Genomic DNA, 230,686 nt, shown 5'->3' on the forward strand with positions numbered 1-230,686 from the left:
GCGAGACGCTCGCGACTGCGAGGGAAATTTTTAAGATAAAGAAATTGTCTTACAAAAAACAGACTATATTTGAAAATTCATATTCACCTAAAAATTATAATATAAAAAAATGGAGTTAAGGCAATTTAGCAATCTAATTTTTAAACTTTCAGGTCTATTTATAATCTATGGCTTGATCTTCAAATATACAATAGGAGCTGTGTTTGACATCAATAAAAGCAGTATAAGTGATAGTCCTTTTGGCGGATATTCTCTAAATTGGAATATTGTAATTCTTATTACATTATGCTTTGCAATCCTTATTAAAAATTCAAATTTTCTGACTTCCCTTTTTTATCGAAAAAATTACGTTATTGAATTAAATGAGATAAATCAGTCTCGAATTTTAAAAATTATTTTTACAACATTTACTTTTTTTCAATTTCTTAGTTATTTCTTAACTCCTAGAGACATCAGTTTTTGGAGCAGGATGTTATGTAATAGGCCAATCATATTATTCTTCTTAATTCTATTTCACAGAATTATTATAAAATTTATGATTAAGCAAATCAATTCTTATTCTGAAATACAATCAAATTATATTTTTATTTTTTCGATGATTTCAATTCTTTTGTATTTCTATTTTTTCTGGGACTATGGATATGAATCATTTAATGCCTATGAATTTATTTTTCGTATTATCATTTTACTGATAACTTTAAGCTCTCCATTAATTTTTAGATTGTTGTTAGAAAAAGACATATCAATTAAGAGCAATCATTTTATTTTCATCTTGTTTTTCTGGACATTATTTCTATATAATTTACAAGAGTTTTTATTTAAATTTCCTAATTATGAAAGAGATAATATGTATCTCATTAAAGATTTATCACTTCATGTGATACTTACTTTGTTCTTTTTAACTCTCCATTCATTCTTTGCAAAAATTAAAAGTGTTTCGACATTACAATTTACATGCATTATAATTGGAATTTTATCTATTTTCTGTTTCATTTTAAAATATTTACATGGGTACCAATATGCAACTAACTTGTATTTAATAAGTGGTATCATAGCAATTGCCTTGTCTACAAAAACTGGTATAATAGATAAAAAACTTGAAAAATTAAAGTTTACAAATATGGTGAGATCTGTAGAACCATCTTTACAAAATAGTTCTTCATTTTTATTTATAACAATAATATTTCTTACTGTTTCAAAGCACATTATTATGCTTTTTGATTACAACTCAAGTTTTACTGTCGATGAATTAGCATCTTATAGTATTGAAATAATCCAATTAGTCATTACTCTAATAATCATATCAAAAAAGAATTTAAAATTAGATAGTGCCGATAGTTTTATAAATACATCACTGACGTTCTTTTTAATTTTAATATTCTGCAATAATTACTTGTTCTTTCTTAGCCGCTTACTTTTTTATAGAAATCATACCTTTTTTAATATTAGCACTATTGACATTGTATATTTTATAGTTTTACTGATGGCAATACTATTTTCATCTTATTTGGCAAAATTGATAAAAATTGCTTTGCCAAAAAGTTACTTTAGAAACTTTTCTAATTAGCCTTTCGTTTCTCCAGCGAAACAAATACAAAATAAAAGTAACGAAGCAGACATAAAAAAACCTCCCAAAAATCTTGAGAGGTTTTTTTCATATCCTTAAAAAATCCAAAATTTACATATTCCTTCTATACTGCCCACCAACCTCAAACAACGCCGAAGTAATCTGACCTAAAGAACAAACCTTTGTCGCTTCCATTAAATGGTCGAATAAATTTTCGTTTTTAATAGCGGCTTGTTGTAAAGTATTTAAATGCTCGTTTACTTTTGCTTCGTGGAAATTGTGCAGGTTATCTAGCATCGTAATCTGATATTGTTTTTCTTCTTCTGTAGCGCGAATAACTTCTGCCGGAATTACCGTTGGCGAACCTTTTGAACTCAAGAAAGTATTTACACCCACAATTGGGAAATCGCCGTTGTGTTTTAAGGTTTCGTAATACAAACTTTCTTCTTGAATTTTAGAACGTTGGTACATCGTTTCCATTGCGCCTAGAACTCCGCCTCTTTCTGTAATTCTGTCGAATTCTTGAAGAACCGCAGCTTCAACTAAATCAGTTAATTCTTCGATGATGAACGAACCTTGAATTGGGTTTTCGTTTTTCGCTAAACCTAATTCTTTATTAATAATCAGCTGAATTGCCATCGCACGACGCACAGATTCTTCTGTTGGCGTTGTAATCGCTTCGTCGTAAGCGTTTGTGTGAAGCGAATTACAGTTGTCATAAATCGCGTATAAAGCCTGTAAAGTCGTTCTAATATCATTGAAATCAATTTCCTGTGCGTGTAACGAACGTCCAGAAGTCTGAATATGATATTTCAGCATTTGTGCTCTTTCGTTGGCGCCGTATTTGTTTTTCATGGCTTTTGCCCAAATTTTACGCGCCACACGTCCAATAACTGAATATTCTGGATCTACTCCGTTGGAGAAGAAGAAAGATAAGTTTGGTCCAAAATCGTTGATGTTCATTCCGCGACTCAAATAATATTCCACGTAAGTGAAACCATTTGAAAGCGTAAAAGCCAATTGCGTAATTGGGTTTGCTCCCGCCTCGGCAATATGATATCCTGAAATCGAAACCGAATAGAAATTACGAACGTTTTTGGTAATAAAATATTCTTGAACGTCGCCCATTAATCGCAAAGCAAATTCGGTTGAGAAAATACAAGTGTTTTGCGCCTGATCTTCTTTTAAAATATCAGCCTGAACTGTTCCACGAACTTGAGCTAACGTTTTTACTTTTATTTCATTATAAACTTCCAAAGGCAAAACCTGATCTCCAGTAACTCCCAAAAGCATTAATCCTAAACCGTTGTTTCCAGCAGGAAGTTCGCCTTGGTATCTTGGTCTTTCGATTCCTTTGTCTTTATATAATTTGTTGATTTTGGCTTCAACTTCTTTTTCTAAATCATTTGCTTTGATGTAAATCTCACATTGCTGATCGATTGCCGCATTCATAAAGAAACCTAACAACATTGGCGCAGGCCCATTAATAGTCATACTTACCGAAGTCAATGCATGAACCAAATCGAAACCTGAATATAGTTTTTTAGCATCGTCTAAACAACAGATTGAAACTCCCGCATTTCCAATTTTTCCATAAATATCTGGGCGCAAATCTGGATCGTTTCCGTATAAAGTCACACTATCAAAAGCCGTAGAAAGACGTTTTGCAGGCATTCCCGCACTTACATAATGAAAACGTTTGTTGGTTCTTTCTGGTCCGCCCTCACCCGCAAACATTCTTGACGGATCTTCGCCTTCACGTTTAAACGGATATAATCCCGAAGCAAAAGGAAATTCTCCAGGAACATTTTCCTGTAAATTCCAACGCAAGATATCGCCCCAGCCTTCATATTTAGGTAAAGCAATTTTCGGAATCTGTAAATGTGATAAACTTTCAGAATGCGTTGCAATCTTGATTTCTTTATCGCGAACTTTAAACGAGTAAACCGGATTTTTATATTTCGCTACTTTTTCATCCCAATTCAGGATAATCTCCCAATTGTACGGATCTAAGTCCATTTTTACTTTATCAAACTGATTCAGTAAAAGATTTAAAAAGATTCTGTTTTCGTCAAGTCCTTCGACTCCGCTCAGGATGACACTATTGTCGTCTATTCCTGCTTTTGTGATTTGAGGAACTTTTCCAGAAACCGATTCTATGGTTTTGAAAATTCCGTATAATTTCTGAGCTACTTTTTGCTGTGCAATTGCCGTTTCATCATAATTTCTATTATTCTCAGCAATTTCAGACAAATAACGTGTTCTTCCTGGCGGAATTACGAATATTTTCTCACTCATTTCTTTAGTGATTTCAAAAGTCGATTTCAAATCAGAAGCCGTTTTTTCAACCACTTTATCCATAATCGCTTTGTAAAGTGTGTTCATTCCCGGATCGTTAAACTGCGAAGCAATTGTTCCGAAAACTGGCATTTCGTCTGGACTTTTATCCCAAAGATTATGGTTTCTTTGATATTGTTTTTTTACATCTCGTAAAGCGTCTAAAGCACCACGTTTATCAAATTTGTTTAAAGCCACTAAATCGGCAAAATCAAGCATGTCGATTTTTTCCAATTGTGTCGCCGCTCCAAATTCTGGCGTCATTACATATAAAGAAACGTCTGAATGATCCATAATTTCGGTATCAGATTGACCAATTCCTGAAGTTTCCAAAATAATCAAATCGTATTTCGCCGCTTTTAAAACCTGAATCGCTTCGGCTACATATTTAGACAAAGCCAAATTTGACTGACGTGTCGCCAACGAACGCATATAAACACGAGGATTATTAATCGCATTCATTCGGATTCTGTCTCCTAAAAGTGCTCCTCCTGTTTTTCTTTTAGAAGGATCGACAGAAATTAATCCGATTGTTTTTTCTGGGAAATCAATTAAAAAGCGACGAACCAATTCGTCAACCAAAGAAGATTTTCCTGCTCCACCTGTTCCTGTAATTCCTAAAACTGGAATTTTAGAATCAGAATTACTTTCGTGAATTTTATCAAAAACTGGTTTTGCAATTTCAGGAAAGTTTTCTGCAGAAGAAATTAAACGTGCAATTGCCGTTGGAACTTTATTTTCGATATGATCAATTTCTCCGTTTAATTTATCTCCAATAGGAAAATCAGCACGTTGAACCAAATCATTAATCATTCCTTGAAGTCCTAATGAACGTCCATCATCTGGAGAATAAATTCTTGTAATACCATATTCATGCAATTCTTCGATTTCGCTTGGCAGAATTACACCGCCTCCGCCTCCAAAGATTTTAATGTGTCCTGCTCCTTTTTCGCGAAGCAAATCATACATATATTTAAAGTATTCGTTGTGTCCGCCTTGATACGAAGTCATGGCAATAGCATTGGCATCTTCTTGAATGGCGGTATTTACCACTTCTTCAACACTTCTATCGTGACCCAAATGAATTACCTCAACACCCGTAGACTGGATAATGCGTCGCATAATATTTATGGCTGCATCATGTCCGTCAAAAAGCGAAGCCGCAGTAACAATTCTTACTTTATTTTTAGGAATATATGGTATTTGTTGTTCCATTTTATGAATATGATAATTTTATGCGACCAATGTACAAAATATTTTAATATTTGATTAAGACAATAGCTTTATGTTAACAAAAATAAATCGATTTCGTGAACTAAAAGGGTAACAAATTACGTAACTAATTGATATAGTTAAAGAAAGCTTAAAGACATGGCAATTTCGCAACATTTAAATAAAATCTGGAAACATGTTTTGAGTACTCCAATAGTAATTTAGCAGTGTAGAAAAGCCCCAAATTTTTACCTACGACTTACATAGAAAAGTAATAACGTAAAAATTAAAAAAATGAGAACATTTTATTCATTCACCGTAATTTTAGGTTTGAGTTTTTTTGTATTTTCTTTTAGTAAATTTGAAAGCACTAATACTACATATACAAAAACTTCAAGTAACACAATTGTTTACCACAATGATTCAGATGACGTAAACGAAATTTCAAACGACTTCTTTAAAAGGTATTCTGATTTGAAAAAATATAAGTCTGATGTCATGTCTTTGTACAAAAACAGAACTCTTGGAACTATTTGGTTTGATGAGAATGAAATCAGTGAGTTTGGATCTGTTTTGTATGAAAAAGCAAAAAAAACAAATGATTTGGTAATTCCTTATCAAAAAGAAATAGACCAATTATTTAGCACTTCATCAGATAAAAGCACTCTTTCTCAAACTGATGCCGATATGCTTTTAAGTTCATTGTATGTTGTATACACTAAGAAAAGTAATGCCGACAAGAAAAAGCTATCTTATAATGATATGCTGAAAGACTTTTTAAACTACAGCACATTAGAAGAACAAGAAACAACAGTAGCAACAACAAATGAAAAAGTAGAATTTGACCAATATTACAAATTGCAAGATGCTCTAAAAAAATACAAAAGATTAGAAAAATCTAGCAAATATAAGCCTATCGTTCCAGCAGAATCTCCTTATAAAGAGTTGCGCCCAGATGCCGTTTCTAGCACTATTTCGCAAGTTAGAACTCGTTTGTATTTGTTAGGCGATTTAAAAACAGATTCTAAAAGTGATGTTTACGATCGTGAATTGATGGATGCTGTAATGAAATACAAAGTTCGTAATGGCTTTAAACCAAATTACATTTTGGCAGAAGAACACATTAATGAAATGAATATTCCGCTTGAGGATAAAGTTCAAACTTTAAAGCTTAATATGGAAAGATGCCGAGCAATTGCAGCTCAGATTGCTGCCAGCGATGAGTATGTTTTGGTAAATGTTCCTTCTTATGAAATGATTTATGTTAAAAATGGAAAAGTTCAATTGACTTCGCCTGTCTTTGTTGGAGCACCATTAACGAAAACAACCATTTTTAATGGCGAAATAGATCGAATCGTTTTCAGCCCTTATTGGACAGTACCGCAAAGTATCGTGCAAAATGAATTGAAATCTAAAATCGCAGCAGATCCAAATTATCTAGCAGAGAAAAACATGGAAATGGTTAACGGACAAGTAAGACAAAAACCAGGTCCAGACAATTCTTTAGGATTGGTGAAATTTATGTTTCCAAATCCAGATGATATCTATATGCACGATACGCCATCTAAAACTTTGTTCGATTTTGAAAAAAGAACTTTCAGCCACGGTTGTATTAATGTAAAAATGGCTAAAGAATTGGCTGTTGCCATGCTAAAAGATTATCCAGAATGGACTAAAGAAAAAATCGATAAAGCGATGGAAGGTAAAGTAGAAAGCAGTTTTAAATTATCTAAAAAAGTACCAATTTATATTACTTATTTTACTTCATTAGTAAATGAAAATGGAGAAATTGGTTTCTTCCAAGATGTTTATGAAAACGATAAACAAATAACCGAAAATGCAGTTGTAACTCAATAATATAATTCTACTAAATTTTAGAGAGGATTTGTCAATTTTTGGCAGATTCTCTCTTTTTTAGCTATATCTATAAGTAAAAAAAGTCTTAACTTATTATTATCAAACCTTTTAAAGGTAATATCTACTCATAAATCTCTCGAAATTTGCTCACTAATTATACCACTAAATTTTATAATACTTAAAGCTAACTATTATGAAAACGAACAACATAGAAGGTTTAACAATGTTTGAAATAAATGTATTGGTACAACAAGGCGGAAGATTTGTTGCGTTCCCAAATGCGATTTCAAAAATTATGAAAAAAATTAAAGGTTCTAATGTTTATTTTGTTCGACCAGAAGAACATACCTTCAAATATGCCTTAAGACATTTCTTCTTTAACTTGTCTGCAAGCTGGCGTATCTTTCCTTATGGACCAATTTATGTTATTAAATCTATTTATTTCTTAGTTAAAGGAGGAAAAGATTATACACAGGATATATTAAATGAATTAAAAAATAATAATCCAATATACCATCCTGATTTACAATATCTACATTAAATTTATTTTGTCTTAAACTGATATTTTAAAAGCCTCTTATGGCCGATATATTGATGAGTTAAAAAGAGATTTGCAAAATCTTTTTTTAACAAAAACACAATGAAAAAACAGATTATATATTTAAGCATCATTATATCGATTCTTCTTATTTCATGTAATAATTTTAAATCAGAAAATTCAATTTCAACAACTGGAATAAATAAACCAAAACCGCCAAAAGCTGTAGGACCTCCACGCATATTATTTATAGGAAATAGCCATACAGAATATTACGTAAGCATCCCAACGTTATTTCAAGAGTTATGCAATGCAAATAATAAAAATGTAAATGTCCAGCAATTAATAACAATGGGAGTTTCTCTCGACAAGGTTTATTACACAAACAAAACAGAAGCAAACCAAAATTTTTCTAACATAGATAAAGACAGAAATTATTATGATTATGTGATTCTTCAGGAAGCGACATCAATTGCACTAACAAATCTCACGGCGTATAGGGATAATTTGAAATTATTTGCAGAAAAAATTCATAAAAATAGTCCAGATGCTGCAATATATGTTTATCAAAATACCCCTCCCTTATCTTATAAAAATTCAGAATACGATAGCTATTATCAAGAACTACGAAAAAATGCTCTTTTAGCAGCCGCCTTTATAAAAAATGCAGGATTACTGAGAGTTGGTGATGCTGTTAAGGATGCATACAAAGGGAAAAACGGCTATAATTACTTAAAAAACGACATAGATAATCTTTGTTATGGTAAAAACACACCGTACTTTTTAAATGATGGCGGTTTTTTACAAGCTGTTTTATTATATGCTACCATCTTTGATGAAAAACCCATTATCCCTAAAAAACTTATTTTAAGCACTGGAACTGGAGATAATGATAATATGAGAAAACAAGAGGTCGCCAAAGCAATCAGTAATCCAAAAGCTTTAGAAGAAATTGCTTTTAGTAATAGATAAATTATCCAAAATCTTTTTACTGGATTTCGCGCAGAATTCTTCATCTGCTAATCGTTAATCATGAACAATCAAATTAAAAAATCTTTACACTTTATTTTTCATCCCAAACTGAATTAAAATTTCAACATTGTTTTTTGTCTTAAAGTATTAGTTTTAAAACTTTTTGAAGCTACTACTTTTTTTTGTTAAGAAGAGATTTGCAGTTCTTTTTAATTAAATCATGATGAAAAAATACATTTTATTATTTGGTATTGCCGGAATTCTTTTTACTTCTTGTAAAGATAAATCCGCTACGGCAGAAAGTCAAACTACAACACAAGAAACAGGTGAAAGACCAAAAGCACCAAAAGCTGAAGGTAGCCCAAGAATTTTATTTATAGGAAATAGCCATACAGAGTTTTTCGTAAGTGCTCCAATTTTATTTGGAGAAATCTGCAAAGCAAATAATCAGCCTATGAATATTGATCAATTGATTACAATGGGGGTTTCGATTGATGAAATTTATAAGGATCATAAGAAAGAAGCAGAACAAAATTTTGCTAAAGTTGACAAAGATGGAAATTATTACGATTATGTAGTCATTCAAGAATCTACACCAGTTGCGGGTGGAGAACCAGATAAATATAAATCTAATGTAGATATGATTGTGGAAAAAATACATAAGAACAGTCCAGATGCAGCAATTTATATTTACGAAGGAATGTCTCCAACTCCTTTTACTGATCCTGATTACAAAGAGTATTACGACATCATGCGTGAAAATGCAGCTGAAGTTGTCAAAACAACAAAAAATGCCAGTTTATTAAGAGTTGGAGATGCTATTAATGATGCTTATAACGGCAAAAATGGTTATAAATATTTAGTCGCTAATAAAGACAATCTTCGTTATGGTGAAAATACATTACACCTCTTAAACGATGGTGGTTATATGCAAGGAGCACTTTTATTTGCAACAATCTTCAACAAAAAACCAATAATGCCGAAAGAACTTACTTTAAGCACTGGAACAGAAGATAATGACGATATCAAAAAACAAGACGTTAGCAAAGCTATTAGTAATCCTAAAGCTTTAGAAGAAATTGCTTTTAGCAATCGTTAAGACTTAATAAAAATTCTAGAAATCATCTTATAGAAAATTCTGTAAGATGATTTTTTTATTTACCATAAAACACTGATAAACAATAAAATTTATTCTTATTTTAGGCCTATCTTTTAACCTAAAACCAATTTATGGAAGATTCAGAGTTAATACAAAGAAAAAGCTGGTGGAATAGAAACTGGAAATGGTTTGTTCCCACAGGATGTTTAAGTCTTTTAGTTTTATTTGCCTTATTTATAGTTGGAATTTTCTTTGAAGTCACTTCCATAATAAAAGATTCTGATGCTTATAAAGAATCTATAACTGCCGTGCAAAACAATAAAATCGTGGTCGAAAAACTAGGATCTCCTATAGAAACTGATGGAATGGTTTCTGGAAATATTACTTCAAATAACAATGTGAGAACCTGCGATGTACAAGTTCCGATAAAAGGGCCAAAAGGAAAAGCAACACTCTTTGTTGTAGGTGAAAAGAGAGGAAAATGGAAATACAGCGAAATGTCTGTTTATATTGAAAAAACAAATGAAAAAATTGACCTTCTTAAAAAATAGAATTTGCAATTTTATCCTGCCATTTTTCATTCTTTTCTAATATTTTATGGCTATAATAGCGAATAATAAATTGTTGTTAATTATCAAACAAAATCTTTCTTCACACTTAATAAATTTGTGGCTTTGTTTTTGAATAAGTAGTATTTTTGAAACTTAAATAAAAACCCCAAAATGAAAAAGATTTTATTATTAGCCGTTACATTTTCTCTAACGTCTTGTGCACAGGTACAACAGACTTTAAATCAGTTGCCTCAAATAGCGTCTCAGATTCCAGGTACAGGAACTGTTGATATTGCTTCTGGATTAAAAGAAGCTTTGAATAAAGGAATTACAGAACAAGTGAGTAAATTAACTGCAGTAGATGGTTTTTATAAAAACGAAGCCGTAAAAATTTTAATGCCTGAAGAATTACAAAAAGTTGATGCAACTTTAAGAAAAGTAGGTTTAAGCTCGCTTGCAGACGAAGGAATTAAAATGCTGAACCGCGCCGCTGAAGATGCCGTAAAAGAAGCAACTCCGATTTTCGTTTCGGCTGTAAAAAACATGTCGTTCACAGATGCTAAAAATATTCTTTTAGGAAATGATAGCGCTGCAACAACTTATTTACAAGGAAGCACAACAACTGCTTTGTACGGAAAATTTAATCCTGTGATTAAAAGTTCATTCGAAAAAGTTGGAGCTGATGTTGTATGGACAAAAATTATAACAAAATACAACACTATTCCATTAGTGAAAAAAGTAAATCCAGATTTAACTGATTATACAACAAACCAAGCTTTATCTGGCGTTTTTAAAATGATTGCCGTAGAAGAAAAAGAAATCCGAAATAATATTTCTGCAAGAACCACGCCTTTGTTGAAAAGCGTTTTTGCTATGCAGGATGGGAAATAATTTTTCCTAAAGGTTCTAAAGAACAGAGCTGCAAAGGATCAAAGTTTTTTTTAAACTGAAGAGTTTGCAATTAAACAAATCTAACGATTAACCGATTAAACTAAAAAGATCGAAATGCAAAAAATTACCATACTCATTCACTGTAAAGATCAAAAGAATATTATTGCTTCAGTGACTACTTTTATTGCTAAAGTAGGCGGAAATATTACTTATATCGACCAGCATGTTGATGTAGAGCAAAATGTATTTTTTATGCGACTAGAATGCGAATTTGAAGGTAGTGATATTACAATTGAAAGCTTTAAAGAAGATTTTGATAAAACGCTAGCATCTAAATTTGGAATGTCTTGGGATTTGTACAATCAGGAACAAAAACCAAAATTAGCATTGTTCGTTTCTAAGTACGATCACTGTTTATTTGACATTTTAGGAAGATATAGTGCAGGTGAATTGAATGTGGAAATTCCGGTAATTATTAGCAATCACAATGATTTGAGATCGATTGCAGAACGTTTTGATATTCCGTTTCATTTTGTTCCTTTCACAAAAGAAAACAAAGAAGAAGGAGAAGCAAGACAAATTGAATTATTAAAAAGGTATAAAATCAATTTTATCGTTTTGGCGCGTTATATGCAAATTGTTACTCCAAAACTAATTTCGCTTTACGAAAATAAAATCATCAATATTCACCACTCGTTTTTACCTGCTTTTCCGGGTGCAAAACCGTATCATTCGGCTTTTAAACGCGGTGTAAAAATTATTGGTGCAACAAGTCATTACGTAACAGAAGAATTAGACGAAGGTCCAATTATCGAACAAGATATTGCGCGAGTTTCTCATATTCACTCCGTAGAAGATTTCATTATGAAAGGACGTGATTTGGAGCGTATTGTTTTAGCAAGAGCTATTAAACTGCACGCAGAAAGAAAAACTATGGTTTACAGTAATAAGACAGTGGTCTTTTCTTAAAACTCTAAGGTTCTGAGATACTAAGGTTATAAGTTCTATTCTTAGAAAAGAAATAACAAACCCGACAAGTTTTAAAAACCTGTCGGGTTTGCTTTTTATACGGAACAAAAAAACACTTATAAATCAACAACTTAGAAGCTAGAAAAATAGCAATTGTTAATTTTTTGACTAATTCCATGATATTGTTTTTTAAGACTTTGGCAAACTCATAAAACAATCATTATCATATTCATAATCAAAATTGATTGATATTAAATTTTAATAACAAAAAATTATTTAGCGTTATTAAAAGCTCAAAACAGCGATTTAAAAAATCTTAACTTATGGTCAACAAAGTAATAACAAAACCTTAACAGCATAACATCGATATATGTCTGACCTTTGTAATGTAATAAACTGGTTATTTATTATTTTGGTTTTGGTTAGTTAAATGATGCCGGCGTCTTCGAGATGCCGGCATTCTTTTTTTTTGAAAGTTTGGTTTATTTTGTTTCACGTTTCAGGTTTCAAGTTGCCTTTCTTTACGATTAATTTAAACGCAAAGGCCGCAAAGTTTTTATCCAAGAGTTTTTGTATAAAACGTAAAGTTCGCAAAGCTTGTATAAAGCTTTACGGTTAAAAAAACACAATCTTTTTGAACATTAACTTATATCCAACAAAGTAATAACAAGACCTTAACAGCATAAGTTTGATATATGTCGGACATTTGTAATGTAATAAACTGGTTATTTATTATTTTGGTTTTGGTTAGTTAAATAATGCCGACGTCTTCTAGATGCCGGCATTCTTTTTTGTGCAAAGTTGGTTTAAGGTGGCTTTGCTTTGAGCATAATTTTTAACGCAAAGAGCGCTAAGTTTTTTGTGAGTGTTTTATACAAACGCAAAGTTCGCAAAGCTTTAGGTAAAAAACTTTGCGAACTTTGCGTAAATCTTAGCGCTCTTTGCGGTTAATATTTATTTAGAATTTTAAAATATTGGAATTTTCTTTTTTAATTCTTCAACCTTTCATGAAGCAGTTTGAAATAATCGAAAGCTTTGAGTAATCTGCTTCCGTGCCAAGAGAACATTTCTCCATCAACAAAAATAGTTTTGGCATGATGTGTAAATCTTCCAATTTCGAAAGCATCTTCTTCTTTAAACGGATATGGTTCCGAAGAAAGAAAAACAAGATCTGGATCGCCTTCTAAACGCATTTTCTTTAATTCAATTTCAGGATAGCGGCCTTTGTTTTCGTAGATATTTTTAAAATGATTCAGTTTTAGCAATTCATTTATATAAGTATCATTTCCTGCAACCATGTAAGGATTTTTCCAAATGAAATAAGCGGCTTTCTTTTCATTTATATCTTTTATATAATTTTTGAAATCGCTCAAGGCGAAAGCCAATTTGTTGTTCCACTTTTGCGCTTCAGTCCTACAATTAAATAATTGTCCGAAATCTGAAATCATTTGAAAATTGTCTTCAATAGAAACAATATTTGTAACCCAAACTGGGCAAATTGTGCTTAATTGTTCGACAATTTCTTGCGTATTTTCTTCTTTATTGCAAATAATAATATCTGGTTCAAGAAGTTTTATTTTTTCAAAGTGAATTTTCTTTGTTCCGCCAACAATCTTTTTAGTCGATTTAAAATGAAACGGATGTACACAGAATTTCGTTATTCCAATGATTTTTTCTTCCAAACCTAAATCATATAATAATTCAGTTTGCGATGGAACTAGCGAAATGATACGTTTTGGAGCGGTTTCAAAAGAATGAACAGTGCCCAGCTGATCTGTTAATTGTTTCATTTATTTAGATTGTATTTCCTAACCGCAAAGTTCGCAAAGACTTACGCTAAGAGCACAAAGTTATTTTCTTTGCGAGCCTTGCGAAAAACCTTAGCGAACTTTGCGGTTAAATCTGTTTTGTATTGTAATTAAAATCTGCTGTCAATTATTGCTTCCATTTCTTTCTGTACTTTCAAAGCCTCTTCTCTCGCCTTTTCAGCGAAATCAGTTCCTTTTGAAGCGTAAATAATAGCTCTCGCTGAATTGACCAAAAGACCAATTTTATCGTTCATTCCATATTTGCACACTTCAGATAAACTTCCACCTTGAGCGCCAATTCCAGGAACCAACAAGAAACTATCTGGAACAATTTTTCTGATTTCAGTAAAATATTCTGCCTTTGTAGCGCCAACAACGTACATTAAATTTTCACTATTTTTCCAAGTTTTAGAAGTTTCTAGTACTTGTTTGTACAATTCTTTTCCATTGGTATTTAAAGTCTGAAAATCGAAAGCACCTTCATTTGAAGTCAAAGCCAACATGATCGTATGCTTATTTTCGAATGCAAGGAAAGGCTCTACAGAATCTTTTCCCATATATGGAGCAACAGTTACACTATCAAAATTTAAATCTTCAAAAAAAGCTTTTGCATACATGCTAGAAGTGTTTCCAATATCGCCACGTTTTGCATCAGCAATTGTGAAAATTTCAGGATAATTTTCGTTAATGTAATTGATTGTTTTCTGCAAAGACATCCATCCTTTTATTCCATAAGCTTCAAAAAAGGCAGTGTTTGGTTTGTATCCTATAGTCAAATCATGAGTAGCGTCGATTATTGCTTTATTGAATTCGAAAATTGGATCTTCGGTTTCTAATAGATGCTGTGGCATTTTAGCTAGATCTGGATCCAAACCAACGCATAAAAATGATTTTTTTTGAAGAATTTGATCGTGTAGTTGTTGTGTTGTCATATTGTTTTTTTAGTTCTTCTATTTCAAAGAATTAATTCTTTTTAAAAAGTATGCAAAAATAAAAAAAGCCACTCAATTAAGAATGGCTTTTTACTTTTATATTCAGCAGTGCTTACAAATTGCCTAAATAAACAATTTCAGTTCTTCTGTTTTCTGCTCTTCCTGCAGCTGTTTTATTTGATTTCACAGGTTTTGATGAACCGTAACCATTAGAAGTTAAATTTGCAGGATTTACACCTTTTTCAATCAAAAGATCCATTACTACTTTTGCTCTAGCTTCAGATAATTTTTGATTTGCTTTTGCATTTCCAACATTATCTGTATGTCCGTTAACGGCAAATTTAGCGTTTGGATAGTTCTTTAAAATTTCTTTGATTGCATCTAATCTTCCAGAAGTTTCTCCTTTTTTAGCATCGCTTAAAGTCGCTTTTCCAGTTGTAAAGAAAATAGATCTTGCTTCTACTTTTAACTGCGCTAAAGTTTCTTTAGTCACTTTTGGACAGCCTTTATTGTCTGTTGGACCAGCAACTGTTGGGCATGCATCATCTTTGTCTAAAACTCCGTCTTTATCTGCATCTAAATCTGGACAGCCTTTATTTTCTGCTGAACCCGCTTCTTTCGGACATGCATCATCTTTATCCAAAACTCCGTCTCCATCAGTATCTGGCCACGGACAACCTTTATTTTCAACAGGACCTGCAACTGCTGGACACGCATCTACATTATCTAATAAAGTATCTCCATCACTATCTTTCCAAGGACAACCTTTATTTTCTTTTGGTCCCGCAACATCTATACAAGCATCATCTTTATCAAAAACGCCGTCTTTATCTGTGTCTGGCCAAGGGCAACCGCCATTTTCAGCTGGACCAGCAACTTTTCTACAAGCATCTTCTTTATCGATTACACCGTCTCCGTCTGTATCTTTAAATTGTTTTTCATAAACTGGAATTTTCATTCCAAGGTGGAAATCAGCTCCTTTAGAATTACTTGAAACTAAATTACTCAAAACTGAGCCAGAACCAATGAAGAAAACTCCCGCACGTAAACCTGCTCCAGCCTGCATACCGCTATATTCCATATACGTCATTGGCAAATAAAAACTAAACCATCTGCTTTCGTAACGTGGTGTCAATGTCACTCGGTCAGCAATTCCATAACCATTCAGTTTACTATCCGAAACCAGATTAATATCTCCGTTCAGATTCAAATAGAATTTGTTGTACATATTCCAATCTGCATCTGCGCGAATAGCTGTTGGCAAATTTGTTTTTACTCCTTTTGAAGTTGAAATTTTAGTATAATGTTCATTTAAGAAATCATATAAATCTTCTGCATCATCAATCATTTGCTGCGTAACAACTCCGTTTACATTATATGTATCAACTTTTGAGTTTTTATAATTGATAGACCCGATATCGGTTACAGATAAACCGAAACGTAATTTATATTTATTTAAATCTCTAAAATTGTTATCAGCTGGTTTTGCTCTTTTAATATCATATTGATCATAATCTGGTCTCCATTCGTACACCAATCCAAAATCAAAACCAAATCCGCGTGAATTTGCATCAAATTCGTAATCGTCATTTTTTTCCCAATCTTGACTTCCTCCAAGGGTAACTTCACCATTTGAGATCAAAGCTCCTTGTTTTGGATTTACTGTGTTTTCAACGTAAGAAACGTTTACATTATTTCCATGTACATAAGCATTTACACCACCTTGAAGATATTTGGCAGTTAAACCTCCTTTTAAAAAGTGCTGGTCTTTTTGAAATAAAACAGCAGCATACGAAATTCCAAGTTCGCCCCAAGAATGAGATGCTCCGTTTGGATTTCCTAAATTGTAATTAAAATTTTCAGACTGATCTAGTCCATCTTTTACCTGATCTATAAGATAACCGTTAATTTTTTTGATATTAGAAACAGATCTCGCTCTTGTAAAAACGGCCAAAGAATGTTTTGGCGCAATATTAAACATAAAAGACGGCCCCATGATATCAAAATTTGCCAATCCGTTGTTAGCATTTTTTGGAGATACCTTTGATTGGCTTTCAAAATCGTATCCGTCTTTGTAAACATCAAATAATTTAACTCCATACAAGTCATTCTCTACAGCACCACTAATCGAAAACAAATTAATATCTGTTTTAAAACGTGAATCTGCAATAGAAGCTGGATTGAATAAAACACTTTGAACTCCCGCATAGTTATCATGAAAATAACCTAAATAAGATTGTGCGTTGGCGGTAAAAGAAATAATTAAAAAAAATAAAATTGGTAAATGTTTTCTCATTAAAAATTTAGTTTTAGTTGCGCGCAAAACTACAACAAATAAATACTAAATAGGTTAAGAAAACATTGAATTCATGTAACTTCTTTTATGAATTATGTAAGAAAAAAAAGAGCTTGCAAAGGTATCTTTGAGAACAACCTAATAAACAGATAATTATGAGCCCTCATATTGGAATTACACCAAAAAATTTAAAAAAAAGCGCTTCAATTTTAGCTACGATTTTATCGAACGAAATGACATTATATGTAAAAACCAGAAAATTTCACTGGAATATTTCTGGAAATAGTTTCATGGAACTGCATAAATTGTTTGAAGAACAATATCGTGTTTTAGAAGCGCAAATTGATGAAGTTGCAGAACGCATCAATCAATTGGGAGAAAAAACAATTGGAACAATGAAAGAGTTTATCGATAATTCGACATTGAAAGAATCTCCAAAAGAATATGCTTCTCAAAAAAACATGTTATCAGAACTTTTAGAAAACCACGAGCAATTGGTAACAGAATTTAGAGGCTATATTCCTGTTTTTGAAAACGAAACCAACGACATTGGATCTGCTGATTTTGTGACTGGCTTACTGCAAGAACACGAAAAAATGGCTTGGATCCTAAGAAGATATCAGGTTTAATTGTTAATTGTTAATTGTTAATTGTTAATTGTTAATTGTTATTCTTTAATCTTTAATCTTTAATCTTTAATCTTTATTCTTTAATCTTTATTCTTTATTCTTTATTCTTTATTCTTTATTCTTTATTCTTATTCTTTAATTGAAATGAAAATTATGCAACAGTCTTTAAAATTAATGTAACAAAAACGTGACTGATAATTTGCAATTTTACAATATAACAAATACAAAGAAAAACTATTATGAATACTACTGAAATAAAAGGAAACTGGAACGAGTTGAAAGGAAAATTGAAGCAAAAATATGCTGAATTAACAGATGACGATTTGATGTTTGCTGAAGGAAAAGAAGACGAAATGTATGGAAAACTTCAGCAAAAACTAGGAAAAACAAAAGAGGAATTTCATCAAATCCTGTCAGAATTGTAAATCCTTGCAACTCAATCAGGGAAATACCGTCTAGTAAAAATATTAGACGGTATTTTTTTGAAAAATTTATTTTAAAATCACATTTCTGTGTAATTCTATATCATTTAAAAGCAAAAACACCAAATAAAATAAGTATCTTTAACCAAATTTCTATAAAATGAAACTATTTATAAAGTTCGACATTAACACTATTTGCTCTCTTTATTTAAAACAAAACTTAGAAGAAAACAACGTAAATTTTACGACCCTAGGATTTGGAGAAATTGAGATTGAAGACAATCTTGATGCCGAAGCATTGGAAAATTTAAAAACTAAATTGGCTCCATGCGGTTTTGAAGTAGTTGAGAATCAAAAAAGTGTATTAGTTCAAAAAATAAAAGACGCGATTATCGAACTTGTATTTATGGACGACAACAATAATTACAAAAGTTCTGTGTTTTTGGCAGAAAAGCTAAATCACAGTTATGGCTATTTATCAAATGTTTTCTCAGAAGTAACTTATTCTTCTATTGAAAACTTTATTATTTTACAGAAAATTGAAAGAGCAAAACAATTGATTATTATCAATGAAATGAGTTTGACCGAAATTGCTTTTTTACTAAATTACTCAAGTGTTGCGCATTTGAGTACGCAGTTTAAAAACACGACTGGAATTACTCCTTCTGCTTTTCAGAGGATTATTAAGAAACGAAGAGAAAATTTAAAATAAAACCCAAATACCACATTCAAATGCAGAAAAACGCATTACACATTTTACTTGCCGATGATGACGAAGATGACCGTCTTTTCTTTAAAGACGCTTTTGAAGAGATCAAAATACAAACAAATGTAAATTTCGTTCACGATGGAATGCAGTTGATGGATCATTTAATGAACCCAGACAATAAACTTCCAGATATTTTGTTTCTAGATTTGAACATGCCTAAGAAAACAGGTAAAGAATGTTTGATTGAAATCAAAAAAACGGATCATTTAAAAGATATAATCATTGCCATCTATTCTACTTCTTCTTCTGAAGAAGACATTGAAGATACATTTATCCAGGGTGCAAATATTTACATTAAAAAACCGAGCGATTTCAATACGCTTAAAAAAATAATTAATGAAGTCGTGACCGTAAACTGGCACTATCATACCTCTGGGTTAAACCGTGATAATTTCTTGCTGCGACTAAAATAAGAGCATACCAATGAAATGGATACCAAATTTTAATTCTTCAAACTCATTGAGAGTTATTTTTGTAATCGCAGTTTTCATTCTGTTATTTCTTTCTTCAATTGCTTACAAACATAATCAGGACTTGAATGAATCGAGTAAACTGGTTATGCATACATACGAAATCAACATCCAGCTCGAACGATTAATGTCGGCTATAAAAGATGCAGAAACGGGCCAGCGAGGATACATCATCACTCGCAACGCCCGTTTTTTAACGCCTTATATTTATTCTCGAGACAAGGTAAACACATCCTTTATTACCTTAAAAAAATTAACTGCCGACAATGAACCGCAGCAGAAAAACCTTCAGAAACTTTTCAAACTCATTACACAACGTTTTGTTTCTTTTGAAAACTGTTTAAAATACAGCGATCCAAAAACATACGACAAAAGAAAACTAGACAACCATATGTTTGGCGGAAGAATCCTAATGGAAAACATCCGTTTTAAGGTAGACGAAATGAACGATATTGAAAAAGAATATCTCAAAAAAAGACTTAAAATTTACGATGACGAAATCTCGTTAAGTCCGCTTTTTTCAATTTCTCTATTCTTAGTTGCATTGAGTTTTATTTTATTGGCTTATCGCCAAATCAGCCGTGATTTTGAACGATTGAAGGTATTCAATAAAAGACTTTTAATCTCAAGCGGTTTAATTTCTGAATCTGAAAACATTGGTAAATTCAGCACTTGGCAATGGGATTTGGATTCTGACAAAATAGATTTCTCTGACAATCAATTTCGTTTATTGGGTCTTGAGCCAAAATCTTTTGCGCCAAATAAAGCAACACTTTTAAAATATGTTCACCCAGACGACAAAGAATCTGTTGCTAAAGCAATAGACGGAATTGTAGAAAAGAAAAATCTTCCGTTTGTTTATTATAAAATTGTACGTCCAGATTTTGAGGTTCGTTATTTTAAAACCATCGGTAAATTATTAACTGACCAACAAGGAAGTAAAATTTTGCTCGGAATTAATTTTGACATTACAGACGAGCATCTTCTTAATATTGAACTTCAGGAACGAAATAAAGAACTGGAAAAAAGCAATAAAGAATTGGCTTCTTTCAACCATGTGGCAAGTCACGATTTGCAGGAACCGCTTCGAAAAATCCAGACTTTTATTTCGAGAGTCTCAGATGCTGACAAAGCTGTTATGTCTGAAAGTGCTAAAAATTATATTAGTAAAATCGAAAGTTCGGCAAAAAGAATGCGTGTATTGATTGATGATCTTCTTTTATTTTCAAGAACCAATACCACAAAGAAAGAATTCATTAAAGTTAATCTGAACGAACTTCTGGATAATGCCGAATCAGAATTAGCTGAAATAATTGAAGAGAAGAAAGCTGTTATTAAGACAAATAAACTTCCGAAGCTTTCTGTAATTCCATATCAAATTGAACAGCTGTTTATCAATTTAATTGGAAATTCATTAAAATACAGTCAGCCCGATCTTGAACCAGAGATTTTAATTACAAGCGAGAAAGTAAGTTCTGCCGATTATCCAAAAATATTAGAACAGTCTATAAAGAAGTTTCATAAAATTACATTTACCGATAACGGAATGGGATTTGATCCTCAGTTTAAAGAAACTATATTTATTCTCTTTCAACGTCTTCATTCTAAAACAGATTATCCTGGAACTGGAATTGGATTAGCGATTTGTAAAAAGATTGTTGAGAATCATAAAGGGCATATTACCGCAGACAGCACTTTGGGCAAAGGCTCAGTGTTTACGGTCTTTCTTCCAGATTAAACTTCATTTAAAAACCACATAAAAAACGTTATATAAATCCATTATGGGAATTATATAACGTTTATTTTTTATGCTGTAAAGTAAATTCTTTCATTCATTAGCATCTTTGTAATGTAATACTTTAGGAAGTAATAATGAAAGCAATTCCCCCCGTTAAAGCTACATTTTTTAAAGTCCTTTTCTTATTCGTATTAGTATTATGCATGACGTCGTGCAGAAAAATTAATCCGATTGAAAACACTTTGAAGACACAAGCTTTTGCACAAAGTGACCGAGAAGAAACAGAAGTTTTCTTTTTTATTTCAACGGCGAATGTTAGCAAATCTATTATTTCTAAAAGTCAAATTGCACAACAAAGAAGTTCAGATGTTATCGTTCAGGAATTGGCAAAAAGAATAGAAATTCAGCAAAGCCAATTACTGGAAGAATTAACCAAAATGGCCACGTCTAAGCTCATTGTCATTACTGAAATCAACGCCACGCACAAAAGAGATTTATATAATATACTTGACGCAAACAAAAATGAATTTAACAATGTCTATCTTGAAGCAATGACAGATGCAATTTGTGACCAGATTGAGTTACTTGAGAAAATTTCCAGAGAAACAAACGACAAACAAACTTTGGAACTCGTTCTTAGATATTTACCTGAAGAATACAAGCTTTTAAGGGAAACCGAAAGAGTAAAAAAACAAAATGAATAAACGCCTATTATCTATCTATTAACTAAATTTTTTACTATGAAATTACAAGCCAATTTTTTATGCGCCTTAACACTTTTTTTATCAGCTTCGTTTGGAATGCTGCACGCTCAGGACAATAATGTGAATACCGAGTTTGGGGTAAAAGGGGGATTCAATATGTCGAATTTATATCAAAGTGAAGCCGACGATGAAAATGTTTTATACGGGTTTAATGCTGGGGTTTACGCTACTCTTCCTATTTCAGATTTTGTAGCCATTCAGCCAGAGATTTTATTTACCACAAAAGGTTCAGAGTTAGAATATAACAATGCTTTTGCATCGGGAAATACAAAATTCAGATTGAATTATATCGAAGTACCGCTTTTAGTGAGAGTAAATGTGACAAAAAACTTTAACATTCATGCCGGTGGTTATGCTTCTTACTTAGTAAGTTCTAAAGTTAGCGGGGACGGAACTTTTGATTTTGACGAAGAAATTGACGCAGACGATCTAGCTAGATTTGACGCAGGACTTTCTGCTGGTGTTGGAGTCGATTTTAACCCAATCAGCATCGGATTACGTTACAATTATGGTTTAACTACTGTGGGGAAAGAAAGAACTGTTGCAGGAACAACTTTTACGTTTCCAGACGCAAAAAACAGCAACCTGTCATTATATCTTTCTTATAAGTTAAACTAAACAAGAAATTGATTATTAACCACTAAAATAAAAGCCATGTCAAACTTATTATATACAGTTGCAGTTATTCTGGTAATTCTCTGGGCTTTAGGGTTCTTTGTTTACAGTTTTGGAAGCATTATCCATATTCTGTTAGTAATTGCCATTATCGCAGTACTGCTTCGACTTATTAAAGGTCGAGAAATTTAAAAATCACACTATTATTAAATCAACAAATTATTAAATATTAATCCATAAAATCATTTATTATGAAAACTAGTAGCACAATTTTAGGAATTTTAGGAGCCGCAGCGGCGGGAGCATTCATAGGTGTTTTATTTGCACCAGACAAAGGTTCTAACACAAGAAAAAAAATCAAAGATAAATCGAAAGATTACTCAGATAATCTAAAAACAAAATTTGATGGCATTGTAAACACGATTACTTCAAACGGTAAAGAAATTATCGAAGAAGGAAAATCTAAACTTAACCAAGTTAAAGAAGATTACAACACGCTAAAAGATGATGTTAAAACAGTAAAATCAAACTATTAATAGTCCTTTATTAATTAGTGAAATTTTCAAACCATAAAACCGTATATCATGGAACCAAATGCAACAACAAACGAAGATTTAAATCTTTACGAAAAAGCTGAAAACTACGCAAAAACAAGTTTAGAATTATTAAAACTGAAAACTGTATGTTCAGTGGCTGATGGTGTTTCATCATTAGCATCAAAGATTGCAATTGGTATTGTTGTTGCATTTTTTACTTTGTTTCTAAATATCGGGATCAGCTTATGGGTTGGAAAAGAACTTGGAGAGTATTACTATGGCTTTTTTATCATGGCACTTTTCTATTTAATTGTCGTAATCGTTGTGGTAAAATCACATCATAAACTGATAAAAACACCTATCGGTAATACTATCATTTCAAGTATTCTAAAAGAGAAATAAAAACTGATTTAATTATTAATACATATAAAAGACTAGTTATGGAGGCTATTTACACTATTGATCAATTAAATCAAAAAATTAAGGAAGTAGAAATTCGTCAAGATGCCGAATGGTGTGCTATAAAAGACCATATCGATGACATTAAGGAAAATCTAAAGCCTATTAACCTAATTCGAAATACAGTTGAAGAAATCAACGAAACAGTTGGTTTTAAAAGCCATTTGGCACAATCGGCAATCAGTATCGGAATTGGGTATCTGGCCAAAAGATTCATCGTCGGAAAAGGCGACTCAATGTTTAAAGGTGTTTTAGGTTCAATCGTTCAGCTTATTGTAACGAACTTGGTTTCGAAACCTCATCATGAATCTTCCGAAGATGAAGAATCATCACAATACGAATCATCTAGAGAGTAATTTGTCAAACTTAAATTTAATTATTATGGAAAAGTTTAGCGAAATAGTAATAAAAAATGGTGTATACGTTTACTCGAATCTATATAAATGTTTTGAATACACACGAGTATTTCTAGGTATCTAACTTTCATTATACGTTATTGGGGAAACGGTTAATGAAGATAAGACCTTCGATATATATTTTTTTAAGAGGCAAAGGTGCAGAGGCACAAAGTAACAAAGGTTTCTCTGTTTGTCTTTAAATAAAAAAGCTGAACTAAAAGTTCAGCTTTTTTATTTTATAACGTCAGAGAAAAACCTTTGAACCTCTGCACCTTTGCACCTTTACATAACAACAATACATTGCACTCCAGCGGTTGAAACTGCTGGCTATGTTTTTTGCATAAAAAAAGCCGAACATTTGTTCGGCTTTTAAATATCTTGAGTTCAAAGAGAAAAAACCTCTGAACCTTTGTAACTATGTCCCTTTGAACCTGTGTACTTTAGTACACCTCAGAAGCTTCCTTCAATTTCTCCATGTTGTTAACCAACTGAAGCTCAGAAACAATTTTCTGAATATCACCATTCATGATGTTTCCTAAATCGTAAAGCGTTAAACCAATACGATGATCAGTTACACGACCTTGCGCGTAATTGTACGTACGAATTTTGGCCGAACGGTCTCCAGAACTTACCTGAGAACTACGTTTTTTAGCATCTTCTTCCTGCTTTTTGGCCAATTCCATTTCGTACAAACGAGAACGTAATACCATCAAAGCTTTATCTTTATTTTTGTGTTGCGATTTCTCATCTTGACATTGCGCCACCAAACCTGTTGGAATGTGCGTTAAACGTACAGCCGATTTCGTAGTATTTACCGACTGACCTCCAGGTCCAGACGAACAGAAGAAATCTACACGAACATCGTTCATATCTACCTGAACATCAAACTCTTCAGCTTCTGGCAAAACCATAACCGTTGCAGCCGATGTATGCACACGTCCTTGAGTTTCTGTCTGCGGAACACGTTGTACACGGTGAACACCCGCTTCAAACTTCAAAGTTCCGTATACATCTTCTCCAGTAACTTCAAAAATAACCTCTTTGAAACCTCCAGAAGTACCCTCGTTCATATCTACAACAGATGATCTCCATCCCATAGATTCGCAATATTTTGTGTACATTCTAAACAAGTCACCTGCAAAAATACTCGCTTCGTCCCCACCCGTTCCGGCGCGGATCTCCACCATTACGTTTTTCGCGTCTTCAGGATCTTTTGGAATAAGCATAAATTTGATTTCCTCCTCCAATTCTGGCAGACGTTCTTTTGCTTCATCCAATTGCATTTTGGCCATTTCCACCATTTCAGCATCGCTTCCGTCAGCAATAATTTCGTTTGCTTCGTCGATGTTTGCTAAAATTATGATGTACTCTTCTCTCTTTTCAACAAGCGCTTTTATCCCTTTATATTCTTGGTTAAGCTGCTTATAACGTTTTTGATCAGAAATAACATCCGGCTGAATAATCAAATCCGAAATCTCATCGAAACGCTGCTTTACATATTGAAGTCTATCTAACATTTTCTAATTCCTTTTATTGGACGGCAAAATTACAAAATTTTTATCGAAAATTCTAGTGTTCATTTTTTCGGGAATTTAAGTTGAATATTTAGTGGAATTGTAATGATTTTTAGGAGCTGTTTCCTGCTATCCGCTATATCTTTTCCTTGCTAAAGAAGCAAGAAAAAGGATGCCGCTTCTATCAGGGCTAGGGCTTTGGTTTTCATAATTATCTTTACGGTTTTCCGTAATGTATTTAGATTTTATGTTCTTAGTTTTGATAAAACGTAAAATCAGGTGTTTTTACGTAATGATTAATTTAAATTTAATGCGATGTTTGTTTTTTCATAAGCATTTTAGTAGAATCATAATAAAAGATGGAAATATCAGAGCTAACATTAAAACTAATTTTACTTTTAATTCCTGGAAGTATAGCTTGCATTATTTACGAAAGATTAACTATTCATAAACAATGGACTTCATTCAAATTTATAACAAATTCTATATTGTTTGGAGCAATTAGCTATTTAATTGCAGGGGTAATATTCAGTAATTTTACATGTGACAAAAGTTTTGAATCATTTTGGGATAATTTGCCAACAAAAGACATTCCATACAATGTAATCTTAAAATCTTCGATAATTTCTATTGTAGTAGGTTTTGTTTCAACTGGTATTGATCAGTACAAATTGATTAATAAATTTGGGAAATATGTAAAATTGACCAATAAATATGGAGATGAAAATTTGTTTTCATATTTCTTAAATGCTGAAGATGTTGATGAAGTTTATGTCAGAGATATTGAAAATAATTTAACTTATCATGGTTTTGTAAATTCTTTCTCTGAAACTGATGAAATAAAAGAAATCGTCTTATTGGATGTTGTGGTATATGAATATGAAACCTCAACAGAGTTATATTTTTTAGATAAAATATATCTATCTAAAGCGAAAGAAAATTTAATTATTGAATTACCATATAAAGAAAAATAAAATGGCACAAAAACCTGAAAAACCAAGGCCGCTTAATGAAGGTCAATCAAAAGGAAATACTAGAACTACTCCAACAACTAGTCGTCAGGCTCCACCACCACCTCCACCCAAACCTAAACCTAAAGAATAATTCTTTAATAAATTATATAAATTAAAAATATGGAGGAAGAAAAAGATCCAAATTTCAAAATAGACCCCGAGAATTTCAGGATGTATTACCAATTACAGTATGATAGAATCGATAAACTAGAAACTAAACGTGAGAATTTTTGCAATTTTGTTTTAACTTTAAGTTCTGCGATAATTGTATTTTCCCTTAGTACTGATAACCGCTTAAGTCAGTATACTAATTACTTAATTGCTCTTATTATTATATTTAATGTAGCTGCAATATTATTCTTCAGTAAAACTCGTGCTTTCATTAAAATGCACCAAAAACGTGCTACAATTGCCAGTGAAAAATTTGCAAATGAACTTTTATTAATCAATAAAGAAGTTGACAAAATAAATAGTGATGGAGACTTACTTAATCGAAATAATATTTACTCAATAATTCATTTTGCAATTATTGTCATAATGCTAATGATTTTTGCTATGGAAAATAAATGTAATTGTTAATCTGTAAAGAACAGAAAAGTAATAAAATATTACCCCAATAGCGCGGATTTGCAATCCGTGCCCGCAACAGTAAGGCACAATACAAATAATTAAAAAGCCAATCTTTGTGGTCACGGATTGCAAATCCGCGCTATCGGGCGGGTTACTTAAATGAGTTCTTAAATTTCGATAATACAAATTATGAAGATCCTATGGATGTATGGAATAGAAAATGCAACTCGATAGAATTCCTTCCAGACGAACATCAGCATCTCAATAAATTAAAATAAAAAAATATGGAATTATTAGATTATATAAATAAAGATAATATCACTATTCTTATTTCATGTGTGGCATTAGGTATATCAATATGGGCTATAAGAATCAGCAAAAAAGAACTATTAATAAATAGGCTAGCATTGAGAACTGAATTTCATTTAGGATTAAGCAAATTAAAAGAGTTATTAGAACTCACAAACAAGTTAAAAAATATTAGTCCCACTAGCATTACAAAAACTAATTTTGAAAATGATAAATTGATTATAAACGAGATTTTACATGTTTATTCTATTAATGAAGAGAAAATTATCAAAACGTCTTATGCAATACCTAATCAAATTTTAGAATTAAAGAAAACAATCGAGAAACTAGAATTGAATTTTGATGGAATAGCAGAACGAGAAATTTATGGGCCTGAAATTGAAATTTTAATAAACTACTCTCGCTTATTTTTTATTCTTTCCTTGTTATGTTATCCATTTAGTATCTCAGATAAACATACAATAAATAGAGAAGAAGAAAAACTATATCATAAATTTAATAAAATGAATCTTGATTTTTTTGAGCACAAATCTAAATTAATGAATTTTAAATTCGAAAATACTTTGAATATTTTAAAAAACAATTAAACTCATTTATCGCTTTTTTAAGTTCTCCTCCTTGCTTGCAGAAAATTTTTCTAAAATGAAATCAAATTTGAATTCAAAACTTATGCAATGATTAAAACCATACCAACTACAACCTTTTTATTAACTTATTTATTCATTTGCGGTTCTTTATATTTAATTGGTTATTGGAGTACTTTTGATGTTGATATATTTAGTTTAATATCTGTATACGACATTCCTAAAAACTTTGTGTATCCATTAATGCTATCGCAAGCTGTGTATATTGTAAACATGATCACAGGTCAATATCTGATTCAAAATATTTTCTTAGAAAAAAAAGAGGATACAGATAATTTTATTGAAATAAAAAAGAGTTGGTCTGAAAAGAAACAGAGGATTATTAGTGCTTTTTCATCCATAAGTTTTTGGGTTGCACTTACCATAGTTGTTTTACCTTTTGTATTTGAAAATGCTCATAAAAATACATTTTACTGGTTTATTATTTCGACAATGCTTTCATATTTTCTTCTCTTCAAATTTGTAAATAACTCATATGTGAAAATTAAAATACAAAATAACCTCCTTCGTTTTTATATAGGACATTTTCTCACTTTTTTTCCTATTGCATGCTTTTCTAGTGGAAAAATATTAAGTCTAGATATTTACCACAACAAAAAAGTTAGCTTTTTTGATGTTATTGATAATAGAAATAATTCTCAAATTAATGATATTAAATGTCTTAAGTTTTTAGGTTTCGTTAGTGATAAATACATTTACAGCACTATAGATAATCAACAGGTCTTTATCCTAAGTAAGGAAGCTTGCAGCGGTATAGTAGTTAGCAAGAATTAAATTTCCCCTCCGCTCCACGAAGTGTTCAACTAAAAAGCTACGCAAATGTCTCCAACATTTGCGTTTTCTCTTTTTAAATCAGTATTCTAGAGAAACCTTACACAAATCATCCAACAACTCCATTTCATCTTCTGGCAATAACTGCAAGGCAATTTCAAGCAAAGTCATTACATTGACATTATTGTCTTTTGTAAAACTCGACAAACCGTTTGCATCTGGATTAAGCAAAATAATACTTGCTTTTAGCAAATCTGAAACCATTAGATTTAATTCGTTATAAGAAGATACTTTTAGCGGTATTGTATACGAGTTAATTTCTTTTGGCTCTGGTTTTAGTTTGGTAAAATATTTTCCTCTATTTATTAACTCCAACAATTCTTCAGCTCTTTCTTTATTCTCTATTTCTATTTTCATATAAGATTTGTTTTACAATTTTAAACAAATATATAAAATTTCGGTTGAAAACAATCGATTTTTAACAATCATATCAAAACAATCCATTACTTGTAATTTCATTTCTATGAAAAGAGAAAGAAAAAGTGAAATTCCAGAAGTTGTAAAAGAGCTAGGAATTAAGATAAAAGATGTGATTGACAGTAATAATTTAAAACCAAGAGAAGTTGCTCATGATGCTGAAATGGATGTAGAAAATTTAAGAAAATACATAAAAGGCTCGCAAGAAATGAAAGTAAGCACTTTGTTTAAAATTTCACAAGCTTTAAAAATTCATCCAAGTGAATTGATTAAGGATTTGTAATCACAAAAAAGAAGTTAATGAAAATCTCTAAAATTCTAATAAGAACTATTATTCCCATATCAATTACGACGTTAATTGTTATTGGATGTCTTTTCATTAATCAAATCTTCTTTACTGAACCAAATATAGCTTGCGAAACTTATCAGCTGAGTAATACAACTTACTTAACATATGCCTTAATAATAATTACTTTTACTAGTTTTTACCAAATTGTTATTGGCAATTTTATTCTTAAGCAAGATAAAAATAGTTTCGTTCTAGGTTTGTTAAACAGTCTTACTTATGCCCTATTTTATATTGGAATTTTAATCCTAATAAATTTATTTCAAAGAAAAATAGAATGGGATTTCTTTCTTATTTTCTTTTTATTGTTTTTTATTCTTGGATTATTGTTTACTGTATCAATTAAATTGTGGCGAAAAATTGTATTGTAAAAGAGCATGGAAATTAAGCTAAATCCTGATGAGTATATCGATTATTCGATACAGAAAAATAAAAACTTGCCTTTTAGAGTTGAAGATTTATTAAAATTAGTAATTCTAGTAATGCTTTCTTTTTTTATTACTCAAATCTTCCATGATATAAAAAGGTTTAATATGCAGTTTTCTATGGCTCACTTAATTCTTATATTAATCATATCAGCAGTTATTATTACTTTATTAGTTAATTTCTATAAAAGATTTTTAGTTGCTTATAAATGGGAATATATTGTTACAAATCAAAGGTTAATCATTAAAAATCATAAAAATTTAATCGAACACTCTTTTTATTTTAATTGTTTTCCTTCTTTGAACTTTGAAGAAAATGCGTATGGAAATGGTTACTTAATAATTGGAGAAAGAGAACCTCTATTTACAGAATCATTTCGCTTAAATCTTAGTGAAAATGATATTATGCTATATAACATTATAAAGATCAAAGAAGTATATTCTATTTTGAAATCAAAAATTGCAAATTCCCAAGAAATGTAAACCGATAGCGCGGATTATATTTGTTTTAATATCATAAACCGCACTTCTAAATTTTAATTAAATACTTTTCAATTGAAAAAAATAATTATTATTCTGTTTATCATAATATTTTCATCCTGCAAAGAAAATAATGAAAATGAAAAACTAATGTATAAACAACTTATACACTATCGTGATGAATTAAAAACAAATTCATTAGCTATCGATCAAGCAATAAACTTTCAATTAGAAAAGGAAAAATCACTGAAAAACATCTTAAAAGAAAGAAAAAGAATTTTACTCGAATATGAAAAATCTTTTGAGAAATTAAAATTTAAAGAAAGAGTTAAGATAGTTAAACTCCGTGATTCATTTAATAATAAACATAAATTGTACCTGCATTTCGATACTTCAAATTATGACAATAATGTATCGGACACAATTTTTAACAGATTAATGGAAATTGACTTTTATCGTATAAAAACTAGCTTTCAAAGTAGATATTTATTAACACGGGGATGTATTTAACCTGTTAGGAATTCCATCAAAAATATATGAATTTAGATAAGAAAATTGAGAGTATTAAAAAAATCATTAATGAAAATGCAGACATCGATGGTGATTTTTGGCACTACGCAGGTGATGAGTTAATCTATCAAATTCTTGATACTTTCAATGAAAACGAATGGCGAGACTTTATTCAAGAATTAAATAATTTTACGGACAATGAACGATCTCAGTTCTGTAATACGATATTAAATTATGATACTAATAGAATTGTAAAAATTGTTGACATTTACGAAATTTTCTTTACTCAATATTTATTATTGCCACTTGAAGATGCATATTGGATTCTGCAAGATATTATGTATGTAGAAAACATACGTGAACCTAATCTTGACTTGCTCAAAAAATTACGTCAAAAAATTCAAACGCTGAAAAATTGTGATATTTCACATTGGAAAGAAGATACTTTTTTGTGGGCGGAAAATATAATCGACAAAGTTATTGAGAAATATCATTATTAGTTTCTCCTACGTAGAAAGTCTATTCTCTCATTCTGTTTCTTCTTAGTTTTGTCATTTCGAGGAACGAGAAATCACACTCGTATATCTACAAAGATTGGCAAGTATACTTTGCGAAGTTTCTCGTGTGATTTCTCCTTACGTCGAAATGACAATACTTTGTGGTTACAATATGGAAAATTGTTGCGGAGCTACTTGTGGAGATTTCTCGTTCCTCGAAATGACAATATTGTGCAGAGAAACTGGCGAGAGACAAACTAAACAAAAAACCAACCCTCATTAAATCAGTATTTTAGTAATAAATTTATATATTTGGTCATACCAAAAACCAATTTACTATCTAAAACCACTATTAATGAAAGGACTTATTAATATCGGCCGTGTATTTTACGGTATTGGCATCATTGCTCTGGGAGTACATCAGCTTATTATCAAAGATTTTCGGTCTGAAATTTTATCGCCTTTTCCTGCTTGGGCGCATCAATATTCTGTTTTTTCTATCCTTACCGGAATTGTTTTAATATTGGCAGGAATTATTATTTCGGGAATCGTTACCATTACATTTATCGACACCCGAAAAGTCTGTCTTTATTTAGGTTTTGCTTTTCTTGCCGCTTTTATGGTTTCTCATCTTCCGTTTATTTTCATTTTTAATACTGATAAAACAAACGCTACACAAATTTGGATTAATGCTATTGAGGAACTAACATATAGTGGCGGAGCGCTTGTATTGGCGGGTTCCTATAGTACGAACAAAAGCGAAAGCAAATTCGACAAATTTCTAGAAAAACTTATTCCAGTTGGGCGAATTTTCTATTCGCTTTTAATGCTTTTGTTTGGTTTAAGCCATTTTCTTTTTGCTGAGTTTGTTTCTACAATGGTTCCAAAATGGCTGCCAGGAACGATGTTTTGGACTTATTTTGTAGGCGTTGCGCTTATTTGTTCGGGCATTTCGATTATTTTCAAACTTTGGATAAAACCTATTTCGCTTCTTTTGGCTTTAATGCTTTTACTTTTTGTACTTTTCTTCCATATTCAAGATGCTGTTGCAAACCCAACTGTTGGTGGCGGAAATGAAATTGTGCGTGCCATTATTGCGTTACTTTTCTGCGGAATTGCATTGGTAATTGCATTAACAAATGATTCTAAAAAACAGGTTTTAGCAAGCTGAAATATTTAGAAAATCGAAACTGTGCTTTAGCATGTCATTACAATTATGAAAAAAAATATCGAGGAAGAAATAAAAAAACTAACAGCACAATTACTTGAGTTGGTGAATCTGTATTGCTGGAATGATATTTCGAATAACTTTATGTTTATTCTTTCCGATATTTCAGAAGTAAAAGGAGAAAACTTTTTTATTCAAAACCAAAATAAAAGTAAACTAAACAAAAATAAAATACCCAAAACTTCTAAAGAGGCTGTTGCAGAACTTAACGAATTTTACGATTTAATTTATGATGTAAATTTATATGTTTATAAAGCTGAAAAGGATCAAACTATTATCGACATTAGATACTTTCTGAAAACTAATCTTGATTCAGATTTTCTTAAAACAGTTTGTAATAATCCACCAATGCTGCATTGTAAAATTACAAAACCTCCCTATTTAAAAAACGAAAATGATAAATTTGATGTTAATTGGGAATTGGGTGGTATGCGACATAAATGGAATATGCTTTGCTGGAAAACAAACCATAAATGGGATAAAATGAATCGCAACTTTACAAAATTCAAATAAGAAAACTAAACTATGGAAAACTTCGACTGGACTTCTTTCTCAAAAAAAATAGCCGTTAAAGCGCCACTCAGCGACATTTACAATGCTTGGACAATCGCGAATGAACTGGAAAAATGGTTTCTAGAAAAAGTATCTTTTTTTGATGCGAATCTAGAACCAATCAGTAAAAACCAAAATGTTTCGGGAGGAAATTCTTATGAATGGCTTTGGTATTTGTATGATGATGCCATGAAAGGAAAAATCATTTCTGCCAACGGAAAAGACTCTTTGCAGTTTACGTTTGAAGGCACGTGTCTAGTCGATATAAAGTTGAGTGAAGAAAATGGATACACGATTGTAGAACTTCGTCATCATAACATTCCGACAGATGATAATTCGAAACAATACATCAGATTGGGCTGTTCCAACGGATGGCATTTTTATTTGACCAATCTGAAATCGGTTTACGAAGGCGGATTGGATTTGCGAAATAAAGATGAGAATTTGAATCCTATGATTAATAATTAAAAATGGGATATAATTTTTACAATACAGAAGAAGAGATTTTATATCTCAATAATTCTTGCGAATACGATACTTTGTCAGTTTTTAAATTCTGTGCAAATAATCTTTACAGAATAAACGAAAGAATTAAAAAAGGAGAAACGATCAAAATCATTGAAAATCTTGGCAAAGAATATGCTAAAACATATAACATTGAAAACACCGCAGATTTTAAAAAATGGGTCGAAAAAATATACAATGGAGGTTTTGAAGATTATCTCGAAACTGGAATGAAATAATCATTCTTTCCAAAATCACGCCACAACACATTCCATATTTTTTTCTTCCATAATCTGCATATCGATTATTTTTTGAGCAACAGTTCCTCTTTCAAATAAACGAATGAATTTGAAAACGGCACTTACAAAATATCCAGGATTTGAAACCAAACGAGCGATTTCTGTTATTCGCTTGTCTCTTAATTGTGTGCAGACTTCTCTTACATCTTCTGGAACTGCTACAAATTCGTTGGCAAATTTCCATGCACCGTTTCTTGCAGTTTCCATGCTGAAATCTATAAAAAAGTTATCTATTTTGCCTGTAAGTTTTAGAATCCACGTAAGTGTTGGCCAAATCTTGATCAAGCATTTTTCGACACCGCCAACGAGATTGCTCAAAATGAAGTTTATTTTATCGAAATCCGCTTTTAAATCTTCGATATCTTCGATTGTACTGACTTCTGCCGAGGCAATTCCTAAATCAAGATTAATATGCGCATTGATTCCAAGAAGCAAATGCTGTAGAACTATCGGCCAGAACTTTTCGGCTTGTTCAAAAGCAAATGCCCAACATTCAGACGGTTTTTCTTTGGCTTGATATTGATAATAAGCTTTTAAATATCTATTGGCAAAAATAACATCCAGTTTTTCCATTCGTTCGCCATTTTGAAAAGAACCAGCATGAATACCTTCTTTTACTCTTACCGTAACTTCGCGATATAAAATGGCAAATAAACCTAAATTGCTCTGGTCTATTTTTGATTTTTCTATTATTTCATCCAATAACAAAATTACTTCGTCTATAGTTTCTGCTTGTTTCATACTCGTTTACAATGGGTTATAATTAAATTGAGAAGAACTAATTTAATTATTTTAAGCTTTCGATTAACGTCATTTTTGATGCGTATCTACTATTTTTTCGTAATGAAAAAATTCTATCTTTAACCGAAAAATTTATTCATTATTTCTTTCGATCGCGAAAGTCTTTGAATCTTAAATAGCAACCCCATTTAAAATCATTTGTAATTTTTATGATGTCATTACCTCTGCTTATTTTTGCTGGATTTATAGCATTAGTTCTTTACGTTGTACATCAAGCCACAAAAAAGTCTCCTAAATTTTTAAAACAAGAGAAAGTACAAATGGAAGAAAAAGTCAACACTTTAAAGAAAGATATCATAACTTGGAATGATGGTTCTTTAAGAGAGATTACCAATGACATCGAATATTCTTATGTAAAAAGCATGTCTAGTGTACTGACAGGAGTTATTAAAGCAAGTGATAATTTGCCAAGTGTAGCTTTTCAGAGAATAGACAGGGGAATTTTTGTTAATAGCAGAATATTGGCAAGTTCTACCGATTTTAAAATCTATTGCGAATTTAAAAATGAAGAAAAACTTTTCTTTTTTAATGATGTATATATTGGTAAAATAGTAAATCATTTTGATATTCTTGATGCAGCAAACAACCAAATTGGAAAATGCAATAGAATTTCTTCACAAAATCAAACTAGTTTTATAGTAACATTTCGTTTTGGAGAAGTCGCCGAAATTTGGAAAAATGAAGATCGAAAAGCTTTTATCAATAAATATAGATATCATTCAAAAGGCCACGATCATTTTCGTTCAACACTTGAATATCGTGAACCGCAACCTCCTATTAAATTAATAAAATCGATTCGCACAACTGACGAAGAAGAATTAAAATGGATCATTTCTCTAACCATATTTGAAGCCACTTATTATGGTTTTAGTTTCGTTTCATAAAAAAATCCCGCAAGAAAACTTCTTACGGGATTTTTTTAAAAACTGATTTAAATTAGCGTTGAAGCTAACAAAATACTATTTCGGCGCAAATCGATTATGATCGTATAGTTTTCTCTCTGTGATATAATGTAAAATAAGATTTTTGGTCTGATCGGCTGTTAAATCCTGATTATAGTTTTTTGCAACTACAACTCCCAGCCTGTTGATTTCATCATTTGATAGGTTCTCAAAATAAGAAAGTATTGTTTCTTTATTTTCCTGTTCGTTAATATCGAAATTTGGAATTGGCTCTGGCTGTACAGGAACTTCTTTCGTTTTACTTGAAACGCTTATTTTCTCTGCTTTTTCGGGTCTATTTTGCGGGAAATTTTTAGCAATCTTAGGTTCAGGCTCCGACGGCAAGTCAGCAGGATTCATTTTAGAAACTTCTTTTAAGATATATCCTAAAACCGCAACCAAAACAATTTTTGGCAAAAACCCAATGATATCACTATTGATAAATTTTACCATTTGAAGAGCCGAAACAACTGCATAAACTATAAACGAAAAACCTAAGATTTTAAAGTAATCATTCAAAACAACATCAATTTTTCTGATGCGGTTTCCTAAAACAATATTAATCACCACCATTGTGACATTTGCAAGAATTAACAGTATCGCACTAGAAAATGAACTTGAACCAAAAGAAGTTAATGCATTGACATCTCCAGCAGAAAAATAAACGGCAAGAGACTTAAAAAATATTACGCCAACTGAATAAACTGCAATTGCTAATAAAATTAATGAGATAGTTATTAAAGAGTCCGCTTTTTTGTATTGAAGTGTCTTATTCAAAAAGACTTTAAATACAAAAAGAATTCCTATCCAGATTAAATTGCTGAAAACAGAAAATCCGTTGGCAGTTAAGCCATGAAACCAAGTTTGGTCAACATATAAAAAGTCTTTGTAAACTGAAAAGATCAGCATTAAACCTGCATAAATGAATGCGGCTAATGCAGCGATATTATAATATTTAGGTAAAGTTGTTTTTGGGGTAGAGTTACTCATAAAATGGCTAGTTTATTAATTGGTGATTTGTGGTTATGGATTCAAAAATATAAAAATATAATTACAATTCTATTGAACATTTTACGTATTTAAAGTTGTTGCAAATAAAAAAATCCTGCAAGAAAATCACTTACAGGATGTTTTTTATAAACTGAAAATAAGAAGTATTAAGCTACTTCTACTACTTTTAAGATTTCTAGTTTTAGATTGCCTTTTTTTGCTGGCCATTCGACAAGATCGCCTTCTTTGTAACCTACCATTGCAATACCTTCGTCAGAAAGAATTGAAATTTTGTTTTTGCTGACTTTTGCTTTTTCTGGGCCAACTAGAAGAATTGTTTTTTCTTCATTTTTCATGTGGTCTTTATAAGTTACTTTTCTATTTACTGAAACGACATCTTCTGGAAGATTTTTTCTTAATACTTGAGTAGCATGTTTTAACTCATTCAATAAAAGCTCTTCTTCTTCTGGAGTAACTTTTTTTCTTCTTACGTGATATTTAATTAAATCGTATGTTCCTGTTGTTAAAATTATATTTTGTGACATGACTTTCTTGTTTGCTTCACCCTTTTCTAAAACATGACTCAACTCTACACTGAACAGCGCGCAAAACGGCATATTCAATGATATCATATCCTGAATAAAAATGAGATTAAATAAATAAAAATTGTATGTAAAAAAGATCCCCTGTCTAGAGTTGTGACAGGGCCAAAGTAATAAACTCCTTTGAGCTTTTTAAGAAAGTATCATCATGCAAATACAATAATGTGCAAATTAAGCACATTAAACAGCTGTTTACTAAATAAATATTTGCGGTGATCATTATAACATCAAATTATTTTAGCAATATACAACTTTTTCTTACAAAAAAAAATATTGTTTTTAAACACTCTGTGTCTTTTATTATATCTAATTGGATAAAAAAAACAAGAATTAAATGACAAAAAAATCTAAAAAGCAGTCTTCTTAATTCTTAACATTTGCTATCTTGCTCTCCTAAAAACTTTCTATTCCTTAAAAACATGAAATCAAAATTACCTGCTTTATTATTTGTTTTAAGTATTTTTTTATTCAGTTGCAGTTCAGATTCTGACACTAATTCAGAAGATCTAGATGTTAAATACATGAAAGCTTATAAGACTGACACTCCCGAATATCCTGGAGATTACGATTCTTTTTATGAATACAGCAATGGTTATCTAACAAAAGGAAAAGGTTATAATTTGTTTTCTGGAACATTTACGTATGATAGCTCTGGAAAACTAATAAGCAGGCAAGTGTATGATCAAGAATATACTTTTGAGTATGATAGTAAAAACAGATTAATAAAACAGTCACGAACGGGATCGCCAGACAATATTACTTTGAAATACGACAACAATAAAATAACTATTACAAACTCATACAATTACGAATCGGCTGAACACTACGATCAAATTTCTGAGCTTTATCTAGATAACAAACAGCGCATTATCAAATACAGAAATTTATCACCAACAACAGATTATACTTTTATGGTACAGGAATATTTGTATGATGACAACAATAATATTACTCAAATAACATTCAAAGAAAACAATTATAATTATGATGATTTTGTTGTGAAATATGTATACGATAATAAAAAAAATCCTTTCTATTATGCATTTAAAAAACTGTATAAAAGCATTTATTATCTAGAATGCAGAAACGGAATATCAAATTACAAACATACTGGAATAACGCCAAACAATATGACAATTTACGGTACGTCTACCTATGCGCACCAATATGATAATGACGGATATCCCGTAAGCTGGCACATGGTGTATGACAATAATGGCACTGTTCCAGCAACAGCAGATTATACGGTTGAGTATTATTAATAAATATTTTAAATTCTACTTAAAATTAAAAACTTCGCTTCTTTTCGAGAAACAAAAAACAAAAGCGAAAAAAACTTAGAATCTTAGAATCTTAGTAACTCTTTTAAAAATTTCCTATTTTCGCCAGTCCAACTAGAAAAGAAAAAATGAAGGTCTGTATTGCTGAGAAACCAAGTGTAGCGCGTGAAATTGCATCTGTTTTAGGTGCCAATACCAAGCACGATGGATATTATGAAGGCAATGGCTATGCTGTAACTTATACTTTCGGGCATTTATGTACCTTAAAAGAACCTAACGATTATAAACCGCACTGGAAAAGCTGGGATTTGAATAATCTTCCGATGCTTCCTGAAAAGTTTGAAACCAAAGTCGTTCAAAATTCGGGAATTCAGAAACAGTTTAAAATTATAAAAAGCCTTTTTGATAAAGCCGAAGTGGTTATAAACTGCGGGGATGCTGGACAAGAAGGAGAATTGATTCAGCGCTGGGTGATGAACGAAGCGCATTATAAAGGAGAAATTCAGCGTTTATGGATCTCGTCACTTACAACCGAAGCGATTAAAGAAGGTTTTGAAAACTTAAAACCCTCTTCTAATTATGATAATTTATTCTACGCTGGATTTTCCAGAGCTATTGGAGATTGGCTTTTAGGAATGAATGCAACACGTTTGTACACCGTAAAACATGGCGGTTACAAACAGGTTTTGTCTATCGGGCGTGTGCAGACGCCAACATTGGCGATGGTTGTGGATCGTTTTAGAGAAATCGAAAACTTTAAACCTCAGCCGTATTGGGAATTGCAGACTTTGTATAGAGAAACGCTTTTTAGTTATGAAGAAGGCCGTTTTTTAAACAAAGAAGATGGAGAAATTGTTGCAGCAAAAGTCAAAGAAAGTGATTTCGAAATTGTTTCTGTAGATAAAAAGAACGGGAACGAATATGCTCCAAAACTTTTTGATTTAACAGGTTTACAGGTTTATTGCAATCAGAAATTTGGATTTTCTGCCGAAGAAACATTGAAGATTGCACAGACTTTATACGAGCAGAAAGTAATTACATATCCCAGAGTTGATACGACTTTTTTACCAGGGGATATTTATCCGAAAGTGTCTGGAATTCTGCAAAAATTAACCAATTATGCCGAATTGACTCAGCCAATTTTAGGAAAAAAAATCAAGAAATCACCAAAGGTTTTTAACGATAAAAAAGTAACCGATCACCACGCAATTATCCCAACGGGAGTTCAAAACAATCTGCCGCACAATCAGCAGCAGGTTTATGATATTATTACAAGACGTTTTATTGCCGTTTTTTATGATGATTGTTTGGTTGCAAACACAACAGTTATTGGAAAAGCGGCCGATGTGACTTTTAAAGCAACTGGAAAAGAAATCTTGAAAAAAGGTTTCCGTGTTGTTTTTGAAGATCCGAATGCGAAAGAAAAAGAACCCGATTTACTGCCGAGTTTTACTGTGGGCGAAAAAGGTCCGCATGAACCTTCGTTTCTTCAAAAAGAAACCAAACCACCCAATCAGTTTACCGAAGCGACTTTATTGCGTGCAATGGAAACAGCTGGAAAACAGGTTGACGACGAAGATTTACGTGAATTGATGAAGGAAAACGGAATCGGTCGTCCGTCAACGCGTGCAAATATTATTGAAACGCTTTTCAAACGCCAATATATTGTTCGAAATAAAAAACAGGTTTTACCAACTTTAACGGGAATTCAATTGATTGATACGATTCAAAACGAATTGGTAAAATCAGCCGAACTTACTGGAACTTGGGAAAAACAGCTGAAAGATATTGAGAAAGGAACTTTCACCGCCGCCGCATTCATTAGAAACATGAAACGTATGGTTGAAGCTTTGGTTTATGAAGTACGAAGCGAAACTAAACACGCCAATATTTCGCATGCTGCAACGGTTCAGAAACCGGTTGTAAAAGCAGAAAAAGAAAAAAAGAAAGCTTCTGGAATTTCGGCAGAAAAATGTCCGAAATGTCAAAAAGGAAATATACTAAAAGGAAAATCGGCTTTTGGATGCAGCGAATACAAATCGGGTTGTGATTTTGTGCTACCGTTTGTCTTTCATGATAAAAAAATTACTGAAAGCCAATATTTACGATTGGTTCAGAAAGGTTCGACCGTAAACATTAAAGGTTTCAAAACCGATTCTGGAACTGTTGAAGGTTTAATTCGTTTTGAAGAAAACTACAAACTGAAATTAGAGCCAAAGAAAACGGATAAAAAAAACCAGCCAAAAGAAAGTTCAGATGCATTAGTTTGTCCGAAATGTAAAAAAGGAACAATTCTTAAAGGCAAAACTGCTTATGGCTGCGCTGAATACAAATCGGGCTGTGATTTCAAAGTGACTTTTGATGAAGTTCGAGCAAAATTAAAAGACCAAAAACCTACTAAGGAATTGGTTTATTCAATTTTGAGTGCTAGCGTTTGATTTTTTTGCCACAGATTAAAAGGATTAAAAAAAGATTTTATTTCACGCAGATTTAATTTGATTTATTATTAAATCTGCGTAATCTGCTTAAATCTTTTTAAATCTGCGTGAAATAAAATTCGTGGAAATTTGTGCAATTTGTGGCAAACATTTTTTTCATACATTAGTACTATCAAAAATCTCATAAATATGTTTCAGAAAATTACTCTTATCGCCCTTATCATAGCTTTTGTTTCTTGCCAGAAAAAAGAAACCGTTGAAAAAGACAAAATCAAAAAAGCCGACTGGTTAATTGGAAACTGGGAAAATACTTCTCCAGAAGGTGTTTTGTCTGAAAACTGGCAAAAGTTAAACGACAGTACTTTCAACGCTTCTTCTTATTTTATTAAAGGAAAAGACACTCTGCATTTTGAAACTATTGTTTTGGCTCAATTAGGCGAAACACTAACTTACAAAGCAACTGTAAAAGGGCAAAACGACGACAAACCTGTTTTCTTCCCTTCTACTTCTGAGACAGATCAAAAATTGGTTTTCGAAAATCCGAAACACGATTATCCTCAAAAAATCACTTATACAAAAGGTGCTAATAATACTTTAACCGCAGAGATTTCTGGGAATTTGAATGGAAAACCGAGTTCTGAGAAGTTTGTGATGACGAAGAAGTAAACTCAAATCTATCTAAAAAAATATGTTTGAATGGAAGATAATGTAGTTCCTTTAAATGGTTTTGAAAGTTTTGATGGAATTGTTGATAAAATATCAATTGAATATAATTGTAAAAGCATCCTAATAACGATCAAACAATGGAATGGTGATGAAACACACAATCTTTCTCAATTAAATTTTAAAAATGTAATTTTTCAAAGCTTACCCGATATATCTTCATTTAATCTTATTAATGAAATTATAAGAAGTAAAGATTCTATGTCTGTATTAAAGCAATTTGATGAATATTTAATTGATAATCCAACATTGTCAATACCAAATGCAAAAGACAACATTATTGATGATGTAAAAAAGGAATTAAATCTAGAATCTTATCTTTTGGTTTCTGGTTATTGCAAAGACTGGTTAATTATTTGTCAAGAAATGATTTTAAGCGAGTTTGAAAATTTACCCAAATAATCCTTAATTATATTTTCAAAATAAACAGGTCACAGTAAAAGAAAAACTTAGAACCTCAGCATCTAAGAACCTTAGCAACTTAAAAAAATCACTCATTCTCCCCGATTTTATTCACCATAAAAATCATCAGAATTCCGAGAAGCGCCATAATTAAGAACGCCCATTTCATACTTAGATATTCAGAAATAAAACCAACCATTGGCGGAACTAATAAAAATCCTAAATAACCAATTGTAGATATTGAAGTTAAGGCAGAACCACTGCTCAAGTTTGAAGATCTTCCGGCAATGCTAAACACTAACGGAACAACGCAAGAAACCCCAAATCCGATTAAAACATAACCGAAAATAGTTGGATACGCATAAGGCAAAATAAAACAAACTCCAAAACCAGCTGTGATTAATATACCGCTATAAAGGAGGATTTTTTTAGTTCCAAATTTCATTACGCCATAATCTCCAAATATACGTCCTAACGTTACCGCCGAAGCAAAAAATACAAACGCTGCACTGGTTAATTTTGGAGAAGCTTTTAATATATTTTCGAAATAAATTCCGCTCCAATCATACATTGTATTTTCGCACGCCATAGAAACGAAACAAATCAGAGAAAATTTTATCAGATTCTTTTCTGGCATTGAGAAGAACTTCTTTTTCACTGGAACAGGTTCATTATGAATACTCATCGGATAAAAGCAAGCCGTTAGCGCCAGCATAAAAATACTTACTCCCAACAAATGATGCGATGGTGCAATTTTCTGTGTTACCATTACATACCCTAATCCCGCTCCCGAAAAAACAGCTATACTCCAAACGGCATGAAAACGTGTTATAATCGATTTTGGATATAATTTCTGCACTTCCAGAGATTGTGCGTTTATAGATAAATTAAAAATATTTCGAGAAGCTCCAAAGAATAAAAGTATGATGACCAACTGCCAAACAAATGCTGCCAAACCTGGCAAAGACAGTGCAATATTGAACATAACTGCGCCAAGAAGCATTATATAACGGCTGCTGTATTTATTCAATAACTTTCCTGTAAAAGGCATTGTAAGCATTAAACCTATCGGAAAAGCAAATAAAACTGCCCCAAATTCGGCTTCAGATAAATGCAGTTGGGCTTGTATGTGTGGAATTCGCGAAACCCACGAAGAATATCCAAAACCAGAAAGGAAGAAAAAAACAGTATTGGCAATACGGTATCCTTTTGGCGTATTTTGAATCTTTTTAAAGAATGGTAAAATCATGAAGTCATTTTTCAGACTGCAAAATTAAGGCTTTAAAACTTTATCTCGCTAAAACATCAACTAAGAATTTCATTTAATTATTTCAATAATCAACATTTAACAATTTCAAAACTAAATGACAAAAAATAAAATTGTTAAAGTTATTTTAATTTTTACATTTGCACTGTTTTTATTTATTCTAAATAAATTTTATTATAAACCAAATTAAAAATAGTAATGAATTATTCCAGTTTGAAAACTTCGCGTTTTCTATTTTCAATCAGTTTTCTATTTTCGTTTTTATCTGCCTTTGCACAAAACCACGGAAAAATTAAAGGAACAATTACAACATCTGATGGCGACGCTGCTGCCGGTGTAAATATTATCCTTAAAAACACTAAATACGGAACCGTTTCTAATGATGACGGAAGCTTTGATTTTAATAAAGTAAGAGCCAATTCTTATACGCTTCAAGTATCTTTAACAGGTTATGAAACTTTAGAAACAGAAGTTCTTGTAACTGAAAATGAAACTTCAACAGTTAATTTGCAGCTTAAAGTTTCAAACAAAGAATTAAAAGAAGTTATCATTAGCAGTCCGAAAAGCATTGTGTCCAAAAAAACAGATTACGTAGCCAGAATGCCACTTAAAAATCTTGAAAATCCACAGGTTTATAGCGTAATCCATAAAGAACTTTTACAGGAACAGGTTTCTGTCGATATTAGAAGTGCTGTACAAAACTCGCCTGGCGTAGTTTCAATTAGTTATCCATCTGGAGGAGTTGGAGTAATCTTTAGAGGATTTTCTACAGGAATAAATGCAAGAAATGGAATGGAAACGGTTTCGGGGCGTTCTTCTGTAGATCTTGGAAATGTAGAACGCATTGAAATTTTAAAAGGTCCCTCTGGAACTTTGTTTGGTTCTACTGTTTCTTCATTTGGAGGAGTCGTGAATTTAGTGACTAAAAAGCCTCATGAAACAACTGCTACAGAAATCTCATATACAACAGGAAGTTACGGTTTAAATCGTTTAACGGCTGACGTAAACACTCCGCTAAACAAGGATAAAAGTGTCCTGTTCAGAATAAATATGGCAGTTAACAGAGAAAAAAGTTTCCTTGATTATGGTTTCAATAATGCTTTACTTTTTGCTCCTAGCCTTACTTACAAAGCATCTGAAAAACTTACTTTCAACATTGATGCTGAACTTTACAATGTAAACAACACAAGACGCACCTATAATACTTATGCTGCAACTTCTGGAATTACAAATCCGAATGATTTAAAGATAGATTACAGAAAATCTATGTTTCACGATGATAACGATGCTAAAACAAAAGCGACAAAAGTTTTTGCTCAGGCAGAATACGAAATAGCAGAAAACTGGAAATCTACCACTGTATTTTCGTTTGTTGGCGAAGATGTAGAACGCAGCTATCAGAGTTATGCCGTTTGGAGTTCGCCAACTCAAGTGGCGAGAAGAGTTGGTCTTTGGGGACCTATTTATAACAACTACACTAACATACAGGAAAATTTAAACGGAAAGTTTTCTACAGGAAGCATTAAACACAAATTTCTTGCAGGTATAAACTATAGACTTTACAGCGGTTCTTTTTCTGGAGGAAGTACTTTTACTCTTGACAATATTGATATTACTACTCCATTTACTCCTATTAGAAGAAAAGCTGTAGACGCTGGTCTTGTTCTTACAACATCTCCAATTGCAGATCAAAAAACGTTTAGTGTGTATGCGTGCGATGTAGTCAATTTTACAGATCGTTTTTCGGCTATGTTGAGTTTACGTCTGGATAATTTTGACCGTGAAAAAGTGGGAACTATTGAAGGTTATAACCAAACAGCTTTGGCTCCAAAACTTGGATTGGTTTACGAATTGGTAAAAGACCAAGTTTCTGTATTTGGAAATTACATGAATGGTTTTCAAAATATGCAACCTGTAACACAGCCAGATGCTTCGATATTTGTTTTGGATCCTATTTATGCAGTTCAATATGAAGGAGGTATTAAAGCCGAAGCTTTCAATAAAAAACTAACTGGTTCTGTAAGTTATTACAATATTACGATCGATAACGCGACAAGAGTAAATGCAACAGGTTTTACAGAACAAGATGGCAAACAAGTAAGTAAAGGTTTTGATTTTGAGTTAATGGCCACTCCTATGAACGGATTAAGCGTTGTGGCAGGATATGGCTATAATGACAACCGAATTGTAAAAGCTTCTGACACATCTATCGAAGGAAATAAAGCGACAGGTTCTCCTGAAAATATAGTGAACTTTTGGACTTCTTATACTTTCCAAAATAAACTAAAAGGTCTTGGTTTAGGTTTTGGTGCCAATTATGTTGACAAAAATTTCTTCACAGCCGATAATACTTTTTATATGCCTTCTTATACAACTCTTAATGGATCTGTATACTATGATCGTACATCATGGAGAGTTGGTCTTAAATTTAATAATATAACTAACGAAAAATATTGGGATTTCTGGGGCACATCACAAGCTCCAGCAAATATCCTTGCTAGTTTAACGATTAAATTCTAACACACTGTTTAAAATTTAAATTAAAAGCGTCTCAATCTAAAATCTTGAGGCGCTTTTTTGTATTTTATTTTTAATTATTCTAAATAAAACTTATGTTTGTAAAAAATATCATTCTAATAATTTAAACTTGATCTTATGAAATCAAATACTCTAAAAACACTAAGCTTTTTATTTCTAATGCTTTTTGCCGCACCTCAGCTTTTTGCTCATGCTTTATGGATTGAAACCAAAGCAACTGGAACAAAAGGAAAAGCTCAGGAAATTTCTGTTTACTTTGGAGAATTCTCTGATAATGATATTACAAAAGCTGATAAATGGTTTTCTGATTTAAAAGATTTTACTTTGGTTGTAATTTCTCCTTCAAAAAAAGAAACAAAACTGACTTCAAAAGCTTTAGAAAATAAATATCAAGCATTCTTTACTCCTGACGAAGATGGCGTTTATACAATCGTAATGCACCATACAGTTGGAGATGTTTACGGAACAATGAAATTAGATTATAATTCAAGCGCAACTGTAGTCGTTGGAAACAAATCGGCGGGAAATATTGCAGCGGCTAACAATAATAAAATTAGTGTATTTTCTGAAAATGCTGATATCGCGAAAAAAAATACTGTTGTAAATGTTTCTGCTTTATATGAAGGCGCTATTGCAAAATCACAAAAAATTAAAGTAATCGCTCCAAACGGTTGGGAAAAAGAATTATGGACAAATGATAAAGGAGAGATCTCTTTCACTCCTATTTGGTCAGGAAATTATATGGTTGAATTTGCTTATACGGAGAAATCTGCAGGTGAGCACAATGGTAAAAAATATGATGAAATCTGGAAAATGGCTACTTACCAAATTGCAGTAAAATAATTTCGTAAAACTTCATTCTTAGATTTAATTTCAATTTAAAAAACCTTGCTTAACGGCAAGGTTTTTTTGTTGCTATTTATACTAAATTAAAATAATACTAAAAACCTCTTAAGCAAATCTTAAGAAAACAATAAGTAAGAATTAAGTAAGAAAACGCCCCATAAATTTCATTAACATATTCCTGCAATTGTATATTTGCGGCGATCTATTTTTATTGAATCTAAATAAATACCATGAAATATAATTTACTATTTGCATTAGGATTATTAAGTTTTGCCTCTTATGGTCAAGATTTTTCAAGCACCGAATCTACTTCTTCAGTAACCGATACAGTTAAGAATAAAAAAGGAGAAATTTTAAATGAAGTAGTTGTTACTAAAAATAAAGAACCAAAACCAGTTACAGCAGTTCGCTCTGGATTGAAACCAATGGATAACCCGCAAAGTATACAAGTTATTGGTTCAGAAGTTATCGAACAGCAGCAAGCTATTAGATTAAGTGAAGTACTAAAAAATGCTAACGGTGTTTACGTTAGCTCTGCTCGTGGTGGCGCTCAGGAATCTTTTTTCTCTAGAGGTTATGACATGTCTGCAAATAATATGTTCAAAAATGGATTTCGTTACAATTCAGGATCAATTCCTGATGTTTCAGGATTAGATAAAGTAGAATTCTTAAAAGGGGGTTCGGCTTTGTTGTTTGGAAATGTGGCTCCAGGAGGAGTTCTTAACTTAGTAACTAAAACTCCTCAATTCAAAAGCGGAGGCGAAGTGTCAATGCAGTTTGGAAGTTATGCTTATTATAAACCATCATTTGATTTTTATGGAGGACTTAATAAATCAATCGCTTTTAGAATTAATGGTTCTTACGAGAACTCAGAAAGTTTTAGAGATGTTGTAAAAAACAAACGTGTATATGTAAATCCGTCTTTACTTTTTGTTATTAATCCAAAAACTCAAATTACATTACAAGGAGATTATTTAAGTGCAGATTGGACACCTGATTTCGGAACTGGAATCATAGGAACTCAAATTCTTGATTTGCCGCGTAATGCTTTCTACGGATCACTTTGGTCTAATGGCACTACTAAATCTTCAAGCGCATCTGTATTATTAAATCACGATTTTAATAAAAACTGGAAATTAAATTTTAATTCTTCTTTCCAAAATTATGATAGAGGAAGCTACTCTACTGCTCAATTATCAAATTTAGACACTTATGCAACTCCAGGTGATTGGAATAGAGGTTTAACAAAGAATAAAAATTTGGAGCAAATTTTTGGAGACCAAATAAGCTTGCAAGGAAACTTTAATACTGGATCTGTAAAACACCAAATCTTTACTGGTGCAGATTGGGAAAATTCATTTGCAACAGCTTACACTTTTACATTTGATGAAAAATATGTTCAAATCGGAATAAAAGATGGTAAACCCGTTTACGGACCAACTCTTTACGATACTATAAATTTATTCACATTTGATCCTGCAGATCAAAGAATGAACATCCCTACAACAGACAGAGCTACTCAGATTACAAAAACAGACACAAATCGATTTGGAGTATTTGTTCAAGATTTCATTTCGATTACAGATAAACTCAAAGTATTGGCAGGTTTAAGATGGTCTTGGCAAGAAGCTGAAGTTAGCACTTATAAAGAAACTAAAACAGGAGCAGGAAATCCTCAAGATGCAGTTCCAACAGTTACTCCAAAACGTTTAGATAATGCATTTTCTCCTAAAGCAGGATTAGTGTATCAGCCAACAAAAGACATTTCAGTATTTGGAAGTTATTCAACTTCTTTTACACCAAATACAGGAACAACTGTTGATATGCAGCCTCTTGAAGCTTCTATTATTGATCAATATGAAGTTGGTATTAAAACTGATTTCCTAAAAGGTTTATTAAGCACAAATGTCACTGTTTACCAAATTACTAATAGCAATTTTGCACAAATGGCACCTTATAAAGCTGATGGAACTGAGAATAATGATACGAGCATCAAACTTTTAAGTGGGGAGACAAAAAGCAAAGGAGTTGAAGTTGACGTTACTGCAAGACCTGTCGAAGGTTTAAATATTATTGCAGGATACAGCTATAATGATATGCGTTATACTAAAACTTCTGGATTAAATGGAAGTTTCATTGAAGGAGACCGTGTGGCAAGAACACCATTAAATACTGCAAATTTAAGCTTCTTTTACACGTTACAAGAAGGATTCTTTAAAGGGGTTTCTGTTGGTGCAATAGGAAATTATATTGGAGATAGAATTGGTGGATGGAACAACCAATACGATTCTACAAAACCAGACGGAATATGGTACAGAGAAATTCCATTAGAAGGTTATGTTACAATTGATGCATCAGTAGGATATACTTGGAGTAAATTCTCAATTCTTTGCAAATTATCAAACATTACAAACGAATTAAATTATACAGTTCACGAAAATTATAGTGTGAACCCAATCGCTCCTCGTCAGGTTATGACAAGTTTGCGATACAAGTTCTAAAATATTGAATTAGATGTTTTTTTGATTTATCCCAAGATTTTCTCTTTTCAGAAAATCTTGGGATTTTTATTTTAAGCTAATATTGATTCAAATTAACATACTTTTGCTAAAATCATAATCCTTTACACAAAATCTAAATGTCAGATTCTAAGCAAAACCAATTAAAGAAAACTTTAGGCCTTAGTTTTAATATTGCCGTATTAATTGGCGGAACAATTGGAGTCGGAATTTTACGAACACCAGGTTCTATTGCAGAATTACTAAATAATTACTGGCTTATTCTAGCTTCATGGCTTTTTGGAGGTTTATATGTTTTATTAGGCGCAAATTCTTATTCTGAACTCGCTACAATGCTACCAAAAGCTGGTGGATCTTACAATTACATCAAAAGAGCTTTAGGCGAATATGCAGGATTTCTTTCTGGCTGGTACGATTATATTGTCAATGCTATTCCGCCTGCTTTTTACTGTATTGTAATTAGTGAATATTCTATTATTTTATTTCCTGCACTTTCCAATTATTCAACCGTAATATCAATTTCTTTATTAATTGCTTTTGTTTTGCTTCATTTAAGCGGAGTAAAAAACGGAAGTGTCATTCAACAAATTACAAGTTTATTAAAAGTGATTTGCTTTGTGGCTTTGGTTTTGGCTTGTTTTATGTATTCGGGAGTTGAAGTTCTGACAATCAAAACCGATAGTTCAATCTTTCAAATCGGACTTCTTTTTGGATTTTTCAAATCATTACAACTTATTATAGGAACTTATAATGGTTGGAACGCTGTTTGTTTTTTTGCTGAAGAAAATGACGATCCAAGCAAAAATATTCCGAAATCATTATATAGTGGAGTTCTCCTTGTTGTTGCAATCTATATTTTAGTAAATGCCGCTTTTTTTCATGTATTGCCAATAGAAACTTTAGCCAAATCAAATCTTGCTGCAGCCGATGTTGCTAAAATTCTTTTCGGAGAAAATGGAGCCAAAATTGTAACCGTAATTTCTATTTTTTCTTTAATCAGTATTTTAAATGCTTTTATGATGATTCCGCCAAGAATTCTTTACGGATTAAGCCGTGACGGATTTTTTATCAAACAGGGAATACAAGTCAATAAAGGCGGAACACCAATTGTAGCACTTTTGGTTTCGTCATTTTTTAGTTTATTTTTAATCTGTATTGGTTCGTTTGAAGTGCTATTTTCTTTCGCCGCTTTTATCTCCATAATAGTTTGGGGATTGGCCTATTATTCGCTTTTAAAACTAAGAACTTCTGAACCAGATTTACCAAGACCTTATCGTTCTTTTTGGTACCCTTGGACCACTATTATAGCGATCATTTTTTCTATCGCATTACTTGCAGGATTTGTTTACAGCGATCCTAAAAGTTTTATTATAATTGTTGGAATTGCAATTGTTTCATATCCTTTGTTTTTGGTTTTGAAGATGAAAAAATAATACGCCTTTTGTCATTCCGAGGAACGAGGAATCACACATGAAACTCTATATCTAAATTCTACAATCTTTGTCGATTTCCGAGTGCGATTCCTCGTTCCTCGGAATGACAAACGGTACATTAAAACAAAAAACCAATAGATCTTTTGAAACCTGTCGGGTTTAATTATCTCCTCGCTTTAAAATATTCTTCTAAATTTTCGCAACCTGACAAATCCGAGCTATATTCTGGAAATTCTTTATCAACCCTTTTCGAAATCGTATATTGATTCTTTTCAGCATAATCCATCATTCTTAAGCAAAGTGCCTTAAATTGTTTTGTCTTTGCGTATTGGTAAGCTAATTTATAATTTTCAACGGCCTTAATTCTATTTCTGTATTCAATTTCGTCAATAAAAGATTCGTTTTTATAATCGGCATAATACGATACACTGCCATAGCGTCGCATCATCCATGAATTACCATAGTCGGTCATATTATAATAACAGTTTCCAAGAAGAAAACAATAATAATCCCGATCTTTTGTATTAGAATTATTTGCCAGATTCGTGTATTTAATCAAATGTTCTGTAACAGAAAGTTTTGTTACTAAATACTTTTCTGTATGTTTAATAAAACTTTTTGTATGTTTAAAATCATAAAAGGGATTTTGATCAAAAAGATGATATTCACTGTATTTTCCTCTTTCCCATGCATTATAATTATCTTCCCAATATTTTTCAGGAAGGCTTTTAAACGTTATTAAAGCTTTACCTAATTGATCTTCTCTTATATATTTTGTTCCCAACAAATCTTTAAGATAATCTTTGTCTTTAATTAGTTGAGCGTAAATCTGGATTTGAAAATTAGTTTTATTCCCTTCTTCTATTTTATCACCAATTTTTTGTAAATCTTTTGCTGAATAGACAAAATCCAAATAATCAAAATAAGTGTAAAAAACTTCTAAATTCCCAGATGTCTTAATTCTATTAGAGCGCCATTCAACATTATCATAATCAAAACCATAATCCAACTTATTGCTCATTAAAGAAATCAAAGCCAAACCGTCGGCAATATTACCTCTAAATTCTAACTCACGTCCTAAAGCAAAAATAAAACGTTCGTCATTTCTATATTTTAAAATAATAGTCTCAATCTCAGGTTTTATAACAGCTTTTCCCTTCTCCTGATTTGAAGTAATACAAAGCGCTTTTATTTTCTCAATTTCTTCAGTTATTTTTTCATTAGGATATTCTTTTTCAAAAGACTCAATTCTTTTTAAACAATTAGAGTAATCTCTGGTTATAAATTGCAAATTAATCTGAGCAGCTTTCCAAACAATAGGATTTTGCATTCTATTTATCTCAATCGAATTTATAAAATTTAAAACCTCTCTAGCATATAATCGATTATTTTCAGAACGTTTCTGTAGTGTCTGTGTAGTGATTTTATCCTTTCCAAACCAACTAGCTTGTATTGAAAACTCAACTGATGGAAGATAATTAGAATAATATGGAGTATATACCCAATCTTCAATTTTATTAATTTCTCTCAAAAGAAGAAAATCGAGAATTTCAGACTTTGGTTTGTTTTTATTAATTTCTTGCAAATAGTCTAGATTTTTATCTACTTTTTGCATAGAAGCATAGGCATAAACATTGGCGATTTCTTCTTTGCTTTTTGCATATTTTAAAGCTTCACCAATTTTAAATTCGTTATGAAAAAAATAATAGCTTGCGTATCTTTTCTCAGCCGAATTTGCCATCAAATTAACAACATTAATTATCTTTTCTGGATCGGAACTTCGCATTGTGTAAAAAAACAAACTCCAATAATAGAGATAGTCTTTTTGTTTGGCATTAAAATTAGATTCAAAAATAGATTCTAGTTTATCTATTTCAAATGAATAGTAAGCGAGTCGAATTGCTAAAAAAGCATATTTACGCTTGAAATATATATTTTTCTCCTTTTTAATTTTTTGAATTACCTCATCAAGTAGTACACTTTTTTGATTATCATTTGAAAATTGATTTCTTTCCCAAGGATCATCTTCGTTTGTATTTAATTCAATCTTTTTAGCAGTTTTTAAATATACAATAGCATCTTTTTTATTCTGCTTATATAAATACTGAATTAATTCATTATTACTTTCCGGATTTATATCTGTAAATGATAAATTAAAATTAAAGTCTTCTATCGCTTCAATCGAAACCTTTTTATTTGCATAATTATACCAATCTAATATATTTGCATCTGGAGTTTTATTACTGTCGTATTCATCATAATTAAATCCCCATAAATCGGCATTATAATAAAATGCACGATATGCAGAAAAACTGAAATATTCAGGTTTAAGAATAGAATAACGTATATCTTCACCATATGGACTATATCCACACGCGTTAATTGTGCAAAAACTACTTACTAAAAGAACTGTAAAAACTAGAAACTTCTTCATTGCTATATTTTTTAAAAGTACTTTCGTCTAAATGAAATAATGAAATTGTAGTGTTTTTATCTAACTCAACATTCTTTTTTATGATAGAAATTGCTTCAGTAAGTTTTTTCGAATCTACCTCTTCACACTTAATCTGATCTCCAATCTGAAAATAATTCTCATAATTATACGTAGTATCTTTTGTTACTTCGTACCACATCGGCTTAACTTCATGAGTAAATGTTTTAAAATCAGCTGAATTTATATTAAGCAAACCTCTAAAACGATCGTTCTGATACCATTGCGTCCAATAAAAAACAGGTAATGCTATGTCTAAATGCACAGGATAACTCCTTCTTTTATCTAAATATGATCTTAATTCATCCAAATCTAAAATCGAGTTTTTGTTTTTATTAGTTAACGGTTTAATTAAATTATAACACATCAGCATTGCTTTATCAACTGGCGGAACTCCCATAATATCGGGATATTTATACGGATAAAGCCGAAGTGTACAACTTACTTGTTTTTTAGAGAGTTCTTTAATTTTTTTCAACAAATAAAAATATTTGTCTTTAGTCGACTTTGTCCAATCGCAATCAATTTGAATCTCAGAATATTCAAAAATGATTTTATCCTCATTATAATTAGAATATTTATGGTATTTATCGATAAGAAATACAATATTATCTGCAAGTTTATCAAGTGATTTTTCACTATTGTATTGAAAGATTTCATTTCTTATAAAAACCGTTGGAACAACATTTACAGAATCCAAATCACGAAATGTGTATTCAGAAGGAGAATTTTTTTGATATGGAAAATTTCCCATTGCTTCATTATAATCTACCTCAAATAGTTTATAATATATTTTTTTTACTTTTAATTTATTCACAGAACGTTCCAATTCATTATCAAAATAGGAATTCCCTTTCCAGTAATAAAACGCTCTTTCGACATTTTCTACCTTGCTTTCTTTATTAGAACATGACCAAAATAGTATTGAAATAAAGATAAATATGATGCATTTTTTCATTATGGGAGATAATTTAAATTAAAGAGTAAGCCGTATTAAAATTATGATATTTTAGATAACAAAATAAAAAAACAAACACTATTTTCAAAACAAAAAGTAATCCATTTATTACAAATAAAACCCGACAAATTTTAAAAATCTGTCGGGTTTTTTTATGATAAACTAAGTTTGATTTCTTATTTCAAACCAGCCAAACTCTGCTCGATTGTAGCAATTTTTGCTAAAGCATCGGCTTGTTTTTGTTTTTCTAAATTAAGAACTTTCTCTGGAGCTCCGTTTACGAATTTCTCGTTTGAAAGTTTTGCTTCTACAGATTTCAAGAATCCTTTAGTATAATTTAATTCTTCTGTCAGTTTTGCAATTTCAGCTTCAACATCGATATTTCCTGTAATCGGAATGAAATATTCATTTGATTTTACACGGAAAGACAATGCACCGTCAACTTTTTCAGAAACATATTCGAAAGCAGAAACGTTTCCTAATTTCGTGATAATTGAATCAAAATAAGTAGAAACATTTTCGCTGTTGATTCCTTTTAATTCGATTGCATCTTTAAACGGAATATTTTTGTCTTTTCTGATCGTTCTGATTCCTGAAATTACTTCGATAGAATTTTCAAAATCAGCAATTAATTTAGCATCAAATGGTTTTACTTTTGGCCAAGTTGAAACAATTAAAGCTTCCTCAGGCGTTCTTTCAGCAATTAACTGCCAAATTTCTTCTGTCAAGAAAGGCATAAACGGGTGCAATAACTTCAAGTTGTTTTCTAACATTTCGATCGCTTTCGCGAAAGTTACGCTGTCAATTGGCTGTTGATACGCTGGCTTGATCATTTCTAAAAACCAAGAACAGAAATCATCCCAAACTAATTTATAAATTGCCATTAATGAATCTGAAATTCTGTATTTCTCAAAATTATCTTCAATATCAACTAAAGTCTGCTGTAATTTAGCTTCGTACCATTCGATAGCTACTCTTGATGATTCTGGCTGCGCGATAGTTTCAGAAACTTCCCAACCTTTAATCAATTTGAAAGCATTCCAAATTTTGTTTGAAAATGCTTTTCCTTGACTGCACAATTCTTCATCAAACATGATATCGTTTCCTGCAGAAGCACTTAAAAGTAATCCTACACGAACACCGTCTGCACCAAATTTATCTATTAAATCTAAAGGATCAGGAGAATTTCCTAATGATTTAGACATTTTACGACGTTGTTTATCTCGAACTAAACCTGTCAAATAAACATTTGTAAATGGTTTTTCGCCAGCATATTCGTAACCTGCAATGATCATTCTTGCAACCCAGAAAAATAAAATATCCGGACCTGTTACCAAATCATTTGTTGGATAATAATATTTAAAATCTGGACTTTCTGGATCCATGATGCCTCCAAAAACAGACATTGGCCATAACCAAGATGAGAACCAAGTATCCAAGGCATCAACATCTTGTTTTAAGTTGTCGGTTGTTAGTTGTTGGTTGCTGGTTTTTTCTTTTGCTAAAACTAATGCATCTTCTATGTTTTCTGCAACTACGAAATCTTCTTTTCCGTCTCCGTAATAGTATGCTGGAATTTGTTGTCCCCACCATAACTGACGAGAAATATTCCAATCGCGAATGTTGTTTAACCAATGCGCATACGTGTTTTCGAAACGTTTTGGATGCAATTTAATATCTCCCGTTTCTAAAACAGATTTAATTGCAGGTTTTACTAATTCTTCCATTTTCAAGAACCATTGATCTGATAATCTTGGTTCGATTACAGCTTTTGTTCTTTCTGATGTTCCAACTTTATTTAAATGGATTTCAGTTTTTGCTAAAGCACCAATTTCCTCCAATTCTTTTTCGATTTCTTTACGAACCACAAAACGATCTTTTCCTTGATACTGTAATCCGAAACTGTTTAATGTAGCATCTTCGTTAAAAATATCAACGATTTCTAGGTTGTGTTTTTCTCCTAACGTTTTATCGTTCATATCGTGCGCAGGCGTTACTTTCAAACATCCTGTTCCGAATTCAACATCAACATATTCGTCTTCGATAATAGGAATTACTCTTCCGCAAATAGGAACGATTGCTTTTTTACCTTTTAAATGTGTAAAACGCTCATCGTTTGGATTGATACAAATTGCTGTATCTCCAAAAATAGTTTCTGGACGAGTTGTGGCAATGGTCAAAAATTCCTCAGTTCCCTCGATTTTATATTTTAAGAAAAATAATTTTCCTTGTTGTTCTTCATAAATAACTTCTTCATCCGATAAAGTCGTTTTAGCTTCTGGATCCCAGTTCACCATACGGTATCCTCTGTAAATTAATCCTTTGTTGTATAAATCTACAAACGATTTAATTACAGATGCAGACATATCTGGATCCATAGTAAATTTGGTGCGTTCCCAATCGCAAGAAGCACCTAATTTCTTAAGTTGTTCCAAGATTGTTCCACCATATTTATCTGTCCATTCCCAAGCATGCTTTAGGAATTCTTCGCGAGTTAAATCATTTTTATTGATTCCCTCTGCTTTTAATTTCGCTACCACTTTTGCTTCAGTCGCAATAGAAGCGTGATCTGTTCCAGGAACCCAGCAAGCGTTGAATCCTTTAAGACGTGCTCTACGAATTAAAACATCCTGAATCGTATTATTCAACATATGTCCCATGTGAAGGACTCCAGTGACGTTTGGCGGCGGGATTACAATGGTGTACGGTGTTCTATGATCTGGTTCTGAATGAAAATAATTGTTTTTCATCCAGTAATCATACCATTTACTCTCAATCGTCTTAGCGTCAAATTGTGCTGGAATTGTCATTTACTAGGGTTGTTTAATCGTTAATTTGTTTAACCGGTTAATCGGTTTTGATCATCGAATTTCAAATTGATTTGTTTTCTTGTTTTCTGTTTAAAAAAATCTTTTATAAATCAATCTCAACGATTAAACAAATAAACGATTAAACAGTTAAACAAAAAAACTGGTTCAATTTTTGTATTTATAACTGACAGCAAAAGTAAATAATTAAGTAGACTATAAAAAGAGAAATAATAATTTGTGTGTTAATTAAAAGAATGTATATTTACTTACAATTAAAAAAAGATTCATATGAAAAATGCAGCCTCTTTTATTGCAGTTTTATTGTTTAGCGCAATAAGTTATGCACAAAACGGCCCAAAAATTGAATTTGCAGCTCCAGACAATACAATTGATTATGGAAAAATTTCTAAGAGTGACAATGGACTTCGTTCCTTTGAATTTACTAACACGGGAGATGCCCCTTTATTAATTACAGGCGCAGAATCTACAGTAAGTTCGATTATTGTAACAAAACCTTCGGCAGCAATTCAGCCTGGCAAAAAAGGAAAAATCGATGTAAAATATAATATGGTCGCAGGACCTATTCGTAAAACTATTACTGTTGAAACAAACGCAGTAAACTATCCTGACGGAAGAGTAGCTCTTAAGATTAAGGGTGAAGTTCAATAAGAATCAAATAATCTAAAATAACAAAAGCCGTTTCTAATCTAGAAACGGCTTTTTATTTTTATTGAGAATCTTGCTTCTCAAATCTTTCTTCTTTATTTAGCAACGCATTCAGCAGTATCAAATTTATACTTTACACTTTCAAAATCAATTGGTTTGTCTTTTACTAAATAAGTAACGCCCATCGTCGTCTGCATGGTTCCGTTTCCTAAAATAAGCTGATTGTTGCGTTTCAATAACGCCATAGGATTTTTGAAAATTTTATTTCCATTTACATTGTCTTTAAAAGTATAGTCTATAAACAAAGTATCTCCATGAAATTCTCCAGCAACTTCTCCTGTTCTAACTGTCGAAGGTGCTACTTTCATAATCATATCTCCTGCTAGCTTTCCGTTTTTTAAAGTATTCAATTTTAAATCTACTGTATCTTTTTCATAAATTGCTTTGTAACATGCAGTGCTTACTACTTTTTCACCTTCTGCTTTTGCAGCCTCAGCAGCTTTTTGTTTTTCTTCATTTTTACAGCTTTGCAATCCAATAAAGGATAAAAGCAAACACGATAAGGCCAGATTTCTCATAATTATTTTTATTTCGTTGATATCAATATAAAATTAAAGAAAAAAGGTTTTCTTCTTACTATAATTTTATAAATTTTTGATTACAAATTCAGATCTTCTGTTCAATTCATGGTCTTCTTCAGAGCAAGATTCGTCTGTTTTACATTTTACAATCGGCACCGATTCTCCATATCCTTTTGCTGTAACTCGTTTAGCATCTACGCCAGATTGTATTATAAATTCTCTAGTCGAATTGGCTCTTTTTTGAGACAGATCTTCATTAAATTTAGCATTTCCTCTAGAGTCCGTATGAGATCCAATTTCGATTTTCATTTCAGGATATTTCTTCATCAGTTCTACAACTCTTCCTAAAACTACTTTAGATTCTTTTCGAATGTACCACATATTGTAGTCAAAGTAAATTGGATCTGTTTTAATGATCAATCTGTCTTTGTCTTTTACAACATCTTTTTCATTTGCTAAGATTTCTTTTACCTTTTCATTCTTTTTAACTTCAGCTGCAACGATAGCTGCTTCTTTTGCTTTTTTCTCTTTTTCTTTTAATTGAATTGCCGCTAAAGCCTCTTTTTTCTTGTTTTCTTCTTCTATTAGAATTTCTTGCTTTCTTTTGTTTTCAGCAATTTGCTTTTCTTCCTGTTTGATAACTTCAAGCGATCTTAAACTCAAAGAACCATCGTTTACTTTATCTCTTGTTTTGTCTAAAGTTAGCGCTTTCGATGCATTTGTATAATTTTCTTTGAACGCAGAAACTTTATACGAAGTCTCACAACCAACCGTAAAATTGAATTTTCCGTCGGCAGAAGTTGTTATTGTATTTAAAGTTTTATTTTCAGAATCTTGTAACAGTACGGTTGCATTTTCTAAAGCCAATTGCGTATCAACATCTATAATAGTTCCAGCAATAAATTGTTTACAATCTTCAACAATTAAATCTTTTGTTTCTTTGAATTGATAAATATCGTCACCTCCCTTTCCTCCTTCTCTATTCGAAGCAAAAAAACCTTCTTTGGTATTTGAATCGATATAAAAAGCAAAATCATCTAAATTGGAATTTAATGGAAGTCCGACGTTTATAGGTTTTGAATATTCGTTTCCAGTAATTTCAGAAACAAAAACATCTAAAGATCCATAACCCAAATGCCCGTCTGACGAAAAATAAAGTTTATTATCTGCCGACGCAAAAGGAAATTGCTCCCTCTTGTTTGTATTAATTTGCGGACCTAAATTCTTTGGCGTATCAAAAGCGCCTTTATTGATGTTCACCGAATAAATATCAAAAGAACCAATTGATCCTGGCATATCAGAAGCAAAATACAATACTTTTTCATCTGCGCTTAAAGCAGGATGCTCCACAGAATAATTAGGACTATTGAATGGCAGCGCTATAATATTCGTCCATTTTCCTTCTACTAATTCGGCTTTAAAAATTTGAAGATTTGAGATCTTATTATCGTCTTTTTTCTTCTTTCCGTTTTTAGAATTGTTTCGGGTAAAATACATTGTTTTGCCATCTTTTGTAAAAATAGCATTCGATTCGTGCATTCCTGTTTTTAATTCTTTTGCAAAATAATGAACAATAGAATCAGTCGAATTTATATTTTTAAGAGGAATCGCAACTATATTCAAATAGGTTTCGTTATCCCATTTGAATTTTTTATCAAATAAACCTGGTTTCAATTTTACTCCAGCATAAACTAAATTATCTCCATATTTTACTGCTCCAAATTCTGAATTTGGTGTATTTATAGCGAGATTTTTAATTTCAAAACGTTTGCCTATCGCGGTTACATTTTCTAAAGTTTTAAGATCATTTTCAAAATTGGCGCTATCTTCTGAATTGGCTGATTTAGAATAATATTCTTTTAAATTGGCATTAGCATCATCATATTTATTTGTTGCTTTTAAAGTCTGCGCATATCTAAAATAATATTCTCTATCCAAATCATTATTATAATTTGAAATCAGGAGACGATAATAACGCTGTGCTTTAACCAAATCATTGGTGTAGAAATAAGAATCTGCTAAATTCTTGATTACTTCTTGCGAAGGTTTTTCGTCTGCTAATTTTTGATACAAAACAATAGCTTCGCTGTAATACGTTTTATCAAAAAAACGTTTCGCTCTTGCCAATTCCTGATCTTGAGCATTTATAAACTGTATTGAAAATACGAATATAATAACGAGTAATTTTTTCATATTTTTCATTTTAGAAGAATCTTGGAGATTTATCAAATCCTTTTCCTAACAAGTCCAAATCGAACAACAGCATAATTTCGTGTGTTCCAGAATTAAACTGACCGAAGTTTGTAAGCGTATAATCATAGGCATAACCTACTCTTAGTGTCGGAGTAACATTAATATTGAACAATGCACTTACTGAATCATCAATTCTATAAGCGGCTCCAAATTCAAACTTTTCGTTGTACAAAACATTAGCAGTAATATCTATAGCTATTGGTGCGCCTTTTACAATTTTTGACATAAATGCAGGTTTCAATTTCACCATATCATTCAGCTGAAAGACATAACCAGCAGTCAAAAAAGTATGTATTTCTTCAGAACCAAAAGCGTTAACTCCTGACTTTTCCTCAATATATTTTGATTTCAATAAATTCGGAACAGACAGTCCAACATAAAGATTATCTCTAAAATAGTAAGCCCCAACTCCAATATTTGGTTTTGTAGCATTTATATTTTCTGAAAAAGCATAATCAGTCTGAGGATCTGTAAATTTAAAACCGTTGAAATTACTTTGCATAGATGAAAATCCTGCTTTTAAACCTAGTGATAATTTATTTTTTCCGCCTAATTTTAAAATATATGCAAAGTCAGCATAAACATTATTTTCTTTTTTAGCGCCATCTCCAATATCATCTGAGATGAATGAGATACCAGCTTCTATTCTGTCTGTAATAGCCGAATGTCCAAAAAATGTAAATGTTTTTGGAGCGCCATAAGCGCCTACCCATTGGGTTCTGTACAATCCTCCAAAATTCATCATTGCAGGCACTCCAGTGGCATAAGCGGGGTTGACAACGCTCATATTATACATATAATGTGTATATTCTGGATCTTGCTGTGCCGCGACTGATAAACAGAAAAGGAAATTTATAAGGAGTATTAATTTTTTCATTTGAAAATTATATTAAAAATGTAAAAGAGATTTATCGATTTAAATAAAGACGGCCTTGTTTTGGCGGTTTATTGTCTTTATTGAAATGCAATACATAAAAATAGACTCCGTTGGGTGCAATACCTCCAGCTATACCGCTTCTTTCGTAGTTTTTTCCATCCCAAGCTGGCTTACTTATATCTCCTTTATACATACCATTTCCATATCTATTATAAATTTCAAGTGTATAATTCGGGTATAAAAATTCAATATCTTTTATCACAAACGAATCATTTACACCATCTCCGTTTGGAGAAAATCCGTCAGGAATAAAGAAATCATTTGGCACATTATCGCAATCTGTTAATGTAACCGTCACTTCAATATATTGTGAAGAAAGGCAATCTGTACTCGAAAAATTGAATCCGTAGTATTTTCCTTGTTCAATCAAAGGAGTTGTACTTGATAATAAATTTCCATTATTTGGCGAATCATACCAAACTACACTTGAAGGAACATTTGTATTATTTGATAAATCTGAAATAGTCGGATTATTTAGTCCGCAGAAGTTTTGCCCCTCTGAATTTAATACTGGAATTGGCGAATCGTCTATAGTAACCAAAACAGTCGTAGCTTCTGAAGTACACCCTTCAGCAGAAGTTTCTCTTACATAATAATTACCCGATTCCAAAGCCAAAGTACTAGCTAGAGGTGTGGTTGAAGTTGGAGAATTATACCATTTATATTGATTCCCGTTTGGAACTAAATTTGCAACTTCTGCTTCATCAACTTTACAAAACTTCTGATTTTGAGCAGCAGGCGCTGACGGAATTGGATTTATTATAAAATCATCCGTTACATTGCTTAAATTAACATCACAATTTGTTACTGTATTTGTCAAATTTAATAATGTAATTTTGGTTGTTCCAGCATTTGAAAGTAATCCAGCAGGAATAGTAAAATCTAATTTACCATTAACCACAGCCTGAGATATCGTTTGTACACCAGAAGAATTACTTTCCGACAATGTGTAAGAAATGCTTGCGTTTGTTAAATTTCCTAAACCAGAAATCGAAGCAGAAACAGGATCATTCAAACAGAAATCATTTACTGCAACACTAACTGTTGAAGCATTTGGCAACGGATTTATAACTAGATTTCCAGCCAAAAAAGCTGTATTACTACATTGCGGAAAAGGATTTGTAATATTTACGATATTTACAATCGTAATTACTGATAATCCTGCGTTTGCACTTAGATTACTTGAAATTGTAAAAGATGCTTTTCCTCCTGTTGCTTGCATTACTGTAATTTGTCCAGTCGCAACATTATCTCCATTGATATTATAAACAATTCGATAATCTCCATCAATCAATTGAGGCGCAGTAACTTCAATCAATGCGTCCTTGCCTATACAAATAGGAACAGCTGTTAATACGGCATTATCTAAATTAGGTAATGGCTGTATGATTACTGAAATCTTTGTTGGTGCTGAAGTACAGCCCGCTGCAGAAGTTTCTGTAACATAATAATCTTCTGTTTTTAAAACATAATTGGCCGCAAGAGGTGTTGTTAACGTTGCAGAATTGTACCATTTATACTCAGCCCCACTCGGAACTAAATCTGCAGCTGTTGCGTTATCAGATTTACAAAATTCCATATCTTGGGCAATGGGTGCATCTGGTATTGGATTTATTATAAAATCGTCAGTTACATTAATTAAATCAACATCACAATTTGTCGCTGTATTGGTCAAATTTAATAATGTGATTTTAGTTGTTCCACTATTTAAAAGTAATCCTGCAGGAATAATAAAATCTAGTCTCCCATCTGTTACTGCTCCAGCTATTGTTTGTACAGCTGAAGAATTACTCTCTGACAACGAATATGTAATGCTAACGTTCGTTAAACTTCCTAAACCAGAAATCAAAGCTGGGACAGGAGCATTCAAACAGAAATCATTTACTGCTACTTTTACTGTCGTCGCATTTGGCAATGGATTAATAATTAAATTTCCTGCGACATTTACCGCTTTACCACATTGTGGAGAAGGATTTGTAATGTTAACAATATTAAGAATAGAAATTACAGATAATCCGCTTTTTACATTTAAGCTTCCTGGAACTGTAAAAGTTGCTTTTCCTCCTACTGCTTGCATTAATGCTGTTTGGCCTGTAGCTAAATTGTCTCCGTTAATATTGTAAGTAATATTATAATTTCCATCAAGCAATTGAGGTACTGTAATTTCAATTAACGCATCTTTACTTTGACAAACAGAAGTCCCTGCAAAAACCGCATTATCTAAATTTGGCAAAGGATGTAAGAGAACTGAAATTTTTGTTGGCGGTGAAATACACCCTGCTGCAGAAGTTTCTGTAACATAATAGTCCTCTGTCTTTAAAACATAATTAGTTGCTAGAGGTGTTGTTAACGTTGCCGAATTATACCATTTGTATTGAGAACCATTAGGAATTAAATCTGCAACTGTTGCTCCACCATTTTGACAGAAATCCTGATTTGAAGAAATAGGCGCAACTGGAATTGGATTTATTACAAAATCATCTGTTACATTAACTAAATCAACATCACAATTTGTTACTCTATTTTTTAAATTTAATAATGTGATTCTAGTTGTTCCAGTATTTAAAAGTAGATTTGATGGAATACCAAAATATAATTTCCCATCAATTACCGCTCCAGATATAGTTTGCACAGGAGATGAATTGCTTTCTGACAACATATAAGAAATACTCACATTTGTTAAATTACCTAACCCAGAAACCAAGGCAGAAATAGGAGAATTTAAACAAAAATCATTTACTACTACACTTACTGTTGTTGCATTTGGCAATGGATTAATAATTAGATTTCCTGCAAGATTGACAGCAGTACCACATTGTGGCGAAGGATTTGTAATATTTACAATATTTGTAATTGTAACAACAGATAATCCGCTGTTTACATTTAAACTTCCTGGAACAGTAAAAGACGCTTTTCCTCCTACAGCTTGTATTACTGCCGTTTGTCCACTAGTCAAATTATCTCCATAAATACTATATGTGATTTGATAACTTCCATCAGCTAATTGAGGTGCGATAATTTCAATTAATGCATTCTCATTTTGACAAACAGAAGTAGCCGTTGACACTGCATTAGTTAAATCAGGTAAAGGAAAAATCGTTAAAGTATCTGAAAAAGGGCTAAATATATCAGTGCAAGAATTCTTGCTCGCTAAATAATCAATATCTGTAATAGTAATGGTATACTCACCTACCCATCCAAAATAAGACGAACTCAAGGGAAATTCAAGTACTCCATTGCTAAAACCTGTAACTATGTTTTGTGATGTAGATCCTTTTGGCCCTACAATACTATAAGTAACACTGTATAATCCATTTGGAATATTATCAGGCCCTTGGGTAATTTTTCCTGAATATGTAGCTGTCGCAATTTGCGATGCACAAATATCTTTACTAATAACAACTGTTGCCCCTGTAAAATCAAGTCTTTTTTCAAGAGTAATCACAATAGAAGCTGTTTCGTCTTTACATATATTATTATCAGGTACTGCTAATACCGTGTATGAGTAGGTATATGTACCTGCTCCATAAGTATCAAATATTTCTTGTAGATTAATATTATGGTCTGTATTTGAAGTTAGTCCTAGACCCGTCCAGGTGCCGCCACTATCATAGTCTGTGAGCCGATCAAACAAATCTAAATTGGTATAAGATCCCAAATCAGTAGTTCCACAAAGTGCTAAATCTGCTGGCGTTCCTGCTTTTGGAGCCCTTAAAACAGTTACTACTATATTGGTAGATTTTTCAGTCGGGGAACATTCTAATACTGGAGGTACAGTATAAGTAAAATAAAGTGTTGTTTTTTGATCTATATCCGCAATATTTATAACTGACTCCACAATTTGTCCTGTAACAGTATTTGTAAAAATCCCATTATCGTGAGGTCCCATCGCATTACTGTCAAATGCAGTAAAAAGGTTAAAAGTACTTGCTTTGTTACAAACGGTCGCCTGCGATCCAACACCCGCATATGCACCTATTGTAATTGTTACTACTGCTTTATCATCTATACATCCCGAAGTACTAGGAGCGGTATAAGTGTAATGATAAGTTCCTCCTTCGACAATAACTTGTGGATTCAAAATACCTGTAGCCGGATCTAAACCTTTCAAATTATTATCATCGGTCCATGTTCCGCCTGGTACTGGCGTCCCTCCTAATAAGGTAAATAAATTTATAGACTGATACGCAGGATTAGAAATATCACAAATTAATTCGTTTATATTATCATCTCCAGCACACTGGGCACTTAGCTTTGAAGGAAGAAGAGCAAAAAAAATAAAAAACGATACAAAATGTAGGAAATTAATGTAGTTTTTGGCCATAGATTAAATTTTTGCTAAACATAATAAAATATCTAAGCAATACGATAATTTTAACAAACATTTTTTCACAAAAGGTAAAAAAATTCTTAAATACCAATAAAAACCATATTTCAAAATAATTTACAAATTATTATAATCCACAACTTTATAATTCATCTTCGAGTTTAAATCTAAATTTTAAAACTACACTATTTCTTTCAACTTCTAGATTTATCCAAACATCTTCTTCCGATTTTAAAAGATTATTTATTTGCTGTAAACTATATTTATAAGGTTGAATTCTATTAATACTTACAATAATATCGCCTTTTCGAAGTCCACATTTTTCTGCTGCTGAATTTTTACGGACATTCACTATTTCATAAACTGGTTTAAGGGCAAATTTATATTTAAAATTATTATTGTTTTTGTCTTTTTCCTGTAATTCATCAATTGTATTTGCAACTTGTACCGTTTCTAAATGTACTGTCTCCTGTACCCATTGAAGCCCGTTATGCTGAATTGTGATTCCGCTTTTATTATAAGTAAAGGGTTCACTAAATTTGCTGTTTTTCTTTAGATACATTTTCTTTCCTTTATAATCTAAAACAACAGTAAATCGCTTTAAAACTTCGCCACCAACAGATCCAATGCGATCTGGAACCATCTTCACATTTCGAATCGAAACTGAATCTGGAAAAGAAACAATTGGTTTTTTAAATTTAAATTCGTCAATAGAAAATTCGTCAATCTTGGCACGATGTCCTTCAATATCACCACTAAATCCTTTTCCTAGAAAATCTGGAAAGTTCTTGTCTGGGAGTTTAATTTTATTGTTTTCAAAAATCCAAAATGCATCACTATTTCCAACATCTATTAAAAGTTTTGCGGATATTTCTTGATTATTAACTGTTGCTTTGGTTACTAGATACGGCTTTGACCTTTCTATAGTAATTGGAATTGCTTTAAATTTTTTATCTAGTTTTTCTTGAAACGTGTTACTTTGAGCGTGAACTACAATTCTCTTTTTCTGATAATTAATTTCAACATAATTATTTTTAAAGAATTTATGTCCTATAATTCCATTTACAGGAATTCCTATATGTGAAGATAAATTAAAGCTTTGATCCAAGATTATAAAAACCATATGATCATTTGATATTAAACCATGTGTTTCTAAAATATTTTTGGTTGATTTTAGTCCTTCTATCTCTTCTTCGCTCCCTAATCCGCGAAGTTTTATTTTTTCAACATTGTTAAAACTAACTTCCTGTTTTTCTTCCATACTGAATAAAATTGTTTCCTCGACACCAGAATCCAATAGAAAATTGAGTTCTACTCCGTTTACTTTTATAGGAATAAAAACAAGATTATTAATCAGTTTAAAAGGGATTGTAGCCTTTGATGCATTGTTTTCCAATAAAAAATCGCCTTGTCCAAAAAGCAAAAAAGGTAAGAATAACCCAAAAAACAACACTTTATATTTTTTCATTGACAATTTTTTATTATAAAATTAGCAAATATATTTATTATTGTTACATTTTTATAAGTACCTGTATTGTTTACGTTAAATTGGAAAAAAAAATGCAAATTTGCACTTCAATAATTTATACTCATGCCGACAATTTCACTCAAGGGAAGAAACATGCCCGAATCTCCGATACGCAAGCTGGCTCCTTTTGCTGATTTAGCAAAGAAAAAAGGACACAAGGTGTATCACTTAAACATTGGTCAACCGGATATCAAGACACCGGAAGTGGCCATCGAGGCGGTAAAAAATATTGATTTAACTCTTATAGAATACAGTCCGTCTGCCGGATATGAAAGCTATAGAAAAAAATTAGCTCATTTTTACCAGCGCCAAAATGTAAACGTTAACACAGAAGACATCATTGTAACTACTGGTGGTTCTGAAGCCTTACTTTTTGCACTGGCCACAATTACAGATCCTGGAGATGAAATCATTATTCCAGAACCTTTTTATGCTAATTACCATGCGTTTGCTTCTTCTACAAGTGCAACTGTAGTACCTCTTGTTTCTACTATCGAAACAGGTTTTGCTTTGCCAAGTATTGACGAAGTTGAGAAACTGATTACTCCAAAAACAAAAGCTATTCTGATTTGCAACCCTGGAAATCCGACTGGATATTTATACTCTGAAGCAGAAATTAAACAACTTGCTAGTTTAATTAAAAAACACGATTTATACCTAATCGCAGATGAAGTTTACCGTGAGTTTTTATATGATGGTGATGACGTACACTTTTCTGTAATGAATTTAGAAGATGTACAGCAAAATGTAATCATGGTTGATTCTGTATCTAAGCGCTATAGTATGTGTGGAGCAAGAGTTGGCTGTTTGGTAACTAAAAACAAAGACGTCTTAGCAACTGTAATGAAATTTGCGCAAGCACGTTTGAGTCCTCCAACCATTGAGCAGATTGCTTGTGAAGCCGCCATAGATACACCTCAAAGTTATTTTGATGAAGTAATTGGCGAATACAAAGAACGACGCAACACTTTAATTGCTGAATTAAACAAAATTGAAGGCGTTGTGGTTACAAAACCAAAAGGTGCTTTTTATTGCATTGCCGAACTTCCGATAGAAGATTCAGATGATTTTGCACAGTGGCTTCTTGAAAGTTATGATTTAAATGGCGAAACAGTAATGATTGCCCCTGCGAAAGGTTTCTATTCAACTCCAGGTATGGGACTAAATCAAGTTCGTATTGCTTATGTTTTGAATAAAAAAGATTTGATTACTGCTGTAAACATTTTAAAAGAAGCCTTGTTAGTTTATAACAACAGATAATCAATTCATTATAATAAATTTTAAAAGACAATAACGTTTTTCGTTGTTGTCTTTTTTCTTTATAAATAACATAAAATTAAATTATATCAAAAAAGGAGCAATTAAATCCTAAAAACGATAGAAAAGGTTTCCCATTTATTAATTATCTTTACCGCCTTAAAAAGGAATACACATACTAATAGTAGTTTTTAATGACAAACAACGAAGAATTTTTAGACGAAATAGGAGATAATCATTTCAGTAGTAATGCAAAAAACCCTCTAAGAGCGGATGCTTTTGACATCACTGATGAAGAAAAAATAGAAAAAATTAAAAAAGATGTTGAAAACATTCTACAAACTCTAGGGATGGATTTGACAGATGACAGCATTAAAGGAACTCCAAACCGAGTTGCAAAAATGTTTGTAAAAGAAATTTTTGGCGGTCTTAACCCAGCAAAACAACCAAAAGCTTCTACTTTTGACAATAATTATAAATATGGCGAAATGCTTGTAGAAAAAAATATCACAGTTTATTCTACTTGCGAACACCATTTACTGCCAATTATCGGGCGTGCTCACGTTGCTTATATCTCAAGCGGACGCGTTATTGGTTTATCAAAAATGAACCGTATCGTAGAGTATTATGCAAAAAGACCTCAAGTTCAAGAGCGTCTAACTATGCAGATTGTTCAAGAATTACAAAAAGCTTTAGGAACAGAAGATGTTGCCTGCGTCATCGATGCTAAACACCTTTGTGTAAACTCTCGCGGAATTAAAGATATCGAAAGCAGTACAGTAACGTCTGAATTCGGTGGAAAATTCAAAGATCCTCAAACAAAAAGAGAATTTTTAGATTATATCAAACTAGACACTCAGTTCTAATTATACAATATTTCTATTATATTTATGATCTAGCCCTGATGGAAGCGGCATCCTTTTATGGTGGGGTTCACCATAAAAGATACAGCGTACAGCAGGAATAGCTTCTAAAAAAAAATCAAATAAAAAATATGCCACTATATAGCAGTCAACCTCTAAAAATATACAATTCACTTTCGGGTGAAAAAGAAGATTTCAAACCAATCCATGAAGGAAACGTTGGAATGTATGTTTGTGGACCTACCGTATATAGTAATGTTCACTTAGGAAACGTGAGAACTTTTATGTCTTTTGATGTAATTTTCAGGTATTTTCTGCATTTAGATTATAAAGTTCGTTATGTTAGAAATATTACCGATGTTGGGCATATCGTAGATGATGTGGACGAAGGTGAAGATAAAATTGCCAAAAAAGCGCGTTTAGAACAATTGGAACCAATGGAAGTAGTACAGCGTTATACTGTAGATTTTCATAATATTCTAAAAGCGTTCAACTTTTTACCTCCAAGCATCGAGCCTACAGCAACAGGACATATTATTGAGCAAATTGAAATTATTAAAAAAATCATTGATAAAGGCATTGCTTATGTTGCTAATGGTTCAGTATATTTTGATGTAGTAAAATATAACGAAACCAATAATTACGGAATCTTAAGCGGTAGAAATATCGACGATATGCTGGCAAATACACGTGATCTTGATGGACAGTCAGACAAAAGAAATCCACAGGATTTTGCGCTTTGGAAAAAAGCTGAGCCAGAACATATCATGAGATGGCCTTCACCTTGGAGCGATGGCTTCCCTGGATGGCACTTAGAATGTACTGCAATGAGCACCAAATATCTTGGCAATCATTTTGATATTCACGGAGGCGGAATGGATTTAAAATTCCCTCACCACGAATGTGAAATTGCTCAAAACGAAGCTTGCACTGGTCAGGCACCAGTAAATTACTGGATGCACGCTAACATGCTTACGTTGAACGGAAAGAAAATGGCTAAATCGACTGGAAATAATATTCTTCCAGGCGAAATTCTTAGTGGAGATAACAACATATTAAGCAAACCATTTTCGGCTTCTGTAACTCGTTTTTTCATGCTTCAAGCGCACTACAGAAGTATTTTAGATTTTTCTGATGATGCCATTGTCGCTGCCGAAAAAGGATACAAACGATTAATGGAAGCTGTTGATGCTTTACCAAATATTACTGCAGGAAATACTAGTTCTATTGATTTCGCTGCGTGGAAGCAACTTTGTTATGATGCAATGAATGACGATTTCAATACGCCAATTTTAATTGCTCAACTATTTGAAGCTGTTCGTTATATCAATTTATTAAAAGATGGTAAAGAGACGATTTCTGCTAATGATTTAGAAGATTTCAAGACAACAGTAAATGCTTTCGTATTTGATGTTTTAGGAATTATCGACGAGAAAAATGCTGATGGCGAGAACGATAAGTTAGAAGGAGTAGTAAATATGCTTATTGGAATGAGAAATCAAGCTAGAGCTGATAAAAACTTTGCGCTTTCTGATCAAATTCGTGATCAATTAATTGCTTTAGGAATACAGCTTAAAGACGGAAAAGAAGGAACTACTTTTAGCATTCAATAAAGTGATCAGTTTTCAGTTTTTAGTGTTCAGATTCAAACTTTGAATTAACCAAACACTAAAAACTGATCACTGAACACTAAACTAACCAATACAAAAAATATGTTTTCAAAAATTCTGATATATCCATTTGTATTGTTAGTCCGTTTTTATCAAACTGCCATTTCTCCGTTTACTCCTGCAGCCTGCAGATTCGAGCCGACTTGTTCTACTTACATGATTCAGGCATTGCAAATTCACGGATTATTTTATGGCGGATTTTTAGGAATTAAACGTATCTTAAGTTGTCATCCTTGGGGAAGAAGCGGTTACGATCCTGTGCCCGAAAAGAAATGTAATCACAAACATTAACCTTTTAGAAAGTGGCACTTTACATTAAATATTTATTTTTACAGCATATAAAAACATTTATACATGACACACGCCTTAAATTTAGTTTGGAATCCTTCTGAAGGAATCAACTTAGGATTTTTTATGATTCGCTATTACAGCTTAATGTTTGTAATTGCTTTTGGTTTAGGATGGTTCTTAATGAAAAAGATTTTCGAAAGAGAAAACGAGTCAATTGAAAAACTGGATTCTTTATTTGTTTGGACAGTTCTTGCAACTTTAATAGGCGCTCGATTAGGTCATGTCTTCTTTTACGATTGGGAATATTTTAGAAATCATTTACTTGAAATTTTCCTTCCATTTAAATTTGAACCTGAATTTCAATTTACAGGTTTCCAAGGTTTAGCAAGTCACGGAGCAGCTATCGCAATTATTGTTGCAATGTACTACTACAGTAAAAAAATACTAAAACGTTCTTTACTATGGATTTTAGACCGTGTTGTAATTCCTGTTGCAAGCGGAGCAATTTTCGTTCGTCTTGGAAATTTCTTCAATTCTGAAATCATTGGCCATGAAACTTCTTCTGCTTTTGGAATTCGTTTTCTTCATGACACATTCAGCAAAGCCGACGCAGTACAAAAAACAGGTATTGCAGATCCAAAAGAAGCTTATAATGCAATAGCAACAGATCCAAAATTTGCAACATTATTAGCAGAAGTTCCTTCTAGACATCCTACACAATTATACGAAGCATTCTGTTATGTATTTGTATTCGCTATTTTGTTCTTTTTATACTGGAAAACAAATGCAAGACTTAAATCCGGTCTATTATTCGGGTTATTTTTAGTGCTTTTATTCGTTGTTCGTTTTGTTGTAGAATTTGTAAAAGAAAGCCAAGGTGGTTTTGAGAGCGAATTAGGTTTGTTTTCAACAGGACAATGGTTAAGTATACCATTTATCATTATTGGACTTTTCTTTATCATAAGAGCTCAAAGAAACCCTTTAGCAGAAGCATAAAATTATTTCAATCAAAATAAAAAATGCCCAATATCTAACGTATTGGGCATTTTCTTTTTTACAACTGATACGAAATACCAAATTCGATATTCTTTGTATTATAACCCGCATTACTGCTTCCTAAGCCTGCATTAGAAACATGTCGCACACTTGGACGAATATCAAAACGAAAATTATCATAGCCTGCAGCAAAACCAAGTGCTAAAACATCTGCAAAAGCAAAACCTTTAGACATTCGTTCGGTCTCTGTATCTGTAATCATTGGTCCAATACTTCCTAAAACATAAAACGAATACACTTTACCGATAGGTTTACGAACTAGAAAACCACAATTAAGCACATATTCGCGAATGTCTTTCAAACGTGTATATTCATCTCTTTTTTGCTGATAATTGGGCGTTTCAGGCTTAACAAAATAAAAATTCAGCAATTGATGTTCAGCGAAATTAACCTCAGGCTGAATTAAAATCTCATACTGGAAGTGCTTTGTTTCTTTTACCTTACAATATAATTGAACTTTATAAAAGTGACTGGTAAACGTATAGTTTCTATTGTTAAATTCACTTCCAAAACCATAATTAAACCCCAAAGAAAAATGTGAATTATGCTCTTGTGCAGTCATTTTTACAGCTACAAGAGACAGTAAGACCAAAAGTAATTTTCTTGCCATAAATCGTCTTAAAATACCACTTAAATATAGTGTAAAAAAAAGATCCAGCTTACGCTGGATCTTTTATATAATTAAAACAGTAATTATGCTTTATTGTGTTTGTCTTCGATTGTGTGTTTTTCGTCACTAGAAATCGTATCAACCAATACTGGAGTTGCGATGAATAATGAAGAATAAGTACCCACAATAATACCGATTAACATTGCGAAGATAAATCCTCTGATAGACTCTCCACCGAAAATAAACATCGTTAATAATACAATGATCATCATTAATGAAGTATTCAATGTTCTTGATAATGTTGTATTAATAGAAGCGTTTACGATATCTTCGAAACTTCCTTTACGGTTTCCTATGATAAACTCTCTTACCCTGTCAAATACAATTACCGTATCGTTCATAGAGTAACCAATTACGGTTAAGATCGCTGCGATAAAGTGCTGATCCATTTCCATGTGGAATGGCATGAATTTGTAGCATAATGAATAAATTCCTAATACAAAGATAACGTCGTGCGCAACAGCTGCAATCGCACCTAATGAATATTGCCATTTACGGAAAGATACCATTAAGTATAAGAAAATAACTGCCATTGCTCCAAGAACCGCCCAGTAAGAGTTAGTTTTAATATCTTCAGAGATAGAAGCTCCAACTTTAGAAGCTTGTAAAACACCTACTCTTTTACCATCAAATGAGTTAGTAAATTTATCGTAAGAAGTATTTGGGAAATATTTCTGCAATCCTGCATATAATTTTTGGTTTACTTCCTCATCGATAGCTACACCATCTTCTTTAATTTTATATTTAGTTGTGATTTTCAATTGATCATCATCACCTAAAATTTTAGCCTCAACTGGCGTACCAAAAGCAGCAGATAATTCATCTGAAACTGCAGTTGCATCAACTGGTTTTTCGAATTTAACTTGGAAAGTTCTTCCTCCAACAAAATCAACACCTTCATCCAATCCGTTAACAAAGAAGATAGACACTAAACTTACTACTGTTACAATAGAAGAGAAGATATAAGTGAATTTTTTGATTTTGATGAAATCAAAGTGGAAGTTTGTAAACCAGTTTTTAGTAATATTAGTAGAGAAAGTTAAATCTGCTTTTCCTGCAATATTTCTGTCAATGAAAATTCTAGCAATAAAGATAGAAGTAAACAATGAAGTTACGATACCAATTAATAATGTCAATGCGAAACCTTTGATAGGACCTGTTCCGAAAATAAACAAAATAGCTCCAGTTAAAACGTGAGTAACGTTAGCATCAATAATAGAACGCATTGCACCATGCCATCCGTAAGAAGCTGTAACTGCTTCAGAAAGAGATTTTCCTTCACGCAATTCCTCTTTTGCTCTTTCGTAGATAATAATGTTCGCATCTACCGCAGTACCTAATGTAAGTACGATACCTGCAATACCTGGCAATGTCAATACAAAACCAAAACTTGCCATAATTCCAAATAGGAATAGTAAGTTCAATAATAAAGCAAGGTTTGCATACCAACCAGCTTTACCATAATAGAATACCATCCAAACACAAACTAATAAGAATCCTAATACAGAAGAAATGGTACCTGCATCAATAGCCGCTTGTCCTAAAGATGGACCTACAACAGTTGATTGGATAATATCTGCAGAAGCTGGTAATTTACCTGCATTTAATACGTTAGCTAAATCTTTAGTTTCAGCTACATCAAATGAACCTGTAATCTCAGATCTTCCTCCAGCAATAGGACCGCTTGTTACACCTGGAGCAGAATATACGATATCATCTAACACAATAGCAATGTAGCTTTTTTGAGCGAATGCTCTACCTGTTAACTCTTCCCAAACTTTAGCTCCTTGGCTGTTCATTTGCATAGAAACAGCTGGTTTACCCATTTGGTCAAAAGTATCTTTTGCATCAGTTACAACACCACCGCTCATTGCCGGGTTATTGTCTCTGTTTCCTTTTAAAGCGTATAATTCAACAGCTTCGATATCAGCTGCGCTTTTTACGTCTTTAGCTTTAGGATCTTTTATAGTTGTTGGCTTACTCCATACAAATTTTGCATAGTGTTGGTCAGCAGCCAATAATACTCTAATTTCTGGTCTTTTGAAATAATCATTAATAGCAGCAGTATCTTTAGGAGCAAAGTATCCTAAAACTGGTCCACCACCTTGAACGATCATTTTATCAAATAAAGGATTGTTTCCTTTTTTAACATCTGAAGAATCTTTAGCATCCGTTAATAATGCATTTAATGAATCTTTAGCAACAGTTTTAGTCTCTGTCTTTTTAACTTCAGTTTTCTTTAAAGCTTCGTTTGCTGATACTAAGAAATTACCAATTTCTTCAATTTTGAAAGTTTCCCAAAACTCTAATTGAGCTTTTCCTCCTAATAATTTTTTAATTCTATCAACATCCTTAGCACCTGGAAGCTCAACTAAGATTCTTCCTGTTTCTCCTAATTTTTGGATGTTTGGTTGTGTTACACCAAATTTGTCGATACGCTCTCTTAATACTTTAAAAGCACTTTCTACAGACTCATCAACTTTTCTTTTGATAACTTTTTGAACTTGCGCGTCAGACATTTGAAAGTCTACTCCACCTTCTCCTTGAAGACTTCTGTTAGCAAAAATATCTGGAGACGCTAATTTTACAGTTCCTTTTGAATTTGCTTCAAAAGCTTCAAAAAACTTATTTAAATATGTTTTGTTCCCTTCTAAGTTTGCAGATGCATCAGCTAATGATTTATTAAAAACTGGATTTTTAGAATTATTAGCCAAACCTTTTAATACATCTTTAATAGAAATTTGAAGAATAACATTGATTCCTCCTTCTAAGTCAAGACCTTTATTAAGCTGTTTGTTTTTCACTTCGTTATAAGTGAAATCAGTAAAACCAAGATTTAATACTTTTTCTTTACCAATAGAATCTAAATATTTCAGCTCTTTATCAGGATTGTCTCCTGCAAAAGCTTTAGCTTCACTTTTGACACCATTTGCCACAAAAGTGAAGGATAGTTGGTAAATACTTACCAATGCAAATAGAATTGCGAAAAATTTAATAAGTCCTTTATTCTGCATTATTACTAAAAATTAATTATGTTTTATTTTTGTTTTTGTTTTAAAGTCCCATAAAATAAGCCCTGACATGATTTTTTAAAACAAAAAAACGAGATCACGAATTACCAATTTTTTTTTAAACCGAGCAAATATATAATTAACGAAAATATTAACCAATTTATTTATTAATTAATCTCAAAAAAAAAGCTGCAAAAGTGCAGCTTCTTTTCTTTTTTGCCGTTTTTATTATACTAAAATCGTTTTTAAGGCATCATTCATACTACGAACTGCATCTGCACTTTTGGCAAATAACGCCTTTTCGTGATCATTTAAGTTTATATCCAGAATCTCTTCTACTCCGTTTTTACCAATTATACACGGCACTCCTATGCAGATATCATTCTGTCCATATTCTCCTTCTACAAATACAGAACATGCAATCATTTTTTTCTGATCGTTCAAAATACTGTCAACTAAATATGCCACAGAAGCTCCTGGCGCATACCAAGCCGAAGTTCCAAGAAGTCCTGTAAGAGTTGCTCCTCCTACCATAGTATCAGCGGCAACTTTTTGCAATACTTCTTCTGAAAGAAACTCCGATACCGGAATCCCGTTATATGATGCTAAACGTGTTAATGGAATCATAGTAGTATCTCCATGACCTCCAATTACCATTGCCGAAATATCATTTGCTGGTTTATCTAAAGCAAGAGAAAGATAAGTTCTAAAACGAGAACTATCTAAAGCTCCTCCCATTCCTATAATTCTGTTTTTTGGAAGACCCGTAGCTTTTAAAGCTAAATACGTCATCGTATCCATCGGATTGGAAACTACGACAATAATCGTATTAGGTGAATATTTTAGTACGTTCTCAGCAACTGTCTTAACAATTCCTGCATTGATACCTATTAATTCTTCTCTTGTCATTCCTGGTTTTCTTGGAATTCCTGATGTAATTACTACTACATCACTTCCTGCAGTTTTAGAATAATCATTGGTCACACCCGACACTTTGGTATTAAAACCCGTGTTTGTGGCACACTGTGTTATATCCAACGCCTTCCCCTCTGCAAAACCTTCTTTAATATCCAACAATACTACTTCGCTTGCAATTCCTCTATACGAAATAACATCTGCACATGTAGCTCCAACATTTCCTGCTCCTACAATGGTAACTTTCATATTTTATACTTTATCGGTTATTAATATTGCCTATTCTTTAAAAAGACAATTCGTTTAATTGTCTAGTAAATTTAAACAATTAAACGAATTGAAATTATTAATTTTTCATTTTATGCATCAATATTTGCATAAACTGCATTTTTCTCGATAAACTCTCTACGAGGCGGTACTTCATCGCCCATTAACATAGAGAAAACTTGATCTGCTTCTGCCAAACTATCAATGTTTACTTGACGTAAAGTTCTGAAATTCGGATCCATTGTAGTTTCCCATAATTGCTCCGCGTTCATCTCTCCAAGACCTTTATAACGTTGAATATTGGCACTTCCTCCCATTCTTTCGTTGGCTTGATCACGCTGAACATCATTCCAAGCATATTCCTTTTTGTTTCCTTTTTTAACTAAGTATAAAGGTGGCGCCGCAATGTATACGTGACCTTCTTCAATAAGCTCTTTCATGAAACGGAAGAAGAAGGTTAATATTAAGGTAGAAATATGACTACCATCGACATCGGCATCACACATGATGATTACCTTATGATATCTTAACTTTTCAAGATTTAATGCTTTACTATCTTCTGCAGTTCCAACTGTTACTCCAAGAGCTGTAAAAATATTTCTAATCTCTTCGTTTTCGAATACTTTATGGTGCATCGCTTTTTCAACGTTCAAGATTTTACCACGCAATGGCAGAATCGCTTGAAAGTTACGATCACGACCTTGTTTCGCTGTTCCACCAGCCGAATCTCCCTCGACAAGGTAAACCTCACATCTTGCTGGATCTTGCTCAGAACAATCAGATAATTTTCCTGGCAATCCACCACCGCCCATAACGGTTTTACGCTGCACCATTTCACGTGCTTTTTTCGCTGCGTGACGTGCCTGAGCTGCTAAGATTACTTTTTGGATAATTACTTTAGCATCATTTGGATTTTCTTCCAAATAATTTTCAAGCATTTCTCCAACTGCCTGAGAAACTGGAGAAACAACTTCTCTGTTTCCAAGTTTCGTTTTTGTCTGTCCTTCGAACTGAGGTTCAGATACTTTTACCGAAATAATAGCTGTTAATCCTTCACGGAAGTCATCTCCAGAAATTTCAAATTTTAATTTATCCAATAAACCAGAAGCGTCCGCATATTTTTTAAGCGTTCTTGTCAAACCACTTCTAAAACCTTGCAAGTGCGTTCCTCCTTCGTGAGTATTGATATTGTTTACATAAGAAAAAATATTCTCTGTATAACTCGTGTTGTAGATTAAAGCAACCTCAACAGGAATTTCACCTTTATCATTATCCATACTGATAACATGAGAAACAATTGGCTCACGATTACCATCTAAATAACGGATATATTCTTTAAGTCCTTCATCAGAATGGAAAACTTCACTTTTAAATTCTCCTTTTTCATCAACTTCTCTCTTGTCTGTAAACGTAATTGTAATTCCTTTGTTCAAGAAAGAAAGTTCACGCATACGTGCTGAAAGCGTATCGTATGAAAACTCAGTAGTTTGAGTAAAGATTGTATCATCTGGATAAAAAGTCTGGCGTGTACCTCTTTTATCTGTCTCTCCAATTTGTTTTACAGGATATAAGGATTTACCTCTTTCGTATTCCTGCTCATAAATTTTACCTTCTCTAAATACAGTAGATTTCATGTGAACAGAAAGGGCATTTACTACAGAAACCCCAACACCGTGAAGTCCTCCAGAAACTTTATATGAATCTTTATCGAATTTACCTCCGGCACCAATTTTAGTCATTACAACCTCAAGAGCAGAAACTCCTTCTTTTTTATGTAAATCTACTGGAATACCACGTCCGTTATCTTCAACTGTAACAGAACCATCTTCGTTTATTGAGACACCAATTGTGTCACAATGTCCTCCCATGGCCTCATCAATAGAGTTATCAACAACCTCATAAACTAAATGATGCAGTCCTCGAACTCCCACATCTCCAATATACATTGATGGACGCATTCTTACGTGCTCCATTCCTTCTAATGCCTGAATACTATCTGCTGAATAATTGTTCTTCTTGATTTCTTCGCTCATATAATTTATTCTAAAATGTATTTACTGTCTAACACGCAAATATATAAAATCGCAAGCTATATACCCATTAAAATACGACTTAAAGCACTTAAGTTATTAACACAATTGTCTGAAAAACCAAAAAATAAACCCTAAAATGAGTTTAAATTCCAATTTTCTTAAATTCCAAATTCTAAAAATGGAAATAACACAAAAAAACCGAAATGACATTTTAAAAATGTATTTCGGTTTTATTTTATGATTCGAAAAACTAAATTTAAAGTTTTAGGCTAAATCTCCTTATTGTTTCTTATTAAAATCTCCAGCGTAGATTGACGTCATTTTGTCTAAACTCAAGTATTTTCTAATAACATTATTAACATCGTCTAATTTTAACGCTTTCACTTTATTTTCTAAGTCATCATAATCTTCTAGAGGAATTCCATATTGCAAATAGGTATTTACAAGTCCAATTAAAGTATTATCATTTCCTAATCTTGTTTTTCTGCCGTTCTGCCAACTTTTAAAATTCGACTTCATTTCTTCGGCAGTAAAACCGTCTTTTAATGCTTTCGAAATCTCTTCTTTAACTGCTGTTTCAACCGCATTCTTTTTAGTAGGGTTTAAAAGAGCATAATATTGCCAATATGCTACATCGTTTGTAATCGGTACATTTATCATTGCTCCTGCTCCATAACTTATTCCTTCTTTTTCACGTAATCTCATCGGAATTCTAGCACTTAAAAAACCTCCGCTTCCTAATATTTCATTTGCCATTACAAATGCTGGATAATCTGGACTATTTCTATCCATTTTAAAACTCACCCTTCCAAGTGCAACAGCATTTTCTTTATCAGGAGTAAGTAAATCTTTATCTGATTTTTTTGTTTCAAAATAAGTAGGCTTTGCAATTTCATACTTTGATTTCGAATTCCATTTTCCAAAAGTATTTTCTAAAATCACCCCAATTTCTTTTGCATCCAAATCAGTAACAATACTTCCTACTCCATTATTTCCTCCTAAAATATTTTTATAAAAATCAACTAGTTCAGATTGTTTTATCTGTTTAAAGGCATCTATTTGCTCTTGAGTTGTAGATGTATAAAAAATACTCTCTTTTGGATAAGGATTAGTTTGTCTAACAATCTGATTAAAAGCAATTGACTCTGGATCATTCAATCTTCCTTCAAGATAAGTGTTATAATCACTAATTGTCTTGGTCAACTCATTTTGAGGAAAAGTCGAATTAAGAAGCAAATCTTCTAAAATTCCCATAACCTCTTTAAAACTTTCTTTGTAAGTTGTCACATAAACAGAAAGCGTCTGTTGGCTAAAGCCAAAATAAATACTCGATTTTAACTGATCTAAACGATCTTGTATTTGTTCTTTGCTTTTTGTTTTTGTTCCTGTTTTAAGCAATTCTGCCAAAATAACTCCAACATTTGATTTTCCTTCAAGATCTTTCTCATTACTAACAGGAAAAATAAAATTGGCCTGAACCTTGCCTCCTTTTATTTCTTTTTTAATAATACCATATTTAACACCATTTGTTAGTTTCCCTTCAGTTAAATTTTGTTTTAGATTTTTAATTGATGCCTCAAAATCTGCTATCTCTTTTTCCAAAGCTCTACCTTTGTAATCTTTGGTTAATGCAACAATTTGATCATCTGTATATTCTACAGGTTTAATTCTCTGCTCATCTTTTGATGGAATAAATATCCCCACTGTTCTGTTGTTACTTCTAAAATACTTTTCAGCAACACGCTGAATATCTTCCTTAGTTAGTTTTTCAACTTCATCTCGATATAAATATCCCAATCTATAATCACCAGCACTAATAATTTGCGTTAAATTAATTGCATAATAAATGGTGTTATTTTTTACAGATTCGATTTCTTTGATAATTTTAGCTTTAGCTCTGTTTACATCTTCATCTGTATATTTTATCGTTGCAATTTTATCTAATTCTCCTCTAACAATATCTTGGGTTGCCTTTATATCTTTATCGTTGCTAACAGAAAATCCAAAATACATATAGCCCGCATCTCTTAATGTTGGTTGCCAAGAATAAAGGCTTGAAACTTTCTGAGTATCTACCAATGATTTATATAAATATCCTGACGGATCTGCAGTCAAAATCTCACCAAGCGCATTAATAGCAGCAAAATCTTTATCAACATAAGAAACCGTGTGATATAATACTCCAACATTTTTGCTGTCGCCTGCTCTTTTTAATTCTACAAATTTCTCTCCATCCTGCGAAGGCTCAATTGTATATGTTTTATCTAAAACTCTTTTAGGTCTTGGAACAGCTCCAAAATACTGACCAATATATTGCAATGCTTTTTGCTCATCAAATTTACCTGCAACAACCAAAGTCGCATTATCTGGCTGGTAATATTTTTCATAAAAAACTCTAAGCGTATTTGCTTTTACGCGTTCGATATCTTCTTTACTTCCAATAGTACTATTTCCATAGTTATGCCATAAATAAGCAGCCGAAACCACTCTTTCTTGCAAAACTCTTTCTGGTCTATTTTCGCTTATTTCAAACTCATTTCTTACAACAGAAAATTCCTTATCCAAATCCGATTGAAGAATAGTTGCATTAATCATTCTATCTGCTTCCATCTCGATACTCCATTTCAGGTTTTCATCACTCGATGGGAAAATTTCATAATAATTTGTACGGTCAAGCCAAGTGGTTCCGTTAGCATTTCCTCCTTTATCTGCAAGCATCTTTTTGATGTCTCCCAGATTTTTAGTGCTTTTAAAAAGCATGTGCTCTAATAAATGGGCCATTCCTTTTTCGCCATAACCTTCATTCCTAGAACCTACATTATAAACAATATTGACTACCATGTTACTTTGAGAAGCATCAGGAATCAAAAGAACTTTTAGTCCATTGTTTAAAGAATATTCTTTAACACCTTCAACATTTGTAATAAATTTAGGCACTTCTGCCTTTTGTGCGTAAACTGAGCTCAAAGAAATTAATGAGCAGCATAAAATTCCACTTAGTAATAGTTTTCTCATAGGTTTTGTTTATATTGGTTTAAGGATTAAAAAAATCCTTCGCAACCAAATATAGTATTTTTCCTAAGTAGAGAAATCCTTGTTAACTTAGTTTTAGTATTTTACGGGATGCCGTAAAATATTCATCCTGAATTTCACAAATAATACAGAAAGAAAAAACCGAAACTATACACTAAATATAATTTCGGTTTTTTCTTTTATAATCTTAATTTTTTAAACTGCTATTCCAGATTTTACAGATTCAAAATTACCATTCAAATGGGCTGCATTTGCTCTTCCGCTTGGATCAAGGTTTTCTTGCCATTTTGGAATCCATTTACGAACAGTTTGCGCCGCGCTGACCTGTGGATAGTATTTATGAAAAATCGATCTGTACAAATAAGCTTCTTTAGTCGTTGGAGAATTATACGGAAATTCTGCACTTGCTCCTGCCAATTGCTCATCTGTAACCTGCGAAGCGCAATATTCAATCAATTCGTCAACCCAATTATACCCTACTCCATCAGAAAATTGCTCCTTCTGACGCCATAAAACTTCCGAAGGCAAATAAGCATCTTCTGTATCAAAAGCTTTTCTTAAAATGTATTTTTCAACGCCATCATAGGTTTTAGGCTGTTTTTCTTCTGTTTTTATTCGAATGGCTACATCTAAAAAATCTGTATCTAAAAACGGAATTCTAACTTCTAGACCGTTTGCCATTGTTGTTTTATCTGCACGAAGCAAATCGGCTGTAAACAGCTTCTGAACTCGTTCTATGGTTTCATCTTGAAATTCTTCTTCTGTAGGCGCATTTCTAAAATATAAATGCCCTCCAAAAACTTCATCTGCGCCTTCACCAGACAAAATCACTTTTATGCCTTGTTCTGCAATAGCTTTAGAAAGCAAATACATTGGCACTCCAGATCTAACCGAAATAATATCATACGTTTCAATATGATAAATTACTTTTTCTAAAACCTTAACTCCTTCTTCTACAGAAAAATGAATTTCGTGATGTTCAGTTCCTAAAAATTCAGCTGCTTTTCTTGCTGCAACATTATCTGGAGCATCAGCATCCAATCCGATAGAAAAAGAATGCAACTTTTCGCCTTTTTCTTTTAGCAATCTTGAAGTGATAGCTGAAATTAATGAGGTATCCAAACCTCCCGACAACACGACTCCTAAAGGCACTTCTGCCAATAAACGTTTGCGTGTTGCCTGAATTAAGCTTTCGCGAATTAATTCTAAATCTAGTGGTTGAGTTGCGTTTTTATGATCTTCGTATTCTGGACGATAGTATTTTACAAAACCTGTTTTTGCTGTATAATAATGCCCTGGAGGAAAAGTAGAAAACGATTTGCATTGGTCTGCAATAGATTTCATTTCTGACGAAAAATAAATTCGCCCTCTTTCATCCAAACCATAATATAAAGGTTTTACTCCTATTGGATCACGACCAGCGATATATTTATCTCCGTCAACAACCACAAAAGCAAAATCTCCATCCAGTTTATTACAGAAATCATATCCAAATTCTTCGTAAAGATGAACGATTACTTCTGAATCTGATTCTGTTCTAAAAGTATGATCCTTTAAAACTGTATTTTTAAGTTCTTTATAATTATAGATTTCTCCATCATGCACCATCCAAGCTTTATTAGTTCCTTGAATTGGCTGTTTCCCCGAATTAAGATCAATAATCGATAAACTTTCATGGCAAAGAATACTGCCATTTTCCATAATATGAATATCGCTTTCATCAGGTCCGCGATGTGACATTCTCTCAGAAAGTTCTTTTACAAGCTTGGGGTCTTTTCCTTTACCAATAACGGCTAACAATCCAGACATACTATTTTATTTTTTATTTTTATTCTCATGTACCCAACTTAAACAAGCTGTACATTAAAAAATCATTAAAATTTCCGCTTAAAAGCAAAACTAAATATTATTTTCTGCTTTCCTACATTTTGCATCTTAAAATTTCATGATTCAACTCTAATTTCGACGAAAGTCAAATCTGAAATAAATTTTAATCGATTACCAAAACTTTTTATTTTAATATATTGAAATACAGAAACTTTTTTAGACAAGAAAGACGCTCTTATAAAGAACGTCTTTCTGCAATATATATACTAATTCTAAAAATTAAACTCTTAATTATTTTACATAAGCGTCATCGTGAACACTTGCTACAGCTCTTCCTGATGGATCGTTCATGTTTTTGAAAGCTTCATCCCACTCCAAAGCAATTTTTGTACTACAAGCCACACTTGCTTCTTGAGGCACGCATAACGCCGCTGCATCACTTGGGAAATGTTCAGTAAAAATTGAACGGTAGTAGTACTCTTCTTTTGAAGTTGGAGTCTGCAATGGGAATTTAAATCTAGCGTTTGCCAATTGCTCATCTGAAACTTCTCTAGCTACCACTTCTTTCAAAGTATCAATCCAGCTGTATCCTACTCCATCAGAAAATTGTTCTTTTTGTCTCCAAGCTACGCTTTCTGGAAGCATATCTTCAAAAGCTTTACGAACAACCCATTTTTCCATCGGATGCTCTTTGTTGATCATTTTATCTTGTGGGTTGATGCGCATTGCAACATCCATAAATTCTTTATCTAAGAATGGCACACGACCTTCAATTCCCCAAGCCGCTAAACTTTTGTTTGCACGTAAACAATCGTACATATGAAGTTTTCCTAATTTACGAACGTTTTCTTCGTGGAATTCTCTAGCGTTTGGCGCTTTGTGGAAATATAAATATCCTCCGAAAAGCTCATCTGCACCTTCCCCAGAAAGAACCATTTTGATTCCCATAGATTTGATTACTCTCGCCATTAACCACATTGGAGTTGAAGCTCTAACTGTAGTTACGTCATAAGTCTCAAGGTTGTAAATTACATCGCGAACCGCATCTAATCCTTCTTGAATGGTAAATTTGATTTCGTGGTGAATAGTTCCAATATGATCTGCCACTTTTCTTGCTGCTGCTAAATCTGGAGAACCTTCTAAACCAACTGAGAAAGAGTGCAATTGCGGATACCAAGCATCTGTAGTATCATCTGATTCAATTCTTTTTTGAGCAAATTTCTTAGCCACAGCCGAAGTAATAGACGAATCTAAACCTCCAGAAAGTAAAACTCCATAAGGAACATCACTCATTAATTGTCTGTGAACAGCAGCTTCCAATGCTTTTCTGATTTCTGGAATACTTGTCTCGTTGTCTTTTACTGCATCATATTCTGTCCAGTCTCTTTTGTACCATTGTACAAATTCACCGTCTTTGCTTGATAAATAATGTCCTGGAGGGAATAATTCGATTTTTGTACAATATCCTTCAAGAGCTTTTAACTCAGAAGCAACATAGAAAGTCCCGTGCTGATCCCAACCAATATACAACGGAATAATTCCCATATGGTCACGAGCAACGAAATACTCGTCTTTATCTACATCGTAGATTGCAAATCCGAAGATTCCGTTTAATTCATCAACGAAGTTTACTCCTTTTTCTTTATATAAAGCTAAAATAACTTCACAGTCACTTTCAGTTTGAAAGTTATATTTACCAGCAAATTGCTTACGAAGGTCTCTGTGGTTGTAGATTTCACCATTTGCAGCCAATACCAATTTTTTATCTTCTGTAAATAAAGGTTGTTTTCCTGACGCTGGATCTACAATTGCCAAACGCTCATGAGAAAGAATCGCTTTATCATTGCTGAAAATACCGCTCCAGTCTGGTCCACGGTGACGAATGATTTTTGACATTTCTAATACTTGAGGTCTTAACGCTTCGGCTTTTTGTTTAAGATCAAAGGCACATACAATTCCGCACATAATTTTATATTTTATTTTGTAAATTTTAATTTGATAGGGCAAAGATGGAGTATTAGTTACAATTGCAAAACACAAACATCAATTTCAATTACAATTTAAAACCATAATTTTATTTTTACATATAAAATGTAAAATTTAAAAGTAAAAATAAGCTCAAAACTTGAAATTTTTAATTTTGACTATAAAACTGGTTGAAAATTGAAACTTTAAATCGGTTTTTTGAATTAAATTTTGAGTTATTCTGTTACAAATGAAAGATTCGTAAAGATGAGAAGAAAAGTTGTGCTGGAATTGTATTTTAAGCAAGAACACAGTGTTTGTCATTCTGAGGAACGAAGAATTTCACTAGAAACTCCGCAAAGAATAATGCCGATTTTTGTCGACAAACTAGTGAGATTCTTCGTTCCTCAGAATGACAAGATTGGATAAGATGGTTACGTATTGAACTTTGTCAAAGTTGATAGCGAAAAAAGACTTATTCAACACTTTCAATAGTATAATGCGTCTTATTTATTTCAAATTGAAATCCTGCTTTATTTCCCATTAAATGATTTCCCAAAGGAGATTGTGGAGAAAGCGCAATGACATTGATTCCGTCAATTGCTATTTTTGGAAGTGCAACACTTACGTATAAATAGATTCCGTTTGCTTTTACCAAACTTCCCAAAACAATATTTCCTGTCGTTTTAAGCGGGTCTATTTTATCTAAAATCCCTTTTTGTTCAAGAGCTTCCTTTAATTTATTCGTTAGTTTTTCCTGTTCGATATGCATCATCGACAAAGCCGTTTCGTGTTTATCGCCAGCTGAACCTTTTGCATCGTTTTTTGAATCTTCGGTCAAGCCTGAAATCATATCTTTAAAAACATCAATTCTGTCTTGAACCATTTGAGTATAGTGAGAATATATTTTTTCTTTGAAAGTCATTTTTTTTGAAGGTACTGAGGTTCTAAGGGACAAAGGTGCAAAGGTTTTTCTTTTTTGTCTAAATTTTTATTCGAAAAATTGACTCGGATAAATTACTTCTCCGCTAATACCTGATAAAGCGTTTTCTGTTAATGCGATTACCATACAGTTTTCAGCTGGAACATCAAAAGGCATTTTGATATTGAATTTTTCACAAAGTTCATATCCAAACCTTGGATAATAATCTTGATGTCCTAATAAAATAACAGATTTATAACCTAGACTTTTTGCAATTTCATGTCCTTGTAAAATAAGTTTAGAGCCGATTCCTTTTCCTTGAAATTCTGGTAAAACCGAAACTGGAGCGAGCGCTAATGACGGAAAGATTTGAGATTCATTTTTTATCTGCAGTTTGGTAAATAAAATATGTCCAACTATTTTATTATCAAGTTCGGCAACAATAGACAGTTCTGGAATAAAAGCATCCGATTTTCTTAATCTTTCTACCAAAAACTGTTCTTTATGATCGCTATATTCTTCCTTTTCAAAAGCTTTTTCAATCAAATGAAAAACACTTTCAAAATCGTTTTTATTTTCTTGACGTAATGTAATTTCCATTTTATAAAATTAAAAAAAACAGCCACGAATTCACGAATCTACTCCAAAAAATTCATGAGCTCATGGCTGAAAAAAAAAGGCACATTCATTTAAAATGTTTTAGTGCCCTGGTATCTTTATGGCAAAGATGTCTTAAAAATCAAATTTATAATTTGCGCCTCCTAAAACTTGGAATCCTTGTACAGGATAATTCAACCATTTTTCGTAAGCTTGATTTCCAATATTATTCAATTTCAAGAAAAACGTCAAACGTTCGCTGAATTTGTATCCGACATGAGCATTAGCATCAAAATAACTTTTTAAGGTAATTGGTGTTGCATCAATTCCTAAAGAAGTATTGGTTTGCATATCTTTTCTTTCTCCCACATAAAACACATTCAATCCTGCGTACCATTGCTTAGTAATATTAACGTCTAAAGTCGAACTTAATTTCATTGTTGGCAAATTCCATGCTTCAACTGCATTGTCGGTATTATAACTATTAAAAGTTCCGTTGATTCCGAAAGTTACATTTTGAGAGAAATCGGCTTTTAATTCTCCGTAGAAACGAAACGTTCTAATATCTTCATACACTACTCCAAATGAATTTCCGAAAGCGTAATCTTCATTTGTAATTACTTCTGTATAATCATTTGCTTTAAACAGCGCTTTATCTTTTTCATTCAAATAAGAGGCAGTCACATTATAATTTACATTGTTAGCCAATTTACCTTTCAAACCTGCAAACACATTATATTGTGTGCTTGATGGACGCATGTTTAAAGTCGGAGACAAAAACGGATTTTCGGTCACAAAATCAGCATAAGAATTCTGATTTAAAGCACCATTTACTCCAGTATAGAAAATCATCAAATCGCCAACCAGTCTGTAAGAAGCATTTACTTTTGGATAGAAATAAAATTTATTGCCACTGTTTTCAGAATCTGCACTATAATAAATTCCAGCTCCTAGTTCTAACGTCCATTCATTTTCATTGATTACAAAACTTGGCTCAATTCCAACATTTGTAAAACTGTATTTTAAAGCTTCTGTATTATCTTGAAAATAATTGTTTTTGAAAGAACCGCTTACATGATCTACAATCACATTGGTTTTAATTGCCTGATCCATTACATCAACAGTAAAAGTAGGCTTTACATAAAATCTGTTTTCTGATGAAGAATAACTATCTGAAAAATGAGTGAATTTTGCCGAAAGCTTACTGAAAATACTTTCGTTAAATTCTGCATTTCCGCCGACCCAAATTGTATTATAAGAGTGATTTGGATTAATGCTGTTTACCAAATCATAACGCTGATCTGGAATTGTCGAGCCAAAATCTGAAGGAAGTCCGTACCAGTTATAAATTTGGTTTTGATATCCTAAATCTACTCCCCAAGTATTATCTCTATTGTTTTGACCATAACCAACATTTATTGATGTATCATAAAATTCATCATTCAATTCTACATCTTTAATTCCGCCTTGAGAAGAATGATGACGAAACATTCCTGCCACATAATCATTATTGCCCAAATCCTGATTTACAAATAATTCGCCATTCAAAGTGCTGTAATTTCCAAGCCCTAAAGTTGCGTAATTATTAAACAATCTTTCCTTTTTAGCTTTCTCAACACCTTCAGCTTTTCCTTTTGAAGGTGTAAAAGTTGAAGCAACAGGAACAGACAGAATACTATATTTAATTACTTCTTTTGGCTGATTTCCGCTATCGTCAAGCGAAGGAGTTTCTTTTACTTTAAAAGCATCTGAAATAGTAGGCGAATAAGGTTTTACCACGTTTACAGTTTCGGTTCCGATACTTTCATTTTTCTTCTGAGCAATCGAAAACTGGCCTACAAATAATACTAGCAAAACGATAATTTTATACTGGCAATTTAATTTCATATTTCTTTCTTTTAAGAGGGTTAAGAAGCAAGAGAAAGACCCATAAAATCTTAATTTCTTTTCTCAAAACTCTTTGTTCTATCCTCTATATTCTATTATCTAAATCTAAAAATTCTTTTTCTTGACTCTTGTTTTTTTGCGTCTTTCTCCTTGCTTCTTTCTTCTAAAGTTTAAGCTTCCCACTCCCCTTTGGCTACAAATTGAGCTTTTCCTCCAATTTTAATATCAAACTGATCATTTTCTAGTTTTCCTTTAAAATAAATTTCAGATGGACGACCAATATAATCTCCTTGATGATTCGTCAATTCAATTTCTGGAGAATGATATTTCAAAAGATAGGCCTGCAGACAAGTACTTGCGCTTCCTGTTGCTGCATCTTCTACCAATTGATTATTTTCTACACATAACATTCTAGTTGCCAGCTTCGAATCTTCAAAACTATAAAAATACAGTCCTCTGTGATCTGTTTTACAATGCTGTTTCAGCCATTTATCAGTTTTATCTTTATCTAAAACCAAATTCTCCAAAGCTCTTTTGCTGTTTAACGGAACAATTACAAAGGCACTTCCAGTAGTCACTTCTTGTATCAAATATTGATTATCAAAATCATCGATTGTCAAGTTACTAAAAGAGGGAAAATCTTCTTTTGCAAAAACATCCCAAAACTTTGGCTGTGCTGCTTTTAACCAAATCAAATCATCTGATCTATTGATTGCAATTGGCCCAATTGGAACTTCCAATTTTATTTCACTAGGAGAATTATCAAATACTTTATTCATCAAAACCCATGAAGTTCCAATGATCGGATGACCCGCAAACTGCATTTCGTGCGCAGGAGTAAAAATTCTTATTTCGGCTTTATTATTTTCTTTGTCCAGTTTCGTTACAAATGTGCTTTCCGCAAAATTAATCTCACGCGCAATCTGCTGCATTTCTTTCGAACTTAAATTTTCCGCATCCATAAAAACCGCCAACTGATTTCCGGCATATTTCTTATCAGCAAAAACATCAACTATGTAAAAAGGTAAACTCATTTCTTTCTTTTTTATTTAAAGAGGCAAGAAGAAAGAAGCAAGACCTTTACAAAATCTTTCTTCTTGCTTCTTTCTTCTACAACATTCTTATCTATTAATCGACGAATTTGTTTTTGACTCTTCCGCTTTAATAGCTCCTAATTCTTTTTTCGCTTCTTCAACAACATCTGGATAATCTATAAAATTGTTGATTACGTTATCCAAAATATAAGTTGCCTGATAGCTGTCTTTTAATCCGTAGAAGTTTTTCGCCATTAACACTAAGCCTTTTGCTCCATAATATTTATAAGCCGAATAGCTTTTTGCCAGTTTTTGAACCGCAGTATTAGAAGCATCATATTTTCCTTCTTTTGTTTTAAAGTATGCATCGTAATACAAAGCTTCTGCAGCTAATTCTCCTTTAGAAGTTGTCATTAATTTAGCGTAAGCAGTTTTCGCTTTATCTTCATTTCCTGTTTGAATCGCCGCTCTTGCTACAATGATTTGAGCGTCTGCTTTTACTCCAGCATCAGATTTTGGGTTTTCTAAAACTTTTTCTGCAGCAGTAACCGAATTGTCATAATCTTTTTTGTCATAATAGCATTTCATTAGGTTTGCCTGCGCGAAAGTTTTGTTCTGCGGATAATCTGCTTCGCTTTCTAGACGTTTTAAAACCGGAATTGCTTTATCGCAATCTTTTGCTTTTAAGTAAATCTGAGCCAATCTGTTTAAAGCCTGCTCTGTAAATTCATTTCTAGGCTGATCGATTACATATTGATAATTTGCTGTCGATTTTGTCTCAGAACCTTCAGCATAATACAATTGCGCCAGATAGAAATTTGCCTCTAAAGCGTGTAATCCAGCTGGGAATTTGCTCACGTAACCTCCAAAACCTGTAATTGCCGCTTTGCTATTATTTTGACTGTATTGTTTGAAAGCAGCATCATAAGTATCGTTATCTAATTCAGCATCTGAAACCTCAACAAAATCTAAAGTACGAACCCATGTTGCATATTCGTCAACTTTTCCAGAATCAACATAAATCAATCTTGCGGTTGCTACTGCCTCTAAAGCCTCTGGAGTTTTCGGGAATTCTGCAGCAACTTTTTTAAATTTCGTTAAAGCTTGTTGATCGCGATCTGAATTGTAATAAATCAAACCTTGTTTTAAGATTGCTTTTGAAGTAAAAGATCCGTTTTGGAATTCTGAAATCAATTGATCATACGTTTTCAAAGCTTGATCATTTTTCTTTTCTGCAACATAAGTATTTCCTAATTCGAACAAAGCATCATCTCTGTAAGACGATTTTTTGTACATCTGAAGAAAGTTGTTTAGTTCATCCACTTTCTTCGCATTATTTGACATAAATCCGTAAGAAAGTGCTTTTTGGAATTGCGCATAATCAGCATCTACACCTTTTGCAGCAATTGCTTTGGCGTAAGCCTCATTTGCTGCACTATATTTTGAAGTCACAAAACGACAATCTCCTAAACGCAAATAAGAATCGTTTAAACGAACTTTGTCTGAAGGCGAATTATCAATCTGAGCTTGAAAAGAATTTGCCGCTTGATCGTATTCTTTCAGTTTAAAATACGTGTAACCAATATTGTAATTGATATTTTTATATTCATCTGTAGATTTTGCGGCAGCCATTCCAGCAAATTGCTTGTACGTTAATAAAGCATTTTGCATATCGTCGTTCAAATATTCTGTTTCTGCTTTCCAGAAAGTGGCGCGCGCTGTAAACTCAGGAGTTTTTTGTTCGCTGATCGCGCTTTTGAACATTTTACCCGCTTCTTGGTAATTATTTTCGTTGTACAATTCTAATCCGCGATAGAAAAGCACTTTTTGGTACGCAGCTTTGTTTTCTGCAGATCTATTTTTTTCTAATAAAACTAAAGCTTCTTTGTAGTTTTTAGAAGAAATATAAGAATCAACCAATAGTTTTTCTACTTCTGAACGGCTAGAATTATTTGGATATTTTTTAAGAAAATCCAATAAAATACCTGGAACAGCTTGATAAGCATTTCCGATATCGTAACTTAATTTAGCGTAGTTTAAAGCCGCATCTTCTTGAATTTGTGCATTGAAATCCATTTCAGACGCATTTTTAAAAGCATTTAAAGCTTCTTGCTTTTTACCTGTATTTAAATAACTTAAACCTAAATGATAATAAGCATTTTGCGCCACAAAATCTCTTCCTTCAATAATTTTATTGAACTGAGAAATCGCTTTTTCATACTCTTTCTGTTCGTAATACGCATAGCCTAATTGATAAAAATCGGTATTATTCCATTTTCCTTTTTTACCAGCATATTGCTCTAAATATGGAATCGCTTTTCCATATTGTTTTAAGTTGAAATAACTTTCGCCAATAATTTTATTCAATTCCGATTTTTCAATTTCATTAGATTTATTCATTGCAACTTGACCTAAATCAATCGCTTTTTGAAAATTTCCTAATTTGAAATTCATATCAGCTTGATAATACGAAAGCTTTTCTTTGTATTTTTCTTCGCCCGAAACCTCATCAAAATATTTCGTTGCTTCTTTATAATCGTCGCCTTCATACGCCATAAATCCTAAGTAATATTTGGCTTGCGAACCATATTCTTTAGAATTTACAACTTTATTAAAATAGTTTGTGGCTTCTTTTTTCTTTTTAGCATTAAAATAGCTGTAACCTTTCATGAAGTTGAACTTGTCAGACTCTGCTTTGCTCATGTAGCTTTCGTCTACTTTATCAAACCATTGTAAAGCTTTTGGATAATTTCCTTGTTCGAAAAAATACTGTGCAGCTTCTATATAAGCCTGATTTTGTTTTGTGCTTGTTGGGTAATCATTAACGAATTTTTCTACCAAAGCATCAGCATTTGCCTTGTTCGTTCTAATCGCACAATTGGCAATATAAAAAGCACAATCCGATTGTACCTCTTCGTTTGTTGCATCGTATTTTACTTTTTCAAAAATAAGTTGAGCCGACGCATATTGTTTGTCGTTGTATAAAGCCAGTGCTTTGTCAAAATCCTTTAATTCGTAAGTATAAATAGCCGATTTCTGTGCCGAAACTATTGTCGAAGTAAGGAGAATTTGGAATATAAAGAACCTGGATAGTTTACGCATTTTGATTAATATTTAGGTATTCAAATGTATCATTTTATACGCTTTATAACGAAACGTTTTTAGGTTTTATTATAAACAAATTAATAATCGTTTATGATTTTAAGGTTTAATAAACTTCAATTTATTGGTTCTCAAACTTTCTAAAACATTTCATTTTTTAAACTTTTTCCTAAGAAATGATTCAAATTTATTTTGAATACAAACGTTATCTTATTACTTTTACCATTCAAATCAATTTTATTATGTCACAAACCGTACTATCTCTTAAAGAAGTCACTATATATCAAGAAGGAAGAAAAATTATATCTCACATTAATTTGAATGTTAACCACGGTGAGTTTATCTACATTATCGGAAAAACTGGTTCCGGAAAAAGTAGTTTTCTAAAAACTTTATATGCTGATTTGCCGTTAATTGAAGGCGAAGGACATATTGTCGAATTTGATTTGGCAAGCATAAAAGAAAACGATATTCCGTTTTTGAGACGTAAAATCGGAATCGTATTTCAAGACTTCAAATTGCTTCCAGACCGTTCTATAAAAGACAACATGCTTTTTGTTTTAAAAGCTACTGGCTGGCACGAAAAAGATGCAATGGAACACAAAATTGATGAAGTTTTGGACAAAGTAGGCATGAAAGATTTCGTAAACAAAATGCCTCACCAACTTTCTGGAGGAGAACAGCAACGTGTTGCGATTGCTAGAGCATTACTTAATGATCCAGAATTCATCTTAGCTGACGAACCAACTGGAAATCTTGATCCGCAGACAAGTTCTGAGGTTTTAGAAGTTCTAAAAGCAATCAACGCCGCAGGTAAAACTGTTATAATGGCAACTCATGATTATGCTTTATTGATGAAATTCCCTTCTAAAACATTAAAATGTGAAGATGAAAGAATCTTCGAAGTCGTGCAAAGAAGCGTGTAATGCTTTCGATTCTAATTCCTGTTTACAATTATAATGTTTTTAAGCTTGTTTATGAGCTTAAGCAACAAGCAGATAATTTAGGAATTGAATATGAAATTTTGGCGCAAGATGATTTTAGCCAAAAATTCATCAATGAAAATAATCAGATAAATACACTCGAAAATTGTTCTTTTTCTATCAATGCTGAAAACTTAGGCAGAGGAAGAAATATTAATTTACTGTGTTCCAAATCAAAGTATAATTTTATCTTGATTATGGAAGCAGATGCTTTACCAGAGAATGAATTTTACCTTAAAAATTATATTGAATTACTTTCAAATTCAACATCAGTAATTTTTGGTGGTGTAAAATATCCAGATATTGCTCCTTCTAAAGAAAAACTGCTTCGATGGAAATATGGTTTAAAAAGAGAAACTAAATTTTTAAATCAAAGGCTTAAAAACAATTACGATTTTGTGTTCACTTGGAATTTACTTTTAAAAAAAGAAATCCTTTTACAATTTCCTTTTCCAGAATTCATAAAAGATTATGGTTATGAAGATCTCATTTTCATAGAAAATCTGCGTTTAAATTCGGTTCCAGTTCTTCATATCCAAAATCCCTTGATTCATTATAACAATGAAGACAACATCGATTTTATTGAAAAGTCTGAAAAAGCCGTTCAGAACTTATACAACTTAGTTCGCTTTCATAAAATTGATCCTAAAAGCACTAGATTAACAAAGGTTCATTCACTTTTAAATAAGTTATATTTAACTGGAATTATAAAAGCCATTTATAGCATAACAAAAAAGAGAATCGTAGCCAATTTAACTTCAGAAAATCCAAATTTATATCTGTTAGATTTTTATAAATTAGGCTTTTATTGCGATTTAAAAAAATAATCAATTATGGTCTTTTTTTCGGTAGTCATTCCGTTATACAATAAAGCTGATCATATCGAAAATACTATCCAAAGTATTCTCGATCAAACTTTTATTGATTACGAAATCATTATAATAAATGACGGATCTACTGATGCAAGTGAAGCTATTGCAAGAAGATTTAACGATAAAAGAATTCAAATTTTTAATCAAAAAAATCAAGGCGTTTCTGTCGCAAGAAATTTTGGAATTGAAAAATCTTCTGGGAAATTTATAGCCTTTCTTGATGCTGATGATTATTGGTTTCCAAATCATTTAGAAGAATTGCACAAACTAATTCTTGATTTCCCCAATTGCGGCATGTATTGCTCTCGATATAAAACTAAAATCGGTACAAATCATTTTAAAACTCCAGTATTTCAAGGAATAGCAAGTTCTTTTAAAGGGATTATCAATGATTACTTTTATTCTAATAAACCATCGCGAATTACGTGGACTTCATCGCTGGCAATATCTAAAGAAATTTTAGAAAATGTAGGAGGTTTTACGCCTGGCGTAACAAATGGACAAGATTTGGAATTATGGACCAAAATTGGAATCCGTTTTCCTGTAGCAATTACGAATAAAACTACTGCCATTTACAATTATGACATTGACAATAGTTTGACTAAAAGCAAAATAAATTCGAGAATTTTAATGGATTTTGAGCAATTCAAAATCTTCGAAAAAGATAATTCATCTCTTAAAAAGTTTCTTGATTTATATCGAATTGAATATGGATTACACTATTACATTTTTGGAAATAAAACCAAATTCAATTTTTATTTAAAAGATGTTGACAAGGAAAATATCCCTTTTAAAGTTCAATTTTTATTAAAAGTTCCGCCTTTCGTTTTGCAGTTTTTTTTAAAATTGAAAAAAAAATTAAAGCAAAGCGGAATTGATTTTTCTATTTACGATTAACATATTTTATAAATTCATCAAAATCCCGAATATAATCTTCTTCGATATAAACCTCTGAAGCCACAACTAGGCAAATCGAACCCGAAGAAAAATTCTGAAGTTCTCTCCAAATTCCAGAATTGATCAGTAAACCTTCATACGGTTTATTTAAAGTGATAATTGTCTCTTCTTTTCCGTCATTTAAAACAACATCAAAACTGCCGCTCAAAGCAACCAAAAACTGCCGAAGATCTTTATGCGCGTGTCCCCCACGTTCTGATCCTGTTGGAACATCGTATAAATAATAAACTCTTTTTATATCAAAAGGAATCGTATCATTTTCTATTACAGATAAATTTCCTCTTCGTTCCTCAATTTTAGGAATTAAAATAATTTGTATTCCTCTATTATTTATTTTCATGTTGGATTCTTTCAAATTTTTCATGTCCGTTTTTTGCACTTTTCAGAACGGTTTTGATGTTTTTAAATTTTATTTTTTTCTGTTTTAAATCAAAAAACATCTTTATAAAAATCCAAAAGATATATTTTTCTTTAAAGATTCTGGTAAACAATGCTCCGCTAATAAAATACTTGTCTAATATATCTCTTTTCTCTGAAGAAGTTGAATTATTGTGCGCAACAATTATTTCAGGTTCAAAAATGAGCTGTTTGCCATCTTTTTTAAAATCTGATAAAAAAACGGCTTCTTCCCCCATTTCAAAAATTCCTCCAAGTCCAAAATTTTCATCAAATCTATATTTTCTAAAATCAACCTGAAATCTATTCAATGTTAATTCAATAGAACTTGTATTTAAGATATCAAAAGCATTTAAATGGCTTTTAGAATTGGCTGAATATTTATTCAAAGGCATTTCATTTGATCTTAGAGCGCAAAACTTTATTACTGAAGCTTTAGGATATTTATTATAAGCTCCAATTATTTTTGCAATAAATCCTTCCTGAAATACTACATCATCATCTGAAATTAAAAGAATATTTCCAATCGCATTTTCTAGTGCTAAATTTCGGCTTTTAGAAAGTCCTTTTTCAAATGAATTAATAACTCTTATATTAGGAAAACTCGAACTCAGTTTTGTTTCAATTTCAACTTGATTGATTATTAATATTGAAATTTTCGAATAATCTAAAGAGGAAAACATGGGAACCAAAAAATCCAACGAATCTCTGTTCATTGTCGAAATTAATATCTCCACATCTTTTTCTTCAAACAAAATATTCATTTTTCAATTCTATTAAACAATCATAAAACACTATAATATTCTTATTTTTGAATTTTACAAATTCATTTTAACAACTCAATTTTAATATGCACAACCTTCCTTTAGTAACTGTTATTTGTTTGTGCTACAATCATGAAAAGTTTGTAATAGAGGCTTTAAATTCTATTGTAAATCAAACTTACAAAAATATTGAAATTATAGTTGCAGATGATTTTAGTAATGATAATTCTAAAAAAGTTATTACAGATTGGCTTAAAAATCATCCAACTGCTCAGTTTATTTTAAGCAAAATTAATTTAGGAAATACTAAAACATTTAACAAGGCACTACAATTTTCAAAGGGAGAATATATAATAGATTTAGCTGCTGATGACGTTTTATTGAAGGAGTGCGTTGAAAAACAGGTGAATGCTTTCTTAAATTCTAACAAAAAAAATCTTGCTGTAGTTTACGGAAATGCCGAAGTAATTTCAGAAAATAACAATCACATTCGCTATTATTATAAAGTTGATGCTGATAAAAAAGCAATCGTAAAACCAGCTTCTGGAGACATTTATAAAGCAATTTTAAGCCAAAGCAGTATGATTTGTTCTATCAGTTCAATGATGAAAAAAGAAGTGTTAATTGAATTAAATGGCTACGATGAAAATTTATCTTATGAAGATTTAGACATTTGGATTAGGGCTTCAAGAAATTACAATTTCGAATTCATTGATTCAGTTTTAGTTCAAAAGAGAGAGCTTGCCAATTCTTTAGGAAATATGTTTTATAAAAGATTTAATTCTAGAACAAAAAAGATAAATCGATCGACCTATTTAGTTATAAAAAAGGCAATTGCATTAAACCAAACCAAAGAAGAAAATAAAGCTCTTTTAAAGAGGCTGCATTGTGAAATGGAAAAAGCGTATAGAACTTTAGATATTTCGCTTTTTATAAAATACATTCCTTTAGAATTAAAATTGCGATTTCAATAAGTAAAAAAACTTCTTTCTAATTATTGTTGTCTGAAAACAACAGATCTAAAGTAAAAAAGCAATAGAATAAAGTAAATAAAATTATCCAGCGCGAATCCCATCACCACTCCTTCAATTCCATAAATTTTAATAAAATACAAACTGAAAAAGTACAAAACTACTAGCGAAAATAATTCGGTTAAAATAAATGCTGAAGTCTTTTTTTTAGCAAAAAACTGATATCCTAAAATAAGCGCACAAACTTTAAAAATATCTCCTAAAAGCTGCCAGAAAAACAAATCGGTTACGGGTAAAAAATCTTTTGTAAAAAGCAGTCGGATAATAAAAAATCTCATGAAATAAAGGAGAGTGAGCGCCAAAATAAAGATTGGAAGAATGAATTTATAATACTGTAAAAAGATATTTTTTGTTTCCAAATCATTTTCTGCTTTAGCTAATTTTGGCAGAAAATAAACACTCAAAATGGTGCTTACAAACATGAGATAATAGGACGAAATTCTCGTCATTGATTCCCAATATCCTGCTTGTTCAATTCCTAAATTATGAATAATATAATTTCGAATTGCAAGAAATACAAAAGGCCCAAAAACAGACGAAACAAACGCCATTAAAGAATAAGACGAAAGGTTTTTTAAAATTTTAAAATCGAAGAAATCTAATTTTATAATTTGAAGAAACTGAATATCTCTCTGAACCAAATAAAAAGTAACAAAAAACAAGAAAGCTGGCGCAATTACAATTGCTAGCAATGCTCCAGAGGTTTTGAATTGCAGAATCAGAAAAATTGAAATTAGTAAACCAATAATATTTCCGATAATGTTGATCCAAATTACTTTTTGAAATTTACCCAAACCATTGATTACAGCTATTAAAAAAATAGAAAGTCCGTAAGTTGGCAAAACCAAAGCTAAGACTTTAAAAACAGTTAAATATTCCGTATTGTTTCCAAAGATTTTCTGGTTCCAATAAGAAGCTGTAAAAAATAAAATTCCGCTTAGTAGAAGCGCAACAACTAATAAACTGATAAAAACCGTAGAAACTATTTTTTGAAGTTCGGTTTTAGTTTTCTCATTTTCAGCCGTATATTTTACGATTCCGTTTTGAAAACCTAAAGTGGAAATATTTTCTAATGAAGTCAAGAAATTACGCAGATTTCCAACCAAAGCCATTCCGCTTGGACCAACGAAAACCGCTAATATTTTCGAAGTAATTAATCCAATTCCGATTTTTAAAGCAACACTAAAACTGTTTAAAGATGTAATCTTAAACAAACTCGTTTGAATTATTTTTCTATAGAAATTCAATTAGTATTGGTTTAAAATTTTGATGATAAAATCTACTTCCGATTGTGTTAAAACTGGACTTATTGGCAAACTTAAAACTTCTTTGTGAATTTTCTCTGTAAGTGGAAAGGACAAATTATTCCATTCTAAAAAAGCTTTTTGCTGATGCGGCGGAATTGGATAATGTATAACAGTTTGAATATTATTTTGAGTTAAATATTCCTGTAAATCTTTTCTATTTTTGGTTCGAATGACAAACAAATGAAAAACGTGATTAGTAGAAAAATCCCAAAAAGGCAATACAATTTTATCATTCTTGATTTCTGCTAAATATCGTTTTGCAATGGCTCTTCTTTTTTCATTATCTGCATCTAAATTTGGCAATTTCAGATTTAAAAAACCAGCCTGCAACTCGTCTAATCTCGAATTTACACCAACGTATTCGTTGTGATATTTCTTTTCAGAACCATAATTTCGAAGTGAAAAAAGCACTTTTGCTAATTGGGAATCGTTTGTTGTAATTGCTCCGCCATCGCCCAAACATCCTAGATTTTTGCCTGGATAAAAACTGTAAGCGGAAGCCGAACTTAAATTGTTAATTCTTAATTGTTGATTGCTAATTGCTCCATGCGATTGTGCTGCATCTTCAACGACAATTAAATTGTGTTTTTCTACAATCTCATTTATTTTCTGCATTTCGGCTAATTGTCCGTATAAATGAACTGCCAAAATAGCTTTTGTTTTTGATGTGATTTTTTCCTGAATTAAATCGGGATCGATATTGTAGGTTTCTAATTTTGGTTCGACCAAAACTGGAATTAAATCGGCTTGTAAAATAGCCAAAATACTCGCGATATACGTATTTGCAGGAACGATAACTTCATCTCCTTTTTTGAGTTTCCCAAGCTGAATATAACCTTTAAAAATAAGAACTAAAGCATCAAAACCATTTCCAACTCCAATGCAATATTTAGATTGACAATATTCGGCGAAAGCCTTTTCAAATGTTTCCAATTCTTTTCCTAAAATATACCAGCCGTTTTCTAAAACCGATTTCAGTTTTTGCTGAAAAGCGGCTTCATACGGTTTATTTATTTTTTTTAGATCAAGAAAAGATATCATCGTTGTTCTGTTTTTTAAATAAGAATGTCTTCTAATTTAATATAATTGGCAGTATCAATTTCGTAAAAATCATGTACAATAGTTCCCGCGCCAAAACTTTCTTTCCAATAAGCTAGTCCTTCATTCAGATTTTTGCCTTGATTTTCATTTGAAATTCCGAAATCAAAAAAACGTTTTTTTGAAAATCGATCGTGAATTAAGTAATGAAAAAGATAATCCAAGCTTCCTAAATCTTCTTTATTTGGATCTTTTGAAATATACTGGCAATGTGCAACGTTTTCTGTTTCAAAAATAGTTGTTCCGCCAATTATTTCATCCTTTTTATAAATATTAAACTGATGAATATTTTCAGGAAAAAGTGATTTCAATGTATTTATTTCATCGATTGAATGAACTGGCTTTGCATTATGCGTTTTTTCTAAATTCGGGATAAGAATTTTGTCCCAAAATAATTCAAACTGATTATCTTCTTTAATAATCAATTCGTTAGAAATTGCTTTTTTTAATCCTCTTTTTCTAATTTTAGAAATTGTCTTATTTTTCTGTAAATCAATCACAGAAAGAGAATCTCTTCTAACTAACTTTGCTTCTGCCAAAAACAAACTGTATAAAATTTCTTCAGCTGGCTTTAAATGATAAATTGATGGAAGCGTTTTGAGGTGCAATTTGCCAAAATTATTTTCATTCAAAAAAAACAATAAATTCCTAAAAATTTCAATGACAGTTTTAAGTTTTGTTTGTTCTTTATAAACCAATCCGCCGTAAGTTAAACCTTGATGAGAATATACGGAATTATCTTTTTTATTGGCTGGAAGAATAGCGCAAAGTTTTTCTTGTTCGAAAACTAAAAGCGAAAAATCTTCAAAGCGATCTTTATGATATTCCATAAAATCACGATGAAATAAAAACGTAGCATTTTTAGCCTGAGCGACAAAATCGTTCCAAACTGAATAATCATTTTCAGAATATTTTTTAATGCTATATTTCATGCTTATTTATGATCGAATGCTTTTAAATGCCATTTGTATTTAACTGCCATTAATCTTATCACAATGATAACAAGCGAAGTGACTAAATATAAAATATCGTCGTTTAAATTTAATTTTCGTAATCCAAAAAATACGATTCCGCCGAAAATACATATTGTTGCATAGATTTCTTCTCTAAAAACATTCGGAATTTCGTTGCATAAAATATCACGAATAACGCCTCCAAAACAAGCTGTCATTGTTCCTAATGCAATACAAATTGCTGGATGAAGCCCTGTTACAATTCCTCTTTCGAGACCAATTAAAGTAAAAACGCCAAGACCAATTGTATCAAATAGGAACAAAGAAGTTCGAAGTTTATCGAAGCTTTTTCTAAAAAGAATCGCTAGAAAAAATCCTAAAATGATCACATAAACGTATTGCATATCGCGCATCCAACCTACTGGAGTTCTGCCTATTAAGACATCACGAAGCGTTCCTCCTCCAACTGCAGTTACAAATGCAATGATAAAAACCCCAAACGGGTCTAGTTTTTTGTGCATTGCTGTTAAAGCACCAGACATTGCAAATGCCATTGTCCCAATAATATCAAGTAAGTGAAACATTTTTTTATGAGTTACAAAAGATCAAAGTTACAAAGTTGTAAGGAATAATCTTAACAAATCTAACTCATAAAAACAGTCATTATTTTTTTACATAAATCGGACTTCTTTTTAATAAATAAGTAACCGAATCCATCCAGCCGTCTTTTACTGCCAGAAACGGTTTACGTGTATGAGAATAGATTTTTGAACCATCTTTATACATGTCAAAATATATGGTATAGTAATAATAAACCTGTGTACTGGATGTTGTCGTCGAAACATCATTGGTTTTTACTTTCTTGTTATCGTTGCTTACTTTTGCATTTCCACTGTTATAAGTAGTTGCAGTTGTCCCTGAATTTATGGTATAAGAAACTTTTACCGCTACAATATTATCTACGCCTAGTATTTTCTCTAAATCTTCGATTGGGGTTTCATCAATATTTTTATAATCTATTCCTGCGCTGTGAAGTAAACTGTTTGTAGTTCTTAAATCTTGAACCGTCAACGGTAAAATATTTGAAGATTTGTCTAGCAATTTATTATAAAGGTCATTTTGTGCAAATTTTGCCATTTCTTCAGAACTTTCCTGAGTATCAGAATTTAAATAAGGAACTGGAAGTACCGCTATGGTATTGGTCTTCATTTCAGATGCCGTAATTGTTGGCGAAGCAGATGAAGAAGAATTATTGGTTGGGCTTACATTAAATGTTTGAGATCTTCCGCTTGCAAAATCGATTTTGGCAATTTGAGAAACATCTAATGAAATCTGAATTGTTTCTCCAGGAAGTGAATATTCAACAGTTTTATCAGACATTTTTGAAATTGTACATTCAATAATCTGATAATCTCTTTTTATAATTTTATCTAGTTTTTTTCCGCCTTGAGCGAAACCAAAAAAAGTAGCAAGCAACAAAAATACAATAAAGAAAAGCTTCGGATTTTTCATGTTTTATTTTTTAATTAAACCGTACTAACTAATAATCAGTTAAATATAAAAAATTATCAGCAAAAGCTGAAAAACATTTTCAAATCCTTAAAGAAAAGATTACATGTGTTGTGTATAAAAATTATAATCTTTTAAAATTACACGTATAAAATCGCTATTGTTTCCTGATTGATTTTTAATACCCGTTACACTTTCGATTTTTGCAACTAATTTATAAATGACTTCATGATCATTTTTGGCCGCTGCTTTTTGATAGGTTTCTTTAATAATACGCATATCATTATCTGAAAGTTTTATTACCAAAGGATAAGTTGGCACGTAAGCTTCGCCAATTTCTTCTAAAATAGTATGACTGATATTAATTTTATTCTTCAAAGAAATAACTGCAGTTCCCGCTGCCATATCGCCCAATCGCTGTGATTTTTGACTGGTAATTACGCTAATAAGACCTGGAAGTCCGCAAAGAGTAAAAAAGTCAATTACTCTAAAAAACCAACGAATCAAATAATCGCCAAAACCAGCTTGATAACCATCAATTTTAACGACTTTAATTTTTACTAATTTTTTACCAAGTGACTGTCCTTCAAAAACACTTTCTAAAACCAACGAATAAACTATAACTGGCGAATAGAGCACTAAAAAAATCGCGCCTTGTGACCAATTATCCAAACCAGCCATTAATCGATCTAACTGAAACCAGTCAAAAATAACGATGGAAAGAGCTGTTATATAACAGATTATAATGAACAAATCAATAAAAAAAGCCCCGAGTCTTTCACCTACGGAAGCAGCAATAAAATTTATTTTGACATTTTGTGTCGTATTAATAGATAATTCTGACATATTTCATATTTTAGCCTGCAATGAGAGAAATCGCCTTTATAAAACAAAACAGAGAAAAATGGCTCGAATTTGAGCTGGCAATTTTTGGTAAAGCTAAAAAAAATCCTGATGAATTAGCTAATTTGTACATTCAAATGATGAATGATTTGTCGTATGCTCAGACGTATTACCCTAAAAGCAAAACGGTTGTGTACTTAAATCATTTAGCTTCTCAGATTTATCAAAAGATTTATAAAACCAAACGTACGGATCAAAATCGAGTTTTAGATTTTTTTAAAATTGAAGTGCCGTTGCTGGTTTACGAATACAGAAGATATTTGGTTTATGCTTTTGCTTTATTTTTTGTTACGGTTGGAATTGGTGCTCTTTCTGCTCGTTATGATCGTGATTTCGTACGCCTAATTTTAGGAGATGAATACGTAAACATGACTTTAGAAAATATCAAAAAAGGCAATCCTATGGCCGTATATGGTTCTGGAAGCAATTGGGGAAGTTTTATTGGCATTACGGTAAATAATCTTTTTGTTGGCGCGAAATGTTATTTCTATGGAATTTTTGCAGGAATCGGAACTTTTAATGTTTTCCTCCAAAACTGTATTATGCTTGGGTCTTTTCAATATTTTTTCTACGAACAAGGTGTTTTCTGGAAAAGTGTTCGCGGAATTTGGATTCACGGTTCTATGGAAATTTTCGCTATCGTAATCGAAACAACTGCCGGATTTATTTTGGGTGCTTCTATCCTATTTCCTAAAACTTTTTCTAGATTAAATTCTTTTAAAATTGGTTTCAAAAATAGTTTCAAAATATTTTTAAGCACTTTTCCTTTCACGATAAGTGCTGGATTTTTAGAAGGTTTCATTACAAGATATTCTATCGATATGCCAAATTGGTTAAGCAGTTTTATCATCTTGATTACACTTGCCATTATTTCGTTTTATTACCTCATTTATCCTTTTATTGTGCACAAAAAAATCCATTCTTTAACCGCCGAAAAACTTTAAGACCAAGTAATGACAAGATTATTTTTTATTTTATCTTTTCTTTTCTGTTGTGGGTTTTCTATGGCTCAAGATGCCCTTATTAAAGTAGATCCGCCAAAAATTGCCACAATTAAATACACTGAGAAAGACATTAAAGTCGATTCTGGGACAGTTGAGGCGAGGCATTTTGAGAAAAATTTCAAGAAAAAATATACTGACAAAGAATTTATCTACGAATATAAAGCTCCTGAAAAAAGCTGGCTAGACCATTTTATGCATTGGCTGGCAAGACAACTTGCTAGTTTATTTAATTTCAGCAGCGTAAAAACATCTCTTAATTTTGTTGCCATTTTATTTAGAATAATTGCAATTCTTGTCGTTGTTGTTCTTATTTACTTTATAGCAAGAGCTTTAACCAAACAAGAAGGAAGATGGATTTTCGGAAAAAATGCCAATAAAAGAGCACTGTTTTATTCGGACGCAGAAAAAAACATTCATCTTTTAGATTTCGAAAAACTAATTCAAGAAAGTATTGAAGCTGGCGAAAAAAGAATTGCTGTAAGATATTATTATTTATGGCTTTTAAAAGTAATGGCACAGCACAATTATATTGAATGGGATATCGAAAAAACCAACTCAGATTATTTGTATGAACTGCAAAATCCTGCTCATAAAGAAGAGTTTACCTATCTTTCTTATTTGTACAATTATATTTGGTACGGCGAATTTGAGATTGATGATGCCATATTTAGAAAGACTGAAAACAGATTTAAAAAAGCATTAAAAACGTTTGGTAATGGATAATAAAGTTAAAATATACATTGCTATTCTGGTTTTAATTTTCGGAATAACATTACTTGTAGACAAAGGTCAGCCAAAACCTATTGACTGGACTCCAACGTACTCCGTTGAAGATAAAATTCCGTTTGGTTTATACGTTTTTAATCAAGAAGCTGATGGTCTCTTTAAGCAGAAAATAGAAAGAATCTCGATCGAAACTCCATACGAATATTTAGATTCTCAATACGATGAAACAGAAGGTGTAGAAACATATAAAATTAAAGGTACTTTTATTAATATCTCTGAAGTCAATAATATTGACGATCAATCTATGACTGAGATCTTATACTTTGTATCACACGGAAATAATGCTTTTTTAAGCATGAAAGTATTTCCAAAACCATTGCTAGATTCTTTAAAAATTGAATTAAAAACAGATTTTATGCCTTCTGAAAGCATTTCGGTTTGGATGGCAAATAAAAAAGTTAGCACCAAAAAATACACTTTCAATACTGGTTTAAGTGATTATTTTTCTAAAATTGATACTTTAAATACAAAAGTTTTAGGCTATCAAACAAGCAATAAAAACAAAAGACAGATCAATTTTATTGAAGTTCCATATAAAAATGGTCATATCTATCTGCATACTCAGCCTGTTGCTTTTACCAATTATAATTTGCTGAAAAAAGATCATTATTTGTACGCTGAAAATGTCATGTCTTATGTTCCAAAAGGAAACATTTTCTGGTACAATAAAAGCTTCAACGATAAGCGTATTTCTAGTTCTCCACTGCGTTATATTTGGAGCCAGCCAGCTTTAAAGTCAGCTTGGTATTTAGGTTTAATTGGAATTCTTATTTTTATGATTTTCAATGCAAAACGAAAACAACGTATTGTGCCAATCCTAAAACCTTTACCGAATTTAACGGTTGATTTTACTAAAACAATTGGAAATTTATATTATCAAGAAGGCGATCATACCAATATTATTGACAAAAAAATTATTTACTTTTTAGAAAAAATCAGAACCGATTATTTGCTTGATACTTCAAAACTCGATGATGATTTTATAACTAAACTGCATTATAAAACTGGAAAAGATGAAAAAGACATTCGAGAACTGATTCAATTAATTAATGACCATCGAAACAGTTATCACGGAAGTCTCGAAGATGATCTTATCCGAATAAATACGGCAATAGAAAAGATTTTACATTAATTTATTTATCCACAGATTAAACGGATTAACACAGATTAGTTTTTTATAAAATCATTTTAATCTTTCTAATCTGTGGCAAAAAAACATAAAATAAAAGACCAAATTATGGACGATATCAATACAACATCAAACGAAATCACAAACGAAAATGTGAATTTCGAAACAAGAATTAATTTAGGACCGCTTTTAGATCATGTAAACACGATCAAAAAAGAAATCGAAACAGTTATTGTGGGTCAGCACAAAATGGTAGATCAGCTTTTGGTTGCTATTTTATCAAATGGTCACGTTCTTTTAGAAGGTGTTCCAGGAGTTGCTAAAACAATTACGGCTAAATTATTGGCTAAAACCTTAAATATTGACTTCAGCAGAATCCAGTTTACACCAGATTTAATGCCTTCTGATATTTTAGGGACTTCTATTTTCAATCTGAAAAACTCAGAATTTGAGTTCAAAAAAGGGCCAATTTTCTCTAATTTGATTTTAATTGATGAAATTAACCGTGCTCCAGCAAAAACACAAGCTGCACTTTTTGAAGTTATGGAAGAACGCCAAATTACAATTGACGGTTCTGCTTATCAATTACAAGCGCCATTTTTGGTTATTGCAACTCAAAATCCAGTAGAACAGGAAGGAACTTATCGTTTGCCTGAAGCGCAATTGGACCGTTTTCTTTTTAAAATTACGATTGATTATCCAAAATTGAATGAAGAAATCTTAATCATTCAGAGAGAACATTCATTACAAAATCACGGAAAATTAGATGCTATTAAAACCATTCTTTCTTCTCAAGAAATCAAAGAATATCAAGGTTTGGTTAAACAAATTAGAGTAGAACAGAATTTATTAGAATACATTGCTCGAATTGTAGTAAATACGCGCGAAAATGCCTTTTTATATTTAGGGGCTTCGCCACGTGCTTCAATCGCTATTTTGAACGCTTCAAAAGGTTTCGCTGCGATCCGCGGACGTGATTTTGTTACACCAGAAGATATTAAAGAAGCTGCAATTCCTGTTTTACAGCACCGTGTAATTGTTGCTCCAGAACGCGAAATGGAAGGCATTACAAGTTCAGAAATCATTAAACAGATTATTGAAACGGTAGAAATACCTAGATAGTTTTAGTTTTCAGTCGCAGTCTCAGTTTACAGTTATTCTGAGACCGAAAACTGAGACTGAAAACTGAGACTGAAAACTAAAAAAAATGAAATTCATAAAAAGTCTATATCTAAACAATTTCTTTTTCTATGTGCTAATAGGCGTTATAGGATTGTTTATCTGTGCATTTATTTTTCCAAATATGTATAATGCAGTTTGGCTGCTTGTTTTGGGTTTAGTTACTTTTTTGGGACTTGACATTTTGCTTTTGTATTTGGCAAGAACAGGACTTGAAGCTGAAAGAATTACTCCTGAAAAATTATCAAATGGAGATTTAAATCCGATCAAAATCAATTTAAGGAATCACTATAATTTTCCTGTTTCGGTAAAGATTATTGATGAAATTCCGTTTCAATTTCAAGTTCGCAACTTCAAGATTGTAAAAACCATAAAAGCTGCAACACAAAAAGAAATTGGTTACGATCTTCGCCCAACACAGCGCGGGGAATATTATTTCGGTTCTTTGAATGTTTATGTTTCTTCGCCTTTAAGACTGATTTCTAGAAGATTTTCTTTTGATAATAATCAAATGGTTCCAACGTATCCTTCTTATATTCAGCTAAGAAAATACGACTTAATTGCTTTTTCTAATAATCTGTTTCAATACGGAATTAAAAAAATACGCCGAATTGGGCATACAATGGAATTCGAGCAAATTAAAGAATATGTTCAAGGTGATGATTTGCGAACTTTAAACTGGAAAGCTACCGCAAAGAGAAATTCTTTGATGGTGAATCAGTTTCAGGACGAAAAATCACAGTCGGTTTATATGGCAATCGACAAAGGCCGCGTCATGCAAATGCCTTTTGGCGGATTAAGTTTATTAGATTATGCTATTAATTCCTCTTTGGTTTTATCTAATGTGATTCTTAAAAAACAAGATAAAGCTGGACTTTTTTCTTTTTCTAAAAAAGTAGAAAACCGAGTTTTTGCAGAAAGAAGAGGTTCTCAAATGCAGAAAATCCTTGAAACTTTATACAATATCAAAACAGATTTTTTTGAAAGTGATTACAGCCGATTGTATGTTGATATTAAGAAAAACATCAATCAGAGAAGTTTAATAATTCTGTACACCAATTTTGAAACAATGGATGGTTTAAATCGTCAATTACCTTATTTGAAAGGAATTGCAAAAAGCCATTTGCTGGTTGTGGTTTTCTTTCAAAATACTGAACTCAACTCCATCATCAATAAAAAAACAACTACTATTCAGGAAGTTTACGACAAAGTTATTGCCGAAAAATTCATGTTCGAAAAACGACTAATCGTAAACGAATTGAAGAAATACGGAATACATTCGGTTTTGACGCAGCCAGAAAATCTTACGCTTGACGCAATCAACAAATATCTGGAGATTAAATCTAGAGGAATTTTATAGTTTATTCATTACCAAGTTTCCATTTCAATCAAAATATTATTCTCAATCAAAAATCAAAAAATGAAATTAAAAATCAGTCTTATTGTCTTTTTTAGCTTTTTTGTACAGCTAGTTATAAGTCAACAAAATATTCCAACTATAAAAGCAGTATCAAAAAAACTTGATATTAGAGACGGTGAAGTATATAAAAAACAATCTTGGAACATTTCTCCTGAACTAAATCCTGATGTATACGAAACATCATCTTTAGGAAAAAAAGTCACTTTTATTACTGATAAAGATTCTATCTCTGTAAAAATTAAAAAAAACACTCAATTTGATTTTGTGATTTTACTTAATGATTCTGTAAAAGCTCATACACAGATCAAGTATAAAGCCGCTATATCTCGTTTAGAAATACTAAAAAAAGCGGCCAAATATAACTACTCTGACAATCGTTTTATTCCTGAATTCACTTATCAACCAATCGAGAATCCAAACCTAATGAAAATTAGAAAAGATTTAAAATTAGATTCAATTGCTGGAACTGGAAGTGAAACTTCTCAAATTCTTAATTTACTGCATTGGGTGCATAAAATAATCAGACACGATGGAGCTAGTTATAATCCAGATTTAAAAAATGCAATTGATTTAATTAAAATTTGTAAAACCGAAAATCGAGGTCTTAACTGCAGAATGATGTCAACAATTCTTAATGAATGTTATTTAGCTATGGGCATAAAATCCAGATATATTACCTGCATGCCAAAGGAAACTGATTTTGATGATTGCCATGTAATTAATATGGTTTACAGCAACGAATTTAAAAAATGGATTTGGATCGATCCAACTTTCGATGCTTATGTTATGAATGAGAAAGGAGAATTACTTGGAATTCAAGAAGTACGAGAAAGATTAATTAATGGTAAAACATTGATTTTAAATCCAGAAGCAAATTGGAACAACAAAGCAACGCAGACTAAAGAATATTACTTAGAAACTTATATGGCTAAAAATCTATATAGGCTAAAAACTCCTGTTTACAGCGAATACGATACTGAAACTGCAAAAGACGGAAAAGAGATTGCATATGTTGAACTATTACCTTTAGATGGAATCGAGCAAACTCCACAAAAATCAGAGTCTACGAATACTAAAACAAACGTAAAAACTACAAATTACAAGACAAATAATCCAAATTTGTTTTGGGCTAAGCCAACAAAATAAAGGATATTATTAGTGTTAAATATTAGGGAAAAGTAAAATGGTTATATGAAACCTTCTTTTTCCTATATTGGCTTTTATCAGCTTTTTATCTATTATTAATTTATAGTTACCTTACGTAATCCCGTAAAAATTGCTTGATTAAATTAATTAGTTTTGAATTCTATTTCAAACTAATAAGCAATGAAAAAAGCAATCCTAATTCTGTTCATTTTATTAAGCGTTCAATCTCAAGCACAAAAAACAGAAAACATCATTATTATCACTACAGATGGTTTTAGATGGCAGGAAGTTTTTAAAGGAGTAGATGCAGCAATTGCCAATGATAAAAAATTTAATCAGGGAGACAGCGCTTATATTTATAAAAAATACGGGAATCTAGATGTAAAAGAATCTCGTAAAAAATTAATGCCTTTTTTCTGGTCGGAAATTGCCTCAAGAGGACAGATTTATGGAAATCGAGATTTAGGAAACAAAGTCGATGTTGCCAATCCGTATTGGTTTAGTTATCCTGGTTATAGCGAAATCATGACTGGAAATGTTGATCTTCAGGTTAACTCAAATGGCTATAAACCTAATCCAAATGTCAATGTTTTAGAGTTTTTAAATCAGCAGGCTAAATTAAAAGGCAAAGTTGCAGCTTTTGGAGCTTGGGATGCTTTTGACCGAATTTTAAATGAAGAAAGAAGTGGTTTTCCTGTCATTTCTGCATTTGATAAAGTGGGCGGAAACAAACCAACAGCAGCTCAAAAATTGCTGAATGAAATGCGTGACAATTCATTTAAACCTTTTCATGAAGATGAGTGTTTAGATGTTTTTACACATTATCAAGCATTAGATGAACTAAAAACCAAAAAGCCAAAAGTATTATACATCGCCTACGGTGAAACCGACGAATGGGCGCATCACGGAGATTACAGATCGTATCTCGATGCTGCAAATCAAGTAGATAAATGGATTCAGGAAATCTGGAATTTTGTTCAAAATGATCCTCAATACAAAAACAAAACAACCATATTTATAACAGTAGATCACGGTCGTGGCGACAAAGTAAAATCGCAATGGACAGATCATGGCTCTGATGTTCCAGGAGCATCTGAAATTTGGTTTGCTTCAATGGGTCCAGAAATTGCCCCAAAAGGCGAAATCAAAACTGAAGCTCAATTCTATCAAAAACAATTTGCTCAAACTTTAGCAAAATTGATGGGTTATGATTTTAAAACCTCGCACCCTGTAGAAAAAGAAGTTTCAGAATTATTACAAAGCAACCAAAAACCATAAATAATTAATCTTTAACCAACCAACCCAAAATGAAAAAACCTTTATTATTTCTTTTACTATGGACGATTTCAATTACCAAAATGATCGCCCAAGAACCTGATACTCTCAGAGCTTATTATGATAAAATTGAAAAATCTTTTAACTACGAAACAGGAAAAATTACACTTACTGAAGGCAACGGAACTTTGAATGTTCCTAAAGGATTTAAATTTTTAAATGGAGAACAAACCCAAAATGTACTGAGCAATTTATGGGGAAATCCCGAAGACAAATCGATTCTAGGATCACTTGTTCCAGATGGAAAAGGCGTTACTCATGCTGATAGCTGGATGTTTGTAATTAGCTATCAAGGAGATGGTTATGTAAAAGATGATGATGCAGATGATATCGATTATACAGATCTTCTGAAAACCATGAAGGAAGATGTAGCGACAGAAAACGAAGAAAGAAAAAAGGCGGGTTATCCTGAGGTTCAATTGATCGGGTGGGCTTCTACTCCATTCTATGACAACAATTTAAAAGTGCTTCATTGGGCAAAAGAATTACAATTCGGTCAAGATAAAGAACACACTTTAAATTACGATTTAAGGGTTTTAGGAAGAAAAGGAATGTATAATATTTCTGCTGTTGCTGGTGTAAATCAATTAGCAGAAGTAAAAGCAAGTATTCCAGGAATCATCAAAAGTGTTGAGTTTGATGAAGGAAATAAATACTTAGATTTTGACGCTGATACAGACACCGTTGCCGCATGGACTATTGGCGGATTAGTTGCAGGAAAAGTATTGGCTAAAGTTGGTTTCTTTGCTATTTTGGCAAAATTCGGAAAGTTTATTGTAATCGGAATTGTAGCGGCTTTTGCAGCAATAAAGAAATTTCTTTTTGGAAACAAAGACCAAGTAGTTACAAAACCTGCTGAAGAAACAGCTCTTTTAGAAGAAAATAATTCTACTGAGGAATAATTTTAGTTAGCCACGAATTCACAAATTTTTAATATTTTTTTCACTATTTAGCAGAAAAAAATAATTCGTGAATTCGTGGTTATTTTTATGGCTTGCAGGAAGAAAAAAACTCTGTACCTTTGCCCCTCTGCAACTTTGAGCCTTAAAAAAATGAAACAAATCACTTCAATTCAAAATCCGTTTATCAAATCTTTGGTTTTACTCCAGGAAAAATCCAAAGCCAGAAAACAAACTGGAACATTTTTGATTGAAGGTTTAAGAGAAATTTCATTAGCTATAAAAGGAGGTTACGAAATCGAAACGGTTTTATTTTTACCTGAATTAGTTTCTGAATCTGAAATCAATAGACTAATTAAAAATCCATTTCAGATTATAGAAATCAACAAAGAAGTTTACCAAAAATTGGCTTATCGCGATACGACAGAAGGAATTTTAGCTGTAGCTAAAAGCAAATCCTTAAAATTATCTGATTTAAAATTATCCGAAAACCCGTTGATTTTAGTGGTAGAATCTTTAGAAAAACCAGGGAATATTGGTGCTGTTTTACGAACTGCAGATGCTGCCAAGTTAGATGCTGTTTTAATCGCCAATCCGAAAAGCGATTTATACAATCCGAATATTGTTCGTTCAAGCGTTGGATGTTTATTTACCAACCAAATTGCAACTGGAACAACTACAGAAATTATTGCTTTTTTGAAAGAAAAAAAGATCAATTTCTATAGCGCTACTTTACAAAATTCAACTTCCTATCACACTCAAAACTTCACCTCTCCAACTGCTTTGGTTGTTGGTACAGAAGCAACAGGTTTAACGCAAGAATGGCGTGATAATGCAACTCAAAACATTATTATTCCAATGCAAGGCGAAATTGACAGTATGAATGTTTCTGTTGCAGCCGCTATTTTAATTTTTGAGGCTAAAAGACAAAGAGGGTTCTAATTTTAGATTTTAGATTTTAGATTTTCTAAAAATCGCTTCGCTCTTTTTGGAATTTATTCCTGCAAAAATCTAAAATCTGCACTATAAAATCTACAATGGCAAAGCCTTGCGTATGTTCAAACTAATTCTTATTTTTAGTACTTGAACTATGCCGTTATGACAGAAATAGATATAGAAAAAGAAAACAAAGCTATTGCGCAGGAATACAAAGAATTACTACGAATAAGTTACCAAACTTTAAGCCCAACCGACAAAAAATTAATTCGAAAAGCTTTTGATGTTGCCGTAGATGCGCACAAAGAACAGAGAAGAAAATCTGGTGAGGCGTATATCTTTCATCCTATTGCAGTTGCAAAAATTGTTGCCTCAGAAATTGGTCTGGGAGCGACCTCTATCGCTGCGGCCTTACTTCACGATGTTGTTGAAGATACTCCAATTACCGTTGAAGATATTGAACGTTTGTTTAATCCGAAAGTAGCTCAATTAGTTGAAGGACTTACTAAGATTTCATTGGTTCAAAAAGACTTAAATGCTTCAATGCAAGCGGAGAATTTCAGAAAAATGATTCTGACATTGAACGACGATGTCCGTGTAATTTTAATCAAATTGGCCGATCGTTTGCATAACATGCAGACAATGGATTCGATGGCGGAATACAAACAAACTAAAATCGCATCTGAAACTTTATACATTTATGCTCCTCTAGCTCACCGTTTGGGACTTTATAACATTAAAACTAAACTAGAAGATTTAGGATTAAAATATACTGAACCAGCAGTTTACGATGATATCGTAAGTAAAATTCGTGAAACTAAAGAAGAGCAAGATGCTTATATCAAAGATATTTCGGATGTTTTGAAAAAATCTTTAGATAACGAAGGCGTAGATTATATCATAAAAGGTCGACCAAAATCGATTTATTCTATTCGTCGAAAAATGCGTGCTCAAAACGTAACTTTTGATGAAGTGTATGACAAATTCGCGCTTAGAATTGTTTACAAAGCTTCTCCACAGGAAGAAAAATTCATAGCTTGGAAAATTTATTCGATCGTAACGGATCATTACAGACCGAGTCCGAGCCGTTTGCGTGATTGGATTTCATCACCAAAATCAACTGGTTATGAAGCACTTCACATCACCGTAATGGGCCCAAAAGGACGCTGGGTTGAAGTTCAAGTTCGAAGCGAACGTATGGACGAAATTGCAGAAAAAGGTTATGCAGCACATTACAAATACAAAAATGGCGCAAGCGAAGAAAGTGGTTTAGATGTTTGGTTGAATTTACTTCGTGAAGCACTAGAAAATCCAGAAACTAACGCGGTTGATTTTGTGGAAGATTTCAAAATGAATTTGTATTCAAAAGAAATCTTCATCTTTACACCAAAAGGAGAAATCAAATCGCTGCCAAAAGGCGCCACTTCTCTTGATTTTGCTTTTAGTATTCACTCTGAAATCGGAATTAAAACTCGCGGAACTCGTGTTAATGGCCGTTTAGTTCCATTAAATTACGAACTAAAAAGCGGTGACCAGGTCGAAGTTATTACTTCTCCAAACCAAAAACCAACAGTAAACTGGTTAGAATACGTAACAACTTCGAGAGCTAAAAATAAAATTAAAAACGTTCTTAACGAGAACACTAAAAAAATTGCAGAAGAAGGAAAAGAATTACTTGTTAGAAAATTAAAACATTTAAAAGTTACGTTCAATGAACAGGTAACAAACGAGTTAGTTAACTTCTTTAAACTAAAAACAAGTTTAGATTTATTTTATAGAGTTGGAATTGGTGCGATTGAAAATCAGCAATTAAAAGATTTTGCGGCGCAGAAAAGCAATTCGTTTATTAATTTCTTTAAAAATAAAATTAAACGAACAAAAGATACCGCAGACGAAGATATTCACAAACCAGTCATTAGCAGCAATTATGACATGCTGGTTTTTGGAACAGAACATGACAAACTAGATTATAAGCTTTCACAATGCTGTAACCCAATTCCAGGGGACGATGTTTTTGGTTTTGTTACCATTAACGAAGGAATAAAAGTGCACAAAAAAGATTGTCCGAACGCAATTGGAATGCAGTCTAATTATGCTTATAGAATTATGAGTGCCAAATGGATTGATTCTTCACAAGAGGAATTCAAAGCCATTATCAATATTACAGGAATGGATGTTTTAGGACTTACCAACCAATTGACAAAAGTAATTTCAAACAATATGAGCGTAAATATTCAAAGTATTTCGCTTAGTACAGACGCTGGAATTTTCCACGGACAAGTTGCCGTAATTGTTAAAAACAATACGATTTTGAAAAAAATGATTAGCGCAATTAAAAAAATTGATGGGGTCGACAAGGTTACCAGAGAGTATAGAACCTAACTTTTTAGGGAAACTATAAGAATTTTGTAACGAAACTTTAAACCCGAAACTTTTATTCATTAAAAATAAAAAATTATCTTTGCCGGATATGACACTTATTTCAACTGACAACACTAAGAATCAAGAAATTGTAAAAAATGTTTTTACACTATATCTTGAACAAAAAGGGCATCGCAAAACTCCTGAGCGTTATGCTATACTTCAGGAAATTTACGATAGCGAAGAGCATTTTGATATAGAAAACCTTTATATCAAAATGAAAAACAAAAACTATCGTGTAAGTAGAGCTACTTTATACAACACGATTGAGTTATTGTTGGACTGCGCTTTGGTTAGAAAACATCAATTTGGACAAAATCAGGCTTACTACGAAAAATCATATTTTGATAAACAGCACGATCACATCATTATGACAGATTCTGGTGAGGTAATCGAATTTTGCGATCCAAGAATTCAAACCATCAAAAAGACTATTGAAGAAATTTTTGATATTGAAATTACAAATCACTCGCTTTATTTCTACGGAAACAAAAAGCAAAACTCAAATTCATAGTCTTTTCAAATTAGACTTTTCAAAAAAAAATAAAAAAAAGAAAATTAACTACATAATCAGTAGGGCAACTTAGATTGCCTCAACGCAAATTAAAACAGAATGACCGTAGATTTATTACTAGGATTACAATGGGGAGATGAAGGTAAAGGAAAAATTGTTGACGTACTTACCTCAAATTACGATATTATTGCACGTTTCCAAGGAGGACCAAATGCAGGACATACACTAGAATTTGACGGAATTAAACACGTACTAAGAACGATTCCTTCTGGAATTTTTCATAAAAACTCAGTAAATATCATCGGAAATGGAGTTGTAATTGACCCTGTAGTTTTCCAAAAAGAAATTGAAGGTTTGGAGAAATTCAACCTTGATATCAAAAGTAAATTAATTATTTCTAGAAAAGCACACTTAATTTTACCAACTCACCGTTTGCTTGACGCAGCTTCTGAAGCTTCTAAAGGAAAAGCAAAAATTGGTTCTACTCTTAAAGGAATTGGACCAACTTACATGGACAAAACCGGTAGAAATGGTTTACGTGTTGGAGATATCGAATTAGAAGATTTCAAAGAGCGTTACAGAGCTTTAGCTGACAAACATGAAGCAATGATTGCTTTTCATGATGTTGCTATTCAATATAATTTAGCTGAATTAGAAAAAGAATTCTTCGAAGCTATTGAAGAATTAAAAAAATTAGATTTCATTGATAGTGAAGAATACATGCATCAAGCTCAAAAAGCTGGAAAATCTATTCTTTGCGAAGGTGCTCAAGGATCTTTACTAGATGTTGATTTCGGAACTTATCCTTTCGTAACTTCATCAAACACTACTGCTGCTGGAGCTTGTACAGGTTTAGGAATTGCTCCTAACAAAATCAAAGAAGTTTACGGAATTTTTAAAGCTTACGTTACACGTGTTGGTAGCGGACCTTTCCCTACTGAACTTTTTGACGAAGTTGGTGCTACAATGGCAAAAGTGGGTAACGAATTTGGTTCTGTAACAGGAAGACAAAGACGTTGCGGATGGTTAGACCTTGTTGCTTTAAAATATGCAGTTCAAGTTAACGGAGTTACTCAGTTAATGATGATGAAAGGTGATGTTCTTTCTGGTTTTGAAACTTTAAAAGTTTGTACTGAATACAACTACAAAGGTCAAAACATTTCTCACTTCCCTTACAACATTGAGCCAGAAAATGTTACTCCAATTTACAAAGAGTTTAAAGGATGGAAGCAAGATTTAACTGGATTAACAACTTACGATCAATTGCCAATTGAGCTAAAAGAATATATTGAGTTTATTGAAAAAGAAATCGAAGTGCCAATCAAAATTGTATCGGTTGGACCAGATAGAAAGCAAACAATAACAAAATAATACATTTAAACGCTCTGATTTTCAGAGCGTTTTTTTTTTGACTATTTACTACTGACATGAGAAAAAATCCTGAAATTGAGATTACAGAAACCAAGTTATTATCAGACAATTGGTATCTGCTAAACAAAGTAACTTTTAATTATAAAAAAGAAAATCAGCCTGTTGAATCGCACATTCGTGAAGTATACGATCGTGGAAATGGCGCTGGAATATTACTTTACAATACTTCTAAAAGAACAGTTATACTAACCAGACAATTTCGTTTACCGACTTATCTTAACGGAAATAAATCTGGAATGATGATTGAAGTTTGCGCCGGACTTTTAGATAAAGACAATGCCGAACAAGCTATAATTCGAGAAACAGAAGAAGAAACTGGCTATCGTTTAAGCAAGGTGCAAAAAGTAATCGAAACTTATATGTCACCAGGTTCTGTAACAGAAATTCTATATCTTTTTGTTGGCGAATACGACGAAAATATGAAAGTTAGTGAAGGTGGCGGATTGGATGCTGAACAAGAAAATATTGAGGTTTTAGAATTTACTTTTGATCAAGCTTATTCCATGATCGAATCTGGAGAAATTTCAGATGCTAAAACGATTATGTTATTGCAACATGCCAAAATAAAAGGATTGATTTAAAAGTTTTTTGAGTATTTTAGATTAACAAAACGATCTAAAATGCTCAAATCTAAAATAGTACTGATTTTACTTTTGCCATTATTTGTTTTTTCACAAAGCGAAAAATGGCCAGCAGAAAAACTCAAAAAAGATTTAACCATCTTTAGAGAAATAAGAGAAAAAGCTAATTCAGGACTTTATAAATACAGAACAAAACAACAGATTGACAGTATTTATTCTTGGGCTTTTTCGCAAATTAATGAGCCAAAAGAACTTATTGAATTCTACAAAATAATCCTTCAGATAACCGATTTTGAAGGAAGTCTGCACAATGACACAACACTTCCTTATGATTTTGAAAAGAAATATTCATCAGGAAATGTTTTCTTTCCATATCCTGTAAAACTTATAGAGAATCTATTGATTCTTAATTTTGAAAATTCAGAAATTCCGCTGGGCTCTCAAATTTATAGCATTAATGGCATTGCAACCCAAAAACTGCTTTTATCTCTCTACAAATATTACACAACTGACGGTTATAACATTACTGGAAAATCGATTGGAATTGGAAGTTCTTTCTCCAAATATTTCCAAATGGAATATGGTTCTCAAAAAAGCTTTTTGGTGGAATATTCTCTTCCAAATCAAACTCAAAAACTGACCAAAACTATTTATCCTGTTTCAAATGAAATTCGGAAAGAAAACTTCAAAAAAAGGCATTCGCTTCCCGTTGATAGTCTACAATACAATCGTGCAAAGGAGAAATATTCGTTTAAAGTAATTTCAGATAATACTGCACTACTTTCAATTCATACTTTTGTAATTGGTCGAAATGCAAAACACAAAGAACATCTGGCGTACAAAAAATATCTGGATAGCTGTTTTAATTATCTTTCCAAAAATAATCAGATAAAGAACTTGATTGTTGATGTAAGAAACAATGGCGGCGGCACCGATCCTAACGATATTGTGACTTTCTCTTATTTGACAAAAAAAGCTTATCGTGAAAATGCTTCAGCTTATGTAAATTTTCAGAAAATACCATTTCCCAATTATTTCGTTTACGAAGAAACCGATGCTAAAAGACAACAGGAAGAACTAAAAGATTTTGAAGATGAATTAATAGAAGAATTTACAAAATTGGAAAAAGGAAAATATTATCAAGACGAAAAATTCAACCCATTATTACAACCTAATCAAAACCGTTTCAAAGGGCAAATCTATATGCTCATTAGTCCGAGAATTGCTTCAGCTGGATCTTTATTTGCTTCACTTGTGGCTGGAAACACAAATGCAATTGTAATTGGCGAAGAAACTATGGGTGGATATTACGGGCACAACGGCCACACTCCTATTGAATACGAGTTACCAAACACCAAAATCAAAACGCAGTTTTCTATTGTAAATCTAGAGCAGGATGTTCCCAAAAAAGCAAATCAAATTTTTGGAAGAGGAATAATTCCAGATCATGAAATTTTACAGACATTTGAAGATTTTATGCAAAATAGAGATACTCAGTATATTTATACAATAAAATTGATAGATCAAAAATAAAGTCACTGTTTAGTATTATCTGCAAAATGAAAATCCCGAAACCAATTCCAAAAATTATGTAACCCTTTTCAGCTATCACAATCGTAACTTTATTTTCATAAAAATACGACCTATGAAAAAGTTATATTACACAGCAAACGCCCTACTTTTATTAATGTTAGTCTTATTAGGTTCTTGCAAAAAAACCGATACGATAACATTGACTGAAAACAAAAAAGAGAAAAAGAAAGTAATTGAATATAAAAAACCAGAAACCGTTTCTTACCAAGTAGAAAAAACCAAAGAATGGCTGAAGCTTAATGAAGCCGACAGCTCAAAAATGGATATTGTTTACGCCTTAAACCGAACAGATAAAGCTAATTTTAAGAAATTAGATTCTGTTGTAATTCCAGCAGATTTTAGCGGAGATTTGGTTTATTATCTTCCGTTTCCGCTTCATGTTTCGGCTTTAGAAGAAGTTTCAAAAATTATTCTTTTTTCTTATCCGACCCAAACTTTTGCGGCTTACGAAAATGGCGAATTAGTTAGAACAGGACCAACTAATATGGGAAGAAAAAAAGATCCTACGCCGACGGGATTATTTTTTACCAACTGGAAAGCAGAAAAAACAACAAGCACATTTAATGACGAGTGGGACTTAAAATGGAATTTTAACATCGAAAATAAACTCGGCGTTGGTTTTCATGAATACGATTTGCCTGGATATCCCGCATCACATTCTTGTTTGCGATTATTAGAAAAAGACGCTAAATACCTTTACAAATTTGCTGACGAATGGATTCTGAAAGACAAGGAAAATGTAAAAGTAAAAGGTACGCCTGTAATCGTTTTTGGAAGTTATAATTTTGACGGACCAAAACCGTGGCTTCAATTGGCTTCAGATCCAGAAGCTTTAAATATTCCGGTATCTGAAATTGAAACTGAGGTAAAACCATTTTTAAAAGAAATTTTAGAAAACCAAAACTTAAGAGAAGCCGAGCCAACAAAAACTTTGTAAAATATACTTCAAATACAAAATCAGCTGAAATGATATAATATCGTTTCAGCTTTTTTTATTTGCTTTTAAATATAAAATTTGGCTAAAGTCCTTCTCTTTGTCCTTTTTTAAAACCTCCAGCTAAAGCTGGAGGCAATTCATATTTTCAAACCCATGACTTTTTGAACCTTTGTCTCTTTGCCTCTTTGCACCTCTGAACCTAAAAAACTTAGCACCTCAGCATCTTAGAACCTTAGTATATCAAAAAAATACGCATAAATAAGCGATCGTTCATTTATTATTTATATCTTTGCGTCATAATTAGTTAGAATTATGAGAACAAGAGATATTAATAAAGAAGAAATTGTAAAGCAAAAAGCAATCGAAATGATTGTAAATCAAGGTGTGGAAGGTTTTGGAATGAACCGTTTGGCTAAGGAATGTGGCATTTCTGTAGCCACACTTTATATCTATTATTCAGACAAAGAGGATTTGATCAAAAAAATCGGAATTGAAATTGGCAAAAAATTCTTCGACAAAATGTTTGACGGATTTTCTGCTGAAATGACTTTTAAAGATGGATTGCGAATGCAATGGGAAAACCGTATTTACTTCAATTTAAATTTTACACTTCAAGCGACTTGTTTAGAGCTTTTAAAACATTCTACTTACGGCGATGCAATCATACAAGAAGTGACAGGAGAATACAAACAAATGATGACTGAGTTTATGCTTTCGGCGATTGAAAGAAAAGAACTTATTTCTGTTCCTTATGAAGTCTTTTGGAGTATTGCTTACGGTTCGCTTTATTCTCTTTTAGAATTTCACAGAGACGGAAAATCAATGTCTGGAAAATCTTTTGTTCTTAAAGAAGAAATTAAAAATGAAGCTTTTAATCTGGTTTTAAAAGCGTTGACTCCTTAAATAAATTTCAAATTCCAAATCCCAAATTCCAAATCCCAAATTCCAATCCTGGAACCTAAAGGCAAACTCCAAAAACTAAATTCCAAGTTCTAAATTCTAAATTCTCAATACTTTATCACTCTGTGCAAGTGGCAGAGCAATTTCAATAATATTAATTTAAATAAAATGAAAACTTCAATTATAGAAAATAAAAAAATTGCCATTATTGGCGGCGGTCCAGTTGGGCTGACTACAGCTAGAATTCTTCAAATTAATGGTGCTGATGTCACAGTTTACGAAAGAGACATTAATGCACAAGCTAGAACTTCGGGCGGAACTCTTGATATTCACTCAGATTCTGGACAGTTTGCGATTCAGAAGGCAGGTTTAATGGATGAATTCTACAAATATGCTCGACCAACTGGCGAGAAAATGGCTAATATGGACGGAAACATTACTTCTGATGAAATGCCAGATGAAACCAATGCTTTTTCGCGTCCAGAAATTGACCGAAATGATCTTAGAAAAATTATGTTGGACAACCTCAAAGAAGGTACAGTTATTTGGGATAGTCAACTAGTTAATATCGAAAAAATAGAAAATCAATATGTTTTAGAATTTAAAAACGGTACAAAAACAACTGCAGATTTTGTTATTGTGGCAAATGGAGGAAGATCTAACGCTAGAAAATTTGTAAGCGATCAAGAACCTCAGCTTTCTGGAACCTACATTATTCAGGGAGAAATTGTAAATCCTGATCAAGATTATCCTGAATTTAAGCCGAAATACGGAAACGGAAATGTAATGGCAATGGGCGAACACAAAATGTTTTATACCCACACTATGCGCGACGGTTCTGTTCATTTTGGAGTTTCTTTTAAAGCAGATGAAAATTGGATTTCAAATCACGGAATCAACTTTGAAGATGATAAAACAGTGATTGCTTTTTTAAATGAAACTTTTAAAAACTGGAACGATGATTACAAAAAATTCTTTGCTGCTTCGACTGAATTTTCTGGTTTGCCATTGCGTTTATTTTCTTTAGAAGAACCTTGGAAACAACATTCAAACATTACGCTTGTTGGCGACGCAGCTCACTTAATGCCTCCATTTGCTGGCGAAGGCGTAAATATGGGATTATTTGATGCTTTTCATTTAACCCAAAACTTAACCAACGCAAAATTTGAAACCATTGATGAAGCAATCGCCGATTACGAGAAAAAAATGTTCGGTTATGCATTAGAAGCACAGCGCATGACAAAGAAAATGGAAGATTTACTACATTCTGATATTGTGACTGAAGATATTTTAAATAGTAGATTCTAATTAAAATGAGATAATAAAATTAAAAAAGGCGTAAGAATTAAATCTTACGCCTTTTTCTATAGGTTAATTGATTAATATTTCAATTTCATCTAAAAAAAGCTGTTTTCTTTTTATTCCATAAAGCCTTTTCAATAAATTCAAAATACTAAATGGATTACTTCCTATCATTGAATAAAACACAGCCATATCTTCATAATTATGAACTGAAATTTTATATTTCGATTTTTCAGTTATCTGAAAACTAAAAAATTTCACAGCTCTATTTCCGTTTTTATAATCTCTAACTTTAAGACTTTCCTCTCTCAGTAATATCGATTCATTTGTTTTTAAATCAAGTATTTCAACAAAAAAATCATCATTAACCTGAACATCAAAACCTCCTAAAACATAGATATCATAAAACCCATAATACAAATCAACTTCAAGAACATCTTTTAACTTGAATTGCAAATTCATTATGATTATCTAGAATAATTCGGAGCTTCTTTTGTAATTGTTACGTTATGAGGGTGACTTTCAGTAATTCCACTTGAAGTGATTCTTACGAAACGACCTGTTTCTTGTAAAGTAGGAATATCTTTTGAACCACAGTATCCCATACCTGCACGAAGACCTCCGATAAATTGAAGCATACTTTCGTTTAATTCTCCTTTGTAAGGAACACGTCCAACGATTCCTTCTGGAACTAATTTTTTAACGTCGTCTTCAACATCTTGGAAATAACGATCTTTAGAACCAGTTTGCATTGCTTCAACAGATCCCATTCCGCGGTAAGATTTGAATTTTCTTCCTTCGAAAATGATAGTTTCTCCTGGAGATTCTTTTGTTCCTGCTAATAATGAACCTAACATTACACAGTCAGCACCTGCAGCGATTGCTTTAGGAATATCTCCTGTATAACGAATTCCACCATCTGCAATTACAGGAACTCCAGTTCCTTTGATTGCCGCAGCAACTTCTAAAACTGCTGAGAATTGAGGGAAACCAACACCTGCAACGATACGAGTTGTACAGATAGAACCAGGTCCGATTCCAACTTTTACTCCGTCCGCTCCATTTTCTACTAAATATTTAGCAGCTTCTGGAGTAGCGATATTTCCAACTACTACGTCTATTTGAGGGAATTTTGCTTTTACTTCTTTTAATACATTTACAACACCTTCTGTGTGTCCGTGAGCTGTATCGATAATGATTGCGTCTACACCAGCGGCAACTAAAGCTTCTGCTCTTTGAACAGCATCTCCAGTAACTCCAATTGCAGCAGCAACTCTTAAACGGCCAAAAGAATCTTTGTTTGCGATTGGCTTTTGAGTCAGTTTTGTAATATCTCTGAAAGTGATTAAACCAACTAATTCGTTTTTATCGTTTACAACTGGTAATTTTTCGATTTTATGACCTTGTAAAACTACTTCTGCCTGCTCTAGTGAAGTTCCTTCAGAAACCGTAACTAAGTTTTGGCTTGTCATAACCTCAGCGATAGGTCTTGCTCCGTTTTTCTCGAAACGCAAGTCACGGTTTGTAACGATACCTTTTAAGATTTTATTTTCGTCAACGATTGGAATACCACCGATTCCAAATTCTTTCATAGCGTTTTTAGCGTCAGCAATTGTAGAATTCATTGGTAAAGTTACCGGATCGATAATCATACCTGCTTCAGCACGTTTTACTTTTCGAACTTTTCCTGCTTGCTGTTCGATAGTCATATTTTTATGTAAAACACCAATTCCGCCTTCTTGAGCCATAGCAATTGCCATTGCGCTTTCTGTAACTGTATCCATCGCAGCTGATACAATTGGAACGTTTAATGTAATGTTTCTTGAGAATCTTGATTTAATGCTCACTTCGCGAGGAAGCACATTCGAGTAGTTAGGTACTAATAATACATCGTCGTAAGTTAAACCTTCGCCGATAATCTTGGAGTTGTGTGCTATCATGGTGCAATTTCTAGTTGAATTGCGTGCAAATATAGTGAATAAATTGCTAACTTGAATACTAACTTATTCATAAATTTACATTTACAGGAAAAGTCTTTCAAATTAAATTCCAATTTTCTAAATTCTAAATTCCAAGTTAAAAATAGAGAAAAGCAAACTTTTTTAGAATTTAGAAAATTGATGTTTTAATCTCTGTCTTGGAAAACAAAATTTACCCCGAGTTGAAATGCTGCACTGCTTGCCTTTGATATATCTTTGTATTCTAAAACATTATTGAACATTGCATAGAGATTTACTGGGCCAATTGTTCCTGCAAGCCCTAGTCCGATATTTTTATTTGAAAAAGTATCAAAAGTATAAGTTGCTTTAACATCTAATTTTCTAAAAATATTTCTTCTATAAAAAGCAGTTAAAGCCAATAAAGGTGTACGTGGCGCAGACATTGCAAAAAACTGTGCTCCTACGGCATTTTTATAGTTTACATCTCCACCTTGTCCTTTGCAATTACATTCATTATCTGGACGTGATTCTCCAAATGAATATTGAATAGACGAATATATTTTGGTTGGGCGCCAAGTGGTATATTTATTATAAAGTGTATCTCGCGGAATGGCTTTATCAAATTCATCAAAAACATTTTCCGGGTCATCAGTTCCCATAAAATCAGGATTTACTCCATTGTATTGATAAGTTCCTTTGTAAGTCAGTGTTTCGATATCTTTGGTTTGTCGCACAAATCCTAAATCTACAACACTTGCTGTCACTTGCAAATTGTCTTTAAAATAATAAGTGAATCCTGCATCAATACCAAGACCTAAACTTCCATTAAAAAAAGTATTGTTTGCAATATCTCTGATGACATTTCCTTCGTATTCATCCTTTGTAAACTTTGAGAGCCCCGAAGTCCTTAATTCTAAATTGGAAGAAATAACTTGATTATAGAAATTTGGTGTAGTTGTGCTTTCGCCCGTATATATATAGCCTGAATTTTTTGTCGAAGTAGCATTTGCCCCACTCGAATAAATTTTGGCGCGTCCTCCATAAACCAGTTTTTCATTGACTTTTTTATGAAATCCGAAATGCAAAACAGACAAAACCTCTGCTTTCATACTTAAATCTCCAAGGTTGAAGGATTTCCCGATGTAATCTTTGTTTCCGTTTAAAGCCAATAAAGCTAAATCTTTTGGAACAAACATAAAAAAATCGAATTCCTGATACAGTCCAAATGAAACATACGATTTGCTTTCTCTACCTCCTACTCTAAATCCGCCAGAAAATATTTCTAATTGCTGATTGGTTACGACTTTATCATTTGCAGAGGATTTACTGATAACATTTCGCACTTTCTGATTGAAATCGACACCATTGTCGGCAAATAAATCGTAAGCTGAAAAACTAGTCGAACCTAAATTGGCTGAAACCCCAGATAAGACAGGAAAACCAAAATAATATTTATAGGAAACATCAGCACCTGGATTTACTAACAACGACTGCGGAATAGAAGTAAAATTATACAGTATTTCTTTATTTTGAGAAAAACAAGAAAGCTGAAAAATAAGGCAGAATATCAGATATATTTTTCTCATCCGATAATTAAATAAGCCGTTGCACTTGATTTTAATTTCAAACTTCCTGTACTGTCATCATTCAATGGAGGCCCAGCCGCCACGAAAACAACAAAACCAATATTAATTGTTTTCTTTAAGTTTTCTAAACGCTGATTTTCAAAAGATTCTGTTGGATATTTTATAACATTGGAACCTCCTGTATAGGCTGGAACATTAAAAGTTATAGTTTCCAAAACCTCATCATCAGCATTCAATAAAAGTATATTTACGACAAAAGCGCGGTCTATCGTATTTTCGATTTCAAAATCAAATTCTGCTTTTGTTAAACGATTGGTGAAAAATTTATCTTTAAAAACATCAAAACCCCTTACATCGGCTAAGACGTGATTTCCTCCATCATCAATAAGTTTATTTGCGGGAATATCAAAATAAGCCAAATTTGCTAAAACGGCTGGCTCAAGCTTAAAATCATTTACCTGATCGAAATCTAAATTACTTGAACAGGAAAAAAATAAAAAAGCAAAAAGAATAATACTTAAGGTTTTTTTTGAAGAGTTTGATTTCATACCAAAAGTTATATAAATAATTAAATGTAATGCTTAATATTTATAAGGAATATCTAAGATAAGAAAATATAACTATTTATTAATGAAAGCTATATACATTTTTGAAGCTTAAAACTTTTTTTAGCTTCAATCATTATTTTTAGAAATTATACTTGGATTTAAGATTTCTTCTAGATTTCCAATATTTAATAGATCACTAATTGTTTTTTCAATACAATCTCTAGTTAATTCTTCAACAAATAAATCTGGCGGAATTAAATATAATCCATGAAGATTATTTCTTGTGTTTTTATTTGACTGAAGCGCAGTAGTTAAGAAATTATACGTCCAAACATTTATTCCATAATTTCTTCCATCCTCCATTGTGACATGTATATTACAAAAATCATTGTCTTTTTGCCAGTTGTCTGGATCAACTTCTTCAAATTCTAACCAAAGCTTAAATTCATCCATATAAAACAACTATTTGATTTTAATGGAACTTCCCAAACAATTTTGAAGCTTCATTATAAGCACTTTCAAAACTTAGAGAATTAAGTCCGGTTATTTTTTTATTTGCAGTAAAATAAGAAACTAGTTTTTCTGTCGGCATATTTCCTGTAAGTTTATCAGTTGCCATTGGACAGCCACCAAATCCTTGAATAGCACCATCAAAACGAGTACAGCCTGATTTTGCAGCAGCATCGATTTTTTCGAACCAGCTTTCGGGTGTTGTATGAAGATGCGCTCCAAACTCAATTTCAGGATATTTCGGAATTAAATCTGAAAACAAATACGTAATTACTTCTGGCGTTGAAGTTCCCACAGTATCAGAAAGTGATAAAATTTTCACGCCCATTCCTGCCAGTTTTTCAGTCCATTCGGCTACAATTTCAACATTCCACGGATCTCCATAAGGATTTCCGAAACCCATTGAAAGATAGGTCACAACTTCTTTATTTTTCTTATCGGCAACTTCAAGAATTTCTTCTAGTGTAACTAAAGATTCTGCAATAGTTTTATGCGTATTACGCATCTGAAAGTTCTCAGAAATAGAAAAAGGAAAACCTAAATATTGGATTTGTTCATAATTGGCAGCGGTTACTGCTCCTTGTGTATTAGCAATAATAGAAAGCAGTTTACTTGTTGTTTGAGACAAATCTAACTGTTCTAAAACGGCAGCAGTATCTTGCATTTGCGGAATAGCTTTTGGAGAAACAAAACTTCCAAAATCAATAGTATCAAAGCCTACTCGCAACAAAGCTTGTATATAAGTAACTTTATTTTTTGTCGGAATAAAATCTTTAATGCCTTGCATGGCATCTCTTGGGCATTCAATAATTTTGATTTCTCTGTTCAAAGCTTATTCTTTTGTAAAGGCTAAGTTAGTTTCTTTTTTAAAGAAATAAAAGATAATTTTAGCTGAATCCGAATTATTACGGAATATCGTAATAGCATTTGTTATTACTGAAAACCGTAATAATTAATAGTATTACGGAAAACGGTAATATTATAAATTATTACTTATATTTGTAATAGAAAGTTTATTATTTTTTAATTATATTTGGTTATGACTAGTGTAATTACAGGCGACATAATTGGTTCGAGACAGCAGAAATCAGAAAATTGGGTTGAAGGTTTAAAGAAAATCTTAGCCCCTTTAGGCCATACTCCTAGTCAATGGGAAGTATATCGCGGAGACGAATTTCAAGTTGAAGTAACCAATCCAGAAGATGCTTTACTGACAGCGATTTTAATAAAAGCGCATTTAAGATCTATAAAATCTGACGCTCGAATGAGTATTGGTTTTGGAGATAAAACACACAATGCTGAACGGATTTCTGAAAGTAATGGTTCTGCTTTTATAAACTCGGGTGAACTTTTTGAAACTTTGAAAAAACAAAAAATCACTTTGGCAATGCGAACAGGAGATTTAGATTTTGATGAAAAACTGAATTTAATGCTGCAACTAGCGTTAACATTTATGGACAGCTGGCTAGTACAATCGGCAGAATTTGTGGCTTTAGCAATAGAAAATCCGACTTTGTCGCAAGAAGAATTAGGTCAAAAACTAGGCATAAACCAAGCTGCTGTGAGCCGAAGACAAAAACGTGCTCACTTTGATTTGGTCATGAATTTAGATCGTTATTTTAGAACACAAATAAAACAACTTACAGCCTCATGATTTTATTTATAAAATTGCTTCTCGCTCATTTATTAGGAGATTTTATCTGGCAGCCTAATTCTTGGGTTACCGACAAAGAAATTAAGAAGCATAAAAGCATTTACTTATACATTCATATTTTACTTCACGGAGCGCTGGCGGCAATTCTGGTTGGAGAAATCAATTTTATACCCTATGCCATAATTATTGCCGTTACGCACGGAATTGTCGATTTAATAAAACTGAATTTCCAGAAAAATAAAACAAAACGCACTTGGTTTGTAGTCGACCAAATTGCTCATATTTTAATTTTAATTGGAATTGCGCTTCTTTATGAAAATAAGCCTATTCCTAGTTTCTGGGAAGACAATCAATTCTGGATCTTGTTAACTGGATTTTTATTGCTCACCAAACCAACCTCTATTTTTATAAAAACCATAATCTCAATCTGGGCGCCAGAAAGCAAAAACAGCAATCAGGATAACTCGCTGATTGCTGCTGGAAATTATATTGGTATTTTAGAACGCTTATTTGTTTTCGGTTTTATTTTAACCGGACATTTTGAAGCAATCGGATTTTTATTGGCTGCAAAATCTATTTTCAGATTCGGAGATTTAAAAGAAGCCAAAGACAGAAAATTGACCGAATATGTTTTAATCGGAACTTTAATCAGCTTTGGAATTGCAATACTTGCCGGATTATCCGTTCAAGCTTTATTTTTACAATTGCTTTAAAACTTTTTTGTTGATTGCTTTTATCAATGCTGGACCTTCATAAATAAATCCTGTATACAATTGCACCAAACTTGCTCCTGCATTTAGTTTTTCAATCGCATCATCTGCAGAATGAATTCCTCCCACCCCAATAATCGGAAATGCTTTATTGCTTTTTTCTGAAAGAAAGCGGATTACTTCTGTAGAACGTTTCGTTAATGGTTTTCCAGATAAGCCTCCTGTTTCTGTTTGGTTCGAAGATTGCAATCCTTCTCTAGAAATAGTGGTATTTGTTGCAATTACACCTGCAATTTGAGTTGTTTTTACAATATCAATAATATCTAATAATTGCTCATCTGTTAAGTCTGGAGCAATTTTTAAAAGAATTGGTTTTACTTTTTGCGTGCTTGTTTTTTGCTTTTCGATATTTCTATTTTGCAAAGTCTGCAATAAAGCTGTCAAAGGTTCTTTATCTTGTAAAGCTCTTAAATTTGGTGTATTTGGCGAACTTACATTCACTACAAAATAATCTACATGATTAAAAAGTGCATCAAAACAAATGATATAATCTTTTACGGCATCTTCGTTATCGGTCACTTTGTTTTTTCCGATATTTCCTCCAATTAAAACACCTGAATTCTTTTTAAGACGCTCTACAGCTTCTAAAACTCCTCCATTATTAAACCCCATTCGGTTAATAATCGCTTGATCTTCTTTTAGACGGAATAAACGTTTTTTTGGATTTCCTTCTTGTCCAACTGGCGTTACAGTTCCAATTTCGATAAAACCAAAACCAAAATCGCCTAGTTCTTTATACAGTTTCGCATCTTTATCAAAACCTGCAGCAAGTCCAACTGGGTTTTTAAATTTAATTCCGAAAACTTCTCTTTCTAATCGAGTGTCTTTTACTTCATAAATCGATCTTATAATTGCCGAAACTCCAGGGATTTTTGAAATGAATTTTACAAATGAGAAAGTAAAGTAATGCACTTTTTCAGGATCAAAACAAAAAAGTATCGGACGAATTATCAATTTATACATAAGAGTTGTGTTGTTGTTATTTTGGCTGCAAATTTAAATATTATAGTTTAAAAAGGTGCTTTTTTACAAAAAACAAATAATTTCAATTTTGTTTAATTATTTCGCCTGTAATTAAAACAATTCTAAAAACCAATAAAGACTAATACTCCAAAACCTCTTTTTCATGTTTCAAGTTATAAAATGAAACCACTTAAATTTGTTCAAAATACCCTTCCAAGCTCAGAATGCTTAAATTTGAAAGATTACGTTTCAAAATTTTAAAAACTATAAGCCAGTAAAATATTCCTATTCAGAGAAGACTAAAATTCGATTTTTTTCAGATTATTTTTTATACACAAAAGTTCAACAAAGTGTCCCGCACAAGATCAATAATAATTAATAACTTAAATCATGAAAGTCAGTAAACAATTCGTCCTGAAAAGTATTTTCACACTACTATTTTGCCTTTCATTTGGCTTAACTTCAAAAATATCTGCTCAGGCAGATCCGCAGAAAGTAACAAAAGAGAATTTCCATGGTGTCATCGAACTTGACATTAGAAATTCAAAACCAGACTGGAAACCCTACACCAAAAAAGCAGCTCCAGAAGGTGCGCCAAACGTATTGTTTATCTTATACGACGACACGGGACAGGCTGCCTGGTCTCCTTATGGAGGAGCCATCAACATGCCAACACTACAAAAATTAGCAGACAATGGTATTACCTACACCCAATGGCACACTACAGCGTTATGTTCGCCAACTCGTTCTACTCTATTAACCGGTCGTAACCACCACTTAAATGGTATGGCATCCATCACCGAAACGACAGATGGTTATCCTGGAGCAAACGGACAAATCCCAGCTCAGTGTGCTACTATTGGTCAAGTATTACAACAAGCAGGATGGAGTACTTTCTGGATTGGAAAAAACCACAACGTACCTGAACAAGACGTTTCTTCTGGAGGCTCCAAAGCACAATGGCCAACCCAAATGGGCTTTGACCGCTATTATGGATTCATAGGAGGCGAAACCAACCAATGGTATCCTGATTTAATAGAAGACAACCACTTTATTGAGGCACCTTACACTCCTGAAGAGGGGTACCACTTATCTAAAGATTTAGCCGATAAAGCCATTGAATATATCAAAGACCAAAAAGCCACCAACCCTTCTAAACCATGGTATATGTGGTATTGTCCTGGAGCGAACCATGCACCACACCATGCACCAGAAGAGTACATTGCTAAATACAAAGGAAAATTTGATGCTGGTTACGATGCCTATCGCGAATGGGTATTACCTCGCATGATTGCTAAAGGAATTGTGCCTAAAGGAACTAAAAACACCGATTTCAATTTCTTACCTCCTAATATTGCTAATCCTGGTGATTATGTAAAACCTTGGAATAAACTAAGTGCTGATGAGAAAAAATTATTCTCAAAACTAGCTGAAGTTTATGCCGGTTTCTCCGAATACACTGATGCTCAAGTAGGACGTGTTATTGAGTATTTAGAAAAAACAGGTCAGTTAGAAAACACTGTAGTTCTTTACGCAGCCGATAATGGTGCTTCTGGCGAAGGTTCTCCTTCTGGATCTGTAAACGAAAACAAATTCTTTAATGGTTATCCTGATGAATTATCTGAAAATTTAAAATATTTGGATAAACTAGGAGGCCCAGATACTTACGAGCATTATCCTACTGGATGGGCTGCGGCTTTCTCTGCTCCTTACAAAATGTTTAAACGTTACAGTAATTATGCAGGAGGAACTTGTGATGCATTAGTAATTTCATGGCCAAAAGGAATTAAAGCCAGAGGCGAAATCCGTAATCAATACCACCATTCTACTGACATTGTACCTACAATTTTAGACATCTGTGGTTTAGAAATGCCTACTAAATATAATGGCGTAGATCAATATCCATTATCTGGAGTTTCAATGAAATATTCGTTTGATGCTAAACCAGATGCTCCTACTCAAAAACACATACAGTACTATACAATGTTGGGGACTCGTGCCATTTGGAAAGACGGTTGGAAAGCAGTTGCTGTACACGTACCACTTACGGGTAAAAGCAACTTTGACAAAGACGAATGGGAATTGTACAATGTAGATGTGGACAGAGCCGAGTCAAACAATTTGGCTAAAAAGAACCCTGACAAATTAAAAGAACTTAAAGATGCTTGGTTTGAAGAAGCGAATAAAAATTTAGTCTTACCTCTAGACGACCGTTCTCCTATGGAATTATTAAGCACGGAACGTCCTTCTCAAGAAAAACCAAAAACTCGTTACATTTACTATCCTGGAACTGCTGCCGTACCAGAAGGTGTAGCAGTAAACGTACGTGGTCGTTCATACAAAATTGTAGGCGATGTAGATATTAAATCGGGAGCTTCAGGAGTAGTTTTTGCTCACGGATCTCGCTTTGGAGGACACTCTTTATTCATCAAAGACAATAAATTATACTATGTATATAATTTCTTAGGAATTCAGCCAGAACAAACTTTTGTTTCATCGGCTACCTTAACTCCTGGTAAACATGCCTTAGGATTTGAGTTTGTAAGAGAAAGCACCGGTAAAAACGGAGAACAAATTGGTACAGGTCATTTATACATTGACGGCAAAGAAGTGGCCAAAGGCCCTATGAAAACACAACCCGGTAAATTTACACTTTCTGGTGATGGTCTTTGTGTAGGATTCGATAGTGGCGACGCTGTAAGTCATCAATATAAATCACCAGGCACTTTTAAAGGTGGAGAAATCTTAGGTGTTGGTGTTGATATTAGCGAACAAAGCTATGAAGACCTTAACAAAGAAGCTTTAAGAATTATGAAAAGCGAATAGTCTATAGAAAAACAAAATTAAAAGAGGTATTTATATACTAAAAAAAGTAAATAAAATACCTCTTTTTTATTAAAGATTAAAAACTAAATCACAATGACTAGTACAAGCCATCTTAAAAAAACACTTTTTCTAACAGCCCTTTTGTACTTAATCATTCAAAACAAAATCTCAGCTCAGGAAAACGAAGAAAAAACTTTTCATCCGCATCATCAAATAGGCATTTCTATCAATCATGCTCATGTTTTTGAAGGTCGTGATGACGAAGGAAATCGAAAAACTTTAACGCTTCCTGCTTGGGGAATTGATTATACGTTTCAGTTTCATGAAAAATGGGCTATTGGTCTTCATACCGATTTTATAGTGGAAAAATATAAAGTCGAAAAAGTTTATGCTAGCGAAGAAGACAAAGAAACTATAGAAAGAAGTTATCCTATTGCCCCTGCTCTTATGGGAATTTATAAACCAAACGAACATTGGAGTTTTCTTTTGGGTTTTGGTGGCGAATTTGCGAAAGAAGAAGATTTTTTCTTAACCCGTGCTGGTGTAGAATATGGTTATGAACTTCCTAAAGGATGGGAAATTTTTGGCACTGCGAGCTACGACTTTAAATGGAATGCATACGACAGCTGGGGAATCGGTTTAGGAATTGCGAAGAACTTTGGAGGAAGATAAACATTTTTAAAAACCAATTATGCACCTATATAAAACAAATAAAACTGTTTCTATTTTGAAGGTTATCTTGACATCCTTGATGCTGTTAGTTGGTTTTAATGGAATGGCACAGCTCGAAAAAGAAAAAGATACTGCTAAAATAATGACTGTTCGCTATGGAGATAAAGGATTTGAGTTGCGTACAAAAGATAATAAATTCCTGTTTCAATTGCATAGCCGACTCCAATTTCGTTTCTCTACACCATACGATACAGATCCTCTAACTTATGATGACTACAGCCAAGATGCTAAAACAACTTTCAAAATAAATCGTGCCAGGTTAAAAATTGGCGGTCATGCTTTTGAACCTTGGTTAAAATATTATTGGGAATACGAATTAAGTCAGTCCAATCTACTTGATTTTAGGCTTATGATCGAAAAATGGGACTTTCTGAGTTTTAAAGTTGGACAATGGAAAACAGAATTTACACGTGAACGCTTCATTAGTAGTGGTGAACAGCAAATGGTAGAACGATCTCTCATTAATCGACCTTTTACAGTTGATAGACAATTGGGTGTTGAAATCTATGGACATTTGAAAGGCGCTGGAATTGCCGACTTTAATTATTGGGCTGCAGCCTTGACAGGAACGGGACGCGGAAGCACTTCTAATGACGATAATCATTTAATGTATTTTGGAAGAGCACAATGGAATTTTTTAGGTAGATTTCTTGATTTTGAAGGTTGCGATTTAGAATTTCACGAAAAACCAACTCCAATTATTGCTTTCTCAGCTATAACCAACCGAAGCCCATATACCCGATTTTCGCAAGCTGGTGGAGGCTCTTTGGACGGATTCGAAGATGGTTTACCAGGTCAATATAGAGTCAATCAATGGAATTTGGAAACTGCTTTTATGTATCGTGGTTTTTCTTGGCAAAGCGAATGGCACACTAAAGAAATCATCGACAAATACAATAACAATGATTTGACTGTAATGAAGGGGTATTATATCCAAGCTGGGTATTTCTTTCACAATGTTTTTGAGTGGTGGCCCAAACACTTAGAAATGGCTGGCCGTCATGCAGCATACAGACCTGACAATTCTATAAGAGAAAACAGACAGGATGAGTCTACATTGGCTTTCAACTGGTTCTTCAAAGGACACAAAAACAAACTGACTTCAGAGGTAAGTTACTTTAGCTTTCAAGACAAAACATTGCCATTACAACAAGGGTGGCGATTTAGAATTCAATGGGATATCTCATTATAGCTTAAACTTTTAGTTCATTAACATAAATCAAGCCTTTTTTTTCATAACTTTAAATCACCTAAATTACTGAATATGAAAAACATATCGAAAACAGTAAAAAACCCTGCACTATTACTGTGCGTAATTGGAATTTTCTTCTTTATTTCAGCTGATGCCTTAGCGCAACGTCATCGAGCTGGAGGCGGTGGAGGAATGAATAGAGCTGGAGGTGCAACGCATACCAGACAAGCAAGACCTGCTACTCAATCTAGACCAAATGTGACTAGACCAGCTGCAACCACTAAGCCAGCGGCGACCAGACCAGGAGCAAATAACTCTGGAACTAAAATAAATAGGCCTTCAAACAATTCTAACAGAAATAATACTGTAAATAGAAACAATACCGTAAATAGAAATAATACAGTTAACAAAAATAATGTTGGCAACAGAAACACCAACATAAGCGGAAATACCGTTAATAGAAACAGGAATAACGTCAATATAAATGTAAATAATAGTGTTCATGTTCGTAACAATCGTAACACAGTTGTTAGACCTGGACCTCGACCATATGTGCGTCCTCCTTATGTTTATGGCGGTTACAGATACAATTGTTACCATCCTTACTATCCACGTCCGTATACGCCATTTTACTGGGGACCAGTTTGGCATCCTTGGGGATTTTTTGTCGCTACTTTAGCCGTTACGGCAATCGTCGTTAGTGTAGAAAGCACGCAGTATCATTACGATCAGGGAGTTTGGTACACCTCAACAAGCGGCGGTTATACAGCAGTTCCTGCACCAGTTGGCGGAACGGTAAATAATATTCCTAGCGGAGCAGAAACAGTAAATACCGGAACGGTAAATAATTATTATTACGGAGGAACGTATTATGAAAAAGATGGTGGAAAATATACTGTAGTTGCTCCTACAGCGGGAACAATTGTGGAGAAATTGCCTGAAGGCGGAGAAGAAGTCACAATAGGCGATGCTAAATATGTAAAATTTGGAGAAACCTATTATCAGCCTGTGCAAATTGACGGAAAAGATAAGTATGAGGTAGTTTCAGTTGAGAAAGAATAATATAATTTTATTAATTCTATAAAATTACTATAATTTTAAAACTTATTTTGTCTAATTTTATATCCGCTATTGACAACCATTATAAGCTCAAAAATAATAAACCATGAAAAACAAAACCTTTTGGATTTTTGCGTTACTTACATTATCCATTATTTCAATTGCTTACAGCTATACCAGATTTGCATTTAAAGAAGAAAAAACGGTCGCAGAATGTCATGAAGTTCCAAGCAACGTAGAATCAGAATTTAAACCGACTATAGAAAATAAATTCAAACCAACAGAAAAAGCGCCAAAAGGCATGGTTTGGATTCCTGGCGGTGAATTTTCTATGGGAAGCAATGTTGAAGATGAAAGTCTGTGCAGTATTAAAGGTGTAACAAAAGATGCAGCTCCAATTCACAGAGTGTATGTAGATGGTTATTATATGGATGAAACCGAAGTAACTAATGAAGAATTCGCAAAATTTGTAAAAGCGACTGGTTATGTTACTGTTGCTGAACAAAAACCAACAAAAGAAGAATTTCCAACGGCAAACGAGGAAGATTTAGTAACAGGTTCTGTAGTCTTCACTCCTACACCATCTGCAGTTAATTTGAATAATTTTCTGCAATGGTGGCGTTATGAGCCAGGTGCTGATTGGAGACATCCTGAAGGCCCACAAAGCACCATTAAAGGAAAAGAAAAATATCCAGTAGTACATGTTGTCTACGAAGATGCAGCGGCTTACGCGAAATGGGCTGGCAAAAGACTTCCGACAGAAGCAGAATGGGAATTTGCAGCACGCGGGGGGAAAACTGGAAATTTATACGCTTGGGGGAATGACTTAAAACCTAAAGGTAAATTTCAAGCAAATATTTACCAAGGACATTTCCCAATAAAAGATGGTGATACTGGCGAAGACGGATTTAAAGGAATCGCTCCAACAAGACAATATGCTCCAAACGCATATGGTTTGTATGATATGGCTGGAAATGTTTGGGAATGGGTAAACGATTGGTATAGCGTAGATTATTACAAATCATTGGCTGAAAGCGGTCAGATAGCTAAAAATCCGCAAGGACCAAGCGCTTATTACGATCCTAATGATCCTTCTGAAGTAAAACGCGTTCACCGTGGCGGTTCATTTTTATGCACTGACCAATATTGCACTCGATACATGGTGGGAACAAGAGGAAAAGGCGAAATCAGATCTGCCGCCAATCACGTTGGTTTTAGATGCGTAAAAAGCAAATAACAAACTTAAAATACCAGAAAGGGATTCAATTTAGAATCCCTTTTTTTATTAATTCAGATATTAGGAAGCTAAATTTTACAGCAGAAAAATTTTTCTATATTTGCTAAAAATTCAAAAAAATGCAACATATCATAGATCGCTTTATCAGTTATGTAACAATTGACACTGAATCGGATCCAAATTCACAAACAACTCCAAGCACACAAAAACAATGGAATCTTGCCAATAAACTAGTTGACGAACTAAAAGCAATTGGTCTTGAAGATGTAACTATAGATGACAAAGCCTACATCATGGCTACGCTTCCTAGCAATGTTGATCATGAAGTGCCAACAATAGGTTTTGTTTCTCATTTTGATACTTCGCCAGATTTTAGCGGAGCAAATGTAAAGCCACAAATCGTTGAAAACTACGACGGAAAAGATATCGTTTTGAATGCTGAGAAAAACATTGTTTTATCTCCAGATTACTTCAAAGATTTATTATTATATAAAGGTCAAACCATCATTACAACCGACGGAACGACTTTGTTAGGTGCCGATGATAAAGCTGGAATTACTGAAATTGTTTCGGCAATGGAATATCTTATTCAGCATCCAGAAATTAAACACGGAAAAATCAGAATTGGTTTTACTCCAGACGAAGAAATTGGTCGCGGTGCGCATCATTTTGATGTGGAAAAATTCGGAGCGCAATGGGCTTACACTATGGATGGAAGCCAAATTGGTGAATTAGAATATGAAAATTTTAATGCAGCTGGTGCTAAAATCACTTTCAAAGGAAAAAGCGTTCATCCGGGTTACGCAAAAGGAAAAATGATTAATTCTATGCTTTTGGCAAATGATTTTATCAACGAACTTCCAAAAGGAGAAACTCCTCAAGAAACTAGAGGTTACGAAGGTTTTTTCCATGTGCACCACATAAAAGGAAATATTGAAGAAACCGTTTTAGAACTAATTATCCGTGATCACAACAGAAAGAAATTTGAAAAACGTAAAGAATTGATTCATAAACTGGCGAAACAATTCAATAAAAAATTCGCGAAGAAATTTGGTGAGGATATTGTAATTGCAGAAGTTAAAGACCAATATTACAATATGAAAGAAAAAGTTCTTCCAGTAAAACATATTGTTGATATTGCCGAAAAAGCAATGAGAGAATTAAATATCAAACCAATCATAAAACCAATTCGTGGCGGTACAGACGGTTCTCAATTATCATTTATGGGATTGCCTTGTCCGAACATTTTTGCAGGTGGACATAATTTCCACGGAAAATACGAATATGTTCCTGCAGAAAGCATTCAAAAGGCAACCGATGTTATTGTAAAAATTGCTGAATTGACAGCTATTCCTGGAATTTTTGACGCACCAGAAAAATCTAAGAAAAGAAAATAATGGAATCAAATTCTGAAAATAAAGGCATGTGGAAATATGGCGCACAATGGGAAGAAGAATTAATTCTTCTTAAAGCCATTATTGACAAAACAGAATTGACTGAAACTACAAAATGGGGAGGTCCAGTTTTTGTTTACGAAAAGAAAAATGTTGTCGGAATTGGAGGATTTAAAGATTATTTTGCTTTGTGGTTTTTTAATGGAGTTTTCTTAAAAGATGAAAAAAAGAAACTTATAAATGCTCAAGAAGAAGTAACCAAATCTTTGCGTCAATGGCGATTTTTTTCAAAAGAAGAAATAAACGAAACGGTTATTTTGGAATACATAAAAGAAGCTATTGAAAATGAAAAGCAAGGAAAAGTTATTAAACCTGCAAAAAAGGAAGCAATAGTTTCAGAACTTCTAAATGCAGAAATGGCTAAAAACCCAGATTTGAAATCTGCTTTCGAAAAGTTTTCTCCGTATAAACAATATGAGTTTTTAGAATACATTGAATCTGCTAAACAGGAAAAAACTAAGATATCAAGGATCGAAAAAGTGGTTCCGATGATTTTAGCAAATGTTGGGCTGAATGATAAATACAGGTAATTTAATTTCAATATTTAAATTCCAAATTCCAATCTATACGAGACCTTTGTCAAAGTTTTAAACTTTGACAAAGGTTTTTCTTTTTTTGTCATCCTGACGAAGGAAGGATCACACTAGTAACTCCGCAAAGTATGGGGAAAAATCTTTGTCGATTCATACTTATCATCTTTCTTCATCAGAATAAAAAGATTCCTTCATACAGTTTGTCATTTCGAGAAACAAGAAATCTCCGCAAGAGACTCTACAAAGATTGGATATACTTTACGGAGTTTCTAGTGTGATTTCTCTCTTCGTTCGAAATGACAATACAAGACAAAAAAAAATCCCAAACTCCTATTTGGAATTTGGGATTTAAATATTGTAATTTAAAATTTATGCTTTCTTATTCAAAGCAGCGCTCAATTCTAAAGAAATAGCAGAACGCTCTAATTTTAATTTTCCAGACATAGTTTCGATTACAACAGTAGTTTCTGCTAGTTCAGCGATTTTACCGTGGAAACCACTTTTTGTTACTATTTTGTCACCTACTTTTAGGTTGCTTTCAAATTCTTTTTCGTTTTTAGCTCTTTTTTGCTGTGGTCTGATCATGAAGAAATAGATTACCACAAACATTAAAAGGAATGGCGCAAATTGAGATAATTGTCCCATAATTTAAATTTATTTTTGATTTATATTTAATATTTTCTTTTGCTCTTCGACTCCGCTCAGAGTTACAATGATTTTTTACATTCAATTTTGGCACTTCCTGATCCAGATTGGAATTTGGAATTTCAAAATTGATTATTTCAAACTTTTACATCAACCCTCTTCCCGTTTTTAGCATCTTTTTATTAGCGGTAAGCTCTTTAACAAGATTATCTAAAATTCCGTTGATAAAAATACTACTTTTTGGTGTAGAATACTCTTTTGCAATTTCTAAATATTCGTTAAGAGTTACTTTTACTGGAATTGAAGGGAATTTAACAAACTCGCAAATCGCCATTTTCAAGATAATCGTATCAATTTCAGCAATACGGTCACTGTCCCAGTTTGGTGTTTTATCTTCGTATTCTTTTGCAAAAGCAGTTTCATTTAAAATTGTTCTTCTAAATAAATCTTTAGCAAAATCTTTGTCCTCAATATCTTTATACAATTTTGGTACTCTGAAATCGTCTGGATCTTCAGTTTTAATAGCTTTCAATTGTTTCACGATATGTGTATTTACAACTGGAATATCATCAACCCAAGTCAATTTATCATCCTCCAAATACTCGTATAATTTTTCATTCGGAACAATAACGTTTTCAAACAAATCAATAATAAATTGTCTGTCTTCTTCAAACGTATTTACATTATTCGACATGTATTTTTTGTAGATATCGCTTGCTTTTACATCGTTTAAAAGCAAAATAATATAATCGTCGTTTAATGACCAGTTATTGATTTTTCGGTTTTCTAAAGCAATGCTAAGAGAATTACTTTCTGCTAAAAGCTGGAAGATTTTGTTTTTGATGAACTTTTCGTTCGGATTACGTTCTGCTGGAGTAGCAAGGTGTTTTTTACTTGACAGATGCAAATAGACAGCTTCTTTTTTGCAAATTTCTATCAATGAAGAAAGCATTATAAGATATAAGTCCTGAATATTATCTATGCTATAAAAAAGGAATTTCTCTTCTTTTTCCATATTATCAGAACCGCTTTGGTGCATTGCATAAATGGATTGCATTACTTTAACGCGTATGTGTCTTCTATTTACCACCGTGTAAGAACATTTAAAAATTAGTCTGCAAAAGTATAACTTTTGATGCGTATTTTAAAATTAATTCGCAAAAAAGTGACACTTTGAGGTGTCTGTTTTCAATATTAATCAGTTTTCAGTCGCAGTCGCAGTATTCAGTCTTGTTATCGTGATCAAACTGTAAACTGCGACTGCGACTGAAAACTAAAAAAAATCTCAGTTTCCAGTAGATCTGAAAACTGAGACTGAGACTGTAAACTTAAAAATTACTTAGAAGCGTTCTCGATTCTTCTTTGATCGATACGATTTTGAGCAATTGTAAGCGCCGCTTTATGAGTTGTAATATTGTTTTTAGCAGCAAAATCAATAATCTCTAAAGTAGTATTATAGATATTTTCTGTTTTGCTCATGATTTCAGCTTTACCATAGTTTGCCAATTCAGCATAAACATTAATAATTCCACCGGCATTGATTAAGAAATCTGGAGCGTATAAAATTCCTCTTTCTTGTAAAATAGCACCGTGAACATTTTCGTCTGCTAACTGATTGTTGGCTGCACCAGCAATAACTTTAGCTTTAATTTTATTTACTGTATTATCATTGATTGTTGCTCCCATTGCACAAGGCGCGTAGATATCAACATCTGCAGTATATAAATCTTCACCAGTATAAATTGCTGCATTGTATTTTGAAGCAACTTGGTATAATTTTTCTTCGTTGATGTCAGTAATCGTTACTTGCGCTCCTTCTTTAGTTAAATAATCAACCAAAGTTTCACCCACGTGTCCAATTCCTTGCACTAAAACTTTTTTACCCTCTAAAACATCAGAACCAAACTGACTTTTAGCAGCAGCTTTCATACCTAAATAAACTCCGTAAGCAGTAACTGGAGAAGGGTTTCCAGAACCACCTCTTTCTTCAGAAATTCCAGTAACATAAGGCGTAACATCTCTTACAGTATCCATGTCTTTAGTTTCCATTCCGACATCTTCTGCAGTGATGTATCTTCCGCTTAATGAATGAACAAATTCACCAAACTTACGCATTAATTCAGGTGTTTTTTGAGTTTTAGCATCACCGATAATTACAGCTTTACCTCCACCAATATTAAGTCCAGTAATGGCAGATTTAAACGTCATACCTCTAGAAAGACGTAAAACATCGTTTAAAGCTTCCCATTCTGTGTTATAATTCCACATTCTGGTTCCTCCCAAAGCTGGCCCCATAACCGAATTATGAATACCAATAATTGCTTTTAAACCTGTATCTTTGTCATTGCAAAATACAATTTGTTCGTGATCGTCAAAAGATAATTGACCAAAAACAGGATCCATTTTTTGAAGTTCCTTTCCAGTTGCGAAAGTTGCATCCATAGCGCTAGTATTAATTAGGTTAAAATTATGAATTCGTCAAAAAGACTTCTCAAACATAATTAAAAAATACACATGCGCTAATTTTTTGTCTTTAAAATAACAATTTTACAATATAATTGTTTTGATTAAATCGCAAATTATTATAATTTTATTTAATAATAATTCTTAAATCTAAATCAATTCAATATCATATTTCTTAAAAAAATGAAAGAATTAAGCTATTTAAACAAATATTTCATCAAATATAAATACAGTTTTTCACTTGGAATTTTAATCACCATAATCGCACAAATATTTTCTTTATTTACTCCAAAGCTCATTAGCAAGTCTTTAAACGCTATTGAGAATTTTGACAAACTTTCTGCTACAGATCAAAAATCAGAAATTGTAATTGCTACTTTTCGTCAGGATCTCATTCATAATGTGCTACTTATCATAGGAACTACGATTGTTGCTGGGTTTTTAACGTTTTTAATGCGCCAAACTTTAATTGTAATGTCGCGCCATATCGAGTTTGATTTAAAAAATGAAGTTTTTAGACAATACGAGAATCTTTCACAGAATTTTTACAAACAAAATAGAACTGGCGATTTAATGAACCGTATTAGCGAAGACGTTTCAAAAGTTCGTATGTACGTTGGGCCAGCAGTAATGTATACTATAAATACAGCTATCCGTTTTGCTATCGTTATATTATATATGTATAATGTATCACCGCTGCTTACCTTATATACTATATTGCCATTACCGATACTTTCTTATTGTATTTTTAAACTAAGCTCAGAAATCAATAAGCGAAGCACTACATTTCAGCAATATCTTTCTAAAGTTTCAAGTTTCACACAGGAAATCTTTTCAGGAATTCGCGTTATAAAAGCCTATTCTCTAGAAGATCAGCATCAGAATAATATGGTTGATCTTGCCGAAGAAAGCAAGCGTAAAAGTTTAAGTCTTGCAAGAGTACAATCGCTATTTGGTCCGTTGATGATTGCGCTTATTGGAATCAGTAACTTGGTTGTGATTTATTTTGGAGGCGTTATGTACATCAATGGAAGTATTCCAAATATCGGAACCATCGCAGAGTTTATATTATATGTAAACATGCTGACTTGGCCGGTTGCTTCTTTAGGATGGGTTTCTTCTATGGTTCAAGAAGCGGAAGCTTCTCAGAAACGTTTGAATGAATTTTTGAAAATCGAACCAGAAATCAAAAACAACAATGAAAACACTTCAGAAATTCAAGGAAATATCTCTTTTGAAAATGTTTCTTTCACCTATCAGGATACTAATATTGAAGCTTTGAAAAATGTTTCTTTTACCGTAAAAAAAGGAGAAACATTGGCTATCTTAGGAAAAACAGGCTCTGGAAAATCGACTATTCTTTCATTGATTTCAAGATTGTATGATGTAACCGAAGGAGAAGTGAAAATTGACGAAAACGAAATCAGTACTTTAAACTTAAATGATCTTCGAAATAATATCGGAATCGTTCCTCAAGATGCTTTCTTATTTTCGGATACAATTAAAAACAATATCAAATTCGGAAATCAAAATGCAACGGATGAAGAAGTAATTGAAGCAGCTAAAAACGCTGTGGTTCATGATAACATTATTGCCTTTAACAAACAGTATGACACCGTTTTAGGAGAAAGAGGAATCACACTTTCTGGCGGACAAAAACAGCGTGTTTCGATTGCAAGAGCGATTATAAAAAATCCAGCAATCTTACTTTTTGACGACTGTTTATCTGCAGTAGATACCGAAACTGAAGAGTTGATTTTGAATAATTTATTTGAAATTTCTAAAGATAAAACCACCATAATTGTAAGTCATCGAGTATCATCTGCCAAAAATGCAGACAAAATTATTATCTTAGAAGATGGTAAGATAATTCAACAAGGTTCTCATAATCAATTAATAAATCAAGAAGGTTATTATGCATCGTTATATTTAAAACAACTTTCGGAAAAAGAATTACTTTAATTGTTGCGTAATAGATAATTTTTTATGATTTTTGAGTACTATTAATTCCAAAAATGATAGAACGTATTATGAGAGAAAATGACATGTTAGAAAAAGAAGAGATTTTTTCTAAAGTATTACGAGCAGGAAGAAGAACTTATTTCTTTGATGTGAGAGCTACCAAAGCTGATGATTATTACATTACTATTACCGAAAGCAAAAAATTTACTGAGGAAGATGGTTCTTTTCACTTCAAAAAACACAAAATTTACTTATACAAAGAAGATTTTAGTGCTTTCGCCGAAATATTAGAGGAAATGACTTCTTATGTTTTGAACCACAAAGGCGAAGAAGTAATTTCTGAAAGACATCAAAAAGATTTTAAGAAAGAATACAGTTCTGAAAAAGCTGAAGGTCAAAGATCTAGTTTTACAGATATCGATTTTGATGATATTTAATCAAGATCATCTATATAAATTAGGAGTCCAATTTGTTCTGCATTTTGGACTTTTTTTATATATTTATTTTATTGTTAAATGTGAATGGTAAAATGTGAAACGCAATAAATGAATTTTAAGATGATCCTTTTTCACATTTCACATCTTACATAAAACTTCTAACAAATTAAAAAATGAAAAAATTAATAGTTCTTTTAAGTTTCTTCTTCTTTGTAATTTCTCTTTCTGCACAGAATACAGAATATGAAACGAAAAATAATATTCAATATTATAATGCATCAGCAAATAAATCAGATAAATATATCAGCGAAAGATGTGTTTTAGATATTTATTATCCAAAAAATAAATCCGGATTTGCCACAATCGTTTGGTTTCACGGTGGCGGATTAACTGGCGGAAACAAAGAAATTCCTGAAGCTTTAAAAAATAAAGGTTTTGCTATTATTGGCGTAAATTATAGATTATCTCCAAAAGCAAAAGCTGAAAAAGCTATTGAAGATGCAGCTGCGGCAGTAGCTTGGGCTTTTAATAATATTTCAAATTATGGTGGCGATAAATCTCAGATTTTCGTTTCTGGACACTCTGCAGGAGGATATTTAGCTTTAATGATAGGTCTTAATAAAAAATATCTTCAGAAAGAAAATATTGATGCCAATCAAATCGCAGGACTTATTCCGTTTAGCGGACAATGCATTACACATTTCGAAATTAGAAGAGAAAATGGAATTCCAGAAAAACAGCCAACAATTGATGAATTTGCGCCTTTATATCACGTTCGCGCCGATGCTCCGCCTTTATTGTTAATCACTGGAGATCGCGAACTTGAAATGTTGGGACGTTATGAAGAAAATGCATACATGGCCAGAATGATGAAATTGGTAGGACATACACAAACTAAACTGTATGAATTAGACGGTTACGGTCACGGAATGACAGAACCTGGTTTTCCGCTTTTAGTAAACGAAGTAAACCGAATTTTAAAAGAACGCAAAAAATAATCACTAAATAAAATTCCACGGCAATGGAGACACAACTATTAATTATACCAGGACTTGGAGATTCTGGAGAAAAACATTGGCAGACCTTTTGGCATGAAAAATTCGAAAATTCAATTCGCGTTGTACAAGACAATTGGGATGAACCAATTCGTGAAGAATGGCTTGACCGATTAAACGAGAACATCTTAAAACTTAACAAACCAACTATTTTAGTTGCGCATAGCCTAGCTGTTTCATTGGTTTTGCATTGGGCAGAAAAAAATAATAACGATAATATTATTGGTGCTTTTTTAGTTGCGCCTGCAGACGTCGATTCACCTCAACATACACCAGAATGCACAAGAAATTTTTCGCCAATCCCGCTTTATAAATTACCTTTTCCATCGGTAGTTGTGGCAAGCGAAAATGATCCTTATGCTTCTTTTGAAAGAAAAAAACTCTTCGCCGAAAAATGGGGAAGCGATTTTGTAAATATCGGTCAGCAAGGACACATTAATTCCGATTCTGATTTGAAATATTGGGAAGAAGGACAGGCTATTTTACAGAAGTTGATTGAAAAGATAAACCTTTAACTTAACCGCAAAGTTCGCAAAGATTTACGCAAGGTTCGCAAAATTAATAATGCAAAGCTTTGCGAACTTTAACCGACAAAAAACTCCGCATAAAGCCTTGCGCTCTTTGCGTAAATCTTTGTGAACTTTGCGGTTAAAATAAGTATAAAAACTATCCAATTCTTAATCCATTTGGTATTCTAAAATCGGGAGCCAATAAAATCACGTCTCCCTCCTCGCCTACAGCGCCAAGAACCAAACATTCACTCATAAATTTTCCAATTTGTTTTCGAGGAAAATTGACAACTGCTACAATCTGACGATTAACTAAATCTTCTTTCTGATATCTTTTGGTGATTTGTGCCGATGATTTTCTAATTCCTATTTCTGAACCAAAATCAATTGTAAGCTGATAAGCTGGTTTTCTGGCTTCAGGAAAATCGTTTACTTCTAAAATAGTTCCTACGCGCATATCTGTGCGTTCAAATTCGTTCCAGGTTAAATCCATTTTTCAATTATTAGATTTACAAACCTATAAATTTTGTAATTAATGCGCCTAATTCTATAACCTATTTCTTTTTCTTTAAATCTAATTTTACGAGAAGAAAAATAAAAATACTCACGTAAAAAGATATAACATGGAACATACTGAACCAAATGCATGCATGTCAATCAAAGATTTTGAATCTAATTTAAAACAGGTTCATACCGATAAATATATAGAAACTGCCCAAAATGTTAGACTTTATGTTAAAGATTACGGACAAGGAAAACCTGTAATCCTAATTCACGGCTGGCCACTTTCTAATGAAATGTGGGAATATCAAATAGATCATTTAGTACAAAATAATTATCGCGTAATTGCCTACGATCGTCGCGGATTCGGGAAATCTTCTCAGCCTTGGGACGGTTACGATTATGATACTTTGACAGATGATCTTAAAGAAATTATCGAACAATTGGAATTGGAAGATATAACTCTTGTCGGTTTCTCAATGGGCGGTGGCGAAGTTGTTCGTTATTTCAGCCGTCATGGCGGAAAAAATGTAATTAAAATTGCTTTAATTTCTTCAATTATTCCATTTCTTTTAAAAACTCACGACAACCCAGACGGACATCCAAAAGAAAAAAGCGAAAATACAGCTATGGCAATCAAAGAAGACCGAATTGGTTTTGTAGATAATTTCGGAAAAACGTTTTTTGGTGTAAATATCATAAACAAGCCAATTAGTACGCCTTTATTAGAATATTATAGAAATTTATGTTCAGCGGCCTCTCCAAGGGCCACTTTAAAATGCGCTGAATCTTTCTCTTACACCGATTTTAGAGATGAAATAGATTTTATTAAAGTTCCTGCTCTAATTATTCACGGAGACGACGATAAAATTGTACCGATTGATCTTACTTCAAGAAAAGCAGCAAAATCAATTGCAAATAATACTTACATAGAATATGAAGGCGCTCCACACGGCTTATTTTACACCGATAGAGAAAAGCTAAATGAAGATTTATTGGAATTTTTGAATTCATAAAAATTAAAAGAAGTATCCAAAGAAGCAAGCTGTTGTGGCTAACTGCTTTCTTTGGGTATTTTTTATTCTTGTGCTCTTTTATTTACAGTTTTTTAAAGCTATTTTTGAAAATCAAATTTCAAATAAAATGGCACGAACAGAATCAACAATGCTTCCATTAGGAACAATTGCTCCTGATTTTTATTTAAAAGATACAAATTCAAACAATACTTTTTCTTTTAAGGATTTAAAAGGTTCTAAAGGCACTTTGGTAATGTTTATCTGCAATCATTGTCCATTTGTTCATCATGTTATTAAAGAAATTGTTATGATCGCCAATGATTATCGAGTTCAAGGACTTGGCGTAATTGCTATTTCAAGCAATGATGTTGTAAAATATCCGCAGGATTCTCCCGAATTAATGGCCGATTTTGCTTTAGAAAATAAAATTGATTTTCCTTATCTGTATGATGAAAGTCAAGAAACGGCAAAAGCCTATCAAGCAGCTTGTACGCCAGATTTTTATTTATTTGACAATCAAGACAAATTATTCTACCGCGGACAACTAGACGATTCTAGACCTGGCAACGGAATTCCACTTAGCGGAAGCGATCTTAGAGGCGCTATAGATGCCTTAATTTACAATCGAAGCTTAAAAGATCCACAGAAGCCAAGTTTAGGCTGCGGTATAAAATGGAAGTAATATCTCACTAAATTCAAAAAGATTAACTATCTTTGCAAATCAAATTAATCCTCTTATGGGAAATAAAACACCATTTACAGCTTCTATAAAGTCGTTTTGCTTAGCAAAACCGTTACCTGCTGTAATTATTTCACATAATAAGGCCTTTATTTTTTAGGCCTCCGTCTACTTCACTTTTCTTCTTTTTGACGGAGGATTTACACCAGCTTAAACATTTATTTATTTGACAAAAATCAATTTTTGATCAGATCTTTTTTTGTTTTTCAAATTAAGCATTTCGATTCTGTCTTTTAAAAGTCAGAGAAATTTTTACTTGTAAATTATTCTAAGAAGAAAAAATCGTTTAAAATTTTATAACAATAAATTCAATATAGATATGAAACCGACACCAACTTTCTGTAAATCAGATTATCAATTTTTAAGAGAATTGATTTTAAAAAGTAAAAACTCAACAAATACTAAAGAAGCCAATCAGCTTTCACAAGAATTAGATCGCGCTGTAATTAGTAAAGAAAGCGAACTTGACAGTTCGGTAATCCGAATCAATTCATTTGTAACGATAGAAGATGTAAAGGCAAATAAACAAATGAAAATTCAAATCGTTTTACCTTCTGCAGCAGACGTAAAACAATCTAAGATATCTATTCTAGCACCTTTAAGTGTTGCTATTATTGGTTTTAAAGAAAATGACGAAGTTGATTGGGAATTACCAGCTGGCATCAAAACTTTAAAAGTAATAGCTGTAGATAACTCTGCTGTACATCATTCTTAAGTTTTAAAACACCTCATTTTGTGATGGTGTTTTTTTTATATCTATTTGAAAATAAAAAACCGATTCAATAATTATTGAATCGGTTTTTTATTTTTTTTGAAATGCAAATTACAATTGAGAATCTATAAAATTGGTTATTGATGCCATTTTTATATCATCAAGCTTTGCTTTTTTCTGCATTCTAACCAAAATTGGTTTCCACTCTTCTTTACTAAACTGTTTTGGTTCATACCATTTGTGGCATTTCGCACAATTATTATCATACAATTGTTTACCTTCAGCCAAAGCTGGATCACCAAATATAAGATCCTTCGCAGACACCTCTTTTGATGGCGGAGGTGGCGGTGGCGGAGGTGTTTCTCCTTTTGATTGTTTAGCACCGCAAGCAGCGAGAATCAAGACTGCTCCCGCTAGAATTATAGTTTTTTTAATTACTTATGTTTTTAGTAAATATAAAAAAAATCCCATTCGACGTTCGAATGGGATTCTATTTATAACAATACTAAATTGCTTATAAACTCTTATTTTACGTCCATTAATTCAACGTCGAAAATTAAAACAGCATTTGGCGGAATAACACCACCAGCACCAGATGGTCCGTATCCTAAATCAGATGGAATAACAAAACGAGCTTTGTCTCCAACTTGCAATAAAGCAATACCTTCGTCCCATCCTTCAATAACTTGTCCAATTCCTAATTTGAATTCGATTGGTTTTTTACGTGGGTAAGAAGAATCAAAAACTTTTCCGTTTTCTAAAGAACCTTCGTAGTGAACAGAAACTGTTTTTCCTGCTTCAGCTCTTTTCCCTTCTCCTTTTTGAATCATTTTATAACGTAAACCGCTTTCTGTTTTATCAAAACCAGCAGCTAATTGTTCCATTTTTGCTTCAGATTCTGCTTTTAAAGCTGCTTCTCTTTTTAGACGAGCACCTTTTAAACCAATAAAAGCTTCAATAGCATTCCATTTTTGAGCTTCTTCACCAACTCTAATAATTTCTACAGACTCTAAAGCGTCACCTTGAGCAACAGCATCAACAACGTCTTGTCCTTCAACAACGTTTCCAAAAACAGTATGTTTATTATCTAACCAAGGAGTTGCAACGTGAGTGATGAAAAATTGAGAACCATTACTTCCTGGACCTGAGTTTGCCATAGATAAAACTCCTGGACGATCGTGCTTTAAACTTGGGTGAAATTCATCATCAAATTTGTAACCTGGGTCACCAGTTCCTGTTCCTTTTGGACATCCACCTTGAATCATGAAATCAGAAATTACTCTATGGAAAGTTAATCCATCATAGAATTTTTGTCCTTGAGGTTTTACTTTATTTTCCATATTTCCTTCTGCAAGAGCAACAAAGTTCCCTACAGTTCCTGGTGTCAAATCGTGTGTCAATTTTACTAAAATCGAACCTTTGCTAGTATTAAATTTAGCGTATATTCCGTTTTCCATGTTGTTATTTTTAATTTGAACGCAAATTTACAAATTAATTCTTTAATCAATTTGCGCTTTTGCTTTTTTAGATTTTGATTTATAAGTCAGTCCATAAACTGTTAATGATAAAGCAGATAAAACCATACAGCCAATTGTTACTGCATGCCATCCTCCTAATTTCCATAGTAATAATCCGTATGCAGATCCCGCCGCAGTTCCCAAAAAGGTAAACGACATAAATACAGTATTTAATCTGTTTCTTGCTTCTGGCATTAATGAATACACTCTTGTTTGATTGGAAATATGAACTCCTTGAATTCCGATATCAATAAATACAATTCCGATTGCAATTCCGATTACACTTTCAATTGAAAAATAAAAAATCAAAAAGCTGATTAAAACCAACAAAATACCATAACCAACTGCAATTCTAGAATTTCCTTTATCTCCCAATTTTCCAACCAAAGGCGCAGCCAAAGCTCCAGAAGCTCCAACAATTCCGAACAAACCAATTGTGGCACTATTAAAATTAAAAGGTTCGCCAGAAAGCAATAAAACCATTGTTGTCCAGAAAGCTCCAAATTGGGCAAAACTGAAAACATTAATTGCTGTCGCTTCGCGCAAAACTGGCTGTGTTTTTATTAGGGTAAATAAAGACTTAATCAATTGGCCGTAAGTTCCTTGAAATTGCGGTTTGTTCTGCGGAAATTTACTTTGGATAACAAAAAAGATCAAAAGACAAATCCCGGCAGCGATATAAAACATAGATCTCCAGCCTAGAACCTGACCGATGAATCCGCTTAACGTTCGCGAAAGCAAAATTCCGACTAAAAGTCCGCTCATAATCGTTCCAACAACTTTCCCTCTTTCTTCAGGCGCGCTTAAAGAAGCCGCAAGAGGAAGAATAAGCTGTGGCACAATCGATGTGATTCCAATTAGCAATGAAGCAATTTGTAAAACAAGAAAACTTTTGGCCGTTGCTGCAATTAATAAGGCAATTACAGTAGCGAAAGTGGTCATTAAAATTTGCCTTTTTCGTTCTATTTTATCACCAAGCGGAACCATAAAAAACAGTCCGATCGCATAACCTGCTTGCGTTAAATAGGTTATCGTTCCAGCGCTGGCTTCAGGAATTTTAAATTCGTTGGCAATTAAAACAATCAAAGGCTGGCAGTAATAAAGATTTGCAACTATAAGACCAGTGCAAACTGCCATAAACAGTACATTAGTTTTAGATAAATTCATGCTGCAAAAATACCACTCTAATCTTTAGCAAAACTTTAAAAAAGTATAAATTTTAAGTTTTTTTTTAAACCATACAAGTGATATAAGTTCATTTAAAAATATCTTGACTAAATTTATAGCCAAACTTAAATTTTCTTAAATCACTTATATGGTTATTTTTTTATTAAGCTTTTAGTAATTCAAAAAGTCTTCTCTGGCAGGGCTGAAGACATCTGTCAACATACCTGTTTCTAAACAAACCACACCGTGTATAGCATGTGGTGGAATATAAAAACTATCTCCTTCTTTTAAGGTCTGTGTTACACCGCTGATTGTTACATCAAATTTTCCGCTTGCGATGTACGTAACTTGAGAATGATAATGGTCGTGCAAAGTGCCGATTCCGCCTTTCTCGAAATGTACATTTACCAACATTACTCTTTCATCAAAAGCCAAAATCTTGCGTTTGATTCCTTCGCCGACTACTTCCCACTCTATTTCGTCGCCTTTTATAAATTCTTTGCTTGTTCCCATTTCTTTCTAATTTTTAATTTTTACAAGATCTTTTTTCATTAATGCTAAACCTTCATTAAGATTATTCTCTTTAAAGAATTTTTCAAGTTCCTTTAACCTTTTTACATTATCGTATTTAAATCCTGAATTCAATTTTCTTTGACAAAGAGAACACAATCTGATAGAATGACCATCTGTTTCTATCAAACTATTTGTTCCATTCATAACACAATTAGCTTCAATACAATGATACAAACCAAACATATGTCCTATTTCGTGTGAACAGATTTTCAATAGTCGGTCTAAGCTCAAATTAAAATCTGCTTCTTTTTGCATTCTGTACATCGAACTTACAGCTATTTTATCTCTATAAGATGCTAAACCAAAAACATAATTCCATTCTGGTTTTGGATATAAATCTTTTTCTGTTATTGCCATTAAAGCAACTCCTTTCTCAGGTTTCTCTTCTTTTAGAACATCAGTTAAAATATAACCTGCCAAAAATTGTTCCTGTCCCATATCTCCAATTCTTCTAGCACGGTTCGGAATAATATCGTTTGACACATCATTTAAAACTTTAGTTTCTAACTGAAAAAATATTTGCAAATACTGACGAACTAATTCAATTTGTTTGATCTGCAAAGAATTAAACTTTCCTATTGGTTGTAAATAAATAATATTTTCTTCTTTGGTTGGAACAACATGTCTAATTCGAACAAATTGTTCGAAACTTTGTCCGTTTTCTTTATGAGAAAATAACCAATCCCCATAGGCAGGCTTACCAAGCTTAACATCATTAACTTTAATATCTATAAAATAAGGTTCAGGCGGTAATATTTGCTGTAAAGTTGGCTGCGGCACCGAACTTGCTTTTTCCTTTTTATCAGATTGGCATGAACAAACAATCACAAATACCAATAAAAGAAGTTTCTTCATAAATCAATTTACTAGATTAAATTTTTCGAAATAAAATCACAGCTCGATTTAATTGAGTCAAAAGAATTGGAAGCAAAATTATTTTCCTGCTCTACAAAAAAATGAACCATTCCCGATTGTTTTGCTGCTGCGAATAAAGGTTTAAAATCGATTGTCCCAGAACCTACTTCGGTATTTAAATCATTGTTTGTTTTATCCTTATCTTTTACATGCCACATTTTAAAACGACCAGGATTTTCTTTGAATAATTTTAAAGGATCATTTCCAGAATGAATTACCCAATACAAATCCAACTCAAAGTAAACTAAATCTTTATCGGTTTCATTTAATAAGATTTCATAACCTGTAACATCATCGTATTTTTGAAACTCAAAATCATGATTGTGATAAGCCAGTTTCAAACCTGCTTTTTTACACATTTTTGCAGCTTCATTTACTCGAGCCGCAATCTTTTTATAATCTTCTATATTTCTTCTAAAAGGTTCATCGACCCAAGGAAAAGTTAGAAATTCACTTTTTAGAATTTTCGCAGCTTCAATTGAAGCAATCAATTCCGACGTATTTCCATCATACAAAAAGCTTCCTAAATTGTAATGTCCGCTGACTGCTTTTAAGCCATTATCATCTAAAATCTTTTTTAGTTCTTTTGGCGTTAATCCCCAAAACTGATCTTTTGTCGAAAAACCATATGTTTCGACGTTCGTATAACCTGCTTTAGCAACTTTTTCTAAAGTTCCTTTTACATCTTTCGGAAGTTCTTCGCGAAGCGTATACAGCTGTAAGCCTATTTCTTTTTTATTCATAGAAAATGCAAATGATGGTGAAGCCAAAACAGCTGTTGCAGCAAAACCTGTGGTTACGATAAAATTTCTTCTGCTAATCATTTTATGATATAAATTTCAGAAAGTAAATATATTATAAAAAATTATTCTCAAAGTTTTTTGTAAAATTTTGAAGTGCTTCTGCTGTCCCTGAATCTATAATTTCTCCTTCGATATTCACTTTTCCGCGAACGCCTTGAATTAAAAGCTGTGTCTTATCATCAAAATTAGCTTCAAGTGTTTTCATTACTAATAAAAGCTGTTCATGCCCCATTTCTCCAGAAGCTGAAGCTGTTATTAAACCAGTCTTTTTATTCGAAAAAATAGTAGTTGAAACACACCATTCTAAAGCGTTTTTTAAACTTCCTGGAAGACTAAATACATATTCTGGAGTACAAATAATTACGCCATCAGCGTCTTTTATTTTGTTTCTGAAAGAAGTGATTTCTTTTGGGGGATTTTCAGTATCTAAATCTGGATTAAAATGAGGAAGACTCCCCAAATCTTCAAATATTTCAACTTCAAATTCTGATTGAAAATGTTTTGAAATATAGGTAAGAATCTTAAAATTACTGGAGTTTTTTCTGGTGCTGCCTGTAATGGCAAATATTTTTGTTTTTGTTGAAGACATCAAAATAAGGATAAATAGTATTTTTAAATTGCTACTTAAAAATACTATTTATTTGGAGATAAAAATCTCAACTAAAAAAATAAAGCTGATTTATTTTACTGTCTGATTATTCAAACTTATAACTTTTTTTGAATCAACTTCTTGAGGAGGAAATTTTTGATTCTCATTACGCCATGAAAAAATTTTCCCTTCTTTATTTACATACATATAATTGTATTTCCAATAATACGCTCCTGCAATACCAGAATCATTATCATCCGTAAAAACTTGATCTGCATAAACGAATACTTCATTATCCTGATCATCATGAATTATTCTAACAGGAGCTCCCCAGCTTTTTATAAGTTTTTGTTTGGACTCACCGATCCATTTATCGTGCGCCTTGCTTGCATTGGAGCAAGAGTTCTGCAATATTAATATTGCGATTAAAAGTAAAGTCTTTTTCATAAATTGGTAATTCTTTATGTATTTGGTTTAAGTTGCGGCAAAATTAAGTGAATTAAACCGAAATAACACCCTGTAAATCTTAACATTACATTAATTTTTGTGAAATCATTATATCTGATTAGGAGAAATCATACATATTAAAAAACAATGTGCAGACAAATCTTTAGAAATTGACAAACATTAACTTCGTATCTTTGCCAACAAGAAAACTCATTGAATAGAAATGCGAATTGACATTATTACTCTTTTACCTGAATTATTAAGAAGTCCGTTTGAGGCTTCGATTATGAAACGTGCCATTGACAAAGGTTTGGTCGAAGTACATTTTCACAATCTTCGTGATTACAGCACAAATAGACAGAAAAGTGTAGATGATTATCCATTTGGCGGAGGCGCTGGAATGGTAATGACAATTCAGCCTATTGATGATTGCATCACTCATTTGAAAAGTCAGCGAGAATATGATGAAGTAATTTATATGTCACCTGATGGCGAAACTTTAGACCAAAAAATGGCAAATAAAATGTCAATGTATGAAAACATTATTATTTTATGCGGACATTATAAAGGTGTTGACCAAAGAGTTAGAGATCATTTTATTACGAAAGAAATTTCAATTGGCGATTATGTTTTATCTGGCGGAGAATTGGGCGCAATAGTTTTATCTGATGCCTTAATCCGATTAATTCCTGGTGTTTTAAGTGACGAAACCTCAGCTTTGACAGATAGTTTTCAAGACAATTTACTTTCAGGGCCAATCTATACAAGACCTGCAGATTATAAAGGATGGAAAGTTCCAGAAGTTTTAACTAGCGGACACGCAGCTAAAATAGATAAATGGCGCGAAGATATGGCGTATGAACATACTAAAAATAGACGCCCAGATTTATTGGAAGGACATTAAAATCTAGTTTCAGGTTTAAGGTTATTTTTGTTTCAAGTTAAAACTCTCGATAGCAATAACTTGAAACCTAAAACTTGAAACAAAACAAACTAAAAATAATTTACAATTTATAATTCATAATTTATAATTATTGTTTACATTTGCACCCGAATTTGACCAACCTCTGGCGAAATCCGTGAATGTTGCTCTAATATAAAAACCATAATTTAAATTATCATGGCAGATTTATTAAAATTCGTTCAAGACGAATTCGTTGCTAAAAAAGATTTCCCAGATTTCGGAGCTGGAGACACAATTACTGTTTTCTACGAAATTAAAGAGGGTGAAAAAACAAGAACTCAGTTTTTTAAAGGAGTTGTTATTCAAAGAAGAGGTTCTGGTGTAACAGAAACTTTTACTATTCGTAAAATGTCTGGAGCTATTGGAGTTGAGCGTATCTTCCCAGTAAACTTACCAGCTTTACAAAAAATTGAAATCAACAAGAAAGGTGCTGTACGTAGAGCTAGAATTTTCTACTTCAGACAACTTACTGGTAAAAAAGCTAAGATTAAAGATAAAAGAAGATAATCATTTATCTAAATGTTATAAAAAACTCGTTTCATTCCATTTGAAACGAGTTTTTTTTATGCCTTATTTTTAACCAATAACAAAACCGTAATTTTTTAATACCAAAATCATCGATTTAGCAATATATCGGATATGAAATAACAATCTGTTAATTTCGCCTTTTCTCATGAAAACTCAACCGTTTTCGTTGTGATTTTATTATATTTGCTCCGCTCATTTTGAGCCGAATATATCTTTGCCATCGTTAACTCCTGACGATACGATTATAAAAAAAAAAGAAAATGACAAAATCAAAAATTTTTTACACCTTAACTGATGAGGCGCCTCTATTGGCAACTTACTCTTTGTTACCAATTGTTCAAGCATTTACAGCTACAGCTGGAATTGAAATCGAGACCAGAGATATTTCGCTGGCAGGAAGAATTTTATCAAACTTCCCAGATTCTTTGACTGATGCTCAAAAAACTGGAGATGCGTTGGCAGAATTAGGTCAATTAGCAACTCAGCCAGAAGCAAACATTATCAAATTACCAAACATTTCAGCATCTGTACCGCAATTAAAAGCGGCTATTGCTGAATTACAATCGCACGGATACAACGTACCAAATTTCCCAGAAGATCCACAAAACGACGCTGAAAAGGAAATTAAAGCAAAATATGCTAAAGTTTTAGGTTCTGCTGTAAACCCAGTTTTACGTGAAGGAAACTCTGACCGTAGAGCCCCAAGAGCAGTTAAAAACTTTGCAAAAGCAAACCCTCACTCAATGGGTGCATGGTCTGCTGACTCAAAAACTAAAGTGGCTTCTATGTCAGGTGGTGATTTTTACGGAAGTGAAAAATCATTGACTGTTGCTGAAGCAAATGATGTAAAAATCGAATTTGTTGCTAAAGATGGTTCAACAACTGTTCTTAAAGCAAGCACTCCATTAAAAGCTGGAGAAATCATTGACAGTTCTGTTTTAAGCGTAAGCAAATTAAAAGCTTTTGCTGCTGATGTAATCGCTGAAGCTAAAGCTGCAGGAGTTTTACTTTCTGTGCACTTAAAAGCGACAATGATGAAAGTTTCTGATCCAATTATCTTTGGCGCTATCGTTGAAGTATATTTTGCAGATGTTTTCAAAAAATATGCTTCTTTATTCGCTGAATTAAACGTTGACACAAGAAACGGTTTAGGCGATATCTACGCTAAAATTGCTGGAAGACCTGAGCAAGCAGAAGTTGAAGCTGCTATCGATCAGGCAATCGCAAACGGACCAGCTTTAGCAATGGTTAATTCTGATAAAGGAATTACAAACTTACACGTTCCATCTGACGTAATTGTTGATGCTTCTATGCCAGCAATGATCCGTACTTCTGGACAAATGTGGAATAAAGAAGGAAAAGCACAAGATACATTTGCTGTTATTCCAGATCGTTCTTACGCTGGAGTTTATACTGCAACTATCGATTTCTGTAAAAAACACGGTGCTTTTGATCCTAAAACAATGGGAAGTGTTCCTAACGTTGGATTAATGGCTCAAAAAGCTGAAGAGTACGGTTCTCACGACAAAACTTTCCAAATGAAAGCTGACGGTGTTGTTCGTGTCGTTGATGCAAACGGAAATGTTTTAATGGAACAAAACGTTGAAGCAAACGATATTTTCAGAATGTGTCAAGCAAAAGACGCTCCTATTCAAGACTGGGTTAAACTAGCTGTAAACAGAGCTCGTTTATCTGATACTCCTGCTGTTTTCTGGTTAGACGAAAACAGAGCACACGATAGAGAATTAATCGTAAAAGTTCAAAAATACCTTAAGGACTACGATACTACAAACTTAGATATCAGAATCTTAAACCCTGTTGCCGCTACAGAATTTACTTTAGACAGAATTATCAAAGGTTTAGATACTATTTCTGTAACTGGAAACGTTTTACGTGACTACTTAACAGACTTATTCCCAATCTTAGAATTAGGAACTTCTGCAAAAATGCTTTCTATCGTTCCGTTAATGAATGGTGGTGGATTGTTCGAAACTGGCGCTGGAGGTTCTGCTCCTAAACACGTTGAGCAATTTACAGAAGAAGGATATTTACGCTGGGATTCTTTAGGAGAATTTTTAGCTCTTGGCGCGTCATTAGAGCATTTAGGACAAACTTTAGACAATTCTAAAGCGATCGTTTTATCTGAAACATTAGATCAAGCAAACGATAAATTCTTAGCAAACGATAAATCTCCAGCTCGTAAAGTTGGCCAAATTGACAACCGTGGTTCTCACTTCTATTTAGCCTTCTATTGGGCTCAAGCTTTGGCAGCTCAAACTAAAGATGCTGAATTGAAAGCAATCTTTACTCCAATCGCTGCAGAATTTGAAGCTAACGAAGCTAAAATCGATGCTGAATTAATTGGTGCTCAAGGTAAAGCTCAGAACATTGGAGGTTACTACCAGCCAACACCGGAATTAGTAAGCAAAGCAATGCGTCCAAGCGAGACTTTCAACACTATTGTTGCTAAAATCAAATAATTCAGAATACATTTTGTATTTCTAAATAAACAAAAGGACAACTCGAAAGGTTGTCCTTTTTTTATCTTAACTTATGTTTAACAAAAATTCCGTAAGAATGTTTAGTAAGAATTTGTTAACTATGTAAATCAAAATCAATATAATGATTACAAAAAATACCTGCACATTTTTTCTTTTTATTTTAACGATTTTTACCTCTTTTGCGCAAGACAAATTCACTCTTAGCGGAACTATTACCGACAGCCGAAATAACGAAACTCTAATTGGAGTTACTATTTATATTCCAGCACTAAAAATTGGAACCACAACAAACGAATATGGATTTTACTCACTTTCTGCTCCTAAAGGAGAATACGAAATTGAAATTAGCTATACTGGTTATCAAAACATTCAAAAAACCATTATTTTAAATCAGAATACAAAAAGTAACTTCGCAATCAAAGAAGGCGGTGAAGAACTTCAAGAAGTCATTATTACAGAAAACAAAGGCAAAACAAACATCAAATCGCCAGAAATGAGCGTTAACAAACTCTCTATTTCAACCATAAAAAAAATGCCCGTGGTTTTAGGAGAAGTCGATGTTTTAAAATCGATTTTATTACTTCCAGGCGTTACTAATGCAGGTGAAGGCGCTTCTGGATTTAATGTTCGCGGAGGCGGTGCCGATCAGAATTTGATTCTTTTGGATGAAGCGACGATTTTTAATTCTTCTCACGTTTTTGGTTTCTTTTCTGTTTTTAATCCGGATGCCATTAAAGATTTAAAATTATATAAAGGCGGAATTCCAGCACGTTATGGAGGAAGAGCTTCTTCAGTTTTAGAAATTTATCAAAAAGACGGAAGCAGTAAAGATTTTCATATGAGTGGCGGAATCGGATTAATATCAAGCCGTCTGCTAGCTGAAGGTCCAATTGCAAAAGACAAAGGTTCTTTTTTAATTGGAGGAAGAACCTCTTATGCGCATCTTTTTTTAAAACTCTCCGAAGACAATAAAAATAATTCTGCTTATTTTTATGATTTAAACACCAAATTAAGCTATAAACTAAACGACAATAACAGCCTTTATTTATCAGGTTATTTTGGGCGTGATGTTTTCAGATTAAATAAAAGCTTCACTAATACTTACGGGAATTCTACTTTAAATTTTAGATGGAACCATTTATATTCTAACAAACTATTTTCAAATCTATCCTTAATTTACAGTGATTATTATTATGGCTTAGATCTTGATTTTGTTGGATTCAATTGGGATTCTGGCATTAAAAACTATAATATTAAATACGATTTCAAACATTATCTTTCAGATAAATTGAAACTGAATTATGGGGTAAACGGAATTTATTATCAATTTAATCCTGGAACAATTAAGCCATCTGGCGAAGATTCAGGAATCAATCCAGATCAATTGGATAAAAAATATGCTTTTGAACCTTCTGTTTATTTGGATGCAGAAAGTCAGCTTTCTAAAAAAATTACTGTCGCATACGGCTTGCGTTACAGCTTATTTTATAGATTAGGCGCTTCTACTATTAATTATTATGATAATAATCAAGCAGTAGTTTTTAATAGTGAAATGCAGATTTACGAAAAAGGAACTCCGACTTCAACACAGTATTTTAGTAAAAATAAAGTCATTAAGAATTATGGTAATCTCGAGCCGCGTTTTTCAATTTCTTATCAATTAAATGATGATCAAGCCATAAAAGCCAGCTATAACAGAATGGCACAATATCTTCAATTGATTTCTAATACTTCATCTCCTACTCCGCTAGATGTTTGGATGCCGAGCGACAATTATATCAAACCTCAGCTTGCAGATCAGGGAGCAATTGGATATTTTAGAAATATTTATAACGGCGCTTATTCGCTAGAAGTCGAAACTTATTACAAGAAAATACAAAATAGATTAGATTACATAGACGGAGCCGATTTAATAGCCAATAATGCCATTGAACAAGTCATTTTAAATGGACATATGCGCTCATATGGCTTAGAACTGATGATAAAAAAAAACAAAGGCAAATTCAACGGATGGATTTCATACACGATTTCCAAATCAGAACAGCAGACGCCTGGAAGAACTCCCGAAGAAACAGGAATTAATAATGGGCAATGGTATGCTTCTGCTTACGACAAAATGCATAATCTTGCCATTACATCGGCTTACAACTTAAACGAAAAATGGTCTTTTGGCGCTAACTTTGCTTTGCAGTCAGGGCAGCCGGTTACTTATCCCAATGGTCAATATGAATATTTAGGAATTACAGTGCCAAGCTACGGATTACGAAATGAAGATAGACTTCCTGCTTATCATCATTTGGATATTTCTGCAACTTTAATACCAACAAAAAACAAAGATAGAAATTGGAAAGGCGAATGGGTTTTCAGTATTTACAATGTTTACAATCGAATGAACGCTGCCTCGATTAACTTTCGCCAAAATGTTGACACAGGTGTAAATGAAGCCATTAAAACATCTATTTTCGGAATTGTTCCAGCAGTTAGTTATAATTTTAAATTCTAAAAAATCAATTCAAAAACTAAAAATATAAGTATGAAAAAATTAGTTTTTTTAAGCGTGCTTTTCACTTCTATATTCTTCACAAGTTGCGAAGAAGTTGTTGATGTAGATTTAGATACAGCGGCTCCAAAATTAGTAATTGAAGCTGCTATCAATTGGGAAAAAGGAACAACAGGAAATGACCAAACAATAAGATTGACAACAACGACTGGCTATTTTGAAAACGTAATTCCAACTGTTTCTAATGCAATTATTTATATCGAAAATAGCAAAAAAGAACGATTTAATTTTATCGAAATTAAAAAGACGGGGCAATATGTATGCACTAATTTCAAGCCCGTTATCGACGAACAATATACGTTAACAGTAATTAGTAGAGGAAATAGATATATAGGAACGGAAACTTTAAAATCAGTAGCGTCTATTACCCGAATAGATCAAAATAACGAAGGTGGATTTACTGGGCAAGATATCGAAATAAAAGCGTTTTATAATGATCCTGCAGATGCCGATAATTTTTATCTCTACAAGTATTTATATCCTAATAAAGTCAAATCAATATATTATGTAGATGAGGATAAATTTTTTAATGGCAATGAATTTTTCAGTCTTTCAGATGATGAAGATTTACAAATTGGAAGCGAAATTGAAATAACGCACTACGGAATTTCAAAACAATACTATAATTACATGAGCATTTTAGTTAGTATTGCCGGAAGTAATATTGGAGGGCCGTTTCAATCTCCTCCAGCAACTGTAAAAGGAAACATGGTCAACGTAACTAATAAAGACAACTATCCACTTGGTTATTTTTCCCTAAGTGAAACCAGTACAGAAAAGTACAAAATTCAATAATTTATGCAGCCTCTAATCAAGACCTTAACCGAAAAAAAACTTGTTGGACATTTTATCGAAATGTCTTTTATCGAAAATAAAACTTTTCAATTATGGAGCGGTTTTATGCCAAATCGAAAAGAAATAAAAAATACAATTGGCGCTAATTTATATTCTTTAGAAGTCTATAAAAAAGATCATTTTGATAATTTTGATCCGAATGACCTTTTTCAGAAATGGGCTGCTGTAGAAGTTTCAGATTATTCCACTGTCCCAGAAGGAATGGAAACACTAATTGTTCCAACTGGTTTATATGCTGTTTTTCTTCATTTAGGGCCAGCTTCAGAAGGACATAAAACTTATCATTATATTTTTACAGAATGGCTTCCAAATTCTGATTACACGGTTGATGACAGACCTCATTTTGCCGTAATGAACGAACGATATAAAAAAGACGATCCGACTTCTGAAGAAGAGATCTGGATTCCAATAAAAAACAGAGATTAATTATGTCAATACAAACTTTAAAAATACTTTTCAATAGAGATTTAGACAAGCTGAAATTTGAAATCGAATCGTATGAATTCGAAAAACAAATTTGGGCAATTGACAAAAACATTTCAAATTCAGCAGGAAATCTTTGTCTTCATTTAATTGGAAATCTAAATACCTATATCGGTGCTGAAATTGGCAAAACTGGCTATGTGCGAAATCGTCCTTTAGAATTTTCATTAAAAGACATTCCTAAATCAGAATTAATTCAGAAAATTGAAGACACAATTTCAGTTGTAAACAACGCTCTTGATAATTTAACAGAAACTGATTTAGACGAAATTTATCCACAGATTGTTTTTGAAAAAGAAATGACAACCGGATTTTTCTTAATTCATCTTTCTACTCATCTGGCCTACCATTTAGGACAAATTAACTATCACAGAAGGTTACTTGATTTTTAGTTTTTTTTGCCACAGATTAAAGGATTTAAAATGATTAATCCCATTAATCTGTGAAATCTGTGGCAAAAAAATAGAAATCTAAAATTGTAGCTGTAACTTAGCGCCACATTAAAAAAACTCATATGTCATCACATCATATAGTCCGAGACGATCAAGAACCAGCTTTAATAATTGCCAATGGCGCCGCTTGCGATCCTGAATTATTAGGACAGCTGTTAGAATGGTCTCCATTAGTTGTTGTTTTAGATTCGGCTATCGAAAGAGTGATTGAATTGGGCATAAAAGTCGATGTTCTTTTGGGCGATTTTGATCGCGGATTTGATCCAGAAATTTACAAATCACAATTCCCAATCGAAATCGTTCATACGCCAGATCAGGATAAAACCGATCTAGAAAAAGCCTTCGATTATCTTATAGAAAGAAAAATTCCTGCTGTAAATGTTGTTTGGGCGACTGGAAGACGCGCCGATCATACCATTACGAATTTAACACAAATTGTTCGTTACCGAGATTTGCTCAAAATTGTCATTCTTGATGACCATTCCAAAATATTCCTGTTGCCAACAAAATTCGAAAAATGGTATACGGCAAATACGCCAATTTCGCTTATTCCAATTGGCATTGTAAACGGAATTTCTTCAGCCAATTTAAAATACGAATTAAACAACGATACGCTCACAATGGGTTACAGAACCGGAAGCAGCAATTCGGTTGAAAAAGATGGAATCGTAACCATTACACATCGTGAAGGCGATTTGCTTTTAATGGAATGTTTTGATTAGGAGCTAATTCCTGCTGTCCGCTATATCTTTTCCTGGCTAAAGAAGCCAGAAAAAGGATGCCGCTCCCATCAGGGCTAGGGCACTCATTTTCAAAACAAGCCTTTCTTCAAAAAAGGAATACCTATCTTTGCAATCGAAATCAATGAAAATGAAAGCAGAAAACAATTCACAAAAAGACAATTTACACCCAAGAAATCTTCATAGAAACCGATATGATTTCGAAAAACTGATTTCAAATTGTCCAGAATTAAAAGCTTTTATTTCCATCAATAAACACGGAATTGAAACCATTGATTTCAGTAATCCGCTTGCGGTAAAAACTTTAAACAAGGCTTTACTCCAAACCTATTACAATATTCAAAACTGGGATATTCCTAAAAACTATCTTTGCCCGCCAATTCCAGGACGTGCCGATTATATTCATTACATAGCCGATTTATTGGCCGAAAGCAACAATAATCAAATTCCAGAAACTAGTACAGTTTTAGGATTAGATATCGGAACAGGCTCAAATTTAATCTATCCGATATTAGGGAATTCAATATACAATTGGAGTTTCGTAGGAACAGATATTGACAAAAAATCAATTGAAAATTGTACCAAAATTATTGAAGCCAATCCAGAATTAATCGATTCTATCAGCTTGCAGCAACAAACCGAACCTCGATTTATTTTTAAAAACATTATCACGCCAGAAGATCGTTTTACATTCACGATGTGTAATCCGCCTTTTCATGCATCTGCCGAAGAAGCAAATAAAAGCACTTCTAGAAAAGTTTCCAATCTTAATCCGAAAGAAAAAAGAAATGCAAACCCTATTTTAAACTTTGGCGGACAAAATGCAGAATTATGGTGCAACGGCGGCGAAATCGGATTCATCACACAAATGATTTACGAAAGTGCCAAATACCCTTCGCAGGTTTTATGGTTTACAACTTTGGTTTCTAAAAAAGAAAATCTTGCTTCGATTTATAAAACTTTGAAAAAAGTAAATGCTGTTTCTGTAAAAACAATCGAAATGTCGCAAGGGCAAAAAAATAGTAGAATTGTGGCTTGGAGTTTTTTAAATAGTTCAGAGCAGTACTCTTGGAAATTTTAAGACTTTCAAAACCAATAGTATGGTTATCTTTTGTAACTTCGATAAAATTATGCAATCATGAACACTCTTGAACTTAAAACTATTTTAATTTCTGAAATTGAAAAAATTGATGATGATCAATTTTTATCAGCATTAAAAACAATTTTAGATAGTCGCAAAACCCCTATCAATTATTCTGAAAGATATAATGAAGATTTAAAAGTTGCCGAAGAAGATATTCAAAATGGCAATTATTATTCTCATAATGAAATTAAGGATCAAATTGAACAATGGAAAAAGAAATAATCTGGTCAAAAGCTGCTAAAAATCAGCTTGAAAAAATATACTTCCACATATTTAAAGAATCTAAAAGCAGAAACATTTCAAACAAAGTAATTGAGACTATCTATAGCTCTGTTACAATCTTAAAAACAAATTGGGAAATTTACGAATTGGATGAAATGAAGATTCCAAACGATGTAAATTATCGTGCATATGAAATTTATAGCTATAGAATATCTTATAAAATAACTTCAAAAGAGATTCACATTCTAAGAATTCGACATACAAGTCGTAATCCTAAAAAACTGTAATTATTTACTAAAACATCATAATAATCTGATTTCCAAAACCAAAACCTTGATTTTGCAGTTTACTTTTGCTACATTTATTGTAAACATTTTAAAATCAAGATTATGGCAGAATATATTGGTTATCTCGCATCTGTTTTTATTGTTGGCGGTTTCTTGCTGAAAAACCTCAGAACAATTCGATTTATTAATATGTTTGGCTGTATTTGTTTTGTCATTTATGGCATCTTTTTAAATGATTATCAAGATTTCAATCAATGGCTTTGGCCTGTAATTATTCCGAATGCCATTTTAGCATTTGTACAGATTTATTATTTGACTTTCAAAAACGATAAATCTTAAAATTATGATATTTTAAAATAAAATTCTGATACACTTTTCACCTACTCCAATCGTAACTTTAAGCTGAAAAATTGAATTTTATTACTATGCTGAAACTATATTCCCGCTTAACTATTGTACTTTTTTTAGTGACAAGTTGTGCCTCAAAAAAAGCAAAATTTGAAGATTATGTTTTTAAAACCAAAAGCGAAGAAGTACAATATCAAACTGCTTATGATAAGGCTTTAAGGCTTTGGAATATTCCATATACTGAAGAAGATGTGAAAACAAGTTTTGGAACGGCACATATTGTGATGGCTGGTCCTAAAAACGGAAAAGATTTGGTTCTACTCCACGGAATGGATGCCAGTTCTACCATGTGGTATCCAAACATTAATGTTTTAGCCAAAAATCATCGTATTTACGCGATTGATTTCATTATGGAACCCAACAAATCTAATTTAACTGCAAAACCGCTTTCATCAGACGAAATTGTTGTTTTTTATAATGAAATTTTCGATCATTATAAATTAAAGAAATTTGATATCATTGGCGCTTCACGAGGCGGCTGGATCGCAACATTATTAGCTACTCAAAAACCAAATTCAATTAATAAAATTGTTTTATTAAGTCCAGCGCAGACTTTTAAATTTCTTGACAAACCTAGAAAAACAACTTCGGCATTAATGCTGAAACTTTTTCCAAGTGAAAAGAAATTTAGTAAAACCTTAAACACTTTTTCAACTCATCCAGAAAACATAAGCCGTATTTACAAAAGGCAATTTTATTTGGCCAATAAATATGCTAAATCCAATTCTAGCATGCTTAAAATGATGCCATTTTCAGATAAAGAATTAGAGTCTATTCAAAATCCTGTTTTAGTTTTAATTGGCGATAAAGATGTCATCAATTCAGAAGAAAGTTTAGAACGAGCACAAAAACACCTAAAAAACAGCCAAACAAAAGTTATAAAAGATGCTGGGCATTTTCTAACTATAGATCAGCCAAAAAATGTAAATGATGCAGTTATTAATTTTTTAGAATAAGATTTTACGGCCTCAAATTTTATATATTTTCACAAATTATCTCTGTACTTGAATTGGTTTCAGAAATAAAAATTAGTGCAAAATTAGTACAATTCGGAACAGACTTTAAACCACTAACTTATACAAACTTCGTATCTTTACAAAACCAAATTTTCAGTATACGCAAATGAAATTTCAAGTTTCCTCAGAATATAGTCCAAAAGGAGATCAGCCGCAAGCCATACAAAAATTAGCACAGGGAGTGGTTGATGGAGATAAATATCAAACTTTATTGGGAGTTACAGGCTCGGGAAAAACTTTTACCGTTGCCAATGTAATTCAGGAAGTGCAAAGGCCTACTTTGGTTTTGGCGCACAATAAAACTTTGGCGGCACAATTATATTCAGAATTCAAACAGTTTTTTCCGAACAATGCCGTTGAGTATTTCGTTTCTTATTACGATTATTATCAGCCAGAAGCCTTTATGCCTGTGACTGGAGTTTTCATTGAAAAGGATTTATCTATCAATGAAGAATTAGAGAAAATGCGTTTGAGCACCACTTCTTCTCTTCTTTCTGGCCGTCGTGACGTTTTGGTTGTTGCTTCTGTTTCTTGTTTGTATGGTATTGGAAATCCAGTTGAATTTCAGAAAAACGTAATTGAAATAAAACGAGATCAAGTTATTTCACGAACTAAATTATTACACAGTTTGGTTCAAAGTTTATACGCCAGAACTGAGGCAGATTTTAATCCAGGGACTTTTAGAATTAAAGGAGATACCGTAGAAGTTTATCCGAGTTATGCTGATGATGCTTATCGAATTCACTTTTTTGGAGATGAAATCGAAGAAATCGAATCATTTGATGCGAAAACTTCTCAGGTCATAGAGAAATTCCAAAGACTGACTATTTACCCAGCCAATATGTTTGTGACTTCTCCAGAAGTTTTACAAGGTGCTATTTGGCAGATTCAGCAAGATTTGGTCAAACAGGTTGATTATTTTAAAGAAATAGGAAAACATCTAGAAGCCAAACGTTTAGAAGAAAGAACCAATTTCGATTTAGAAATGATCCGCGAATTAGGATATTGCTCTGGAATTGAAAATTACTCGCGTTACCTTGACGGACGTGAAGCTGGAACAAGACCTTTCTGTCTTTTAGATTATTTTCCAAGCGATTATTTAATGGTTGTTGACGAAAGTCACGTAACCGTTTCACAAGTTCACGCCATGTATGGAGGTGACAGAAGCCGAAAAGAAAACTTGGTAGAATATGGTTTCCGTTTGCCTGCTGCAATGGATAACCGTCCGTTGAAATTTGAAGAATTTGAAGCATTGCAAAATCAAGTAATTTATGTTTCTGCAACTCCTGCCGATTATGAATTGCAAAAATCGGATGGTATTTATGTTGAACAAATTATTCGTCCAACCGGATTATTAGATCCAGAAATCGAAGTTCGTCCAAGTTTAAATCAGATTGATGATTTGATTGAGGAAATTCAAGTCCGCTGCGAATTAGACGAAAGAGTTTTAGTGACAACTTTGACCAAAAGAATGGCAGAAGAATTGGCTAAATATCTAACAAAAGTAAATATTCGATGCCGTTATATACACTCAGAAGTAGATACATTAGAACGTATCGAAATTATGCAGGATTTACGTAAAGGTATTTTTGATGTTTTAATTGGCGTTAACTTACTTCGTGAAGGTTTAGACTTGCCAGAAGTTTCTCTTGTGGCTATTTTAGATGCCGACAAAGAAGGTTTCTTGCGTAATCATAGATCTTTAACACAGACTATTGGGCGTGCGGCAAGAAATTTAAACGGAAAAGCAATTATGTATGCCGATAAAATTACAGCCAGCATGCAGCGAACAATTGACGAAACCAATTACAGAAGAACCAAACAGATTAATTTCAACGTTCAAAATAACGTCGTTCCTCAGGCATTAAACAAAAAAATAGAAAGCGCGTTTACCAAAAATCCATTGGTTGAATATGAATTAGGCCATCCAATCCCTGTTGCTGCAGAACCTGAAACTGCCTATTTATCTAAAACAGAATTAGAAAAAATGATTCGCGAAAAGCGTAAAACGATGGAAAAAGCAGCTAAAGAATTGGATTTCTTGCAAGCAGCGAAACTTCGTGACGAAATTAAAAAACTACAGGAACAGCTTGCTTAATTGTGCTGTTCCTGAAAAATTTCCAGTAATACAATTGGGTCGATTACTGTATTTGGCGCTTTCTTCATCATTTCTAAAACACGTTTTACAGCCGAAAGATTTAATCCCATTTCTAAAGCAATCTGTTGAATTGCCTTGAATTCTCGTTCGTGTAAAACGCCGTCACAATGCATCAATAAAGCAAGTCTATAAAACTGATTTATACGCTGCAATTCTGATTTTATTGGAATTGTTTTCGTTTCTTGATGAAATAAATCTTGAAATTCTTCTTCGTTAATATTCAATTCTAAAGCTACAAGTTTTAAAAAATCAAGCTCACGCTTATGCAAATGTCCATCAACAGTGGCGAACATAATCATTTCTAAAAGTAAACTTCTTTTTTCTGCTTCTGTATTCATCAATTTCTTATTTTTAGCTAAAATATTGCTTTTAAATAAAAATACAAAACACGAATATGAAGAGGATTTTCTTAGCATTTTTACTTCTATTTACATTTATAGGAAAAGCTCAAAGTACGGCTTCAAAAAATATCTCAACTTTTACAATTGAAGCTCCTCAACTCCATACTTCAAAAAAAATCTGGATTTATCTTCCTGAAAATTATTCAAAAGATATAAAGAAAAAATACAGCGTCATTTATATGCACGATGCTCAGAATCTGTTTGATGCGAAAACTTCTTTCTCAGGAGAATGGAATGTCGATGAAAAATTAGACAGTTTAAAAGCTCCTGTAATTGTAGTAGGAATTGAACATGGAAATGAAAAACGCATTGATGAATTAACTCCTTTCAAGAACGAAAAATACGGCGGAGGAAATGCCGACAATTATTTAGAATTCATTGTAAAAACTCTAAAACCATATATTGACAAGAATTATAGAACCAAAACAAAAGCTAAAAACACGATTCTTTTTGGAAGTTCGCTTGGCGGACTGGTTTCATATTATGGCGCCTTAAAATATCCTGATGTTTTTGGCAAAGCAGGCGTTTTTTCACCTTCATTTTGGTATTCCAATGACATTTATACTTTTACCGAAAAACAATCCAAAATCAAGACTAAAATCTATTTTCTGTGTGGCGATAAAGAAAGTGATGACATGGTAAACGATTTAGCAAAAATGAAGCGTTTACTAGATACAAAACGCTGTTATTGTCTTCATCTCGATAAAACTAAAATTGAAAAAGGCGGTGAACATAATGAAAAACTTTGGCGTGATAATTTTGCTCAAGCGTTGATTTGGCTCGGATATTAATTAAAAAACAAAAAATATATTTTTAAAATGAAACTATTTTTAAGAGAATACAACTTAAAACTAAAACACACTTTCACCATTTCAAGAGAATCTATTGATGTTCAGCCTTCATTAATTGTCGAATTGCAAAGCGATGGTTTTTCTGGTTTTGGAGAAGCTACTTCAAATCCGTATTATCATATTACAGTTCCAATGATGATTCAGGATTTGGAGAAAATCAGATTTATAATTGAAAATACCGAAAACGAAACTCCAGAAGAATTTTGGTCAAAAATTCATCCGTATTTAAAAGACGATATGTTTGCTTTATGTGCTCTAGATTTGGCTTATAATGATTTGTATGCTCGTAAAAAAGGCAAAAAATTGTATGAATTATGGAATTACAAAACAGATCATAATCCGCTGACAGATTACACAATCGGAATTGATACGATTGAGAAAATGGTTTTTAAAATGAAAGAATTGCCTTGGCCGATTTATAAAATCAAATTGGGTACAAAAGAAGATATAGCCATTGTAAAAGAGCTTAGAAAACACACCGACGCCATTTTTAGAATTGATGCCAATTGCGGATGGACTGTTGACGAAACCATAAATAATGCGGTTGAATTAAAAAAATTAGGAGTTGAATTTCTAGAACAGCCAATGAAAGCTGATAATTGGGAAGGTCACAAAGAAGTTTTTAAACATTCTGTCCTTCCTGTAATTGCAGACGAAAGCTGTATTATTGAAGAAGATGTAGCAAAATGCCACAATCATTTTCATGGTGTTAATGTAAAACTCGTAAAATGCGGCGGCTTAACTCCTGGAAAACGCATGATTGAAGAAGCTAAAAAATTAGGTTTAAAAACAATGGTTGGATGCATGACCGAATCTACTGTGGGAATTTCTGCTATTGCGCATTTGCTTCCGCAATTGGATTATGTAGATATGGACGGAGCACTTCTTTTAGCAGAAGATATTGCGACTGGAGTAACTATAAAAGACGGTGTTGTAAGTTATTCAGATCTTAACGGAACTGGCGTTACACTTTTATAAAAATGATAGTCGATAAATTTCCAGATCGCGTTATTGAAATTAAACAAGAACACTATTTGTATTTTGGCGGAACTGCCTATTTGGGACTTCCGACCAATGCAGCATTTCAGAATTTAGTTGTTCAGAATATTTTAAAATGGGGAACAACTTATGGAAGCTCCAGAACTGCTAATATTCAGTTATCGGCTTATGATGCGGGCGAAAAGTTTTTAGCTTCTCATATTGGCTCAGAAAGCACCATTACGGTTTCTTCAGGGATGCTTGCTGGAAAACTGGTTTTAGAAAAACTAAAAAAAGAGACTAATACATTTTTTCATTTAAATGAAATTCATTCAGCAATTCAAATTGAAAACAGTCTTCCGATTTTTGTAAATAAAGAACTGAATGAGCGTTTATTAGATTCCACATCAGAAAAAATTACTATTTTAACCGATGGCGTTCCTTCTTTTGAAACAAAGCCTGTTGATTTATCATTTTTAGAAAAGATTTCAAAAAACAAATCAATAACATTGGTTATAGATGAATCTCATTCTTTGGGAATTACAGAAAAAAATGGTTCTGGAATTTATGCCACGATTAACTTTCCTATTAAAAGAAAAATAATGGTTTCATCCTTAGGAAAAGCTTTCGGATTAACAGGCGGCGTAATTGCTTCAGATGCAGAATTTATTAAAGAAATCAAAGAAATCGAAACTTTCACAAGTGCAGCAGGAATGAATCCTGCTTTTGCGCAAACACTTTCTGACGCCAAAGAAATTTATAAAATACAGCATCAAAAACTGAAAGATAATTTGAGTTATATTGATTCGATTCTAATTCAAAATAACAATGTCAAATTTGATAAAAATTATCCTTTGATTTATCTTTTATCGAATGAATTAGTAGAAAAATTAAAGTCCGAAAAAATAATTATTGCAAGTTTTAAATACACCAAAGATGCCGAACCGCTAAATCGAATTGTAATTACGGTAAATCATCTTAAAGAAGATTTAGACAAACTTGTGAACGTTTTAAATGATTTTAATTCTCGTTTTTAATCATTTTAAAAAACTACCTTTGCAAAAAGTAAATAATGAGTTTTAATTTCAAGTCAAGATTATAAAAAACTTGAAACTTTAAACCTGAAACAAAAAATTATGACAAATAACGATATACTTAAAAAACTTCGCGTGGCTTTAATGCTCCGTGATGACCAAATAGTTGAAATTTTAGAATTAGTAGATTTTAGAATTTCGAAATCAGAATTAGGCGCTTTTTTCAGAGCAGAAGATCATCCGAATTATATGGAATGCGGCGATCAGGTTTTGAGAAACTTCTTAAACGGATTGGTAATTCATTTAAGAGGAACGAAAGAAAATCCAAAGAATCCAAACGAGGTTTTAGCAAAACATAAAGCAGAAATTCCAAAGAAAGAAACTTCTAAAGAAAGACCAGAATTTAAAGCTACGCCAAAAGATTCTGAAAAATACAGAGGTGATAAAAGTCCGTCAAAATCAGGTTCAACTGCTGGAAAACCTAAAAAGAAATCTTTTCCAAAAGGAAATGGAAAACCGGTTGTTGTAGAAAAAGTAGTATTCAAAAACGGCAATAAGAAAAAATCATAATTGAGGATTTAACCGCAAAGTTCGCAAGTTTTTTTACTTAAAAGACTAAATACAAACGCAAAGTTCGCAAAGCTATATAGATAAAGCTTTGCGAACTTTGCGTTTGTATTCACAATACTTGGTCAAAAATCCTTGCGCCCTTTGCGGTAAAAAAAATCTATATCTTATTCTCCTCTATTTTATCAAAAAAAGCGTCTTTAAAAGTAGCTCCAATTGGCAGTTCTTTTCCATTGATAAATACCGAAAAATTATCTGTCGATTCAACGTGCTTTAAAGAAACAACATACGATTTATGAATCTGTATAAACTCATTTTCCGGTAACGATTCAATTACGTTTTTTAAAGAAGAATGCGTAATAATCTGCTGCTTTTCAGTATGAATACAAACATAATTCTGAAGACTTTCTACATACAAAACGTCTCTCAAAAACACTTTCTGAAATTTATTCTTTCCATCCGTTTTAATGAAAAGAAAATCAGGAAGATTGTTCTGATTTGATATTTCAATTTTAGGTTCTGAATTCAGTTTTGAAACCGCTTGATAAAAACGTTCAAAAGAAATAGGTTTTAATAAATAATCCACTGCATTCAACTCAAAACCTTCTAAGGCAAAGTCTGGATAAGCCGTTGTAAAAATGACTTTTATGTTTTTCGAAATAATCTTAGAAAGCTGTAATCCTGTCAATTGAGGCATCTGAATATCCAAAAAAATTACATCAGCAGATTGTGTATTCAAAAATTCCAATGCTTTTAAAGAATCATTAAAAACACCTACTTTCTCCAGAAAATTCACTTTCCCGATATAGTTTTCTAATATTCGAGTTGCAGGCGGTTCATCATCTACAATAATGCATTTAAAAGCCATAGGTTATTTTTTTAGCGGTATTTTCAAGTAGGTTTTAAAGGTATTATTTTCTTCTGTTTTTCCAAGTACAAATTGGTCTTTATACATATATTCTAATCTTTTTGTCAAGTTATCAAAACCAATTCCTGTTGATGAATAATTTTCTCCTTCGATAAAATAATTGAAAGTTGAGATTTCTAGAAAATTGTCTTTTATTCGAATTGAAATAACAGCTTTTTCTTCTTCATTATTAAATTTTCCATGTTTGAAAACATTTTCAACAAAATGAACTAAAGCCGAAGAAATGAGTTTTTCGTTTGAATAATTTCCTTCAATAGTAAAATCTAAAAACAGCTGATCTTCAAATCTTTTCTTTTGCAAATGAATATAGTTTTGAATAAACTGAATTTCTTTTGAAAGTATCGCTTCATCTTTATCTGTTTCTGTAATAACATATCGAAGCAAATCTGAAAGCACTAAAATATCATCAGCCATTTCATCTTCTTTCAAAACCAACTGACTGTAAAATGAATTCAGCGTATTAAACAAAAAATGCGGACTAATCTGTGCTTTTAGCATTTGAAATTCGGCTTTTTTATTCTCCAAAAGCAGTTCCTGATTTTGTTTCTGAGAGTATTGTGACTGCCAGAACAAATAACTCAAAGCACTCAAAATTACAGCTGGTAATCCAAAGAAAAAATTGTCTTTTATGTAATATGTTATTTCTCTTGCTTCGTCAAAATAATTATGTTGTCCGGTAATTTGAAACATAATCACTTCTTGAAAAAGGTAACGAACAGCAGCAAAAATTAATAGAGAAACCGGAATACTTAAAAAGTAAAAAAGGATTTTCTTTTTATTTAGAAACCAATCGCAAACCGTATAAAAATTCAATATATAAACCACAAAAATAGAAAGCATAAAAGTAGATGTAACCCATAAATAAAGTTGTGTTTGCTGTACTATTGCAATTCGGCTATTTATTCCGTAATCCCAAAGGAAGTAGGTTAAAAACAACCCGAGGAAAAGAATAATGTGGTAATAAAAAGGTATTTTGAGTTTCATACAAATCAGTTATTAGATCAAAAATACGATTAAGACTTTAAAAGAAAATGGTATTTGTATGAAACATCCGTTTTTAATGATAAACAGCTAAAAACTTTACACGAACATTTTGAAAGTAAAATTTTGATAGTTGATCAAATGGAATTCTGTATTCATCAAAAATGAAAATAAAGCTTCAAATCTGCTGATACATTTGCAATGAATTTAAAAACAAAATCATCATGCAAAAAATCATTTTATTACTAGCAATTATTACATTAAACTTAACTTCTGCTCAAACTAAGAAAAAACAAATTCTATTAATTGGGACTTTTCATTACGCAAATCCAGGCCATGATATTGCCAAAATAAAAACTTTTGACGTAATGTCCGTGAAAAGCCAAAAAGAACTCGAAATAATGAGTGACAAAATCAAGAAATTTGGTCCAGATAAAATATTTGTAGAATGGAAATTTAGTAAACAAGCCGAGTTAGATCAATTTTACAATAAAAACACAGACAGTTTATTTAAAAATAGCGCAAACGAAATTACACAGCTGGCACTTCGCACAGCAAAAAAACTAAAGCATAAAAAATTATACGGAATTGATTATAGTACCCGCTTTCCTTACGATAGCTTAATGATGTCAATGGAAAAAGCTAATCAGAAGGATTTAATGAAAAAAAATACGGAGTCAACAGAAAGGTTTGTCAAAGATAATAACGAAAGAATGGCTAAAAGTTCTTTAACAGATCTTATGCTTTACTACAATGAAAAAGCTTCTAATGAAGATAACATTCAATGGTATTTAGAAGTAGCAAACAGAACTGGAAATCCAGATGACTTTACTGGTGCTTCTTTAGTTTCAAATTGGTATAAAAGGAACTTATACATGTATTCTTTGGTTCAAAAATTAACCGAAAGCACCGATAATAAAATTATGGTTTTACTTGGAGCTGGCCACGCTGCAATGCTAAGAGAATTTCTGGCACATGATCCAGAATTTGAAATTGTGGAATTGGCGACTGTTTTGAAATAAACTTTATGATTTAACCGCAAAGCGCGCAAAGTTCGCAAAGCTATATCCGAATAGCTTTGCGAACTTTGCGGTTAAAAAAAAACTTAGCGTGCTTTGCGGTTAAATTGACTGCAAAAAAAATCCCTTCAAAACATGAAGGGATTTTCTATATAAATTGATTTCTTATTTAATTAAGAAAGAGCAGCTTTTACTTGGTCAGCAGCTTCTTGGAATTGAACTGCAGATAAGATTGGCATACCAGAGTTGTCAATTAATTCTTTTGCAATTTCAGCATTTGTTCCTTGCAAACGAACGATAATTGGCACATTGATAGCGTCTCCCATGTTTTTGTAAGCATCAACAACACCTTGAGCAACACGGTCACAACGAACGATACCTCCGAAGATGTTAATTAAGATAGCTTTTACGTTTGGATCTTTCAAGATAATTCTGAAAGCTGTTTCAACACGTTTTGCATCAGCAGTTCCTCCTACGTCAAGGAAGTTAGCAGGCTCAAAACCAGCATATTTAATTAAGTCCATAGTCGCCATTGCAAGACCAGCTCCGTTTACCATACATCCTACAGTACCGTCAAGGTCAACATAGTTAAGACCAACTTCTTTAGCTTCAACTTCGATTGGATTCTCCTCACGGATATCTCTCATTTCAGCATATTTAGCTTGTCTGTATAAAGCGTTATCGTCGATATTAACTTTAGCATCAACAGCTAAGATTTTGTTATCAGATGTTTTTAAAACTGGGTTGATTTCAAACATAGAAGCATCAGAACCAATGTAAGCATTGTAAAGTGCGTCGATGAATTTAACCATTTCTTTGAAAGCATTTCCAGAAAGACCTAAATTGAAAGCAATTCTTCTAGCTTGGAAACCTTGTAATCCTACAGAAGGATCAATTTCTTCAGTAAAGATTAAGTGTGGAGTGTGCTCAGCAACTTCTTCGATATCCATTCCACCTTCAGTAGAATACATAATCATGTTGCGTCCTGTACCTCTATTCAATAAAACAGAAACATAAAATTCAGAAGTTTCACTTTCTCCAGGATAGTAAACATCTTCAGCAACTAATACTTTGTTAACTTTTTTACCTTCAGGCGGAGTCTGAGGAGTAATTAACTGCATTCCGATGATTTGTTCTGCTAACTCTTCAACTTGTTGTAAGTTTTTTGCCAGCTTAACTCCACCACCTTTTCCACGACCACCTGCGTGAATTTGTGCTTTAATTACATGCCATCCTGTTCCCGTTTCGGCAGTTAATTGTTTTGCAGCGGCCACAGCTTCAACTGCATTATTAGCCACAATTCCGCGTTGTACGCGTACTCCGTAACTCGCTAAAATTTCTTTTCCTTGATATTCGTGTATGTTCATAATATAGAATTTGTCTGGTTCTGAATTTATTTCAGAATAAAAGTGCGACAAAAGTAACAAAATACAACTTAAAAGTAAAATCTTTTTTAAATTAATAACTGCTCTTTAGTTGATAATTCCTCTATTTAAATTGAAAGAAAAAAAATCATTAACCAATTGTATCTAAAAAGTTAACACAAAATCGCTAAAACGTTTGAGATTTAACAAAAACTTCACTGATATCAATACCTTAGCGACGATTTTTCTTAATATATTTTAAACGCAATTATGATTTTAATAATTCGCAATGCTTTAATCAAGAATATTATCATTTAAGAACCCTTTTTCTAATATTACAATAAAAATGTAAGCGAATGTATAATTTCAATACATTATGTTTAACGAAATCTTTATTTTTGTAGAAAAAATATCAAGAATGAAAGTTAAAGAACAAGGGCTTTATTTGCCTGAATTTGAACACGACAATTGTGGTGCGGGATTTATTTGTAATTTGAATGGTATTAAGTCAAATGATATTATTCACAAAGCATTAGACATCTTAATTAAATTGGAACATCGTGGTGCCGTTAGTTCTGATGGAAGAACGGGAGATGGTGCCGGAATTTTATTCGACATCCCTCATGATTTTTTTAAGAAAGTTTGTGACTTTGAAATCCCAGAAGCTCGCGAGTATGCAGTAGGAATGGTTTTTTTACCAAAAAGCAAAAACCAGGTTTCTTTTTGTATCAATGCATTTGAAGCAACTATTAAAGATCAGAATTTAAAGATCTTAGGTTGGAGAGATGTGCCTGTTGAAGTTGAAAATTTAGGTGAAATCGCCGCAGAAAAAGAACCAACAATTAAACAAGTTTTCGTTTCTAAAAACGGACAAGATTTAACTGAACAAGAATTTAATGCAAAACTTTTTGCAGCTAGAAAAATTGCTGAACATGCCGTAAGAGGATCTAAAACCTCAGAAAGCCACATGTTTTATTTTACTAGTTTATCGACAACTACTATAATATATAAAGGTCTATTGATGCCGGAAGACATCAGCCGTTATTATATAGATTTGAAAGATCCAGACTTGGTGACGCGTTTAGCGCTTGTACACCAGCGTTTCTCGACAAATACATTCCCATCTTGGGACTTAGCTCAACCGTTTAGATACATGTGTCATAATGGTGAGATCAATACACTTCGTGGAAACGTAAGCCGTATGCGTGCTCGTGAAGAGCTTATGCAAAGTGCTGTTTTTGGCGATGATATCAAAAAATTATTCCCAATTATCCTAGAAGGAAAATCAGATTCTGCTTCTATGGATATGGTGGTTGAACTTTTATTAATGACTGGCCGTTCTCTTCCTGAGGCAATGATGATGGTAGTTCCTGAAGCTTGGGAAAAACACCAAACTATGTCTCCAGAGAAAAGAGCTTTCTATGAGTACAACGCTTGTATCATGGAACCTTGGGATGGTCCTGCTTCTATTCCATTTACAGATGGAAACGTAATTGGAGCTTTACTAGACAGAAACGGATTGCGTCCTTCTCGTTATACTTTAACACATAGCGGATTCGTAATCATGTCATCTGAAATTGGTGTATTAGACATCGATCCAGAAGATGTAATTCAGCACGGACGTTTAGAGCCAGGAAAAATGTTCTTAGTTGATATGAATGAAGGTCGTATCATCGAAGACGAAGAAGTTAAAAAAGCAATCGTTACAAAACGTCCATACAAACAATGGGTTGACGAAAACTTATTGCCATTAGCGAGCGTTCCTTACACAAACAACCCTACTCCTGTTGAAAAATTAGATTTCTTAACAAGACAGCGTTTGTTTGGATATACAATCGAAGATTTAAAAACGATCATCAACCCAATGGGTAGCGACGGAGCTGAAGCGATTAGTTCTATGGGTAATGATACGCCTTTGGCAGTTCTTTCAGATCAGCCTCAGTTGTTGTATAATTACTTCAAACAATTGTTTGCTCAGGTTACAAACCCGCCTTTGGATGGTATTCGTGAAGAAATCATTACCGATATCAGTTTAGCGATTGGTGGAGATTTCAATATTTTCGAAATTGAATCTAAACAATGTAAAAAACTTAAAATCCAGAATCCGGTTATTTCTAATGAGGATTTGGATAAAATCAGAAATATCGATCACGCAGATTTCAAATCGGCTACTATTTCTACTTTATACAAAATAGAAAAAGGAGTTAACGGTTTAGAGCGTGCTCTTGAAAAATGTGTTCAAGCTACTTTTAAAGCAGTTGAAGAAGGATGCAATATCATCATTTTATCAGATAGAGGTGTAAGTGAAGAATTAGCTCCAATCCCAATGTTATTGGCTTGTTCTTACATTCACCACTCTTTGAACATTTTACAAGTTCGTTCTAAATTCGGAATCATCATCGAATCTGCAGAACCACGCGAACCACATCATTTTGCTTTATTGTTCGGATACGGAGCAAGTGCAATTAACCCTTATATGGTAAACGAAATCATTCACGATCAGGTTGAAAAAGGTTTCATTACAAAGGTAAAAGCGGATTATGCAGTTGTAAACTACAACAAAGCAATCGCAAAAGGAATCGTAAAAATCATGAACAAAATTGGTATCTCTACTTTACATTCGTATAGAGCTGCTCAGATTTTCGAGATTTTAGGTTTAAACAAAACATTTACATCTAAATACTTCCCTTACACTCCATCAAGAATTGAAGGAATCGGTTTAATGGAAGTTGAAAAAGAGGTTAAAAAACGTTTCCAAAAAGCTTTCCCAAATTCAAAAATTGCAAACTTGCTTTCTCTTGAAATTGGAGGTATTTACAGATGGAGACGTGGTGGTGAAAAACACATGTTTAACCCAACAACTATTTCTAAATTACAACAGGCAGTTCGTTTAAACAGCCCTGAAAGCTATAAAGAATATGCAAATGCTGTAAATGAGCAAAGCTCAAACTTAATGACGATTAGAGGTTTATTTGAATTCAACAATTTGGATCCAATTTCTATTGACGAAGTAGAACCTTGGACAGAAATTGTGAAGAAATTCAAAACCGGAGCAATGTCTTATGGTTCTATCAGCCAGGAAGCGCACGAGAACTTAGCGATTGCAATGAACAGAATTGGTGGAAAAAGTAACTCTGGAGAAGGTGGAGAAGATCCAAGACGTTTCCAGAAAGAAATTAACGGAGATTCTAGAAACTCTGCAATCAAACAAGTAGCTTCAGGACGTTTTGGAGTTTCGATCAACTATTTGACAAACGCCAGAGAAATCCAAATCAAAATGGCTCAGGGAGCAAAACCTGGAGAAGGTGGTCAGTTACCTGGAGAAAAAGTAGTGCCTTGGATTGCTGAAACTAGAAACTCTACGCCTTATGTAGGTTTGATTTCGCCTCCTCCTCACCACGATATCTACTCTATTGAAGATTTATCTCAGTTGATTTACGATTTGAAAAACGCAAACCGTGAAGCTCGTATCAACGTGAAATTGGTTTCTGAAGTTGGAGTTGGAACCATCGCTGCCGGTGTTGCTAAAGCCAAAGCTGACGTTATCCTGATTTCAGGTTATGACGGAGGAACGGGAGCTGCACCATTAACATCTTTACAGCACACAGGTATTCCATGGGAACTTGGTCTAGCAGAAGCACAGCAAACACTTATCTTAAACGACTTAAGAAGCCGTGTAGTTTTAGAATGTGACGGACAGTTGAAAACAGGACGTGACGTTGCTATCGCTGCTTTATTAGGTGCAGAAGAATTCGGATTTGCAACAGCTCCGCTTGTAGCTTCTGGATGTATCATGATGAGAGCTTGTCACTTAAATACTTGCCCAGTTGGTATTGCAACGCAGGATCCAGAATTGAGAAAGAATTTCAAAGGAACTCCAGAGCACGTAATCAACTTCATGTATTTCATTGCTGAAGAGTTAAGAGAAATCATGGCGCAATTAGGTTTCAGAACTTTAAAAGAAATGGTTGGCCAGTCTCAAAAATTAAACGTAGACAAAGCTATCAAACATTATAAAGCAAACGGATTAGACTTATCGACTATTCTATACAAACCGGAAAAAGCTAAAACAGTTCCAAATCACAATACAACAACTCAAGATCACGCTCTTGAAAACGTATTGGATTTTGACATCATTAAAGAAGCAATTCCATCTATCTATAGAAAAGAGAAAACGAGAGTTACCTTCAAAATCAAAAATACAGACCGTTCTGTAGGAGCGATTTTGAGTAACGAAATCTCAAAAATTTATGGCGCACAAGGATTACCAGATGACACTATTTTAGTTGATTTTGAAGGTTCTGCCGGACAAAGTTTTGGTGCATTCGCAACAAACGGATTGTCATTTAAAATTCACGGAAACTGTAATGATTATTTAGGAAAAGGTCTTTCTGGAGGAAAACTAATTGTAAAAGTACCTCCTACTGCAACTTTCAAACCTGAAGACAACATCATTATCGGAAACGTTGCCCTTTACGGAGCTATTACCGGAGAGGCTTATATTAATGGTATCGCAGGAGAGCGTTTCTGTGTGAGAAACTCTGGAGCAACAGCTGTTGTAGAAGGAATTGGAGATCACGGTTGCGAGTACATGACTGGTGGTACAGTAGTAGTTTTAGGAAAAACAGGAAGAAACTTCGCGGCTGGTATGAGCGGTGGTGTGGCTTATGTTTACGATCCAAACAAGAAATTCGATTCTACAGTTTGCAACATGGAAATGGTTGCATTCGATCCAATGGAAGAAGAAGATCTTACGAAACTAAGAAAACTGATCAAAAACCATTCGTTGTACACAAGCAGTCCATTAGCAAAAAGAATTTTAGCAGACTGGGAAAATCAAACACAGCACTTCGTAAAAGTAATGCCAACTGATTACAAAAAAGCATTAAAACGAATTGCAGAAGAAAAACAAATAGAAGAATTAATAGCTTAATTAAGGTTCTGAGATACAAAGGTGCAGAGGTGCTAAGTTTTTTAACTCACCTCTCACATTTTACAACTCACAACTAAATTTATTAAAATGTCATGGGTAAAATAGGCGGATTTAAAGAATATAATAGAGCCGATGAAAGTAATTTAGCAGTAGCAGAACGTGTTTCAAACTACAACGAATTTACTATTCCGGTACCAAAAGATAAATTAAAAGAACAAGGATCAAGATGTATGGACTGTGGAATTCCTTTTTGCCACAGTGGATGCCCGTTAGGAAATTTAATTCCTGACTTCAACGACATGGTACATCAGGAAGAATGGCAGAGTGCGTTAGAGATTTTACAATCTACTAACAACTTCCCTGAATTTACAGGTCGTTTATGCCCTGCTCCATGTGAGAAATCATGTGTATTAGGAATCATCAAAGATCCAGTTTCTATCGAAAACATTGAGAAAAGCATCGTAGAAAGAGGTTTTGCTGAAGGATGGATTAAACCACAGCCACCAAAATCAAGAACAGGAAAAACGGTTGCTGTAATTGGTTCAGGACCTGCAGGTCTTGCAGCTGCTCAGCAATTAAACAGAGCGGGTCACACAGTTACTGTTTTTGAAAGAGACAATGCAATTGGAGGTTTATTACGTTACGGAATTCCAAATTTCAAATTAGAAAAAGGAATCATCGACCGTCGTGTAGCTATTCTAGAAGCAGAAGGAATCACTTTCAAAACCAATGTAAATGTTGGTGTAAACTTCAGCGTTGAAGAATTAAACCAATTCGATTCTATCGTTTTATGCGGAGGAGCAACTGAAAGAAGAAGCCTTCCAACTAAAGGAATTGAAAGCAAAGGAGTTGTTCAAGCAATGGATTTCTTAACACAGCAAACTAAAGTTTTATACGGAGAATCAATTCCTGATCAAGTTAAAGCTACTGGTAAAGATGTAATCGTTATTGGTGGTGGAGATACAGGTTCTGACTGTATTGGAACTTCTAACAGACACGGAGCTAAATCGGTAACTAACTTTGAAATTTTACCAAAACCTCCAGTTGGAAGAAGCGAATCAACTCCATGGCCTTTCTGGCCGTTACAGTTGAAAACATCTTCTTCTCACGAAGAAGGTTGTGACAGAAACTGGTTAATCAATACTAAAGAATTCATTTCTAACGAAAAAGGTGAATTAACAGGATTGAAAACGGTTGAAGTGCAATGGAAAATGACTCCAGGTCAAAGACCAGAACTAATCGAAAAAGAAGGTTCTGAAAAAATCTGGCCTTGCGATTTAGCTTTATTAGCTCTTGGATTTACAGGTCCAGAGAAAACATTAAGCGAACAGTTAGGCATCGAAACTGATATAAGAAGCAACTATAAAGCGCACAACTATCAGACAAACGTTCCTCACATTTTCACAGCTGGTGATATGAGAAGAGGACAATCATTAATTGTATGGGCTATTTCAGAAGGTCGCGAAGCAGCAAGAGAAGTAGATTTATTCCTAATGGGATCTACCAACTTGCCTACTAAAGGAAAAGGAGATTTACCGAGCTTATAGTTTTAAGCTTCTAAGATACTGAGATGCTAAGGTTCTAAGTTTTTTTCTTAGCATTTTATTTAATCTTTATTCCGATAACAACATAACTACTAACAAACCCTTGAATTGATATTCAGGGGTTTTGTTTTTGCTATAATTTTTTTTAGCCACGAATTCACGAATTACTCTAATTTATATATGATGTTTAAAACTATTCTTTCCTTTAAATTTCACGAATTTCTATTTTTTTTAATTTCTCTTAATTCGTGAAATTCATGACAAAACAATTTCAACAGCATTTTTAGAATTAGTCAAATTCGTGAATTCGTGGCGGAAAAATTTTCTCATTTTAAAGCATTCACAATTGACATTTTAATAAACATAGTTCCCGCTTTCGGCTATATCTCTCCGTTCCACTGCGAGGATACCACCTCAATCGGGGCTAAATTCAAACATTTGGCTTCTTTTAAAAATTAAAATAAAAATCCATTTGATCTGTGACTCGAGCGATAGCGAACAGGCAAAGCAAATCTGTGGCAAAAAATTCTAAACCGTATTTATAAATTAATATAATTTGTGAAATTCGTGTCAAAAAAACTTAATACCTTAACATCTTAGAACCTTAATTCCTTCAAAAAGGTTATAAAAATCCGAAACAAGCAACTTTTTGTTTAAAATAAAACAATTTGTTATAATTTGTTATTTTTCTGCAAATTATTTGCTGATACACAAAAGAGTAATAACTTTGCTCAAAATAATTTGAAAAATGCAAGCAAAAGATTTACTGCAGTTAGCAGACCAATTTGGAAGTCCATTGTATGTTTACGATGCTGAAAAAATCCAATCTCAGTATAACAGATTAACTAAAGCTTTCTCTAAGGTAGAAAACTTAAGAGTTAATTATGCCATGAAGGCATTGTCTAACATTGCAATTCTTCAGTTATTAAAGAACATGGGGTCTGGCTTGGATACTGTATCAATTCAGGAAGTTCAGTTAGGACTTCATGCTGGCTATGAGCCTGAGAAAATTTTCTTTACACCAAACGGAGTTTCTTTAGAAGAAATTGAAGAAGTTGCTGCAATGGGTGTACAAATCAATATCGACAATTTATCTATTCTGGAGCAATTCGGAACAAAACATCCTCATATTCCAGTATGTATTCGTATCAATCCACACGTAATGGCGGGCGGAAACGCTAATATTTCTGTTGGACATATCGATAGTAAATTCGGAATTTCTGTACACCAGATTCCTCATATCTTACGTATTGTTGAGAACACAAAAATGAGCATTGTTGGAATTCACATGCACACAGGATCTGATATTTTAGATATCGAAGTATTCTTGTATGCTGCTGAAATCTTGTTTGATACCGCAAAACATTTCAAAGATTTACAATTCTTAGATTTCGGAAGCGGATTCAAAGTGCCTTACAAAAAAGACGATATCGAAACAGACATCGAAGAATTAGGTAAAAAATTATCAAAAAGATTCAACGCTTTCTGTGCTGAATATGGCAGAGATTTGACACTTATTTTCGAGCCAGGAAAATTCTTGGTGAGCGAAGCAGGTCATTTCTTAGTAAAAGTAAACGTAGTAAAACAAACAACATCAACAGTTTTCGCCGGAATCGACAGTGGTTTCAACCACTTAATCCGTCCAATGTTCTACGGATCTTCACACCATATTGACAACATCTCAAATCCAAAAGGAAAAGAGCGTTTTTACTCTGTTGTAGGATACATTTGCGAAACCGATACTTTTGCAAACAATCGCAGAATTCCAGAAATTACTGAAGGAGACATTTTATCTTTCAGAAATGCAGGAGCATATTGTTTCTCAATGTCTTCAAACTATAACTCAAGATACAAACCAGCCGAAGTTTTATGGATGAACGGCCAAGGAATCTTGATTCGTCAAGCCGAAACATTTGAAGATTTACTTAAAAATCAAATTCCGTTGCCAGAAGAAGTTGCTGCAACTGTTTAAAAATAAAAAAAAAGAGAATATCTAGTTAATCCCGTTTCTTAATTGAGGCGGGATTTTTTTGTTGTAGATTTTAGAGTTACAAACGCCTGTCAGGCTGAGCTAAATCGAAGTATTATTCTCATTTTTGTCATTTCGACGAAGGAGAAATCTTTGCAAGTAACTCCGCAAAGTATATAAAATTCAAATATAAAAGAAAGAAAAATCCTAAAACAAATTATATCTTTAGCCAAAAAAATGCATCAACAAGAAGGCTATCACACCTATTACATATACATACTAACGAACAAATACAAAACAGTTTTCTACACAGGAGTTACTAATAATTTAAAAATCCGTTTGAGCCAGCATATAGAAAATAGCATTATTGGAAACAAAACTTTTACCTCAAAATACAACGCTACTTACTTACTGTATTACGAAAAATTCACATGAATTCAAGAAGCAATTGCTCGTGAGAAAGAAATAAAAGATTGGCGCAGAGATAAGAAAATAGAATTGATAAAAACTATTAATCGTGATCTTGATTTTTTAAATTATTTATTTGAATAATCTATCCTTAATGTTTCCAATCTTTGTAGAGTTACTTGCGAAGATTTCTCCTTCGTCGAAATGACAAGATTGTGGATAATCAAGAACAAATATTATATTTGAAATAAAGAAGTAAATTGCAATATTTTTAAACTATGAATTCCTTTGAGATTATTTATGATTTTGCATCCAGCGACGGATTCAAAAGATTTCAAATACTACTTGTACCAATTGGTATTTTCTTATGTGCAAGGTTCTTTTTATTCTTAATCGAAAATGATAAAGATGAAGATTTATTTAAAAATCCCGAACATCAACTATTAAAAGTCAATATAGCCCAATATGCTTCAATATTTATTTTTATACTTTTCTTAATATTGTTTGGCAGTAAATATTACAAAACATACAAATTATACAATAATTATCTATTTGAAACCGAGGGATTTGTATCTAATTTTCATCCAATGCCATCGAGTGGTCACGATACTGAAAGATTTACTGTTAATGGAGTAAAATTCAAATTTTCAGATTTTGACATTTCAAATTTTGGATATAACAATGCAAAATCAAAGGGTGGAGCGATAGATACAAATAAATATGTTAGAATAAGTTACATTAAAGTAAACAACTCAAATCAGATTTTAAAATTAGAAGTGAGAAAATGAGAAACAGCTTTCTAATAACATTTCCAATCTTTGTAGAGCTACTTGCGAAGATTTCTCCTTCGTCGAAATGACAAAATTACGTATAGTTATTATTTGAAACCCAAACTTTAGAATATTGAAGCACTTTGTAAACTAAAAACCCAAAAATGACCCCAGAAAAAATAGCCACAAAACCAAATCTTAAAAAAAGAACTCTTGCCGGATTAATTGACTATTCATTAATGTTTGGAGCAGCACTCGTTATGTTCCTATACTTTGGAGAAAAAACCGAAAATGGCTATGAATTAAAGGGATTTCCAGCATTATTTAATTTGTTAATATGGTTTGGTTACATGGTTGGATTTGAAGTAAAATTTGGAGCAACACTGGGAAATCAGATCTTTGATTTACAAGTTATTTCTATAAAAGACAGCAAAACTACAAGTTTGACTTTAGGGCAATCTTTTGTTAGACATTTGTTTGATATTTTTGATTTGTGGTTTTTTGGACTTCTAGGAATAGTGCTAATAAAAAACACCAAATACAACCAAAGACTTGGAGATTTATGTGCAAATACAATAGTGGTTGACACAAAAGATAGTGAACAGTTTTATAAGCGATTTGCTTAACCAAACTCAAATAAAAATATTATTTTTAGCCTACCAAATCAATTCCCAAATCCATGAAACCTACAATTCTACTTTCAACACTATTTCTACTTCTAACAACAAATTCATTCAGCCAAACTATTGCCGATTTAAAACTAAAACCAAAAGAAATCCCGAAAGGTGGTTATATGGTAAGCGACGGTAATATTTGCATAACGCCACAAGCTTGTAGTTTTTATAATGATATTGAAACTTACAGTAACATTGTTGGAACTGTAAAAAGTAAAGCCATTCAGAGTTTTAAAAGCAAAGCAGATCGCGGTTCTATTATGTATTTTGAATTTGATCACGTTTTTAAAGGCGATCTCTTTCTGCAAGGTTTACTGTGGGGAAAAGACGGCCAGCCAACAGCTGAACATCCAGAAGAATATATCGCAAAAGGAAAATTTCTGGTTATTTGGAGTTTACAGCCAGATAGTCCGTTAAGAGAAAAATCAGAAACTAAAGTCGAAGCAATTTTAGAATAAAAAAATCCCGTTTCTTATTGAAACGGGATTTTTTTATTTATTTTCTTAAAAAGTATTCTCTAATAATGGTTATACATTTTTTCGTAAAAACTTGAACAATAAGTACAATAGATAAAGTAAAAAGAAACCAAAGCCAAGAATTACTATCTGCCAAATAAATAATCCAATCTGAAAATCATTAATTAATTTTTCCATAATTTTATCTTTTTAATGGTTTATTTTCCTGATATACAAATAAACAAAAAAGTCTTACAATTTTAAAAGTAAAAAATATAAAAAATGAAACCACAAGTTCGAATTCTGTTTTATTCCATTCTATTCTTTTTATACCTAACTCTAACTCAATTTATACTATCATTGGGAGGAGTCTTAAAAACAGATCCTTACATCACTTTAGGCTGTGGTTTTGCAGTTTTAAATCTTATTTATGCTTTTTTTGGCTTAAAATGGAAACCGCTTCTTAATGTAATCTGCGCTATCGGAATCGCTGCTTTGGCTTTATTTCTTGCTTTGCAATTTACTAATTTGCATTTGGTTATAGATTATGATCCGTATCAGGTTAAAACTGCCATTTTTGCTAATGCTGTTTTCTCAATTATTTTTTGGGAAATTGTGTATCAGGTGAAGATTAGGAAGTCATAAAAAATCAATCTCAATTGCCTTCAGCTTTAGCTGGAGGTAAATAAAATTCTTTCAAATAGGGCTTTAGCCAAACTTATAAGGTTTTGGCTAAAGCCTTATTCTTTTTCTTGACATTCCTCCAGCTAAAGCTGAAGGCAAATCATTTCAAAACTATTTCTTAAAAACTTAGTTTATTTCATTAGCAAAAACATTTGAAAATAATTTACTAGATTTACCTTTAAGTATTTAAAAATCAAACCCATGAAACGACAGCCATCAATAGACATTGTTCGGGGAATTGTAATGATTATTATGGCGCTGGACCATGTTCGAGATTTGATGCACATTGATTCAATCACACAAAGTCCAACAGATTTGGCAACTACTTCTCCTTTGTTATTTTTCACACGCTGGATTACGCATTTGTGCGCACCAATTTTTGTTTTTCTGGCAGGAACTTCGGTTTATCTTTCGCTTCAAAACAAAAACAATATCGCCGAAAAAAGAGCTCTTTTAATTAAAAGAGGATTTTGGTTAATTTTCTTAGAATTTACAATCGTCAATTTCGGATTATTCTTTGATATTGGTTTTCACACACTTTTATTAGAAGTGATAGCCACAATAGGTTTCGGATTTATCGTTTTAGGATTATTACTAAAAATCAGTTCCAAAACGCTAGGAATTATTGGTTTAGCAATTATTGCTTTCCACAACCTTTTGCCAATTATTCCGTTTGCAGAAAATTCAATTATAAAAGCCCTTTTAGCACCATTTTTTAGCCCAATTGTTATTCCCTTTTCTGGAAGAGCATTTATTATGGGTTATCCTCCAATTCCTTGGTTAGGCATAATGTTAGTTGGTTTTGCAACTGGAAAATTCTTTGCATTAGAAACAGAAAAAAGAAAAAAACTATTTATCAAAATCGGCTTAAATACTTTAGTTTTATTTATCATCATTCGCTTCGTCAATATTTACGGAGATCCAGCATTATGGACCTCTCAGAAAGATTCTGTTTTTACGTTTTTGTCTTTTATGAATGTTACTAAATATCCGCCTTCTCTCCTATTCTGCTTGGCTACTTTAGGAATTATGTTTCTGCTTCTTGCTTTTGCGGAACAAATACAAAATGGCATCAAAAAAGTAACTTTGGTTTATGGAAAAGTTCCTTTGTTTTACTTCGTCGTTCATTTTTATATTATTCATATTCTAACTTTAATTATGCTTTTGGCACAAGGTTTCAATTGGTCGCAATTTGAATTTGCTTCGGGAACTTTTGGAAGACCAAAAAACTTAGAAAGCGGTCTACCTCTTTGGGCAATTTATTTGATTTGGATTTCTGTTGTGACGATTCTTTACAAACCTTGTCAATGGTTTGGAAAATATAAAGCTGAAAATCAACATTGGTGGCTAAAATACATCTAGGATTATCATAAATCGCTAGAAAGCTACATTACACTATGTTCTAGAACAAAATAAAAACAATGATTTTCGTACGTATTTTTTTATATTAGCACTTTGAATTTTATCTAAGCCGAACATGAAAATTAGATTTTTACTTCTAAATTATTTTGAATATGAAAAGTACTGTAGAAATTGCAAATCGTTTTAGAGAAGTCATTTTAAACGGAACTTGGATTGCGAATACCAATTTTAAAGATCAGCTGGAAAATCTAGATTGGAAAATTGCCGTTAGTCCGATTCAGAATTTAAATACGATTGCTGCTCTGGCTCAACATATTCATTATTACATTAAAGGAATAAATCAGGTTCTTAAAGGCGGAACTTTAGACATAAAAGACAAATTTAGTTTTGATTTCCCCCCTATTGAATCACAAGAACAATGGGAAACTTTTTTAAATAAATTTTGGAACGATACCGAGGAATTTGCTTCGTTAGTAGAACAAATGTGTGACGAAAAACTTGACGAAGGTTTTGTTGACATTAAATACGGAACATACAGAAGAAATATCGAAGCCATGATCGAACATAGTTATTATCATTTAGGACAAATCGTATTGATTAAAAAACAATTAATAAACTAAAAACCAAACCATAACAGAATAATGAAAACAAAATTTTTAATCCTAATAGCCATTTTTTGTTTAGTGAGCTGTAAAGATTCTAATAAAATTGAAAGAGAAAATGAACCTACAATCTACAATGTAGGAAGTGAAGATGAAGCAATGAATGCAGCAATTCTAAAGGCAAATGAAACTCTAGATGATTTCAATAAGGGACTAGCTAATTTTAATGCTGACAGTCACGCTTTAAAAGTTAAGTTTTCAAATGGAAAAGATATTGAGCACATGTGGGTTGGCGACATTAAATATATAGATGGCCAATATTCAGGAATTTTAAACAACGATCCAGAATATATTACCGAATATAAAGCGGGAGATAAAATAAATATTGATTCTGGTAAAATTAGCGACTGGATGTATTTGGTTAACGGAAAATTATTTGGAGGCTACACGATTAGAGTTATTCGAGACAAAATGAGCGACGAAGAAAGACAGCAATTTGATGAAGAAAGCGGTATGCTGATAGACTAATTTTTACTTAATACTAAATTCAGTTTTACAACTATTTCATTATGTCTTTTTAAATTAATAAAATGAAAATGTCGTTGAAAATGGGAAAATTAGGAAAAGTAAATTTTATAAAGCCATTTACTTCTTGCTTAATGTTCTTATGAAAACAAAACATTCTATTCTAGCCCCGATAGAGCCGATATCCTCGCATCCCGATGGCTATCGGGAGGAGAGATAAAGGCGAAAGCGGGACAGAACGTTCTTTAAAAATGATAGTTTCTGCTCCTTAAAATAAATCTTAAAAAAGGCATAGTTGTTGAAAGTTAAAAAAGATATATTTACACCTTCAAAAGAAACACTATGCAAAAAATTACTTTTCTATTTTCTATATTGTTTTTAGCCTTCACTTCTTGCGGGGTAAAAACAACACAATCAATGCTTAGCGACGGAAATTATGACGGTGCAATAGATCGCGCTGTTGAGGCTCTTCGCACAAAAAAGGATTCTAAAGGCAAACAAGATTATGTGTATCTGTTAGAAGAAGCTTTTGCAAAAGCAAAAGAACGCGATTTGCGTGATCTAGAAATGCTAAACAAAGAAAATAACCCTGCCAATGCGGAGCGCATTTATAATACTTATTTACAGTTAAATAATCGTCAAGAAAAAATTAGACCTATTTTACCTCTTCCTTTATTGAAGCAAGGAAAAAATGCGTATTTCCCTTTTGACAATTATTCTGATGAAATTGTAAATAGCAAAAATGCACTTTCGAAGTATTTGTATGAAAACGCTTCTGCGCTTTTAAAATCAAATAACAAAATGGATTTCAGAAAAGCATACGACGATTTCGCTTATTTGGAAAGCATTAATCCTGGTTATAAAAACACCAAAAAATTAATGGATGATGCTCTTTTTAAAGGGACTGATTTCGTTGATGTTTATGCGAAAAATGAAACCAATATGGTGATTCCAAAAACGCTTCAGGACGATTTATTGGATTTTAAAACTTATGGATTAAATGATAAATGGACGGTTTACCACAGCGCACGACAAAAAAATGTAGTTTACGATTATAGTTTGATTCTTAGTTTCAGACAGATTGCTATTTCGCCAGAACAAATTAAAGAGAAGGAATTTGTTAAGGAAAGACAAGTTAAAGATGGTGTAAAAACACTTTTAGACAGCCGAGGAAGACCTGTAAAAGATAGCTTAGGAAAAGAGATTAAAGTTGATAATTACAAAATACTTCGTGCAACGGTGTATGAATTCAGACAATTTAAATCTTGTATGGTAACGGCAAAGGTTGATTATGTTGATTTAAAAAGCAATCAGCTTGTTCAGACTTTCCCAATAAGCAGCGAATTTATTTTTGAAAATATTTATTCCAAATATAAAGGCGATCAAAATGCTTGTGATGAAAATTATATAGGATATTTTTCTAAACGTGCTGTTCCGTTTCCAAATAACGAACAAATTGTTTATGATACAGGTGAAGATCTGAAAGCCAAGCTAAAAGACATCATTGTAAAGAATAAATTTAGAAAGTAATTATGTAACACAGTTACAAAGAAAAAGGCGCATTTTTGATGCGCCTTTTTTTGTTTACGTTCTTTTCAATAAAAAAATCAAGTTTTTTAATTGCGCAACCAAAAAGTTGCGTATATTTGCAACTGATTAGTTGCGAATTTATATCTATAAAAATGAAAAGAGATATTTTTCAGGCAATTGCCGATCCGACGAGAAGGGCAATTTTAGTTTTGGTTTCTTCGAGTGCATTAACACCAAATGCAATTGCGGAGCAATTTCAAACTACAAGGCAAGCGGTTTCTAAACACATTAAAATATTGAATGAATGTGATTTATTGGAAGAAAAGAAATTGGGCAGAGAAATTTATTATCAGCTCAAAATTGATAAAATGAAAGAGATTGATCAATGGCTGGAGCAATTTAAGGCAATTTGGGAACAGCGTTTTAATCAATTGGATCAAGTATTATTAAACTTAAAATCTAAAGAAAATGAAAACTGATTTATTAATGAATTTTTCTGTAGACAAGGAAAATAAAACGGTAAATGTAAAACGCGAATTTGATGCTCCGTTGGCAAATGTTTGGTCTGCTTGGACTGAACCTGAAATTCTAGATTTATGGTGGGCGCCAGCTCCGTTTAAATCTAAAACCAAAAGTATGGAGTTTAAAGAAGGCGGAAGAAGATTATACGCAATGGTTGGTCCTGATGGAGTGGAACGCTGGAGTTATTTTGAATATTCTTCGATTTCACCTAAAACAAACTTTAAGCATTCTGCAACGTTTTCTGATGCTGACGGAAATGCGAATTCAGAATTTGGAAGTTCGTATTGGAATATTTCTTTTTCTGAGCAAAACGGCTCTACAGTTGTTGACATCCAGATTAAACGTGACAGTTTTGAAGAATTGCAAAAAATAATCGAAATGGGCTTTAAAGAAGGTTTCACTTCTGCAATGCAAGGTTTGGACAAAATCTTAGCCGAAAAATAAAATCCATTTTAACTGAATTAACTATTTAACAAACTTTAAAATCTAAGGAAAAATGAAATCAAATCTTTTAATGAATTTTACTGTAGATAAAGAAAATAATACTGTAAATGTAAAACGCGAATTTAATGCATCGTTACCTCAGGTTTGGTCTGCTTGGACAGAAGCTCAAATTTTGGATCAATGGTGGGCACCGACTCCGTGGAAATCACGTACGAAAAGCATGGAATTTAAAGAAGGCGGACGAAGATTATATGCAATGGTTGGCCCTGAAGGCGAAGAACACTGGGCAATTGCAGATTATACTTTGATAAATCCAAAGACAAATGTAAAATGGCTAGATGCTTTTTGCGATAGTGAAGGAAATTTAAACACAGAATTTCCACGTTCTGACTGGGATGTTACTTTCTCTGAAAACGACGGTTCTACTTTTGTTGATATTGCAATCAAACATGAAAAATTATCTGATTTGGAAATGATTATTCAAATGGGATTCAAAGAAGGTTTTACCATTGCAATGGAAGGCTTAGATGCTATTTTTTCTGAGCAAACGAAATAAAACAAGAATAAATTCAAAATGTTAAATCCTGTATAATTGCAGGATTTTTTTTTGTAATTTTCAGTCTTTAAATCAAATTAATAAGTACAAAAATTATTTTTTAATTGTAAACACAAAACAAAATGATGAAATTCTTTACCGTGCTTTTTTTATTTATTTCAGTTACCGTTTTTTCTCAAAATAGATATGAGCTTTCAGATGAAGGAAAAGACAAATTATATCTATCAGATTCTATTGCAAATCTTGCCAAAGCTGGCAAAATTACAGATCACCCAATGGTTGTTGTAGATGGAATTACGCATCGTTATGAGGATTTAGAAAAAGAAAGACTTGCTCTTTCTAAGATTGAAATTGCTAAAATCCTTCCTCTTCAAAAACAGACTGGAATTAATATTTATGGAAAGTCGGGAGAACCTGGAGTTTTGATTATTACTACAAACAGAAATAGTTACTACAAACCTGTACAAGAGGTAAAACCAGGCTTTTAAATAACACACTCTAAAATATATAATGAATAGATTTTTTGCTCTAGCTTTTTTACTTTTATCTTCAAGTTTAGTATTCAGCCAAAAAAACAAAACAAAAACAACAGAAACATCAAAACCTTTTGTATTAGGTGTTATTGATGAAGTTCAATCGAAAGAATTAAACGAAAAAAGAATTCTAAATATTTATCTTCCTGAAGGCTACAATCCTGCTGAAGCAACAAAATATCCTGTTATATATTTATTAGACGGTTCTGCTGATGAAGATTTTATTCATATTTCGGGATTGGTTCAGTTTAATAGTTTTGAATGGATCAATCAGGTTCCAAAATCTATCGTTGTGGGCATTGCAACTGTCGATCGAAGAAGAGATTTTACATTCCCGACTACTGTAGAAAATGACAAAACCCGTTTTCCAACTACAGGCCATTCAGATCAATTTATTGCTTTTATTGAAAAAGAATTGCAGCCTTTTATTGAGAAAAAATACAAGACCAATGATTCTAAAATGATCATTGGTCAATCTCTTGGCGGTTTATTAGGAACCGAAATCTTGCTTAAAAAGCCAACTCTTTTTAATAAATATGTTATTGTAAGTCCGAGTTTATGGTGGAACAATGGTTCTTTGCTTGATTTAGATTCTGAAATGCTGAAAGAAAATTTTAATCAGCAAATAGATATTTATATCGCTATTGGAAAAGAAGGATTGACTCCAACAGAAATTCCGCGTGTTATGGAAGTCGATGCTAACTTGTTGGCAGAAAAATTAAAAGAATCTAAAAGCAAAAATGTGAAAGTCTATTTTGATTATTTCCCTGAAGAAAACCACGGAACAATTCTACATCCAGCTGTTTCTAATTCTTTTAAATTCTTTTATCCTAAGAGTAAAGAATAAAAATAATTCATGTTATAAAGAATAAGCTAAAAAACAATTTTATTCTGTTCAACTAAAAATCCGAAAAGAAAATATTCTTTTCGGATTTTTTTTATTTCCATATCCAAAATAACACATTATAGAACAATTCATTATCAATTACAGAAGACCTATTTTGTCTTTAAAAAGCTATCAAATTAAAATCAATATAAAATAAACAAAAATGAGGTTTTCCGTAAAACAATAAACTTTCACCTTATTATATTTGACACGAAAAAAAATAAAACTAACCAAAATAAATTAGCCCACGACAAAACATTTACTTCTCAATTAAAGCAAAAAGAATTCAATTTCTTTTAAATCCAAAACCCAAAATAAATCAAACAAACTATCAATTATTTTTAATGAAAAAACAAATTTTATTTATTGCCCTAACTTTACTTTTTACTCTTAAAGGATTTTCTCAAATAGGTTTCGAAAAAGGTTATGTTATTACAGAAAACAATCAAAAAACAGAATGCCTAGTTGAAAATTTAGACTGGAAAAACAATCCAACTAGTTTTAGATATAGATTATCTGAGGATTCTCCAATTATTAATGCAGACTTAAAAACTATAAAAGAGTTTAGCGTTACAGGTCAGAAAAAATTTATTAGATCTACAGTAAATATTGACCGATCTACTAAAGATCTACAAACAATGACTACAGAAAAAAATCCTGTTTTTCATTTAGAAACATTATTCCTTCAAGTACTTATGGAAGGTAATGCGTCGTTGTATCTTTATGATGACAGCACAGTAAGACGTTTCTTTTATAAAGTAAATACTGCTGAAATAAAACAGCTTGTGTACAAAACTTATCTAGCAAGTGGCGACAACGAAAATGCTAATAACTATACAGACCAAATTGCAAAAAACAATTATTTTAGAGAGCAGCTTTATCTTGATTTAAAATGTGACAATATTCAACAAAATGAATATGAAACGTTGACTTATGCCAAAAATGCTTTAATGCGTATTTTTGCAAAATATAATAAATGTACTAATTCTGAATTTGTTGATCTTGAAGTAAAAGAGAAAAAAGACTTGTTCAATCTTACAGTTCGTCCGAGATATAATAACAGTTCATTAACCATGGACAATTCTGTTTTTGAAGATTTGGATTTTGATTTTGGAGGAAAATCAAGCTTTAGTTTAGGAATTGAGGCTGAGTTTATTTTACCATTTAACAAAAACAGATGGTCACTTATTGTGGAACCAACTTATCAATATTATAAAGCTGAACAAACTATTACAAGCTCTCAGGTTGTTGGCGGAACTTTGATTGGTAAAGTAGATTATAAATCAATTGAATTGCCAATTGGTGTAAGACGTTACTTTTTCATTAATAAGAATGTAAAAATATTCGCCAACGGGTCAGTTATAATTGACTTCAGCAATAATTCCACAGCAACTGTTACAAGAAACGACGGATCTCCTTTGAACGAATTAGACATTAACTCAGGCATTAACTTAGGATTTGGTCTAGGTGCAAAGTTTATGGATAAATTCAGTGCTGAAATAAGATATCAAACATCAAGAGCTATTTTGGCTCAAAACTCGAACTGGAGTTCTTCTTATCAGACAACTTCTTTAATTGTTGGATATTCTTTCTTTTAAGATCATAAATCTATACTTAATATATGCTAATTGACACTAGTGTCAATTAGAATATATAATTTATCCCAACCATCCTTCTCTGTCCAAACTTCTGTATTGAATCGCTTCGGCAATATGTGAAGAAACAATATTTTCTGAATGATCTAAATCGGCGATTGTTCTAGAAACTTTCAAAATTCTATCATAAGCTCTGGCGGAAAGATTTAATCGTTCCATTGCATTTTTTAGCAATTCCTTTGAAGCTTCATCTAAGACACAATATTCTCGAATTAACTTACTGCTCATTTGCGCATTGTAATGAACATTTTCGACCGTTTCAAATCGTTTGGTTTGAATTTCTCTCGCCGCTGTAACTCGTTTACGAATTTCTACACTGCTTTCTGCTTTTCGTTCGTCAGCCAATTTCTCAAACGGAACTGGTGTAACTTCTATATGAATATCAATTCGATCTAATAATGGTCCCGAAATTTTACTCATATAACGCTGCATTTCGTGTGGCGAAGAAGTATTCGGCATACTTGGATCGTTAAAGAATCCGCTTGGACTTGGATTCATACTTGCCACAAGCATAAATGATGAAGGATAAGTAATTGTAAATTTAGCGCGTGAAATTGTTACTTCTCGATCTTCCAAAGGCTGGCGCATTACTTCTAAAACGTCTCTCTTAAATTCTGGCAATTCATCCAAAAACAAAACGCCATTATGCGCCATTGAAATTTCGCCCGGCTGCGGATAACTTCCTCCGCCAACGAGCGCGACATTCGAAATAGTATGATGCGGACTTCTAAATGGTCGTTGATTCATCAATCCGACTTCTTTTAATTTTCCTGCAACGCTATGAATTTTAGTAGTTTCCAAAGCTTCACGTAGCGTCATTGGCGGTAAAATACTCGAAACTCGTTTCGCTAGCATTGTTTTTCCCGCTCCAGGTGGGCCAATTAAAATAATATTATGACCACCAGCCGCTGCAATTTCCATACAGCGTTTAATGCTTTCTTGTCCGCGTACGTCTGAAAAATCATGTTCAGGGAAATCGAGAGTTTTATAAAATTCAGCTCTTGTATCTATAACTGTAGGCTCAAGTGTTCCTTTGCCCGCGAAGAAATCAACGATTTCTTTTAAATTTCCAACACCATAAACATCTAAACCTGAAACAATCGCCGCTTCTTTTACATTTTGAATAGGAAGAAAAAATCCTTTATAACCTTCTTCTTTGGCTTTTATTGCAATGGGCAAAGCACCTCGAATTGGCTGAAGACTTCCGTCTAAAGAAAGTTCTCCCATAATAACATATTGTTCAATTTCTGGAGCTTTTATCTGATCTGAGCCAACCAGAATTCCCATTGCTAATGTCAAATCGTATGAAGAACCTTCTTTTCGAAGATCGGCTGGTGCCATATTGACCGTAATTTTCTTTCCCGGAAAATTAAATCCATTATTTTTTAATGCGGCAGCAATTCTAAAACTACTTTCTTTTATAGCATTATCTGGAAGTCCAACTAAATGATAACCAATTCCTTTATCCATATGAACCTCAACTGTAATCGTTGTGGCTTCAACTCCAAAAACGGCACTTCCGTAAACTTTTACTAACATAATTATCTTTCATTAATAGTTTTTAAAACTAATGAAAATTAATTAAATGTAAATATTTTATTACAATTTTTTAAAAGTTTAAAAAGAAAGCTCTATTTGAGTTTTAACTTCCTCCACAATCCTACTCAAATCCAAACAATTTTGATGTGACCAAAGTTTACTTTCAATTTCATTATTCAAAATACAATTTTGACATTCGATAATTTCATGAGAATAACCTTTTCCAAGAGTTGGTAAAGTGACAACCGCTTCTTTTACTTCATTTTTAAATAAAGAATAACCGTCTGCAACAAACCAAGGCGCATTTAATTCTATTCGCCCTTCTGTTCCAGAAATTACCGCTTTCATATCAGATTCTGAAACTATAGAAGCATGTAAAATCGATTGTGCCGATTCATATTGCAAAATCATAGAAGTCTGCAAATCAACATCATTCTTGTGTTTAATCGCTTTCGCTAAAATCTCTTTCGGATATCCCAATAATATATAGGACAGAAACAAAGGATAAACGCCAATATCAAATAAAGCACCTCCGCCTAAATCTTTATCAAAAAGTCTTTTGTTTTCTATTTCACTTCCGTGAAAGGCAAAATCAGTTTTTATATAATTTATCTTGCCTATTACTCCATTATTGATTTTCTGCAAAACATCTTGAACCGATGGAATAAATCGAGTCCAAAATGCTTCCATAAAAAACTTATTGTATTTTTTAGAAGCTTCAATCATTCTTTCCGCATCTTTATAGGATAGTGCAATTGGTTTTTCGCATAAAACGTGTTTTCCGTTTTCTAATGCTTTTATAGACAATTCGGCATGCGAATTATGCGGAGTTGCAATATAGACAATTTCAACATCGGGATCTTCAAAAAGCAAATCATAAGAATCATAGCTTTTTAAGGCTTTAAACTTCTCTGCAAATTCATTCGCTTTAGCAATATCTCTCGAAGCAACTGCTTTTAGTTCAGCATTTTCTATCAGTAATAGATCTGAAGCAAACTGTGTCGCAATATTTCCAAGTCCTACAATTCCCCATTTAATTCTTCTACTTTCCATTCTTTATATTTTACTCATCAAAATTGTTAAAAAGATTAAAAAATACCCTTTATAGCAATCAGCAGACGTTTTTTAAACAACAAATATCCATTATCCTACAAAAAATAGCAATCAATTACCCCAAAAATTATCAAAAATGAGGGTAAGTGAAAAAAAAATGTTGCCAAATTGTAAATTTTAAGTTTGTTTTAAGAAATTCACGCAAAATCATAGGGGTTAAATTTTAAATTTAACAAAAATTAAGCATACTACCCTATTTTTTTATGGGGTGTAAAATGATTTTATACTTTTATAAAAAATTTTAAAACTAAATAACTATGCGAAAAATTATTTTAAGTGTGATTCTTATCACGATTTTGGTACTAACCTTTATTTCAAACTTTATCATTGCAGATAACCCAATTCCAGCAGAAGCTGTAAAGTTTGATACTGGAGATACTGCCTGGATGATCGTTGCAACTGCTTTTGTATTGTTAATGACTCCTGGATTAGGATTTTTCTATGGAGGTATGGTAGGTAAGAAAAACGTAATTAGTACTATGCTTCAAAGTTTTATGGCAATGGTAATTGTTACTATTTTATGGACTGTTGTTGCTTTTGGATTGGCTTTTGGACCAACTATTGGAGGAATTGTAGGAAACCCATCTTATAATTTATTCTTTGAAGGAGTTGGAACTAATACAGCATGGAGCCTAGCACCAACAATTCCTTTTATTTTATTCGCATTATTTCAGGCAAAATTCGCTATCATTACTCCTGCATTAATTACAGGTGCTTTTGCAGAACGTATCCGTTTCTGGGCTTATTTGTTATTCATGGTTTTATTCATCATATTAATATACGCTCCGCTTGCTCACATGACATGGCATCCTGATGGAGTTTTCTTCAAAATGGGAGTTCTTGACTTCGCTGGAGGAACTGTAGTACACATGAGTGCTGGATGGGCTGCATTAGCTGGAGCTATCTTCTTAGGAAAAAGAAAAGTACAAAAAGTTAACCCTGCTAGAATTACTTATGTATTATTAGGAACAGGTTTACTTTGGTTTGGATGGTTTGGTTTCAACGCTGGATCTGCTTTAGGTGCAAATGGTCTTGCTGCTCAAGCTTTAGGAACAACTACTGTTGCTGCTGCCGCTGCTGCAATGGCTTGGGTTTTCCTTGACAAAATTTTAGGACACAAATTATCTGCTCTTGGAGCTTGTATCGGAGCTGTTGTAGGTCTTGTTGCTATTACACCTGCTGCTGGTTTCGTAAGTATCTCTCACGCAATATTCATTGGTTTATTCTCTGCAATTGTAAGTAACATTGTAGTAAGCAAATTCCCTAAAGGAAAAATCGACGATGCTCTTGATGTATTTGCTTGTCATGGTGTTGGTGGTATGGTAGGTATGCTTTTAACTGGTGTTTTCGCTTCAAAAGCTATCAACCCAGCAGTTGGAGACAATCAAGGTTTAATCTTCGGAACTCCAACATTATTCATCAACCAATTAACTGCTTTAGTTGTAGTTTCAATCTTCGCTTTTGTTGCATCTTACGCTTTATTCTTTATCGTAAATAAGATCACTCCATTAAGAGTTACTGAAGAAAAAGAAGAACTAGGATTAGACATCTCTCAACACGGGGAATTCTTATAATAAATTAATTTTCACTTTCGCTTGATAAATAAAAAAGCACTCTAAATTTGACTTAGAGTGCTTTTTGTTTTGAGGTAATTTCATTTTCAAACTATTAGAAGAAAAATGAATTATCCAGCAATTAACTTATACTTGGTAAAAAAAATGAAACTATATCAAAGGCAACTCTTTTTTTGTTAGTTTCGGAGAAGCGAAATATTTATAATAAAAATGATTTTAAAATACAAAGCTCCCGAAGAACGGCATATATTAGATTATAAAAAAAATATACCGCTCCTTCGGAACTTTTTTCATTTGTTTAATTGAAATTCTATAAACATTTACCCTACCGAGGTTTGCTTATAGAATAATTTCACAAACATTCTATAACTCAAAAAGGCTGTCCTATTAAGACAGCCTCTTTGTTTGAATTAATTTCAACCCCAAGAAAATATTTATTTTTTTTTCGAATAAAGCTTTTAAAACTAAATTCTAAACTCTATTTAAAATTAGAAATTCCTTCTTTTAGCCACTGTAAATATTCTTCAGTACTTACATAACTAATGGTTGGCTTTGTATTGTTCAAATTATTGCCTTCTAAATCGGTAATCACATACAAAGGCTGTGTATTAGTTTTATATTTAGAAATCATAAAATCAGTCCATTTATCGCCAGCTGTGATAATTTTGTCTCCTGCCGCTGTAGTAAATTGCTCTTCTTTAGGCAATTCACGTTTATCATCAACGTAAAGAGAAATTAAAACAACATCGTTTTTTAGAATAGGCAATACCGAAGGATCAGACCAAACATTGTTTTCCATTTTTCTACAGTTTACACAAGCATAACCTGTAAAATCCAACATGATTGGCTTATTGATTTCTTTTGCATAAGCTAAACCATCTTCGTAATCATGGAAAACCATAATTCCATGCGGACCTAATTCTGCGCCTTCCGGAAGTCCTTTTATAGATTCTGAAGAAACAACTCCATTTCCTGATCCTCCTACTCCAAATGGACTTTCACTATATTGCGGTGGCGGCGGGAATGCACTTATTAATTTTAAAGGTGCTCCCCATAAACCAGGAATTAAATACATGGTAAACACAAAAGTCAATAATCCTAAATATAATCTTCCAACAGAAATATGATTCGTTGGACTATCGTGAGGCAATGTAATTTTTCCAAATAAATATAATGTCATTGCTCCGAAAATCGCGATCCAAATTGCAATGAATACTTCTCTTTCTAAGAAATGCAATTGTAAAACTAAATCGGCATTTGATAAAAATTTGAATGCTAAAGCCAGTTCTAAAAATCCTAGAACTACTTTTACCGTATTTAACCAACCTCCAGATTTTGGCAACGAATTTAACCAACCTGGGAACATAGCAAATAACATAAACGGAAGTGCTAATGCAGATGAAAATCCTAACATTCCAACAACTGGAGCAATTCCTCCGTTAGAAGCTGCTTCAACTAATAAAGTTCCAACAATTGGCCCTGTACAAGAGAATGAAACAATCGCCAAAGCCAAAGCCATAAATAAGATGCCTATTATACCGCCTTTATCTGCCTGCTGATCAGCTTTGTTTGCCCATGAATTTGGCAGCATAATTTCAAAAGCTCCCAAAAATGATGTTGCAAAAATGACTAAAATCACAAAGAAAATCAGATTAAACCAAACATCTGTAGATAAAGCATTTAAAGCATCTGCGCCAAATATTTTAGTTACAATTAATCCTAGAATTACATAAATAGCAATAATTGAAAGTCCATAGAAAATTGCATTTCTAATTCCTTTTGCACGGCTTTTACTTTGTTTTGTAAAGAAACTTACCGTCATAGGAATCATTGGAAAAACGCAAGGCGTCAATAACGCTGCAAATCCTGATAAAAAGGCAATAAAAAAGATTGACCATAAACTTCTTGCAGGCGCTGGAGCAGGAATTTCTTCTTTAGCTACTTCAGTTATTTTTTCTGCTTTTGGCTGTACTGCTTCTTCTTTTTTAACCGTGTCAACAGCTAATCCAACTACTTTTGTTTCATCAACTTTGGCTTCTGCTACAACTGGAACTTCTTCCATTTTAAAAGTTGACGGAACAGCAATTGAGAATTTCTTATTCGAATTGATACAAACTTCTTTACAAACCTGAAAATCAAAATCTACATCAACCGTTTTCAAGTTTGGATTGATAATTTTAATCTCTTGCTCAATGTGCGCTTTTCCTTCAAAGAAAGTTTCATCTACACCAAAAACATCATTAAAAGCTGTTCTTGTTTTACCTTCTTTGGCTTTTCCAACCAATTCGAAATTTCCTTTTTGGTTTTTAAATGTAATTTCTAGCGCTAAAGGTCCGCCTTCTGGCGTAAACTGTGAATACATATGCCAGTCTTTTTCGATTACTGCATCAAAAATTAATACGGCATTATTCCCTTTTTTTTCAATTTTAGAAGTCCATTTTACAGGTTCTAAAATTTGAGCGTTAACTTTCGCAAAAGCGAAGAAAAATAACAAAAGTAAAATAGTTTTAGTCCAAACGTTTTTTAACAAATTGGTCTGAAGATTTTGAGTAAAGTTCATTATTGCAATTCTATTTTAAGTATTTTATTTGTGGCTTTTTTTATTCTAAAACGTTCGTCTTGTCTCATCCCGACTACCCAGATTATTTGGTCATCAGAGCATAAAATCCAAGTTTTTTCCTTTTCTATTAATGATAATTTTTCGTCCTTAAAAAGCTTGCTGACTTTTTTAGATTTACCATTCATTCCAAAAGGTTGAAAAACATCGCCTTCTTTCCATTTACGTAAAGTCAGCGGAAAACGGATTTTATCAGCATCGACAAATATAACTCTATTTGAATCGAATGTTGTGTGACCAACGTTACAAAGACTCATTTTTAAGGGAAAATTAACTTCTGTATCGTTTTCATTGATTTGATATTCGCCGTTTTCTTGCTTTTCAGAAAGCGGACTCAAAATAAGCGTTTCTCTATTTTTTAATAAACGAAATTCCTCTGCATAAACCTGTTTCCCAGATTGTCCTTCGACTAAATCATAAATATCATTCCAAGCAGAAAAACCAAATTCTTTCAGCCATTGATACAAATACGATCTATAATTTGGAAGTTTTTTTAGCTGATTTAAATCGAAATGAATATCATCGCCTTCTTCTTTTGCTACTTGCTGATAAACGATAATCGACGCATCTTCAACCATTTCTTTTGATTCTTGAAGAAAGGATTGCGTTTTCTGAAAAGCATCTAAAAAATTAGGATTGATTTCTTTTAAAACAGGAACCAAATTATGGCGAATCTTATTTCTGAGATATTTTGTCGAAGCATTACTGCTATCTTCTCTCCATTCTATTTTATTTTCTTCTGCATATTTCAAGATTTCTTCTCTCGAAAAAGGCAAAAGCGGACGAATAATTTTATCGTTTTGTTCTGGAATTCCAGTCAAACCTTCCAAACCGGTTCCACGAGTTAAATTGATAATAAAGGTTTCGAGATTATCGTCGGCATGATGTGCGGTAAGAATGTAATCGAAGTTTTTTTCTTCTAAAAGTTCGTAAAACCAACTGTAACGAAGTTCTCTTGCTGCAACTTGAGTTGATAATTTATAGTCTTTGGCGAAAGCTTCTGTATCAAAATGTGTCGTAAAAATTGGGATATTATTTTGATCGCAATACTTCTGAATAAATTCTTGATCACCAAAACTTTCCAGTCCGCGGAGTTGAAAATTACAATGCAAAACTGCAATTTCATACGGCAATTGATTCAATAAATGAAGCAAAACCATGCTATCCAATCCTCCACTTACAGCCAGAAAAAGCTTCTTCTCTGCTAAAAAAGGAAACCTTGAAACGATATGATTTTGAAATTTTGAAAACATCTGATAAAAGTAAAAAATTAAATTTAATCTATTTTTAAACGAAATGTTAAGCGCTGTTTTTTTCTGCCACGAATTACACGTATTTCACAAATTTTTCTTTTCTAAATTCTATAAAAAAATAGCCACAGATTAAAAGGATTAAAAAATCTCTAAATCTTTTTAATCTGTGGCAAAAAAAATAATTAGCGGAAATCGTGCTATTCGTCCCAACATTTTTTACTGCAAAACTTCATGCATTGCCTTGGCTTTCAGCAAACATTCTTCATATTCTTTTTCAGGAATTGACAACGCTGTTATGGCACTTCCAACTGAAAAAGAAACATATTTATTTTCTTGATTGTATAAAATACTTCTGATTACAACATTGAAATCAAAATCGCCTTCGGGTGTAAAATAACCAATTGCACCACTATACAATCCTCTTTTTGTTTCTTCTAGATTTTCTATAATTTTCATTACCGAAATTTTCGGAGCGCCTGTCATACTTCCCATCGGAAATGTTGTTTTTAAAACATCTACTGCCGAATATTGCGGATCTAATTTTGAAGTAATTGTAGAAATCATCTGATGCACTTGGAGAAATGAATAAATTCCGCAGAGTTCTTCAACTACTACAGAACCTTTTTGCGCGGTGTGCGATAAATCATTTCGAACCAAATCGGTAATCATAATATTTTCAGCTCTTTCTTTGACATCTGAAGCTAAGATGTTTTTTGATTTTTCATCTTCAACAGGATCAGAAAAACGTTTTGAAGTTCCTTTAATTGGTTGTGAAATAATCTTATCTCCAACTTTTGTCAAATATCTTTCTGGCGAAGCGGAAAGCAAATATTGTTTGTAATTTTTGAAGAAAACCGAAAAAGGTGCTTGCGAAATTTCATTAAGCTTCTGAAATTTTTCCAGCGGATTTACGACGGCATTTTCAGCATAAAATTCCATACAGAAATTTCCTTCGTACATATCTCCAACATGAATATGTTCGAGTATTTTATTTACTTTTTGAACATATAAATCTTTAGGAATACGTTGCTGCACTTCGACTCCGCTCAGTGTGGTAAATGTTTCGGTCTCAACTTTTAAAATTTCTTCAAAATCCTCTTCAACCTCATCATCGCAAAGCATTAGATACTGGATTTCGAGTTGATTCCCTTTTAAAATAAAAATCTTTTTAGGCTGAAAGAAAAACAAATCAGGAAAACTCAATCCGTCAAAATTATTGGATTGAAGATTTTCAATATCATTTTTCAAATCATAAGAAAGATATCCAAAAAGCCAGTCTTTTGTGTTTTGCTGGTATTGTTTTAAATCTTCAAAAGCATTGTAATAATCTGTTTTTAAAGAAGTAAAAGCATCTGTTGCCAATATGCAGTCAAAATTAGAATACTGTTGCGGATAAGAATTGCTGTCTAAAAAAACGACTTCGCGAAATTGCTGTGCCCAACTTAAAAGCTGTTCTTTAAACAGTTTTGGATTTGCAATATTTTTATGAATGGAAACTCTCAAAAAGGGTAAATTTTAAACATCAAAATTACGACAAAAATCTTTGATTAACAGAAGCCAGAAAAAATATTGATAGGATTGAAATCTTAACGTAAAACTGTTAAAAAGACATCTATTTAATAAGAAAAAAATCGTTATATTTGATATACAGTTAGATTAATCCCAAAATCGGATGAGTTTGATTGTAAGATCCTTAAAAAAGAACCTCAAAAAAAACAATTTGTGATTCTAATTTGAGCTTTAGATTGCATCTTTTCCAATAACTTATTTATATTTTTTAACCCTAAAAAATCCTAAGTATTATGAAAATTGCCACAATTATTGTCCGCGTTTTAATTGGTCTTTTGTTACTTTTTGCCTCTCTGAGCTATTTCTTCAATTTAATGCCGCCTGAGCCAATAACAAATGACAATTTTAAAGCTTTTAACATGGGTTTAATTGCTTCTACTTATTTATTTCCGTTGGCAAAATCAATAGAATTAATTTGTGGACTAGCATTTGTAACTGGGCGCTATGTAACTTTAGCCAACATTTTGATCTTACCAATCACGGTAAATATTCTGTTCATTAACTACTTTATGTCCCCAGAAAAACTTCCAATTGCCGCATTGCTATTTCTGGCTAATTTATTCTTGATTTACAGATACTGGGATAACTACAAAAGTGTTTTTACCGCATAAATACATTTTTATGTAAAAATAAAAAGCCCGTCAGAATAAATCTGACGGCTTTTTATTTTAATTTAGCTTATCATGTTTTACCCAAACCAAATCGGTTACATTATATCCAATTTCTTGAGCTTTGATAAGAAAATCTACTTTAACACTTTCTGGAATTGTTTTTTCTCTAGAAAGTATCCACATATATTTTAAACTTTCTCCAGCCACAAGTGCGTATTTATAATCTGGATCGATTGCTACGACATTGTAACCAGAATAAAAAGGACCAAAAAATGAGACTTTCAGCATACCAATATTGTCTTTTTTGACAAATCTAGCTTTCCCGACACTTTGTTCCCATTTGTCTTTTTTGACATTATAGCCCTTATTATCTACTTTTATTGTATTGTCTTCGTTCAAAGAATATTCGGCTGTTACATTGTTCAAATCTCTTTCCCATTTGTAATCTAATCTGGCAATTTCATACCATTTTCCGAGATATCTTTTGCTGTCAAAGTTTGTAACAGCTTGTGCGTTTTTAGGAATTCCGCCTCCGCATGAGTACAGTGCGATTCCAATTCCTGCTCCAATCAAAACTGGAACTATATATTTACTTTTCATAATACTATCTTTTTAATTATCATAAAGATAGCACGTGAAATCTACATCTAATTTACAAAATTATTTTTGAATATTATATTATATAAAGCTTAAAAATATTGCATAAAAAAACCGCCAGATTACTCCAGCGGTTTTACAATATTTTTGAACGCAAATTATACGTGTAAAGCTCTATTTTCAGTAGCTGCCAATGCTGCTTCTTTTACCGCTTCCGCAAAAGTTGGGTGTGCATGGCTCATTCTTGAAATATCTTCAGCAGAAGCTTTAAATTCCATTGCAGTAACCGCTTCAGCAATTAAATCTGCTGTACGAGCACCAATCATGTGAACTCCTAATACCTCATCTGTTTTTTCGTCAGCAAGAATTTTTACGAATCCGTCTAAGTCAGCACTTGCTCTTGCACGTCCTAAAGCTTTGAATGGGAAACTTCCAGATTTGTATTTAACTCCAGCTGCTTTCAATTGCTCTTCTGTTTGTCCAACTGCAGCAACTTCTGGCCAAGTATACACTACACCAGGAATTAAGTTATAATCGATATGTGGTTTTTGACCTGCTAAAATTTCAGCAACCATTACTCCTTCTTCCTCTGCTTTGTGCGCCAACATTGCTCCACGAACAACGTCACCAATTGCATAGATATTTGGAACACTAGTTTGTAAATGATCGTTTACTTCAACTTGTCCTCTGTCTGAAATTTTAACTCCAGCTTTGTCAGCGTTTAATCCGTCTGTGTAAGGACGACGACCAACAGAAACTAATGAATAATCTCCTTCAAGAGTAATTGTTTCTCCTTTTGCATTTTCAGCTTGAACTACAACAGCATCACCGTTTCTTTCAACTGATTTTACTTTATGAGAAACATAGAATTTCATTCCTTGTTTTTTTAATACTTTAGTCAATTCTTTAGAAAGAGAACCGTCCATTCCTGGAATGATTCTGTCCATGAATTCAACTACAGAAACCTGAGCTCCTAAACGAAGGTAAACTTGTCCAAGCTCGATTCCGATAACTCCACCACCAATAATTACTAAATGTTTTGGAACTTCTTTTAAAGCTAAAGCTTCAGTAGAAGTAATGATTCTCTCTTTATCGATTTTGATAAATGGTAAAGAAGATGGTTTTGAACCTGTAGCAATTACAGTATATTTTGCTTCGATAGTTTCAGAAGTTCCGTCAGCTTTTGTAACAGCAATGTGAGTTGCATCTACGAAAGAACCTAAACCATTGAAAACAGTGATTTTATTTTTTTCCATTAAGTAGTTAATACCACCTACAGTTTGATCTACAACAGCTTGTTTGCGCGCGATCATTTTCTCTAAATTGATTTTTACATCACCAGAAACTTCGATTCCGTGATCTGCAAAATGAGCGATTTCTGAATAATGGTGAGAAGAAGATAATAATGCTTTTGAAGGAATACAACCTACGTTAAGGCAAGTTCCGCCTAATGAATTATATTTTTCTACAATTGCAGTTTTGAAACCTAATTGTGCGCAACGAATTGCTGATACATATCCTCCAGGACCTGAACCTATAATGACTACGTCAAATGAACTCATAGTATTTTGTTTTTATTTTAGCGGTTACAAAATTAAGCAATAAAGTTCTGTTTGAAGTTTAATTTTCAATGTTTTTTGCGTGAAATTTTGGATTGGAGTTTTACCGCAAAGAGCGCTAAGAACTACGCAAAGGTTCGCAAAGTTTTTGTTTTTTTTAATCTGACAAAGACTCACAGTTTGTCATTTCGACTGAAAGGAGAAATCGCACTAGTATGTCGACAAAGATTGAAAATATACTTTACGGATTTTCGTGTGCGATTTCTCCTTTCAGTCGAAATGACATAATGGGCGCTAGACGCACTGCTGTGCGTATCTACAGAAAAACCTTTGTCGCTTTGAACCTCTGAACCTTTGAACCTTTCTAAAACGAAATCACCGTTGAATTCTTCACTTCACTAATCATAAACATACTTTGTGTACTACCTATATGCTGTAAAGACGTGAGCTTAGTCACTAAAAATTCTCTATAAGCTTCCATATCTTTTACTAAAACTTTTAAAATATAATCATAATCGCCGCTTACGTGATGGCATTCTAAAACTTCGTTGAGTTTGACAACTTCACTTTCAAATTTGGTTAAGAACTCTTTAGTGTGCTGAATGAGTTTTAAATGACAAAAAACCACAAATCCCTTTTCGATTTTAGATTTATCGACTAAAGCCGCGTAGTTTTTTATTATGCCCTCGCGCTCTAATTTTTTGATTCGCTCATAAACTGCTGTTACTGAAAGATTGAGTTTTAAAGACAATTCCTTATTCGTCTTTTTGCTATCGGTTTGAAGTAAAACTAGGAGTTTTTTATCTATTTCGTCCAAAGTCATTTTTAGTTGATTGTTTTTGGTTGATTGTTGATGGTTATTGAAAAGAAAGAAAATCTACTGAATTGCAATTTTAAAATCAAATTTAGATTAAAAATCATCATAAAAACAAATTTATAGTTTTAAAATCTAAAAAATAAAAATATCATTGATTAATTATCTAATCCATTCTTTCTTTGACAGGAATTTCTTTTGAAAAACTTGAAACTTGAAACAAAAAAATAACTATAAATGAAAGATTTTAATCCAGCAGATAAAATTCAGGATTTGCAATATTTTGGGGAATTTGGCGGTGTGAATCCGTCGATTTCTGATTCTTCGACTTATACTTTTTTATCGGCGAAAACCATGTTTGATACTTTTGAAGGCAATATGGAAGGCTGTTATTTGTATTCGCGTCATTCTTCGCCAAGTAATTTGTATTTGGATAAGGCTTTGGCAGCAATGGAAGGAACAGAAACAGCAAACGTTTCGGCTTCGGGAATGGGAGCGATTACGCCTACTCTATTACAGCTTTGCGGTGCGGGCGACCATATCGTTTCAAGCCGAACTATTTATGGCGGAACTTATGCTTTTTTGAAGAATTTTACGCCTCGTTTCGGAATTGAAACTAGCTTTGTTGACATTACAAAATTAGATGTTGTAGAAGCCGCGATTACTTCTAAAACGAAAGTTTTGTACTGCGAAACAGTTAGTAATCCGTTATTGGAAGTGGCTGATATTCGCGGTTTGGCAAAAATTGCTAAAAAACACAATTTGAAGCTAGTTGTAGACAATACATTTTCGCCATTATCTGTTTCTCCTGCAAAATTGGGTGCAGATATTGTAATTCATAGTTTGACGAAATACATTAACGGAAGCAGCGATACAGTTGGCGGTGTGACTTGTGCATCGAAGGAATTTATAAATTCGTTAAAGAATGTAAATTCTGGTGCAAGTATGCTTTTAGGTCCAACAATGGATAGTTTACGTTCTGCAAGTGTGATGAAAAACTTGAGAACACTTCATATTAGAATTAAACAGCACAGTCATAATGCACATTTTCTGGCTGATCAATTTGAAAAAGATGGCTTAAAAACGGTTTATCCTGGATTGAAAAGTCACCCGAGTCATGAATTGTACAAAACAATGATTAATCCCGAATATGGTTTTGGCGGAATGCTGACAATTGATGTTGGTTCTTTGGAAAAAGCCAATGAATTAATGGAATTAATGCAAGAACGAAATCTAGGTTATCTCGCAGTAAGTTTAGGTTTTTACAAAACTTTATTCAGCGCGCCAGGAACTTCAACTTCAAGCGAGATTCCGTTAGAAGAACAAAAAGAGATGGGATTAACTGATGGTTTGATTCGTTTTTCTATTGGATTGGACAATGATATCCAACGTACTTACGAAATGATGAAAGCTTGTATGAAAGAGCTTGGAGTATTACAAAAGCAAAACATTTCTCTATAAATAAATTTGCACGATTTTTTATTAGTTTGTTTAAATCCGCTGGAGATCTTTTCTCTAAGCGGATTTTTTTATTTACTAAAAAACACTCATTTACAAGAATTTAAAATATAAAAATATCAATTTCGCATTAAAAAATAACAAATTTTACGATTAATGTTTTTTAACTCATTATTTCTGATAAAGTTTTAAACACTAAAACGTTGTAGTAATTGAATTTCAAATTATTAGGTATTTTAAGTGTTAATAAAATATAATTTTGTCAGAAATTTAACCATTTAACCGACTAAACTAAAATTATGAAAAAAAACCTACTCTTGTTTTATGCGTTGTGCATTCCCTTTGCTTTTCTGCAAGCACAAGTGCATACTTCTTATTTATGGCATCTGCATCAACCGACTTATTGGGGAGATATAAGTAAGAAAAATCCAAATCGATACCAAATCGTAAAAGAGTCTCAAGACCTGAAAGTCTCGGGTGCCAATAATGACAAAAACGGTCTAGCTCACCCAACAAACAATCTTGAAGAAATTTTTGGAGCAGGCGATCGAGTTGCCGCTTATCAATTTGCACCAAAAAATGCCATTAATTCCATTCGTGATTTATCCAAAGCTGGAGCACAAATTACCTATGGTGGCTCTTTAATGGAAAACGTCAATGAATTGGCACAAGCAAATCAATGGGGATATTCGAATTCTTGGACACAGAATATCAAAGATGCAAAAGCTTGGAAAACTTCTGGCGGATTTTCTCGTATGGAGGTAGTTTCTTTTACAATGCATCATGCACTTTCTCCTTTATTGAGCGACGAGGCTTTGAAGAAAGAGATAAAAGCGCATCAATATTATAGCGCTCAATTATTTGGAAATCATGATTCTAAAGGATATTGGCCAGCAGAATGTGCTTTTTCTGAAAGAATTATAAAAACTTTGGCTGAATGTGGCATAGAATGGTCTGTAATTGCTAATAGCCATCTATCAAGAACTTTGGCAGATTATCCAATAAAATATGGCTCTGGCGGAAGTATGTGTGATCTTCCAAACAAAGCAGATCAGGTAGAAACTCTTGGAGGAACTTGGTTCTCTGCACAAAAAGATGCCCGTGGCGGACAGTTTGCAGTGCCTTACTCCTATCTTCCTTATAAGGCGAAATATGTTGATCCTGAAACTGCTCAGGAATATAAAATCACTGTAGTTCCAATGGCTGATTACGAAAGTTATGAAGATGGATATGCGGCAATAGGCACTTCATTAATTGCTCCAATTGTGGCAAAAGCTTCGACTTCGCCAAGACCACCATTGGTATTATTTGCTCATGATGGCGATAATGCTTGGGGCGGCGGATCGTCTTATTACAACGAATCGGTGACCGGCTTTTCTCATGCGTCATCTGCTAATGGAAATGTTGCAACTACAATTCCACAATATTTATACGATAATCCTGTTCCAGAATCGGCGGTTGTACACGTTGAAGACGGCGCATGGGTAAACGCAGATGGAGATTTTGGACATCCTCAATTTACCAATTGGCTTTGGCCTTTCTTTGATCCAGTTACCAAAAAATTTAATCCAAATGGCTGGACTGAAGATATGATGAATCAAGCGATAACAACTGCTGGAGAAAATCATGCAATTATGGCGGAGCAATTGGAAGGCAATAATCTTAGAATGAGCGAAATTGTAAATCCAACCAGTGCGGTAAGTCCTGCTGAAAAAGCTTGGCATTTTTTAATGGCTGGATATGATAGTGGAAATGCTTATTATGGATTAGCTGAAGATTTAGAAATAAAAACAACACTTGCTGTTAATAGATGCGTGCAATTTGCAAAACCTACTTTAGATGCTCATCCTGGAGTTGATGCAACAAAACCATCTGTTTTTATCCCGCAGCGCTGGCCTTATAATCCTGGTGAAAAAGGATATGGAGCGCCTTATGCCTACAAAGATTTCTTAAACTCTGCCGATTTTACCGTATATACTTTTGCTTATGATGTGAGCGGAATTGAAAGAGCGGAATTAAAATATAGAATTGACTTTGACGGAAAAAACAATCTGAATTCCAATCAAAATGAAACTTATGCTGGCGGAAGCGAAGTTGGAAGCTGGATAACGTTGCCTATGGCAGAAAGAGTTTTCCCGAAAGGAAATGTTACCAATAATCCGCAAGCTGATTTATACATGCTTCCAGATGTAATTGCAAATCAATATTCTGCTGAAATTGCAGGAATATCAGAAAAACTATTAGACTATTATGTGGAGGTGACTGACAAGAAAGGAAATACTACTAAATCTAAAATTCAGCACGTTTGGGTTGGAAAAAACTTAGATGTTGCACCAAAAATAGCTTTTACACCTGAGGCTGGAAATTCAACTACAGCTATAGATGTAACTATTACAGCAACAGACAGCACAGATCCTAAACCAAAATTATATTACACGATTGACGGTTCTACTCCAACGACAGCTTCACCAGTTGTGGAGTCAACAAAAACAATCAACATTGCGCAAACTACAACAATTAAAGCTTTTGCAGTAGATAAAGACGGTAATCAATCTGATATTGTAGCTAAAACTTATACAATTGGAACGCTTCCAGAATTTACAGTTTATTTCAAAAAACCATCGAACTGGAATTCTGCTGTAAAAATTTATTATTGGTCACCAACGGGCACTGCTCCTGCGGTAACTTATCCAGGAGTTGCAATGACTCAAGATTGTGGAGATTGGTATAAATATACTTTCCCATCCACAGTGAGCGCTTCAAATTTATTGTTTAATGATGGCTCACTTAAAACAGGTGATTTAAGTTCGACTGGTGGAATCAAATTTTATGATAACGGTTGGCTAAGTGCTGAACCTGCAAACAGATGTCCTTCTGTTGCTCCCGATTTTACATTCTCGCAAGCAGGTGGAAATTTCACTACTGGAACAACTTTAAATCTGACTTTAACAGCAAACGTAAGCACTTCTGTAATTTATTATACTCTTGATGGAACAGATCCTACTACAGCTTCTGCTTCTGCGTTGGGCTCAAAAGCAATTACAATAACTAGCACAACGACACTTAAAGCTTTTGTCAAGAATGTTGCGGGAGTTAGTTCTGCCATAAAAACAGAAACCTATACTTTTATTACTCCTGCTGCTTTCACGGTTTATTTTAAGAAACCATCTAATTGGAGTTCTTCAGTTAAAATTTATTATTGGTCACCAACGGGAACTGCTCCTGCAATAACTTATCCAGGAATTGCAATGACGCAAGATTGCGGAGATTGGTATAAATATACTTTTCCCTCAACAGTAAGTGCTTCGAATTTATTGTTTAACGATGGAAACCTAAAAACCGGAGATTTAAGCACTACAGCAGGAATTAAATATTATGATTCTGGCTGGCTGAGTGCAGAACCTGCAAACAGATGTCCTGTTATAGCTCCAGATTTTACCAATTCTAAACCTGGAGGAACATTTACAACTGGAACTACTGTCAATGTTGTTTTAACTGCAAACGAAACGTCTTCTACTCTATATTATACTTTAGACGGTACAACTCCTACTACAAGTTCTGCATCGGCAATTGGCAGTAAATCTTTTGCTTTTACCGCTAATACAACTTTAAAAGCTTTTGTTGTCAATACATCTGGAGTTTCATCAGCTGTAAAAACAGAAACTTACACTTTTACTGCTGTTCCAACACTTACAGTATATTTTAAACCTCCAACAACTTGGACTACTGCTCCAAAAGTATATTATTGGAATGCTGTTCCTTCAGGAAGTGCAACAAATGCAACTTGGCCTGGCGTAACAATGACAGCAGATACTAACGGTTTTTACAAATACACTATTACTGGGCCAACATCAATTAATATCATTTTCAATAATGGTTCTAGCGGTTCTGCAAATCAAACTGCCGATTTATTAAGTAAAACTGATGGCTACTCGTACACATGGGGAGCAAGTACGGCAAAAACGGCAATTAATGTAGAAACTAAAGAACAAGCAGAGGAAACCTATGCTGTTCGTTTATACCCTAATCCAGTAGATCAGACACTTCTCGTAAATTCTACTATTGCAATTAGCGAGTACACAATTATTTCTGCGCAAGGAAGTATTGTTCAGGAAGGAAAATCTAATACAAGCAGTATTGATGTAAGTCGTCTAAGCTCTGGATTATATTTTATTACCATCCGTTTAGAAAATGGCATAGAAACAATGCAAAAGATTGTAAAAAAATAAATCTATTAAATTATTATTTCAATTAAAAAAAGCCGTTCTGAATAACTCCAGAACGGCTTTTGTAATTTATCTCGGTTCAAAATGTCTAAACGACTGCCAGTATTTGTCTTTGTAAATTTCGTAGCTTATTTCAAAAACACCATCATATTTTTTAATCAATTCATCTGCTGCTTTGGTTGGTTTTCTAAAGTCTTTGCAAGCGAAAAAGATTTCTCTTTTATTATTTGCCGTTTCTCTTCCAATATTTAAAAATCCATCAGAATCTGGCAAAATTTGTATCATTTCCTCTTCTATTTCGTCTAGCAATTTATACGTTCTTTCATCTGGCAATCCACCGTTGCCACAATCTTCAAAAGGAATTCCAACAATAAAAATCCACGGATGCGACGCTTTTTTGTCCCACTCAATTAACGTTGTATTTATTAAAGCCAAAACTACCGAACCATCCTGCCCTTTTCCTTCAAAATTAGCATAGCCGTCATTCTCTGTATTATGTCTTGTACCTTCATATTTTTCAACAAATTCTTTTTCTCTCCAAATTAAATAATCTTTTAATTTTTCAATCGGAATTAATTCTTCTGAAATAGCATCTGGACCAATTACTTTCATATTATCAATTAAAGTAACCGAATGCAATTCGCCTAAATAATTATCTAAGAAAATATAAACTCCATTTGTTACCGCCGCTCTTTTTTCTTCTATAAAATCATCATAGACAATTATTAAATCTATTTCGTCTGGATAATCTTCATGAACATTTGGATAAAACTTTAAATTATCTTTATCGAATTTAAAGTTTTCATAATCGATACCAATATTTTGAACATCTGATGAAGGTTTTAGCGCAGTAATTTTCCAGCCATCAATTTGAGGCGCTGCATTTACTAATTCTTCAATAGCGTAAATATTTCTGATTGCACCGTCTGGCGTTAAGATTAATTCAACTGTATTGTCATCAAACATTCCAGTTAAGAAATAAATTCCGAAGTGAATCTCGTCTAGTTTTGGAGCTAATTTTTCAAAAAAACCTTGGTGAATATTTTCTCTGTTTTTAACGATTTTAAAAAACTCTTTTTCCTGCTTTAAAAACCAATTCCAGAAGTCATTATTAGATTGTATTGGAGCATCATTTTTGCCCAATATTTTATCAAGAAAACTCATTTATTACAAATTATATTTTAAAATTTTACTGAAACAAACTTAAGGAAAAGCCATTTTAAAACATAAGAATATTTCTATGAAAACATCAAAAATAAAAAAAGCCGTTCTGAAGTATTTAGAACGGCTTTTTACATATCTCTTTTTACTTTTAACTGATATTTTCAGTATTCAATTTACTGTTTTTTCTGCTATAAGTAAAGTAAATAAATAGCCCAATCAGCAACCAAACTGTAAAATAAATCCAATTCCAAACGCTTAATTCGGCCATCATGTAAAGACAGCAGATTAATCCTAAAAGCGGAATTAAAGAAAGATTTTTTCTGAAAGCCCAAACTGCTAATCCAACCAAGACAAATAAAAATATCCACATTGGAATTTTGTGTTTGAATAAACTGAAACCTGATTCATACTTAGCAGAATCAGCAATTGGCAAACCTTTTACAACTTCGGCATATTTTGCTTCGTCATCCTGATATTGTCCTAATAAATGCTCCAAATCTGAAGTTTCAGCAGTTTTATTATTTACTTCGATGTTTTCTAAATATTTGAAAACTTTTTCAGATTCTGATTTGTCCAAAGAAGTTACAATTGAAGTTGCATCGTAAATTTGAGGCTCATTATTAATAAAAGCCATTGTCGCTTTATTGTTGAAAGTAAAAGCATAATATAATCCAGCAATCATTAAAACTGGCAGAATGAACTTCGAATTGATATAAGGCGTTTTGAATTTTCCTCTTGGAATTTCAGGTTTGTTTTGTAAAACTAAAACTCCCGCACAAACCAATACAAAGGCAAATAAAGTTCCGATACTGCATAAATCGGTAACCATTGTTAAATTTAAAAATAATGCTGGAACTGCAACTACAAATCCTGTTACAATAGTTGCAAAAGAAGGTGTTTTGAATTTTGGGTGAACTGTTGAAAATTTCTTTGGCAATAAACCATCACGACTCATACTCATCCAGATACGAGGCTGACCCATTTGGAAAACCAATAAAACGCTAGCCATTGCTACTACTGCACTTACAGCAATAATTCCTGACATCCATTTTAAGTCTAATTTATCAAAAACAAAGGCAAGAGGATCTCCAACATTTAATTCGTGGTATTTTACCATTCCAGTTAAAACTAAAGCAATGGCAATATATAAAATAGTACAGATGATAATTGCCCACATCATTCCGCGTGGTAAATCACGCTGTGGATTTTTACATTCTTCTGCCGTTGTCGAAATAGCATCAAAACCAATATAAGCAAAGAAAACCGCTGATACTCCTTTTAAAACTCCACTAACTCCATTTGGTGCAAACGGATCCCAGTTTGCTGTATCCACGTAAAATACTCCAACTGCAATTACTAAAAGAACCACACAAAGTTTTACAACAACCATTAAGTTACTTGCGTTACGAGATTCTTTCATTCCTCTGTAAACCAAAGCCGTAATCAAAATAATAATAAATAAAGCTGGTAAATCAGTTACAAAATGAAATGATCCTATTGTTGGTGCTGTTGTCCAAGCTGTATGCGCTTGCTGTAAAGCTGTACTTAAATTTTCGAATGATTTTCCGCCTCGCATTAAAGCCTCAGCATCTTTAAATCCGTTTGAAGCGGTTAAGTAATCCATTTGAATCCACTGCGGTAAATGAATTCCGCCACTCTGGAGAAGTCCTGTAAAATAATCGCTCCAAGATATGGCGACGGTTATGTTTCCAACGGCATATTCCATGATTAAAGCCCAACCGATAATCCAAGCAATTATTTCTCCGAAAGCCACATACGAATACGTATAAGCACTTCCTGAAACTGGAACCATCGATGCAAATTCAGCATAAGCAAAAGCTGCAAAACTACATGCAAGAGCGGTAAAAAGGAACAAAAATATTACGGCTGGTCCTCCGTCTGCACTCGCTTTTCCGATCGTGCTGAAAATACCCGCACCAACAATCGCAGCAATTCCAAAAGCAGTTAAATCTTTGGTTGTAAGGTGCTTTCCTAATGCCTCATGCCCGTCTGCCTCATTCTTTGCAACCTGTTTCAGAATATCCTGCACTGTTTTTTTTCGGAATAAACTTGAAAATGCCATATATGTTTTGCTATTATAAATTGATTTAATTCAGTCGTTCTGGTTTTATTTTGCAAATAATGCAAAAAATATCCTGATTTCAAATATATAAAACCATTTTGTTTTTCTGGTGTTTTTTTTCGCCACGAATTCACGAATTATTTTTTCAAATCTTTGTCTTATAAATTTTCTCACGAAGATTTCACAGATAATGCAGATTTTTGTTGTGATGAAAATATTTATCTAGATTTTAAAATCAAATCTGCAAGAGAAATAAAATCTTTGCGTCCCGATGATTATCGATTGCGTAATTCTTTGCGCTCTTTGCAGTTAAATCTATTTTAAAACACAAATGTAACATTTCCCAAAATGAGCTTACTAATACAAGTAGTATTTAATTTTTAAAGAATCATTTTTATGGAAAAAATCACGAGACGTTCTTTTGTAAATAAATTTGGGCTTGGTGTTGGAGCTTCGGTTGTCATGACTACGCTTCCTTCTTTTATCACCGAAACAGAAAAAGTTCATAAACCCTACACTGGAAAAAAATTAAATATCGCTTTATGCGGATTAGGAAATTATGCTTCATTATTAGCCGAAGGTCTTCAGGTTTCCGAATATTGTCAGCTTACAGGAATCGTTACAGGAACGCCTTCTAAAGCTCAAGTATGGAAAAAGAAATATAATATTCCTGAAAAGAATATCTATAATTACGAAAACTTCGATTCAATTATAAAAAACAAAGACATTGATTTAGTTTACGTTGTAACTCCAAATGCGCTCCACAAAGAGTTTACTGTTCGTGCAGCAAAGGCAGGAAAACATGTTATTGTCGAAAAACCAATGGCGATTACTGCTGAAGATTGTGAAGAAATGATCAAAGCCTGCAACGATAATAATGTACAATTGGCAATGGGCTATCGTTTGCATTATGAACCAAATCATCTTGAAGTAAAACGCTTGGGACAAGAAAAAGTTTTGGGACAAGTTCGCTATATTGAAGCTTCTCTAGGCTATAGCACTTATGATATTCATGACGTTAATAAACCTGTTGATTTAAATGCCCGTAACGAATGGAGGCTTACTAAAAAATGGGCAGGAGGCGGTTCGCTAATCAATTTAGGAGTTTATTGCATTCAGGTTTCTCGCTATGTTTTAGGTGAAGAACCAATTGCTGTTACGGCGCAATTTGGAACTATAAACAATAAAAACAGATTTGCTCAAGTAGAAGAAAACATTACATGGCAAATGGAATTTCCAAGCGGCGCTGTTGCCAATTGCAGCAGTTCTTACGGCTTTGGTATCGATAGATTTCATGCTGCTGCAGATGAAGGTTTCTTCGAAATGAGTCCAGCTGTAAGCTATGGACCATTTGTAGGTAAAAGATCTGATGGAAAACCATTTAATTTCCCGGTTATAAACCAACAGCAAACCCAAATGGATGAGATTTCTAAAGTCATTCTAGCAAACCAAAAACTTCCAAATCATATTACTGGTGAAGAAGGAATTAAAGATGTTAGAATCATTAATGCTATTTATAAAGCAGCTGAAACTGGCAAAAAAATTAGTTTGAAATAGTTTTTTTTGCCACAGATTAAAAGGATTTTTATTTCACGCAGATTTTACAGATTTAAGCAGATAATCGCAGATTTTAAGTATCGCTAGTTTAAAATAAATCTGCCTAAATCTGCGAAATCTGCGTGAAAAATTATTTAGATAAAGATTATAAAAATCATTTTAATCCTTTTAATCTGTGGCAAAACTTTTTCACATTTACGAGACACATGTTACTTAAGGCAATTCCTCAAGATACTAACAGGATGCTGCGCTTCACGCTTCGTTCCATCATAAATTTGATGACGACAGCTTGTTCCAGCAGCAGCGATTTTTACATTTCCTGCTGTAGCGCGGACTTTTGGAAATAAAGTGTCCTCACCCATTTGCATACTCACTTGATAATGTTCTTTTTCATAACCAAAAGAACCCGCCATTCCGCAACAACCCGAATTATAAATCGTAACCGTATTATTTTTTGGCAAATTCAGCATTGCAAAAGTCGCTTCAACAGAACTTAAAGATTTCTGATGACAATGTCCGTGAATTTTAATTTCTTTACTTTCTTCTGAAAAAGAATCGGCTGTGATTTTACCATCTATAATTTCTTTTTTAAAGAATTCTTCAATTGTAAAAGCATTTCTGGATAACTTTTCTGCTGCTTCTTTATCATCGGCTAAACGAAGATATTCATCTCTAAAAGTCAAAATCGCCGAAGGTTCAATTCCGATTAAAGGAGCATTTCCTAAAACCAAATCTTTAAAAACACTTACATTATGATTGGCAATTTTCTTGGCTTCTTCCAAAAATCCTTTTGAAAGATACGTTCTTCCGCTTTCTTCATGATCAACAACCAGAACTTGATAGCCTAATTTCGTCAATAATTCGAAAGCATCGATTCCGATATTTACATCATAATAATTCGTAAATTCATCTACAAACAGATACAATCTTCCATTTGGAAAATCGGTTTGTGACGGTTTATTATTAGCATACCATTTTCTAAAAGTCTTTTTCGCCAATAGCGGAACTTGTCTTTCAGGCGCAATTCCCATTGTTTTTTTCACCAAAGACTGATTCGAAATAAAATTCGTAATCGACGGGAATTTACTTCCCATTTTGTTCAATTTGGCATTGTTGGCAAAAATCTTATTTCGGGTAGAAAATCCGTTTGCTTTTTGATATTGATATAAAAATTCCGCTTTCAAAGTCGCAACGTCAACATTACTCGGACATTCGCTTGCGCAGGCTTTACAGCTTACACACAACTCAAAAACTTCGTATAATTCTTTCTGGTCAAATTTGTTTTCTTTTTCAGAATACGTTAAATATTCCCTTAATGCATTGGCACGGGCGCGAGTCGTTTCTTTTTCATTTCGCGTCGCACGATAACTCGGACACATTGCTCCTCCGCCTGACGGTAATTTTCGGCAATCTCCAGAACCGTTGCATTTTTCGGCTGCACGCAAAATTCCTAAACTATCTGAGAAATCTTGGAACGTTTTAATGTCTGGTTCTACCCTTCCAGAAATTACACGATGATTTTCATCCATTTTCAAGGCATTGACAATCTTCCCAATATTCAAAACCGAATTCGGGTCAAATGTCAATTTGATTCTTTTCAGCAATTCGTAATTCTTATCGCCAATCATAAACGGAATAAATTCTCCGCGCACAATTCCGTCGCCATGTTCACCACTTAATGAACCTCTGTATTTTTTTACCAAATGCGCTACTTCGGTCGCAATGGTTCTGAACAACTTTAAATCAGATGTTTTCTTCAAGTTCAAAACGGGACGCAAATGCAATTCTCCCGCACCCGCATGCGCGTAATAAATCGCTTCTTGACCGTGACGTAACATCATCGCCGAAAACTCTGCAATATACGCTGGCAAATCGCTCAATTCTACCGCCGTATCTTCAATAGAATCGGCAGCTTTGTCGTCACCTACAATACTTCCTAAAAGACCTAGCCCAGCTTTTCGCAATTCGTTGGCTTTATCAATATCAGGACCAAACAATTTAACGCTGGCATATCCAAAATTATGTTTCTCTAAATCGGCAATTAATGCGTTTGCTTGATTTTCGGCATCTTCTAAAGTGTGTGATGCCACTTCAAACAACATAATCGCTTTCGGTTCTCCAACCAAAAAGAAACGGTTTTTAATATGTTCGCGATTGGTTTTGGTACAATCCAAAATCGTGTCGTCGATCATTTCGCAAGTGTACAAATGATGTTTCATTGCCACGACAACAGATTCCAGAGATTCCTGAATTGTATGATAATGCGCCACAACCATAATACTGTGAGGTGGCGGCAAATCATCAACTTTTAAAGTTACTTCGGTTGTAAAAGCCAAAGTTCCTTCGCTTCCGCAAAGCAGTTTTCCAAGATTTATAGTTGGTTCAGTTCCGCCAAATAATTCAGATTTTAGCAAAATATCAACCGCGTAACCTGTATTTCGCCTGTGAATTTCTGGTTTTGGAAACTCTTTTATAATTTCTTCCTGATTTTCTTTTACCAAAAGTTCGTCGTAAACGCTTTTATAGATTTTATTTTCTAAAGAATCGCCTTTGGTTTTCTCAATAAATTCTGCCGAAGTCAATTCACCAAAAGCCACTTCACTTCCGTCACTCAAAATCGCTTTTACCTCAGCAATTTTATCGCGCGTAACACCATAACGAATTGAAGTTGTGCCAGATGAATTATTTCCTACCATTCCGCCAATCATCGCGCGGTTTGATGTTGATGTAATTGGTGCAAAGAAAACGCCGTGAGGTTTTAAAAATAAGTTCAATTCATCGCGAATAACGCCAGGCTGAACCGTAACCGTTTTTTTCTCGGCATCGTAACCTAATATTTTGGTAAAATGTTTCGAAACATCCACCACAAGTCCGTCGCCAACGGCTTGTCCTGCAAGTGAAGTTCCTGCAGTTCTTGGCGTAATCGAAATATTATGTTCTGCCGCAAAGCAAATTAACTTGCTGATATCTGCCACAGTTTTAGGCAAAGCCACCGCATTTGGACGAATCCGATACACCGATGCATCTGTCGAATAAAGTGTTTTATGAAGATCATCGTATAAAAGTGTGCCTTCGAGTTCGCTGGCTAATTGCTCTAAATGAGATTGGGTCAACATGTTAAATGGTGCTTTTTCTTTAAAATAATTCCTCAAAAATTGAGACAACAAATATAAAGATATAGCAGTTTAAAATGTACAAAATGGCAATTTATCTAAACCTCAGCCTCGCATTTTTATAAAATTAAAGTCGAATTCTATAAACTCTCCAATAATCGAAATCGTAATTTTAAGAATTTACATTTTACGCCTTATTATCATGGAAAATTTCGTTCAGGATGTCTTTAAACATTTAGAAAACTATTATTACAGTATTGTCGATCTTACGCCAAAATTTATTCTGGCCGTTGTCGTAATTCTCGTTTCGTGGTTTATCGCAACGCGAATTGGCCTTTTCGCAGGAAACCGACTCAAAGCCAGAATGCACGACCGACTTTTGGCGACTTTTATTGCCCGTTTAATCAAATCGGTTCTAATTATTATTGGAGTTCTCTTCATGTTCAAAATTATAGGTCTTGACGGCGTTGCGCAAAGCATGCTTGCCGGTGCGGGAATCTCAGCTTTTGTGATTGGTTTTGCGCTTAAAGATATTGGCGAAAATTTCCTTGCTGGAATTCTGCTCGCTTTCAAACGTCCGTTTTCTATTGGCGATATTATCGAAAGTAATGGTGTCAAAGGTGAAGTCATCAACCTCAACCTGCGCGATACCGAAGTAAAAAGCGATTCTAAAATCATTTATATTCCAAACGCGCTTCTTATAAAAAACACTTTAATTAATTACAATAGCGAAGGTTTTCTACTCCAGACTTTCACAGTCGGACTTGAATATGGTTCTGATTATACCCGTGCAATCGAACTCGTAAAAGAAGTTCTAGGCAACAGCGAAGAGGTAACTGAAAAAGACCACGAAAACGCCGCCGTAATTACCGATGTTATTGCTGGTGGTATTATTCAGCTTAATGTTCGTTATTGGGTGAAAACTGCATCAACAACCGAAAATTCAGAATGCCGTTCTAAAATTATTGCTGCTGTTTTGAAGAAGTTGAAAGAAAATGAGTTTGTGCTTAAATAAGGTACAAAGGCTCAAAGTTGCAAAGTGACAAAGGTTTTCTCTCTAAATCAATTGTCATCTTGAGCGATCTTATATCCATCGAAAAGGCTCATAAAAACATAAAAAACGATTGTCACCCTGAGCGGAGTCGAAGGCTTATGAAAACGAAAACCTCTTCTTTTGGAATTTAAAAATTGGAATTTAGGTAAGAAGCTATTTCCTGCTGTCCGCTATATCTTTTGTGGTGAACCCCACCACAAAAGGATGCCGCTTCCATCAGGGCTAGGACACTCGGTTTCATTAGAAGATTTATTGAATAAAAAAAGACTCTTCTACAACTCTATAACATTTAAAGACACATCCAAAAGCTTTTCCTTCAATTCTTTCGAGAGTTAACCATTCTAAAATTCCTTTATTTATAAATTGATAAAGTTCAAATTCGATATAATCTTCACTATAATTTAATTTTTGATATTCGGGATGAGTTCTAATAAGTTCTGTGAGATCCCATTGCGTGAAAGTAATTTCGTTTATTGAAATATCATAAGTATAAATAACACCATCTTTTTTTGCAGTGCATCCACTTCCATGAAAATAATATTCAATTCCGTCAATCGATCCTATTCTTTCAAAAAAGGTTCGAGAAAACGAACATGGATTTATGTCTTGTTTGTATTTATCTTTTAATAAAGCTTCGAAACTTCTGATAAATTTAATGTAGTCTGTTAAGATTTTTTCGATCATAATTTGAACCTCAAATCTAAATCTAATAATTCTATTCTCAAAAGAATTTCTCCAATCTTGTCATTTCGACCGAAGGGAGAAATCACACTAGAAATTCCGCAATCATAATCGACAATCTTTGTGGTTACGAGTGCGATTTCTCCCTTCGGTCGAAATGACAAACTGCGTGGAAATCTCACTGAGTTTACCTTTTCTCAAAATATCGTTTTATATTTACTGCGCAGAGATGATTTAGTGCAATAAAGCATTTTAAAGATATAATCTTTTTCTTACTTAAAATATTTTTTGATATCTTTACAGTCCTAAACACAAAGAATAAACTAATATAAACTTGACCCAGATGAAGTGAAATGTAAAATTCATTAAACTTCAAGGGTTATTATTCTAAAATTTAGGAATATGATTAACAACACTCTTTCAAAGGAAACCGAAATCAAGCTTTTAAACTTTTTCAACGACAGAATCGATCCTGTTGAAATGGCTAAAACATTAAGGCAAGTAAATTTTACACTCGCTTTATGTGTTTTGAGCGAACATGAAACATTTCAAAGCGAAATCATCAAATTAAGAGACAGTTTTTACTGGCTCAATGAATTAGCAGAAACTTTAAATCCTTATTTGGAAGTGGAGTAAAAAGCAAAAACCTCGATTTTAAGATCTAGGTTTTTTTATTATTTAGTAATGAACTTTCAAATCACCATTATTCCTCATAAAAATAAAAAACATCACGATCAAGAGAGCACAAAAAACAAGAGATCCCGCTCTTAAAAATTTATTCATCTTGTTTGGAATCTCAAAAGTAAGTGTAAATAAATACAGAAAAAGTCCAACAAAAAATAAAACAAAAGTTGAGACACCCATAAAAACAATTCCTTCACCTATTGGAGATTGCGCAAGTTTAAAAATCTCACTTATGGTGTAAAAGAAAAAATACACAAACCAAACCCAATACAAAAATTGAAAAATATAAGCTAATGTTGTTTTCATAAATACTATGCTTTAATTACTCTTTGAATTAATCCTTCCCCCAAATCCTAGTATTCAAATCCAATTCATGAACAATATCTTGCATAAACTGAACGATCGAAATATCATAAGTAAGCAAATCTGGAACTAAAAGAGAGGAATGAATTGGCGCTTCGAAGTAATTGTGAGACAAAGGAAAAGCGATATACATTTTGGAATGAATAAATGAGATCGAAATCGTATCGTCGGATTTTCTATTTAAATCCAGAATTCTCTCCATCATTGCAGGCGTTAAAATATAGCGCGCCTCAATTTGGTTTCTAGAATAGGTTACAAACTTGTTATCAAAATCAATGTTTTCGAGTTGTACTACTTCAGTATTTCCAAAACTAAAAACGTTTTTAGAAAACCACGCTCCAATGCTATCACCAAAACTTTTTGGACGCACAACCGTCGAAACTTCAAAATTTTTATTAAAATCGGCAACAAAAATAATTCCGTTAAAAATGGTATGCCATTCTGTTCTTGTTCCGTTTTTAGTATGAGTTTCCGTTTTGTATTCGGCATGAACTTCGGCAAACCAAAAAGAAGTTTTATCGGCTATTCCGCTTATTAAATCCTGTGTTTTATATCGATCTGGTTTAGTTGTAAAAAGTTCCGAACTTATAAACTCATATTCTGGAAGTCCGCTTTGTGGCGTTATAGTCAGCGTGTCGTTGATGTCTTTTAACGCCTCTCCAACAATACTTTTTTTGTAAGCAAATTTGTATTTTTTAACATCCTCATCTATTCTAAAATACATTACGATTCCAACAATTAAAGGGACTAGGCCTAAAATTACTGCAAAAACTCCTAATCCTATAAATATACTTACAGCTATAATTAATGCGGCAATACCAAATAAGATATAGCTGATTTGATAGGTTTCGGCTATTTTTTTTCGATCAACTTCTAAGGTATTCAGAATGTCCTGCAAGTTTGCTTTCGAATTTATTTCTGAATCCATTAATTATTAAATAGTTCTTTTGCACTAATATTTTTACGTTCCTCTTCTGGTGTTTCTAAAACATCAATTTTAGTATAACTCAACATTCCTGCAAACATATTACCTGGAAACATCATAATCGCATTGTTATAATCAGTCACTACTGCATTGTAAGTTCTTCTCGCTGCTGCAATTTGCTCTTCGCTTTCTGTCCAAGTTGTTTGAAGATTTAAGAAATTTGTATTTGCTTTTAGATCTGGATAATTTTCAATCGTTACCATTAACCCCTTTACAGCCGAACTTAATTCAGTATCCAAACTTGCTTTTTCTCCGTCGGTTAAAGTTCCTGACGTTGCTTTAGCGCGAAGCTCGACAATTTTAGTTAAAGTACTTTGTTCATAATTTGTGTATTGCTTTACAACTTCAACAAGATTCGGAATCAAATCGAAACGTTTTTTCAGCATTACATCAATCGCCGAAAACGCATTGGTAACTTGATTTTTTTTTCCGATAAGTGAATTGTAGATGGCAATTCCAACAATAAGAAGGAATACAATAAGTCCTAGAATAACAATCATGGTGTATTTTTTTTTGAATTGGTTATGGACAAATATATAG

At 32.8% G+C, this 230,686-nt stretch carries 203 protein-coding genes and 1 pseudogene; 128 read left to right on the forward strand and 76 right to left on the reverse strand.

Features of this window, described 5'->3' with window-relative positions:
* Nucleotides 1-1,678: 1,678 nt before the first annotated feature.
* Nucleotides 1,679-5,119, reverse strand: coding sequence for a methylmalonyl-CoA mutase family protein (locus OD917_RS19875; RefSeq protein ID WP_263525151.1), 3,441 nt, complete (start codon nucleotides 5,117-5,119; stop codon nucleotides 1,679-1,681).
* 291 nt (nucleotides 5,120-5,410) lie between these two features.
* Between OD917_RS19875 and OD917_RS19880 the strand changes: the two genes are divergently transcribed.
* From OD917_RS19880 to purU, 7 genes are all read left to right on the forward strand, one after another.
* Nucleotides 5,411-6,973 carry a L,D-transpeptidase family protein gene (locus tag OD917_RS19880; RefSeq protein WP_263525152.1) on the forward strand — a complete coding sequence of 521 codons (1,563 nt, stop codon included), beginning with the start codon at nucleotides 5,411-5,413 and terminating at the stop codon, nucleotides 6,971-6,973.
* 193 nt (nucleotides 6,974-7,166) lie between these two features.
* Nucleotides 7,167-7,514 (forward strand): hypothetical protein, encoded by a 348-nt coding sequence (locus OD917_RS19885; protein WP_263525153.1) that lies wholly within the window; start codon nucleotides 7,167-7,169, stop codon nucleotides 7,512-7,514.
* Nucleotides 7,515-7,613: 99 nt separating this feature from the next.
* Entirely contained in the window at nucleotides 7,614-8,483 is an 870-nt protein-coding gene (locus OD917_RS19890; RefSeq protein ID WP_263525154.1) for a hypothetical protein, read from the forward strand.
* A 220-nt stretch (nucleotides 8,484-8,703) separates the two neighbouring features.
* Nucleotides 8,704-9,582 (forward strand): hypothetical protein, encoded by an 879-nt coding sequence (locus tag OD917_RS19895; protein WP_263525155.1) that lies wholly within the window; start codon nucleotides 8,704-8,706, stop codon nucleotides 9,580-9,582.
* Nucleotides 9,583-9,713: 131 nt separating this feature from the next.
* Nucleotides 9,714-10,133, forward strand: coding sequence for a cytochrome c oxidase assembly factor 1 family protein (locus tag OD917_RS19900; RefSeq protein ID WP_263525156.1), 420 nt, complete (start codon nucleotides 9,714-9,716; stop codon nucleotides 10,131-10,133).
* 171 nt (nucleotides 10,134-10,304) lie between these two features.
* Nucleotides 10,305-11,024 (forward strand): DUF4197 domain-containing protein, encoded by a 720-nt coding sequence (locus OD917_RS19905; protein ID WP_263525157.1) that lies wholly within the window; start codon nucleotides 10,305-10,307, stop codon nucleotides 11,022-11,024.
* Between the two features lie 114 nt (nucleotides 11,025-11,138).
* Nucleotides 11,139-11,993: a formyltetrahydrofolate deformylase gene (gene purU, locus OD917_RS19910; RefSeq protein ID WP_111283283.1), complete on the forward strand. Its 855-nt coding sequence runs from the start codon at nucleotides 11,139-11,141 to the stop codon at nucleotides 11,991-11,993.
* Nucleotides 11,994-12,982: 989 nt separating this feature from the next.
* Here the strand turns inward: purU and OD917_RS19915 are convergent.
* From OD917_RS19915 to OD917_RS19925, 3 genes are all read right to left on the reverse strand, one after another.
* Nucleotides 12,983-13,783, reverse strand: coding sequence for an ABC transporter substrate-binding protein (locus OD917_RS19915; protein WP_263525158.1), 801 nt, complete (start codon nucleotides 13,781-13,783; stop codon nucleotides 12,983-12,985).
* 128 nt (nucleotides 13,784-13,911) lie between these two features.
* Nucleotides 13,912-14,733 (reverse strand): orotidine-5'-phosphate decarboxylase, encoded by an 822-nt coding sequence (pyrF, locus tag OD917_RS19920; protein WP_263525159.1) that lies wholly within the window; start codon nucleotides 14,731-14,733, stop codon nucleotides 13,912-13,914.
* Between the two features lie 112 nt (nucleotides 14,734-14,845).
* The gene (locus OD917_RS19925) at nucleotides 14,846-17,029 is read right to left on the reverse strand and encodes an OmpA family protein (protein WP_263525160.1); all 2,184 of its coding nucleotides are present in this window, start codon (nucleotides 17,027-17,029) and stop codon (nucleotides 14,846-14,848) included.
* Nucleotides 17,030-17,184: 155 nt separating this feature from the next.
* Between OD917_RS19925 and OD917_RS19930 the strand changes: the two genes are divergently transcribed.
* The 11 genes from OD917_RS19930 to OD917_RS19980 all read left to right on the forward strand — a co-directional run bounded on the left by OD917_RS19930 (nucleotide 17,185) and on the right by OD917_RS19980 (nucleotide 23,787).
* Nucleotides 17,185-17,658, forward strand: coding sequence for a Dps family protein (locus OD917_RS19930; RefSeq protein WP_263525161.1), 474 nt, complete (start codon nucleotides 17,185-17,187; stop codon nucleotides 17,656-17,658).
* Between the two features lie 239 nt (nucleotides 17,659-17,897).
* Nucleotides 17,898-18,083: a CsbD family protein gene (locus OD917_RS19935; RefSeq protein ID WP_111365179.1), complete on the forward strand. Its 186-nt coding sequence runs from the start codon at nucleotides 17,898-17,900 to the stop codon at nucleotides 18,081-18,083.
* A 157-nt stretch (nucleotides 18,084-18,240) separates the two neighbouring features.
* A complete protein-coding gene (locus tag OD917_RS19940) occupies nucleotides 18,241-18,792 on the forward strand; it encodes a helix-turn-helix domain-containing protein (RefSeq protein WP_111283293.1) in 552 nt (183 codons plus the stop codon).
* Nucleotides 18,793-18,812: 20 nt separating this feature from the next.
* The gene (locus tag OD917_RS19945) at nucleotides 18,813-19,262 is read left to right on the forward strand and encodes a response regulator (protein ID WP_125719171.1); all 450 of its coding nucleotides are present in this window, start codon (nucleotides 18,813-18,815) and stop codon (nucleotides 19,260-19,262) included.
* Nucleotides 19,263-19,272: 10 nt separating this feature from the next.
* Nucleotides 19,273-21,057 (forward strand): CHASE3 domain-containing protein, encoded by a 1,785-nt coding sequence (locus OD917_RS19950; RefSeq protein ID WP_263525162.1) that lies wholly within the window; start codon nucleotides 19,273-19,275, stop codon nucleotides 21,055-21,057.
* 242 nt (nucleotides 21,058-21,299) lie between these two features.
* Nucleotides 21,300-21,761, forward strand: a complete 462-nt coding sequence (locus tag OD917_RS19955; protein ID WP_263525163.1) for a DUF4142 domain-containing protein — start codon at nucleotides 21,300-21,302, stop codon at nucleotides 21,759-21,761.
* 36 nt (nucleotides 21,762-21,797) lie between these two features.
* The gene (locus OD917_RS19960) at nucleotides 21,798-22,439 is read left to right on the forward strand and encodes a porin family protein (protein WP_111283302.1); all 642 of its coding nucleotides are present in this window, start codon (nucleotides 21,798-21,800) and stop codon (nucleotides 22,437-22,439) included.
* A gap of 36 nt (nucleotides 22,440-22,475) precedes the next feature.
* Nucleotides 22,476-22,628, forward strand: coding sequence for a lmo0937 family membrane protein (locus tag OD917_RS19965; protein ID WP_125719162.1), 153 nt, complete (start codon nucleotides 22,476-22,478; stop codon nucleotides 22,626-22,628).
* A 59-nt stretch (nucleotides 22,629-22,687) separates the two neighbouring features.
* Nucleotides 22,688-22,972: a YtxH domain-containing protein gene (locus OD917_RS19970; RefSeq protein ID WP_263525164.1), complete on the forward strand. Its 285-nt coding sequence runs from the start codon at nucleotides 22,688-22,690 to the stop codon at nucleotides 22,970-22,972.
* 48 nt (nucleotides 22,973-23,020) lie between these two features.
* Nucleotides 23,021-23,374, forward strand: coding sequence for a hypothetical protein (locus OD917_RS19975; protein ID WP_263525165.1), 354 nt, complete (start codon nucleotides 23,021-23,023; stop codon nucleotides 23,372-23,374).
* 38 nt (nucleotides 23,375-23,412) lie between these two features.
* Nucleotides 23,413-23,787 (forward strand): hypothetical protein, encoded by a 375-nt coding sequence (locus tag OD917_RS19980; RefSeq protein ID WP_263525166.1) that lies wholly within the window; start codon nucleotides 23,413-23,415, stop codon nucleotides 23,785-23,787.
* Nucleotides 23,788-24,269: 482 nt separating this feature from the next.
* Here the strand turns inward: OD917_RS19980 and prfA are convergent, their stop codons facing one another.
* Nucleotides 24,270-25,346 (reverse strand): peptide chain release factor 1, encoded by a 1,077-nt coding sequence (gene prfA, locus OD917_RS19985; protein WP_111365195.1) that lies wholly within the window; start codon nucleotides 25,344-25,346, stop codon nucleotides 24,270-24,272.
* A gap of 356 nt (nucleotides 25,347-25,702) precedes the next feature.
* Here prfA and OD917_RS19990 point away from each other — a divergent pair, with 356 nt between their 5' ends.
* The 5 genes from OD917_RS19990 to OD917_RS20010 all read left to right on the forward strand — a co-directional run bounded on the left by OD917_RS19990 (nucleotide 25,703) and on the right by OD917_RS20010 (nucleotide 28,653).
* The gene (locus OD917_RS19990; protein ID WP_263525167.1) at nucleotides 25,703-26,317 is read left to right on the forward strand and encodes a hypothetical protein; all 615 of its coding nucleotides are present in this window, start codon (nucleotides 25,703-25,705) and stop codon (nucleotides 26,315-26,317) included.
* A gap of 1 nt (nucleotide 26,318) precedes the next feature.
* Nucleotides 26,319-26,447 (forward strand): hypothetical protein, encoded by a 129-nt coding sequence (locus OD917_RS19995; RefSeq protein WP_263525168.1) that lies wholly within the window; start codon nucleotides 26,319-26,321, stop codon nucleotides 26,445-26,447.
* Nucleotides 26,448-26,476: 29 nt separating this feature from the next.
* On the forward strand, nucleotides 26,477-26,935 hold the full coding sequence (locus OD917_RS20000; RefSeq protein WP_263525169.1) for a hypothetical protein: 459 nt from the start codon (nucleotides 26,477-26,479) through the stop codon (nucleotides 26,933-26,935).
* Between the two features lie 275 nt (nucleotides 26,936-27,210).
* The gene (locus OD917_RS20005) at nucleotides 27,211-27,822 is read left to right on the forward strand and encodes a hypothetical protein (RefSeq protein WP_263525170.1); all 612 of its coding nucleotides are present in this window, start codon (nucleotides 27,211-27,213) and stop codon (nucleotides 27,820-27,822) included.
* Nucleotides 27,823-27,909: 87 nt separating this feature from the next.
* The gene (locus tag OD917_RS20010) at nucleotides 27,910-28,653 is read left to right on the forward strand and encodes a hypothetical protein (protein ID WP_263525171.1); all 744 of its coding nucleotides are present in this window, start codon (nucleotides 27,910-27,912) and stop codon (nucleotides 28,651-28,653) included.
* Nucleotides 28,654-28,731: 78 nt separating this feature from the next.
* Here the strand turns inward: OD917_RS20010 and OD917_RS20015 are convergent, their stop codons facing one another.
* Nucleotides 28,732-29,067 (reverse strand): hypothetical protein, encoded by a 336-nt coding sequence (locus tag OD917_RS20015; RefSeq protein WP_263525172.1) that lies wholly within the window; start codon nucleotides 29,065-29,067, stop codon nucleotides 28,732-28,734.
* A 106-nt stretch (nucleotides 29,068-29,173) separates the two neighbouring features.
* Between OD917_RS20015 and OD917_RS20020 the strand changes: the two genes are divergently transcribed.
* From OD917_RS20020 to OD917_RS20055, 8 genes are all read left to right on the forward strand, one after another.
* On the forward strand, nucleotides 29,174-29,410 hold the full coding sequence (locus OD917_RS20020; RefSeq protein WP_263525173.1) for a helix-turn-helix domain-containing protein: 237 nt from the start codon (nucleotides 29,174-29,176) through the stop codon (nucleotides 29,408-29,410).
* 440 nt (nucleotides 29,411-29,850) lie between these two features.
* Nucleotides 29,851-30,381, forward strand: a complete 531-nt coding sequence (locus tag OD917_RS20025; RefSeq protein ID WP_263525174.1) for a hypothetical protein — start codon at nucleotides 29,851-29,853, stop codon at nucleotides 30,379-30,381.
* A gap of 72 nt (nucleotides 30,382-30,453) precedes the next feature.
* Nucleotides 30,454-30,888 carry a hypothetical protein gene (locus OD917_RS20030; protein ID WP_263525175.1) on the forward strand — a complete coding sequence of 145 codons (435 nt, stop codon included), beginning with the start codon at nucleotides 30,454-30,456 and terminating at the stop codon, nucleotides 30,886-30,888.
* Nucleotides 30,889-30,914: 26 nt separating this feature from the next.
* Nucleotides 30,915-31,388: a hypothetical protein gene (locus tag OD917_RS20035; protein WP_263525176.1), complete on the forward strand. Its 474-nt coding sequence runs from the start codon at nucleotides 30,915-30,917 to the stop codon at nucleotides 31,386-31,388.
* 352 nt (nucleotides 31,389-31,740) lie between these two features.
* Nucleotides 31,741-32,556: a DoxX family membrane protein gene (locus tag OD917_RS20040; protein WP_263525177.1), complete on the forward strand. Its 816-nt coding sequence runs from the start codon at nucleotides 31,741-31,743 to the stop codon at nucleotides 32,554-32,556.
* A gap of 45 nt (nucleotides 32,557-32,601) precedes the next feature.
* Nucleotides 32,602-33,126, forward strand: a complete 525-nt coding sequence (locus OD917_RS20045; protein ID WP_119789737.1) for a hypothetical protein — start codon at nucleotides 32,602-32,604, stop codon at nucleotides 33,124-33,126.
* Nucleotides 33,127-33,138: 12 nt separating this feature from the next.
* Complete coding sequence (locus tag OD917_RS20050; RefSeq protein ID WP_263525178.1) at nucleotides 33,139-33,633, forward strand: SRPBCC domain-containing protein; 495 nt, start codon at nucleotides 33,139-33,141, stop codon at nucleotides 33,631-33,633.
* A 2-nt stretch (nucleotides 33,634-33,635) separates the two neighbouring features.
* The gene (locus tag OD917_RS20055) at nucleotides 33,636-33,908 is read left to right on the forward strand and encodes a hypothetical protein (RefSeq protein WP_263525179.1); all 273 of its coding nucleotides are present in this window, start codon (nucleotides 33,636-33,638) and stop codon (nucleotides 33,906-33,908) included.
* Between the two features lie 15 nt (nucleotides 33,909-33,923).
* Here OD917_RS20055 and OD917_RS20060 read toward each other — a convergent pair whose 3' ends face one another.
* On the reverse strand, nucleotides 33,924-34,709 hold the full coding sequence (locus tag OD917_RS20060; protein WP_263525180.1) for a DUF5995 family protein: 786 nt from the start codon (nucleotides 34,707-34,709) through the stop codon (nucleotides 33,924-33,926).
* Nucleotides 34,710-34,918: 209 nt separating this feature from the next.
* On the opposite strand from OD917_RS20060, the gene OD917_RS20065 reads away from it, so the two are divergent.
* Nucleotides 34,919-35,653, forward strand: coding sequence for a hypothetical protein (locus OD917_RS20065; protein WP_263525181.1), 735 nt, complete (start codon nucleotides 34,919-34,921; stop codon nucleotides 35,651-35,653).
* A gap of 75 nt (nucleotides 35,654-35,728) precedes the next feature.
* On the opposite strand, the gene OD917_RS20070 is transcribed toward OD917_RS20065, so the two are convergent.
* Together OD917_RS20070 and OD917_RS20075 are read right to left on the reverse strand one after the other, a co-directional pair.
* The gene (locus OD917_RS20070) at nucleotides 35,729-36,700 is read right to left on the reverse strand and encodes a hypothetical protein (RefSeq protein WP_263525182.1); all 972 of its coding nucleotides are present in this window, start codon (nucleotides 36,698-36,700) and stop codon (nucleotides 35,729-35,731) included.
* 167 nt (nucleotides 36,701-36,867) lie between these two features.
* Nucleotides 36,868-37,245 carry a GreA/GreB family elongation factor gene (locus OD917_RS20075; RefSeq protein WP_263525183.1) on the reverse strand — a complete coding sequence of 126 codons (378 nt, stop codon included), beginning with the start codon at nucleotides 37,243-37,245 and terminating at the stop codon, nucleotides 36,868-36,870.
* A 476-nt stretch (nucleotides 37,246-37,721) separates the two neighbouring features.
* Here OD917_RS20075 and OD917_RS20080 point away from each other — a divergent pair, with 476 nt between their 5' ends.
* From OD917_RS20080 to OD917_RS20095, 4 genes are all read left to right on the forward strand, one after another.
* Nucleotides 37,722-38,564 (forward strand): hypothetical protein, encoded by an 843-nt coding sequence (locus tag OD917_RS20080; RefSeq protein ID WP_263525184.1) that lies wholly within the window; start codon nucleotides 37,722-37,724, stop codon nucleotides 38,562-38,564.
* Nucleotides 38,565-38,710: 146 nt separating this feature from the next.
* Entirely contained in the window at nucleotides 38,711-41,020 is a 2,310-nt protein-coding gene (locus OD917_RS20085) for a type IA DNA topoisomerase (RefSeq protein ID WP_263525185.1), read from the forward strand.
* A 189-nt stretch (nucleotides 41,021-41,209) separates the two neighbouring features.
* Nucleotides 41,210-41,686 (forward strand): DUF6265 family protein, encoded by a 477-nt coding sequence (locus tag OD917_RS20090; protein ID WP_263525186.1) that lies wholly within the window; start codon nucleotides 41,210-41,212, stop codon nucleotides 41,684-41,686.
* A gap of 30 nt (nucleotides 41,687-41,716) precedes the next feature.
* Nucleotides 41,717-42,145 (forward strand): hypothetical protein, encoded by a 429-nt coding sequence (locus tag OD917_RS20095; protein ID WP_263525187.1) that lies wholly within the window; start codon nucleotides 41,717-41,719, stop codon nucleotides 42,143-42,145.
* A gap of 88 nt (nucleotides 42,146-42,233) precedes the next feature.
* Here OD917_RS20095 and OD917_RS20100 read toward each other — a convergent pair whose 3' ends face one another.
* Nucleotides 42,234-43,394 (reverse strand): MFS transporter, encoded by a 1,161-nt coding sequence (locus OD917_RS20100; RefSeq protein WP_263525188.1) that lies wholly within the window; start codon nucleotides 43,392-43,394, stop codon nucleotides 42,234-42,236.
* Between the two features lie 216 nt (nucleotides 43,395-43,610).
* On the opposite strand from OD917_RS20100, the gene OD917_RS20105 reads away from it, so the two are divergent.
* From OD917_RS20105 to OD917_RS20120, 4 genes are all read left to right on the forward strand, one after another.
* The gene (locus OD917_RS20105) at nucleotides 43,611-45,932 is read left to right on the forward strand and encodes a TonB-dependent receptor (protein WP_263525189.1); all 2,322 of its coding nucleotides are present in this window, start codon (nucleotides 43,611-43,613) and stop codon (nucleotides 45,930-45,932) included.
* A gap of 135 nt (nucleotides 45,933-46,067) precedes the next feature.
* Nucleotides 46,068-46,793, forward strand: coding sequence for a hypothetical protein (locus OD917_RS20110; RefSeq protein ID WP_263525190.1), 726 nt, complete (start codon nucleotides 46,068-46,070; stop codon nucleotides 46,791-46,793).
* Between the two features lie 233 nt (nucleotides 46,794-47,026).
* On the forward strand, nucleotides 47,027-49,297 hold the full coding sequence (locus OD917_RS20115) for a TonB-dependent siderophore receptor (RefSeq protein ID WP_263525191.1): 2,271 nt from the start codon (nucleotides 47,027-47,029) through the stop codon (nucleotides 49,295-49,297).
* 137 nt (nucleotides 49,298-49,434) lie between these two features.
* A complete protein-coding gene (locus tag OD917_RS20120; RefSeq protein ID WP_263525192.1) occupies nucleotides 49,435-50,748 on the forward strand; it encodes an APC family permease in 1,314 nt (437 codons plus the stop codon).
* Between the two features lie 163 nt (nucleotides 50,749-50,911).
* Here OD917_RS20120 and OD917_RS20125 read toward each other — a convergent pair whose 3' ends face one another.
* The 3 genes from OD917_RS20125 to OD917_RS20135 form a co-directional block, all read right to left on the reverse strand.
* Nucleotides 50,912-53,182, reverse strand: coding sequence for a hypothetical protein (locus OD917_RS20125; RefSeq protein ID WP_263525193.1), 2,271 nt, complete (start codon nucleotides 53,180-53,182; stop codon nucleotides 50,912-50,914).
* Nucleotides 53,142-54,197: a hypothetical protein gene (locus tag OD917_RS20130; protein WP_263525194.1), complete on the reverse strand. Its 1,056-nt coding sequence runs from the start codon at nucleotides 54,195-54,197 to the stop codon at nucleotides 53,142-53,144. The genes OD917_RS20125 and OD917_RS20130 overlap by 41 nt, the downstream gene beginning before the upstream one ends.
* Before the next feature lie 176 nt (nucleotides 54,198-54,373).
* Complete coding sequence (locus OD917_RS20135) at nucleotides 54,374-57,007, reverse strand: valine--tRNA ligase (protein WP_263525195.1); 2,634 nt, start codon at nucleotides 57,005-57,007, stop codon at nucleotides 54,374-54,376.
* 288 nt (nucleotides 57,008-57,295) lie between these two features.
* Between OD917_RS20135 and OD917_RS20140 the strand changes: the two genes are divergently transcribed.
* On the forward strand, nucleotides 57,296-57,676 hold the full coding sequence (locus tag OD917_RS20140) for a DUF1573 domain-containing protein (protein ID WP_111287481.1): 381 nt from the start codon (nucleotides 57,296-57,298) through the stop codon (nucleotides 57,674-57,676).
* Between the two features lie 92 nt (nucleotides 57,677-57,768).
* Here OD917_RS20140 and OD917_RS20145 read toward each other — a convergent pair whose 3' ends face one another.
* The 5 genes from OD917_RS20145 to OD917_RS20165 all read right to left on the reverse strand — a co-directional run bounded on the left by OD917_RS20145 (nucleotide 57,769) and on the right by OD917_RS20165 (nucleotide 67,239).
* A complete protein-coding gene (locus tag OD917_RS20145) occupies nucleotides 57,769-58,251 on the reverse strand; it encodes a hypothetical protein (protein WP_263525196.1) in 483 nt (160 codons plus the stop codon).
* Nucleotides 58,252-58,317: 66 nt separating this feature from the next.
* Nucleotides 58,318-60,447 carry an OmpA family protein gene (locus OD917_RS20150; RefSeq protein ID WP_263525197.1) on the reverse strand — a complete coding sequence of 710 codons (2,130 nt, stop codon included), beginning with the start codon at nucleotides 60,445-60,447 and terminating at the stop codon, nucleotides 58,318-58,320.
* Nucleotides 60,448-60,457: 10 nt separating this feature from the next.
* Entirely contained in the window at nucleotides 60,458-61,384 is a 927-nt protein-coding gene (locus OD917_RS20155) for a type IX secretion system membrane protein PorP/SprF (protein WP_263525198.1), read from the reverse strand.
* A gap of 31 nt (nucleotides 61,385-61,415) precedes the next feature.
* Nucleotides 61,416-65,768 (reverse strand): gliding motility-associated C-terminal domain-containing protein, encoded by a 4,353-nt coding sequence (locus OD917_RS20160; RefSeq protein WP_263525199.1) that lies wholly within the window; start codon nucleotides 65,766-65,768, stop codon nucleotides 61,416-61,418.
* Between the two features lie 145 nt (nucleotides 65,769-65,913).
* The gene (locus tag OD917_RS20165; protein WP_263525200.1) at nucleotides 65,914-67,239 is read right to left on the reverse strand and encodes a PDZ domain-containing protein; all 1,326 of its coding nucleotides are present in this window, start codon (nucleotides 67,237-67,239) and stop codon (nucleotides 65,914-65,916) included.
* Nucleotides 67,240-67,362: 123 nt separating this feature from the next.
* On the opposite strand from OD917_RS20165, the gene OD917_RS20170 reads away from it, so the two are divergent.
* The 5 genes from OD917_RS20170 to lgt all read left to right on the forward strand — a co-directional run bounded on the left by OD917_RS20170 (nucleotide 67,363) and on the right by lgt (nucleotide 72,376).
* Nucleotides 67,363-68,559 (forward strand): pyridoxal phosphate-dependent aminotransferase, encoded by a 1,197-nt coding sequence (locus OD917_RS20170; protein WP_263525201.1) that lies wholly within the window; start codon nucleotides 67,363-67,365, stop codon nucleotides 68,557-68,559.
* A gap of 191 nt (nucleotides 68,560-68,750) precedes the next feature.
* Complete coding sequence (folE, locus tag OD917_RS20175; protein ID WP_263525202.1) at nucleotides 68,751-69,422, forward strand: GTP cyclohydrolase I FolE; 672 nt, start codon at nucleotides 68,751-68,753, stop codon at nucleotides 69,420-69,422.
* 128 nt (nucleotides 69,423-69,550) lie between these two features.
* Nucleotides 69,551-71,032 carry a cysteine--tRNA ligase gene (gene cysS / locus OD917_RS20180; protein ID WP_263525203.1) on the forward strand — a complete coding sequence of 494 codons (1,482 nt, stop codon included), beginning with the start codon at nucleotides 69,551-69,553 and terminating at the stop codon, nucleotides 71,030-71,032.
* Nucleotides 71,033-71,131: 99 nt separating this feature from the next.
* Nucleotides 71,132-71,380: a membrane protein insertion efficiency factor YidD gene (gene yidD / locus OD917_RS20185; protein ID WP_008462282.1), complete on the forward strand. Its 249-nt coding sequence runs from the start codon at nucleotides 71,132-71,134 to the stop codon at nucleotides 71,378-71,380.
* A 63-nt stretch (nucleotides 71,381-71,443) separates the two neighbouring features.
* Complete coding sequence (gene lgt / locus OD917_RS20190; RefSeq protein WP_263525204.1) at nucleotides 71,444-72,376, forward strand: prolipoprotein diacylglyceryl transferase; 933 nt, start codon at nucleotides 71,444-71,446, stop codon at nucleotides 72,374-72,376.
* 58 nt (nucleotides 72,377-72,434) lie between these two features.
* Here the strand turns inward: lgt and OD917_RS20195 are convergent, their stop codons facing one another.
* From OD917_RS20195 to asnB (OD917_RS20225), 7 genes are all read right to left on the reverse strand, one after another.
* Complete coding sequence (locus tag OD917_RS20195; RefSeq protein WP_263525205.1) at nucleotides 72,435-73,046, reverse strand: acyloxyacyl hydrolase; 612 nt, start codon at nucleotides 73,044-73,046, stop codon at nucleotides 72,435-72,437.
* Nucleotides 73,047-73,129: 83 nt separating this feature from the next.
* A complete protein-coding gene (gene secDF / locus OD917_RS20200) occupies nucleotides 73,130-76,120 on the reverse strand; it encodes a protein translocase subunit SecDF (protein ID WP_263525206.1) in 2,991 nt (996 codons plus the stop codon).
* A 225-nt stretch (nucleotides 76,121-76,345) separates the two neighbouring features.
* The gene (gene mdh, locus OD917_RS20205) at nucleotides 76,346-77,281 is read right to left on the reverse strand and encodes a malate dehydrogenase (RefSeq protein ID WP_111287503.1); all 936 of its coding nucleotides are present in this window, start codon (nucleotides 77,279-77,281) and stop codon (nucleotides 76,346-76,348) included.
* A 110-nt stretch (nucleotides 77,282-77,391) separates the two neighbouring features.
* Complete coding sequence (gene gyrB / locus OD917_RS20210; RefSeq protein ID WP_263525207.1) at nucleotides 77,392-79,332, reverse strand: DNA topoisomerase (ATP-hydrolyzing) subunit B; 1,941 nt, start codon at nucleotides 79,330-79,332, stop codon at nucleotides 77,392-77,394.
* Between the two features lie 279 nt (nucleotides 79,333-79,611).
* Nucleotides 79,612-82,347 carry a M16 family metallopeptidase gene (locus OD917_RS20215; RefSeq protein WP_263525208.1) on the reverse strand — a complete coding sequence of 912 codons (2,736 nt, stop codon included), beginning with the start codon at nucleotides 82,345-82,347 and terminating at the stop codon, nucleotides 79,612-79,614.
* Nucleotides 82,348-82,560: 213 nt separating this feature from the next.
* Complete coding sequence (gene asnB / locus OD917_RS20220; protein ID WP_263525209.1) at nucleotides 82,561-84,174, reverse strand: asparagine synthase B; 1,614 nt, start codon at nucleotides 84,172-84,174, stop codon at nucleotides 82,561-82,563.
* A 309-nt stretch (nucleotides 84,175-84,483) separates the two neighbouring features.
* Complete coding sequence (gene asnB / locus OD917_RS20225; RefSeq protein ID WP_263525210.1) at nucleotides 84,484-86,157, reverse strand: asparagine synthase B; 1,674 nt, start codon at nucleotides 86,155-86,157, stop codon at nucleotides 84,484-84,486.
* 267 nt (nucleotides 86,158-86,424) lie between these two features.
* On the opposite strand from asnB (OD917_RS20225), the gene OD917_RS20230 reads away from it, so the two are divergent.
* On the forward strand, nucleotides 86,425-86,586 hold the full coding sequence (locus OD917_RS20230; protein WP_263525211.1) for a hypothetical protein: 162 nt from the start codon (nucleotides 86,425-86,427) through the stop codon (nucleotides 86,584-86,586).
* A gap of 46 nt (nucleotides 86,587-86,632) precedes the next feature.
* Here the strand turns inward: OD917_RS20230 and OD917_RS20235 are convergent, their stop codons facing one another.
* The 5 genes from OD917_RS20235 to OD917_RS20255 form a co-directional block, all read right to left on the reverse strand.
* Nucleotides 86,633-87,082, reverse strand: a complete 450-nt coding sequence (locus OD917_RS20235) for a hypothetical protein (RefSeq protein WP_263525212.1) — start codon at nucleotides 87,080-87,082, stop codon at nucleotides 86,633-86,635.
* A gap of 66 nt (nucleotides 87,083-87,148) precedes the next feature.
* Entirely contained in the window at nucleotides 87,149-87,679 is a 531-nt protein-coding gene (locus OD917_RS20240; RefSeq protein WP_263525213.1) for a GNAT family N-acetyltransferase, read from the reverse strand.
* A 132-nt stretch (nucleotides 87,680-87,811) separates the two neighbouring features.
* The gene (locus tag OD917_RS20245) at nucleotides 87,812-89,563 is read right to left on the reverse strand and encodes a TonB-dependent receptor (RefSeq protein ID WP_263525214.1); all 1,752 of its coding nucleotides are present in this window, start codon (nucleotides 89,561-89,563) and stop codon (nucleotides 87,812-87,814) included.
* Nucleotides 89,564-89,733: 170 nt separating this feature from the next.
* Complete coding sequence (locus tag OD917_RS20250; protein WP_263525215.1) at nucleotides 89,734-90,597, reverse strand: PhzF family phenazine biosynthesis protein; 864 nt, start codon at nucleotides 90,595-90,597, stop codon at nucleotides 89,734-89,736.
* 87 nt (nucleotides 90,598-90,684) lie between these two features.
* Complete coding sequence (locus OD917_RS20255) at nucleotides 90,685-93,699, reverse strand: tetratricopeptide repeat protein (RefSeq protein ID WP_263525216.1); 3,015 nt, start codon at nucleotides 93,697-93,699, stop codon at nucleotides 90,685-90,687.
* 242 nt (nucleotides 93,700-93,941) lie between these two features.
* Between OD917_RS20255 and OD917_RS20260 the strand changes: the two genes are divergently transcribed.
* Genes OD917_RS20260 through OD917_RS20270 form a run of 3 tightly spaced genes read left to right on the forward strand, consistent with a single transcriptional unit; the run spans nucleotide 93,942 to nucleotide 96,451 of the window.
* Nucleotides 93,942-94,625: a cell division ATP-binding protein FtsE gene (locus OD917_RS20260; RefSeq protein WP_263525349.1), complete on the forward strand. Its 684-nt coding sequence runs from the start codon at nucleotides 93,942-93,944 to the stop codon at nucleotides 94,623-94,625.
* A complete protein-coding gene (locus OD917_RS20265; RefSeq protein ID WP_263525217.1) occupies nucleotides 94,625-95,509 on the forward strand; it encodes a glycosyltransferase in 885 nt (294 codons plus the stop codon). The genes OD917_RS20260 and OD917_RS20265 overlap by 1 nt, the downstream gene beginning before the upstream one ends.
* A 6-nt stretch (nucleotides 95,510-95,515) precedes the next feature.
* Complete coding sequence (locus OD917_RS20270) at nucleotides 95,516-96,451, forward strand: glycosyltransferase family 2 protein (RefSeq protein ID WP_263525218.1); 936 nt, start codon at nucleotides 95,516-95,518, stop codon at nucleotides 96,449-96,451.
* Here the strand turns inward: OD917_RS20270 and OD917_RS20275 are convergent.
* Together OD917_RS20275 and OD917_RS20280 are read right to left on the reverse strand one after the other, a co-directional pair.
* Nucleotides 96,438-96,851 (reverse strand): sugar 3,4-ketoisomerase, encoded by a 414-nt coding sequence (locus tag OD917_RS20275; protein WP_263525219.1) that lies wholly within the window; start codon nucleotides 96,849-96,851, stop codon nucleotides 96,438-96,440. The two genes, OD917_RS20270 and OD917_RS20275, sit on opposite strands and share 14 nt — an antisense overlap.
* Complete coding sequence (locus OD917_RS20280; protein ID WP_263525220.1) at nucleotides 96,838-97,671, reverse strand: glycosyltransferase family 2 protein; 834 nt, start codon at nucleotides 97,669-97,671, stop codon at nucleotides 96,838-96,840. Before OD917_RS20280 ends, OD917_RS20275 begins: the two co-directional genes overlap by 14 nt.
* Before the next feature lie 86 nt (nucleotides 97,672-97,757).
* On the opposite strand from OD917_RS20280, the gene OD917_RS20285 reads away from it, so the two are divergent.
* Entirely contained in the window at nucleotides 97,758-98,645 is an 888-nt protein-coding gene (locus tag OD917_RS20285) for a glycosyltransferase family 2 protein (RefSeq protein ID WP_263525221.1), read from the forward strand.
* A gap of 20 nt (nucleotides 98,646-98,665) precedes the next feature.
* On the opposite strand, the gene OD917_RS20290 is transcribed toward OD917_RS20285, so the two are convergent.
* The 6 genes from OD917_RS20290 to OD917_RS20315 all read right to left on the reverse strand — a co-directional run bounded on the left by OD917_RS20290 (nucleotide 98,666) and on the right by OD917_RS20315 (nucleotide 104,415).
* A complete protein-coding gene (locus OD917_RS20290; RefSeq protein ID WP_263525222.1) occupies nucleotides 98,666-99,949 on the reverse strand; it encodes an O-antigen translocase in 1,284 nt (427 codons plus the stop codon).
* Nucleotides 99,950-101,050 (reverse strand): DegT/DnrJ/EryC1/StrS family aminotransferase, encoded by a 1,101-nt coding sequence (locus tag OD917_RS20295; RefSeq protein ID WP_263525223.1) that lies wholly within the window; start codon nucleotides 101,048-101,050, stop codon nucleotides 99,950-99,952.
* 14 nt (nucleotides 101,051-101,064) lie between these two features.
* Complete coding sequence (locus tag OD917_RS20300) at nucleotides 101,065-102,039, reverse strand: GNAT family N-acetyltransferase (protein WP_263525224.1); 975 nt, start codon at nucleotides 102,037-102,039, stop codon at nucleotides 101,065-101,067.
* Between the two features lie 2 nt (nucleotides 102,040-102,041).
* Complete coding sequence (locus tag OD917_RS20305; RefSeq protein ID WP_111287533.1) at nucleotides 102,042-102,644, reverse strand: trimeric intracellular cation channel family protein; 603 nt, start codon at nucleotides 102,642-102,644, stop codon at nucleotides 102,042-102,044.
* 79 nt (nucleotides 102,645-102,723) lie between these two features.
* Nucleotides 102,724-103,572 (reverse strand): hypothetical protein, encoded by an 849-nt coding sequence (locus OD917_RS20310; RefSeq protein WP_263525225.1) that lies wholly within the window; start codon nucleotides 103,570-103,572, stop codon nucleotides 102,724-102,726.
* Between the two features lie 99 nt (nucleotides 103,573-103,671).
* Nucleotides 103,672-104,415, reverse strand: coding sequence for an RDD family protein (locus OD917_RS20315; protein WP_263525226.1), 744 nt, complete (start codon nucleotides 104,413-104,415; stop codon nucleotides 103,672-103,674).
* 20 nt (nucleotides 104,416-104,435) lie between these two features.
* Here OD917_RS20315 and OD917_RS20320 point away from each other — a divergent pair, with 20 nt between their 5' ends.
* The 17 genes from OD917_RS20320 (at nucleotide 104,436) to OD917_RS20400 (ending at nucleotide 123,991) form a co-directional block, all read left to right on the forward strand.
* Nucleotides 104,436-105,416, forward strand: coding sequence for a stage II sporulation protein M (locus OD917_RS20320; RefSeq protein ID WP_263525227.1), 981 nt, complete (start codon nucleotides 104,436-104,438; stop codon nucleotides 105,414-105,416).
* 9 nt (nucleotides 105,417-105,425) lie between these two features.
* Entirely contained in the window at nucleotides 105,426-106,199 is a 774-nt protein-coding gene (locus OD917_RS20325) for a DUF4129 domain-containing protein (RefSeq protein WP_263525228.1), read from the forward strand.
* Nucleotides 106,192-107,394, forward strand: a complete 1,203-nt coding sequence (locus tag OD917_RS20330) for a DUF4350 domain-containing protein (RefSeq protein WP_263525229.1) — start codon at nucleotides 106,192-106,194, stop codon at nucleotides 107,392-107,394. Before OD917_RS20325 ends, OD917_RS20330 begins: the two co-directional genes overlap by 8 nt.
* Nucleotides 107,395-107,499: 105 nt before the next feature.
* Nucleotides 107,500-108,513, forward strand: a complete 1,014-nt coding sequence (locus OD917_RS20335) for an AAA family ATPase (protein WP_263525230.1) — start codon at nucleotides 107,500-107,502, stop codon at nucleotides 108,511-108,513.
* Between the two features lie 85 nt (nucleotides 108,514-108,598).
* On the forward strand, nucleotides 108,599-109,930 hold the full coding sequence (locus OD917_RS20340) for a DUF58 domain-containing protein (protein WP_263525231.1): 1,332 nt from the start codon (nucleotides 108,599-108,601) through the stop codon (nucleotides 109,928-109,930).
* Between the two features lie 60 nt (nucleotides 109,931-109,990).
* Entirely contained in the window at nucleotides 109,991-111,136 is a 1,146-nt protein-coding gene (locus OD917_RS20345; protein ID WP_263525232.1) for a transglutaminase-like domain-containing protein, read from the forward strand.
* A 180-nt stretch (nucleotides 111,137-111,316) separates the two neighbouring features.
* Nucleotides 111,317-112,414, forward strand: a complete 1,098-nt coding sequence (locus OD917_RS20350; RefSeq protein WP_263525233.1) for a phosphoglyceromutase — start codon at nucleotides 111,317-111,319, stop codon at nucleotides 112,412-112,414.
* A gap of 29 nt (nucleotides 112,415-112,443) precedes the next feature.
* Nucleotides 112,444-113,373 (forward strand): DUF2167 domain-containing protein, encoded by a 930-nt coding sequence (locus tag OD917_RS20355; protein WP_263525234.1) that lies wholly within the window; start codon nucleotides 112,444-112,446, stop codon nucleotides 113,371-113,373.
* A gap of 150 nt (nucleotides 113,374-113,523) precedes the next feature.
* On the forward strand, nucleotides 113,524-114,312 hold the full coding sequence (locus tag OD917_RS20360; protein WP_263525235.1) for a TrmH family RNA methyltransferase: 789 nt from the start codon (nucleotides 113,524-113,526) through the stop codon (nucleotides 114,310-114,312).
* A 156-nt stretch (nucleotides 114,313-114,468) separates the two neighbouring features.
* Nucleotides 114,469-116,688 (forward strand): RelA/SpoT family protein, encoded by a 2,220-nt coding sequence (locus OD917_RS20365; RefSeq protein ID WP_111287557.1) that lies wholly within the window; start codon nucleotides 114,469-114,471, stop codon nucleotides 116,686-116,688.
* An 88-nt stretch (nucleotides 116,689-116,776) separates the two neighbouring features.
* Nucleotides 116,777-117,241, forward strand: a complete 465-nt coding sequence (locus tag OD917_RS20370; RefSeq protein ID WP_008462215.1) for a Fur family transcriptional regulator — start codon at nucleotides 116,777-116,779, stop codon at nucleotides 117,239-117,241.
* A 99-nt stretch (nucleotides 117,242-117,340) separates the two neighbouring features.
* A complete protein-coding gene (locus OD917_RS20375) occupies nucleotides 117,341-118,612 on the forward strand; it encodes an adenylosuccinate synthase (RefSeq protein ID WP_263525236.1) in 1,272 nt (423 codons plus the stop codon).
* Nucleotides 118,613-118,668: 56 nt separating this feature from the next.
* Entirely contained in the window at nucleotides 118,669-119,253 is a 585-nt protein-coding gene (locus OD917_RS20380; RefSeq protein WP_263525237.1) for an NUDIX domain-containing protein, read from the forward strand.
* Nucleotides 119,254-119,292: 39 nt separating this feature from the next.
* Complete coding sequence (locus tag OD917_RS20385) at nucleotides 119,293-120,786, forward strand: S41 family peptidase (protein ID WP_263525238.1); 1,494 nt, start codon at nucleotides 119,293-119,295, stop codon at nucleotides 120,784-120,786.
* Between the two features lie 112 nt (nucleotides 120,787-120,898).
* Nucleotides 120,899-121,783, forward strand: a complete 885-nt coding sequence (locus tag OD917_RS20390) for a L,D-transpeptidase (protein WP_263525239.1) — start codon at nucleotides 120,899-120,901, stop codon at nucleotides 121,781-121,783.
* 312 nt (nucleotides 121,784-122,095) lie between these two features.
* Nucleotides 122,096-122,686, forward strand: a complete 591-nt coding sequence (locus OD917_RS20395) for a TetR/AcrR family transcriptional regulator (protein WP_263525240.1) — start codon at nucleotides 122,096-122,098, stop codon at nucleotides 122,684-122,686.
* A 165-nt stretch (nucleotides 122,687-122,851) separates the two neighbouring features.
* Nucleotides 122,852-123,991 (forward strand): FAD-dependent oxidoreductase, encoded by a 1,140-nt coding sequence (locus tag OD917_RS20400; RefSeq protein WP_263525241.1) that lies wholly within the window; start codon nucleotides 122,852-122,854, stop codon nucleotides 123,989-123,991.
* Nucleotides 123,992-124,054: 63 nt separating this feature from the next.
* Here the strand turns inward: OD917_RS20400 and OD917_RS20405 are convergent, their stop codons facing one another.
* From OD917_RS20405 to OD917_RS20430, 6 genes are all read right to left on the reverse strand, one after another.
* Nucleotides 124,055-124,447: a hypothetical protein gene (locus OD917_RS20405; RefSeq protein ID WP_263525242.1), complete on the reverse strand. Its 393-nt coding sequence runs from the start codon at nucleotides 124,445-124,447 to the stop codon at nucleotides 124,055-124,057.
* Between the two features lie 5 nt (nucleotides 124,448-124,452).
* Nucleotides 124,453-125,925: an IMP dehydrogenase gene (guaB, locus tag OD917_RS20410; RefSeq protein WP_129747279.1), complete on the reverse strand. Its 1,473-nt coding sequence runs from the start codon at nucleotides 125,923-125,925 to the stop codon at nucleotides 124,453-124,455.
* A gap of 185 nt (nucleotides 125,926-126,110) precedes the next feature.
* A complete protein-coding gene (locus tag OD917_RS20415; protein ID WP_263525243.1) occupies nucleotides 126,111-127,511 on the reverse strand; it encodes a DUF5723 family protein in 1,401 nt (466 codons plus the stop codon).
* Entirely contained in the window at nucleotides 127,508-128,059 is a 552-nt protein-coding gene (locus tag OD917_RS20420; protein WP_263525244.1) for a hypothetical protein, read from the reverse strand. The genes OD917_RS20415 and OD917_RS20420 overlap by 4 nt, the downstream gene beginning before the upstream one ends.
* A gap of 126 nt (nucleotides 128,060-128,185) precedes the next feature.
* Nucleotides 128,186-128,512, reverse strand: a complete 327-nt coding sequence (locus tag OD917_RS20425; RefSeq protein WP_263525245.1) for a hypothetical protein — start codon at nucleotides 128,510-128,512, stop codon at nucleotides 128,186-128,188.
* A 19-nt stretch (nucleotides 128,513-128,531) separates the two neighbouring features.
* Nucleotides 128,532-129,398 (reverse strand): hydroxymethylglutaryl-CoA lyase, encoded by an 867-nt coding sequence (locus tag OD917_RS20430; RefSeq protein ID WP_263525246.1) that lies wholly within the window; start codon nucleotides 129,396-129,398, stop codon nucleotides 128,532-128,534.
* A 210-nt stretch (nucleotides 129,399-129,608) separates the two neighbouring features.
* On the opposite strand from OD917_RS20430, the gene OD917_RS20435 reads away from it, so the two are divergent.
* Nucleotides 129,609-130,223, forward strand: a complete 615-nt coding sequence (locus OD917_RS20435; protein WP_263525247.1) for a SatD family protein — start codon at nucleotides 129,609-129,611, stop codon at nucleotides 130,221-130,223.
* A complete protein-coding gene (locus OD917_RS20440; protein ID WP_263525248.1) occupies nucleotides 130,220-130,936 on the forward strand; it encodes a DUF3307 domain-containing protein in 717 nt (238 codons plus the stop codon). Before OD917_RS20435 ends, OD917_RS20440 begins: the two co-directional genes overlap by 4 nt.
* On the opposite strand, the gene OD917_RS20445 is transcribed toward OD917_RS20440, so the two are convergent.
* Entirely contained in the window at nucleotides 130,922-131,956 is a 1,035-nt protein-coding gene (locus OD917_RS20445) for a quinone-dependent dihydroorotate dehydrogenase (protein ID WP_263525249.1), read from the reverse strand. The genes OD917_RS20440 and OD917_RS20445 overlap by 15 nt on opposite strands.
* A 390-nt stretch (nucleotides 131,957-132,346) precedes the next feature.
* On the opposite strand from OD917_RS20445, the gene OD917_RS20450 reads away from it, so the two are divergent.
* From OD917_RS20450 to OD917_RS20480, 7 genes are all read left to right on the forward strand, one after another.
* Entirely contained in the window at nucleotides 132,347-134,782 is a 2,436-nt protein-coding gene (locus tag OD917_RS20450) for an arylsulfatase (RefSeq protein WP_263525250.1), read from the forward strand.
* A gap of 93 nt (nucleotides 134,783-134,875) precedes the next feature.
* Nucleotides 134,876-135,454 carry a hypothetical protein gene (locus tag OD917_RS20455; RefSeq protein ID WP_263525251.1) on the forward strand — a complete coding sequence of 193 codons (579 nt, stop codon included), beginning with the start codon at nucleotides 134,876-134,878 and terminating at the stop codon, nucleotides 135,452-135,454.
* Between the two features lie 19 nt (nucleotides 135,455-135,473).
* Nucleotides 135,474-136,706 (forward strand): OprO/OprP family phosphate-selective porin, encoded by a 1,233-nt coding sequence (locus tag OD917_RS20460; protein WP_263525252.1) that lies wholly within the window; start codon nucleotides 135,474-135,476, stop codon nucleotides 136,704-136,706.
* A 72-nt stretch (nucleotides 136,707-136,778) separates the two neighbouring features.
* Complete coding sequence (locus OD917_RS20465; RefSeq protein ID WP_263525253.1) at nucleotides 136,779-137,768, forward strand: DUF3300 domain-containing protein; 990 nt, start codon at nucleotides 136,779-136,781, stop codon at nucleotides 137,766-137,768.
* Between the two features lie 103 nt (nucleotides 137,769-137,871).
* A complete protein-coding gene (locus OD917_RS20470) occupies nucleotides 137,872-139,002 on the forward strand; it encodes a formylglycine-generating enzyme family protein (protein WP_263525254.1) in 1,131 nt (376 codons plus the stop codon).
* Nucleotides 139,003-139,121: 119 nt separating this feature from the next.
* Nucleotides 139,122-140,399 carry a peptidase T gene (gene pepT / locus OD917_RS20475; RefSeq protein ID WP_263525255.1) on the forward strand — a complete coding sequence of 426 codons (1,278 nt, stop codon included), beginning with the start codon at nucleotides 139,122-139,124 and terminating at the stop codon, nucleotides 140,397-140,399.
* Nucleotides 140,399-140,986, forward strand: a complete 588-nt coding sequence (locus OD917_RS20480) for a YdeI/OmpD-associated family protein (RefSeq protein ID WP_263525256.1) — start codon at nucleotides 140,399-140,401, stop codon at nucleotides 140,984-140,986. Before pepT ends, OD917_RS20480 begins: the two co-directional genes overlap by 1 nt.
* A 372-nt stretch (nucleotides 140,987-141,358) precedes the next feature.
* On the opposite strand, the gene yajC is transcribed toward OD917_RS20480, so the two are convergent.
* The 3 genes from yajC to OD917_RS20495 form a co-directional block, all read right to left on the reverse strand.
* Nucleotides 141,359-141,634, reverse strand: coding sequence for a preprotein translocase subunit YajC (gene yajC / locus OD917_RS20485; RefSeq protein WP_008462186.1), 276 nt, complete (start codon nucleotides 141,632-141,634; stop codon nucleotides 141,359-141,361).
* Between the two features lie 145 nt (nucleotides 141,635-141,779).
* Nucleotides 141,780-142,691, reverse strand: coding sequence for a transcription antitermination factor NusB (nusB, locus tag OD917_RS20490; RefSeq protein WP_263525257.1), 912 nt, complete (start codon nucleotides 142,689-142,691; stop codon nucleotides 141,780-141,782).
* Nucleotides 142,692-142,969: 278 nt separating this feature from the next.
* Nucleotides 142,970-144,076 carry a Glu/Leu/Phe/Val dehydrogenase gene (locus OD917_RS20495; RefSeq protein WP_318013907.1) on the reverse strand — a complete coding sequence of 369 codons (1,107 nt, stop codon included), beginning with the start codon at nucleotides 144,074-144,076 and terminating at the stop codon, nucleotides 142,970-142,972.
* Nucleotides 144,077-144,280: 204 nt separating this feature from the next.
* On the opposite strand from OD917_RS20495, the gene OD917_RS20500 reads away from it, so the two are divergent.
* The 4 genes from OD917_RS20500 (at nucleotide 144,281) to OD917_RS20515 (ending at nucleotide 148,066) form a co-directional block, all read left to right on the forward strand.
* Nucleotides 144,281-146,059 (forward strand): ABC transporter ATP-binding protein, encoded by a 1,779-nt coding sequence (locus OD917_RS20500; protein WP_263525258.1) that lies wholly within the window; start codon nucleotides 144,281-144,283, stop codon nucleotides 146,057-146,059.
* Between the two features lie 68 nt (nucleotides 146,060-146,127).
* Nucleotides 146,128-146,496 carry a PUR family DNA/RNA-binding protein gene (locus OD917_RS20505; protein WP_111287605.1) on the forward strand — a complete coding sequence of 123 codons (369 nt, stop codon included), beginning with the start codon at nucleotides 146,128-146,130 and terminating at the stop codon, nucleotides 146,494-146,496.
* A 173-nt stretch (nucleotides 146,497-146,669) separates the two neighbouring features.
* Nucleotides 146,670-147,494, forward strand: a complete 825-nt coding sequence (locus tag OD917_RS20510) for an alpha/beta hydrolase (protein WP_263525259.1) — start codon at nucleotides 146,670-146,672, stop codon at nucleotides 147,492-147,494.
* Nucleotides 147,495-147,517: 23 nt separating this feature from the next.
* Nucleotides 147,518-148,066 carry an RBBP9/YdeN family alpha/beta hydrolase gene (locus OD917_RS20515; RefSeq protein WP_263525260.1) on the forward strand — a complete coding sequence of 183 codons (549 nt, stop codon included), beginning with the start codon at nucleotides 147,518-147,520 and terminating at the stop codon, nucleotides 148,064-148,066.
* A 151-nt stretch (nucleotides 148,067-148,217) separates the two neighbouring features.
* Here the strand turns inward: OD917_RS20515 and OD917_RS20520 are convergent, their stop codons facing one another.
* A complete protein-coding gene (locus tag OD917_RS20520) occupies nucleotides 148,218-148,553 on the reverse strand; it encodes a tRNA-binding protein (RefSeq protein ID WP_263525261.1) in 336 nt (111 codons plus the stop codon).
* 130 nt (nucleotides 148,554-148,683) lie between these two features.
* Here OD917_RS20520 and OD917_RS20525 point away from each other — a divergent pair, with 130 nt between their 5' ends.
* From OD917_RS20525 to OD917_RS20535, 3 genes are all read left to right on the forward strand, one after another.
* Entirely contained in the window at nucleotides 148,684-149,577 is an 894-nt protein-coding gene (locus OD917_RS20525) for an alpha/beta fold hydrolase (RefSeq protein WP_263525262.1), read from the forward strand.
* 127 nt (nucleotides 149,578-149,704) lie between these two features.
* The gene (locus tag OD917_RS20530) at nucleotides 149,705-150,259 is read left to right on the forward strand and encodes a thioredoxin family protein (RefSeq protein ID WP_263525263.1); all 555 of its coding nucleotides are present in this window, start codon (nucleotides 149,705-149,707) and stop codon (nucleotides 150,257-150,259) included.
* A 376-nt stretch (nucleotides 150,260-150,635) separates the two neighbouring features.
* Nucleotides 150,636-151,031 (forward strand): GreA/GreB family elongation factor, encoded by a 396-nt coding sequence (locus tag OD917_RS20535; RefSeq protein ID WP_111287617.1) that lies wholly within the window; start codon nucleotides 150,636-150,638, stop codon nucleotides 151,029-151,031.
* A 108-nt stretch (nucleotides 151,032-151,139) separates the two neighbouring features.
* Here OD917_RS20535 and OD917_RS20540 read toward each other — a convergent pair whose 3' ends face one another.
* The 8 genes from OD917_RS20540 to OD917_RS20575 all read right to left on the reverse strand — a co-directional run bounded on the left by OD917_RS20540 (nucleotide 151,140) and on the right by OD917_RS20575 (nucleotide 157,039).
* The gene (locus tag OD917_RS20540) at nucleotides 151,140-151,430 is read right to left on the reverse strand and encodes a c-type cytochrome (RefSeq protein WP_263525264.1); all 291 of its coding nucleotides are present in this window, start codon (nucleotides 151,428-151,430) and stop codon (nucleotides 151,140-151,142) included.
* Between the two features lie 122 nt (nucleotides 151,431-151,552).
* On the reverse strand, nucleotides 151,553-152,485 hold the full coding sequence (locus OD917_RS20545; RefSeq protein ID WP_263525265.1) for a peptidylprolyl isomerase: 933 nt from the start codon (nucleotides 152,483-152,485) through the stop codon (nucleotides 151,553-151,555).
* A gap of 42 nt (nucleotides 152,486-152,527) precedes the next feature.
* Nucleotides 152,528-153,682 (reverse strand): MFS transporter, encoded by a 1,155-nt coding sequence (locus OD917_RS20550; RefSeq protein WP_263525266.1) that lies wholly within the window; start codon nucleotides 153,680-153,682, stop codon nucleotides 152,528-152,530.
* A 201-nt stretch (nucleotides 153,683-153,883) separates the two neighbouring features.
* Nucleotides 153,884-154,225 carry a cupin domain-containing protein gene (locus OD917_RS20555; protein ID WP_263525267.1) on the reverse strand — a complete coding sequence of 114 codons (342 nt, stop codon included), beginning with the start codon at nucleotides 154,223-154,225 and terminating at the stop codon, nucleotides 153,884-153,886.
* 6 nt (nucleotides 154,226-154,231) lie between these two features.
* The gene (locus OD917_RS20560) at nucleotides 154,232-155,140 is read right to left on the reverse strand and encodes a Zn-dependent protease (RefSeq protein ID WP_263525268.1); all 909 of its coding nucleotides are present in this window, start codon (nucleotides 155,138-155,140) and stop codon (nucleotides 154,232-154,234) included.
* Between the two features lie 11 nt (nucleotides 155,141-155,151).
* Nucleotides 155,152-156,024: a sugar phosphate isomerase/epimerase family protein gene (locus OD917_RS20565; protein ID WP_263525269.1), complete on the reverse strand. Its 873-nt coding sequence runs from the start codon at nucleotides 156,022-156,024 to the stop codon at nucleotides 155,152-155,154.
* 31 nt (nucleotides 156,025-156,055) lie between these two features.
* Complete coding sequence (locus OD917_RS20570) at nucleotides 156,056-156,592, reverse strand: NADPH-dependent FMN reductase (protein WP_263525270.1); 537 nt, start codon at nucleotides 156,590-156,592, stop codon at nucleotides 156,056-156,058.
* A gap of 90 nt (nucleotides 156,593-156,682) precedes the next feature.
* Nucleotides 156,683-157,039: a hypothetical protein gene (locus tag OD917_RS20575; protein WP_263525271.1), complete on the reverse strand. Its 357-nt coding sequence runs from the start codon at nucleotides 157,037-157,039 to the stop codon at nucleotides 156,683-156,685.
* A gap of 223 nt (nucleotides 157,040-157,262) precedes the next feature.
* Between OD917_RS20575 and trmD the strand changes: the two genes are divergently transcribed.
* The 14 genes from trmD to uvrB all read left to right on the forward strand — a co-directional run bounded on the left by trmD (nucleotide 157,263) and on the right by uvrB (nucleotide 171,297).
* Nucleotides 157,263-157,943, forward strand: coding sequence for a tRNA (guanosine(37)-N1)-methyltransferase TrmD (gene trmD / locus OD917_RS20580; protein ID WP_248725928.1), 681 nt, complete (start codon nucleotides 157,263-157,265; stop codon nucleotides 157,941-157,943).
* A 216-nt stretch (nucleotides 157,944-158,159) separates the two neighbouring features.
* Nucleotides 158,160-158,510 (forward strand): 50S ribosomal protein L19, encoded by a 351-nt coding sequence (rplS, locus tag OD917_RS20585; protein WP_125721539.1) that lies wholly within the window; start codon nucleotides 158,160-158,162, stop codon nucleotides 158,508-158,510.
* Between the two features lie 281 nt (nucleotides 158,511-158,791).
* Nucleotides 158,792-161,011, forward strand: a complete 2,220-nt coding sequence (locus OD917_RS20590; RefSeq protein ID WP_263525272.1) for an NADP-dependent isocitrate dehydrogenase — start codon at nucleotides 158,792-158,794, stop codon at nucleotides 161,009-161,011.
* Between the two features lie 142 nt (nucleotides 161,012-161,153).
* Nucleotides 161,154-163,535, forward strand: coding sequence for a TonB-dependent receptor (locus OD917_RS20595; protein WP_263525273.1), 2,382 nt, complete (start codon nucleotides 161,154-161,156; stop codon nucleotides 163,533-163,535).
* 30 nt (nucleotides 163,536-163,565) lie between these two features.
* Nucleotides 163,566-164,387, forward strand: coding sequence for a DUF4249 domain-containing protein (locus tag OD917_RS20600; protein WP_263525274.1), 822 nt, complete (start codon nucleotides 163,566-163,568; stop codon nucleotides 164,385-164,387).
* 3 nt (nucleotides 164,388-164,390) lie between these two features.
* Nucleotides 164,391-164,873, forward strand: coding sequence for a GyrI-like domain-containing protein (locus tag OD917_RS20605; protein WP_263525275.1), 483 nt, complete (start codon nucleotides 164,391-164,393; stop codon nucleotides 164,871-164,873).
* 2 nt (nucleotides 164,874-164,875) lie between these two features.
* Nucleotides 164,876-165,322: a DinB family protein gene (locus tag OD917_RS20610; protein ID WP_263525276.1), complete on the forward strand. Its 447-nt coding sequence runs from the start codon at nucleotides 164,876-164,878 to the stop codon at nucleotides 165,320-165,322.
* 122 nt (nucleotides 165,323-165,444) lie between these two features.
* On the forward strand, nucleotides 165,445-166,104 hold the full coding sequence (locus tag OD917_RS20615) for a thiamine diphosphokinase (RefSeq protein ID WP_263525277.1): 660 nt from the start codon (nucleotides 165,445-165,447) through the stop codon (nucleotides 166,102-166,104).
* A 148-nt stretch (nucleotides 166,105-166,252) separates the two neighbouring features.
* Nucleotides 166,253-167,203, forward strand: a complete 951-nt coding sequence (rlmF, locus tag OD917_RS20620) for a 23S rRNA (adenine(1618)-N(6))-methyltransferase RlmF (protein ID WP_263525278.1) — start codon at nucleotides 166,253-166,255, stop codon at nucleotides 167,201-167,203.
* Between the two features lie 57 nt (nucleotides 167,204-167,260).
* Complete coding sequence (locus OD917_RS20625) at nucleotides 167,261-167,488, forward strand: hypothetical protein (protein WP_066032455.1); 228 nt, start codon at nucleotides 167,261-167,263, stop codon at nucleotides 167,486-167,488.
* Entirely contained in the window at nucleotides 167,473-167,775 is a 303-nt protein-coding gene (locus tag OD917_RS20630) for a type II toxin-antitoxin system RelE/ParE family toxin (RefSeq protein WP_066032456.1), read from the forward strand. Before OD917_RS20625 ends, OD917_RS20630 begins: the two co-directional genes overlap by 16 nt.
* Nucleotides 167,776-167,877: 102 nt before the next feature.
* Nucleotides 167,878-168,114 (forward strand): uroporphyrinogen decarboxylase, encoded by a 237-nt coding sequence (locus OD917_RS20635; RefSeq protein WP_263525279.1) that lies wholly within the window; start codon nucleotides 167,878-167,880, stop codon nucleotides 168,112-168,114.
* Nucleotides 168,115-168,200: 86 nt separating this feature from the next.
* Entirely contained in the window at nucleotides 168,201-169,139 is a 939-nt protein-coding gene (locus OD917_RS20640) for an alpha/beta fold hydrolase (protein ID WP_263525280.1), read from the forward strand.
* A 166-nt stretch (nucleotides 169,140-169,305) separates the two neighbouring features.
* Nucleotides 169,306-171,297: an excinuclease ABC subunit UvrB gene (gene uvrB, locus OD917_RS20645; RefSeq protein WP_263525281.1), complete on the forward strand. Its 1,992-nt coding sequence runs from the start codon at nucleotides 169,306-169,308 to the stop codon at nucleotides 171,295-171,297.
* Here the strand turns inward: uvrB and OD917_RS20650 are convergent.
* Nucleotides 171,294-171,695 carry an excinuclease ABC subunit B gene (locus OD917_RS20650; RefSeq protein ID WP_263525282.1) on the reverse strand — a complete coding sequence of 134 codons (402 nt, stop codon included), beginning with the start codon at nucleotides 171,693-171,695 and terminating at the stop codon, nucleotides 171,294-171,296. The two genes, uvrB and OD917_RS20650, sit on opposite strands and share 4 nt — an antisense overlap.
* Before the next feature lie 56 nt (nucleotides 171,696-171,751).
* On the opposite strand from OD917_RS20650, the gene OD917_RS20655 reads away from it, so the two are divergent.
* The 4 genes from OD917_RS20655 to OD917_RS20670 all read left to right on the forward strand — a co-directional run bounded on the left by OD917_RS20655 (nucleotide 171,752) and on the right by OD917_RS20670 (nucleotide 175,191).
* Entirely contained in the window at nucleotides 171,752-172,549 is a 798-nt protein-coding gene (locus OD917_RS20655) for an alpha/beta hydrolase (protein ID WP_263525283.1), read from the forward strand.
* Nucleotides 172,550-172,576: 27 nt separating this feature from the next.
* Nucleotides 172,577-173,587, forward strand: a complete 1,011-nt coding sequence (locus OD917_RS20660) for a dipeptide epimerase (RefSeq protein ID WP_263525284.1) — start codon at nucleotides 172,577-172,579, stop codon at nucleotides 173,585-173,587.
* A 2-nt stretch (nucleotides 173,588-173,589) separates the two neighbouring features.
* Nucleotides 173,590-174,624 (forward strand): aminotransferase class I/II-fold pyridoxal phosphate-dependent enzyme, encoded by a 1,035-nt coding sequence (locus OD917_RS20665; protein WP_263525285.1) that lies wholly within the window; start codon nucleotides 173,590-173,592, stop codon nucleotides 174,622-174,624.
* Between the two features lie 99 nt (nucleotides 174,625-174,723).
* A complete protein-coding gene (locus OD917_RS20670) occupies nucleotides 174,724-175,191 on the forward strand; it encodes a DUF1456 family protein (RefSeq protein WP_263525286.1) in 468 nt (155 codons plus the stop codon).
* A gap of 157 nt (nucleotides 175,192-175,348) precedes the next feature.
* On the opposite strand, the gene OD917_RS20675 is transcribed toward OD917_RS20670, so the two are convergent.
* Nucleotides 175,349-176,056 carry a LytR/AlgR family response regulator transcription factor gene (locus tag OD917_RS20675; protein WP_263525287.1) on the reverse strand — a complete coding sequence of 236 codons (708 nt, stop codon included), beginning with the start codon at nucleotides 176,054-176,056 and terminating at the stop codon, nucleotides 175,349-175,351.
* Nucleotides 176,057-176,059: 3 nt separating this feature from the next.
* A complete protein-coding gene (locus tag OD917_RS20680; RefSeq protein ID WP_263525288.1) occupies nucleotides 176,060-177,100 on the reverse strand; it encodes a sensor histidine kinase in 1,041 nt (346 codons plus the stop codon).
* A gap of 221 nt (nucleotides 177,101-177,321) precedes the next feature.
* Between OD917_RS20680 and OD917_RS20685 the strand changes: the two genes are divergently transcribed.
* A complete protein-coding gene (locus tag OD917_RS20685; RefSeq protein WP_263525289.1) occupies nucleotides 177,322-178,119 on the forward strand; it encodes a DUF5694 domain-containing protein in 798 nt (265 codons plus the stop codon).
* A 170-nt stretch (nucleotides 178,120-178,289) separates the two neighbouring features.
* Here OD917_RS20685 and sucC read toward each other — a convergent pair whose 3' ends face one another.
* Entirely contained in the window at nucleotides 178,290-179,483 is a 1,194-nt protein-coding gene (gene sucC / locus OD917_RS20690) for an ADP-forming succinate--CoA ligase subunit beta (protein WP_111377869.1), read from the reverse strand.
* A gap of 415 nt (nucleotides 179,484-179,898) precedes the next feature.
* Here sucC and gltB point away from each other — a divergent pair, with 415 nt between their 5' ends.
* The 18 genes and pseudogenes from gltB (at nucleotide 179,899) to OD917_RS20780 (ending at nucleotide 199,475) form a co-directional block, all read left to right on the forward strand.
* Nucleotides 179,899-184,413 carry a glutamate synthase large subunit gene (gltB, locus tag OD917_RS20695; protein ID WP_263525290.1) on the forward strand — a complete coding sequence of 1,505 codons (4,515 nt, stop codon included), beginning with the start codon at nucleotides 179,899-179,901 and terminating at the stop codon, nucleotides 184,411-184,413.
* A gap of 92 nt (nucleotides 184,414-184,505) precedes the next feature.
* Nucleotides 184,506-185,960, forward strand: a complete 1,455-nt coding sequence (locus OD917_RS20700) for a glutamate synthase subunit beta (RefSeq protein ID WP_263525291.1) — start codon at nucleotides 184,506-184,508, stop codon at nucleotides 185,958-185,960.
* Between the two features lie 745 nt (nucleotides 185,961-186,705).
* Nucleotides 186,706-187,929: a diaminopimelate decarboxylase gene (gene lysA, locus OD917_RS20705; protein ID WP_263525292.1), complete on the forward strand. Its 1,224-nt coding sequence runs from the start codon at nucleotides 186,706-186,708 to the stop codon at nucleotides 187,927-187,929.
* Between the two features lie 234 nt (nucleotides 187,930-188,163).
* Nucleotides 188,164-188,478: pseudogene (locus OD917_RS20710) on the forward strand (GIY-YIG nuclease family protein).
* A 134-nt stretch (nucleotides 188,479-188,612) separates the two neighbouring features.
* Nucleotides 188,613-189,122: a hypothetical protein gene (locus OD917_RS20715; RefSeq protein WP_263525293.1), complete on the forward strand. Its 510-nt coding sequence runs from the start codon at nucleotides 188,613-188,615 to the stop codon at nucleotides 189,120-189,122.
* 146 nt (nucleotides 189,123-189,268) lie between these two features.
* Complete coding sequence (locus OD917_RS20720) at nucleotides 189,269-189,730, forward strand: RDD family protein (protein ID WP_263525294.1); 462 nt, start codon at nucleotides 189,269-189,271, stop codon at nucleotides 189,728-189,730.
* Nucleotides 189,731-189,783: 53 nt separating this feature from the next.
* The gene (locus OD917_RS20725; RefSeq protein ID WP_263525295.1) at nucleotides 189,784-190,236 is read left to right on the forward strand and encodes a hypothetical protein; all 453 of its coding nucleotides are present in this window, start codon (nucleotides 189,784-189,786) and stop codon (nucleotides 190,234-190,236) included.
* A gap of 279 nt (nucleotides 190,237-190,515) precedes the next feature.
* Nucleotides 190,516-190,878 (forward strand): hypothetical protein, encoded by a 363-nt coding sequence (locus tag OD917_RS20730; protein ID WP_263525296.1) that lies wholly within the window; start codon nucleotides 190,516-190,518, stop codon nucleotides 190,876-190,878.
* 240 nt (nucleotides 190,879-191,118) lie between these two features.
* Nucleotides 191,119-192,279 carry a DUF1624 domain-containing protein gene (locus tag OD917_RS20735; protein ID WP_263525297.1) on the forward strand — a complete coding sequence of 387 codons (1,161 nt, stop codon included), beginning with the start codon at nucleotides 191,119-191,121 and terminating at the stop codon, nucleotides 192,277-192,279.
* A 152-nt stretch (nucleotides 192,280-192,431) separates the two neighbouring features.
* Nucleotides 192,432-192,899: a DUF1572 domain-containing protein gene (locus OD917_RS20740; RefSeq protein WP_263525298.1), complete on the forward strand. Its 468-nt coding sequence runs from the start codon at nucleotides 192,432-192,434 to the stop codon at nucleotides 192,897-192,899.
* Between the two features lie 21 nt (nucleotides 192,900-192,920).
* Nucleotides 192,921-193,409 (forward strand): YegJ family protein, encoded by a 489-nt coding sequence (locus OD917_RS20745; protein WP_263525299.1) that lies wholly within the window; start codon nucleotides 192,921-192,923, stop codon nucleotides 193,407-193,409.
* A 339-nt stretch (nucleotides 193,410-193,748) separates the two neighbouring features.
* Nucleotides 193,749-194,936 carry a hypothetical protein gene (locus OD917_RS20750; protein ID WP_263525300.1) on the forward strand — a complete coding sequence of 396 codons (1,188 nt, stop codon included), beginning with the start codon at nucleotides 193,749-193,751 and terminating at the stop codon, nucleotides 194,934-194,936.
* Between the two features lie 152 nt (nucleotides 194,937-195,088).
* A complete protein-coding gene (locus OD917_RS20755; protein WP_111287704.1) occupies nucleotides 195,089-195,415 on the forward strand; it encodes an ArsR/SmtB family transcription factor in 327 nt (108 codons plus the stop codon).
* Nucleotides 195,405-195,902: an SRPBCC family protein gene (locus OD917_RS20760; protein ID WP_263525301.1), complete on the forward strand. Its 498-nt coding sequence runs from the start codon at nucleotides 195,405-195,407 to the stop codon at nucleotides 195,900-195,902. Before OD917_RS20755 ends, OD917_RS20760 begins: the two co-directional genes overlap by 11 nt.
* Before the next feature lie 52 nt (nucleotides 195,903-195,954).
* Nucleotides 195,955-196,458, forward strand: coding sequence for an SRPBCC domain-containing protein (locus OD917_RS20765; RefSeq protein ID WP_263525302.1), 504 nt, complete (start codon nucleotides 195,955-195,957; stop codon nucleotides 196,456-196,458).
* Between the two features lie 122 nt (nucleotides 196,459-196,580).
* Nucleotides 196,581-196,946 carry a hypothetical protein gene (locus tag OD917_RS20770; RefSeq protein WP_263525303.1) on the forward strand — a complete coding sequence of 122 codons (366 nt, stop codon included), beginning with the start codon at nucleotides 196,581-196,583 and terminating at the stop codon, nucleotides 196,944-196,946.
* 22 nt (nucleotides 196,947-196,968) lie between these two features.
* Nucleotides 196,969-197,838 (forward strand): alpha/beta hydrolase, encoded by an 870-nt coding sequence (locus OD917_RS20775; RefSeq protein WP_263525304.1) that lies wholly within the window; start codon nucleotides 196,969-196,971, stop codon nucleotides 197,836-197,838.
* A gap of 383 nt (nucleotides 197,839-198,221) precedes the next feature.
* On the forward strand, nucleotides 198,222-199,475 hold the full coding sequence (locus OD917_RS20780; RefSeq protein WP_263525305.1) for a PorT family protein: 1,254 nt from the start codon (nucleotides 198,222-198,224) through the stop codon (nucleotides 199,473-199,475).
* Nucleotides 199,476-199,535: 60 nt separating this feature from the next.
* Here OD917_RS20780 and OD917_RS20785 read toward each other — a convergent pair whose 3' ends face one another.
* Nucleotides 199,536-201,071, reverse strand: coding sequence for a YifB family Mg chelatase-like AAA ATPase (locus tag OD917_RS20785; protein WP_263525306.1), 1,536 nt, complete (start codon nucleotides 201,069-201,071; stop codon nucleotides 199,536-199,538).
* A gap of 78 nt (nucleotides 201,072-201,149) precedes the next feature.
* Nucleotides 201,150-202,124, reverse strand: a complete 975-nt coding sequence (locus OD917_RS20790; protein WP_263525307.1) for a Gfo/Idh/MocA family protein — start codon at nucleotides 202,122-202,124, stop codon at nucleotides 201,150-201,152.
* Nucleotides 202,125-202,441: 317 nt separating this feature from the next.
* Between OD917_RS20790 and OD917_RS20795 the strand changes: the two genes are divergently transcribed.
* Nucleotides 202,442-203,758 carry an ammonium transporter gene (locus OD917_RS20795; RefSeq protein ID WP_263525308.1) on the forward strand — a complete coding sequence of 439 codons (1,317 nt, stop codon included), beginning with the start codon at nucleotides 202,442-202,444 and terminating at the stop codon, nucleotides 203,756-203,758.
* Between the two features lie 478 nt (nucleotides 203,759-204,236).
* Here OD917_RS20795 and OD917_RS20800 read toward each other — a convergent pair whose 3' ends face one another.
* The 3 genes from OD917_RS20800 to OD917_RS20810 all read right to left on the reverse strand — a co-directional run bounded on the left by OD917_RS20800 (nucleotide 204,237) and on the right by OD917_RS20810 (nucleotide 209,131).
* The gene (locus OD917_RS20800; protein WP_263525309.1) at nucleotides 204,237-206,318 is read right to left on the reverse strand and encodes a protein-disulfide reductase DsbD family protein; all 2,082 of its coding nucleotides are present in this window, start codon (nucleotides 206,316-206,318) and stop codon (nucleotides 204,237-204,239) included.
* Complete coding sequence (gene tilS, locus OD917_RS20805) at nucleotides 206,318-207,628, reverse strand: tRNA lysidine(34) synthetase TilS (protein ID WP_263525310.1); 1,311 nt, start codon at nucleotides 207,626-207,628, stop codon at nucleotides 206,318-206,320. The genes OD917_RS20800 and tilS overlap by 1 nt, the downstream gene beginning before the upstream one ends.
* A 216-nt stretch (nucleotides 207,629-207,844) precedes the next feature.
* Nucleotides 207,845-209,131, reverse strand: coding sequence for an anthranilate synthase component I family protein (locus OD917_RS20810; protein WP_263525311.1), 1,287 nt, complete (start codon nucleotides 209,129-209,131; stop codon nucleotides 207,845-207,847).
* Nucleotides 209,132-209,430: 299 nt separating this feature from the next.
* Between OD917_RS20810 and OD917_RS20815 the strand changes: the two genes are divergently transcribed.
* Nucleotides 209,431-209,808 carry a DoxX family membrane protein gene (locus OD917_RS20815; protein WP_111287728.1) on the forward strand — a complete coding sequence of 126 codons (378 nt, stop codon included), beginning with the start codon at nucleotides 209,431-209,433 and terminating at the stop codon, nucleotides 209,806-209,808.
* A gap of 57 nt (nucleotides 209,809-209,865) precedes the next feature.
* On the opposite strand, the gene OD917_RS20820 is transcribed toward OD917_RS20815, so the two are convergent.
* From OD917_RS20820 to OD917_RS20830, 3 genes are all read right to left on the reverse strand, one after another.
* Nucleotides 209,866-210,408, reverse strand: coding sequence for a lipocalin family protein (locus OD917_RS20820; RefSeq protein ID WP_263525312.1), 543 nt, complete (start codon nucleotides 210,406-210,408; stop codon nucleotides 209,866-209,868).
* A gap of 155 nt (nucleotides 210,409-210,563) precedes the next feature.
* The gene (lpdA, locus tag OD917_RS20825) at nucleotides 210,564-211,967 is read right to left on the reverse strand and encodes a dihydrolipoyl dehydrogenase (protein WP_263525313.1); all 1,404 of its coding nucleotides are present in this window, start codon (nucleotides 211,965-211,967) and stop codon (nucleotides 210,564-210,566) included.
* A gap of 361 nt (nucleotides 211,968-212,328) precedes the next feature.
* Entirely contained in the window at nucleotides 212,329-212,787 is a 459-nt protein-coding gene (locus OD917_RS20830) for an Lrp/AsnC family transcriptional regulator (protein WP_263525314.1), read from the reverse strand.
* Nucleotides 212,788-213,015: 228 nt separating this feature from the next.
* Between OD917_RS20830 and OD917_RS20835 the strand changes: the two genes are divergently transcribed.
* Both OD917_RS20835 and OD917_RS20840 read left to right on the forward strand, forming a co-directional pair.
* Entirely contained in the window at nucleotides 213,016-214,239 is a 1,224-nt protein-coding gene (locus tag OD917_RS20835; protein WP_263525315.1) for an aminotransferase class I/II-fold pyridoxal phosphate-dependent enzyme, read from the forward strand.
* A gap of 296 nt (nucleotides 214,240-214,535) precedes the next feature.
* Nucleotides 214,536-218,465 (forward strand): starch-binding protein, encoded by a 3,930-nt coding sequence (locus OD917_RS20840; protein WP_263525316.1) that lies wholly within the window; start codon nucleotides 214,536-214,538, stop codon nucleotides 218,463-218,465.
* Between the two features lie 66 nt (nucleotides 218,466-218,531).
* Here OD917_RS20840 and OD917_RS20845 read toward each other — a convergent pair whose 3' ends face one another.
* Both OD917_RS20845 and OD917_RS20850 read right to left on the reverse strand, forming a co-directional pair.
* A complete protein-coding gene (locus OD917_RS20845) occupies nucleotides 218,532-219,626 on the reverse strand; it encodes a DUF695 domain-containing protein (protein WP_263525317.1) in 1,095 nt (364 codons plus the stop codon).
* Nucleotides 219,627-219,774: 148 nt separating this feature from the next.
* On the reverse strand, nucleotides 219,775-221,709 hold the full coding sequence (locus tag OD917_RS20850) for an amino acid permease (protein ID WP_263525318.1): 1,935 nt from the start codon (nucleotides 221,707-221,709) through the stop codon (nucleotides 219,775-219,777).
* 396 nt (nucleotides 221,710-222,105) lie between these two features.
* On the opposite strand from OD917_RS20850, the gene OD917_RS20855 reads away from it, so the two are divergent.
* Entirely contained in the window at nucleotides 222,106-223,266 is a 1,161-nt protein-coding gene (locus OD917_RS20855; RefSeq protein ID WP_263525319.1) for a Gfo/Idh/MocA family protein, read from the forward strand.
* Between the two features lie 209 nt (nucleotides 223,267-223,475).
* On the opposite strand, the gene OD917_RS20860 is transcribed toward OD917_RS20855, so the two are convergent.
* Complete coding sequence (locus OD917_RS20860) at nucleotides 223,476-226,382, reverse strand: FAD-binding and (Fe-S)-binding domain-containing protein (protein ID WP_263525320.1); 2,907 nt, start codon at nucleotides 226,380-226,382, stop codon at nucleotides 223,476-223,478.
* Between the two features lie 199 nt (nucleotides 226,383-226,581).
* On the opposite strand from OD917_RS20860, the gene OD917_RS20865 reads away from it, so the two are divergent.
* Nucleotides 226,582-227,394 carry a mechanosensitive ion channel family protein gene (locus OD917_RS20865; protein WP_263525321.1) on the forward strand — a complete coding sequence of 271 codons (813 nt, stop codon included), beginning with the start codon at nucleotides 226,582-226,584 and terminating at the stop codon, nucleotides 227,392-227,394.
* A 288-nt stretch (nucleotides 227,395-227,682) separates the two neighbouring features.
* Here the strand turns inward: OD917_RS20865 and OD917_RS20870 are convergent, their stop codons facing one another.
* A complete protein-coding gene (locus OD917_RS20870) occupies nucleotides 227,683-228,117 on the reverse strand; it encodes a DUF6896 domain-containing protein (protein WP_263525322.1) in 435 nt (144 codons plus the stop codon).
* A 399-nt stretch (nucleotides 228,118-228,516) separates the two neighbouring features.
* Between OD917_RS20870 and OD917_RS20875 the strand changes: the two genes are divergently transcribed.
* Nucleotides 228,517-228,750 (forward strand): hypothetical protein, encoded by a 234-nt coding sequence (locus OD917_RS20875; RefSeq protein WP_198856771.1) that lies wholly within the window; start codon nucleotides 228,517-228,519, stop codon nucleotides 228,748-228,750.
* 42 nt (nucleotides 228,751-228,792) lie between these two features.
* Here OD917_RS20875 and OD917_RS20880 read toward each other — a convergent pair whose 3' ends face one another.
* From OD917_RS20880 to OD917_RS20890, 3 genes are read right to left on the reverse strand one after another with little or no spacing between them, the layout of a single operon-like run.
* Nucleotides 228,793-229,104: a hypothetical protein gene (locus tag OD917_RS20880; RefSeq protein WP_263525323.1), complete on the reverse strand. Its 312-nt coding sequence runs from the start codon at nucleotides 229,102-229,104 to the stop codon at nucleotides 228,793-228,795.
* A 28-nt stretch (nucleotides 229,105-229,132) separates the two neighbouring features.
* Nucleotides 229,133-230,089: a DUF3137 domain-containing protein gene (locus OD917_RS20885; protein WP_263525324.1), complete on the reverse strand. Its 957-nt coding sequence runs from the start codon at nucleotides 230,087-230,089 to the stop codon at nucleotides 229,133-229,135.
* Nucleotides 230,089-230,646: a LemA family protein gene (locus tag OD917_RS20890; RefSeq protein ID WP_263525325.1), complete on the reverse strand. Its 558-nt coding sequence runs from the start codon at nucleotides 230,644-230,646 to the stop codon at nucleotides 230,089-230,091. The genes OD917_RS20885 and OD917_RS20890 overlap by 1 nt, the downstream gene beginning before the upstream one ends.
* Between the last annotated feature and the right edge of the window lie 40 nt (nucleotides 230,647-230,686).

Source organism: Flavobacterium sp. SH_e, from assembly GCF_025717045.1.
In the GTDB taxonomy this organism is placed as follows: domain Bacteria; phylum Bacteroidota; class Bacteroidia; order Flavobacteriales; family Flavobacteriaceae; genus Flavobacterium.

Bases quoted from the DNA above. Each gene is read 5' to 3' on its own strand.
- OD917_RS19875 (WP_263525151.1), bottom strand. From the start codon at position 5,119: ATGGAACAACAAATACCATATATTCCTAAAAATAAAGTAAGAATTGTT.
- OD917_RS19880 (WP_263525152.1), top strand. From the start codon at position 5,411: ATGAGAACATTTTATTCATTCACCGTAATTTTAGGTTTGAGTTTTTTT.
- OD917_RS19885 (WP_263525153.1), top strand. From the start codon at position 7,167: ATGAAAACGAACAACATAGAAGGTTTAACAATGTTTGAAATAAATGTA.
- OD917_RS19890 (WP_263525154.1), top strand. From the start codon at position 7,614: ATGAAAAAACAGATTATATATTTAAGCATCATTATATCGATTCTTCTT.
- OD917_RS19895 (WP_263525155.1), top strand. From the start codon at position 8,704: ATGATGAAAAAATACATTTTATTATTTGGTATTGCCGGAATTCTTTTT.
- OD917_RS19900 (WP_263525156.1), top strand. From the start codon at position 9,714: ATGGAAGATTCAGAGTTAATACAAAGAAAAAGCTGGTGGAATAGAAAC.
- OD917_RS19905 (WP_263525157.1), top strand. From the start codon at position 10,305: ATGAAAAAGATTTTATTATTAGCCGTTACATTTTCTCTAACGTCTTGT.
- purU (WP_111283283.1), top strand. From the start codon at position 11,139: ATGCAAAAAATTACCATACTCATTCACTGTAAAGATCAAAAGAATATT.
- OD917_RS19915 (WP_263525158.1), bottom strand. From the start codon at position 13,783: ATGAAACAATTAACAGATCAGCTGGGCACTGTTCATTCTTTTGAAACC.
- pyrF (WP_263525159.1), bottom strand. From the start codon at position 14,733: ATGACAACACAACAACTACACGATCAAATTCTTCAAAAAAAATCATTT.
- OD917_RS19925 (WP_263525160.1), bottom strand. From the start codon at position 17,029: ATGAGAAAACATTTACCAATTTTATTTTTTTTAATTATTTCTTTTACC.
- OD917_RS19930 (WP_263525161.1), top strand. From the start codon at position 17,185: ATGAGCCCTCATATTGGAATTACACCAAAAAATTTAAAAAAAAGCGCT.
- OD917_RS19935 (WP_111365179.1), top strand. From the start codon at position 17,898: ATGAATACTACTGAAATAAAAGGAAACTGGAACGAGTTGAAAGGAAAA.
- OD917_RS19940 (WP_111283293.1), top strand. From the start codon at position 18,241: ATGAAACTATTTATAAAGTTCGACATTAACACTATTTGCTCTCTTTAT.
- OD917_RS19945 (WP_125719171.1), top strand. From the start codon at position 18,813: ATGCAGAAAAACGCATTACACATTTTACTTGCCGATGATGACGAAGAT.
- OD917_RS19950 (WP_263525162.1), top strand. From the start codon at position 19,273: ATGAAATGGATACCAAATTTTAATTCTTCAAACTCATTGAGAGTTATT.
- OD917_RS19960 (WP_111283302.1), top strand. From the start codon at position 21,798: ATGAAATTACAAGCCAATTTTTTATGCGCCTTAACACTTTTTTTATCA.
- OD917_RS19965 (WP_125719162.1), top strand. From the start codon at position 22,476: ATGTCAAACTTATTATATACAGTTGCAGTTATTCTGGTAATTCTCTGG.
- OD917_RS19970 (WP_263525164.1), top strand. From the start codon at position 22,688: ATGAAAACTAGTAGCACAATTTTAGGAATTTTAGGAGCCGCAGCGGCG.
- OD917_RS19975 (WP_263525165.1), top strand. From the start codon at position 23,021: ATGGAACCAAATGCAACAACAAACGAAGATTTAAATCTTTACGAAAAA.
- OD917_RS19980 (WP_263525166.1), top strand. From the start codon at position 23,413: ATGGAGGCTATTTACACTATTGATCAATTAAATCAAAAAATTAAGGAA.
- prfA (WP_111365195.1), bottom strand. From the start codon at position 25,346: ATGTTAGATAGACTTCAATATGTAAAGCAGCGTTTCGATGAGATTTCG.
- OD917_RS19990 (WP_263525167.1), top strand. From the start codon at position 25,703: ATGGAAATATCAGAGCTAACATTAAAACTAATTTTACTTTTAATTCCT.
- OD917_RS19995 (WP_263525168.1), top strand. From the start codon at position 26,319: ATGGCACAAAAACCTGAAAAACCAAGGCCGCTTAATGAAGGTCAATCA.
- OD917_RS20000 (WP_263525169.1), top strand. From the start codon at position 26,477: ATGGAGGAAGAAAAAGATCCAAATTTCAAAATAGACCCCGAGAATTTC.
- OD917_RS20005 (WP_263525170.1), top strand. From the start codon at position 27,211: ATGGAATTATTAGATTATATAAATAAAGATAATATCACTATTCTTATT.
- OD917_RS20010 (WP_263525171.1), top strand. From the start codon at position 27,910: ATGATTAAAACCATACCAACTACAACCTTTTTATTAACTTATTTATTC.
- OD917_RS20015 (WP_263525172.1), bottom strand. From the start codon at position 29,067: ATGAAAATAGAAATAGAGAATAAAGAAAGAGCTGAAGAATTGTTGGAG.
- OD917_RS20020 (WP_263525173.1), top strand. From the start codon at position 29,174: ATGAAAAGAGAAAGAAAAAGTGAAATTCCAGAAGTTGTAAAAGAGCTA.
- OD917_RS20025 (WP_263525174.1), top strand. From the start codon at position 29,851: ATGGAAATTAAGCTAAATCCTGATGAGTATATCGATTATTCGATACAG.
- OD917_RS20035 (WP_263525176.1), top strand. From the start codon at position 30,915: ATGAATTTAGATAAGAAAATTGAGAGTATTAAAAAAATCATTAATGAA.
- OD917_RS20040 (WP_263525177.1), top strand. From the start codon at position 31,741: ATGAAAGGACTTATTAATATCGGCCGTGTATTTTACGGTATTGGCATC.
- OD917_RS20045 (WP_119789737.1), top strand. From the start codon at position 32,602: ATGAAAAAAAATATCGAGGAAGAAATAAAAAAACTAACAGCACAATTA.
- OD917_RS20050 (WP_263525178.1), top strand. From the start codon at position 33,139: ATGGAAAACTTCGACTGGACTTCTTTCTCAAAAAAAATAGCCGTTAAA.
- OD917_RS20055 (WP_263525179.1), top strand. From the start codon at position 33,636: ATGGGATATAATTTTTACAATACAGAAGAAGAGATTTTATATCTCAAT.
- OD917_RS20060 (WP_263525180.1), bottom strand. From the start codon at position 34,709: ATGAAACAAGCAGAAACTATAGACGAAGTAATTTTGTTATTGGATGAA.
- OD917_RS20065 (WP_263525181.1), top strand. From the start codon at position 34,919: ATGATGTCATTACCTCTGCTTATTTTTGCTGGATTTATAGCATTAGTT.
- OD917_RS20070 (WP_263525182.1), bottom strand. From the start codon at position 36,700: ATGAGTAACTCTACCCCAAAAACAACTTTACCTAAATATTATAATATC.
- OD917_RS20075 (WP_263525183.1), bottom strand. From the start codon at position 37,245: ATGTCACAAAATATAATTTTAACAACAGGAACATACGATTTAATTAAA.
- OD917_RS20080 (WP_263525184.1), top strand. From the start codon at position 37,722: ATGAAATCAAAATTACCTGCTTTATTATTTGTTTTAAGTATTTTTTTA.
- OD917_RS20085 (WP_263525185.1), top strand. From the start codon at position 38,711: ATGAAGGTCTGTATTGCTGAGAAACCAAGTGTAGCGCGTGAAATTGCA.
- OD917_RS20090 (WP_263525186.1), top strand. From the start codon at position 41,210: ATGTTTCAGAAAATTACTCTTATCGCCCTTATCATAGCTTTTGTTTCT.
- OD917_RS20095 (WP_263525187.1), top strand. From the start codon at position 41,717: ATGGAAGATAATGTAGTTCCTTTAAATGGTTTTGAAAGTTTTGATGGA.
- OD917_RS20100 (WP_263525188.1), bottom strand. From the start codon at position 43,394: ATGATTTTACCATTCTTTAAAAAGATTCAAAATACGCCAAAAGGATAC.
- OD917_RS20105 (WP_263525189.1), top strand. From the start codon at position 43,611: ATGAATTATTCCAGTTTGAAAACTTCGCGTTTTCTATTTTCAATCAGT.
- OD917_RS20110 (WP_263525190.1), top strand. From the start codon at position 46,068: ATGAAATCAAATACTCTAAAAACACTAAGCTTTTTATTTCTAATGCTT.
- OD917_RS20115 (WP_263525191.1), top strand. From the start codon at position 47,027: ATGAAATATAATTTACTATTTGCATTAGGATTATTAAGTTTTGCCTCT.
- OD917_RS20120 (WP_263525192.1), top strand. From the start codon at position 49,435: ATGTCAGATTCTAAGCAAAACCAATTAAAGAAAACTTTAGGCCTTAGT.
- OD917_RS20125 (WP_263525193.1), bottom strand. From the start codon at position 53,182: ATGAAGAAGTTTCTAGTTTTTACAGTTCTTTTAGTAAGTAGTTTTTGC.
- OD917_RS20130 (WP_263525194.1), bottom strand. From the start codon at position 54,197: ATGAAAAAATGCATCATATTTATCTTTATTTCAATACTATTTTGGTCA.
- OD917_RS20135 (WP_263525195.1), bottom strand. From the start codon at position 57,007: ATGACAATTCCAGCACAATTTGACGCTAAGACGATTGAGAGTAAATGG.
- OD917_RS20140 (WP_111287481.1), top strand. From the start codon at position 57,296: ATGAAAAATGCAGCCTCTTTTATTGCAGTTTTATTGTTTAGCGCAATA.
- OD917_RS20145 (WP_263525196.1), bottom strand. From the start codon at position 58,251: ATGAGAAATCTGGCCTTATCGTGTTTGCTTTTATCCTTTATTGGATTG.
- OD917_RS20150 (WP_263525197.1), bottom strand. From the start codon at position 60,447: ATGAAAAAATTACTCGTTATTATATTCGTATTTTCAATACAGTTTATA.
- OD917_RS20155 (WP_263525198.1), bottom strand. From the start codon at position 61,384: ATGAAAAAATTAATACTCCTTATAAATTTCCTTTTCTGTTTATCAGTC.
- OD917_RS20160 (WP_263525199.1), bottom strand. From the start codon at position 65,768: ATGGCCAAAAACTACATTAATTTCCTACATTTTGTATCGTTTTTTATT.
- OD917_RS20165 (WP_263525200.1), bottom strand. From the start codon at position 67,239: ATGAAAAAATATAAAGTGTTGTTTTTTGGGTTATTCTTACCTTTTTTG.
- OD917_RS20170 (WP_263525201.1), top strand. From the start codon at position 67,363: ATGCCGACAATTTCACTCAAGGGAAGAAACATGCCCGAATCTCCGATA.
- folE (WP_263525202.1), top strand. From the start codon at position 68,751: ATGACAAACAACGAAGAATTTTTAGACGAAATAGGAGATAATCATTTC.
- cysS (WP_263525203.1), top strand. From the start codon at position 69,551: ATGCCACTATATAGCAGTCAACCTCTAAAAATATACAATTCACTTTCG.
- yidD (WP_008462282.1), top strand. From the start codon at position 71,132: ATGTTTTCAAAAATTCTGATATATCCATTTGTATTGTTAGTCCGTTTT.
- lgt (WP_263525204.1), top strand. From the start codon at position 71,444: ATGACACACGCCTTAAATTTAGTTTGGAATCCTTCTGAAGGAATCAAC.
- OD917_RS20195 (WP_263525205.1), bottom strand. From the start codon at position 73,046: ATGGCAAGAAAATTACTTTTGGTCTTACTGTCTCTTGTAGCTGTAAAA.
- secDF (WP_263525206.1), bottom strand. From the start codon at position 76,120: ATGCAGAATAAAGGACTTATTAAATTTTTCGCAATTCTATTTGCATTG.
- mdh (WP_111287503.1), bottom strand. From the start codon at position 77,281: ATGAAAGTTACCATTGTAGGAGCAGGAAATGTTGGAGCTACATGTGCA.
- gyrB (WP_263525207.1), bottom strand. From the start codon at position 79,332: ATGAGCGAAGAAATCAAGAAGAACAATTATTCAGCAGATAGTATTCAG.
- OD917_RS20215 (WP_263525208.1), bottom strand. From the start codon at position 82,347: ATGAGAAAACTATTACTAAGTGGAATTTTATGCTGCTCATTAATTTCT.
- asnB (WP_263525209.1), bottom strand. From the start codon at position 84,174: ATGTCTGGATTGTTAGCCGTTATTGGTAAAGGAAAAGACCCCAAGCTT.
- asnB (WP_263525210.1), bottom strand. From the start codon at position 86,157: ATGTGCGGAATTGTATGTGCCTTTGATCTTAAACAAAAAGCCGAAGCG.
- OD917_RS20230 (WP_263525211.1), top strand. From the start codon at position 86,425: ATGAGAAGAAAAGTTGTGCTGGAATTGTATTTTAAGCAAGAACACAGT.
- OD917_RS20235 (WP_263525212.1), bottom strand. From the start codon at position 87,082: ATGACTTTCAAAGAAAAAATATATTCTCACTATACTCAAATGGTTCAA.
- OD917_RS20240 (WP_263525213.1), bottom strand. From the start codon at position 87,679: ATGGAAATTACATTACGTCAAGAAAATAAAAACGATTTTGAAAGTGTT.
- OD917_RS20245 (WP_263525214.1), bottom strand. From the start codon at position 89,563: ATGAAATTAAATTGCCAGTATAAAATTATCGTTTTGCTAGTATTATTT.
- OD917_RS20250 (WP_263525215.1), bottom strand. From the start codon at position 90,597: ATGAGTTTACCTTTTTACATAGTTGATGTTTTTGCTGATAAGAAATAT.
- OD917_RS20255 (WP_263525216.1), bottom strand. From the start codon at position 93,699: ATGCGTAAACTATCCAGGTTCTTTATATTCCAAATTCTCCTTACTTCG.
- OD917_RS20260 (WP_263525349.1), top strand. From the start codon at position 93,942: ATGTCACAAACCGTACTATCTCTTAAAGAAGTCACTATATATCAAGAA.
- OD917_RS20265 (WP_263525217.1), top strand. From the start codon at position 94,625: ATGCTTTCGATTCTAATTCCTGTTTACAATTATAATGTTTTTAAGCTT.
- OD917_RS20270 (WP_263525218.1), top strand. From the start codon at position 95,516: ATGGTCTTTTTTTCGGTAGTCATTCCGTTATACAATAAAGCTGATCAT.
- OD917_RS20275 (WP_263525219.1), bottom strand. From the start codon at position 96,851: ATGAAAATAAATAATAGAGGAATACAAATTATTTTAATTCCTAAAATT.
- OD917_RS20280 (WP_263525220.1), bottom strand. From the start codon at position 97,671: ATGAATATTTTGTTTGAAGAAAAAGATGTGGAGATATTAATTTCGACA.
- OD917_RS20285 (WP_263525221.1), top strand. From the start codon at position 97,758: ATGCACAACCTTCCTTTAGTAACTGTTATTTGTTTGTGCTACAATCAT.
- OD917_RS20295 (WP_263525223.1), bottom strand. From the start codon at position 101,050: ATGATATCTTTTCTTGATCTAAAAAAAATAAATAAACCGTATGAAGCC.
- OD917_RS20300 (WP_263525224.1), bottom strand. From the start codon at position 102,039: ATGAAATATAGCATTAAAAAATATTCTGAAAATGATTATTCAGTTTGG.
- OD917_RS20305 (WP_111287533.1), bottom strand. From the start codon at position 102,644: ATGTTTCACTTACTTGATATTATTGGGACAATGGCATTTGCAATGTCT.
- OD917_RS20310 (WP_263525225.1), bottom strand. From the start codon at position 103,572: ATGAAAAATCCGAAGCTTTTCTTTATTGTATTTTTGTTGCTTGCTACT.
- OD917_RS20315 (WP_263525226.1), bottom strand. From the start codon at position 104,415: ATGTCAGAATTATCTATTAATACGACACAAAATGTCAAAATAAATTTT.
- OD917_RS20320 (WP_263525227.1), top strand. From the start codon at position 104,436: ATGAGAGAAATCGCCTTTATAAAACAAAACAGAGAAAAATGGCTCGAA.
- OD917_RS20325 (WP_263525228.1), top strand. From the start codon at position 105,426: ATGACAAGATTATTTTTTATTTTATCTTTTCTTTTCTGTTGTGGGTTT.
- OD917_RS20330 (WP_263525229.1), top strand. From the start codon at position 106,192: ATGGATAATAAAGTTAAAATATACATTGCTATTCTGGTTTTAATTTTC.
- OD917_RS20335 (WP_263525230.1), top strand. From the start codon at position 107,500: ATGGACGATATCAATACAACATCAAACGAAATCACAAACGAAAATGTG.
- OD917_RS20340 (WP_263525231.1), top strand. From the start codon at position 108,599: ATGAAATTCATAAAAAGTCTATATCTAAACAATTTCTTTTTCTATGTG.
- OD917_RS20345 (WP_263525232.1), top strand. From the start codon at position 109,991: ATGAAATTAAAAATCAGTCTTATTGTCTTTTTTAGCTTTTTTGTACAG.
- OD917_RS20350 (WP_263525233.1), top strand. From the start codon at position 111,317: ATGAAAAAAGCAATCCTAATTCTGTTCATTTTATTAAGCGTTCAATCT.
- OD917_RS20355 (WP_263525234.1), top strand. From the start codon at position 112,444: ATGAAAAAACCTTTATTATTTCTTTTACTATGGACGATTTCAATTACC.
- OD917_RS20360 (WP_263525235.1), top strand. From the start codon at position 113,524: ATGAAACAAATCACTTCAATTCAAAATCCGTTTATCAAATCTTTGGTT.
- OD917_RS20365 (WP_111287557.1), top strand. From the start codon at position 114,469: ATGACAGAAATAGATATAGAAAAAGAAAACAAAGCTATTGCGCAGGAA.
- OD917_RS20370 (WP_008462215.1), top strand. From the start codon at position 116,777: ATGACACTTATTTCAACTGACAACACTAAGAATCAAGAAATTGTAAAA.
- OD917_RS20375 (WP_263525236.1), top strand. From the start codon at position 117,341: ATGACCGTAGATTTATTACTAGGATTACAATGGGGAGATGAAGGTAAA.
- OD917_RS20380 (WP_263525237.1), top strand. From the start codon at position 118,669: ATGAGAAAAAATCCTGAAATTGAGATTACAGAAACCAAGTTATTATCA.
- OD917_RS20385 (WP_263525238.1), top strand. From the start codon at position 119,293: ATGCTCAAATCTAAAATAGTACTGATTTTACTTTTGCCATTATTTGTT.
- OD917_RS20390 (WP_263525239.1), top strand. From the start codon at position 120,899: ATGAAAAAGTTATATTACACAGCAAACGCCCTACTTTTATTAATGTTA.
- OD917_RS20395 (WP_263525240.1), top strand. From the start codon at position 122,096: ATGAGAACAAGAGATATTAATAAAGAAGAAATTGTAAAGCAAAAAGCA.
- OD917_RS20400 (WP_263525241.1), top strand. From the start codon at position 122,852: ATGAAAACTTCAATTATAGAAAATAAAAAAATTGCCATTATTGGCGGC.
- OD917_RS20405 (WP_263525242.1), bottom strand. From the start codon at position 124,447: ATGAATTTGCAATTCAAGTTAAAAGATGTTCTTGAAGTTGATTTGTAT.
- guaB (WP_129747279.1), bottom strand. From the start codon at position 125,925: ATGATAGCACACAACTCCAAGATTATCGGCGAAGGTTTAACTTACGAC.
- OD917_RS20415 (WP_263525243.1), bottom strand. From the start codon at position 127,511: ATGAGAAAAATATATCTGATATTCTGCCTTATTTTTCAGCTTTCTTGT.
- OD917_RS20420 (WP_263525244.1), bottom strand. From the start codon at position 128,059: ATGAAATCAAACTCTTCAAAAAAAACCTTAAGTATTATTCTTTTTGCT.
- OD917_RS20425 (WP_263525245.1), bottom strand. From the start codon at position 128,512: ATGGATGAATTTAAGCTTTGGTTAGAATTTGAAGAAGTTGATCCAGAC.
- OD917_RS20435 (WP_263525247.1), top strand. From the start codon at position 129,609: ATGACTAGTGTAATTACAGGCGACATAATTGGTTCGAGACAGCAGAAA.
- OD917_RS20440 (WP_263525248.1), top strand. From the start codon at position 130,220: ATGATTTTATTTATAAAATTGCTTCTCGCTCATTTATTAGGAGATTTT.
- OD917_RS20445 (WP_263525249.1), bottom strand. From the start codon at position 131,956: ATGTATAAATTGATAATTCGTCCGATACTTTTTTGTTTTGATCCTGAA.
- OD917_RS20450 (WP_263525250.1), top strand. From the start codon at position 132,347: ATGAAAGTCAGTAAACAATTCGTCCTGAAAAGTATTTTCACACTACTA.
- OD917_RS20455 (WP_263525251.1), top strand. From the start codon at position 134,876: ATGACTAGTACAAGCCATCTTAAAAAAACACTTTTTCTAACAGCCCTT.
- OD917_RS20460 (WP_263525252.1), top strand. From the start codon at position 135,474: ATGCACCTATATAAAACAAATAAAACTGTTTCTATTTTGAAGGTTATC.
- OD917_RS20465 (WP_263525253.1), top strand. From the start codon at position 136,779: ATGAAAAACATATCGAAAACAGTAAAAAACCCTGCACTATTACTGTGC.
- OD917_RS20470 (WP_263525254.1), top strand. From the start codon at position 137,872: ATGAAAAACAAAACCTTTTGGATTTTTGCGTTACTTACATTATCCATT.
- pepT (WP_263525255.1), top strand. From the start codon at position 139,122: ATGCAACATATCATAGATCGCTTTATCAGTTATGTAACAATTGACACT.
- OD917_RS20480 (WP_263525256.1), top strand. From the start codon at position 140,399: ATGGAATCAAATTCTGAAAATAAAGGCATGTGGAAATATGGCGCACAA.
- yajC (WP_008462186.1), bottom strand. From the start codon at position 141,634: ATGGGACAATTATCTCAATTTGCGCCATTCCTTTTAATGTTTGTGGTA.
- nusB (WP_263525257.1), bottom strand. From the start codon at position 142,691: ATGCAATCCATTTATGCAATGCACCAAAGCGGTTCTGATAATATGGAA.
- OD917_RS20495 (WP_318013907.1), bottom strand. From the start codon at position 144,076: ATGGATGCAACTTTCGCAACTGGAAAGGAACTTCAAAAAATGGATCCT.
- OD917_RS20500 (WP_263525258.1), top strand. From the start codon at position 144,281: ATGAAAGAATTAAGCTATTTAAACAAATATTTCATCAAATATAAATAC.
- OD917_RS20505 (WP_111287605.1), top strand. From the start codon at position 146,128: ATGAGAGAAAATGACATGTTAGAAAAAGAAGAGATTTTTTCTAAAGTA.
- OD917_RS20510 (WP_263525259.1), top strand. From the start codon at position 146,670: ATGAAAAAATTAATAGTTCTTTTAAGTTTCTTCTTCTTTGTAATTTCT.
- OD917_RS20515 (WP_263525260.1), top strand. From the start codon at position 147,518: ATGGAGACACAACTATTAATTATACCAGGACTTGGAGATTCTGGAGAA.
- OD917_RS20520 (WP_263525261.1), bottom strand. From the start codon at position 148,553: ATGGATTTAACCTGGAACGAATTTGAACGCACAGATATGCGCGTAGGA.
- OD917_RS20525 (WP_263525262.1), top strand. From the start codon at position 148,684: ATGGAACATACTGAACCAAATGCATGCATGTCAATCAAAGATTTTGAA.
- OD917_RS20530 (WP_263525263.1), top strand. From the start codon at position 149,705: ATGGCACGAACAGAATCAACAATGCTTCCATTAGGAACAATTGCTCCT.
- OD917_RS20535 (WP_111287617.1), top strand. From the start codon at position 150,636: ATGAAACCGACACCAACTTTCTGTAAATCAGATTATCAATTTTTAAGA.
- OD917_RS20545 (WP_263525265.1), bottom strand. From the start codon at position 152,485: ATGGAAAACGGAATATACGCTAAATTTAATACTAGCAAAGGTTCGATT.
- OD917_RS20550 (WP_263525266.1), bottom strand. From the start codon at position 153,682: ATGGCAGTTTGCACTGGTCTTATAGTTGCAAATCTTTATTACTGCCAG.
- OD917_RS20555 (WP_263525267.1), bottom strand. From the start codon at position 154,225: ATGGGAACAAGCAAAGAATTTATAAAAGGCGACGAAATAGAGTGGGAA.
- OD917_RS20560 (WP_263525268.1), bottom strand. From the start codon at position 155,140: ATGAAGAAACTTCTTTTATTGGTATTTGTGATTGTTTGTTCATGCCAA.
- OD917_RS20565 (WP_263525269.1), bottom strand. From the start codon at position 156,024: ATGATTAGCAGAAGAAATTTTATCGTAACCACAGGTTTTGCTGCAACA.
- OD917_RS20570 (WP_263525270.1), bottom strand. From the start codon at position 156,592: ATGTCTTCAACAAAAACAAAAATATTTGCCATTACAGGCAGCACCAGA.
- OD917_RS20575 (WP_263525271.1), bottom strand. From the start codon at position 157,039: ATGAAAAAGACTTTACTTTTAATCGCAATATTAATATTGCAGAACTCT.
- trmD (WP_248725928.1), top strand. From the start codon at position 157,263: ATGCGAATTGACATTATTACTCTTTTACCTGAATTATTAAGAAGTCCG.
- rplS (WP_125721539.1), top strand. From the start codon at position 158,160: ATGGCAGATTTATTAAAATTCGTTCAAGACGAATTCGTTGCTAAAAAA.
- OD917_RS20590 (WP_263525272.1), top strand. From the start codon at position 158,792: ATGACAAAATCAAAAATTTTTTACACCTTAACTGATGAGGCGCCTCTA.
- OD917_RS20595 (WP_263525273.1), top strand. From the start codon at position 161,154: ATGATTACAAAAAATACCTGCACATTTTTTCTTTTTATTTTAACGATT.
- OD917_RS20600 (WP_263525274.1), top strand. From the start codon at position 163,566: ATGAAAAAATTAGTTTTTTTAAGCGTGCTTTTCACTTCTATATTCTTC.
- OD917_RS20605 (WP_263525275.1), top strand. From the start codon at position 164,391: ATGCAGCCTCTAATCAAGACCTTAACCGAAAAAAAACTTGTTGGACAT.
- OD917_RS20610 (WP_263525276.1), top strand. From the start codon at position 164,876: ATGTCAATACAAACTTTAAAAATACTTTTCAATAGAGATTTAGACAAG.
- OD917_RS20615 (WP_263525277.1), top strand. From the start codon at position 165,445: ATGTCATCACATCATATAGTCCGAGACGATCAAGAACCAGCTTTAATA.
- rlmF (WP_263525278.1), top strand. From the start codon at position 166,253: ATGAAAGCAGAAAACAATTCACAAAAAGACAATTTACACCCAAGAAAT.
- OD917_RS20625 (WP_066032455.1), top strand. From the start codon at position 167,261: ATGAACACTCTTGAACTTAAAACTATTTTAATTTCTGAAATTGAAAAA.
- OD917_RS20630 (WP_066032456.1), top strand. From the start codon at position 167,473: ATGGAAAAAGAAATAATCTGGTCAAAAGCTGCTAAAAATCAGCTTGAA.
- OD917_RS20635 (WP_263525279.1), top strand. From the start codon at position 167,878: ATGGCAGAATATATTGGTTATCTCGCATCTGTTTTTATTGTTGGCGGT.
- OD917_RS20640 (WP_263525280.1), top strand. From the start codon at position 168,201: ATGCTGAAACTATATTCCCGCTTAACTATTGTACTTTTTTTAGTGACA.
- uvrB (WP_263525281.1), top strand. From the start codon at position 169,306: ATGAAATTTCAAGTTTCCTCAGAATATAGTCCAAAAGGAGATCAGCCG.
- OD917_RS20650 (WP_263525282.1), bottom strand. From the start codon at position 171,695: ATGAATACAGAAGCAGAAAAAAGAAGTTTACTTTTAGAAATGATTATG.
- OD917_RS20655 (WP_263525283.1), top strand. From the start codon at position 171,752: ATGAAGAGGATTTTCTTAGCATTTTTACTTCTATTTACATTTATAGGA.
- OD917_RS20660 (WP_263525284.1), top strand. From the start codon at position 172,577: ATGAAACTATTTTTAAGAGAATACAACTTAAAACTAAAACACACTTTC.
- OD917_RS20665 (WP_263525285.1), top strand. From the start codon at position 173,590: ATGATAGTCGATAAATTTCCAGATCGCGTTATTGAAATTAAACAAGAA.
- OD917_RS20670 (WP_263525286.1), top strand. From the start codon at position 174,724: ATGACAAATAACGATATACTTAAAAAACTTCGCGTGGCTTTAATGCTC.
- OD917_RS20675 (WP_263525287.1), bottom strand. From the start codon at position 176,056: ATGGCTTTTAAATGCATTATTGTAGATGATGAACCGCCTGCAACTCGA.
- OD917_RS20680 (WP_263525288.1), bottom strand. From the start codon at position 177,100: ATGAAACTCAAAATACCTTTTTATTACCACATTATTCTTTTCCTCGGG.
- OD917_RS20685 (WP_263525289.1), top strand. From the start codon at position 177,322: ATGCAAAAAATCATTTTATTACTAGCAATTATTACATTAAACTTAACT.
- sucC (WP_111377869.1), bottom strand. From the start codon at position 179,483: ATGAACATACACGAATATCAAGGAAAAGAAATTTTAGCGAGTTACGGA.
- gltB (WP_263525290.1), top strand. From the start codon at position 179,899: ATGAAAGTTAAAGAACAAGGGCTTTATTTGCCTGAATTTGAACACGAC.
- OD917_RS20700 (WP_263525291.1), top strand. From the start codon at position 184,506: ATGGGTAAAATAGGCGGATTTAAAGAATATAATAGAGCCGATGAAAGT.
- lysA (WP_263525292.1), top strand. From the start codon at position 186,706: ATGCAAGCAAAAGATTTACTGCAGTTAGCAGACCAATTTGGAAGTCCA.
- OD917_RS20715 (WP_263525293.1), top strand. From the start codon at position 188,613: ATGAATTCCTTTGAGATTATTTATGATTTTGCATCCAGCGACGGATTC.
- OD917_RS20720 (WP_263525294.1), top strand. From the start codon at position 189,269: ATGACCCCAGAAAAAATAGCCACAAAACCAAATCTTAAAAAAAGAACT.
- OD917_RS20725 (WP_263525295.1), top strand. From the start codon at position 189,784: ATGAAACCTACAATTCTACTTTCAACACTATTTCTACTTCTAACAACA.
- OD917_RS20730 (WP_263525296.1), top strand. From the start codon at position 190,516: ATGAAACCACAAGTTCGAATTCTGTTTTATTCCATTCTATTCTTTTTA.
- OD917_RS20735 (WP_263525297.1), top strand. From the start codon at position 191,119: ATGAAACGACAGCCATCAATAGACATTGTTCGGGGAATTGTAATGATT.
- OD917_RS20740 (WP_263525298.1), top strand. From the start codon at position 192,432: ATGAAAAGTACTGTAGAAATTGCAAATCGTTTTAGAGAAGTCATTTTA.
- OD917_RS20745 (WP_263525299.1), top strand. From the start codon at position 192,921: ATGAAAACAAAATTTTTAATCCTAATAGCCATTTTTTGTTTAGTGAGC.
- OD917_RS20750 (WP_263525300.1), top strand. From the start codon at position 193,749: ATGCAAAAAATTACTTTTCTATTTTCTATATTGTTTTTAGCCTTCACT.
- OD917_RS20755 (WP_111287704.1), top strand. From the start codon at position 195,089: ATGAAAAGAGATATTTTTCAGGCAATTGCCGATCCGACGAGAAGGGCA.
- OD917_RS20760 (WP_263525301.1), top strand. From the start codon at position 195,405: ATGAAAACTGATTTATTAATGAATTTTTCTGTAGACAAGGAAAATAAA.
- OD917_RS20765 (WP_263525302.1), top strand. From the start codon at position 195,955: ATGAAATCAAATCTTTTAATGAATTTTACTGTAGATAAAGAAAATAAT.
- OD917_RS20770 (WP_263525303.1), top strand. From the start codon at position 196,581: ATGATGAAATTCTTTACCGTGCTTTTTTTATTTATTTCAGTTACCGTT.
- OD917_RS20775 (WP_263525304.1), top strand. From the start codon at position 196,969: ATGAATAGATTTTTTGCTCTAGCTTTTTTACTTTTATCTTCAAGTTTA.
- OD917_RS20780 (WP_263525305.1), top strand. From the start codon at position 198,222: ATGAAAAAACAAATTTTATTTATTGCCCTAACTTTACTTTTTACTCTT.
- OD917_RS20785 (WP_263525306.1), bottom strand. From the start codon at position 201,071: ATGTTAGTAAAAGTTTACGGAAGTGCCGTTTTTGGAGTTGAAGCCACA.
- OD917_RS20790 (WP_263525307.1), bottom strand. From the start codon at position 202,124: ATGGAAAGTAGAAGAATTAAATGGGGAATTGTAGGACTTGGAAATATT.
- OD917_RS20795 (WP_263525308.1), top strand. From the start codon at position 202,442: ATGCGAAAAATTATTTTAAGTGTGATTCTTATCACGATTTTGGTACTA.
- OD917_RS20800 (WP_263525309.1), bottom strand. From the start codon at position 206,318: ATGAACTTTACTCAAAATCTTCAGACCAATTTGTTAAAAAACGTTTGG.
- tilS (WP_263525310.1), bottom strand. From the start codon at position 207,628: ATGTTTTCAAAATTTCAAAATCATATCGTTTCAAGGTTTCCTTTTTTA.
- OD917_RS20815 (WP_111287728.1), top strand. From the start codon at position 209,431: ATGAAAATTGCCACAATTATTGTCCGCGTTTTAATTGGTCTTTTGTTA.
- OD917_RS20820 (WP_263525312.1), bottom strand. From the start codon at position 210,408: ATGAAAAGTAAATATATAGTTCCAGTTTTGATTGGAGCAGGAATTGGA.
- lpdA (WP_263525313.1), bottom strand. From the start codon at position 211,967: ATGAGTTCATTTGACGTAGTCATTATAGGTTCAGGTCCTGGAGGATAT.
- OD917_RS20830 (WP_263525314.1), bottom strand. From the start codon at position 212,787: ATGACTTTGGACGAAATAGATAAAAAACTCCTAGTTTTACTTCAAACC.
- OD917_RS20835 (WP_263525315.1), top strand. From the start codon at position 213,016: ATGAAAGATTTTAATCCAGCAGATAAAATTCAGGATTTGCAATATTTT.
- OD917_RS20840 (WP_263525316.1), top strand. From the start codon at position 214,536: ATGAAAAAAAACCTACTCTTGTTTTATGCGTTGTGCATTCCCTTTGCT.
- OD917_RS20845 (WP_263525317.1), bottom strand. From the start codon at position 219,626: ATGAGTTTTCTTGATAAAATATTGGGCAAAAATGATGCTCCAATACAA.
- OD917_RS20850 (WP_263525318.1), bottom strand. From the start codon at position 221,709: ATGGCATTTTCAAGTTTATTCCGAAAAAAAACAGTGCAGGATATTCTG.
- OD917_RS20855 (WP_263525319.1), top strand. From the start codon at position 222,106: ATGGAAAAAATCACGAGACGTTCTTTTGTAAATAAATTTGGGCTTGGT.
- OD917_RS20860 (WP_263525320.1), bottom strand. From the start codon at position 226,382: ATGTTGACCCAATCTCATTTAGAGCAATTAGCCAGCGAACTCGAAGGC.
- OD917_RS20865 (WP_263525321.1), top strand. From the start codon at position 226,582: ATGGAAAATTTCGTTCAGGATGTCTTTAAACATTTAGAAAACTATTAT.
- OD917_RS20870 (WP_263525322.1), bottom strand. From the start codon at position 228,117: ATGATCGAAAAAATCTTAACAGACTACATTAAATTTATCAGAAGTTTC.
- OD917_RS20875 (WP_198856771.1), top strand. From the start codon at position 228,517: ATGATTAACAACACTCTTTCAAAGGAAACCGAAATCAAGCTTTTAAAC.
- OD917_RS20880 (WP_263525323.1), bottom strand. From the start codon at position 229,104: ATGAAAACAACATTAGCTTATATTTTTCAATTTTTGTATTGGGTTTGG.
- OD917_RS20885 (WP_263525324.1), bottom strand. From the start codon at position 230,089: ATGGATTCAGAAATAAATTCGAAAGCAAACTTGCAGGACATTCTGAAT.
- OD917_RS20890 (WP_263525325.1), bottom strand. From the start codon at position 230,646: ATGATTGTTATTCTAGGACTTATTGTATTCCTTCTTATTGTTGGAATT.